The organism is Staphylococcus sp. HMSC034G07 (assembly GCF_001835975.1).
Lineage (GTDB): Bacteria > Bacillota > Bacilli > Staphylococcales > Staphylococcaceae > Staphylococcus > Staphylococcus ureilyticus.
This window is the reverse complement of record NZ_KV826600.1, coordinates 1-170,107: the sequence shown is the minus strand read 5'-3', so window position 1 is coordinate 170,107 and position 170,107 is coordinate 1. Positions and strand designations below refer to the sequence as shown.

Sequence of the window (170,107 nt, the reverse complement as noted above, 5' to 3'; positions counted from 1 at the left end):
GAATGCAAACAACATTTGGTTCATTAAACCCATCAGCTATGATTAAAGTGGTTTGGGGTATTGCGCAAGCATTGATTGCATTTATCTTATTATTCTCAGGTGGAGATAATGGATTAAATGCTCTACAAAATATGGCAATCATGACCGCCTTACCATTCTCTATCATCATTCTTTGTATGATGGTCAGCTTCTATAAAGATGCGAATAAAGAACGTAAATTCTTAGGTTTAACACTATCACCAAACAAACATAGATTAGAAGAATATACGAAAATTGCAGAAAATAGAAGCGGCAATAAATCAGAGTAATTATTAAATATAAGAAATAACTGGGACATAAATTTCAATTTCAAAATAGAGGACTAATTCGTTTTTCAAACGAATTAGTCCTTTTTGTATGAAAAATGTTTTGATTTTGTTCGTGCATGCTTGCCTTGGGATATGACTCGAGCCTGTAATCTCTCGCTCATATTATTTTCCAGGATTTCATTAAAATGCAAAATTGCGACTCAGCAAAACAATCGTTCAAAATGAGTAACTAATTGTATAACAACAAAACAAACGTCAACATCTATTCATATAATAGGTGTTGACGTTTAGGCTTAATACAAAAATATTAAATACTCATCTTTACAGCTATTTTAAAACGTAGAACTTTTTTATTTTATCTTTGTGATGTGAATCGAACAGTATAAAAAGATTTTAGCATGCTGTCATTTTTACAAAAATTGATGAATCTATCAAAATTGATTGAGCGTCATAATGTTTTCTTTCCTGTACTACATCCACGTTTAGAGCCACAAGAATTACATTTACCTGCTTTGGCTTTCTTGAAAAAGTTGAATAATGTAAAAACAACATAACTAATAATAGCTAGAAAGATAATTACATTGATAATAATCGTCATTAAATCACATCCTTAATAAAATAATAATCCAATTTGATAAAAGACAAATGAAAGTAAATATGCAGTGATTAATGGATATGCTACAGCCAATATAGTCCATTTAAGAGAATATGTTTCTTTACGAATGGTCGCAACCGTAGATAAACAAGGAATATATAGCAAGATGAAAATCATAAACGAATATGCTGATAATGGTGTGAAATGACTTTGTATAATATTTACAAGACCAGCTTCGTCTGATGCATAGATAATTGCCATCGAGCTAACGATAACTTCTTTTGCTAAGAATCCAGGTATTAACGTAGCACCCGCCTGCCATGAACCAAAACCTAATGGCGCAACTAATACAGCAAAGAAACTTCCAATTGAATGTAAAAAGCTATCATTAACATCGACATTGAAACCACCGGGACCGGTATAATTCAATAGCCAAATAATTACTGAACCAGCAAAGATAAATGTTCCTGCTTTTTTAACAAAACCTTTAGCTTTTTCCCATGTACTTCTCCACAGTGTTTTGACTGAAGGTAATCGGTAAGTAGGTAATTCGACAATAAATACAGAATCATCATTTTTTAATACTGTTTTCGTTAGTAATACACTTGTTAATAAAGCGACGACGATACCAAGTACGTATAAACTTAAGACGATGAGCGCCTGATGAGATTCAAAAAACACACCTACAAACAGTGCGTAAACGGGTAATCTCGCTGAACAAGACATAAATGGTGCAATCAAAATCGTTGTAAGTCTTTCTTTTTCACTTTCAATGCTACGCGCCGCCATAATACTTGGCACGTTACAACCAAATCCAATAATCATTGGTATAAAAGATTTACCACTAAGACCAAAGTATTCCATAATACGATCCATTAATATTGCAATACGAGACATATAACCAGAGTCTTCTAACAGAGAAATGAAGAAGAAAAGCACCAGTATTTGTGGCACAAATACAAGTACTGCACCCACGCCAGCAATAATTCCGTCATTGATCAAATCTTGTAAAAATGGAACGAGGCCTAACTTATCCATCAGGTTGGATACTGTATCTGTAAAGGTACCGCCTAAAAATTCATCTAATGCATCGGATATAGGTGTTCCAATCCAAGTGAATGTGACGTGGAAAATAAGCCACATAATGATTAAAAAGATTGGGATACCTAAATATTTATTTGTTAAAATACGATCTATACGATGAGTGAAATATTGTCGTTCTTCATCAGGATATTCAACTGTATCTTTTAAAATATTGTCTATATATGTATTGCGTGTTGCTTGTATTTCATCTCGTATAGAATTATCTAATTCTTCTGATAAATTTTGACGCAATAATGTTATTTCTTTCAAAACAGCGTCATCTAAAAAGTCATGAATTTTTGGATTTTCTAATAAAAATTGTATTGAGATAAAACGTGCCAATTGTTTATCAATAGAGGTGCTAGATGTTAAATGTGATTCAATTTGTGATATTGTAGCTTCAATGTGCTTACCATAATTTAATTTTAACGGTCTATTTTTGGATAAGCCATTGTCTTTCAAAGAATCTAATAATTGATGTGTGCCTTTTCCATTTCTTGCTATTATAGGTAGTAATGGCAATTTTAATTTTTTCATAAGTGCTTGCTGGTTGATACGAATACCACGTTTTGTAGCAACATCAACCATATTTAATCCAATAATTAAAGGTGCACCTAATTCCATTAGTTGAACTGTAAGCTGCAAATTACGTTTGAGTTGGCTGGCATCTATAATATTAATCATGCCAGAAAATTGACTATTCAATAAATAATCAGTAACAACCATTTCGTCTTTTGATATAGGTGATAATTCATAAATACCTGGTAAATCAACGAGGTCTCCAATATGTTGTTTGAGACGACCTACTTTTTTCTCTACAGTTACACCACTCCAGTTTCCTACATATTCGTATGTGCCAGTCAATGCGTTAAATAATGATGTTTTTCCAACGTTAGGGTTCCCTAAAATACAATAACTGTTAGTCATTGGCTTCCTCTAATTCGATCTGACATGCATCACAGCCACGAATACTTAAGCATTGACCATTCACTTCTAATATACAAGGACCCTTGAACAAGCACTTTTGTTTAATTTTTAACTTCGTACCATTCACTAAACCAAGTGCATTTAACCGATGACGCATGTGTTGATTTTTAATGTTCATTTCTTTGATTTTGTAACTCTTTTTTAAGTCTCCACTTTTTATGCTTAACATAAAACTCACTCTTTCTTATAATGAGATAATAATAATCATTATCAATTATACTATTATGTCAAATATAATAGAAGTAAATTTTAATATAATTCTGTGAATGTTTTGTTAAGCATTATTGCCTGTAACATATATTACTTTGTTTTTTTGATTTTAAAAAATAAAAAGACAAATCATTGAGCAAAGAAATTGCTATCACTACGATGTAATATTACACTTAAATTAAACAATAACTATACTAAGTATGAGATGAAATAACTCAGTCAAAAGACGTTTGGAAGATTAACTGGTGTTCAATGCTTTTGAGTTTCAGATATGAATCATAAATCGTTATATGAAAATATATGTGTGTTTAAAAATTGAATTACATATTGAGATAGGAGGGATTCAAATGGTTATCCGTGATAATAAACGCATAAAAGTAAAACGTTTAAATGAAACGCGCTCAAGTGGGATTTCTGTCATGATTGAAGAAGGTGGTTTGGGAGCTGACCAATATTATCAAATTGAAAAGCAAAATGCGAAAACATCTGAAGAACACTTACATCAATTTGAACATGAAGTAAGTGAAAAAAATAATGCTGAACTGATTGATTTATTAATTATAAATGCGCAAGAAAGTACGAATAAAGCGTATAGTGAGGCGTTAAAGACAATTCAGCAAGAAGTGTTAAACCGAATGAAATCATAAATATTGTATTTAAAACAAGATTTAATAAATAAGAAGATAACCAAGACTATTGATATAACTATTTACAGTTGTATCAATAGTCTTTTTAATATTTAAACATAGGTAAGACTTAGGGTACGCTAAATTAAGTGCTGCAGAAGTGAAATAATATTCAAATTAAAGTAGACCAACCACGATAATATAATCAACCATAAGGTATACAGCTATAAAAAGCCATGTAACACAGATATATTACTCGTATTTGTCGATGATATTGTTCAATTTATTTAAATAAGCTTCTTTTAGTTGCTTAGGATATATGATATGGACATTTTCACCTAAAGCAATTAAATAATTCACCATATAATCCAGTTCTTCAATATTATAACCACCAGTAATATAAGGTGTACCTTTTATATATTCTAAGTTCATATTGGGATAGTTGTTTTTGGAATATTGCTCTACTCCAAATGGTGTGAGCTGACATTTAAATGTAACATTATGATACGTGCTTTCATATTGTTCTTGAAATTCAGCAAGTTGTTCTTTTGTATAGTTATTTTTTCGCGAAAGATTGATTGTTAATTGTTCGATATAATCACATCGAAATGTACCCCATTTGTCATTTTTTATATCATATGCGCTACAGAACCATATGCCATTTCTATAGAACAACTCATAAATCTGTAATTCTGTATCAACTTTTTTGTATTGTGTATAACGGATGTGAACGGTTTGTTCATAGATGATAGATTTTAAAATACTAGATAAATATTTTACATGACTGACAGGTGGTACATTATGATAAGTAACAAAATCTAATGTTTTTAAGATCTTATGTTGCTGTTCCGTTGGTATTGTAGCTAATAATTTTTCACTGATTTGTGTATAAGATTTTTGAAAGGGTGTTGTAGATAATAAATCTAAAGCTTTAAGTGCAAAAAAGATTGCTAATACTTCATCATTATTAAAATATATGGGTGTTAACAAATTCTGTGAAATGATTTTATATCCGCCATAGCGCCCGTTTTCTACATATATACTAAGTCCCATGTTTTCTAATTCTTGTACATCTCTTAACGCTGTTCTTTTTGAAATATTAAATTCTCTCATTAAATCAATTAAATGAAAAGCATGTTTGTTACTTAAAAAGATAAGCTCTTGATTTAATCGTTCAGATTTTTTCATATTTTCTCCTTTAAAGGTGACTTATTTAGACACCATTGAAATATATACTTAGGTTAACAAATTTTTAAGGAGAATGTATATGAAAACTTTAATGATTAATGCACATCCTGATTTTAAAAAAGAAGATAGCTTTTCTTTTAAATTAAAAGAAATGTTTCTTGAAGCATATGGACAATTGTATCCAAATGAACAACCAGAAGTTTTGAATTTATATGACATTCAGTTGCCTCGTATTGAAAAAAATCAATTACTGAATGTATGGCACAAGCAACGTGAAGGAGAAAAATTATCCGAAGTAGAAGAACTGATTTCAACCAAAACATCAGAGTTACTACAACAATTTAAAGCGTATAAAAGAATTGTCATTATTTCACCATTACACAATTTTAATATTACGTCACGACTTAAAGATTATATAGATAATATTATGATTGCACGTGAAACGTTCAAATATACTGAAAATGGATCTGTAGGTTTAATGACAGATAATTATAAAGCGTTATACTTACAAGCAAGTGGTTCAATTTATACAAATGATGATCGTTATAAATTATTAGATTTTTCTTATCATTATTTGAAAGCGATGTTTGAAGATATTATGGGGTTTGAAGAATTTTATGTAGTTAGAGCTCAAGGAACTGCGATATTACCTGAAAATGACATTTTAAATGATGCAAAATTAGATTTAAAGCAAGTATTGCCATCATTTTATGCAAAATAAATTGATTGTAATAAGGAGATTAAGACAAAAATAAGATCATATCTTTCATATTATATACGTACCATATAAGAGATAGTTGTATGATAAATATATGAAAAAAGTATGTTTATATAGGTTTTGAAATTACTAAAATGTGTTTATTCAGCTAAGAAATATTTAAAATAATCATGCATTTGTAAAAGATTCTTTTTTAAAAGGATATGTACATTACAATTAAAAATCACTATACTGTAATACGTGTTTGTACATTATTAACAAGGAGAAAATTAATGAATCTTTTAAAACAAATTTTCAAAAAGGAAGATATTGCTAAATTTCAAAATAAAGATGCTCATTTAGAGCGTACATTAAGAATAAGAGACTTTTTAGCTTTAGGTGTCGGTACAATTGTTTCTACTGCTATTTTTACGTTGCCTGGTGTTGTAGCTGCAGATCACACGGGTCCTTCAGTCAGTTTATCCTTTCTAGTAGCAGCTATTGTGGCAGCATTGGTAGCATTTGTTTACGCAGAAATGGCATCTGTCATGCCTTTTGCTGGATCAGCATATACTTGGATTAGCATATTATTTGGAGAATTTTTTGGATGGATTGTAGGTTGGGCATTAATTGCTGAATATTTAATTGCGGTTGCATTTGTGGCATCAGGATTTTCAGCTAATTTGAGAGGTTTATTAGAGCCTTTTCATATATCACTACCTCAGTCATTATCTAACTCTCTCGGTACAGACGGAGGTATCGTTGATTTATTAGCAGCTATTGTAGTCATTATTACTGCGGTATTACTATACAGAGGAACGTCAGAAGCGGCCCGTGTTCAAAATGCACTCGTGATTCTCAAAGTATTGGCTATTTTCTTATTTATTATCGTAGGTTTATCAGTGATTGATATTGGTCATTACATACCTTTTATTCCAGAGTACCGTGAAACTGCAGCAGGTGCATTTGGTGGCTGGCAGGGAATATATGCAGGTAGCTCTGTCATTTTTGTTGCTTATATCGGTTTTGATTCTATCGCTTCAAACTCTGGTGAAGCGATTAATCCACAAAAAACAATGCCACGAGGGATTTTGGGCTCTTTACTGATTGCGGTTACTTTGTTTATAATCGTTTCACTTGTATTAGTGGGAATGTTTGACTATGCGCAATATAAAAATAATGCTGAACCAGTAGGTTGGGCATTGCGTATGAGTGGTCATAGTACCGTTGCGGTTATAGTGCAGGCAGTCTCAGTGATTGGTATGTTTACTGCTTTAATTGGTATGATGATGGCGGGTTCTCGCTTACTTTATTCATTTGGTAGGGATGGCATCTTACCGTCTTGGTTAGGAAAATTAGATAATAAGAATTTGCCAAACCGTGCGTTAATCGTACTATCGATTGTTGCAATTATTATTGGTTCTGTATTTCCGTTTGGTTTTTTAGCACAATTAATTTCAGCGGGTGCGCTTGTAGCTTTTATGTTTGTTACAGTAGGTATTTTCTCATTGCGTAAAAGAGAAGGTCATGATCTACCACAACCGGCATTTAAATTGCCTTTTTATCCATTGATGCCAGTGATTATTTTTATTTGTGTATTTATTGTGTTCTGGGGATTAAGTGGTCAGGCTAAAATTTATACATTAATTTGGTTCTGTGTCGGCATCATTTATTATGTATTGTATATTTTAAAGAATCTTAAAAACATCAAAAATTAAACATATTACGGTTTAAACATTAATAAAAAGTTTAATGGTTTAGACAAAATCTATGCATTGATTATTATAGTATGTGTTATTTCTTAGTTGAGTAGAAATTTGGAATTAATCGACATTGTTAATTCCGTTTCTACTCTTTTTTATAGCTTGTCTTAAAGTGAAAAGTAGGAAACATGTTAAAATCTCAGACTAAAATGTAATATAATATGGGTTTAATTGGTAGGAATTGATATGAAAATGCGTTTTAATTAAGTTTTAAAATATAAAATATCACTACTCAATAGAATTGAGTAGTGATATGTATATCATTATTTAGATTTATTAACAAAACGATTTTTAAACATTAGTAGACTAAGTCCAGCAGTTAATGCTAATAAACCAGCACTAATACTTAAAATTTCAGCATTATTCTGTTGTCCAGTATCTGGTAAATTTTGTTGTTCCATTTGGTTATCTTGAGCGTTTGGTGTAACGACTCCTTGTGGTGTATTAATTGATTGATTATTTTTATTGGCAATTTTTTGTGTTTCATTTTCTATAGCTTGTTCGTATGCTTCTGGTGAAACTTCTGTTCGTTTTGGTACGTTATTTTCTAATTGTTGATAGTCTTCGTGAGACATACCATCAGGTTTTACACCACCATATGGTCTATTACCTTGCGTAGTTTGATGTGCTTGTTGTTCTTCTTTTGCTTGTTCAAAGATACTTGCAACTTTTTCATTATAATTGACTTGAGATAACTCGCCAGAATCTTTTTGCTGAGTAAGTTGTGTTATTTCATCTTGATATCTTTGTGGTAGAGCAGAGATATCAAAGTCCATGTTTGCCCATCCATCACCGTCTGGGTCAGTACTATTTGGCAGCGTTTCCCCTGTAACAGTTTTAGCACCATTTTCCTCAGCATTAGCTGTGCCGTGGATTCCCGTCACTGCTATTGAACTTGCTAATAATGACGTAAGTAAAATGTTTGATTTTTTCATTAATTATCCCCCTTTACTATTATATTAATATCATAAATATAACCCCCTCATCATTATTGTTCAAAACATTTTAAAAGTAAATTAATAATGTTTGCTATAGAATTTTTTATCTTTGCTAGCAGTAACCTTTTTATTACTAAGATCAATAGTGTTACAAGTACATATTAAATTTTTGCTTTATAGAAATTATTCTATGTTATGTTGTTTTTTTAATGATAAAGCCAAAATGAGTACGATAATCAGTAGAATGCCAATTAATTGAAAACTACGAAACGTAACATTAAGCCAAAAGGCACTTGCTAATATGGCCATAACAGGTTCAATTGTGCCGAAAAGCGTTGTTTCTTTTGCCGATAAGTAATTTAAACTTTCAATAAAGAAAAAGAATGCTATAGCGGTTCCAGCAATAATACCAAAAGTTAAATAAAGTGCAGTCGATCCTGTTAAATGAGACCAGTCAAACTGCCATATAGGTGCTTTGAAATTCATGACAATGCCTGAAATTAACATGGCCCAGCCGACAACTAAAATAGATGGAAACCGAGTTAATAATTGTGTTGCGTAAAGTGTATAGAAAGCAAGTGCTAAGCCTGATATAATCCCCCAAATTACGCTTGGTGTAGATACCACAAGCTTACTAAAAGATCCGTTGGTTAGTAGTAAAAATGTACCTGATAATGTGAGGATAATTGCAACCAAATCAAAAGGTTTAAAGCGTTCTTTACGTCTAATCACATACCAAATAATGATATATACTGGGGCTATGTATTGCAGTAAAGTAGCGACTGCGGCATTACCAAAATTGATAGACGCCATGTAAGCATATTGAACGAGTAACATACCAAGAATTGAGAAAATGATAAGTTGAAATAAGCTATGCTTATTTTTAAATATATCGAATAATGAAGATTTTCTATTTATTATTTTGTAAATCATTAATAAGACGAAGCCACTGATTAATAACCTCGCAGTTACATACCAATTGACATCAATGTCCCTTTGTTGAAAAAGAAAATCTGATACCGTACCACCGAGCCCCCAAAATGAAGCCCCTACAATAGCTAATAAAATACCTATGATTCTAAATTTTGTTTTATTTACCATATCATCACCTGTGAAATATTAATATATTTATACTATAGCGATAAAATAAGCGATATAATATATAAAAATAAGCTTAAAATAGCAAAATATTGAGGTGTCTCATTTATGTATCAAGAAATTATCGTAGAAAATACAAGAGAAGAATTAATACAATTTCCTGATAAACAATGGAAACATATTATTTTACATACACATTTAAATCGCACGATTTTTGGCTATATTCCTATACATTGGCACCACGCATTACAATTCATGTATGTGGTTAATGGAACACTCGATGTTTCAATTGGTGACGACACATTTAATATTAAAAAAGGAGACGGGCTTTTTATCAATTCAAATGTTGTGCATGAGTTAACAAGTGAATTTTCACAAACAGAGTATTATTGTTGGAATATTGAGATACCAGAAACGATCAATTATTTAGAATTTAATTATGTATCAGAAATTATAAATAAAGCACATTATGTCCCCTATATATACTTATCCCAAGATGACAAACAACAAAGAGAACTCTTAGAGATTATTAACTCAGCTGGTCAAATTTATGAAAAACAAAACTCATACTTTGAACTAGATATTACTGCCAAATATTATAAAGCAATAAAATGGTTATTACTGCATTTTGCAGTAGTAAATGAACAAAAGCGTTACTACTTTGATTATCGTATTAAAAGACTGATAACGTATTTGCAAAATCATTTTCACAAGAAAATTTCATTACAAATGTTAAGTGATGAGATTCATATGAGTAAATCTGAAACGGTTAGATGTTTCAAATTTTATGTAAATCAGACCCCTATGCAATACTTGGTGAATTTACGATTAGAACACAGCGTAAGAATGTTGCGTAGTAAACAATCATATACGATTACTGATATTGCAATGGCATGTGGTTTTTCAACAACGAGTTATTTTATTAAAGTTTTTAAAGAAAAATACAAGCTCACCCCAAAACAATTTCAGAAAAAGCAAATAACTGCGACGTCATGACTCAATACGGATTAGAAAAATTGCTAATTATAATGATAAGTAGATACAATAAGTTAAATGCCAAATAAAGGGGTCGTTTTTATGAATATTAAACTGATTGTCGTGGACATGGATGGCACATTTTTAACTGATGATAGCCAATTTAATTACGGGACTTTTCAATTGTTAAAAGAAAATTGTGCAAATCAAGATATTCGCTTTGTCTTTTGTACTGGTAAGCAATGTGAGCGTGTAGAAACGATTGTAGGTGATCTCGCAACGAATACATTTATTGTAGGCGACAGTGCAACACGAATTAAATACAATGGGGATTTTATTTACAATGCAGTGATAGAAAATAAAAAAGCAAAAGAAATTATTGATACGATAAGAGCAATTGATGATACACAAACCATTTTGGCTTGTTCGAAAAACGGTGCATACGTGTTAGACAATATTTCTGAATCAGAGAAAAGGCACGTGCATGGTTCTTATCAACATGTGCACTATATTAAAGATTATAACGATATTGAAGATGATTTATTGAAAATTACTGTTCATGACGCAAGTGCTCACTGTAAAGAGACTGCCGACCGTCTAAAACATTTTGAAAAAGATGTTTATATCGTAGCTTCAGATGAATCATGGATTGACATTGCAGACTTGGGCGTGAATAAAGGAACTACAATTAATCGAATTCAGAATTTACTTCAAATTACACCTTCAGAAACTATTGCATTTGGTGATGGGTATAATGATTTAGATTTATTTAAAGCGGCGAAATATAAAGTCGCTATGGATAATGCTTATCCTGAATTAAAAAAAGAGGCAAATTTAATTGCAATTAATAATAATGAAGATGGCGTTGTACAAACTTTAAACTTACTTTTAGGATTTAAATAAAAGTAGATTTTTATATGAATTGGAAAAATAGTAAGAATTCATAAAATAAATTGTACTTTGTATGATAATATCTATCTAGTGCGTATTTTTATATGCAATATTTAGATGAGGAGGTTCATGCATCGTGAGTACAAAGCAACAATCAAACAACAAATTGATTTTAGCTATTGTGTTAAGTGTGTTAACGTATTGGCTTTTTGCTCAATCGTTTATTAATATATCTACACAGGTTCAACATACCTATCAAACAACACCAGGTGTTGTTAACTTATCTGTCAGTTTAGCATCATTTGCTACTGGTATTTTTATGGTCGGTGCAGGTGACGTTTCTGATAAAATTGGAAAACTAAAAATGACTTATATTGGTATCATTTTTAGTATTTTAGGCTCATTACTTATTATTGTGTCTAGTGTGACAGCGTTCTTATTGGTAGGACGTATGTTGCAAGGACTTTCGGCGGCTATTTTACTTCCTTCTACCGTAGGCGTGATTAATGAGCAATTTAAAGGTAAAGAAATGCGTAGAGCATTTAGCTACTTGATGATCGGTAGCGTTGGTGGTATCGGTTTAGCATCGATGGTTGGGGGATTGATAGCGACATATGTCAATTGGCAATCTAACTTTATCATCTCTATCATTATTTCAATTATTGCATTTTGGTTATTGTGGGGAACAGAAGAAGTAGAAAAAGAAAAAATTGACACAAGACCATTTGACTATATTGGGATGTTTTTATTTGCAGTTTTAATAGGAAGTATTACATTGTTTGCCACACAAGGGTTTGAACAAGGTTGGTTCAGTACCTTTTCAATTACATGTTTTGTGATTTTTATAATTTCTACAGTTATTTTTATATTCTTTGAAAGGCAAAAACATGCACCGTTCATTGATTTTTCATTATTCCGAAATCGTGGTTTTGTTGGTTCTTCAATGATCAATGTTGTACTCAATTCTGGCATAGGTACGACGACAGTATTTAATATGTATGCGCAGACAGAATTAGGATTAAATGCCTTTCAAGCAGGACTTGTGACTGTTCCTTATGTCATTATGGCAGTTGTGATGATCCGTTTAGGAGAAAAATTATCCTTACGCTTTGGAGGCAAGCCACTGTTATTGGTAGGACCACTATTTCCAGCAATAGGAATTATGTTTATCAGTTTAACTGTATTACCAACAGATTGGTATGTAGGCATTGTCGTGTTTGGATTTGTCATTTGTGCTATAGGAAATGGCTTATGTGCTACACCAGGAATTACAGTTGCAATTTTAACAATTCCTGATGAAAAAGTTGGTTTAGCTTCAGGTATCTACAAAATGTGTGCGACACTAGGTGGTGCACTAGGCATTGCGCTTAACACAACTATTTTTGCAGCAGTGCAAGTCAACCATAGTGCTAGTGTAGCTGCGACGACTTCATTTTTAACAGGTTTATTGATTATGATTATAGGTGTGATTTTGACTCAAATCATCATTCCTAAAAATATAAAAGCTTAAGCATATATTGAAATTCATTAATAAATGATACCGCGCTATAAATCTCTTATTTAAAATAAGGACTAATCCGTAAGATAATCATGGATTGGTCCTTTTATATTGCCGTTATTATGAATTTGATATACATGTTTAATAAGCGAACGGTTTAAACTTATTAACTACTTAAACGATTAGTTACAGTTGTTGATGCTTATTTTACATTATTTATAATGCGAACTTTATAGCTATCACTAAGTCAATTACATATATTTATTAAGTTGATTTCAATTAAGAATCAGTTAAATGAACAATAAATGTTTTAACGCTAACGGCTGTTCCAGTTATTTTTATTTCCCATTCATTGTTTTTAAAAGTAACGCTAACCTTCACCTTACCATTTTTACCAATTTCTTGGCCTTGTTCAACGATAAGATTGAGTGGATGGTCTGAATTGTTATGTATGTATTTAACAAAGTAAGCTCCCATAATTCCAGAAGCGGTTCCAGTAACTGGATCCTCTGTTGTTCCAGAGAAAGGTGAAGAAAAATGACGTGCATGCATATTAGCATCTGGATAATATGTTTCAAAACAAAATGGATGAATAGACACGTTAGGCTTTTCGCTTAATATAGAAGGGAATTGGTCATTGTTGGGTTTCATTTTCTTACAAACAGCTAGACTTGTCACTGGAACCAGAAGTGTCCAAACGCCTGTACTTCCATATAAAACTGGTAAATTATCGACGATATCTTCTTCTTCGATACTTAGTGCATGAGCTAAATCTTTATTAGAGCCATTGAATGTCTCAAATTGTGGTGTGGCATGTTGCATAGTGATATATATTTGGTCATTATGAGATACATTCATTCCGATAGCTAAAATGCCTGCTTTAGTTTCAATTGTAATTTCGTTTTTATTTTTTAGTAATTGTTTTTCTTTTAAAGCATAAATCGTGGCAATTGTTGCATGACCACAAAGGTCCATTTCATGGCCTGGCGTGAAGAAACGTATTCTAAGGTCTGCCTTATCAGATTTAACAGGAAATGCAGTTTCATTAAAGCCAATTTTTGATGCAATTTCTTGCATTTCCCAATCTGTTAAATTTTCTGTATCCAATACAACGCCAGCAGGGTTCCCTTTATTGGCTTCTATACTGAATGAGTCATAATGATAAACCTGCACGGATTTAACCATTTCATTCCTCCTGATTTTTAAATTCTCTACAAGTTGTAGAACAATTTACATGAGTTTGTTTAGCAATTTTACTTGTAGCTATTATTTTAAAAGAATTTTAATTGATTTATCAACTTTATTATCTCTTTATATAGAGGTTATGACGCTTTTTAGCCTTTATATTAAACTTTGACTTATCCTTTTTTTACTGCTTGTACGCATATAAAATAGTTTTTAGTTAATCATTAGGTGTTATGTCGCGTTGTTTATGTATGGATTCCTCTACGTAATGATGAATAAAATTAGTCGAATAAGACACATTCCAACCCCCCCTTACTATTTTCAGTAATGAGGGGTTTTTGTGAATTAAACACAGCTATTGTTTTATAAGTGGATTATTACATTTTGATGGGTAAGAATACAAAATTATGTGTTCCGCAATAGACATAACTATTATTGATATTATTAAAAAGGAAACTATGAATGGAATTAGAAAAAGAGTTTGAATTTTATAATTATGTTTTCAACCGGTTACGTTATATTGGTGACCACTTACGATAAAAGTACTGACAAAATAGCAGAGAATTATATAGTATAAGTAAAAAGAGGGGGGCGGTACTATGGAAAGTGACGTACGAGTTCATCTGAAAGTAGACGAAGTTCGCACTATAACAGAAGTAAACATCAATACTTTTGATAGAAAAACAGGTGAAAGTTTATTAGAACACATTAATAATTTCACATTTTCAAATTTAGATAAACTAGGGATTAAAACATCAGAAGGTATATTCATGATCAGTAAATCAGATATCATGTTCGCTGAAATATTTGATAAAGAAATCACAATTACGACAACAGAAAAAGAACTTACAACACGTATGACTTTAAGTACATTACAACACAAGTTGGCCGGCGCTTTCTTTATAAAAATATCTAAATCATCAATTATTAATGTTCATTTTATAAAGAAAGTTAATCCATCCTTCTCAGGTAATCTAATAGCTACACTTACGAATGGCAAGAAAGTGTCTATATCTCGAAGATACGTCAAAAATTTAAATAAAGCATTAGGCATATAACATATAAGGAGAGGATTATAATGAAAAGAACCTTAAAAGAAATGTTACAAGGTGTCGGATTTAGCAGTACCATCACGATTATCTTTCTCGCAGCTAATCACATGAGCATTGGTTTTGGTGATGTATTAGGAATATATTTCTTTGGAGCTACTTGTGGCTTATTATCTAGTATTTATGTAGTAGAAAGTATACCTTTATTACTGCAATTATTCATTCATTTAAGTGGTAGCGTTATTTCATTTATTGTTGTAGCTTATCTTAATCATTGGTTACCGATGGAGGTTTCCACAGTGGTTTCATCAATTACTATATTTGTGATTATTTTTCTAATATTATGGTTAATATTTTTTATTAATAATCTACTACACAGTAAAAAAGTTAACGCGCAACTAAAAAAGTAAGGAAATGAAGGTTGCCAACAAATAACGATATAAAAGCCAGCAGAACAAAGTAATATCATCATTTTTCTTCACATACAGCACATTCTCATGAAACAAAGACGCCACTAAAAATATTAGCATTTTTCAGCAATCACTTGCTTGATATCGCGCTCTAAGGTTTACGATTGAATTATATTCAAAGGAGGTTATATAATATGGGTAAATTTGACAGTCTACAGGACAAAGTTGTAGTTATTGCTGGTGGTGCTAAGAACCTCGGTGGCTTATTAAGCACTACTTACGCTAAAGAAGGCGCTAAATTAGTAATCCATCACCATGATGAAAATTCTTTAGATGATGCAAAAGCGACACTTACAAAAGTTGAAAATCTGGGCGGAGAAGGTACATTATTTTCTGGTGATTTGACCAAGGTTAGCAATGTCAAAGCTTTATTTCAGCATGCTGAAGCAACGTTTGGAAAAGTAGATATTGCAATAAATACTGTAGGAAAAGTGCTTAAAAAACCGATTTCAGAAACGACTGAAGAAGAATTCGATAGCATGGCGGACATCAACGCAAAGTCAGCTTATTTCTTTATTAAATATGCTGAAAAATATATGAATGATCATGGTAAAATCATCACTTTGGCTACTGCATTGCTTGCTGCTTACACCGGTTTTTATTCAACTTATGCTGGTGGCAAAGCACCTGTTGAGCATTATACACGCGCAGCATCCTCAGAATTTATGGATAGAGGGATTTCAGTGAACGCTGTCGCTCCAGGGCCAATGGATACGCCATTCTTCTATCCACAAGAAGGCGATGATGCTGTAGCATTCCATAAATCCCAAGCGCTTCATAACCAACTTACAAAAATAGAAGACATCGCGCCGATTATTACTTTCTTAACTTTAGATGGATGGTGGATCAACGGTCAAACATTATTTGCAAATGGTGGTTATACGACTCGCTAGTTTACTTTTTAATCATAAGGAGGTCATTTTGATATGTATTACTTTTTAGCAATATTTAAAGGGAAAGAAACAGATATCAAAATTATTACAGAAGCCAAGGTAATAGATGAAAAGAATGTATCTGTGCCAAGTCATAATTACGTTAAAGCATTAGCCGAAGAGATTATTGAGCTATCGCATCAAAATAATTTATTCCATAATGATATTAAAAGCATTGGTTTGAGTATAGATAATCCTGAACACATTGGTTATAACAGTGTGGCGTCATTAAAACATGATATGACATCAACATTTGGATTTGAAGCTATCATTGACAATGATTATGAAGAACTGCTAGTTCAACTTATGAAATAGACAAAAAGGTGACTTTATAAGGTCACCTTTTTTAGGAGGTAAATTATGCAAGTCAAACAAGTTGCCGATAATTTAGGTATCAGTGAACACACCATTCGATATTATGATAAAGCAGGGCTCTTTCCTTTTGTTCAGAGAAATAAGAATGGTTATAGAGATTTTTCAGAAGAAGACTTATATTGGATTGAATTTATAAAATGCATGCGTCAGACACATATGCCTATATCAAAATTAAAAGAAATTGCGGAGTTATATCATCAAGGCAGTGACACAAAAACGAAGCGGAAAAGTATATTTTTGGAACATCAAAAAAATTTAATTGAACAAAAAAAGATTATAGATCAAGGGCTTCAAACATTAGAAGAAAAATTTATATTGTTGGAGAATGAATAGATAAAAGTACAGTGCGAGTGGTAGCAGCAAGTGAAATACAAATGACTGTTTCCTTTTTTATAGTACCTTACAACAGAAAATGTAATGAATACGTCTGGGACAAAGCAATGATGTCCCAGATTTTTTATCGTCTTCGGATATATCCTTTTTTTAATAAAACATTTTGTTTGCCTAGTTCTCTTTCAATGATTTTCATATTTTCCTTCACACACTTCCAAAACCGTCATAGCAGATGTTGTGGATATTTTCACAATTCACTATAATCGTAAAATTTAAAATTTTTGCATAAATTTCAAAAATAATGGTATATTACATGTAAGGGCTTACATACATAAAGAAAGGAGATATTTATCACTCAATATTTTATTAGTTGGATTAAACATAGATAGGAGAAACTGTATGAAAATTATTCCATTTTCAGATTTGAAAGACATCGTAAAAGAAGGTGATGTTATAGCTCTGGCAGCCTTATCTACAGCAAATTTACCAGCTGAGATACTTAAAACGTTAGTCGAACAATATGATGAGGATCAATCACTTAATAATTTAACGTTCATGCTTGCTAATGATATTAGTGACTATAGAGGTGACAGTTATGATTTAGATTCATTCGTTTCAAGGGGTATGGTTAAACGATTAATCACGAGTATTATTACTGGTTCACCAGCATCGATTCAAGCAATGCAGAACAATGAAATAGAGGCTTATTTCCTTCCTCAAGGTGTTATAACCACACATTATCGAGGAAGTACGGAAGCTTTTCCAGGGCCGATTACTAAAATTGGTTTAAATACAAATGTGGATCCACGTTATTCTGGTGGAAAAGTCAATACATGTACGACTGAGGATTTGGTTTCTTTAATAAATATCAATGATGACACTTATTTGAAATATCAGTTTCCAGAAATTGATGTAGCTTTACTAAGAGGTACATATGCTGATGAAGCAGGCAATATTTATATGAAGCATGAGACACACTTAGGAGAAGGTTTTAGTTTAGCAGCAGCTACGCATAAAAATAATGGAAAGGTCATTGTTCAAGTGAAAGAAGTGATTCAAAGTGGTCGTTTCAATCCAAATGAAGTGTTTATACCTGGCAAATTAGTAGATTATATTGTAGTGAACCGTGATCCAAAATATCATAGACAAGTGATTCAAACGTACTATGATCCGGCACTTTCAGGACATTATCAAATTACAGAGATGCGAGAACCATATATAGAATTGAACACTCGAAAAGTAATTTTGAGACGTGCTGCTCAATTTTTACTTCAAGGTGATGTCATCAGTATTGGTTTTGGCATAAATAATGAGTTATCCAATGTTTTAACTGAAGAAGGGGTTAATAATTTAGTACAGCCCAATATAGATACAGGCGTGTTTGGTGGTTTGATTAGTAGCGGAAAATATTTTGGTATGAACTATAACTTAAGTGCACGTATGAGACACGATATGACTTGGGATTTCATTTATAACGGAGGCGTTGATATAGCCTTTCTAGCTTTGCTCAAGTAGATTCCAAAGGTAATGTAAATGTCTCAAAATTTGGCAATAAAATGAATGGCTGTGGTGGGTTTATCGACATAAGTCAAACGGTAAAAACAATTGTCTTTTCCGGTTCGTTAGTTGTCGGGGGTCAACTAAGTTATGAACAGCGCAAGGTTAATGTAGAACAAGAAGGTCACATACCAAAATTTATCAATGAAATTGATAATATTGATTTCAATGTTGAAAATGCGTTTTTGCTTGAACAAGAGATTTACTTTGTCACCGAAAGGGCTGTATTTGAACTCACACAACAGGGATTAATGCTCATTGAAATAGCTCCTGGTCTTGATTTAGAGCGAGATATTCTAGCAAATATGGAATTCAAGCCGCTCATTGCAACGCATTTGAAAGAAATAAATAGCGATATTTATCAAGATAAGTGGGGAGGATTGTCTGATGCAATAAAGTCGGATTATCGTATTTAAACTAAGGGGGAGAAAAATATGAACTACGACTGGATTAAAACAAGAGCGACATTTGATGATGAAAAAGCCGCAGTGATTGACCCATTCAAAGGCACAGAATGGACTTATCAAGATTTAAATATTCGTGCAGAAAATTTAGCTAATCATTTACAAGATCAAGGTGTAAAACGTGGCGATGTCGTCGGTATATTTACACCTAATGACGTAGCATTATTAGATTTGATGTTCGCTTCATTTAAATTGGGGGCTGTATACTTACCAATTAACTGGCGTTTGAAAACACAGGAAATAAAAAGTGTGATTGCAGATTCAAATGTCAAACTCATTTTTTACGCTGAGAAGCATGTCTCAAGTTTAGAAGGTATTGCAGATGACTTACTGCACATGGATATTGACTCAAAAGTATATGATGATATAGTAGATCCTTCGCAACACCGTCCTTTCAATACTGTTAATGTGGAAGGAAACGATTTAGCATCGTTAATGTATACAAGCGGTACAACGGGATTACCTAAAGGAGTTATGTTTTCATACGATTCTTTTGTAAATAATCCAATCAATATTGCACTGACTTATAAAATTAATTCGACATATACAACAATTATTTCCACACCAATGTTCCATGTCTTAGGATTTAACGATTTGACACTGCCTTTATTAATGGCTGGAGGCACTCTGATATTACAGCGTTATTTCAATGGCGAAGCGCTAAATGATTTAATGGCTCAGTACAAACCAAACTATTTAATTCAGATTCCAACGATGTATTATGCCATGTTGGTAGCAGAAAATTTCGACTTAAAAAACTTTGAAAGTATCGATTTCTTAATTCAAGGTGGTTCATCACCTTTACCAATGGTGCAAAAGAAATTTAATAGTTTAGGCTATTCAATTATTAACGGTTATGGCTTAACTGAAGCACCGCTCGTAATGGTCAATACACCGGAAAATGGTGCGCAGAAACCAGGCAGTATTGGTAAACCAGTCATGTTTATGGATATATGCATATTCGATGATAACTTTGAAGAGGTAGAAGTTGGTGAAATCGGTGAACTTGGCGTTCGTGGTAATAATATAACACCTGGTTATTGGAACAAACCTGAAGAAACTGCAAAAACATTTCATGGCGAATATTTCTTAACAGGCGATTTAGCAAAAGTAGACGAAGATGGTGATGTCTATATCGTTGATCGTCGTAAAGAAATGATTATTACTGGTGGTGAGAATGTCCTACCTTCCGAAGTGGAAACGGTATTAGCAGAACACCCACTCGTAGCTCAAGGGGTTGTCGTTGGATATGATAGTCCTAAATATGGTGAATCAGTTGCTGCAGCAGTTGTGCTTACCGAAGATGATCCGGATTTTGAAGCAAAATTAGATGCGCATATGCGTGAAAATATTGCTGGTTATAAAATACCGAGATTATATTTGAAATTGACACACATGCCATTGAACTCTACATCAAAAGCAGACAAATTAGAACTTCAGAAATACATGAATGAGAAAGCTCAACAAGAAGCCAAAGGTGTTGACGATTTGAATTAAAATAAAATGCTGAAAAGCACAAAATTTTTTTACTATAAATGTAAGCGCTATCAAAAAATGGAGGTTTTAATTATGCCAACAAAAGAAGAAACACTAAAAGCATTGTACCCAGAAGATATTTTAAGTATTGGAAAAGATTTAACGGAAGGCGAAGTGAAATTATTAAAACAATTGAATGATATGTTAGAAGAAAAATATCGTGATTCTGTGAATGAACATTGGTTAAATGCCACTGAGCCAGAAGGTTATTTTGACGAGTTAGGAAAACTTAACTATTTTAATAATCCATTGCTGTTTGAAGGTCGTGAAGGCGCCCGTACACCGAGTCAAATGTTCCAGTTTTTCATGTCATATACGATTGCAAGATTTGATGTATCTTTAGCAACATTGTTAGGTGTGCATCAAGGATTAGGACATAATTCATTTTGGTTTGGCGGTAGTAAAGAACAACAGGCCTATTATCTACCCAAGTTACAATCACATGAATTACGTACTTGTTTTGCGCTGACAGAACCAGAACATGGCTCTGATGTCGCAGGAGGGTTAGAAACAACTGCAAAACGTCAAGGCGATGAATGGATTATTAATGGAGAAAAGAAATGGATTGGTGGAGCAAATGTTTCAGATGTCATGCCAGTCTATGCCGTAGATGTTGAAACTGGCAAACCGAAAGGATTTATAATTGAGCCAAGTCAAGAAGGCGTAGAAATTGAACTGTTAGAACATAAAATTGCACTAAGAATCGTACCTAATGCAAAAATTCGTTTGAAAAATGTTGTCGTCAAAGAAGAACAGCGTTTACAAAATATCAATAGCTTTAAAGATATCGCGAAAGTTTTATATTCAACACGTGCAGGTGTGGCTTATATGGCGACAGGTGCAATGGCTGGCGCATTGAAAGCAACGACAGATTACGTAACAAAACGTAAACAATTCGGTAAAGAAATTAGTAAATTCCAACTTATTCAAGAAAAATTGGCAATGATGCAAGGAAACTTAGCACAAGCCATGGCTACATGTGCACAGCTCGCACGTATGCAAGCTAACGGTGAATATGATGAAGTAGCGACTTCAACAGCTAAGATGATGAATTCATTAAGATTGAGAGAGACTGTAGCCATGGGTCGTGGTGTTCATGGTGGTAACGGTATATTAGCTGGAGAATATGATATCGCTCGTTTCTTTGCAGATGCAGAAGCAATATACACATACGAAGGTACACACGAAGTCAATGCATTAGTTATCGGTAGAGCAATTACAGGAGATTCCGCATTTATATAAAGATTTATGTGTAAGATGTTAATGAAAAAATTGGAGGGTTTAGTATGACGATAAGAAAAGCAACAGTGCTAGGTGCAGGAACAATGGGTAGTCAAATTGCTGCACTACTTGTAAATGCAGGCTTAAAAGTTAAATTATTGGATATTGTCATTGATGAAAATGATCCTAACAAAATCTCGAAAAAGGCTTATGAAGCAATTACAAATCCTAAACGTCCACAACTGTTTGATTTATCATTTGCCTCAAACTTATCATACGGTAATTTCAATGAAGATTTACAAGATGATGATGCAGATATATATATTGAGGCGGTTAAAGAAGAAGTGGACATAAAGCATCAAATTTGGGATCAAGTTAAAAAAGTAGCGAATAATGATGCAGTGTTTGCAACAAATACTTCAGGTATTCCAATTGAAGCAATTGCAGAGGTATTTGATGATAGTGATAAAGAAAGATTTTTCGGTATGCACTTCTTCAATCCACCTAGAATCATGAAATTAGTGGAAATTATCCCCAATAAACAAACACATTCAGCGGTTGTTGAACGGGTACAAACCTTTGCAGAAGATGTATTAGGTAAAGGGGTAATTGTAGCAAATGATGTACCTGGTTTTGTTGCCAATAGAGTTGGCACACAAACAATGAATGATATTATGTATCGCGCAGAACAGCAAGGTTTCTCTATTACTGATGTTGATGCATTAACTGGTCGCAGTATTGGTCGACCTAAAATGGGCACATATGGGCTGTCTGATTTAGTAGGATTAGATATTGCTATGGCTGTAATCAAAGGATTGCAAAAAATTCCAGAAGAGCAACCATTCTTCAAAGATGTAACACTTTCTGAAAAATTAGCCGAAAATGGTGCACTCGGAAATAAAACAAAACAAGGGTTTTATAAAAAAGTAAATAAACAACGTTATGTTTATGATGAACAGCAAAATGATTACGTTGAGCCAAAACAGCCACAACTAGAAATTTTAGGTCATTTTAGTAAAGACCTTGCCTCAAATTTAGATGTTATCTTTAATGCACAAGATGATGCAGGTGTATTCTTATGGGAAACATTGAGAAATAATTTCTATTATTCAGCATTGAATGTACCAAAAGCTGCGGAAGATTTTAAAGATATTGACCGCGCATTAGTTTGGGGATTCAACTGGAAATTAGGACCATTCCAATTATGGGATTTAATGGGATATGAACGTGTTAAATCTCGTATGAAAGAAGAATTAGGTCAGTTACCAGATTGGATTGAGCAACGCAACGAACCGTTTTATGCTGAAAGTGAATCTATTGAACGCGTGACACCTGTAACAGCTTATATCGATTCAGAATTGTGGGATAGATCCGATTCTAATTTATCTATAGCAAATAAAGATCAATTATTATTAAAATTACAAAGTAAAAATAATGTCATTTCAAATAGCTTTTTATCTGACTTATTAGAAGCTATTGATAAGCTTGAAAATGAAGACTTCACGAGCATGGTGATTTACGCAGGTGGTAACAACTTTAGTGTAGGTGCTAATTTATATCAAATGAAGAAAGCACATGAAGACGGGAAAGTGGTTTCTGAAGTAGGTGAAGCGGTCGAACAATTACACCATGTATTTGCGAGACTAAAACATGCGTTGAAACCTGTTGTAACAGCTGTTCAAGGACGTGCATTAGGAGGCGGTTGTGAACTTGTATTACATTCACCAATTGTTGTAGCGGCGAGTGAGTCTTACATTGGCCTTGTAGAAACAGGTGTAGGTTTATTGCCAGCAGGTGGCGGACTAGCAGAACTAACAGATCGTATTATGCGTACAAATCATAAAAAAGATGATAAACAAGCGTCTATTACCAATATTTTAATGCAAATTGGCTTTGCTAAAGTATCTACAAACGCTTATGAAGCAAAAAGATATGGCTATTTAAAAGAAACAGATACAGTTATTTTAAATACCGAAAGACGTATTGAAATTGCATTGAAACGTGCGCGCTATGAATCTGAAGCGAATTATGTACCACTTCCAAAAACTCAATATATCGCTTTAGGTCGAGACTTTAAAGCGTTAGCGGAAGGTCAATTAGATGCACAGCGTGTGGGTCACTTTATTAGTGATTACGATTATGAAATAACATTGAAGATTGCAGAAGTACTAAGTGGTGGAGATGTTCCACGTAACACCTATGTAAATCAAAGATATTTACAAAAACTTGAAAAAGAAAGATTTTTAGAATTACTTCAAAATAAAAAAACATACGATAGAATTTCTCACATGTTAGAAAAAGGAAAACCGCTACGCAACTAATAATCGAACATTATAGAGGAAAGGGTGAAACTAAATGCGAGACGCGTATATAGTAGCTTATGGACGTTCAGCAACTGGTAAAGCAAAAAATGGTGCAATGACTCATGAAAGACCTGATGAAGTAGCTGCAAAAGTATTGAAAGGTGTTTTAGAAAGAGTTGGAGGTTCATTTGAACCTAGTATGGTTGAAGATGTCATTGTTGGGAATTCATTTCCAGAAGGCTTGCAAGGACAAAATATTGCTAGAACAATCGCCTTATTAGCAGGGATGCCAAATGAAGTACCTGGTCAAACAGTCAATCGTTATTGTTCTTCAGGCTTACAAACAATTGCACATGCAGCAAATCAAATTATAGCGGACCAAGCAGACATTCTAGTTGCTGGAGGTATTGAACTTATGAGTGCGGTACCGATGGGGGGCAATGAGCCAACTAATAACCCGATACTACAAGACGAAGATTCTGGTGTATCTTATCCAATGGGGTTAACTGCAGAAATGGTGGCTGACACTTACAAGGTTTCTAGAGAAGATCAAGATGCCTATGCAGTACAAAGTCATGCCCGTGCTGCTAAAGCACAAGCAGAAGGTAAATTTGAAGATGAAATTATTCCGATTGAAGTGAATAAAGTGGATTATGATGAAAATGGTCCGGTCGTATCGCAGGCAGTATTTAAAGATGATGAATTGATTAGACCAGATACGAATCAAGAAGCATTATCTAAATTACCCACTGTTTTTAAGGCGGATGGCACAGTGACTGCAGGCTCCTCGGCACCCTTAACTGACGGTTCAGGCTTTGTAGTAGTAATGTCAGGTGAAAAGGTAAAGGAATTAGGCGTAGAACCAATTGCGAGATTCGTAGGTTTTAAAGCAGTTGGTGTAGATCCTAAATTGATGGGGATTGGACCTGCTTATGCAATTCCTGAAGTGTTAAAACAGGCAAACTTGAATGTAGATGATATTGATTTAGTAGAGTTGAATGAAGCATTTGCATCTCAAACAATCGCTTCAATGAGAGAGACAGGTTTAGATGCTCAAAAGACGAATGTTAACGGCGGAGCAATTGCCTTAGGTCATCCATTGGGTGCTACGGGTGCGATGTTGGTTGGCAGATTACTTTCAGAAATGAAAAAACGCCCGGATACACAATATGGTATGGTAACGATGTGTATTGGTGTAGGTATGGGTGCTGCCGGTATTTTTGAATATGTAAGATAATAGTTTAGTAATTAGCTAGTAAAGTAATAAAACACTGAAATAACTATATTCTGTTAGGAATGAGTATAGACAATGCATATGCTCCCTTCAAAGTGACATTTAAAAAATGAAACTTGAAGGGAGCTTTTCTATGCTGAAAACTATTTTAGTATATGTTCATCGCATATAAAGTGATAAGGCAGGATGAGCATTGATAGGTCAGGTTTATGAGCGTAAGCGTTGCTTTGCTGTGTGTGTAGCTTTGGTTACTTTTTCGTTATAACGTGCTTTTCCTAGACCAAAATCGGGCATGTTAATATAAATATTTTCATATTGATTCGCATCGACATTATAAGTCTCATGATAAAAACCTACAGCATCATTTTGCTTAAGTTCTTTCATAAAACGTCGCCATGCTTTTAAATGTACCGGCATTTTTGAATAAGAAAGTAATTTTTCATTGGATTCCCAATATTGAACAATCATCACACCACGATGTTTAAATAGCATTTCAAAAGATAAACATCCCAGCGTTTTATCTTTTGATAATTCTCTGAGCATAGGTGGCATAGCTAAGAGTACAGGTAACCATTTATGAATTTTATACCATTTATTTATACGAAGTCCTATTAGAAAAACTGTGACTGAGGCATTGGGTATTACAGTGTATCTCCCTTTATTCATGTTTTTCACCCTTTCTTTTTGAAAGCATAGCGTTAATTTCATTGATATCGTTTTGATTACGTTTCGCTTCTATTGACCAAATGATAAAATAGACAATTGTATAGATAATGATAAAAGATACTAAAGCTGAAACTTTAAGTGGAAACCATCCCGCTAGTATTGCTAAAGGGAGCATGATAACGAACATTAGGGTGAAGTGCACAGATGTTTTAAATAATAATGACTTTCTAGAACTTGAAAATATGAGTGCTCCAAAACTAAATGTAATACCAATTAATGCCCAGATGATAACTGCGATAAACATTGTTTGTAATTCGCTTAAATATTGAAAGTATAAATGACCCATTGTTGAGACAGGGGAGACTGGATGAAATGAAGTATGTGAAAAAACAACTGAAAAAAATAAAGAAATGATAACTCCAATAGCAATACCTGTGATTGCGCCGTGTAATAAGCGTTTCATAATTTTAAAGCCTCCTTGATTAATGGTAAATACCTTCTTGATGAATAAGTGAAATCATTATTAGTAAAACGAATTTCAATTGTGCCATTTTTATTGAGTTTCAAATAATCAATATAATTAATATTTATTATTTCAGATTTAGAGATTTGTAGAAAATAGGTGTTGATTTGAGATTTGATTTCGTATAGTCGCTGATTCATTGTAAATTGTTTGTCTGCGGTAATCATAGTAAGAATTTTATTTTCTATGCGAAAGGAAATAATATCTTCTTGTTTTATAAAGTGTGTTTCCCCTTTATATTTTCCAGGAAATAACTTCGTTTTGGCTAATTTGTTAATATAGTTTACAATGTCATTCACGTGCTCAGTGTGTTCATTGACTTCAATGATTACTTGATTGTTGTCTAAATGCTGATTATATATTACCTTCACATCCATGCTCAGTTCGCCTCCTTCTTATTGATAAGTAAAACAAATAAATGATTTGATTACCATACAAAATAGGTAAGTGGTTGTAATATTATTCTAAACGGCATTTTTAACAGCAATTTAGTATAAAAAAACCACCTCCGTGCGATTATCTGAAAAATAATCGCTGAGGTGGTTGTAGGATTCATATCAATGTAATGATGATGCAGTGATTGGATCAACTATTAATAAACATCACGTTGATATCTTTGAATTTTAATTAGTTCTGTTAAATAATCTTCTGCTTGTGCTTGATTAAAGTTACCATGCTGAATGAGTACATTGACAAAAGATTGGTGTACTCCTTTTGCCATCTCTTCTTTGTCACCGCAAAGATAAATGGTTGCACCATTTGTTAACCATTGATAAAAATCTTCCCCATTTTCTTCAATTCGGTGTTGAACATAGATTTTGTTTTCTGTATCTCTTGAAAATGCTAAATCTAGTTTACTAAGCACACCTTGGTCAAGCCATGACTCTAAATCATTGCGATATAGGAAATCTGCATCAATATTTTGATTTCCAAATATGAGCCATTGGTTACCTTTCAGTCCTAAATGCGCTCTTTGTTGGAGATAAGCTCTGTAAGGCGCAATGCCAGTACCTGCACCAATCATAATGACTGGTGTTTGTTCATCGTAAGGGAATTTAAAATTAGGGTTCTTTTTAAGGTAAACAGGTAATTTATCACCTAATTGTGTACGATCTGCGAGTTGTACAGAACATACGCCATGACGTTCACGATGATGTGCGTCATATTTAACTACGCGTACAGTGATATGGACGGTATGTGGATTTACTTGATTACTGCTAGCAATAGAGTATTCTCTTGGCGGCAATTTTCTCAATAAGTCTTTTAACATATCAGGTGACAGCGCGACAGGTGTAAAATCTTTAATTAAATCAATGAAATCTCTGCCATAAATATAATCTTGTACCCATTCGTTGTTTTGAACATTTGCATTTAGCATAGGATTTCCAAATAACGCAGCTGCATTATTTAATATAGATGGTGTTAATTTAGCAATTTCAAATTCATTCGTAAGTGCATCCTGTATAGTGGTACTATTACCGCTATTGTCTATGTCTATTGTTGTTGTGCCATCCCAATCCAATGTTTGGATTACTTCTTCTACAAGTTCTGGGTTGTTTTTAGGGATAATTACTAAGCTGTCTCCAGGTTCGTAGGCTTCGCCATACCCTTCTATAGATAATTCAAGATGTCTGACTTCACGGGTAGCAGTTGGTTCAGTTAACACACTATTTTTGATGATTTCAGCATAAAATGGATGTGTTTTTGAATAAGTTGCTTGCGGTTCTTCGACAACGACATCTTCATCTTTAGGTTCATTATTTGAACTACCAGGAGACATTTGAGACAACAGTTCAAGCATGTCAATAATCCATTGCTCAGATACTTCTTCAAAATCAAAATCACATTCAACGCGATCAGCTAATCGATGACCACCTAAATCGCCTAAGATTTTATCGAAATCTTTGCCCGCTTGACAGAAATCAGGATAGTCTTGGTCACCTAATGCGAGCACTGAGAAGTTTAAATGACTTAAATCAGGTGCCTCGTCACTATGCAGGTAGTCATAAAAATCCAACGCATTAATCGGAGGTTCTCCTACACCATGCGTTGAAGTAATGATAAACACATGGTTAACTTTTGATAAGTCCTCTTGAGGAAAATCATCCATTTCCCAAGTATGAACTGTAAAATCATGTTCTTTTAATTTTGTTTCAAATTCATCAGCAATTTCTTCAGCATTGCCTGTTTCTGTTCCAAATAAAATGTTTACTTCTATAGGCTCATCCGTAGATATTGTCGAATGCGTCGTATCTTCTGTTGGTATTTCTGAATTAGTTGTGTTAATGGACGATGCTAATTCAGCTGTTGCGTTTGCGTGTTCAGATGTTTCAGGATGATCGGTATATTGCGATGGGTCACCTTCATCTGTAGAAGCATTAAGCAAATAGCCACTTAACCAAGACTGTTGATTTGATGACAGTGTTGGCATAAGTTGTTGTATAAGTTCCAATTGATTTTCATCAAAAGGGGAATTTGATTTATTTAATTCCAAAAAGGTCACCTCGTATTGTATTAAAAATTTATAGTAAAGCATGCACAATAACACGCTATTTATATAATAGAATTTAATTGAAGTATAACATTGATTTTAATTTTTTAAATGATAGAGATTATCATCTATTAAAAATCCAACTTATGACCTATGTATTTATTCCATAAAAGTGGGACGGGATAGAAATCAAAAATTGTATTTGATATCAAATTCCCGCCCCAGTTAAGTTGGTAATATGTTAGTGTCTATAAACAGTTAATGATAATTGTTTGTGTAGCGTTATTTCAAATAGTTACGTATCAACATAATCATATTTTAGAATTTATTGTCTATTTATAAAAGAGATATATGAATATAAGAAGTGCTCAATTTCTTATATATGATAATGGCTAGGTTTTATAAGTTTCATATTATTGAAGCGAAATGGACCGTTTCGCTTATGGTTTTAAGGTTTGATAGCAAAGGCACGTACTGGAAATCCAGGTGCTTTGTTTGGTTTTGGACTGATAGCATAAATAATGGCGCCTCGTGTAGGCAGTTGATCTAAATTTGTTAGTAACTCAAGTTGGTAGGTATCTTGACCTAATACGTAACGTTCACCGACAATATCACCATTTTTGACAACATCTACTGAAGCATCTGTATCAAACGTTTCATGACCGATAGATTGGACTTGTCTATCTTCAAGTAAATATTGTAAGGCATCCAAGCCCCAACCAGGTAAGTGTAGTTGCCCTTCTGCATCTTTATTTTCAAAATGTTCAATATCTGGCCAACGTTTGGACCAATCACTGCGAAACGCAACAAATGTGCCAGGTTCGATTGAACCATGTTCAGTTTCCCATTGTTTAATATGATCACGCGTTAAAATAAAGTCAGCATCAGCTGCCACTTCTTGTGAAAAGTCTAAAACAACTAATGGTAATACGAGTTCTTTTAGATCAATTTCATGAAGATAGCGCGTTTTTTCGACAAAATGTATCGGGGCATCTATGTGCGTCCCATACTGAGTCACAATATTCCAGTTTTGGACATAGAAACCATCGTCGGCAACATTAAATAGTGTAGAAACTTTTGCGCGTTCAAATTCACTAAAACACGGAATTGTTTCATCAAAAGTATGGGTTAAGTCTACCCATGTTGCAGTTTTTAATTGTTCTAACTGTTCCCATAGTGGATATGTCATTGGTATCACCTTCGTCATTAATGATTAAACTGTTGCAGGGTTTGTCGATTTACGTAATTTGTCTACTGAATTTACAAGCACAGTCAATGATTCTCTCACTTCATCTTCTTTACGTGTTTTTAAACCACAATCTGGATTAACCCAGAATAAAGAACGATCAATTTCTTGTAGCGCTCGGTTAATTGCTTCTGTGATTTCTGCTTCAGTAGGGATACGTGGACTGTGGATATCATATACCCCTAATCCAATACCTAAGTCATAAGTAATATCTTCAAAATCTTTAATTAAGTCGCCATGGCTACGAGATGTTTCTATTGAAATAACATCTGCATCTAAATCATAAATAGCATGAATGATTTGGCCAAATTGAGAATAGCACATATGTGTATGAATTTGCGTCTCATCGGCAACAGATGATGTAGCTAATTTAAATGAGTGCACAGCTTTATTAAGGTAATCTTCATGATATTCTGAACGTAATGGCAAACCTTCTCTCAATGCAGGTTCATCAACTTGAATAATTTGGATACCAGCTTTTTCTAAAGCTAAAACTTCTTCATTAATCGCTAATGCAATTTGGTCTTGTACGGTTTCGCGTGGCAAGTCTACACGTTCAAATGACCAATTCAAGATAGTCACTGGACCTGTAAGCATACCTTTTACTGGTTTATCCGTTAAACTTTGTGCATAAAGTGTCTCTTTAACTGTTAAAGGCTCTGTCCATTTTACATCACCATAAATGATAGGTGGTTTTACCGCACGTGAACCGTATGATTGTACCCATCCATACTTCGTCACTAAGAAGCCTTGTAATTTTTCGCCGAAGAACTCTACCATATCATTTCGTTCAAATTCACCATGTACTAAGACATCTAATCCGATATCTTCTTGGATTTTAATCCAGCGCGCAATTTCATTTTTTAAGAATGTTTTATAATCTTCATCTGTAATTCGATTATTTTTCCAATCTGCACGGAATTTTCTTACTTCTTGCGATTGTGGGAATGATCCAATCGTTGTCGTTGGTAAATCAGGTAAGTTGAGACGTGCATCTTGTGCTTTTTTACGCACTTTAAAAGGTGACTGACGTGTAGTACGCACACTGTCGAAATCATACTCTAGATTTTTAAATGATTGATTTTGGAAGCGCTCATAACGTGCTTTCAATTCATCAAATTTCTGACTGTCATTGTCATTAAATAATCGTCTTAAAGCATCCAATTCATCTAATTTTTCAGTGGCAAAACTCAAACCTTCTGCGATGGATTCGTCTAATGTTTCATCATCTAATGATACTGGTACATGTAACAATGAAGAAGATGGTTGAATAACAAGGTTATTTGTAGCACTTTGTAGTGTGTCGATTAATGATTTTTTAGCTTCAATGTCTGCTGCCCACACATTACGACCATCTATAATACCTGCATAAAGTGTTTTGTTTTTGTCTAGTTCGCCATTTTTAATTTGTTTTAAGTTATAGCCGTTATCATGTACAAAATCTAAACCTAATCCTTTTACAGGTAAGCTGTTGAGGAATTTTAAGTTGACACGTTCAAAATAAGTTTGAATCACAAGGTGATTACTTACGCCTGCTTCGTCAAAATAGTTATAAGCAGTACGTGTAATATCTTCAAATGATGCACTATCATCTTCCACAAGTACTGGTTCATCGATTTGAATGTATTCCGCGCCTGCATCTACTAAAGACTGTAAAACTTCTTTATATAAAGGTAGTAAAGTATTTACTTTTTCTTCAAATGATTGCGAACCGCCCTTAGAAAGTTTTACGAATGTTATGGGACCCACAATTACTGGGTGCGCATTCACATTAATGGATTGTGCATATTTGAAGCGCTCTAATAATACATTGTCATTTAATTTTGGCTCTACGTTGTCCCATTCAGGTACAATATAGTGATAATTTGTGTTGAACCATTTGATTAATGCACTTGCAACATGTTCTTTATTACCTCTGGCAATGTCGAACAATAAATCGTTGTCTAATGCTCTGCCTTGGAAACGTTCTGGAATAATATTGAATAATAATGATGTATCAAGAATATGGTCATAAAGAGAGAAATCTCCGACAGGGACACTCGTTAGATTATAGTTCTTTTGTAGTAATAAATTCTCTTTATGCAAGTCTGTTAATTGTTGATTTAATGTAGGGGCATCTATTTTATTAGCCCAGTAACCTTCTATTGCTTTTTTCCACTCTCTTTTTCTGCCTAATCTTGGGAAACCTAAATTTGATGTTTGAATTGTCATAATATTGCCTCCTGTTTACTTGAAGTAATTGATTGTGAATATGATGCGAGTGCTAAAGTGTAATCGACTTTCTGGAACGGTGTAATTAAATATAAGCCGTTAAAATATTTATGGACGGTATCTATAAGTTCCTTAGAAAGTTTAAGGCTTAATGCTTTCGTTTTTTCTTTATCGTCTTTAACAGCTTCAAATTGTTCTAAAATGTCTTCGGATAGTTTGATTCCAGGCACTTCGTTGTGTAAAAATAGTGCGTTATTATAGCTAGTGACTGGCATAATGCCAATAAAGAATGGTACGTCTAAATGTTTGGTTGCTTCATATATTTCTTCGATTTTTTCGGTGCTATAGACTGGCTGTGTGATAAAGTAGTGTGTGCCACTCTCTATCTTTTTCTCAGCACGTTTGACTGACCCTTCGAGTTTTCGAACATTTGGATCAAAAGCACCTGCGATGTTGAAGTTCGTTTTCGTCTTCAGCGCATCACCATCTGTGTTAATACCTTCGTTAAAGCGTAATGCAATTTCTGTTAAACCTTTGGAGTTCACATCGTAAACATTAGTTGCGCCGGGTAAATGACCAATTTTTGATGGATCCCCTGTAATGGCTAGTATTTCATTTACATTCAGTAAGGATAGGCCTAATAAATGTGATTGTAGTCCAATGAGGTTACGATCGCGACACGTGATGTGAACGAGCGGTTCAATATTATATTGTTGTTTGATGATACTTGCTGCTGCGACATTACTGATACGCACAGTAGCTAAAGAGTTATCTGCTAAGGTCACCGCATCAATATGAGCATCATCAAGTTTTTTGATATTTCTGAAAAATGTTTCTGTATCTAAGTGTTTTGGCGTATCCAATTCTACTATAATAGTGGGACGTGCTTTGACTTTCGTTGTTAAGTTTTGTTGTTGTACATTGTTATGTGAAGGACTATTATATTTTTTAATAGGTATTACATTTTTACTGGATACCGGTTTGAGATTGGCTACAGAGGACTTAATGTATTGAATATGTTCTGGTGTAGTCCCGCAACAACCCCCGATAATCCTAACGCCTTCTTTGATCAACTGCTCTGCCACTTTACCGAAGTATTCGGCATTGTCACTATATTTAAATCGACTATTTTCAATATCTAATAAACTTGCATTGGGATAGCAAGATAAATAGGCATTGTCAGGTAATTCAATATGTGAAAATGATTGTTGCATGTGGTGAGGACCATGGTGACAATTGAGTCCAACGATATCAGCACCACTGTCGACAACGCGTTGTAAAGCTGTATTAATTTCCGTACCATCTCTCAAGTAATTTGTGTTTAATGCTGTTAATTGAGCAATAATAGGAATATGATGTTTGCGTTTTGTAGCTGTAATAATGTTGGTCAGCTCTTCTAAATCATAATAGGTTTCGAAAAGTAAACCGTCGACGCCTTCTTCAACTAAAGTATCTACTTGGATCTCGGTATGATATTGAATGGCTTCTAAACCTAAATCTTCCTGTTTTACACCTCTGAATCCACCTACGGTACCTAATATAAATGTTTCATCATTAGCTGCTCTTTTGGCAATTTGTACTGCGGCTTTGTGTATTTCTTTAACCTTGTGTTCTAAACCAAATACTTTTAATTTTTCAAAATTTGCACCATAAGTATTGGTCTGAATAATATCTGCACCAGATTCAATGTAGGAGCGATGAATCCGTTCTATTTTGTCAGGATGGGTTAAATTATATGCTTCTGGACAAGTATCTAAACCATCAGAATATAGAATGGTTCCCATTGCACCATCAGCGACTAAAATGTTCTGTTTCAGTTTGTTGATGAGTTGACTCATTGAAGGCCTCCTTCAGTGCGTAGTTTAAATCAGCAATTAATTCGTCAGCATTTTCTAAGCCTACACTTAATCTAAATAATCCAAATGTAATATTGCGTGCTTCCCGAACTTCTTTTGGTACAGCAGCATGAGACATAGTAGCAGGGTGGGATAAAATCGTCTCAACGCCACCTAAACTGACAGATACAAGTGGTAGCGTGAGCGCATCTACAAAAGCTTGCGCTTTTGATTCATCTTTAAGTCTTAAGCCTAAAACAGCACCACCATGTTTTGCTTGAGATAAATGTAACTTGTCATTTCCTGGGTAATAGACTTCTGCAATTTCTTCGCGCTGCGTTAAGAAATCATAAACTTTTTGTGCATTCTCAACAGATTGATTGAAACGTACAGACAACGTTTTTAAATGCTGTGCTAACGTCCAGCAATCATGTGCAGACAATGCAGTTCCTGTACCGTTTTGCAATAGATAAAGTGCGTCTGCTACTGCTTTATTATTTGTGATAGCAGCGCCAGCAATGATATCACTATGACCACCCAAGAATTTTGTAGCACTATGTACGACGATATCTGCACCTAAAGCTAAAGGTGACTGACCAAGTGGTGTCATAAATGTATTGTCAACAGCGAGTAATAGTTCGTGTTGTTGTGTGATACGAGAGACGCCTTTAATATCAGTGATTTTAAATAATGGATTAGATGGTGTTTCAATATAAACCAGTTTTGTATTTGATTGAATCGCTTCTTCAATTTCTTGTAACTGTGTTGTGTCTACCGTGGTAAATTGAATATTAAAGCGTGTCAAAATTTGTTCTGTTAATCTAAAAGTACCACCATAGACATCATCTGGGAGAATGACATGATCACCTGCATTTAATGTGAGTAGTACAGCTGAAATGGCTGCAATACCTGATGCATAAGCAAATGCGTAATCGCCCCCTTCAAGTGCTGCTAATTTTTCTTCTAACAAAGCACGATTAGGGTTGCCACTTCGCGCATAATCATATTTAGCGTCACCACCTAAAACTTTTTGATGAAATGTCGAAGATGCATATAATGGTGGATTAGCTGAATCGTAATCAACACCTCTTTGTGCATCAAATATTACTTCTGTTTCTTTAGATAAACTCATATAATCACACTTTCTTTAGATTTTTCTAATGCTTGTATAATGTCTTGTTCAATGTCTTCGTAATCTTCAACGCCGATGGATAATCTCAGTAAATGTTCATCAATGCCTCGCTTTTCTTTTTCTTCATCTGGCATGTCAACGTGTGTTTGTGTATAAGGAAATGTGATAAAAGTTTCTGTTCCCCCTAAGCTTTCTGCAAAAATACATACTTTTAAGTTTTCTAAAAATTTATCGGCTTTATAATTTTTATTTAAGCGTAGACTCATCATTCCCGTTCGACCGCAATATAAGACCTGGTCAATGCCGGTTAAGTTACAACATCGTTTGGCTAATAATTGAGCATTATATTCTGAACGGTCCATTCTTAAATGTAATGTTTTTAAACCACGTTGTAGTAAGTAGCTATCAAAAGGTGATAAAGTTGCACCAATCATGTTATGAAATTCACCTAATTTTTCAGCTAAATTTTCATCTTTAACCGTCACGACACCAGCAAGTACATCATTATGCCCACCTATGTATTTCGTAGCAGAATGTAGTACAATATCTGCACCATCTTCAAGTGGTGTTGAGAGATATGGTGTTAAAAAAGTGTTGTCTATAATCGTTAGTAAGCGATGCTTTTTGCTTAAAATATAATATGGATCAACGTCTACTTCTTGCATTTGTGGATTTGAAATCGTTTCTATAAATAGCGCTTTAGTATTTTCTGTAATGCTTTCTTTAACAGTTTCATAGTTTAAGAAATCAACATATTTGAAATGTACACCGTATTGTTGCTCATAAAAATCAAATAATCTAAATGTGCCACCATAAAGGTCGAATGAAACGAGTATTTCATCGCCAGCTTTAAATAAATTACATATTAATTGTATGGCTGCCATGCCACTTGCAGTAGCAAATGAAGCAGTACCACGTTCTAACTTGGCAAATGATTCTTCAAAAGCTGAACGTGTTGGGTTTTTAGTTCTTGTATAATCAAAACCCGTCGATGTTCCTAAATGAGGGTGCTGATATGCTGTTGATAAATAAATTGGATTTGCAATCGCTCCTGTTGCATCTTGTGTCAGTGCGATTTGTGATAACTCAGTATTTTTCATAATACAGATAACCTCCTTTAAAAATAAAAAAAGCTTCCGTCCTTTAAACCCGAATCAATCGGATGTAAAGGACGAAAGCTTAGCTCGCGGTACCACCTTTGTTTGTTACTTTATCACTAAAGTAACCTTATCCAGTACGCCAAATTGCATTCATTACTTGTACTGAACGTGCGCTACCGTAATATGATCAAATAAAAAAACTCACTGCCACTGAAAGTGAAATGAGTATTAACGACATATACAACGCTTGGAATAATCCAGTACGCCATTAAGCAAAATGTTAATACTGTATCGCTATAACGGGCGATCCCGTTGACACCTCATATTGGCATCAACACTCAAAGGCCATTTTCAAACTTTCTTTCTGTGTCTCCTTTCAGCAAGTGAAGACTCTCTGTGTCAGCAGTGTAAGTTCTACTTTCCTTATTACTGTGTGTTGCTATTTCAAATTTGTTATCACTTAGATTACACATTAAAATAACTTTTGTCAATAACTTATCTGAAAATTTTGATTTAACCGATAATTTAAAATGATATTTTTCATTGCTGTAGTGATGATATACTATGTTTAACTAAAAAGGTCATTTTTATTTAAGAAAGTAGGTGTAAACGATGAATGATGCTATAGATGAACGACTCAAAGTAGATCACAATGCGCACGTAAAAGAAATAGCACTCAATAGCATTAAACCTAATCCTTATCAACCTAGGAAATCATTTGATCAAGAACGTTTGGAAGATTTGGCTGAGTCGATAAAACTACATGGTATTTTACAGCCTATCGTGTTACGAAAAACAATATCTGGTTATAACATTGTAGTAGGTGAGCGACGTTTTCGAGCATCAAAACTAGCAGGATCAACGACAATACCCGCCATCGTTAAAGTGCTATCTGATGAAGATATGATGGAACTCGCTGTGATTGAAAATCTACAACGCGAAGATTTAAATGCGATTGAGGAAGCAGAAAGTTATCGTAAATTAATGGATGAGTTAGCGCTAACACAGCAAGAAGTGGCACAGCGATTAAGTAAATCTAGACCATATATTGCCAACATGTTGCGTTTACTACAATTGCCTAAGGACATTACTCAAATGGTCAAAGATAACAAACTATCAGGCGCACATGGACGCACGCTATTAGCGATAAAAGATAAGCAAAAGATGAAAAGCATAGCTAAGCAAGCCTACCGGGAGTCTTGGAGTGTACGTACATTAGAACAATATGTAAATGAAAACACTGAAAATAAAAAATCTATTAAAGATAAGTCGCATACAACTAAAAAACCTAAGTTTATACAACAACAAGAGCGACAGCTAAAAGAACAATATGGTTCAGCTGTAACGATATCTAACAAAAATAAAAAAGGTTACATCACTTTTGAATTTAAATCTGAAACTGAGTTCAGAAGATTAATACACCAATTGAACGAGAAATATAATTAAAACAAGAAATTTTACCCATCGTTTGAATTAAGTAATAATAATAAATAACAAACCTAAAACCACATGCGAACTGATATACCACCAGGTGCATGTGGTTTTTAAGTTTGCAAAAATGAATTATCAATATAATATATTTTATTTTAGATTATATAGTGAATAAAAATGAGCGATATTTTTCAATATATTATCTTTTTTAAAAATCATTAATCAAAAAATAGTTACAAATTAATGAATATCGAATGTGAAATTTATGTGAAATTAAACACATTTGCTTGTAAGCAAAATAATGTAGTTCAATAATGGAAGTGAAGGAATGACTAGGAGGGGTTTTATGTTAAATCACGAAGAAATAAAAACAATAAGAGAAACGATACCATTATTGAAAGATAAAGGACAGACAATAACATCAACTTTCTATAAAAGATTATTCGAACAACATCCTGAATTGAAGAATATGTTTAACCAGACCAATCAAAAAAGAGGATTACAATCTTCTGCATTAGCGATGGCAGTATTAGCGGCGGCAGAAAATATAGATGACTTATCACCAATTGTTCCCACAATTATGCCTGTGGTTTACAAACATTGTGCTTTACAAGTAAAAGCTGAGCATTATCCAATCGTTGGTGAAAATTTGATTTGGGCAATTCAACAAGTGACTGGCTTAAAAGAAGAAGATCCTATTATCCAAACTTGGATTAAAGCATATGGAGAAATTGCTGATGCATTTATTGGTTTAGAAAAAGAAGTTTACAGTAAAATGGCTTGGGATGGCTTTAAACCATTTACTGTAACCAATATCACTGATGAAACCGAAATCATTAAATCTTTCACAGTAACATCAGACGACATTGATTTAAGTCAATTTGTACCTGGACAATATATTACAGTAGATATATCTAGTGATAAGTTGCCTTACAGAGCTAAAAGACATTATTCCATTGTAGATGGTGACAAAGATTTCTTAACATTCGGTGTACGTAGAGACGTTACGGAAGAACATGAAGGTGAAGTATCTACAGTACTACATGATGAAGTCAAAGTGGGAGATACTCTATTTTTATCTGCGCCAGTTGGTGGATTTGGATTGGCAAACAAAGATCATAAACAATTATTCATAGGCTCTGGTGTAGGCGTGACACCTCTTGTTTCAATGTATAAAGAAGCGGTTGATGCTGATTTAACTTCAACATTCCTTCAATCAACATCAGATGCTCAAAACGTAGCATTCGAAGAAAATTTAGAAGCAATCACAGCACAATCTTCAGTAGCACAATTTGATAAACATTTCCGTAATCAAGACGGATTTATAGACGCTGAACAATTAAAACAATACCTTGATGGTGAAACAGAAGTTTATGTATGTGGTGGTAATTCATTCTTAAAAGCTATGATTCAAGAATTACAAAAATTAGAAGTGCCAATGGACCAAATTCACTACGAAACATTCATTCCAAGATTGAGTTTTTCAGTATAGTGTAACGCGTTTTACACATTTTATATAAATTAAAAAATAAATCATAAAACAGATAGCTCATTTTATTTATCTGGAGACTTTTCATATTTTTTAAATAATAACCTCGACTAATAGTTTAGTCGGGGGTTTTTTATTTTATGTTGCGCAAATATTTTTCAAATATATTAAAAATACAAAGACATGCTGCCAATTAAGTAAAATTTCCCAATTCATAAAACCATATGAGCATAAATTGTATGTATAAAAATAGTCATTAAGTTGCCGCCTTATAACGCTTTGTAAAAATAATGAAAATTTTAGGTTTATATTATTGACCTATTTAATTCAAGAGAGTAGTATAAACAAAGCACTTTGTTAAAAGTACTTTTATAAAACTATATATGCGTGTTAGAAAGGATAATTAAGATGAAATTTAGTGATTTTTTAAAATCAAAAGGGGCAATTGGCGCAATATTTATGGGGATTTTTTATGGATTAGTGATGTTGGCCATCTTTTTACCTGGTTACAAAGCGATGCCAGGTAATATTGATAAATTACCTATTGCAATCGTTAACGATGACAACGGAGATTATGGTAACCAAATATCAAAACAATTGAACAACAGTTTACCGTTCGATCATATAAAAAAAGATATTTCTAATTCGAAATCAAATAATCAGTTGGAGCATAATGAATTGAATCTTGTAATTCATATACCTCGAGATTTTTCAAGTAATTTAAAATCTGAAAAGGGTACACCAGGGCTAGATTTTAAAGTAAATGATGCTTCTCCAACAATGATTAGTCAATCTATGGATTCAATTGGAAGTGAAATTAATAGTCAGCTTAGCAAGCAATTTTCTAATCAAACAACTGAAGGTGTATTAAAACAAGCAAAAATACCTGATGAACAAATGGACGGTTTAATTAAGCAAATCAACGCTTCTTATTCTGGTAACATTAATCATATAAATAAAATGCCATCAAGCATGAATTTTAAAATGTTACCTATGTTTTTAACTTTAGCTGGATATGTAGGCGCAATGATTGGAGCGATGCAATTAGTTAGTGCATTTAAAGAAAACAGACACAGAGCTAGTAAAACCAAGTTGTTTATCTATGTGCAACTAACAGCTCTAATCATTGGAATAGCTTCTTCTGTCATTTCTTTAGGTATTGCTTATTTAGTCAATGATTTAGAAGCTGATAAATTCTTAAGTATTTTTGGTCAATTAGTATTGAATTATTGGGTTTCCTTTAACTTTACAGCAATCGTCGTATTCTTAATAGGACAGGCAGGTATGATTTTAAATATTCCTATTTTACTCATACAAACAATTGCTAATGGGGCAACAATGAGTCGTGATATGATGCCTACAGTTTATAACTGGATGAGTCATATTTCCCCAATGTATTATTCAGTTCAGGGTCACTTTGCAAACATTTTTGGAAGCATACCACAAACACCTTATATTTTATCTATGGCAGCTGTAGGTGTCGTTGCTATGTTCGTTAATATTGTTATCGTTACGTTTCTTTATAAAAAAGAATCCGATATCGTTTTTGAGAATTATAAAAATACTAACGAAACGCTTGCAAACTATTAACACCTTCTTTAGTTCTGTTAAAATAAAGGTATTAAGAAAAAAGGAGCCTTTAATAATGTCTATCCAAATATTTATATTAGGGAAATTAATGGAAAAAAACAGTTACCCTTATTTATTAAAAAAACAGCTATCAGAACCTATACCTTTTGATAAAATGAGCGGACTAACAGAAAGTAAGCTTTATTATAATTTTGAAGCATTATCCAAAAAAGGCCTTGTAGAAATAGTGGAGACAATTAAAGAAGAAAATCGTCCAGATAAACAAGTATTTCAAATTACTGAAAAAGGTAAACAAACTTTGCCTAAATTGATATATAAGTTATTCGAGAACGCTAAAGAAATTAATGAAATGTATGTTGGTATTGCTTATCTCAAATTTGTAGATAAGCAAAAAGTAATTAATATCTTAGAAAACAAAGTTCAAGATTATAAACAAATGTTGATACAATCAAAAGAGATAAAGTATAAGATTCAGGTAACTACTGAAAATGAAGGGTTATTAAATTTTATGTCGGATCATTTTAACACTAAAACAAATAATACAATTCATTTTTTAGAAAAACTGATAACACTTATTGAAAATGATAATGTATGATATTAAAGATGGAACAAGTAACGTAAGAGGCGTTACTTGTTCTTTTTTTACGTTGTTTTGAAAAGATTGTACTTTATATATATATCTACAATGAGAAAAAATGTTTAATATGTTTCGGACAATACTTTTAATTATTATAAAGAAGTAGTACAATATAATTAAAGAAATAAAATTTTGGAGGGATACCCAAGTCTGGCTTAAGGGAAATTAATAGTTAATATTAATTAGAAGCATCTTGCTTGCGTTGGTTCGAATCCTTCTCCCTCCGTTAAATCTTTTACCAAGCCTTTCAAGAGCTTGGCTTTTTTTATGATATATATTGTTCAATGCATTATAATTTCAAATAGAAAGTAGGTTTACAATGTATTTCACTCACTTAAACATTGATGAATTTGAAAACTTTATTCATAACCATGCGGCACATTATACCCAAAGTGCTAACCATTTTCGTTACAGAAACCAACATAAAAATGATGTGCATATTGTAGGTGTTAAAGATAATGAAGATAACGTCATAGCAGCATGTCTTTTAACAGAAGCACGTTCCTTCAAATTTTTTAAATATTTTTATACACATCGTGGTCCTGTTTTAGACTTTTCTGATTATCAGTTAGTAAGATTTTTCTATAAAAGTTTAACGAAGTATTTGAAAAAGCATCGGTGCTTATATGTTTTAACCGATCCATACATATTAGAAAATATAAGAAATGCGCAAGGCGAAATATTAGAAAGCTATAACAATAAACCACTTATCAAGACTATGGAAGATTTAGGTTATAAACATCAAGGATATACGGTAGGATATTCTCAAATAAGTCAAATTCGTTGGTTATCAGTTTTGGATTTAAAAGATAAAACAGAAGATGACTTACTTAAAGAAATGGATTACCAAACGCGTAGAAATATTAAGAAAACATACGAAATGGACGTGCGCGTACGTACACTGGCTATTGAGGAGACAAGTAGATTTTTTAAATTATTTAAAATGGCTGAAGAAAAACATGGATTTAAGTTTAGAGATCAGCAATATTTTGAAGAAATGCAAAATATTTATCATGATAATAGCATGTTAAAATTAGCATATATCGATTTGTCAGAATTATTAGTAAAGCAAAATAAGCAATTAGAAAAGTTGAATAAGGACTTAGAAAATACGAAAGAAAGCTTAGAAAACAATCCTAACTCGAAAAAAAGTAAAAATAAATATGATCAAGGATTACAACAAATAAAAGCACAAAAAAGAAAAATAACTGAAACAGAAGCATTAATCAAAACTGATGGCACTATATTGGATTTAGCAGCAGCGCTTTATATTTACAACGACTATGAAGTTTATTATCTTTCAAGCGGCTCTAACCCTAAATACAATACATATATGGGTGCCTATAGATTGCAATGGGAAATGATCAAGTTTGCGAAGGCGCATAATATCCAGCGTTATAACTTTTATGGCATAACTGGAGATTTCAGTGAAAATGCTGAAGATGCTGGTGTACAAAAGTTCAAAGCAGGTTTTAATGCACATGTAGAAGAGTACATTGGAGATTTTATTAAACCAATCAGACCTTTGCTTTATAAAATATATGACTTAATCAAATAGAGTATGTTTTGTTTGCCCGCGTTTAGTTTTATTTATATTTACAAAAAGAAATGAGTGAGACGCTGGGACATAAAGTTCTTGGACAAGTGAAAAAAGGGCAATTTCTATTGAAACAATATAGAAAATGCCTTTTTCTATATTTTTTTAATTATGGTTATCTCATTGATTCACTACTTGAGTTGATATAGGGCTTATTTTTAAAAATAATTTAATCTAAAATTACACATAAATATATTGTATTTTTGGTGAGACGCTGGAGGTATCAGAACAGGCTGAAGACTACAGATTAAATCTGTGCCCTAAGCAAACGAACCAACAATATGCCACAAGTATTGAATAACAAAGAGGCACGCAGATGTATAAATTAAATCATCTGTGTGCTATTTTTCTAGGATTTATGTTTCGGACTGTTTTAAAATACAATCAAGAATAAAAAAAGCAAAAAATTTCAGAAAAATTTGAAAAGGTTATAGCAAAGGCGATAATCCAATATAACAAGGTTGTTATAAAAATAAAATAAATTAAAAATCAGAAGTGCTAAAAACACTATAGCTATGCACTTTGTTTACAAATTTAATAAAAAATATACCTAATTCGTGTGTTCAAATATACACTTGACATAAAAATTTACAATGAGTAAAGTGTAAATCATAATTATTTTCAAATTATTCTAAATTAAAAATAACTCTAATTATAATATATTTATGAATGTTATGAGGGGGCGAATAAATTAATGTTTGAACCAAAAGTTACATATGCGCATTTTAACGCAAACGTCTTTGAGTCAATTGATATTGATGATGAAACAAAAGGTGCGCGTGAAATCGTCGCTTGGGCTTATCAAACCTATGGTGATTCAGTTATTTATGCTTGCAGTTTTGGTGCGGAAGGCATGATATTAATTGATTTGATTTATAGTGTTAAGAAAGATGCCCAAATTGTATTTTTAGACACAGGTCTTCACTTTCAAGAAACATACGATCTAATTGATCGTGTTCAAAAACGTTATCCAGAACTACGAATTAAACTTAAGAAACCTGAATTAACTTTGGAAGAACAAGCATCACAATATAATCCTGCACTTTGGAAAAATAATCCAAACCAATGTTGTTATATTAGAAAAATCAAACCATTGGAAGATGTTTTGTCTGGTGCTACTGCTTGGATTTCTGGATTACGTAGAGCACAATCGCCCAGTCGTGAAAATACTCAGTTTATAAATAAAGACGAACGCTTTCAGTCAGTAAAAATATGTCCGTTGATACATTGGACATGGGAAGATGTTTGGCAATATATTAAAAAATATGAATTGCATTATAACGAATTACACGATTTTAACTATCCAAGTATAGGGTGTATACCATGTACTACAGCTGTTGAAGGATCAGGAGATTCAAGAGCAGGCAGATGGACAAATTCAAATAAAACAGAATGCGGTCTTCATACTACAGATTAAACATCTTTATAGTTAAAAAATTTTTTTGCTATTAATCCTTAGTATTCCAATCGGATAGATATAACTAAAGATTGGTCATCAAATCAATCTTATAGTGATAGTTACATTTACCCGTGAAAAGTTATGGAATCAACTGTTGAGTGATTTTAGATAAATGATTGTTAAATAAAAAATTAAAATGAGGTGAAATGGTTGTGAACTTATCTGTAATAAATAGTCCATTTGATGAAAATCAAGCTACACAACTAAACCAAATTATTCAAAATCTTACGATTGAGCAGCAAGTTTGGTTAAGCGGTTATTTAACTGCAAATTTACAGAGTGTTACTACAAAACAAGAAACACCATCGGAAGTAGCTCAGTTTGTATTGAATAAAGAATCTACTTCAAATAGTGAGAGACATATCACTGTTTTATATGGTTCAGAAACTGGTAATGCACAAGGTTTAGCTGAAAAATTAGCTGATCGTCTTGTCGAACTTAATTTCAATGTGAAATTGAGTGCAATGGGTGATTACAAAACTAAGGATTTAAAAAAAGTAGAAGATTTATTTATTATTTCTTCTACTCATGGGGAAGGAAACCCACCCGATAATGCCATTAGCTTTCATGAATTTTTACATGGAAGAAAAGCGCCTCAGTTGGAAGGTGTACGCTATTCAGTTTTATCACTCGGGGACGCGTCGTATGAGTTCTTCTGTCAAACAGGTAAAGACTTTGATGCACGTCTAGAAGATTTAGGTGCTTCCCGCTTGGTGGATAGACAAGATTGTGACTTGGATTTTGATGATACGGCTGAATCCTGGATGGATCACATTATCGAACAGTTAAGTGATGCTTCATTGAGCGAGGAAAAAGTGGCAACAACGAACACTGTGCCATTGACAAATGACAAAAGGTATTCAAAAACACAACCATATGAAGCTGAAATATTAGAAAATATTAACTTGAATGGTAGAGGTTCTAATAAAGAGGTTAGACATATTGAATTACAATTTGAAGATTATGGTGAAGACTACGAGCCAGGTGATTGCTTGGTAGTGATTCCAGAAAATGATGAAAAACTGGTAGAAACGTTACTGAATCAATTAGATTGGGATGCTCAAACAGAAGTACCAATCAATGACAAAGGTGATGTACTCACAGTAAAAGAGGCACTACAGCACCATTTTGAAATCACTAAATTAACAAAGCCATTATTACAAAAAGCAGCTGAGCTGTTTGGAAATAAAACATTGGCAGAAAATGTTATAGATCAAGATTGGATTAAATCTTATGTATATGGTCGAGATTTAATTGACTTAATTCAAGACTTTAGACCTGAAAAACTCGAGCCTGAAGTGTTGTACCAATTTTTAAGAAAACTGCCTCCTAGAGAATATTCTATAGCGAGCAGTTATGAAGCAAATCCTGATGAAGTTCATATCACCGTGGGCGCTGTAAGGTATCAAGCGCATCAACGTGAACGTCAAGGTGTTTGTTCAATTCAATTAGCTGAACGTATGGAACCTGGTTCATCTATATCTGTCTATCTAAAGAAAAATCCGAATTTTAAATTTCCATTCGATGAAGCTACACCTGTCATTATGATTGGACCCGGCACAGGTGTCGCGCCTTTTAGATCTTATTTACAAGCACGTGAAGAATTAGATTTATCAGGACAAACATGGTTATTCTTTGGTGAACAGCATTTTACAACAGACTTTTTATATCAAACAGAGTGGCAAGATTGGCTTAAAGAAGGCGTTCTTAGTAAGTTGGACTTGGCATTTTCAAGGGATACAGAAGAAAAAATTTATGTTCAACACAAAATTGAAGAACAAAGTAAAACTTTTTATGAATGGTTGAAAAACGGTGCAGCATTATATGTATGTGGTGACGAACAAAATATGGCTAAAGATGTACACAAAGCGATACATCAGGTTTTAGTTAAAGAAGGTAATATGTCAGATGAAGAAGCTGAGACTTATTTGACACAGATGAAACAAGACAAACGATATCAAAGAGACGTTTATTAAAAAAGGAGTTGATCACGTGACAGAATCAAATTTAAATTTTTCTCAAAAACTTGATGAGATGGAACGTATCAAAGCTAATAGTAATTACCTTCGCGGCACAATTGTCGAAGGGTTAGCAGATAGAATTACAGGTGCGATTTCAGAAGAAGATACTAAATTATTAAAGTTTCATGGAAGTTATATGCAAGATGATAGAGATCTTCGCGACGAACGCCGTAGACAAAAATTAGAGCCTGCATACAGTTTCATGATAAGAGTGCGTGCGCCAGGTGGTGCTTCGACTCCAGAACAATGGATTGCGATGGATGATATTGCGAACCAATATGCAAATCAAACGATTAAATTAACAACAAGACAAGCGTTTCAATTCCATGGGGTTTTGAAAAGAAACTTAAAGCAAACAATGTTTGATATCAATCAATCTTTATTAGACACGTTAGCAGCATGTGGCGATGTTAATAGAAATGTAATGTGTAACCCTAACCCCTATCAATCTGATGTGCATGCGGAAATTAATCAGATTGCAAGTGATATTAGCCGTCATCTTTCACCTAAAACACAAGCTTATCACGAAATTTGGTTAGACGGAGAAAAAGTGTTAGATACAAGTGATCAAGAACCAGAGCCACTGTATGGTAAAACCTATTTACCACGTAAATTTAAAATTGGTATTGCAGTCCCACCTTCTAATGATATCGATGTATTTTCTCAAGATATTGGGTTAATTTCGATTATTGAAGATGGTGAATTAGTTGGATTTAATCTTACGGTTGGTGGCGGCATGGGAATGAAACATGGAAATACTGCGACATATCCACAAGTTGGACGTTTGATTGGCTATTTTCCAAAATCACAGGTCATCGATGTTTGTGAAAAAATACTGACAATTCAGAGAGACCATGGAAATCGTGAAGAGAGAACAAATGCACGTTTTAAATATACGGTGGATCGTAAAGGCGTAACATGGATTACGGATGAGCTCAATCGTCGATTAGGTTGGGAACTAGAGCCTAAGCGTGCATTTCACTTTGAAGATAATGGTGATCGATATGGTTGGACTGAAGGCAGTGGCAAACATCATTTCACATTATTTATTCAAAATGGCCGTGTTAAAGATACAGAAGAATATCAATTGAAAACAGCGTTAAGAGCGATTGCTGAAGTGCATACTGGAGATTTTAGACTTTCGCCTAACCAAAATTTAGTAATTGCGAATGTTGAAACACAGAAAAAGCCAGAAATTGAAGCGCTGATAAAGCGATATGGTTTAACAGATGGCGAACATTATACGGGATTGCGGAAAAATTCCATGGCTTGTGTCGCTTTTCCTACTTGTGGTTTAGCAATGGCAGAATCTGAACGGTACCTACCTTCGCTAATAACGAAAATAGAAAGTCTGTTAGATGAAGCAGGCTTAAACGAAGAAGAAATAACCATTAGAATGACGGGATGTCCTAACGGTTGTGCACGTCCAGCATTAGCTGAAATTGCATTTATTGGAAAAGCACCAGGTAAGTACAATATGTACCTAGGTGGTGGTTTCGCTGGTGATCGTTTAAATAAGTTGTATAAAGAAAATATTGATGAAGCGGAAATATTAGAAAGTTTAAGGCCTATTTTATTGCAATATGCACAAGAAAGAACTGTTGGTGAACGTTTTGGTGATTTTGTCGTCAGGGCAGGTATTGTTGAAGCAGTTACAGACGGTCAATTATTCCACAGTTAATCAATTAAGAAAGTGGTGTTAGGATGGGAAAAGTATTTTTAGTAGGTGCGGGCCCTGGTGATCCGGATTTAATTACAGTTAAAGGTAAAAAAGCGATTGAAACGGCTGACATTATTTTATACGACCGTTTAGTTAACACTGAGTTATTAGATTATGCATCTATAACTGCTAAGTTAATATATTGTGGTAAAAATCCTAACCATAAATCAGTGTCTCAAGTAGATACTAACCAATTACTTGTCGATTTAGCACAAGAAGGACACACGATTACACGTTTGAAAGGTGGAGACCCATTCGTGTATGGCAGAGGTGGCGAGGAAGCAGAAGTATTAGCCACAAATGATATATCATTTGAAATCGTACCAGGTATTACTGCAGGTATCGCAGCACCTGCATACGCAGGTATCCCTGTAACGCATCGAGACTATAGCTCTTCAGTTGCATTTGTTACGGGTGTTATCAATAAAGAAATTGACAAGGATGAATACTGGAGACATCTAGCTTTAGGGCCGGAAACGTTATGTATCTATATGGGAGTTAAAAAGCTGCCAGAAATTGTTGAGTTATTAACTAAAAATGGACGTAATAAAAATACGCCAGTAGCACTTGTACATATGGGTACATCTAAATTACAAAAAACCGTTGTAGGCACATTAGAAACCATTGTCCACGGTGCAAAAGAGATTGAAAATCCAGCTATGATTATTGTGGGTGAAGTCGTGAAATTACGTAACCGAATCAGTTGGTTTGAAGAAACATATAAAAATGAATTATTAACACAACTCACATCATAGTTGTTGGAGGGGTTATGATATGCAAGGTGTTTTATATGTCAGTCATGGTAGTCGTGTAGCAGAAGCAGTCGAAGAAGCAACGTCATTGATTGCGCGTGTACAAACAAAAATTAATATTCCTTTGCAAGAAACATGTTTTTTAGAACTTGTAGACCCGGATATATCTGAAGGTTTTAGGAAATTAGTGCACCAAGGTGCAACAGAAATTTCAGTGGTACCTGTATTGCTACTTAGCGCAGGACATTACTACAAAGATATACCTGAAGAAATTGAACGTATGAAAGCACAATTTCCCAATGTGAAAATTAATTATGGTAAACCTTTAGGCGTACAAAAACGATTAACGGAAGTGCTTAAACAACGTTTAGAAGAACGTAAAATCACACCTAATGCTGACGCTAAATTATTAGTTATTGGTAGAGGAAGTTATAATCCGCAAACAAAGCAAGATTTTTCGGTAATAAAGTCACAATTATCAGAAATGTTCCCCTCTAAAAGTATAGAAGTGTGCTATTTAGCAGCTTGTGAACCGTTATTTGAAGATGCACTGGACCGATTAGTAAATGAAGGTCATTCGCAAATATTTATTTTACCGTATATCTGGTTTACAGGTATTTTAGACCAACACATCGCTAATGTTGTGAGTGCTTACCAATTTAAAAGTGACATTATTTTAGCAGCGCATCTGAGTCATCATGAGACATTACAAATTGCATTAAAAGAACGTGTGGAAGAGACATTTGATACAGTTTAGTCATTTTATCAAAGTTGAAAGTACCTTATCTGAGGAGTGACATTATGTCTTACATCCCTTTAATGGTTGATATTTCGCAAAAACAAATCGTTGTTATAGGTGGCGGAAAAATAGCAGAAAGACGTATCAATCTTTTAAAAACATATACAAAACTAATTCAAATTATTAGCCCCACGCTCACTAATAACTTAAAACAATTAGTTGATAAACAAGAGATTCAGTGGCGGAATAAAATATTTGAAAGCAGTGATGTGCAAGATGCAGATTTAATTATTACTGCGACGAATGATACAAATGTAAACCAGTCTATATTACAAGCAAAGCCAGACAAGGCATTAATTAATATGGCAGGTCAAGCGTTAGCAGGTGATGTATTGATACCAAGTATATTGCGACGTGGTAAGTTAACGATCAGCGTTTCAACACAAGGTGCCAGTCCTAAGCTGGCCAGTCAAATTTTAGCTGAGTTACAACAACACTTTAATAGCACATATGGTGATTATGTAGATTTCCTATATGAATGTAGACAGCAAGTTAAACGTAGCTCACTTTCATCGGAGGAAAAAGACCGGTTTTTGAAGCAAATCTTAAATAATAAATATTTAAAAATAACTAAGCAAAATGAAGTTAGAAAGTGGTTATCAGCGCTGAAGTAAATTGAAAGGAAAGGGGACATCATATGTATAAATTATTTGTTTTTGCACTGGCTGGTTTTCTCGCTCAATTAATTGACGGTTCATTAGGCATGGGATTTGGCGCATCATCTTCTTCAATATTATTGACATTTGGTGTAGCACCGGCAATAGTCTCAGCTACAATACATTTTTCAGAAATTGCTACTACAGCAGCGTCAGGAACGTCGCATTGGAAATTTGAAAACGTACATAAACCTACCATGATTAAATTAGCGATTCCTGGAGCGATAACAGCTTTTATTGGTGCTGCTATATTAAGTCATATACACAGTGACTTTATTAAACCATTTATCGCTGTATTTCTATTATCAATGGGACTCTATATTTTATACCAATTTTTATTTACTAAAGAAAAACCATTATCAAAAACGAATGAACAAACATCCCGCTTTGTATTAATACCACAAGGCGCCGTGGCAGGATTTTTAGATTCAATTGGTGGTGGAGGCTGGGGACCGGTTAATACGCCATTAATACTTGCTCAAAAGAAATTGGAACCTAGGTATGCGATTGGTACGGTATCGGCAAGTGAGTTTTTCGTGACAGTATCTGCGTCGCTAAGCTTTATTATTTTTCTTGGTTGGAGTCAAATTAATTGGTGGCTTGTCGTGTCATTAAGTGTCGGTGGTATGATTGCTGCACCGTTTGCAGCATGGTTAGTCAGACTGTTACCGATGAATATATTAGCTGTGTGTGTGAGTGGATTGATTATTTTCACAAATACAAATTCACTGATTAGTGTTGTTGAAATCAATCACGCTTTATCAATCGCAATAAAAATTGCATTGATTGTGATTTGGTTCGGATTAATTTTATATGCTTTATACCAAAATAATAAATTACCGTTTGCTACTTTTAAAGATGAAACCAATGTAAATAAATTAGATTAATTCATTAAGGAGTGTGACAACATGTCATTAATAAACGAAAAAGAACAATCTACCATCCAACCTCATGGTGGTGCACTTATCAATAGGGAGGTCTACGGCGCAGAGCGAGAACAATTGCTTAAAGAAGCTGAAACACTCGCATCTATCACTTTAAATCCGTGGAGTTTATCAGATTTGGAATTAATTGCAATAGGTGGCTTCAGTCCACTGACAGGCTTTATGAATAAAAACGATTATACCAACGTGGTAGAACACTTACATTTAGATAATGGTTTGGTTTGGAGCATTCCGATTACATTACCTGTGACAACAGCGCAATCTCAAAATTTGAATATTGGCTCTCGTGTGGCTTTGTATGGGGAAGATGGTGTTTTATATGGTGTGATTGACTTAGAAGAAAAGTACACGTATGACAAACAAAAAGAAGCGCAACTTGTATATGGAACGACGGATGTTGATCATCCTGGTGTCAAAAAGGTCTATGAAAAAGGGGACGTCTATCTCGCAGGCCCAATTTATTTATTAAATAGACCTAAACACGACGAATTTGTAGATTATCATTTGGATCCTAAAGAAACAAGACAACTCTTTACAGACTTAGGATGGCAAACTGTAGTAGGTTTTCAAACTAGAAACCCAGTACATCGCGCACATGAGTATATTCAAAAGGCTGCTCTAGAAGCAGTAGATGGCTTGTTGTTGAATCCTTTAGTAGGTGAAACAAAATCTGATGATATTCCAGCATCAGTACGTATGGAAAGCTATCAGGTTATATTGGAAAATTATTACCCGGAAAATAAAACGCGTTTAGTTATTTATCCTGCCGCAATGAGATATGCAGGGCCTAGAGAAGCGATATTACATGCTACAGTACGTAAAAACTATGGATGTACACACTTTATTGTAGGGCGTGACCATGCAGGCGTAGGTGATTATTATGGCACGTATGAAGCGCAAGAACTGATTGCTAAATACGAAGCAGAATTGGGTATACAAATATTAAAATTTGAACATGCCTTTTATTGTAAAACATGTGAAAACATGGCTACAGCAAAAACGTGTCCACATGATGCTTCAGCACATTTACATTTGAGTGGTACGAAAGTTCGTGAAAAATTGAAAAACGGAGAAACGTTACCGAAAGAATTTTCAAGACCTGAAGTGGCTCAAGTTCTTATAAATGGATTGAAAGAACAGAAATAAAAGGAGTGTAGACATAGTAATGGGAGAATCTAAAAATATAACATGGCACGCATCAGAGGTTACCAAAGATGAAAGGTTACAGCGTAATCAACATAAGAGTGCAGTCATTTGGTTTACAGGACTTTCAGGCTCAGGAAAATCAACGATATCCGTAGAACTCGAAAAAGCACTATTTAACCATCAAATCCATACATATCGTTTGGATGGAGATAATGTTAGACATGGATTGAATCGGAATCTAGGATTTTCACCTGAAGATCGTAAGGAAAACATACGGCGTATAGGGGAAGTTAGTAAATTGATGGTAGATGCAGGTTTGATAACAGTTACTGCTTTTATTTCTCCTTATAAATCAGATAGAGAAGCGGTGCGCCAATTATTAGATACAGATGATTTTATAGAAGTTTATACGCAATGTAGTCTATCAGAATGTGAAAATAGAGACCCTAAAGGTTTATATAAAAAAGTAAGAAATGGTGAAATTGCAGAATTTACTGGCGTAAATGCGCCATATGAAGCGCCTACACAACCAGAGATTGTATTATATACAGAAACCCTCTCTGTTGAAGCATCAGTATCTAAAATTATGGATTATTTACAACAACATCAGTATATCGATAGCATTTAACTTTAATAATAAAAAACTGAAGGGGCAATCGAATGGAGATATTAAATATCATTGCCATAATATTATTTATTATATTTATTTTAGTAATGTTGAGTGGATTGTTACTTGTGCGTTTAGGTCAAAATAGAAAACACTTTCTTATAGAATTAAAAATAATGATCTCAATTATGGTAGTATCCTTTATTGGCATAGGTATATCAATGATAATACTAGGTCATTATAACCAATTATAAATTATGAATGCATTGATAAACAGGGTTATGAAATCAAATCACGAGTTTGGTTTCACCCTGTTTTTAAATGTTAATGCGCGTATCAACTTTTAAAAAGGCTTACTAAAAGGTGTTTTGTAGGTAAGTAAACAGTATTGAATCATACTCATATATTTTATAGAAATGTGAAAATTAAAGTGTTATATTAAATAAATCAAATTTATCTGATTAGCATTTTAAAAGTAATGAACACAATATAAAGGTAGGGAAGTTTACTAAAATGAATCAAAGTATAAAGGAGATTCCTAAAATAGAATTACATTGTCATTTAGATGGTTCAGTCAGCAAACATTTAATTCGACAATTGGCTCAAGAACAAGGCGTACATCTAAACGAGAATCGTCTCACGGTGCAAGAGGATTGTGAAAGTTTAGCGTCGTATTTGAAGTGTTTTGATGAAGTATTAAAAGTATTGCAAACAGCAGATAGTCTTAAGCGTGCAATTGTAGATGTTGCGCAACAAGCTTTTGAGGATAATGTTAAATATATAGAAATTCGCTTTGCACCATTGTTGCATATGGAACAGGGGATGACCCTTTTAGATGTACTAAAAGCAGTAGAAGCGGGCGTTAATATTGTACAAGATACATTACATATGAAAGTGAATTTACTGATTTGCGCAATGAGGCAACATGCAGCGTCTGTGAATAAACAATTATTTGATGATGTGTCTGTATATAACAGTGAAAAAATATGTGGTATTGATTTTGCGGGTCCTGAAGTAGGATTTCCACCACATGAAATACAAGATACCATTCAATATGGGTTAGAAAAAGGTATGAATTTAACACTCCATGCAGGTGAGTGTGGATGTATACATAATGTTTTAGAGTCAATCAAAATAGGTGCTAAACGTATCGGTCATGGTGTTGCTGCTAATTTAGATGAAGCAATATTAAATGAAGTTAAAGCGAAGGATGTATTATTAGAAATATGTCCTAAAAGTAATTTGCAAACTAAAGCTATAGAGACGTTGTCACAAATCAATATTCCCTACTTATTAAAAAATGATATACCTTTTATTATCAATACAGACAATCGTATGGTGACACAAACTTCATTAAATGAAGAATATACGTTGCTATTAAAACATCAGTTAATCAATAAAAAGCAGATTAAATATATTAATAAGCGTGCCGTTCAATATGCCTTTTTAACTGAAGCAGAAAAAAAGCAAGTGCTTCAGTCAATGTCATAACGCGTATACACTACTGTTTATTTTAGTATTGATATGCAAAAGATTTGATAGTTTGAATAAAATGAGTCATAGCAAGACTTAAATGATAATTTCTATTCCAAATAAAGTCTGTCGAGATATTACTATATTTGTCTGGCAATTCATAGCTATATAATGAGCCGTTTTCCAAATCATTTTGTACCGATGATTTCGGAACTAAACTAATGCCGATACCTGATTTTACACTACCGATAATTGTTTCCATAGTGCCGAATTCTATAAGTGTTGGTTTTTTAGTACTTTCGGATTTTAACCAGGCTTCAAGATTTCTTCTATAATTACAGCCATTTTTAAATACCAAAAATACTGCGGATGTTATGTCTTCTAATTGGGTCATCTCTGTACCGGAGATTAATACAAGTTTTTCCTTAAATAATTCCACTTTATTTATATGATGATGATGTTTGAAACCAGTGACAAATCCACAATCTAAGTTTTGATTGACTATTTTTTTAGAAATATTGGCAGTAACATCGGTATGTAGTGAAAGAGAAACGTGTGGCGAATTTTTCCGAAACATAGATAATAACATCGGTAATTTAGTAATAGTTTCGACAATCCCAATATCAATTTTGCCACTAGATGTTTCTTGTTTATCAAAATCATGTTCTATTTCATTTAATGTGGCTAAAATTTTTTCAACATATATTTGGAATTTTTCACCATCTTTCGTCAAAGTTGTACCTTTATTATGACGTAAAAAAAGTTGTGTGTTGAGTTCTTGTTCTAGTTGTTTTATGCGAAATGTAACATGAGATTGAACATAATTTAGTGATTTAGCAGCCTTACTGATACTTTGATGTTGACTAACGCTTTGAAAAATTTTAAAGTCTTTGATTTCCATAATATCACCTGAGTTTTCGTTTGAGGCTATTATACATGAAACAATTTCTTTTATGCAGAAAAAAGTACTGCCGTCACTATGACGGCAGTCTAATTATGTTGCATATTTTTTAATTAATGCTTTGAAAAAGTCTATAGATCGTTCGAAAGCTGCTATTTCTACATATTCGTTGGGTTGATGTGCTAATGTTTCTATTCCTGGCCCATAAATTAATGTGGGAATGTCACTGTTAGGATTTAGCACGGATCCATCGGTATAATAAGCCATTCCAGTAATATCATTTTCTTCCGAAATATCTAAGGCTTTTTGAATAATTTCAGCATCGACATCCGTTAAAACAGTCGCCCGGTCAAGCAATATTTTTGTGTTTACTTTTGGAGAGTTACTATCAGCAAATATCTGAGTTAAGCGTTGACTAAATTGCTTGTACAGTTTGTCATGAATATTAGGTGTAACTGTTCGTATATCAACATTTAATGTACATTTGTCGGGTATCACGTTCGTTTGAATACCACCGTTAACCATATTTGCTGAGATGCTACTCTTACCTAAAGCTTCTGTTTCTTCTGACCATTCGTCTTTTAAATCATTTACCAATTGAATGACTTTGTTTATGCCCTCAACTGCATTAATACCTTGTTCTGGCATTGCGCCGTGTGCAGTTTTTCCAGTCAAAGTGACTTCTATCCATAATGCTCCTTTATGTCCAATTGCAACTTTCTCAGTCGTGGGTTCTGCTATGATGATAGCAGATACATTATCCATATTTGCCTTTTTGACATAATGTTCCGCACCGATTGAATCTACTTCCTCTCCTGCGGTGGCTAAAAATTCAATATCTTTTTTGAATTCATAGTTTTCCTCAATCAAAGATTCTAAAGCAAGATATAAAGCAGCTAAACCACTTTTCATATCTGTTGTTCCTCTTCCATATAATTTTCCATGAGCAATATCGCCTTTAAAAGGATCATAATCCCATTTTTGTGCGCCTATCTTTACAGTGTCGGTATGGCCAGATAATAAGAGTTTGCTAGCGTTTGGATGCTCAGATTTTAAAGTTACTGAAAAATTACTTCTTTTGTCACTTAAATGTGTAATGTCAAAAGGAATATTACGAGATGCACACCGTTGTTTAAAAATTTGTACAACGTTATTTTCGTTAGCAGGTGGGTTGGTGCTATCGACATTGATGAGCGATTGTAAGAATTCTAAATTTGATTGTGTCATGTTTAAACCCCCCTTGCTTTATTAAAAACTTTTTCTTTATTTTCAGGCTGTAAACTTGGACGTGTTATTTTAAATAGTGATATATCTTGTTTGGACTTACCTTTAGTGGCTAATTCATATAATATTTCTCCGACGGCACTTGAAAATTTATAGCCATGTCCTGAAAAACCAGCAGCAATGACAATATGTTCGTATTTGGGATGTTTGTCTATCACAAAATGCTCATCTAATGTATTGGTGAACATGCAAGTTTTACCTACATTGATATTTCCATTAGCTTGTTGCATATATGCGTTCAAAAAACCACTAATATCTTTTTCATCTTTTACATAAGACCCGAATGATTTATTGTAATAAGTTGGATCAATAGGGTCTCCGTTATCATAACGTCCTATTTTTAAACCAGTACCATCAATAGAAGGGAATCCATAATATACACCACTCGGAACGTCGGCAAAAAAGCCTGGAAATCCATCTGACTTGTATAAAATATCATTGGAATCAAACCATGCTATCGTTTGTCTAGAAGGTTGAAGTTGTAGTTTTAAATCTAAATCATCTAGAATTTTTTTATTCCAAGCGCCACCAGTAATAATTAATTTATTTGCTGTAACTGTTTCAGAGGGGGTCTGAACTTCTACTGAGTCATTAAGAATATCAATATGCATCACTGGCGAATTGATTTTTAATTCGGCACCATGATTTAGAGCGAGTCGCTTAAAAGCGCGAATACAATTTTGAGAAAATAGCACACCTGCTTCAGGTTCATAGCAACCAATTTGGCCATCAGGTATTGTAATACCTGGCCAAGTTTCGTTAATTTGTTTAGCAGATAAAGTTTCAGTATTTAGATTATATTGCCGAGCACCATTGATTGCAGTTTGTACAAATAATGAATCACTAGGACCAAAAGTAATAACACCTGTATTTAAAAATATACGTTCATTTGTTTGTTTTTGAAGTTCATTCCAAAGTTCTTGTGCTCTCAAAGCAATGGGGACATACGATAAACCTTCTCCACAAGCATGTCTTATTAATCTTGTATCACCACTATGACTTCCATTTTCATGTGGTGGATCAAAAGCATCTATCATTAGTGTATTCCACCCACTTTTTGCTAAATAGTATCCAGCTGACATACCCATAGAGCCAGCTCCGACAACGATGACATCGTAATGTTTTCCCATTTCCATCTCTCCTTAATTGAAACAAATTTAATCATTTGGCAAGTATTTCTTTCAAGTCTAATAGCAATAGTTCTAGGTGTAAAATTACAAAAAGAGATGGTTGATATCTCTAAAAGTGATATCCATATACATAAGTATTTTGCCTAACTGTACTTTTATTATTAAATTAAGACAGTTAGGAACTTAATTAAACGAATTGAGAAAAATTTAACATTTTAATTATTAATTAGCATACAATGTAATTACACAAACAAGTAAAGGGGTGTATTGACATGATGATTGCAGATATTATCGGTGGTATCATTAAATTAATCAAAACTTTAGTTGACACTTTCGCGTAATTTTTAAATAACAAATTAAATCAATTTAAAGGAGTGCTTACATTATGTCAGGTATCGTAGAAGCAATTTCAAATGCAGTAAAATCAGGTTTAGATCACGACTGGGTAAATATGGGAACTAGCATCGCAGATGTAGTAGCTAAAGGTGCAGACTTCATCGCTGGATTCTTTGGTTAATAGACATATTTTCAATTAAATATATACTTAAGAAAAACTACTGTTTTACACATAAAGTGTTAGAAAGCAGTAGTTTTTTTGTTGTTCAATTCATTGGGAAGGAAATTCGTGTTTGTATTGCATAACTATACAAAATTATACATTTAAATTTGTATGATTATACATTTTTAGGAGATTACGTTAACTGTCCATAAGCTAAAAAGAGACTGGCATCTTTGTTCATAAATATATTTTTGCCTTGATAAAAAGTATGGCTGTCTATATTCGAAAGTCCTATTGTGTGTAGTGATTTTTGGATATCTTTTTGTTCGAACCCATTATAGATATTCGGATGATTAACATTTTCGTTTTTATCGAAGTCTACTATGATAAGTAAGCCATTACTATTTAATTGCGTGACTAACTGTTGTAGTAATGCCATGTAATTCCCACTATGAAGTAATACAAGAGAAAGCAATATCACATCATAAGTTTGATGAAGCAGTATATTGTTCGAAGCGAGCAAGTCACCTTCAATGGCTGCAATGTTAGTTTTATTTAATGTTTTAATTTTGGTATTACATATTCCAACCATTTTCGGTGAAGCATCTAAAACAGTGATGTGATTGAAATTATGTTCGATATCGAATGTGACAAGGCCAGTGCCGCCACCATAATCTAATAATGAATCATACGTACCTTTGTTAAATAATAAATTTAATTCGGAAGAGATCGTTTTAGCGAGCTTTATTCTTTCGTTATTGTCATAATTTCGGGCTATTTGATTAAATTGAGATTGATTCAAATTTGTCATCCTTTAATGTAGATTTCCATATTATAGATTTTAAAGTTATTAAAGACTTTTAAAATCTATAATAGAGTTTAGCATAATGGACATAATCTTTTCAAATCAATACGTTTACAGTTATCTCGTGTAATTTAAAATTATAGATAATTAATTGATACTTTTTAAAAAGTAAATTTGTTCATTTTATGTATAGATAAAATATTTAAATAGAAATACATAATATACGAATAACATATTAAATTAGGTAAGCCTAAAGTCTGATTGAGCATGCTTGTTATATCTGGTTTACTAGGTGGTGGACGTTTATAATGAGGTGCAGAAATGAAGAATATTTTAAGAATGATTAAGCAACGGTTAAAAGGTCTAGATTATGGGATGCTAATTAGTTTTATTATACTAGGCATTTTAGGTGTCGTCATGATATATAGTGCGAGCATGGTATCGGCATCTAAAGGCGCTTTAACTGGTGGCGTTTCAATTGAAAGTAATTATTTTATGAAAAGACAATTTATCTTTTTGATTATGGGTATTGTAGTCGTTATATTTATTGCATTGTGCATAAATATAAATTTCTTTAAAAGTGCTCATATACAAAAATTGATGGTTATTGGCACCTTATGCTTGCTATTAATTACAATTTTGATAGGGAAAGAGATTAATGGTTCAAGAAACTGGATTAATTTAGGAATATTTAGTTTACAATCCTCGGAATTTTTGAAATTAGCTTCGATTTTTTATCTTTCTTACATTATTAATCAACGTGTGAGGAGTCACAAAGATTACCAATTAAAGCATATGTTACCGCCACTTGCCATATTAGGTATTGGTTTATTGCTTGTGCTGATGCAAGGAGATCTAGGTGGAACGTTACTAACAGTTGCTATTATTGGTTGTATTTTAATATACTCAGATATAAAAAATAAAATTAAATTTCAAATTATGGGAATTACACTCGTGCCATTAGTTATTTATGGAATTTATACACTGATTTTTGATTCTAAAAATTTATATAGACTAAAAAGGATAAAAGTGATGTTAGATCCGTTTAAATATGAAGATAATGATGGTTATCAATTAACGAGTGCCTTAACCTCGATTGGCAATGGTGGACTGACGGGTAAAGGTTTAGGCAATGGGATAGCCAAGTTAGGGTATTTACCAGAACCGCACACTGATTTCATATTTACTGTTATTTCAGAAGAGTTAGGACTACTTGGCGTACTATTCACACTTACAATTTATGGTTATCTCTTAGTAAAAGGGCTTATTTATGCGAATAAAACAAATAATCAGTTTTATAAATTGATATGTGTTGGCGTGGTTAGTTACATATTTATGCAAGTTTTTATTAATTTAGCTGGTGTGTCTGGTATTATTCCATTAACTGGTGTGACTTTGCCGTTATTGAGTTATGGTGGTTCTTCCATGTTGAGTATCAGCATAGCGTTTGGTGCACTCTTAGCAGTGGCTAGAAGAATTAACAACGAAAGAAAGGATACTGTAAAATGAAGCATATTTTAAAAATTACATCGCCAGTTATTTTGCTTATTGCTATATTGATTAGTATTGCAATAGGTATAGCAAAACCCGTAGACCAAACTGTATATAATATGTTACATACATATTTAAACGCAGATATTATAAAACGATATCTCTATTTTGTTTCAGTTATTTTTGACCCTAAAATTTGTTTGATTTTAACAATATGTGTTTTAGCTGGTTTGTTTTTCTATCATAAATTTAAATTTTTGTGGTATGGCTTTTGGTGCTTTTCAGTATTTTTAATAGGTACGTTTATGAAATATGTCATTCAACGACCGAGACCAACCACATATTTTGAAGGTTATAGTTTTCCCAGTATGCATGTTTTAAGTGTGTGCATATTGGTAAGTCTAATATTATTAATAAAAAGGAATAAAATATTATATTGTATAGCAATTATTTTAGTAGCTTCAATCATAATTTCCCGTATTTACGTGGGCGCCCATTATTTTACTGATACTATGGGGAGTTTATTAGTCATTTCAGTTATGATTCAATCACTTAATTACAATAGTCATGTAAGCGGAAAACTAGATAAAATCGAATAATTTGTTAAGCTAAATGCTAATCTATAAATTAATTTTTGATTAATACATATGATGATGGAGGAGGGGGCATTTAATTGAATTATGAAAAATATTTAAATAGGTCAATCGAGCTTGCCGAGGAAGCGTTAAACTATGGTAATGAACCTTTTGGCTCACTATTAGTGGATGTTGAAGGTAATGTTTTATTTGAAGATTATAATAGAATCAGTAGCGGAGATGCGACTGAACACCCTGAAATTGCGATTGCAAAATGGGCAGCAACTCATCTTACGCCTGAAGAAAGAAAGCATACAATTGTTTTTACATCAGGAGAGCATTGCCCGATGTGTGCGACTGCACATGCACTCGTTGGTTTAGATAAAATTGTATATGTGAGTTCCTCAAAACAATTGAGTCAATGGTTGGAAGCTATCAATGTTGCGCCGGCACCTTTTAAAAATTTACCTATTGAAAGCGTAATTAGAGATGCGAATGTTGAAGGACCTTTCGAAGCCTTGTCGCCTAAAATTGAATCACTACATCTTCGGTATCATCAACAATAAATGAAAATATGAATCCTCTCTGGCAGTTAATAGCTGAAGGGGGTTCATATTTTTGCATAAATAAATGTTTTTCTTTTCCATTATAATTATCACTAAGGCATTTTAAATTATAGATGGATGTAAAGTGTTGGTTTGCGTTGTATTGTATGTAATTTTTATCATTGCTTTTTCGTTAAATGTCTATAAAATAAAATAGCTTTAATGACTGTGATAAAAGCTTTTGGCATGTTTAAGAATATGCAAAATGGGAAAATTATGCATAATATCGTAATAACACAACTAAGGGGTTAGTGATAAGGGGGACATTCTGATGAGCACGTTAATTTTTCTATTAATTATAGCTGTAATCATTATAATTTATTTACTAGTGAAACAACGTTTTGCTAAAGATTTTAAAGATCAAAAGCATAAACGTTACAGAGAGAAACGAGTGATTGATTTTATTCATAGTGCGTATAAAATTGAAAATATTGAAGCAATTCACCGGAAAAATGATCATTTAGAGCTCATTTATCATCGTAAAACGTTAGATGTAAAAAATGAACAAGTTATTTTTGTCGACGAAGCAAATCAGGAAGATGTCGAGACGAATTTCACCCTAAAAGAAGAGGATGAAAGAGAAGACTTATTTGATAAAATTTTAGAGAACACCTATTTTTATATGACAAAAGAACGTTTCGATCAGTTAATGATTCAGTCTAAAGCGTAATAATTAATATGAACTTGTGAATGATGATGAAGGACATTTTAAGAGGAGGTCTTTCTTATGAAACCAGTAGTTAAAGCTTATAAGAATGATAGTGAATTAGAAGTAGATGTTGCAGCATTACAGGATAAAGGTATCGGTAATCAGGACATTTATGTATTATCATTGGATAAATCTCGAACTGATAAAATTGTAGAAGATACGAGTATTTTAGGAATAGATATAAAAAAAGAAAATGATTCTGAAAGAGATGCATTGAAAAGAAAATTGATTGGGCTAGGCGTAGATGAAGGTGAAATCGCATCTTTTAAAAGTGATATGGATGACGGCAAAGTGTATTTAATTGTTACTGATTCAAGAGTTAGAGGACTATTGTAAAATTTTGAAGGAGAAAGACATTGCTTTAAGGTTGTAAGCAAACAAAAATGCAATGTAGCTCATGTTTTGAAAAACTTAAATGCTGAGATTTATCATAAACAAAAACGTCAATTTCTACCTTAATAGAAATTGACGTTTTTTATCAATAATATCGATAGTCTAAACATTGTATTGTTATTTACGCATGTTTATAAGGTACGACGTTTTGGTTTGCTATCGTCCGTAAGTTTAAATGATAGTAGTAATCCAATAGCTGATATAACTGTAGCAACGATAAATGTTACGTTAACACCGTGAATAATACCGGTAATACCATCTTGAGGTATTGCTGAAACTGACATTAAAGTAATAAAGACTGCAGTACCAATAGCACCAGCCATTTGTCTGAAAGTGTTATTCATGGCAGTACCATGTGCGATTAGCTCATTTGGCAGTTGGTTTATTGCTAATGTCGTCATCGGCATCATAACCATAGCAATTGAAACCATTCTCAATGCATTTGAAGTAGCGAGATACGTAAATGTTGTATGCTCTGTTAACATTGTAAATGGTAATGTTGAAACAACTAGTACGAATAAACCGATTCGAGCGAGCCATTTACCTCCAAATTTATCGAATAAGTAACCAGTTATTGGGTTCATCATACCCATAATAATTGCACCTGGTAGTAATACTAAACCAGATTTTAAGGCTGAGTATTGTAGCATATTTTGCATATAAAGTGGCAAGATGATATTTGTTGCAATCAGCACACCAAATACAAACATACTTAGTATCGTACCTAACGTATAAATTCCGTAATTAAATACTCTAAACTCAAGCATAGGTTCTTTTAAATTTAATTGACGGCGAATAAATATAACGAGTGAAACGATACCAACGATGAGTGGTGCAATAAATTGAACACTAGTCCAACCTGCTTCACCAACAGAACTAAAACTATATAGTAAGCCACCAAATCCGAGTGTAGATAAGATAACTGAAGCAATATCTAGTTTTGGATGTGTTGTTTCTGTAACGTTCTTCAATAGGAATATAGAAGCAATAATAATAATAATCGCGATAGGGAATACAACATAGAAGACACTTCTCCATGTGAGGTGTTCGACTAAGATACCTGATAAAGTAGGTCCAATAGCTGGAGCAAATGCGATAACAAGTCCAAATAGACCCATTGCTGTACCGCGTTTTTCTTTAGGGAAAGTTAAAAATAGTATTGTTTGCATTAGTGGCATCATGATACCTGCGCCTGCTGCTTGTAGGACACGTCCGATTAATAGCATTGAAAAGTCAATACCAACTGCACATAACAACGTACCGACTGCAAAAATACTCATTGCAGTTAAGAATAACTGCCTCGATGTAAAGCGTTCAATTAAAAATGCAGTTACAGGAATCATAATTCCGTTTACTAACATAAATATAGATTGTAACCATTGTACTGTACTTTCTGAGACCTGGAGATCTTTCATTATTGGTGGTAATGCCGTTCCAAGTAAAGTTTGGTTTAAAATTGTTATAAAAGCCCCTGATAATAGTACGATAAACAGAGGTATTCTTTTTTCAACATGGAAGTTTCCAGTTTCTGTCAATATACTCACTTCTTTCTTAACAAATTACACATCTAATTATTATAGCACTCGAATCGTCGTAAATCTAAAAGTTGAACTTATTTTTTCAAATTTATCTGTGATAAGTTTGAAATATTGTCATGAAAGTGATTTCTTAAGTTGAGTATATATTAATTCCACTCTGTTATACATCAAAAGTTGTATAAAAATATAAATGAGGGTGAGACATGATTGACGTCTCATACCCTCGATTTTATTAAAAGTAACTGTATTTAGTTAAAAATGATTATCTATTATTTAAATGGTTTGGTTTCATTTTTAAAGGAGAAAAAACATAATCGACATTATTCCAATTTAAAAAATCTGCGAATTTAAGATAAGATGCTTTGAAAAATTGAGTGATTGTATCAATGTCATGATGTTGTTGGTATTCAATCAGATATTCCATTAATTGTTTATCGAAATAACTATCTTTAGGAAATCGATCGTCAGTATCAAATGGCTGATCTGCAAAAGGATATGGCAAGACAAAGAAGGTTGGTCCTTCAAACTGATCATCACCAAACCAAAAGCCAAATTCAATCATTTCTTCATCAAAAGCTGCACGTTCAATAACCTTGCTATCATCTTCAAATGGTGCTGGTTGGTCTTTGACGATCATACAAGAAATATCAAAAGTCCCCCAAAATAAACCTGGTTTAGATTTTCTAACTCTTAGCCCATTAACGAAGTTTGCTTCAGCATGATAGGCGAATTTCATTAATGCTAATGCTTTTTTGGCAATTTTATCATCATAATGATGATGTTCTATGTCATTTTCAAATGGTATCGGGTTTGCTACTTCCTGTGGTAAAGTATTGATTTTTAAATGAATATCTGACTGGTTTAACAGTTTTTCAATTTCGCTATAATAATATTGTATAGTTCTTCCATTTTTTAAGGTAATGTCATGCACGTTTTGATCAACGACGACTTCAATGTGGTGTTGTATCAGGTTAACGCTTAACGAAAATGTATGTGTTTCATAACTTAACATACCAGTTGAAAAGCCTTGGACATCTATATTTAGCGTCACGTGTGACCACTGGGGCTCTTGATAACTTGCTTCTAATTTATATTTACCTAATATTTGTGATAATAAATGTAGTGTGTCTTTTTCATTTTCCCAATCTTTAAAATTCATAATACGAATACCACCTCATATATTATTTGCTATAAATTTTATACCACAGAAACTAAAGTTGAAACACAATATAAAAATGCTTGTATCAAGTATATTAAAGTATCATTTGTTATAATGATACAATGATAAAGATATATGAACTAATCAAGTATGTGCTAAGTTGTAGTTCATTACAAAATGAATGTGAACGCAATGCTATTTTCTGAATAATCAAAATACAACTTGATATTGTCATGTATATTGTAAAATTAATCACCAAAATAAGGAGAATAACCAATGAATAAAGCAGATTTAATTGCTCCAGAAACATATAATATAGTTAGCGAAATTGAAAAATATGCAAATGATCCGTCAAAAAAAGCGATTATTTTTAATGATCAAACTGGTAAAGAACGAGATATAACGTATAACCAACTGATAAAAAATGCAAACAAAATTGGCCATGTATTTTTAAAATATGGTCTGAAAAAAGGTGATAAGTTATTAATCATGATGCCTCGTGCGATTGAGACATATGAAGTATATTTAGCCGCGTGGAAATTAGGTATTATCATTGTACCTAGTTCTGAAATGTTGCGTACTAAAGATTTACAATATCGTATAACGCATGGTGAAATTAAGGCAGTTGTAGCCACAGGCGATAGTATCGAAGAGTTCAAAGGTGTTCAAGAATATGACTCCTTACTTAAATTTATCGTTGGCAGTAAGGTTGATCATTGGATTAACGTTGAAGAAGCGCAAACTGATGCTTCAGATACACTTGATATAGAAGCAACTTCAAGAGAAGATATTGCATTATTATCATATACATCAGGCACAACAGGTAATCCGAAAGCAGTGGTACATTCTCATGGTTGGGGCTATGCACATTTACAGATGGCTCCGAAGCATTGGTTAAGCATAACTGAAGATGATATCGTATGGGCGACAGCAGCACCGGGCTGGCAAAAATGGGTATGGAGTCCATTTTTATCAATCATGGGTTCAGGCGCAACGGCATTTGTTTATAATGGTAAATTTAATGCTGAGAAATACCTCGAATTACTAGAAACGTATCAAATCAATGTGCTTTGCTGTACGCCAACTGAATATCGTTTAATGGCAAAATCCCCTGATTTAACAAATTATAATTTGTCACATTTACATAGTGCTGTATCTGCTGGGGAACCATTAAATAGAGAAGTTGTTGATAAATTTCAACAAAACTTTAACTTAACTGTTAGAGACGGCTATGGCCAGACAGAAAGTACATTGTTAATCGGTTTCTTAAAGGATACAGAAGGACGTCCTGGATCAATGGGTAAAGCTATCCCAGGCAGTTATGTTACGGTTATCGATGAGGATGGTAATCCTGCACAACCCAATGAAATAGGCAATATTGCAGTGCCGTTAGACTTACCTGCTTTATTTAAAGGCTATTATAAAGATGAAGCACGTACTGCAAATCCACAAATTGGCGAGTACTTTATTACTGGTGATTTAGCAAAAATGGACGCGGACGGTTATTTCTGGTTTGAAGGTAGAAGAGATGATATTATCATTAGTTCTGGCTATACTATCGGACCATTTGAAGTAGAAGATTCATTGACGAAACATCCATACGTAAAAGAATGTGCAGTCGTAGCGAGTCCACATGAAATCAGAGGGAATATCGTCAAAGCTTTTGTCATCTTACAAGATAACGTTACAGGTGATGAAGCAGTTGTTAAGGAATTACAAAATTTCGTTAAACAAGACGTAGCACCTTATAAATATCCGAGAGCAATTGAATTTGTAGATGATTTACCTAAGACTAACTCAGGTAAAATTAGACGAATTGAATTAAGAGAAGCGGAAAAAGAAAAATATTTATAAATCAATGATGATTCATTTGAAAGCAAGCGCCTATCATACTGACAATAATAATGATGGGCGCTTGTTTTGTGTGTGAGTAGTGTTATATCAAAATAAAAACATGGAACCGAGTGTTCCATGTTTTTTAGCAAATATATGTATTATTGGAAACTTGCTCCTATTAAGGCAAATCCAATGGATACAATGATGTATGCAATTGCCCAAATAATTGAAGCTTTTTTAGACAAACGATTCGTCGCAAAGAGCATAATGCCAAATACATATGCGCTGATTAGTGTTTGTAAGTTAAATGCGCCTAACATTTGGTTGCCTTTATCAAAGACATTTAAGCTTGCAATATTATAATCAGTAGGAGATAAACCAGCAATCCATTGGATTAATGCAACAATTAAACCTATGATGCCAGTAATTATAGTAAAACTTAATGTTGCAGAAAAGATAGGTTTTGCGGTTGCATCAGATTTCATTATTTTAGAAATAACTAAAAAGATTAAAAATGTAATACCAATACCAAAAATGCCACCAATTAAACCAGCGATGATGCCACCAATTAAACCAATCGTTTGCATATTACCCATATCTTGAGCACTTGCACCTGCATCTTGATAAATTTCATTGTAATCGATAGATAATGCGCTAACAGTTGTTGAGAGTGCAATGACTACGATTGCAATGATTAATTTGAGTCCCCATTTAGGTTGTTCGCGTAATTTTGAAAAATGTTGTGCGAATGGTAAGTTAGAATTTTCCATGAATCCCTTGCCCCCTATATATATTATTTTCCAAAGCATAACATTACCTACAATATTTTAAAACACTTTTAAGAAAAACTTTAAATAAAATTAAAAAAATAAAATCTTTTCGATTACTATTACTGATATTACAATATTGTTAGGTATATATTTATCAAAAAATATTGTATATAAAATAATGTTATGCATTATATTTTTTGTTGTGTGATTATGATAGTATCTAAAATGAATAATAATTTAAAGGAGTGTTTTAGCATTGAAGAAAAAGTGGATGTGGATTATCGGTGTTATTGTCGTTATCGTATTAATTGCAATTGCATTAATTTTAAGGCAAGCAAATAGTAGCTCAGATAAAAAGGATGGTTATGATACATATAAAGTGGAGAAAGAAAGTCCGCTCAATTTAGAAGGTAAAGCTTCACCTAAATCAGTTAAAACATATAATAATAACAGTCAATTGGGAACGTACGTAAGTACACAAGTTGATGATGGTCAATCAGTTAAACAAGGTGACCCACTCATCAATTATGAAATTAATAATAATAAACGCCAGCAGTTAGTTGATAAAGTGGACAACGCCAAAGATGAAAATGAAAGAGCGGAAGCACAACAACAACTTAACCAGTATGATCGTCAAGTGAACGACAGTATTTATGCTGCTTTTGACGGTAAAATTGATATTCAAAATAGAGAAAATGTCTCTGATGGAGAGCCTATTCTACAACTTGTTGCAGATGAACCACAAATCAAAGCAACAGTGACTGAATTTGATCTAGGAAAGATTAAAGAAGGCGACAAAGTAGACGTTAAAGTAACAAGTACTGGTAAAAAAGGTAAAGGTGAAATCAAGAAAATTTCAGAGTTGCCAAAAAGTTATGAAGAAAGTTTAAGTAAATCTGGAGGCGGAGCAGCAGCTAGTTCAGGTAGTGAAGAAGATGGTGGTGCTCAAGCTTCTAATCCAGTTTCGGACCCGAGCGGTGGCAGTGACTCAGATTCATCTAAATATACAATCGTCATTAGCGATATAGATATTCCTGTACGTGCAGGTTATTCTATGGAAGTTGAAGTGCCATTAGATGCAATCAAGTTACCAAAATCAGTGTTAACTAAAGACAATAATGTTTTTGTACTAGGTAAAAACAATAAAGTTGAAAAACGTGATATTAAAATTGATAAAGTCAACGGTGAAATATTTGTAAAAGAGGGTCTGAAAAAAGGTGACAAACTAATTAAAAACCCTAAAAAATCTATGAATGATGGAGACAAAGTTGAGGTGTCATCATGATAGAACTTGTAGATATCAATAGACATTTCAAAAACGGTGATGAAGAAAATCACATTTTGAAAGACATCAATATCAACATTAAAGAAGGAGAATTCATAGCAATTATGGGGCCTTCAGGTTCTGGTAAAAGTACACTCATCAACATATTAGGTTTTATTGACCGAGGTTATGAAGGCGATTATTTGTTTAATAGCGAGAATTATAAAAAAAGTTCAGATAACGAATTGGCAGAAATTAGAAATAAAACAGTAGGGTTTGTTTTCCAAAACTTTAAATTAATTCAAAACAATACGATATTGGAAAATGTAAGTATTCCTTTAGTTTATGCAGGACTGGGGTCTCAAGCACGTAAAGAAAAAGTGATCAATACATTACACGATGTGGGACTATATGATAAAGAAAATTTAGTACCTAACAAATTATCAGGAGGGCAACAACAACGTGTAGCCATTGCTCGTGCAATCATCAATAACCCGAAATTTATCATTGCTGACGAACCTACAGGGGCACTTGATTCAAAAACGTCTGAAGATATTATTGATTTGTTTATGAAATTAAATAAAGAACATCGCACAACGATGATTCTCGTAACACATGATCGCAAAGTAGCGGATAAAGCAGATCGTATTATTCATATACTAGATGGTCGTGTACAAAGAGAAGAGGTGGTTGAATGAAGAATTTATCGAACATCATCGCCATTTCATTCAAATCCATTTTAAAGAATAAGCGACGTAATATTTTTACTATGATTGGTATCATCATTGGTATTGCTGCTGTTATTACGATTATGTCGTTAGGTAATGGGTTTAAACAAACAGCGTCAGAGCAATTTGAAGATACAGGAGCAGGCAAAGATTCTGCTACAGTAAACTATATGACGAGTAGTGGTGAAGGTGCGAAAGATAATCCTTTTAGCCAGTCAGATTTGGATATTGCTAAACAAGTGAATGGTGTTACAGATGCAAAAATCAAAGAAAGTGACGATCAAGGTTATTCTGCAAAAATGACAAATGCCCAGAAAAAAGGCGACGTTAGTATTTTAAAGAAAAAAGAAATGACTAGCCCAGAAAAAGGCAAAGGTTTTAATGAAGATGATAATGAACTAAATAAAAAAGTTGTTACCGTTGATGACAAAATTGCCAAAGATGTATTCAATAATGAAGCTATAGGTAAAACATTATACATTGATAATCAAGGTTTCGAAGTTGTAGGCATTGTAAACGATGCGATGAACCCATCAGCTGTTCATATGCCTTCCAATACATTTAATAGGTATATGGGGCAGTTAACGCAAGATTTTCCATCACTTCAATTATCATTAGTAGATGGCGCTGATAAGAAAGAAGTCGCTGACAAAGTCGCTAAAGAATTGAATAAAAAAGGTTCAGGCGCAGGCGATGGAAACTATAGTTATACAGATATGGAAGAATTCATGAAAAATATCAACAAAGTATTTGATGGTATTACTTACTTTGTAGCTGCTGTTGCAGGTATTTCACTATTTATCGCTGGTATTGGAGTTATGAATGTGATGTACATTTCAGTTACTGAGCGTACAGAAGAAATTGCGATACGTCGTGCATTTGGTGCAAAAGCGCGAGACATTGAAGTCCAATTCTTGGTAGAAAGTGTTGTACTTTGTGTGATTGGCGGTATCATAGGTCTAATCATAGGCATACTTGTCGCAAGTCTAGTAGATGCAGTAACACCAGATTATATTAAGAGTGCGGTTAGTCTAAGCTCAGTGCTCATTGCTGTAGGTGTTTCTACATTGATCGGTATCGTATTTGGTTGGATTCCAGCGCGTTCAGCTGCGAAGAAAGAATTGATCGATATAATTAAGTAGTATTTAAAAAAGATATAAAAAGAGCCATTCGCTTTTATAAAAAGGTTTCGTCATTTTATGCGATACAAGTTGTCTACAAAAAGCATAAACATTTATAGCTCAAGTATAAATATGACATGCAAAAGGCTGGGACAAAAGAATAGTCTCAGTCTTTTATCCATTCATCCCTAGTTTTTCTCGATGCAGTAGGGGCTACAGTCATTTTAAATACATCAGATTTCAATCTTGATTCACTACTTGTTTTAAAAATATGTTCATACAGGAACAAAATTTATGTCTATCAGATGGAAACATGAAATTTACGAGATCTGCTAGTGTCGACTTTTGAGATGCTTTGCCATATAAATGTAATTATCAGTTAATGTTTCCAGTGATTGTGCATTTAGATATATATTTAATTAAAAATAATAAAAATAAATATTTTAAGGAAATGTATTGTGTAATCCAGCTAGGTGTATTATGTTAATTTAGAAAGTGAGTTCATGTAAAAGGTTAAGCTTTTATCAAAAAAGGGGGATTATTATGGAGTATTTGCTCAATGTACAAAATTTAAACAAGACTTACGTTGATTCAGATTTTAATTTAAATCAGATTAATCTATCGATTGAACCCAATACAGTGGTAGGGCTTGTTGGGAAAAACGGTTCTGGTAAATCTACGTTGATTAATACATTGGTGGGAAATAGATTTGCAGATGCTGGAGACATTCAATTTTTTGATACGCCAATTTCTCGTGATGATTATGCGTATAAAGAACATCTAGGCGTTGTATTTGATGACCTTCGACTGCCTAATAAACTTAATGCAAAACAAATTAGTAAAGTATTTTCTAATATTTATCGCACATGGGATGAACAGCATTTTTTTGAAATGCTGGAGAATTTTGAATTACCGAAAGAACGTCAGATTAAAACTTTTTCCCGTGGTATGAGCATGAAAATCTCAATATCTATTGCACTATCTCATGATAGTAAACTTTTAATTTTAGACGAGGCTACGGCAGGAATGGATGTTTCTGGACGTGAGGAAGTGTTAGAAATACTTGAAGATTTTGTTGATAAAGGTAATGGTATTTTAATTTCATCTCATATTTCGGAAGATATTGAGACGCTTGCAGATAAATTAGTATTTATGAAAAATGGGCGTATTTTATTACAAGAGCACAAAGATACATTATTAAATGATTATGGCATTGTTTCATTTGAAGAAGGAGAATTCGATGTTAATCACAGTAATGTTGTTGCGTATCGCATACATAAAGGTACAGGAAAAGCACTTGTAAATCAAAACAAAGATATAGATTTAGCACAGCCATTAAAAAATATTGATGATGCCACAAAAATATTAATGAGAGGAGAATTAGCATGAAAGGTTACTTAATGAGTTATTATTTTACAAATCAAAAATCAATTTACATATATTTATTGTTAAGTATTCCAATTTGTTTGTTTTTCTCTTTTACAAATCCAATAATGGCTAGTTTCATGCCTATGATATTTTTAGTATCACCAGCAACAGATAATTTAAAAAATGAAAAAGACTCAAAGTGGATGTATTTTGTTTCTACATTACCCTATAGCAGAAACACTTATGTGAGTAGTCATTTTGCATTTTATAGCTTATTAGCATTAACAGGTATGGTGGTATCACTTGTGATTAATGCAATTGTTGCGGGGAGTATAGTAAGTGGTGTGAATTCAGCGTTACTTGGTACAGGATTTATCGCGTTGTATTCGCTTATTTTCCCATTTACTTTTAAAATGGGGGCAGAAAAATCAAATGTCATATTTATGATTGTATCCATTATCGTAGTCATTTTATTCTTTATTTACTATTTTGTAGGTATGGCCATATTATCTGGGACAGGTAATCTTATAGAAGAAATAAGTAAAAACTTGTGGTACGGTGGTATTTTTGCAGTGATTGGCTTAATTGTTATGGCGCTTTCATTTATTGCTTCGAAACAAGCATTTAAGTATAAAGAGTTATAAACAACACGGCTTAACCTATTGTCTATCTTGACAAACACGAATAATCGTTATATCTTATTAATATTAAAAGTTAAAAATTTAGGCATACTTTTCTATGTTTTTCTACATAATTAAAGCTTTAGCAAGTTGTTAATAAAAGTATTGGCAAATTGAAAAAGTGAATAAATAGTGGTGAATATAAGGAATTGTACGTCTTACTGCATAAAATGTAGAATAAGCAAATTCTCAAATAAATGAATATATATAATAGGTAGCAAAGCAAAACACTCGTCATAAGTGCGTTGTAATGAAGCCGACAATGATAATAAGTCAGTATGGATTTATTATTAATTGTCGGCTTTTTTTCGTGGAAAATGTAATTTTAAATCAAGTGTTGTATTACTATTATAAATTTAAATGTCGTATTACAGAAGGTAAGGTGATTGATCATGATTGACGCGCATATTTTTCTAACATTATTATTTCTAACTTTAACTATTTCAATTTTAAGTAGTCTCTTTTTCTTAATAAAAAAAGTACCGCCTAAATATGCTCGAATACATATTTATATTGTAGCATTGCCAGCAATTGTAGCTAGCTTAGGTCTTATATTGTCACAGAAAAATATAGAGGTAGGTATATGGCGTTCTGACGTATTATCTTGGCTCATGGTTGGTTTTGTCCTCGTTATTGGTGTGATTATCCAACGTTACTGTATTCGTTATCTAGCTGGTGATAAGAGCTATAAAAAATACTTCACTTTATTTACTTTCACGACTACCTTTGCATCATTTGCTTGGTTAACTGCGGATATGAGAATGATGGTAATCAGTTGGGGATGTACACTATTAGGACTTACGATTTTAATCAGTTTAACAAGTGCCTGGAAAGTTACACGTGAGGCAGCAAAAGTTACAGGAAAATTATTCTTGTTAAGTTGGGTTGCGTTAATCAGTGCTGTTTTGTGGATTGGATTATCGACAGGTGAATGGCATTATTCTGTAGCCTTAAATGAAGCACATCTATCCATGATTAGTGGTTTGGCACAATTTGGCATTAATTTACTCATTGTACTAGCTGTTATGATTCCAGCGGCACAATGGCCGTTTCAACGTTGGTTAATTGAATCTGTAGCAGCACCTACACCGGTTTCTGCGATTATGCATGCTGGTATCGTTAATGCTGGTGGTATTATGTTAACCAGATTTTCAGGTATCTTTAGCGGCGATATCGCATCTATTGTTTTATTAATTTTCGCAAGTATTTCAGTATTACTCGGTGCAGGTATTAGTTTAGTCCATGTGGATTATAAAAGATTATTGGTCGGTTCTACAATAGGCCAAATGGGCTTCATGCTAATTCAATGTGCATTAGGTGCATATATTCCTGCGATCATTCACTTGATTTTACATGGCTTATTTAAAGCGACTTTGTTTCTACGTTCTGGGTCGGCAGTGCGTCATTTTAGTGTCCCGAGTCGTGCAAATGAAAGAATGTCTTATGTATGGATAGTCAGTGGTCGTATTTTAGCGTTTCTAATTGGATTAGGTTTTTGGTTGAGTGCACCAGAAGAAAGTTATCGTCTGGTAAGTGGTCTCATCTTAGCATGGTCCTTATCTGTCTCGTGGACACAGTTGGTAGCTTTTGGTGAAGGTAATTTCGGGCGTGTCATGGGTATGTCGATACTCATTGTTGTTGGTGCAGTTTATTTTGTGGTACATCATTATTTTTCAGATGCATTACATACTTTGACAATTCATAGCGTGCAGCCACCCGCTTTTATCGTTATTGCCGTAGCATTCATTTTATTGCTCGGTAGCTTAATTAGTACGTGGGTAGCACGTCACCGATCTTCTGTCGTATTTTCAATTTTGTATATGTGGATAGTTCGTTTAGGAGATGCAAAAATTGAAACGGTTGAACGTCATCCTAATTATTTAAAATCTTATTTGTCAAAAGGAGGACACTAAAATGGGGAAACATAAAGCAGTGACAAACCAAAGTCAACATAAAGATAATATCGATCAAATAATTGCTAAAGCGAGCCGAGTTATCGTTCCTTTATCACCTATTTCTGTGTTTGCCGCAAGAAACCCTTGGTCAAATTTAGAACAGAATGAATTTCAAGATGTGGCGCAATGGTTAACAAATGTCCGTGACGTAGATATCTATCCTACAATGCATATGTTTGAACAAGCATATCAACGTGATGAAATTGATAAAGATATGATTGAATTTAAGTTACAAACATGGCTAAATCAATCGATGTTCTCGATAGATAGACAATTTGCTGAAAGATATGCTAGAGCAATGTTAGATTTGTCTAATATTGTAGACGTAACGCGTTATTCTGAAAACAAAAAACAAGTGAATCAACACAATGAAACAATAAATTTAGATGATGAAACTCATACAGTGCCATTAGTGAGCACCTATCTTATGGATAAAGATGGTAGACGATTGATAGATATTGTAGATTATCACGTTATTAAATGGTGCAAATTATATTTAGATGATGCACAATCCGGATGGACGATGCCTAACAGAGAAAAAGGTCTATTCTTTGCATGGCAACGTTTGGCACAACATGATCCAGCATTGACCAAGCAACAACGCGCACGGTTGAAAACACTGCCAAGTCAAGCTGAAGCGCTCATTCATATGGTCCTACAAAAGTTAGACATTGCTGAAGCACAGTATCAAACATATTTGGAAAATCATTTGCTATCGTTACCTGGATGGGCTGGTATGATGCTATGGCAAGATGAACAAACGTCTAATGATGATCAAATGTTATTGTCATATTTAGCTATTCGTCTTGGTATAGAATGGGCAATTGTTGAGCCATATTTACCCGTGAATTTACCAGAAAATTCAATAACATATGAATACGATGAATTAGCAGAGCATTGGCTTGATATTGGAATATTTACCAGTGAACAATGGCAACAATTATCTGAATCCGAAAAAAATGCTTATATAAATTTTGCATTACAATTTGAAAAACATGGTCGCAGACAAATTTTATTAACGGCTTGGGAAGCAACATATGAGCATCAATTAGAAGCGACCGTGACCACAAACCAAGATAATGAGCAAGAAAGCCAAAAGCCACAAGTACAAATGGCATTTTGTATAGATGTACGCTCGGAACCTTTTCGTCGACAAATAGAAGCGGCTGGTGCATTTGAGACAATCGGTGTTGCTGGGTTTTTTGGACTTCCCATTGTCAAAGAAGAGCTGGGACAATCCTACAGTCACCCATCTTTACCTGTGATGAATCAACCGCAACATAAAATTAAAGAATACACGCATGAGCAAGAACCTACATCTTTTCGCCAGCATCAACACATACTCAAATCGATAACGTATACATTTAAAAAGATGAAACAAAATGCTTTACCGAGCTTACTTTTACCAGAACTAAGTGGACCTTGGTTAACGCTTCAAATGTTTTCAAGAAGTTTCGCACCGAGACCTATCGGTAAATTGATACGAAAATTTTATGATGGTTGGTTACAAAAACCGAATGATACAACGTTATCATTAGATCATTGCAATATTAATGAAGAAGGTATACCAGTTGGTTTTACAAATGAAGAAAAAGTGGACTATGTCCAACAAGCGTTGCGTTTAATGGGTTTGGAATTAGAGTTTGCCCCATTAATCGTATTGTGTGGACACGGCAGTCAAAGTGCGAATAATCCTTATGCTTCTTCACTTGATTGTGGTGCATGTGGTGGTGCAGCCAGTGGTTTTAACGCGAAGGTATTAGCACAGCTTTGTAACTCGACTGAAGTTAGAACGGCATTAAATGAGCGAGGTATTGTCATTCCAGAAGACACTATCTTTGCGGCAGCGGAGCACCAAACATCTACAGATGAATTAAAATGGATATACGTACCAACAATGTCAAAAGCTGGACAAAATGCTTTAAATCAAATTCAAGCCGCAATGCCTGACATTACTTATCGCGCAAATGAACAACGATTGAAAGCATTACCAGACAATCACATCTTAAAACAAGACCCAATCAAAGAAGTGCATCGCTTAACAAATGATTGGAGCGAGATTAGACCAGAATGGGGCTTAGCGAGAAACGCTTCATTTATTATAGGTTCACGTGATTTAACAAAAAATAGCGACTTAAAAGGGCGTGCCTTTTTACACAATTATGATTGGAAACAAGATGATGATGGGAGCCTTTTAGCGAATATCATTAGTGGTCCAGCCACCGTGGCACAATGGATTAATCTACAGTATTATGCCTCAACTGTTGCACCTCATTATTATGGTAGCGGTAGTAAAACAACGCAGACTATTACGGCAGGTATAGGCGTTATGCAAGGTAATGCGAGCGATTTGTTGACGGGTCTACCTTGGCAATCTGTAATGTCGGCAGACAATAAAATGTATCATTCTCCGATTAGACTACTCATCGTCGTGCATGCGCCCAATGCTTATATTAAACAGCTATTAAATGAGCAACACGATTTTTATCAAAAGGTGCACAATGGTTGGCTTAAATTGGCAAGTATTGATGAATTTGGTGATTGGCAACATTGGTCAGTTGATTAACTTAAAAAACGTTTTTCTGATTTCTTAAAGGACAGAAGAAGTAAGCGATAGTTATATTATTTTCTGGGTAATTGCACATAACTATGGAGAAAAGTATATAAAAATGATAATGTTAGCATTATTAAATAATACGACAATTAATTTTGATTCTATGGGAGATGCATTCGACATGAAAACAACTAAAGGTACCTATGAGTCTGAAATCAGCAAAGCAATTACACAATGGGAAAAAGACTTCCTTGGTCGTGGTTCACTGTCTGTGAAAACTGATATTTTGCGTGATATGATTATTGTTAGTTTGCAGGGTGTGTTAACACAAGCTGAATATAAAGTTTGTGAGACACATGAAGGATTATTAACAATTAAACGCACCAGATCTAAGCTTGTAGAATCTGGTATAGAGGCACTTGATGAAATTGTTTTTTCAGTTACTGGTGAAGCAGTCAAAGGCTTTCATACTGATTTGAGTTCTAAAACAGGTGAACGTGTTATGATATTTAAACTATACGATAATCTTGAGAAAAAAATAGCCGAATAAAGAAAATGATTGATGAAAGTGATGACTAAAAACTGAAAAATCCTTTATTTCAAGGTGTATTTATAGTAATATGACTTACTGAGAAATAGAGAATCATAATTTTAAATTATGGTTCTTTTTCTTTTGTCTTTTTTAAATTACATAATTTAAATTTAATTAAACATGAAAATTATATAAACTATATTTAAAAATTGATAGTATAAAGAGAGTAATGATAGTATGATGGTTTCTGATTATTATCCTATAAGTTGTAGTATGCTTTCTATGTAAATGAAATCAAATATATACTTCAAATGATCTGTGTAATTGTTTTACAAATTTAAAATTTAGTCGGAAGTTGGATGTGTTTAACAGTTTAAATAATTATAATAAAATGAGAAGAGTCTTTGACTAAGGGAGGAAATATGATTGGATCAAATAAAAAGTATTATGTATTCCTTAATAGAACCTTTAACTAAACCGGAAACATATCAAACGCTACTTTCAAATCTCATTATGATTGTGATATATATCATTGTAGCGTGGATAGTATTGCGTTTTATTAATAAAGGAATAGAGCAATTTTTCAAAATACAAAATAAAGGCAAAAAAGCGAATAAAAAACGTTCAGCAACATTAATATCATTAGTTCAAAACATCGTATCGTATGTGGTATGGTTTATAGTGTTAACAACCATTTTAAGCAAGTTTGGTATCAGTGTTGAAGGTATTATCGCAAGTGCTGGGGTTGTTGGTTTAGCAGTTGGTTTTGGTGCACAAACCGTTGTTAAAGATATTATCACTGGTTTCTTCATTATATTCGAAAATCAATTTGATGTAGGAGATTATGTTAAAATAAATAACGGTGGTACAACTGTTGCAGAAGGTACAGTTAAAGTCATAGGTTTAAGATCGACAAAAATAAATACAATTACAGGTGAATTAACGACATTACCAAACGGCAGTATGGGTGAGATTACAAATTATTCAGTGACCAATGGTGAAGCAATTGTCGAAATACCAGTTTCGGTAGAGGAAGATATTGATCAAGTAGAAAATGTACTCACAGACTATTTTCAATCTATACAAACAAATTATTATTTGTTTATCTCTACACCACAAGTCGTTGGTATCAATTCAATCAGTCGAGATGAAATTGTATTGAGTGTGTCTGCTGAAACAATACCAGGTGAGGGTGCTTCCGGAGCGCGTATTTTAAGAAAAGAGATATTGAAATTGTTTAAGCAAAAAGAGATTAAAACACCTAAGCCGATGATGTTACAATATGACCCTAATCAACAAAATAACGCTTAAATATTCGGAGGAGTGACAGAATGACATCAAATTACGGTTTAAATGACATTGTAGAGATGAAAAAGCAACACGCCTGTGGTACGAATCGCTTTAAAATCATTCGTGTAGGCGCAGATATCCGAATAAAATGTGAAAATTGTCAAAGAAGCATTATGATTCCACGACAAACGTTTAATAAAAAAATGAAAAAAATATTAGTATCTCATCAAGATACGGAAAAATAAGGAGAATGAATAAATGGCTCTAACAGCAGGTATCGTTGGGCTTCCAAACGTAGGGAAGTCAACACTTTTCAATGCAATTACTAAAGCGGGTGCGCTCGCAGCGAATTATCCATTCGCAACGATTGACCCTAACGTGGGGATTGTCGAAGTTCCAGATAGTAGATTAGATGTATTGACAGATATGGTACAACCCAAAAAAACAATCCCAACAACTTTTGAGTTTACTGATATTGCCGGTATTGTTAAAGGGGCTTCAAAAGGTGAAGGATTAGGAAATAAATTCTTATCACATATTCGTGAAGTTGATGCGATTTGCCAAGTCGTACGTGCGTTTGATGATGATAATGTGACGCATGTTTCTGGTCGCGTTAATCCTATTGATGATATTGAAGTTATCAATATGGAACTTGTATTGGCAGATTTGGAATCAGTTGAGAAACGTCTACCAAAATTAGAAAAAATGGCAAGACAAAAAGATAAAGATGCTGTTAACGAAGTTCGTATTTTATCAAGAATTAAAGAAGCTTTAGAAGAAGGTAATCCAGTAAGAAGTTTAGATTTTACGGAAGAAGACCAAAAATATGTAAACCAAGCACAATTATTAACATCTAAAGAAATGTTATATATTGCTAATGTCGGAGAAGACGAAATTGGCGATGAAGATAATGAAAAAGTTCAAGCTATTCGTGAATATGCTGATAAGGAAAGTTCGGAAGTCATTGTCATCAGTGCTAAAATTGAAGAAGAAATTGCTACATTGGATGATGATGATAGAGCAATGTTCTTAGAAGATTTAGGCATTGAAGAGCCCGGTTTAGATCGTTTAATTCGCACAACTTATGACTTATTAGGTTTGGCAACATACTTTACAGCAGGTGTACAAGAAGTACGTGCTTGGACATTCATAAAAGGTATGACAGCACCGCAATGTGCAGGGATTATTCATACTGACTTTGAACGTGGTTTCATACGTGCAGAAGTAACGAGCTACGATGATTATGTAGAATTTAATGGTGAAAATGGTGCTAAAGAAGCTGGAAAACAAAGATTAGAAGGTAAAGAATACATTATGAAAGATGGAGACATCGTTCACTTTAGATTTAATGTATAAAATAAAAGCTTACGTGTTACTTAATATGGTAACACGTAAGCTTTTTTCAGAAATTTGGAAAGTAAGTATGCCGAGAGTCTTGAATGTTCATTTTGTTCATAGAAATTTTTCCGTTAAATTTAATTGGCATAAGGTTAAAATTTTAACTATATATACTTCTTAATCCTTGATGTATGAATAAATACAAACGGTGATACGAATATTGGTTAAAGGTAAAAGTGACATGACATTAGTTGTACTAGGTTTTACTTATCAAAATAGCATTATGAATGCTGCGATGAAAAACTTAAGATGTAAACCATGATGTGTCTACACCAGGTCCCGTATAATTTGCATCGACATTTTGGTTTAATTCAGGTGAAGCATAGCTATCTGTATATTGCCATAACACATGTTCTTGTGTTGGTTGCTCTTGGTTATAGTTAGCGAGCCAATAACCATCATATTGTCCCACTGATTCTGAAGCATGTTCTTTCATAAAGTTTTCATATGAATAAAATAAGATTTTTTTATCTCCAGCAAGGCTACGCATTTTGTCATACCAGGCAGTTGTACTTTCATCAGCGGTACCCGATGTCACAGTATTTTCTTCAAAATCATTGATATAAAAACTGGCTTTAGGTGCACGATTGTATAAAGTTTGCGCTTCATATCTGGCATCATCAGGATTTTCGTACATACTATAAGAATAAACGCCAAAGTCCAAGTTATACTTATCTAATAAATTTGAGTTATGTTCTAATGTTGCATCGACTTTTTCAGAACCATATTGTGCACGAATAATAATGAAATCATAATTTGCTTTTAAATCTTTGACTTGTTGTGCTGAAAGCTTACCTTGCCATTCGGAAATATCTAAGACCCTTTCACCAGTAGCGGTTGTATTGGCGTTTGAACGAAAGGCACTTTCTTGAGTTTCATTATTTTTTTCTTCAGGGTGTTTTTCAATATACTTTTGATAGCCATATCCCATGGTTCCTTTTTCGCTTGCTGTATTTTCAGTTGCATGTACAGTATTAAATGTTATTGTAGTTGCAAATAGGACACTCATGGACAGCAATCCTTTTTTAATAACTGAAGTCATATAAATCTCCTTTGATTAATTTTGAATTATGTAACCATGTCCTTTGATTTTAATGATATAAATCAAGAACGTATATGATATGCTATTAGAATTAAAATGATTTATCAAGTTTATCTGAAATAACTTTTAAATTTATTTATAATCATTTAAAAAGGAATATAATATTTTATGAGTTAGATGGAATGTCGCGTGAATTTCCAAGTTGTAGGATGCTGAGGTAATGAAATGTTTCATATGAAACATGAGATAAAAATGTCATTTTGAACGTCTGATAATCATTGTAAAATGTAAAGCTCTGTGCTATAATTCTTGATTGTGAGTAATGAAAATTATTCCTTGCTTACCACAAAGATGGTGAGCCGCATAGACCACAAGGAGGTGCAATTATAAAATGAGAACATATGAAGTTATGTACATCGTTCGTCCGAACATTGAAGAAGATGCTAAAAAAGCTGTTGTTGAACGTTTCAACGGTATCTTAGCTTCTCACGGATCAGAGGTTTTAGAAACTAAAGATTGGGGCAAACGTCGTTTAGCTTATGAAATTAATGATTTCAGTGAAGGTTACTACAACATCGTACGTATCCAAACTGAAGACAATGAAGCGACTGACGAATTCCAACGTTTAGCTAAAATCACAGACGATATCATCCGTTATATCGTAATTCGTGAAGACGAAGATAAGACAAGAAAATAATAAATGGGGGTCGTTTAAATGATAAATAGAGTTGTTTTAGTCGGTCGTTTAACGAAAGATCCAGAATATAGAACAACACCCTCAGGCGTGAGTGTTGCGACTTTTACTCTAGCAGTAAATCGTACGTTTACAAATGCGCAAGGGGAACGCGAAGCTGATTTCATTAACTGCGTTGTTTTTAGAAAACAAGCAGAAAATGTAAATAACTACTTATTCAAAGGTAGTCTAGCTGGCGTTGACGGTCGCATTCAATCACGTAGCTACGAAAACCAAGAAGGTCGTCGTATATTTGTAACTGAAGTTGTCTGTGATAGCGTTCAATTCCTTGAACCTAAAAACCAAAATCAGCGTCATGCTCAAGAAGGAAATAATAATTTCCAAAATTTTGGTGGACAACAATCCGGACAAAATACGTCTTCTTATCAAAACAATAACAACAATAATCCATCAAACAATAATCAATCAGATAACCCATTTGCAAATGCAAACGGCCCTATTGATATTAGTGATGATGATTTACCATTCTAATTATAATGAACGTATAAAACTAAAAAAATTTTAAAAGGAGGCAGTTACCATGGCAGGTGGACCAAGAAGAGGCGGACGTCGTCGTAAAAAAGTTTGTTATTTCACAGCAAACGGAATTACACACATCGACTATAAAGATACAGAATTATTAAAACGTTTTATCTCAGAACGCGGTAAAATTTTACCACGTCGTGTAACAGGTACTTCAGCTAAATATCAACGTATGTTGACTTTAGCTATTAAACGTGCACGTCATATGGCATTATTACCATATGTTAAAGAAGAACAATAATAGATATTGTATCTGAAAACCCCGTAGGCATACACCTACGGGGTTATTTTTGTGTGTTGTGAATTGGAAAAGTTCGCAAAAAATTCGCAGAGTGTGAAAAATTAAATGATAAATAGTTGTGAGATTACCTATCTAAAAAGTTTTTTAACTTTAACGTTTTGTAATCCACACTTTGAAGAGATTATTCTATAACTATTTGTAGAAAAGTCAACTTTATGTTCATCTAAAATGTCAGTTATTGATGTTATTAAATTATTATACTCCTCTTTACTTAGATAAAATCTTAGTACAAAGAGCAAGCAAAATATATCCCCCTTTGAAAGTTCGTCATTAGTTACATTAATTTGATTTTCTCTATTATAAGCAGTAATGTATTTAGATATGTTTGGAGGACCTATTTGTAAGTCGTATAAGCGTTCCTCATGAGCGCATGCATTTCTATAAGTTTTGATAAAATGAATTAAAGTAAGTAAATCTTTCTTTGAGAGTTGAATATGACTATTTCTTTCAGATATATATCTTTCAGAGAATATATTAGCAATATCTTCAGACAAGTCTTCGTCTAATGACTTGTAAAAATAGTATATATTACCAATAGATAAATAATTCACCAAAACCCATAAAGGTACCTCTTGGTGATGTTTCAAATAATGTTCAACTGAATTTAATTTATTCTTCGAAAACGCTTCTTTTTTTATGTTCTTTTTAATAACGCCACTTAGGCTTGCAATTACTGATACTTTATCAATTATTTTATCATCAGCAGATGAATAATTTTGAATATCTAGATATGAATTTGATTCTGGAAATTTTTCACTGAATTTGTAAGAAATAGCAGATTTTAAATGTGTTTCAATTAATAATAAGTATTCGAGTATCAGAGACCTAAGACGTCTATCCATTGCGTACAAAGAATATATTTCATCAAAAGTTTTATCATCTTCAAAATGTTCTGGGTCAAGATTGGAATTATGAGAATCTTTTTTTAGAAAAGGATCTTTATAGCCATTAATTATATTATAGTAGTTTTCTTTTTCAAGAATTCTCATCACTTTTGAACCTTCTGTATTTTTGTCAATGTTTAAACCGCGTTTTCTGAGTTTTTTAATTTGTTGTCTATGTGTTTGGAATGGTTTCAATATTAATAACCTCTTTAATAGTAAAATAGCTCAATATCTTGTGGAAAGATATTGAGCCGAGTATATGCGAAAAGCTATCCTAAACGAATAGCCATCTGTACGTTAATATCATTATAATACAAAGTTGTTATGAAAGGAAGTTTTTTCTATTAATTTTTAGTTCCCAATTTCTTCAAGTTTATTCATCATATCTTTAGCCATCTGATTTGTAACAAAGGTGTATATCTCTAAAGTTGTTTTATAATCACTGTGACCAACTCTCTATATTGTATAGCTTTTAGGTTTATTCCTAACTGTGCAAGTGTAGATATATGTGTATGACGTAATGTGTGTGTTGTGACACGCTTGCTAATTGAACTAATGTCAGTAGCTTCTTTAATTATATTGTTCACCTTATTTAAGTCAATAGAGCTACAAGCAGTATTAGTAAATATATAACCTCTATCAATGAATTTATCATTCCACTGATTCTCTTTTTTATTTTCCAACATAAGTGTTTTTAATTAAATTAATACTTTGAGTTGTGAGTCCAATTGTTCTGTAATTCTTACTTGTTTTAGTGGTTTCTTTAACTCCAAATGCACCCGTTTCCGCATCAGTAAACCATTTAATTGTGCCATCATTTTCTAATGTTTTATTATCAATGTCTATATTGTCTGTCTTGATTGCTAGGAGTTCGCTAATACGCATACTGTTGTTAATTTGAAATTCTACTAATGCCTTAACTATTTCATAGTTACGCTTGCGCGTAGCGTGACTCTTATGCATAATTAGATAGTAAAAGCATTCAAGTAACTCTTTTACTTCACTATCTTCTAAATAGTATTTACGTTTAGCTTGTAATTCATCTTTAATTTCCCTTTATTATAATATTATTCCTTTTTATAATCATCTATAGGCACGCTATTTTTTTACTTGTTTTTGCTATCCGTTCTTAAAGTAAGTACTTGTTGTAAAACCATATTATAAAAAACGAATGTTACTTATTGGCTTAATGAAATCTTTTATGAATTATATATTTGATCTTTCGTTCAATAACAACATTAAGTTACCTGTAGCTCTACAGTCATTCAATGCATCGTGAGAAACTCCATCATCAAGATTGAAGTGTTCTTTTAATGTGACAAGTTTATGATTTGGTGTTTCGTTAATATATTTTCTAGAAAACTTCAAAGTATCAATGACTCTAAATTTATTATGATCAATATTGTATTTATAGAAATTATAGAGCAGAAACCTCATATCAAATGAAGCGTTGTGAGCAACAATGGTCTTGTTCGCAATGTACGCATGTAATTCTTCTAATAATTCTTTATTTAAACTAGGTTTGTCTTCTAAAAATTCGTTAGTGATACCAGTAATTTTTGTAATTCTTTTGCTAATTGGTTTGCTTGGTTTAAAGAATTGAGATTTTTCTTTAATTAATTTACCACCTTTAAACTCTTCTATACCATATTGTATAATCTCATTTTCATCATATTTCAGTCCAGTTGTTTCAAAATCTAAGACTACAAAAGAATCTGTTAGCGTTCTTGCTTTAGTATAATTAAAATCTAATAATTTTGATGTAAGCTGTTCTGATTCGTTGGAAATATTTTTGTCTGCTAATGCTTCACTATGAATAGTTGGTTTTATTTTTGTTAATTTACTATATTTTGAATTTTTTAATTTGAATTTTGGTTTAGTATCGAACTCAGATTTGGTAACATTTGTAGATGGTAGGTTAGAATGAAAATTTTCGTGATTTTGTTGCTTCTTTTTGTAATTACTAGCATTAGAGTGTTTGTTATTTGTTGAAATAGTATTGTCAGAAGCGTTGTTTTTTGTTTTTGTTATAGAGTGCATTTTATGTAAGCGATAAGATCTTAAAAAACATAGTATTGACAAAGTGGAAAATACAATAATCATTAATACATCTATCCACGCATCTTTTGGTTTATCTTCAATAACTACTAATACCCCCCCTAAAACTAAAAATAATAATAAAACGCCTATTATTAAGTAAATAATTTTCTTCATTCCACATTTCTCCTTCACTGTGTATTATTAATCTAATCCTATAATCAGTATTATTGCTATTTAATTAAAATTTCACTATGCATCCTACAATCTTAAAATAGGACGTTCGTGTGAAAAGACACGTAGTAAATGGTTAATCCTTATTCTTTTTTCTCATCGGCTTTCTTATCCTTGCGTCTAAACATCTTACTCAATAACTTTGATGTTTCCTGTTCAAATATGCTTACTATAGCTACAATTATATCTATTATTTTGATTATGATTCCTATAAGTATATCCATAATAACGCTCCTTTATGTAAGTAATGGGTACGATTTATTGGATTTTTGTTTGATCATTGAATTTTAAAATCCATAAAATTGAAGAGGTCAACAAAACTTTTCTAGCATTTTGTTAATTTACGAGCTAATGCACTAAAATGGAGCATCTGTCTATTATTAGAATATGGCTAGATAACCAAAACACAAAAAGTCTGATTGCATTAGTAAAAAAAATAATAATTGACAATATCAAAAAATGTAAAAGCGCAAGTTTATCAAAATACCATTCCCAAAAAGTTGGTATTTATAGAAATATCTTGTTTAATCAGTAATAAGGTTTTAAAGTAACTTATTTAAAATAACTTAAGTAGATTGCAATAATAACGAAAATTACAGCAATAATACTATGCACCAATAAATTCCAATAGAATAACTTTTTAGTCATCGGTTTGAAGTTATTACGTTTTACCCGTCTATTATTTTCCCAACGATATATAGATGCCCAAAAGTAAGCGTATACAGGTATAACAATGATTCCTAATATTATCGCAACAGGTAAGCTCATTATTAATCACCTTTTTGTATAAGAATAGCATGGAAACAATTAATTGTTAACAATATATATAATGAATGTTAATTCTTGGAATTATATTGTGTGATAATACTGTTTAATGATTATAGTATTAGAGTTTTTATAAATTTTGGTGATTTATTGTTCATGTACAAAGAAAACTAAATTTTAAAGGGGTAAATAATAAGTGCATATACAAAATGTAAGTTAAATAATACTGATAAGGTTATTCCAATATACCGCTCTTTTTTGTGAAGTTATGTTCAATTGAATGCAAATATTGGGATATATTGTCTGAGTGATTCCATTTTAATCATAAGTGTTGAGAAATGAGAAAATTTTTAAATATATATAGATATGATTACACCCGGCAGAACTGTTGTTGGGTTCTGCAATTTGACATTTACACAATTTTAATCTTAATATTTTTTATTGTGATATACTTTTATTGGAATGTATTTATATAGTAATTCAGGGGGATTGTATAAAAGGAGATTTAACATTGAATAAGCAAATTAAAAAACTAGTAACTACTAGTGTAGCTACTGAGATTTTATCTGGTCCTGTATATTTTACTATTGATTTTAGTAAAGCGAATGCTGAAACTAGAAATGAAATAGATAAAGAAATGAATCAAAGAAAAGAGATTGGTGATGCACTCTTAAAAGAGATTGATAATAGTAAAAGTGATTTTAAAGATTCGGCAGTTGCTGACAGGCTAAAAGGCCAAGTGAAAAATTATAGAGATGGTGTAGCTGAAAGAGGAAAAGCCACAATGACTGCAAAAGCAGGAGCCCAAGCAATTAGAGCTACTGTAAATAAAGTCGGTGAAAAGGTATGGAATAAATTGGTAAAGAAAATAGAAAATACAACAGGTACTAAACTCGTTATGTTCCATTATCAAAGTATCAATAAATTTTGTGATATTTTAACAGGTTTTGAAGGCAACTTAGCAGATGGTATAGCGAATGGGTTAACCAATAATTTCGGTTTTAATAAACAATTTGCATATGTTGTTGCTAGAGCATTTATAGCAATTGTTTTGTAGGTTTTACATATGAGTAATAATAAAAAAATTTATCTAATATTTTTAGTAATAACATTTATAATTTATATTTCTTTGCCAATTATTTTTGATGATAATTCTTTTAACATACGTTTATTTGCCATATTCCCATTATTATTTTTTGGTGCATTTTTATTTTCTTCTAACTCTAATAATAAAAAGTAATGATTTTATTCAATATTCTTTGTACTAAGGCAATTTAATATAAAAGGGAAGTAGATATTATTCCTAAATCTCAACAAATAATATTAGCCATTTTGCTATTCTTTATGAGTTTTAATTTTTTGTTACCTATAATAGGTGCAATTTTTAAAATTGAAATTTTAGAGTTTGGTTCAATTTTTGTAAAGATACTTGATAGTATAACTTTATTAATTGCAATCACCTTTGTATATAGACAAATTAAACGTAAAGGTTTTTAAATAAAAGTATGTAACCCACTACCTCTGAATTGAGGAGTGGGTTTAAGAATACGATCCTTTTGGTATTAATCGTTGATATTAATTGTATTAATAATATCTTCATGAGTTAAATCTATTAAATCAATAAACTTAAATACTGTATCTTTATAATTTTGATGTAAAAATTGATATCTTTTAACTTCTTCTGAAAACTCATCTTTTCCATTGAAGTTTTGTATTATATGTTGAGGTTGTACTAATTGTATTGATAACTCTAAAGACACCATTCCTTGTCCATTAATATTATTATAAGTTTTTTTAAGTTCTGGGAAATAATTTATGTTTTTATTAATTTCTTTTTCTACTAATTTACTACCTTGTTCTAGAGAAAGAATTTTAGATTCAGTTTTTTCAAATTCTTCATTTGATATAGTACAATTAGGCAATTTAGATTTAAATAAACTGTTGTATATTTCAAAAACGGCATTTGTGTAACGAATTTTTTCGATTATTTGATCTTGCAAAATTTCAATTCTTTCTAGTTTGTTGGTTATTAAATAGTTATATGTTTCTAGTTTAATTCTTCGATTGAATTCAACTTTATCTTTTTCTCTTTCCGAGTGTAATTCTTTTGATAATTTTTTGAAAGAAAAAAATTGGTTTATCATAGCGACAACTCCACCAGAAATTATCCCACTAGTTAATGTTAAGAGAGTATTATCCAAATTATTGCTCCTTTACAATTTTTTTAAGTATATATCAAAAAAGTAATAAAGTGTATTATGAAAAAATGTATTTTATTTAAATATAAGAACAGACTTGCTTCTAAAGAAATTCAATGTTGTTCGCAAAAAGTTCGCAAAGTTGCGAAATAGTGTGAATGTTCATGGACTTTCAATATAAAAACATAGACTATAAAATGGCTTAATAACAGTATTTAGAACATTAATGATTATTCATGAAAAGTAGCATATAAAAGAAGAACAATAATAGATATTGTATCTGAAAACTCCGTAGGCATATACCTACGGGGTTATTTTTGTGCGTTTTATATTTTTGGAAAGGGCATTAAACTTTGCTCAAGGGTAAGAAATTACTAATTTTAAATAAGTGTATTTTAAGTGTTTTAAGTGAACTTTCTATAATTTCATTATTGTTGAAGTTTGCGTAGTGATGATTTAGATTAATCGTCATCATCTAATAAATTTATAACATTTACAATGATTTCTCTTGTATCAACATTAAACGAGACATCATTTCCATAACTTAGTGATTTAACTTTTATAGTATCATTTTCCAATTTTAAATATAGGGCAACGTGTTGATAGTTTTCTAAAATAACTAGTGTATCTTCGTCGTTGACTATATTATATGATCCTTTGCCATTAATTGTAACTGTCCAATTATTGAATTCCATGATACCCATCTCCTTTTATATACTATGTTTCTTTTTCTAATCCTAAAATAACCATTAACACAACTGAAATGAGCATGAATGGTACAAAAATAGATGTTATTAAAAATCCGCCAATCACGATTAGGTAAAATTCATCAATTTTATATTTGCCAAATTGCATAATATCACTTCTCATAAAGTTATATTACTTCTTGTTATAATCATCTATCGTAACGCCATCTTTTTCTATTTTTTTCGTACTAGCCCGTATTAATAAAATTGCATTACCCATAAAGAGTACTGCTAATATTAATGAAGTGATAAATCCACTAATATTTGTATAATTAAAAATTATGAGTGTTATCATTAAAATGATATTAATTGTATGGTGTATAGCCATTCTCTTATTCACTTTCTTCACCCCTCAGGTATTGATTCTCTATTTTTAAAATTTGGATTCAAAAATTTGTAATGAACTACCCAGTATTATTGTATTTTGACTCGAAATCCATGAGTGCAATAGTATAATTTTTCCACCATGAATCTTTTTGATAATATTCTAAAAGTACTTTTAATTCCATAATACTATATGTAACTGTGCAATCTGCAAATATCAAAGGATAAGATAGTGTATGTCCTTCATACCAAAAACCCATATCATCAATTAATCTATTCAAATTATGTCAACTCCTAGAATACTTTGGGGGTGTTGCTATTTATTCGTATATCTTTGATGTATTTAAGTATCATATTGCTTAAATCATATATATGATTTAAAAATTTTTATTTTTTTGATGAATACAACATATGCTTTATAAAAAGTATGTTAGCATTGAAATAATATTATAACAAAAAGGGGTAATTATATGTGGAATAATATTGAGATAATTGTTTCATTTATTATATTTGTAGGTGCGCTTATATTTGCTGTTTATTCATTTTACAATAATTCTATTACAGTTGGCGTTGGTGCTTTAATTGCGGCTACAGTAAATATCTATTACATGATTAAGGCATTAAGAGCTAAAAGAGAAGATAATTACTAAGTGTAGATAGTGTATTAAAGAAATATAGAGACATTTGGATAATTCAGCACATTATTAATAAATTAACTCAAGATATAAATTTATGTAAATACGAGTGAAATATTTTTCTAAAAGTATTAGTTCAACAGGAGTGAGAAATTTGAGAAATAATATGGATATGAGTTTTATGATTGCTAATTTTATGAATATAATTTTAGTATTATTATTTGCTTTTGGTACATTCAATCATCTTAATGTTTTTCTTACCGTGATTTTTGCAATAATAACTGTTTTAAATGCAGGCTTTTTGCTTTATAAAAGTATTGAAATTTCAAAGAAAAGTAACCGTTAAAAGGCTTAACTAAAGTGCTTTCTACCTTTATAGTCCACTCATAGAAATTTAAAAAACATAAATACTAATCATAAGTATTTTAAAATGAATGTTCATATTGCATTTGGGAGGCATTTTATGAATCATGAAAATAATAAGAAAAAATATAAGACAATAGAAGTTATAGCAAACACTTTTGGCATAGTAGCTTTGATCTTAGTATTTGCCTCATTGATTCTAGCTTTGATCTTTGAATGGAAATTTCTGGACTATGTTGTTAACGGGTCTGGTATACTTATTATACTAAGTTTAATCATAGGTGCGATACCACACGTTATGGAAAAAATATCAAGAAAATCATTTTTGATTTTCTCTTTATTGTAATTATAGCGTTTATTTTTTATAACTTATAAGGGGGCTATACATGAAACTTATCACTAAAATTTTAGATGTTTTAGTATGGATATGCGTTATTTTATTGTTTAGTAAGTATATTGTTAAATATGCGAATATGATGTTTGATTGGAATTTAAGATGGTATTTTCTTGAAGATATTCCTCATTTAGCATTGATATTATTTATTTTACTATTTGTATTTGCAGTACCTTCTGAAATGATAAAAGAAAAACATAATAATGAATAAAGTCATACATCATATTTTTGTGTTATTTGAAAAGAAGATTTGGAATGATTTTGAAGATATTAGCCATCTTTTTATAAATCAATCTCTTTCTAGCGCTATATTTAGGTAAAAAGTATAGTGCTTTGAAACAAAAAACTGCATCAAATCAATGTTTTGAAAGCTATCAAATTCAATGATACATATAGATAAGTTTATAATATAGCTGTCTATCATTATAGTTATAATTCCTTATTGCATTAAATGAAAAAATAAAATTATAAGATGAAATCAAGCACATGTTACAAATTTAAGATTTACATTACTGTCACGTAGTTTTATAATTAGTTTTGCATGCCCACGGGTGTGCGAAAATGAGGAGATGGGTTTTCTGTGTGCCCTTGGGCATGCAGAAGATTCATAACTCCCGTTATAAGGCCCCTTTTATTAGGGGTCTTTTTGTATTTAAAAACATTGATTACCATTTACGTAAATAAAGTAATTGTGGTATTGTATTTTCATGTTGATTATCGTAATATTCATGTGTTTAAAAATATACAAATAAAAAGGAGTTTATGCATATGAGTTTTATAATAATGATCATTGTAGGTGGCGTTATCGGCTGGATTGCAGGTGCTATCGTAGGTAAAGATATTCCAGGAGGTATCATTGGTAATATTGTTGCTGGTCTAATTGGTTCTGCGATTGGTAGTAGATTGCTTGGTACTTGGGGCCCAGTATGGGGCGGCGTACCAATTTTCCCTGCATTGATTGGCTCAATTGTATTTATATTTATCGCTTCACTTATTATTAGTGCGCTAAGAAAAAAATAATTAAGATAAATCGACTTACAAAAAGTTAGAAAAAATTTTTATTATAACGGGTAGAAATTATGATCTTTTTTGTGAAAATATTACGATAATCAACGACCATCTCTCAATGATAATATAAAGGTGGTTTAGTATGATAAACATTATTTCAGCTATTGGTTCTATTGGAACTTTTATAATGGCACTATTTTATTTTGTTTCAGTTTCAATACAACTGTACCAAATGAAAATAAGTTTTATTCCTGCGCTTGGATTTAATCAAATTTTACTTTCTTTAGATAAAGATAATCAATTACAAATGATTAATACAAGTTCTGATTCTGTTGAACACCAAGATTATTTGAAAATTTTTAATCTAGGTGGCGGAGCAGCAAAAGATATTAAGATTGAAATTATTCTTAATGAAGATAACGTAATTCAAAAGAAATATGTAAGTATATTACCAAGTAAAGAAGGTTATTTATTACCAATTAATAAAGATGTTTTTGATGAATTGCAAAGTACCATTCAAAATAATGGTTATGAATCTAATTTAAATATTAGAATTAATTATTATCATAACGTTAGTAGAAAAGTAAAAACAATCATGTTAAATGGTAAATTAGATAGATTTAATACGTATGATGAAAAAGAACTTTATGAATTACAATTTATTAATAAATAATACTATTTGTGCTTTGTGCATATATAAATATTTTTATGAAAAACACTCATTAGATAACTTTAGGGTTATGGTGAGTGTTTTTGTTATGTTTTATGACATAGATTTGCTGTAGATATGCTTTGAATATACAATGAAATAGAGGTGAAACGATATGATACGACAAGCACGTCAATCAGATTTACAATCGATTTTAAGTATATATAATCATGCAATATTAAATACGACTGCAGTTTATACATATGAGCCAGTAACCATTGAAGAAAGAGAAACTTGGTTTCATACAAAATTAGAGCAAGCTGAACCCATTTTTGTATATTTAAAAGATGGCCAAGTTGTTGGATTTGCAACATATGGTGCGTTTAGAAATTGGCCAGCGTATCAATATACTGTAGAACATTCGATTTATGTTGACCCAGAAACTAGAAATGAAGGTGTAGCTTCACAACTTTTAGTTAAATTAATTGAAGAAATTAAAAACAGAAATTATAAGACAATTGTTGCAGGTATTGACGCATCAAATACTGCTAGCATTAAATTGCATGAAAAATATGGTTTTGAATTATGTGGAACTATAAAAAGTGTCGGTTATAAATTTGACAGATGGTTAGATTTAGCTTTTTATCAATTGATATTGAAATAATTATGTTTAAAGCCAACGATGCTATTTTAGAGCAAGTAAATAAAGTATTATAGAAATTGTGCCGGACATGATGTTAGATAAGTTATTTTAATCGTTTGGTAAGTCAGTGGAAACATTTTGCGATACGTATTAGCATCAATGCCAATTAGCTAAACAAATCATCAACGGTAGTATCGAGCATTGATGCCAGTTTAAATGCTAAAGATAATGATGGATCATATTTATTATTTTCAATCGCATTAATGGTTTGTCTAGAAACGCCAAGTGATTGACTAAGTTTTAATTGAGAAATGGCCTTCTGCTTGCGATAATGTTTGATTTTGTTTTTCATTTTATCTTCCTTTTATGTATATTTACGTTTTACGTAAATATAGTTCATAATCGTTAATATGAAAATAATGATAATGATGGATAGCTCTGGATAAGTTGAAAAAAAGCTGTGATTAAAGTTCCATACATTAATTATGCGCAATATAAATGTTAAGAGTAGGGCGTGTATTGTCCAAACGCAAGTTCTAGCAAGTACTTCTGTGAATATTTTACTTTGCCTTTCGTCATATTGATGATTAGCTTGGTCAGATATCTCTGAAGGTAAAAATTTATGAGACAGTATCGTCCAGCTGACTGTAAATAATAAAACAACAATAAAAATGATGAATAATTTCATAATGATGCCTCCATAAGTAGAAAATTTTTCATTTTCAACATAAAAAACATGTGCTTAAATGTCAAATGTTTTTGACATTTTTAAATAGAAAATAAAAGTGCTCGTTAGTTTAATAAGTAGAAAGGGTATGGATAAATAAATAATATGACCTTTTCATAAGAGATTTTTAGGTTTTTGTAGTGATACGGTTTGAAAATCTTATTCATATGAATTGGGGTGATTGTGATGGCTGTGTTTGCCTTGTTATTTCATTTAGTCTGTTTAATTATTGTTTTAATCGCAGGTTTTAAAGCATTAAAAGAGTTCAGAAAACCTGTGAACCAACGTAATCAAAGAAAAATTGATTCCATTTTAGTACTTGTGTTAGTGGTGGCTTTGATTGCGATACTGTCTAGTGTTTTTACAGATATTTAATAAAATGTCGTTGCTCAAGTGAGCGACGGCTTTTAATTTTGTTTTAGAAACGGTAAATGTCGTTAATATGAAGTATAAAATAATATTTCATTTTGTAATTAATTCAATATTAATATAGAATGAATTAAAGAAGTTTTGTAAATGAAATTTTTTGCTACTTAATAGTAAACGGATTAATATTTTATTCAAGGAGATGTCGTTATGAAGTTTAGATTTAGTGTTTCATTGTTGTTGGTTTCAAGTTTATTATTGTCACAAACTGCAATGGCAGCACAAGAAAATAAAAGCACTCAGGATACAAAGAAAAATGATACACAAAATAAAGAAAATACGAGTAAAGCCATTGATTATGAAAAAGCTCAAAAAATGAGTCCACAACAATTGAAAAATGCATTAACACCAGGAGATTTAAAGTTACATAATAAAGATGGTGAACGTCAAAATACTGAAATGAGAAGTTTTTCAGCAAATCGAGCATATCAAGATGTAAATACATACATAGCAAATAATAATATAAAGCCAGCTAAAATCGTACAAGATTCTAGAATGAATAACTTACCCAAGTATAATTATAAATCTGGCAAATATATCGGTGTAGTAATTCATGAAACGGCCAATCCAAACAGTACAATTGATGGTGAGGTAAATTACATGTACAACAATTATAATAGTGCATTTGTACATGCGTATGCGGGTAGCGATAAAATTGTGCAGACTGCGCCAAGTCAATATTTAGCTTGGGGTGCAGGTGCTAACGCTAATCCATATTTTTATCAAATTGAATTAACAAGATCAAACACATTTGATGGTTTTGCAAGATCAGTTAATAACCAAGCATATTTAACCGCAAAAATGTTGAAAGCCAATGGGCTACAACCTTCGCTTGCTGACAATAATCAAGGGACAGGCACAATTATAAGTCACAATGCGGTAAGTCAATATTGGGGTGGTTCAGACCATTCAGATCCGATTGGCTATTTCGGACAATGGGGATATAATATGAACCAGTTTTACAGTTTAGTACAAAAACACTATAAATCTCTATCAGGTGGTAGTAGTGATGGAGCAATTACTGGTAGCACTTATAAAGTATCAAAAGGTGATACGCTGTATAGTATTTCGAGAAGAAGTGGCGTTTCAATAGATAATATTAAGAAATGGAATAAATTAACGAGTAACACACTTTCTGTAGGACAAGTACTAAAGTTAAAAAATCCTAACACACCAAGTGATTCCATTACCGGAGATTCACATAAAGTGGTTGAGGGAGACACACTTTATAATATTTCAAAACGAAGTAAAGTGAGTGTAGCAAACATAAAAAAATGGAACCATTTAAAGTCTGATAATATTAGTAAAGGACAAATTTTATATTTAGTTAAGACATATACGGTTAAAAAAGGTGATACTTTATACAGTGTTGCTAAAAATCAAGGTACTACTGTAGATAAAATTAAGAAGTATAACAAGTTGAGTTCTAATAGTTTGAAAGTAGGGCAAATTTTAAAAATAAAATAGAAGTATTGCATATAAACGAGCAAGTCTTAATGGACTATGCTCGTTTTTTAATACATTGAAAACGATTTTTGAATATAATTGTGAACGTCATAGTTTCGTGTTACTTTAATAATATAAAATCATAGGTGGGTATAGATAATGAAAAAAATCAGTTTAATACTGTCATTGTTATTTTTATCAGTGATTTTGACAGCATGTGGTAACAACGAAAAAAATAGTGATGATGTTGAGCGAAGCAGTAATACAAACAAACAAGATGAAGACAATGATCAGCGTGAGGAACGACAATCTACAGAACAAAGTGAAGCAAAAAAGGATCAGTCGTTACCTCAAGATTCAACGGCTGAAAATGACAACAATACAGATTCAAAAGCTAAAAAGAAAAACGATAATGTTTCAAAAAAGAAAAATGACGATAATAGTAAAAGTTATTTAACAGGTTTAAGTGCTTCAGAGATCGAATACGCACGTGTTTGGCATCAACTAGGCATGATTAAAGATGTCAAAAATATTTATGTCAAAAAATATCCAAAAGGGTCGCCAGTAAATGAAAATGCGGAAAAAAGCGCAAAATATCCTGAGGATGTTGTTAAATTAGAAGCACCAATGAAAGTGGGTGGCTCAATAACATATAGTAGTAATGGGGATGGAACTATTAATATTTATAAAAAAATTCCTTACAGATGGGAGACAAGCACATCTTCGAATCCTGAGGATGTTTATCAAGACACTAAAAATGCAGTTGAGCAAGATGTAGAAACAGTTGAAGTTAATGCAACAGACAATGCACAAATCAAAAAGTTAGCCCAAAGAATACAATTGGTTAATGAATGATGCTTTGTGGTATAAAGTAAAGAACAATTTTGAAGTGATTTGATCATGGCATCAACAATTCTAACTATTTTATGATTTTGTATAGTGTGATACATTATATGTAATCGTAATTAGGAAATTGTTAGCATACGATATATAGTTCGTAACTTTAAATTTAGTTGGAGTGAGACGCATGTTAACTAAAGGTATTAAATATCCATATGTTAAATTCTTTTTTGATGTGATTGGTATTTTATGTGCAATAAGTGTATTAGCGATCATATTTGTTAATGGTTTTACCAACAGTCAATCTGGTAACTTTAGTTTAGGATTCGAAATAACTGGTACACATATGATAATGATGAATATTTTGGTATTAGTGACAATGATTTGTGCAATAACATCAACAATTTTAAGAAGAGTAAAATAGTGTGATGAGGGTTTGATTAGATTGTACTGAAACGAATATTTATGTGAGGTAGAAACAGACCAGAAATTAAAAACTAATTTCTGGTCTGTTTTCATTTTTTATAGATGCACATTTTCTTTAGCATAATAAAATTTTTGCTTTTTTTCAGTAATAAATAATTGGAGAAATGTAAGTATACCAATTTTACCTATTAACATTGTGAGTACAATGACTATTTTCGTTGGGCTATCATATAATGTCGTGAAATTCATCGATAGCCCAACAGTGCCGAAAGCGGAAATCACTTCAAATAATACTTTAGAATAAGGTATTGCCGAATTCAAATAACTTACAATAAATGAGATAAATATAACAAATGTCCCGGCAGAAAATGTAATGGCCACAGCAGTTTTTAATGTATGGTCATGTATAGATTTTTTGAAAATAGAAGGGTGTTGTTCGTTTTTTAATGTACTTTTTATAAATAATAACGTTAAGACTAAACTTGTTACTTTAATACCACCTGCAGCACTGATAGGGGCGCCACCAATAAACATTAAAAGCATTAATAATATTGAAGTAGGTGGTGTGATTTGTCCGATATCGACACTGTTAAAACCAGCAGTTCGTGTCGTAACAGACTGAAAGAATGAAGCGCCAAGTTTTTCTAAAAATGATAAATGCATCATAGAATGGTTATATTCTAAAAAGTAAAACACAACCGAACCAATAAATATGAGTATGACATATGTCGTTAATACTATTTTTGAGTGTACGGTTAATTTACTTAACTTTCTTGTTGTAGCGACGTCTAAAAAGACAAGCGGTCCAATACCGCCCATGATGATAAGAATTGGAACGATTATAGTTATTATAGGGTCATTAACAGTGCGCATCATATTATCACTAAATAATGAAAAACCAGCATTATTAAAAGCAGAAATTGAAGTAAACACACTTAAAAATAGCCCTTTACCAAAGCCATATTTTGGAATAAACGATAGTGCGATACATATTGCTCCAATGAATTCTGTAAGGATACTATAAACGACGAATTGAAGAATCAATTTGATGACGCCACCAGGTGTTTCAATGTTCCAGGTTGTCATAATCAAATAACGGTTTCTTAAACTGATTTTTCGATGCATCAGTATCAGCGTTAAAAGTGTTACCGTGACTATTCCTAACCCACCAATTTGAATAAGTAATAAAATAATAGTATCGCCTAACCAATTAAATTGACTAGATATATCTATAGTCGCTAGGCCAGTAACTGTAAATGCACTAGCAGAGATAAAAAATGCGTCTACAAAATCTAAAGGTTTTACACCTGTGACCGGTAGATATAATAATAAGGTGCCAACGATTGTGGTGAATAAAAACAACATTAAATACATATATAATGGTTTGTTTAATAGTCTCATTTTTAAAGTCCCTCGCATTTTAATAATGAGTATTTTATACTCATTATTAAAAAAAGCAAGTTAATTGATAGAAGTAAACTGAAAAAATTAATTTTTAAGTTTGTGAACGAATGCCTTTAGTGACGGCTTCAGCGAAATCATAAATTGAATTTCGGTATTTGTTCGTGTTTTCTCTCGTCTTTCTGTTTAAATTGTCTTTTTTGAAAAATGATTTTCTAATAGATGTAGATATCTCCAGTTGAACACCAGAACCTGAGTCATTTTCATTGATGAAATTTTTAGAAGAACGGCCATTAATATTATTTGGACTTTTTTCTACATTAAACCCTTCTTTTTCTAATTCTTTTTTTATGGATTGCGCCATTTTTTTATCCTGGCCGCCGATATAAACGATATCTTTATCACCTTGAAATCCGTGTATTGAGATAGATTCTTGAGAACGATTTGTCATTTCTTTCAATTTAGGATCGTCAAAATTGGTAGATGTAATATGCAATTGTTTGTTACTTGATTTTAGTAAGCCTTCAAAGCTATATAAATTAAAGTCTCCTTTTTTAGAAATGATTTTAGCTAATTCGGAGGTGCCCGGTTCTATACCGCCACCATGTATCGCAGTAATAAGTATATCTTTATTATTTGTTTTTTTAACATTTCTTTGCCAATCACGATGTTTCACTGTATCTGATTTTAATTGAGCGAAATTTTGATATTTATCTTGATTGGGTGACTGGTTATTGTTCCATATGTATGTAAAGTATAGACTAACTAGTATGATGCCAACAATAACAAGCATAACTAAATAATATACGTAAGTGCTTAGAATATTTTTCATCGTTAACTCCTGATCAAAAGTATTTACTGACTAGTAAAGTATAACAAATTTATTAATGCTGTATAGATTATATGTTATTTACAATTATGTTAATAACATTGTAATGAAATTTACATATTAGGGTATGAAAGATATAGAGTGAATTATTAAATTGAAAATGAAATAGCTTGGATATTTTAGAAAAAGTAATAACGACGGCATGGAGAATAAAACATGTACTGACCGAGCATTATGATAACTATGTTTATGAATTTATGATCAACGCTAACATGTGCGGTTAGTCTTTCCTGTTCGGTCAATCACGCTGAATGCCTTAATAAGACATAGTGATGTTTTTTTATGATTGAATGATTACAAAATATTTAATTTTAGAAGAAAGGTTGTGAATTTTTTGGATATAGTAACTAAAATGCAAGTCAATGTATCTAGTGATCAAGTGTTTGAAGCTTTTGTCAATCCAGATTATATAGGAGGATTTTGGTTTTCTTCAAGTTCTGAACGTTGGGAAGAGGGTAAAACAATTACCTTACGATATGAAGAGTATCATGCTGAAATCGATATTTTAATAGAAGATATGGTTGAAAATGAAATGATTCAATTTAAGTGGGGCGATAATCATGTAACAATACAATTCGATGGTGATGATAATCATACAATTGTAACTACTACAGAAAAAGATATAGAAGAAAATGATGTAGCACGCTTATTAGGCCAAAAAGAAGGCTGGGTATATATGCTTAGTTGTCTGAAATCATATTTAGAATATGGCAATAAAATAAGAGGTGCATTATTGTAACTATCCAACTAGGATTGAAAGCATGGCAATGTTTAACTTTGATCAGGCTTTCAATCCTTTTTATATATTTTTCAAATACCAAAACAAAAATTTTGCACGATATGGTTTAATATGTTTAAATGTAACTATAAAAGTTTCAATTAAAGATAAAAGGTGATTTCTTTGAATTTAGAATTCAATATAGCAGTACATTTACTGACTTTTTTGCTAAAACATGATGATGAGCGTTTTAGCAGCAATGAATTAGCGGAACGTATCTGTATTAATCCGGCTCAATTACGCAGGGTAACTCGTAAGTTAAATCAACATCATTATTTAGCTACTTCTAGAGGTAAATTTGGAGGGTATCAGGCTAATGATATGACAGCAAATGTTAACTTGTCTGAACTATTTGTGATGTTTAAAGAAGATCGCTCAGAAGGACGTTTATTTACTGGAGATGCTGGTAGTGACTGTGAAGTTTCAAGAGAAATTGGTAACACGATGTTTAAGTTTCATCAAAAAGAAGAAGAGCTATTAATTAATTATTATCAAAATGTAACGATTAAAGACGTTTTAAATGAAACGATTAAGGAGGATTATTATGAAAAAGTATGATTTATTAATAATTGGATTTGGTAAAGGTGGTAAAACTTTAGCAAAATTTGCGTCTGGCCAAGGAAAAAGTGTAGCTGTAGTTGAAAAATCGCAAAAGATGTATGGTGGTACATGTATTAATATAGGTTGTATTCCTTCAAAAACACTTGTGCATGAAGGTTTAGCACACGGTTCATTTGAACAAGCTTTTTCTAGAAAATCCGATGTAGTAAATGCACTAAACAGTAAGAATTATCATAATTTAGCAGATGATAATAATATCAACGTATTAGATTTTACTGCAGCATTTAAGTCTAATAATGAAGTAGAATTATTAGATGAAAATGGTGAAGTACAAGAAACACTTACTGCAGAAGATATCGTGATTAATACAGGTGCACAACCAATTATTCCATCCATCGAAGGTGTAGAAACATCACAACATTTATATGATTCTACCGGCATTATGGAATTGGCAACACAACCTAAACGTTTAGTTATTGTGGGTGGAGGCTATATAGCATTAGAATTTGCCTCTATGTTTGCGAACTTTGATACACAAGTAACTGTTTTAGAGAAACATGATGATATCATGCCTAAAGAAGATAAAGATATTGTTGCAGAAGTTAAAAAAGATCTTGAAAATAAAGGTGTTAATCTTGTATTAAATGCGGATACAGAGCGTTTTGAAGATAATGCATCTGGCACAACAGTACACACGACACAAGGAAGCTATGAAGCGGATGCGGTATTATTAGCTACTGGTCGTAAACCAAATACAGACTTAGGTTTAGAAAATACAGATGTTGAAATTGGTGAACGTGGAGAAATCAAGGTAAACCAAAACTTACAAACAAACGTGCCAAATATTTATGCATTAGGTGATGTTAAAGGTGGCATGCAATTCACGTATATTTCATTGGATGACTTCAGAATTGTAAAAGATCAATTGTTTGGTGATGGCAAACGTACGACCGAAAATCGCGGTGCTGTGCCATACACTGTGTTTATTGATCCACCATTATCACGTGTAGGTTTAACAGCAGAAGAAGCAAAAGCACAAGGTTATCAAATTTTAGAAAATGCAGTACCTGTAAACACAATTCCGCGTCATAAAATAAACAATGATACAAGAGGTTTGTTTAAAGCAGTCGTTAATAAAGAAACAAGTGAAATATTAGGTGCTACTTTATATGGCTTACAATCTGAGGAAATTATTAATTTAGTAAAATTAGCAATTGACCAACATTTATCTTATGAAGTATTAAAAGAAAATATTTATACACATCCTACAATGGTTGAATCATTTAATGATTTATTCAATATGTAAAGCAAATATTTTTAATAAATATTAAAAAGTCTCTAATCAAAAAGAGCAGGATTAAGTAATCTAGTGTAACTGGATTACGACCCCGCTCTTTTTTATATGATGATTTATATAATTGATTTAATAATTTGACCTATGAGTCCGAAAATACCGATGATTAAACAGACCACACCAAAGCTAACTAAACTTTGTTTTTTGCCGACACCTTCTTTTTTAGGTGTACGGTTATTTATGATGAGCAACACAATACCAACGATAATGAGTAATATTGAAACAATCCACATTTTGCGTCCCTCCTTACTTGTATCGATAAAATAATAACGTCTTTACTATCTCTTTACCCTGTTAACTGCTTATATTAACGCCTTCTTTGCACATCATATGTGATGTGACATTAACAGATGAGTTAAATATATTATAAATGATTATGTAATGTAAGTGTATAGTAAGTTATAAAATAGATTGATCCACATAAATGATGAGGGGGTGATAGAGATGAAAATAGATGATACTTATGTATTTGACTCAAATGATTTAGAAGATTTTATAACAATATATCACTCGAATGGTTGGATGGGGCATAATAAGGAAAAAATTAAGACCATTTTTAATGCTAGCACACATATCGTGGTGGCAAAGCATAATGGTAGTGCTATAGGATTAGCTAGAGCCTTATCAGACGCAGCTATTTATGATGTTATCGTGGATCAGTCCTATCAAAATAAGGGTATAGGTTATGACATTGTATGTAGAATGATTAACCAATTGGGGCAAGTGTCTTGCGTGCATTTAATTTCAACGCATGGCGTCGAAGGATTATATCAAAAATTAGGTTTTCGAAAATTAAAAACAGGTATGGCCATTTATGCAAATCAAAAATTAAAAGATGAGTATACTGATTAATGTCTATCAGCTATACTCACCTTTTTGGTCGAGAATCTAGATTATAAAATATTGTGACTCACATCCTCATGTGAATAATTTTTCAATAGAGAACAACCCAGTGGATGATGACCATTGTCAACATAATGGTTGATTTCTTCTAGTACATCTAAAATTTCATACTCTGGTGTATTTACATCAAACGTATATTTGAATACTTGCTTCTTGTCAGATAATACAGTTGCAACGAGTTCATTATTTTGCATTTTGTAATTTAATAATTTCATAATAATCCCTCACTTTTATTAATCGTTTTAGTCCGTTTATCAAAATACTCAATTGAGAATAAGTTTCATTGACGACACCGTTACATTATAATTATTATAATGTAATCTTTATTATACATTAAAATACATAAAATGTAGAGAGTTTTGACTTAAAAATTAATTTAAAACGCTTTCTTTATAAGAATTAATATAATTTATTATAAACTGAATCATCTTAACTTGAAGTTCGAAGTGTAATTTGATACGATTTCACTAATTGAATAAACCTTTCTAGGGTTCCACAACGATGGTGTTGGTTCGGTCCGAGAGAAAGGCACATATTAATATGTGACACGGAAGGATAAAAGCCTGGGAGATAGTATAGATGACTATCTCTCAGGCTTTTTTAATCTTAAAGGAGGATTTTGTTATGAATTGGTTAAAAATTGTGATTGCAGCACTCTTTGAAGTGGGATGGGTAATTGGCTTAACTCATGCTTCATCAGTATTTGAGTGGATATTGACAGTCATTGCTATATTTTTAAGTTTTTACTTACTTATAGATGCTTCAAAAGTATTGCCAGTAGGGACATCTTATGCAGTCTTTGTAGGACTTGGTACAACTGGCGTTACACTAGCTGATTTTATATTCTTTGATCAACCATTTAACCCAGGGAAAATCATTTTAATAACGACATTGTTGCTTGGTGTAATTAGTTTAAAATTAGTGACGACAAATGAGAGGGGGCATTCATAATGGCTTGGATTTTATTGATTTGTGCAGGTATATTTGAAATGCTTGGTATTACATTTTTGAATGCTTATGTGCATAGTCGCAAATATAAATCGCTTAGTTGGATGATAACTTTCTTTGCAATTAGTTTTTTAACATTATCTATTGCTATGAAACAGTTGCCTATGAGCACTGCATATGCTGTATGGACTGGCATTGGTGCTGTTGGCGGAGCAGTTTTAGGTATGCTTTTTTACAAAGAGTCAACGGATATTAAACGAATTATTTGTATTCTAGTTATATTGGGTAGCACCATTGGTTTGAAATTATTAAGTTAAAATTAACTGAGTTATACCACATAAATTATTTTTCCATTTCACGGCTTTCAATGATTGACCATTGACCAAATTTTGGATTTCGTTCATATATTATTTGAACATCACCATAACAGAATCATAAAAGATTTGTTTCGCGTGTTGCGATACCGTGTGCATCTTGATAACATAATTAAGGTGGAGGTGCAGAAAATGGAAGGATTAGCCGCATTTATAACAATTACTTTAATGATTATTATCGTCCCAGGACCTGATTTTTTCGTCGTGATGAAAAATTCAATCACTTCTGGTAAAGGTAATGGTGCGATGGCAGCATTGGGTATAACGACAGGCCATGTTGTTTATTCTCTATTAGCGGTCTTTGGTATTATTTTTATTTTGGCAAATATGTATTACGTGTTTTTAGTGATTAAAATACTGGGTGCTTGTTACCTTATATATTTAGGTATCAAAAGTATTATTAGCGCACGACAAAGTATGAATTTTTCAATCACACAAATGAAAGCACAACAAATCAGCTATTTAAGTTCATATAGGCAAGGTTTCTTTAGTACCATTTTAAATCCAAAAGCATTACTCTATTACATAAGTATCTTACCGCAATTTTTAAGTGCGGGCGAAGGCGTTACCACACAAATAGCGGTGTTATCCGCGATTGTAACGACAGTTATTTTATTATGGTTTATTTTCTGTGTATATATTTTTCAATACATTAAATTACTTTTTGCAAACAGAAAGATTAAAGCTATTTTTGACTATACGGTAGGTGCAGTGTTAATTGGTCTGTCGCTTAATTTATTATTTAGCAAAAGTAGTTAATCTAGATTTAACAAAAAAAGCAGCTTGAGGAAACAATATTTTCCCAAGCTGTTTTTTTAGTGTGTTTTTGTGTCTATCGAATATTCAAAAGTAAATGATTTATCTTAGGGGTTAAAATAAGCACTTTCAGAAATTAATACTTTGACGCCACGATAAATATTTTTAATTGTATACCAAATCGTGAATATGATTAAAATAATTCCTAAAATTATCATTATGACCATAATTGTATGATGTTGTTGATTGACGATCATGCCACCTAAACTTGCAACGATAATAATAAATATCGGTCCTAAATATGTGATGACATGATAGAATAGCGATTTAGCAGCATGCGTGGATGCTGGTTTATCAGCAAAAATCCAAATGATGATAGGTAATATGATTGGAGCAAAAAATATGCTGAAATAACTTACAGAAGCTAAGACACGTCCACCTTGCGTATCTGAATTTAAAGGTTGTTCATTCATTTTTATCACCTCACATTTAAAGTAACAAAAATAAATATTTTATTATAGAAGTTATACTTCATCTAACAAAAATGTTACCTTATTTAAAAATACAAAGGAGTACAAACATATGAAACTATACTTAATTCGCCATGGTGAATCAAAATCCAATTACGATAAAAAAGAAGGAAATCACTATTTTTGTGGCCAATTAGACGTTCCATTAACTGAAAAAGGCGCTCGAGACGCGCAATTATTACAACATCATTTTAATCAAGTCAAAATTGATCATATTTATTTGTCAGATTTAACAAGAACGAGACAAACATATAATGCAATTTTTGATAAAGATATTCCAGCTAGTGTAACGACATTACTGAGAGAACGTTCTTTAGGTCAGTTTGAGGGTGAAAAAGTGAGTGAAATTGAACAAAATGCTCAATTTGAAACTTATTTTAATGGCGGTCCAAACAGTTCATTTAGGCACAGCTTTACTCAAAAAGCACCAGAAGGAGAAAGTTATGAAGATGTTTTAAAACGTGTAGAAACTTTCTTTAAACAAGAGCTAGATACATCTTTAGATACAGTTGTAATCATTGCTCATCAAGTTGTAATTAGATGTTGTTTCGTATACTTAGGTTATGAAAATAAAGCATCTGTGATAGATAAGCAAATTGATAATTGTGTACCTTATGAAATTGAGCTTTAGCTTTGATAAAATGACGTATTAAAAAACCTGAACTGTTTATTTGCTCAGTTCAGGTTAATATCTTTTTGCTGCTGTTAAGCTATCGTGAAATCCTTGGAATATAGTGTTGATATTGTCTAAGAAACTACCAACAATAACTGCGAGTATGACGTAAGTAATGCTTAAAGCAATAGATTTATATGAAATTACGCCATAAGTTTCTTTTTTCTCAAAGAGATTAAAAGCTATGAAGACAGCAGCCATGGCACCTAGTAAAATCGTAATTACCATAGTGCAAACCTCCCTATAAAGTTTTCGGCTGTGCTCCTACGTTTACTGTGTTCAATCTTATAACATAGGATAACAAATACATCTCCGAGAAAAAAAGTCATTTTATATTAAAAAACCTTACAATCATGTAAGGTTTTTTACAAATATAAGTCAAGATGAATCATTTAACTTTAAGTAAGCGCTTAAAAGGCTTTATAATGCTGGGAATTGGTATTGTCATCATTTTGTAATGCATAACACTTTATTTGATATCAATAAAAATGAATTTGATAGTTATTCAAAGAATGTTCACAAATTCAAGTAGTTGAATAACCATGAATGATACATTATTTATCTATTGCATCACTTTTAATACCTTTATCTTTAAGGAACTTTTTGATTTTTTCTTGTTGTTTACCGTTTACATTTCCTGCATGTTCTGCTGATACGTCTACAACGTTTAGCGTGTTTTGCGGTTGATAATTTACTTCTTCGATTTGTTTATCAGCATCTTTAATCGTGGTGTTTAACGCAGTGAAATAGTTAATGATTCGATCCACGTCATCTTTATAACCTTTAGGCAGATGATTGTCCTTGACAAAGTTTTTAAATCGCACATCGTTTTTAATCGCATTGTGTGATAAATCAGATAATCTTTTGGCTTGTGCGTCTGTGATTTTAGTATCCGTACCGGTTTGCTTATCTAATTTATACTGTATTAGATATTTATTGTCGAGAATATCTGCATTAACATCTAGATATTTTTTTATCGCTTTGTTCATTTCATCTTCGCTTATATTTTCGCCTTTTTTATGAGAAGCAAAGATATTACTTTCTGTAACTTTTTTGACATTTGAAGGGGCATGTCTTTCACTGTGTTGTTTATCATCATTTGAATTTTCATTAGCACATGCTGTGAGTATGACAGTTAGCATGAGAACGAATGTTATAAGTATACTTTTTTTCATAAAACGTATTGCTCCTTTAAAAATAGTCCAATTTATATTAATTGATGTGCTTTTGAAATTATAACCTAAGACTATCATTTCAAGCTATTGATTGATATAGATGTCGTAAAGTTAAACGCACAATCTTTTGAACAAAGTTTGAAACTTTGAGCGAAAACGTTTCATATTTGTGTAACAAGATTCGACTGCTTTTCCTTAGAAATGAAAACAACAAAAAAAGGAGAACCAAATTTGGTTCTCCTTTATCATCTATTTGAATAGGGAAGTGATTAGTGTCGAATGATATAATCAAATGCATTTAATGCAGCATTTGCACCAGCGCCCATTGAAATAATGATTTGTTTATTACGATCGTCTGTAACATCGCCTGCAGCAAATATACCTGGGATGCTTGTAGCGTTTGTACGATCAATGATTATTTCATTTGCTTGGTTTAACTCAACATAGTTATCTAACCATTCTGTATTTGGAAGTAATCCGATTTGTACGAATATACCTTCCAATTCTATAGTGTGGTCTTCACCAGTTGATTTGTCTTGATATTTAAGACCCGTCACTGAAGCTTCACCTAAAACTTCAGTTGTTTGTGCGTTCTTGATAATTGTAACGTTTGGTAAAGAGCTTAAACGTTCTTGTAATACGTCGTCTGCTTTAAGGGTAGCGTTACGCTCAAGTAGTGTAACATGTTCTACAATACCTGCTAAGTCTATTGCAGCTTCTACACCTGAGTTACCGCCACCAACAACAGCAACGTTTTTATTTTCAAATAGAGGTCCGTCACAGTGCGGGCAGAATGCCACCCCTTTATTGATAAGGGCTTCTTCACCAGGTACTTCTAGCTTACGCCAACGTGCACCTGTAGCAATAATCACGGTTTTACTTTGTAATTTAGCGTCATTATCTAAAGTGACAATAATACCATTGTCTGTTTTTTCAATATCACTTGCTCTGACACCTGTCATGGTATCTACATTATATTGCTTTACATGATCTTCAAGTGCAGAGGAGAACTTAGGGCCATCCGTTTCTTTAACTGTAATAAAGTTTTCAATTGTTGCAGTATCGTTGACTTGACCACCAATGCGATCTGCAACAATACCAGTGCGTAATCCTTTACGTGCAGTATAGATAGCGGCACTACCACTTGCGGGTCCACCACCAACGATTAACACGTCGTAAGGATCTTTATCATTGAATTCCGAAGGGTCTGCTTTACTACCTAGTTCAGATAATATATCTTGTACAGTCATGCGTCCATTGCCAAATTCTTCACCATCTAAATAGATAGCTGGCACTGCCATAATATCTTCAGATTCCTCTCTGAAAATAGCACCGTCAATCATTGTATGAGTGATATTTGGATTTAATAAACTCATTAAGTTCAATGCTTGAACGACATCCGGGCATTTTTGACACGTTAAACTGATATAAGTTTCAAAATTGAGTGGGCGATCTAAAGCTTTAATTTGATCTATGACAGATTGCTCTTCTTTAGGTGCGCGACCACTGACTTGTAATAAAGCTAATACAAGTGAATTAAATTCGTGACCCATAGGTAAACCAGCAAATGTAATCCCTGTGTCTGCGTCAGGTTTATCTACTGTAAAGCTTGGTGTACGTTTTAGGTCTTTCTCTTCAATTGTGATATGAGATGATGCTGCTGCAACTTCATCTAGCAACTCTTTTAGTTCTTTCGATTTATCATCTGAACCAAGACTTGCGCGTAGTACAACATCACCCTCCATTAATTGAAGTAATTGTTGTAATTGTGATTTTAGCTGATCATTAAGCATTCAAATCAATGCCTCCTTAGATTTTACCTACTAAGTCAAGACCAGGTTGTAATGTTTCTGAACCTTCTTCCCATTTAGCTGGGCAAACTTCACCTGGGTGTTGACGTACATATTGTGCTGCTTTAATTTTGTGTACTAATGTACTTGCATCACGGCCAATACCGTCCGCATTAATTTCAGCTGCTTGAACAACACCATCAGGATCAACGATAAATGTACCACGTTGAGCTAGGCCAACCTCTTCATCTAATACATCAAAATTACGAGTGATTGTTTGTGAAGGATCGCCAATCATTGTATATTGAATTTTATTAATTGCTTCAGAATGATCATGCCAAGCTTTGTGTACAAAGTGTGTATCCGTTGAAACTGAATATACGTTTACACCTAATTCTTGTAATTTATCATACTGATTTTGTAAATCTTCTAATTCAGTAGGACATACGAATGAGAAGTCTGCTGGGTAGAAGCAAACTACACTCCAAGAACCTTTTAAGTTTTCATCAGAAACTTCGAAAAACTCATCTTTCTTTGGATCATAAGCATTAGCTGTAAATGGTAAAATTTCCTTGTTGATTAAAGACATGTAAAACATCCTCCTATTTAATAACTTAGTGTTAATTTAAATATTTTTAATCAGATTATCATAATTTCTTAATTATAATAATTCTAATCTTTCAATTACTATTATTGCATGTAGCTATTGTTTCGTCAACATTAGTACCTTTAAAGCACAATAGATTTAAATCGTGCTCGCTATTTGTGTTAGAAGACAATAAAACTAGTTAAGCTACATAAGAAAATGAAAGCATATACATTATTTGTATTTTCTTTCACACTATATAAATAGCCATCCTATTCTCAACTAAACATAAGAATTGAGAAGGAAGGCATTGAAAGTTTGATATGATAGGCTTATAAAAAATTATCACAAATTTGTGAACTTATTTACCGTTTTTGGAACTTGTAATGATAAGTAAATATTAAAGAAAGTATATTGATTTATTGGAAAACATTATCACCGCATTTTGATATTTACTAAATTGTTCCATGTTAACAATAGGTGTATGGGTGTATATGAAATGATTGAATCACATAAAGAGATTATTTTAGGTTGTGGAATTTAGGAGAATTTAAAAAGTGAATTGTTTATGCTACTCAAAACTTAAGAATAGAAGCATAACAAATAATTTATTAGCTACATTTCTATTCCTAAGTTTTTAAAATAGCTTATGAGTTGTTCATTGAAAAAAGTGAAATAATCATATTAATAAACAATTTTATAATCAAACAAACGACTGTACCATCCACCAAATAATAAACGCTACAGGGAAGAATAACCACCAAAAGTTAGATAGAAATTCCCAAACATTCATAGGACGATCTTTCTGATTAGAAATTGGTTGTTGATAGGTTTCAATAATTGTCTTTTTTAATGCTTTATCTCCTTTAATGAGTTCATCTAATGAGACGTCGAATAGGTCGCTCATTTTTATTAACATATCAATACTAGGATAGACTTTATTCAGTTCCCATTTTGAAATACTTTGACGTGAAATATTTAATATTTCAGCAAGTTCGTCTTGCGACCAATTTTTGAGTTCGCGTTGTTCTTTGATACGTGGTCCAATTTCCATAGTTATCACTCCTTTTATTTGAAATTAACGGTATCACCATGTAATGTCACGCACTTAATCGTTTACTAGTGTGCAACTCGAGGTTGCAAACACCTATTTGAAGGTGTTTTTGAAATAAATATAGCATGAAATCAGATCAATTTGATGTAAATTGAATCTTTAAATGTTTAGTAAGTATTTACCCATATTCACATAAAAAAGACGAGATAGAAATTAAATTACAATGAAAAATTTCTATCTCGTCTGCTTGTATCATTAAATATATCGTTGTAGGGATATATTATTTTAATTTTATATGCTTATCTGTCCCAATATCTTGCGCGTTCAAATGCTTGAATAATCGTTTGAGCATCATCTGAAATATATACACCGGGTGCGTTCAAGTCTAGTTTTGCATTTGATAATTTTTCTGATGCGGCTTGATTAACAACTAGCGGTTTGTTGTGTTTGTATGTGAGTTCTGCAAATGCCTCTGCATCCGGTGATAATTCTGCACCATCTGAAATTACAAACACACTATCAAATAATGTAGGGTGTGCAGTATCATACGTTTCAGTTATGCCGAAATCTTTAGTGATATCTTTAGGTTGTTTGCCTACAAAAGCATAGTTGAGTTTGTTGTCGGCAAATGTTTTGGCATATGATTTTAATGTTTCCTCATTTATCTCACCGTTCACAAGTACTGCTACAGAATGTCCAGGTAATGGTATATCGAATTTTTCCATTGTTAACTTACTATCTTTGGCATCAGTTTGTACTTCTTCATTTTCTTCTGGCACTTCAACACCTACGTTTGCTGAGACGCGCTCTGCCAATGCGCGATCAACTTTGTTTAGTTGATTCACCGCATTTTGTTTAACCATAGCTGATTTACATTTACCAATTTCAAATGAAAATCCATCTACAGTATGGTCGAATTCAGGCTTTGTTAAACTATTCAAATAAAGTTTAGCTTGGCTGTAATAATCTTTAAAGCTTTCACTACGTTTTTGTATTTTACGTCCTTCAACTTTTTCTTGATAATGTTCGTAGCCGCCTTCTTCTTTAGGTGTTGTGTGGGGATCGTTGTTGTTTAATGCATTGTTGTGATATGCCGTTTGTCCTTTATGGACATTCATTTGATGCATAGCATCTCTTTGGTTATTGTGTACTTCATTAACTGGTCGATTAATTGGTATTTGATTAAAGTTTGGTCCACCTAATCTTGATATTTGAGTATCCGTATATGAGAATAAACGTCCTTGTAATAGAGGATCGTTAGAGAAATCAATGCCAGGCACGATATGACCAGGATGGAACGCTGCTTGTTCCGTTTCATCAAAAACATTAGATACGTTTTGATTTAACGTCATTTTACCAACAATTTCAACTGGAACTTCATCTTCTGGCCATATTTTTGTTGGATCTAAAATATCAAAATCAAAATCAAATTCCTGTTCTGGTCGAATCACTTGAAGGCCTAATTCCCACTCAGGGTAGTCTCCTTTTTCAATTGATTCATATAAATCTTTGCGATGGAAGTCAATATCTTTACCGGATAAGATTTGTGCCTCATCCCATACTAATGATTCTAAACCGTGAACTGGCTTCCAATGAAATTTTACGAAATAGGATTGACCCTCACGATTAACTAAGCGGAAGGTATGGATGCCGAATCCTTCAATCTGTCTAAAGTTTTTAGGGATACCTCTGTCACTCATAGCCCAAACTGTTGTGTGCGTTGATTCTGGGTTTTGTGCGAAAAAGTCCCAGAATGTATCGTGAGCAGTCCCACCTTGAGGCATTTCATTGTGTGGTTCAGGTTTAACAGCGTGAATTAAATCTGGAAATTTAATAGCGTCCTGTATAAAGAAAACAGGTATATCGTTACCTACTAAATCAAAAATACCTTCATCTGTATAGAATTTTGTAGCAAAACCACGCACGTCTCTTACTGTATCTGGAGAACCTTTTGATCCTTGGACAGTTGAAAATCTGACAAACACTGGGGTAGTCTTTTCAGGATGTGTTAAAAAGTCTGCAGAAGTGTATTCAGATAAATCTTTGTAAACTTGAAATTCACCGTGAGCGCCAAAACCGCGAGCATGTACGATTCTTTCAGGAATTCGCTCGTGGTCAAAGTGCATAATTTTCTCTCTAAAATGGAAATCTTCTAATAAACTAGGACCACGTTCACCAACGGTTAATGTGTTTTCATCTTCACTTACTTTAACGCCATTATTCGTCGTCATTGCTTTATCGTCATTGTTTTTTTCTACATTTTTTAATTGTTCCTGTTTTTTGTTACTCAAATGAATTACCCCCTTATTATTATTATTCCACATTTATGTTTTGGAAAACATTTCAATTTTGAATTAATTTTGAATACTATTATTTTTAAAACAGGAGATATTACAAAAGGAAAATATACTTGCGGTTATATAGCAATATATGAAAAAATTTAAGAAGTATTTTTGTGTCCATTTCTGACATATATAATGTGCCAAGATGATTTATTTAATTGAAGCACACAAGCATCACATTCGTGTTTTATTTTGTTTATATATTTTAGGAATATTCAACATTTAAATAGGATGATAACATTTAATAAGAGTGAAAAAAGGGTAAACAAATAACAAGCAATTCACTGTGAGCTTTGTTAACATCTAAATACTATAAACACATACACAAAAGAGGAGCGGATAATACATGTCTGATTATGTATACAACTTATTGAAAAAACACCATTCAGTCAGAAACTTTAAGCAAGAGCCTATTCCAGAGGAGCATATTAAAAAATTAATTGAAGCGGGTCAAAGCGCTTCAACGTCAAGCTATTTACAGGCTTATTCAATTATTGGTATAGATGATCCTGAAGTTAAAGAGGACTTGAAAGAAGTGTCAGGTCAACCTTATGTAGTAGAAAACGGTTATTTATTTGTCTTTGTTATGGATTATTACAGACATGCAATCGTTAATGAAAATACTAAAAAAGATATGGCAACATCATTTGAATCAGCAGAAGGTTTGTTGGTCGGTACGATAGATGCGACATTAGTTGCACAAAATATTGCTGCTGCAGCTGAGGACATGGGTTATGGCATGGTTTATTTAGGGTCATTGAGAAACGATGTTGAACGTGTGCGTGAAATTTTAGACTTACCTAAGCATACTTTCCCATTATTTGGTATGGCATTAGGCTTACCAGCAGATGACGAAAATGGAGATCCTAAACCACGTTTACCACTTGAAAATATCTTCCATCACAATAAATATGACAGTGATAAAGAAACGCAACGTAAAACATTAGCAGATTACGATGAAACTGTAAGTAAATATTATGAATCCCGTACAAATGGCGAACGTACTGAAACGTGGTCAGAACAAATTTCTAATTTTATGAGTGCTAAGCAGAGACTAGATATGTTAGAACAATTGAATAAATCAGGTTTTATTAAAAAATAATTCACTGACAACTTCTGTTGCGTGTCATTTATGATGGAAAGGTCATATCATAGAAAGGGGTTGGTTATGTTGAGCATGTTTGACAAATTTTTTGGTAAGAAAACGCATGGAAATCATAAAGCTAAAGAGCAATATATTTATTCTTCTAGCAGTAAACTAACCCCTCAAGAAGCTCAAGCCTATTGGGTGAAATTGGCCCAAAAGTTAGTTGTTGGAGCTATTAATTCCGTTGATCACACAGCAGAACGTATATTTATTCTTATTTCATTTAATGAAAACGATTCTACGATAGATATATTCTTTCAAATGGATGGCCAGTTAAGAATGTGGAATGATTTAGATAATCAAACCTATAAAAGAACAATATCAAATAGTTTAATTTCACAAGCACCTAATCTCGTGAAGCATGTGAACTGCTTATATGATAGTGTTAATTTAACTCGGCTCGCATATTCACAGATTCAATATGAATTTGAAAGTAAGGCGTGGTATTTACATGATATTAGCGAAGATAGTGCTGAAGCGCATTTAGACAAAAATCCTGCATTTTTAAAATGGTTTGATGATGTTTCGAATACAATTGATAACATTCCGTTAGATAGTAAACAAAAAATTACTTGGGGTCCATTTAAACCAAGATAATAAATATTTAAAAGTGAGGATCAATTTTCTGTTAACAAAATAGAAGTAAAGACAGTCAGTGTTAAGGAAAACAATCAAAATGAAAAATTTAAAATTAAATCGACTGTTTCATTAAATTTAACTGTCCATATGTTAAGTACTTGTAAAATAAATACTTTGGTCTAAAAAAGAACCGTCAATTTCTATTGCAATGATAATAGAAATTGACGGTTTTTGTTTTATGTTATTTAGGAGTTCGTTACACAATGATAGTACTTAGTCACAAGATTAGTACCAATTCAGTCATTTGTTCAAATTATTGCAGCTATTGAACGGTTATTTTAGTGAAAACTTATTATCTTTCTCAAATTCATTAACTTAATATAACAAACAATATAACAAATGGATTATTATATTATATAAAATTCATTATTTTGTGAATTTATTCACAAATATTTCATAAAAGTCTGTTTTTTGCCATTGTAAGTGTTTTCACAAAGTTTTATGATGTGGTTGGAAATAAAAAATGATAGATATCAATGAAAAATAGAAAGAGGTTTGAGGAAATGGATATTATTTTAGGTGTAGGAACGCTACTCATTGTATTGTTAGCTATGACGTTATTTTTAAATTTTGCACCTTATGGTAAGAAAGGGCTACAAGCATTGTCGGGTGCTGCCTGTGCAACATTCTTACCACAAGCATTTTTAAGTTATGCCATTGGTGGCGTCTTTGACATTAAGTTTTTGCAGGAAATTGGTGACTTAGCCAGTAGTTTAAGTGGTGTAGCAGTCGGTTTTCTTACTTGTTTAAAATTAGGTGTCTCGCCAGTTTTTGCTGTAATCGTTGGTTTAGTACTTCACGATTTTAAATTATTACCCGCTTTTTTAGCTGCTTATTTGGTTTCATTTGCTATTAAATTTTTAGAAAAAAAAGTCCCAGAGGGCTTAGATTTAATAACTGTAATTTTATTTGCTCCTGCTGTTTCTTTCCTTCTTGCAAGTATTATGAGCCCAGGTGTTATCGCTTTATTAAAACAAATTGGTAGTGCCGTGACAGCTGTTGGTGACAACAATCCTTATGTATTAGCAATTATTTTAGGTCTTATTATTCCTGTTACAGGTATGACACCGCTTAGTTCCATGGTATTAACAAGCTTATTAGGACTAACTGGTTTGCCTATGGCGATTGGTGCACTGACATGTACAGGTAGCTCATTTGTCAATTTCATTATGTTTAAACAATTAAAAATAGGTAACGCTTCCAAAGCTTTCGCTGTTGCAGTTGAACCATTAACCCAAATAGATATTATTGCGAAGTATCCTTTGCAACTCTATGGTACCAATGCACTTATTGGTGTTGTAAACGCATGTATCGTCACATTTAGTGGATTAGTAATCAACGTGACAGGTATGGCGACACCAATTGCCGGTGCTATTGTATTGTTTGGATTTAATGACCCGATTAAATCTGTGATTACGATTATTACGGTATCAATTACTAGTATTTTATTAAGTCTAGTTATAGGAAAAATGATTAATAAATTTAATATGACTAGCTTGAATTTCAATCTACCTAGAATGAAAAAACAGACCAATTAAGGAGAGAGAAGAATGGCAAGAAAACAAGATTATCAAAGTGCTTTTGATGTTATTGGTCCAATTATGATGGGCCCATCTAGTTCTCACACTGCAGGTGCAGTGAAAATAGGCAATGCTGCGCGAACAGTATTACAGTCTGAACCTCAAAAGATTGTGATTCATTATTATGAATCATTTGCCTCCACGCACAAGGGTCACGGAACAGATTTAGCAATTATTGGTGGGTCAATGGGTTTCAGCACATTTGATGAGCGAATTAAAGACGCTATCACATTTGCGGAAGCACAAAATATTGATATAGAAATTATAGAAGAAACAAGTGCTAGCTTGGGTGAACATCCGAACTGCGCATTAATTAAATTAGATGGTAATGGAAGACATGTAGAAATTAATGGTATTTCAATTGGTGGAGGTACAATTAAGATTAAAAGTATCCACGTGGATGGGCTTTGTATCCTCATGCATCATGCATTGCCTATTTTGGTTATAGATGGAGAAGCTAATATTTCTTTAATTAACCATTTGATTAATGACTTGATTGAGTATGAAGTAGATATTAATGAAGAAATTAAAACAATTAATAATGACAAATGTTTATTGGCATTACATCTAAATAAAGCTTTAGATTTAGATAGTTTAAGTAAATTACGTGAGAAATATAAAGAATTAAATTTTTCATATATTTGTTAGAGGAGTGGCAATATGTATCATTCAATGCGAGAAATTATAGATTATGCAGTGGCACAGAACACAACATTTGCTGAAATGATGATTCATGAGGAGATGGAATTAAAAGGGATTTCAAGGGATGAAGTTCGTGCATTAATGAAACAAAATCTTGATGTTATGAGAGAAGCGTTAGAAAAAGGACTTTCTGGAGATGGTGTAAAAAGTGTGACAGGTTATACTGGACATGATGCAGTGAAACTAGATCGATATAATGAAGATTACCATGCTTTATCTGGACATGATATGGTAGAAGCTTTAAAAGGTGCAATATCGACAAATGAAGTGAATGCTGCGATGGGTATTATTTGTGCAACACCAACTGCTGGGTCATCAGGTACAATACCAGGCATATTATTCAAGTTAGAAAAAACACACGGTTTAACAGAAGCGCAGATGATTGACTTTTTATTTGCTGCAGCACTATGTGGCAAAATTATCGCAAACAATGCAAGTGTGGCAGGTGCTATTGGTGGATGTCAGGCAGAGGTGGGATCAGCCTCAGCAATTGCAGCAGCTGCAGCAGTTGAGATATTTGGTGGAACACCTGAAGAAAGTGGTCATGCGATGGCATTAGCTATCAGTAATTTATTAGGGTTAGTTTGTGACCCTGTGGCAGGGTTAGTTGAAATACCTTGTGTTATGCGTAATGCTATTGGTTCAGGCAATGGTTTAATCTCAGCTGATTTAGCGTTAGCTGGAATAAAAAGTAGAATTCCAGTAGACGAAGTGATAGAGGCGATGGATAGGGTAGGACGCAACTTGCCGGCATCGTTGAGAGAAACTGGACTGGGAGGTCTAGCTGGAACGCCAACTGGAGAAGCAATAAAGAAAAAAATATTTGGACAAACAAGTGTTGAATCTTAAAAAGTAAAGATATATCCATTGAAGGTATTGAAAAATTAAATTGAAAAAATACATGTTTCCCACTAAACTAAATTAAAAGAGGTGGGGAGACATGTTACTGAAGTTAGGGATTATTTTTATTGTGTTTGTTATAAATAGTATCGTGACGTATTACTTAACTACGAACGGTACATGGGTCAACCTATTGTTGAAATCATTATCGCTAAGTTTGATTATTGTCTTTATTTATAATTACGTAAAACTGATGATAACAATAAAACGACAAAAATAGTAATATGATTAAAATTGAATTGATAATATAGTAAAAGTATAGAAATGAAAAAAGGTTGGAACGACTAGCGTTCCAACCTTTAATTATATTTATAAAAATATCTGAAGTTCATAGTGAGTGATGTCTTTTATTATGAACTTGTGATTTCCCCGTATTCTTTCGAATGATAAGTGTCAGTATCTAAGTTGTTTGTCAATTTAGCTGTACCTGTACCAGCAAGCATAGAGTCGTTAACGTTTAATGCAGTACGACCCATATCGATAAGTGGTTCTACTGAAATCAGTACACCCGCCAATGCAACAGGTAAATTTAATGTAGATAATACAATGATAGATGCGAATGTTGCGCCACCACCGACACCTGCTACACCAAATGAACTAATCACAACAATGCCTATGACAGATAAGATAAATTGTAAATTAACTTCGACACCAGCTGCCGGTGCTACCATGATTGCTAACATTGCTGGATAAATGCCGGCACAGCCGTTTTGACCAATAGAAAGACCAAATGAAGCTGAGAAGTTTGCAATACCATCTGGCACTCCTAAACGATTTTTTTGAGTTTGAACATTGAGTGGTAAAGCACCAGCACTTGAACGAGAAGTAAATGCAAATAGCAATACTTCAGACGTTTTCTTAACAAATGTAACAGGGTTCAGTCCCATACCAGTTACAATGAGTAAGTGAATGATATACATTACAATTAATGCCGCGTAAGATGCGATTACAAATTTTCCTAATGTCCATATTGCACCAAAATCACTTGTAGCGATTGTATTCGCCATGATAGCTAAAATACCGTATGGAGTTAGACGTAATACAAACGTTACAATTGCCATTACGATATTATAAACGGCATCGATACCACGTTTAAGTAAGTGACCACTTTCAGGTTGTTTACGCATTACACGTAAGAAGGCAAAGCCAACAAATGCAGCGAAGATCACTACAGCGATTGTTGATGTTGTACGCTGACCAGTGAAATCTAAGAATGGGTTACTTGGTAATAATTCTAAGATTTGTTGTGGTAGCGTGTTAGCTGTCATATCCTTAGCTTGACTTGCGATTTCACTACCTCTTGAGCTTTCGGCACTACCTAAATCAATCGTAGATGCGTCTAAGCCAAAGACAAGTGCTGAGATAATACCGATAATTGCCGCAATTGCTACAGTCCCAATTAAGAAAATGAAGATATAGATGCCAATTTTAGCAAATTTTTCTCCAATATTAATTTTCGTAAATGCGGAAACGATTGAAATAAATATTAAAGGTATAACAATCATTTGTAAGAATGAAATATAGCCATCTCCAACTATACTAAACCAATCTGTGGTTTGTTTAGTGACCTTTGAATCCACACCGTAAATTAAATGAATAGCAATCCCAAAGACAATCCCGATGCCTAAAGCTGTAAAGACACGTTTAGGAAACGAAACATGTCTTCTTGCCATTACATATAATCCGATAAGGAAGGCCGCAAAAATAATGATGTTTAAAATTGTTAATAACATAAAAACAAGACCTACACTTTCTTTTATTTAATTTATTTTGTTAAATCCGATACGCATACTAAGGATAGTAGCAAAACGAATAATATTCAAGTCAATTACTCAAAAAAATTATAAAATTTATATGACTTTATTTTTGAAGCAGAATCGGAAGGGCTATAAATCTAGGTAGAATATGGTGTCAAGGCGTTTGTGGCTAAATCAGATAGAAATTCAATTAGGATGAAATTAAGGAAAATTTTTGATTTAGAAACTAAATAATCCATTAAAAGAAGATAATGAAGTAAACACAATTTTGGATTTAGAAAAGCTGGTAGATATTTTAATACGAATTTCGATTCGAGTAATATTATAGTTTAAAGTGACCTTAGTAAAGTCAAAATAGCGCTGTAATTTTTGAATAATAGCTATATCACAAACTGTGAAATTTTATGCAAAACAAAAAACGTCAATTTCTATACGATTTCAATAGAAATTGACGTTTTTTTAACCAAAGACTTTTTGGCTTTGGTATCATCTTTAACTTATAAATTAAAGAGGCGTGCGAAAAATCCTTTACGTTCTTCTTTGCGCTCTTCTTTAGCAAGTGGTGAAGCGTATGACGTTGTTTCTTGAGACGTGTTTGCTTGTTGTGCGTCTGGCTCATTTGTAGTAGACGATGCTGATGCGGTTTCTTTGTTATGATCTGTTTGTTGTTCAGCTTCAGAAGTTTCTTTATGTGTGTCTTGTTCAATTTGGTCATCTGTTTTATCGGCTGAATTTACTTCGGCAGCTTGCTTTTTAGTTTCTGAATTTGCTGATTGTGTCGAAGGTTGTTCGCTAATTTGTGTGATTTCTTCATCGGCAGTTTGTGTTGATACATTTTCAGAAACTGTATTTGTATGAGCATCTGCTGTGTCAGTCGCTTTTTCAGGTGTTGCTTTCGTATTTGCTTGCTCAGTTGTATTTTCAGTGAATGCATTCGCTTCATTATTAATTGAACTTTGATTTGTATGCACGCGTTCAGATTCGACATTAGACTTCACAAGTTCTGTTTGTTCTTTTTGGGAATCCTGAATGACACTTTGTGTAGATTTAATTTCATCTGTAGATGATTGAATTGCTTTCAGTGATTCTGTATTTTCTTCTAGTTTAGATGTAATTTGATCTTGCATTTTATGCAATTCTTGCTGTTGTTGGTGCACTTGATTAATCATTTGTCCGAGCATTTGGCGTTCGTCACGCATATTTTGAATTTCGGTACGTAAATCTTCTACGAGTAAAGACACATTTTGATCTGAAGGTAGGTTGTTGTCATCCTCTTTGACTAATACCTGTAGAAAATCTTTTTCCTTTTCAAGTTCTTCGAAGGCTAAATCATAGCTATTTGTCTGCTTCACTTTTTCAGCAATATCTTGGAAGAGTTCAATATCCTCTTCTTGGAAATCTGTGGCTTCGCGGCCACGGTATTCGGTTTTACTAAGTTGATAACCGCGTTCTTCTAAATGTTGAACGATTTTACGGACTTGCTTTTCACTTAGTTCAACACGTTGTGCAAATTCTTTAGTTAACATAGAAATGAGTCCTTTCATAAGTGATTTTATGTATACGGACGTTTGTCTTCGGTTAGTGAAACGTCAGTCTTACCTCTATGTTAGTCTAAACTGTTTTAACAGTGATTTCAAGTGGTGTACACTATGATTTACGTAAATCCATTTCTTCTAATAATGGGTAAATAATACTTCTAGAAATTCTGTTCGCAAATACATACTTTAATATATAGTTTGATTTAATACTTGGCCCATATATGTCTTTTGTCAGTTCTATATTAGATTTGATAAACAAATCTTTAGGTAATCCTTCTGAATATCCGTCTAAATTTGGGGCTAGATAATCTAAATCATATTGTCTTTCAAAACCATGGCTAAATAAAAACTCGCGTCTGTTACTGAGCACTTGTTGCTCATCTTCTGAAACAAGTTCTGGTTCTTTAGGTACTTCTAGCATAATAAAGTTTACATCGTGTTCATGTAATTGATTGGATAAATAATTAATTTCCTTTTCTATACGTGCCAAAGTATTTGTAATTAATTCATCGTGATCCGGTTGGTCATTTGCAATTAAATAGATTAAAAATGCAGAATTTGTTGTCGCTTCATAATGTGCAGTTGCTAAGCTAACAACTTTATCTGACTGTAAGCCTACTAAAAAGATATAATCATCTTTGGTATGTTCATTTTTTAAAGATTGTTTAAATATTTGTTCATCTTCAGATAAATCAATGTCGAATTGTCCATCATATAGTTTTAATGCTGCTTTAAATAATGGATCATCAATTGATTTGATAGTCTTAAAATCCATGAATAGATGCCCCCCAATAATAATGCGTTTATTATAACATAGTAAATAAATGGAAATCAGTGGAAATAATTTATAAAAATATTCTATGGGTCATTTATAAAAGGAATAAAATAGGAGCGAGACAGAAACCACAAAATACAAAGTGATTTCCTGCGTTCGCTCCTTATAAAGGTAGTCTATAATGTTAAGTAGCTATGTGAAAGTATTTTGTGATCTTATTAAAATAATAGTATAAATCACACTTTACTTGAGCGTAGATTAGGATTTTGGTCCATCTGTTTCTTCTGCGTAATGCTTATCTTTAATAGCACTACTTGTATATGCAGCATTTGCTTCTTGTACTTCTTCATGAGAAGAGTTATCTTTAGTTGCAATCACGAGATAGTTATTATCAAGGATCTCTTTTTTATAACGTTCTTTATCATCATCGCTAATATCATAATAAGCTAAAACAGTTTCTTCACCGTCTTCGCCAGTTAAAATTTTAGCCATTTTGTCACTGAATGAGCCACTCGTTGCTGTTAGGTTTACTTCAGAATCATGTAATTCGTCAAAATGAAGTTTTGTCTTACTAATTACTGAAATTTCAGATTCAACATATCCTTCTGACAATTTTTGCTGGATAGTTGGTAGTATTTCGTCTTTACTTTGTACGATTGTAAAATCAGCCATTAACTGTCCCTCCGTCCACTTTTCTATTGTTTATCTAATACTTTCCCTATTAACTACTAGGTAAAACGAATATATATTTATTATATAATGAAGTGGCGTATCTGACAATCTTGATTTAAAAGTAAAGAAAGCGGTTACTAACATAATTGATTATTAATAAATCTCCTTCTTTAAAGCGCTTACTTATAATATTCGTGTTGAAAATCATGCCGAAATTTGCTATCATCAGTTAATAATTTATCTAACTCATATAATCTAGAGAATATGGCTCTAGAAGTTTCTACCATGTTGCCATTAACGACATGACTATGGGTAACCAATACAATACAAAGCATTCAACTTCAATCGTTTTAGAGTTTGATCTGGGAAATGAAGTGATTAATATATTCTTCTAAAACAATTGTCGTGTTTTCAATTTCTACATAATTAGGGAAATGAATGTTGAAGGCTATCAGTTCTTTATAGTATTGCACGTTCACTCATAGATCCTGAAACTAAGTTAGTTTAGGATTTTTTTTGTATAAAAAATGAGGAGGTTTTTTGAGTGGACTTGTTAAAACGGAAAGTTGAGGCAGACGGTGTCGTCATTGATGAGAAGATTTTGAAGGTAGATGGGTTTTTAAATCATCAAATAGACGCAAAGCTGATGCACGACGTAGGACTAACGTTTTATAATCAATTTAAAAATGAAGGGATTACTAAAGTATTAACGATTGAAGCATCTGGTATTGCACCAGCAATCATGGCAGCAATGCATTTTGATGTACCATGCTTATTTGCTAAAAAAGCAAAGCCTAGCACGTTAACGAAAAATACATATCAAGCTGATATCCATTCATTCACTAAAAATACGACGAGTACTGTAGTGGTTTCAGATGAATTTTTAGACGAAAATGATCGCGTATTAATTGTTGATGATTTTTTAGCTAATGGTGATGCATCATTAGGCTTAAATGAAATTGTTCAACAAGCCAATGCTGAAACTGTTGGCGTAGGTATTGTAGTTGAAAAGAGCTTCCAACCAGGCAGAGAACGTTTAGAAACAGCAGGGTTGAAAGTATCGTCTTTATGTAAAGTTGCTTCTCTAAGTGGAAATAAAGTGACATTTGTTGAGGAACAATCATGAAGACATTTATCTTAAGTTTACAACATCTATTGGCGATGTATGCAGGCGCCATACTCGTACCAATTATTGTAGGGACAAGCTTAGATTTTACTCCAGAACAAATTGCCTTCTTAGTCACTGTTGATATTTTTATGTGTGGTGTAGCCACATTTTTACAAGTTTGGAAAGGCACAGGCACCGGATTGCCTATCGTCTTAGGTTGTACATTTACTGCCGTTGCGCCGATGATTTTAATCGGGCAAACCAAAGGCATAGGTGATTTATATGGTTCCCTTTTCTTATCAGGTATATTGGTTGTCATCATTGCTCCATTCTTTTCATATTTAGTTAAATTCTTTCCACCAGTTGTAACAGGTAGTGTCGTTACAATTATAGGTATCAATTTGATGCCAGTAGCGATGAATTATTTAGCAGGTGGAGAAGGTGCTAAAAATTTTGGTGATGTCAAAAACATCTTACTTGGTGTAATTACATTAATAGTCATATTAATTGTGCAACGTTTTACAACAGGTTTCTTAAAATCTATTGCCATATTGATTGGCTTAATTGTAGGTACAGTATTAGCGTCAATATTTGGCATTGTTGATGTGAAACAAGTTGGTGAAGCACATTGGTTTTCGTTACCACAACCATTTAGATTTTCAACATTCAGCTTTGATTTTGGCGCAACTTTAGTATTCTTTATTGTTGCGTTAGTCAGTCTGATAGAATCAACAGGTGTTTACCATGCATTAAGTGAAATTACAGGTAAGAAATTGGAAAGAAAAGATTTTCGTAAAGGTTATACAGCTGAAGGTCTTGCGATTATCTTAGGATCTATTTTTAATGCATTCCCGTATACTGCTTATTCTCAAAATGTAGGCTTAGTATCATTATCTGGTGCTAAAAAGAACAAAGTTATCTATGGCATGGTTATCTTGCTCATTATTTGTGGTTGTATTCCTAAATTAGGTGCTTTAGCAAATATGATTCCACTACCAGTATTAGGTGGCGCAATGATAGCAATGTTTGGCATGGTTATGGCATATGGTGTTAGTATATTAGGTAATATTAATTTCAAAAATCAAAATAATTTATTGGTAATCGCGGTATCAGTTGGACTAGGAACGGGTATAAGTGCAGTACCACAAGCGTTTCAAGCTTTAGGAGACCAATTCGCATGGTTAACTCAAAATGGTATTGTACTCGGTGCGATTTCAGCAATTGTTTTGAATTTCTTTTTTAACGGCATTAAGAATCAACAAAACATAGAAACTATGGAATAATGGAGCTATAAAACAAATATTAGGAGGCTGTATTCATATGTGGGAAAATAAGTTTGAAAAAGAATCTTTAACTTTTGATGATGTGTTATTGTTACCAGCAGAATCAGATGTATTGCCGAAAGAAGTAGACTTGAGCGTTCAATTATCAGAAGGTATTAAATTAAATATCCCTGTTATTTCAGCAGGTATGGATACTGTAACTGAATCTAAAATGGCAATCTCAATGGCTAGACAAGGTGGCCTAGGTGTCATTCATAAAAATATGAATATTGAAGATCAAGCAGATGAAGTTCAAAAAGTTAAACGCTCAGAAAATGGTGTTATTTCAAACCCATTCTTCTTAACGCCAGAAGAAAGTGTATATGAAGCAGAGGCATTAATGGGCAAATATCGTATTTCAGGTGTACCTATTGTTAACAATGAAGAAGAAAGAACATTAGTCGGTATTTTAACAAACCGTGATTTACGTTTTATTGAAGATTTTTCTATTAAGATTTCAGATGTTATGACTAAAGAAAACTTAATTACAGCACCTGTAGGCACTACTTTAGATGAAGCTGAAGAACTATTACAGCAACATAAGATAGAAAAATTACCGTTAGTTAAAGATGGTAAATTAGAAGGTTTAATCACAATCAAAGACATTGAAAAAGTACTTGAATTCCCAAATTCTGCTAAAGACAAACTTGGCAGATTGCTAGTTGGAGCAGCAATTGGTATTGCAAAAGATACAGATATTCGCGCTGAAAAATTAGTTGAAGCGGGTGTAGATGCCTTAGTTATTGATACAGCTCATGGACATTCTAAAGGTGTTTTAGAACAGGTTAAACACATTAAAGAAAAATTCCCACAAGTGACATTAGTTGCCGGAAATGTTGCGACTGCTGCAGGTACTAAAGCTTTATACGAAGCTGGTGCAGATGTTGTCAAAGTAGGTATTGGACCTGGCTCAATTTGTACGACTCGTGTTGTTGCTGGTGTAGGTGTGCCACAAATTACAGCCGTGTATGACTGTGCAACAGAAGCACGTAAACATGGAAAAGCTATTATTGCTGATGGTGGTATTAAATTCTCAGGAGACATCATCAAAGCATTGGCAGCTGGTGGACACGCTGTGATGTTAGGAAGCTTACTTGCAGGTACTGAAGAAAGCCCTGGCGCAACAGAAGTATTCCAAGGTAGACAATATAAAGTATACAGAGGTATGGGTTCATTAGGCGCAATGGAAAGTGGTTCTAACGATCGTTACTTCCAAGAAGATAAAGCCCCTAAAAAATTCGTGCCTGAAGGTATTGAAGGTCGTATTGCTTATAAAGGTCCATTACAAGATACGATTTACCAACTTATGGGCGGTGTGAGATCAGGTATGGGTTACACTGGTTCAAGAAACTTAGAAGCATTAAGAGAAGAAGCACAATTTACACGTATGGGACCTGCTGGATTAGCAGAAAGTCACCCACATGATGTGCAAATTACTAAAGAATCACCAAATTATTCATTCTAAGTTAAAAGGAGATTTAAAGTTATGGAAATGGCGAAAGAGCAAGAGCTCATACTTGTTTTAGATTTTGGTAGCCAATATAACCAATTAATTACACGTCGTATACGTGAAATGGGTGTGTATAGTGAACTGCACGACCATGAAATCAGCATTGAAGAAATTAAACGCATGAATCCGAAAGGGATTATCCTTTCAGGAGGACCAAATTCAGTATATGAAGAGAACTCTTTTACGATAGACCCAGAAATTTACAATTTAGGTATTCCTATTCTAGGTATTTGTTATGGTATGCAATTAACAACTAAATTGTTAGGCGGGAAAGTTGAACGTGCCAATGAAAGAGAATACGGTAAAGCAGTGATTAATGCGAAAACGGATGAATTATTCTTCGGACTTCCTGAAGAACAAAATGTTTGGATGAGTCATTCAGATAAAGTGATCGAAATCCCAGAAGGTTTTGAAGTGATTGCAGATAGTCCAAGCACAAACTATGCAGCAATTGAAGATAAATCACGCCGTATCTATGGTGTTCAATTCCATCCTGAAGTACGTCATACTGAATTTGGTAACGATTTATTACGTAACTTCGTACGTCGTGTGTGTGAATGTACTGGTGAATGGTCAATGGAAAACTTTATTGATATTGAAGTTGAAAAAATCCGCGAACTTGTTGGTGATCGCAAGGTGCTATGTGCAATGAGTGGTGGTGTAGACTCATCTGTTGTTGCTGTATTATTACACAAAGCGATTGGTGACCAATTAACATGTATTTTCGTAGACCATGGTTTATTACGTAAAGGTGAAGGCGACATGGTTATGGAACAATTTGGTGAGGGCTTCAACATGAACATCATTCGTGTCGATGCTCAAGAACGTTTTATGAACAAATTGCAAGGTGTGTCAGATCCGGAACAAAAACGTAAAATCATTGGTAATGAATTCGTTTATGTCTTTGATGATGAAGCATCTAAGCTAAAAGGTGTAGATTTCTTAGCGCAAGGTACATTGTATACAGACGTTATTGAATCAGGTACAAAAACAGCACAAACGATTAAATCACATCATAATGTAGGCGGATTGCCTGAAGATATGGAATTCCAATTAATTGAACCTATTAATACATTATTCAAAGATGAGGTACGTGAATTAGGTATCGAATTAGGTATTCCAGAACACTTAGTATGGAGACAGCCTTTCCCAGGTCCAGGTTTAGGTATTCGTGTGCTGGGTGAAATTACAGAAGATAAACTTGAAATCGTACGCGAATCAGATGCGATTTTAAGACAAGTCATTCGTGAAGAAGGTCTTGAACGCGATATATGGCAATACTTCACAGTGTTACCTGGTATTCAATCTGTAGGTGTCATGGGAGACTACCGGACGTATGATCATACTGTTGGTATTCGCGCAGTGACATCCATTGATGGTATGACAAGTGACTTTGCGCGTATTGATTGGGAAGTCTTACAAAAAATTTCAAGCAGAATTGTTAATGAAGTAGACCACGTGAACCGTGTTGTCTATGATATTACATCTAAGCCCCCAAGTACCATCGAGTGGGAATAATATATAGAATGATGAACCCCCTTAAGCATAGGCTTGAGGGGTTTTTTGTGGTTAAAGGGGGAAGTAAAGAGAAGAATAATTTGTGTATACTTATCTAAAAACAGTATATGTAAGACAATTATCATCAAAGGAATGATTCAGGTAGCAAAATGCTCATATATAAGGTTATAACCTATTTAAGAATGAAAAATAGCACAACTATAACTATGAAGATAAAAATAAGATTATTGATAATGATGTGCTTTCTGCGAATGAGATACTACATTTATTATCTAATGCAGCAGTAGGGGAAGAAACTGAACTAAAAGAAGTAGTCACCAAACGTGGTGAGTATGTTAAGAACCCAGATACAGGAAAGTACAATATCATATACAACGAAAGTGTTGAGATGGTGGAAGTACCTATTAAGATTAGTGATCGTTTAAAAGCACGTGATCTACTTGGCAAATACCACACACTATTTACAGATAAGCATGAACTCACTGGTGATACACCGGTAATCATTAATGTAGGTGAGTGGGATGATGAAGCAGAAGAGGAAATGGATAAGAAATGCCCTAATAGAACTAAAATTATAGATGATGTTCCATTGGAAGATTAGAAATAAGCCCATTATCAATGATAGTGGGCTTGTTATTTTAAGTGAGTAAATCAAGTATTAATTTTGATAAATAGTTTTCGACGAATGCTGCTCCTATAAATAAAGGTAAAGCAATAAAAATGTAAATTTTTATTAAATTAGTTATTGCTAGTTTGATAGAAACATTCTGTTTCTTGTTTTTTCTTAAAAGATTGCTAATCTTTCTGATAATAGATTGATTTAATTTGAATAGGCTACTAGCAACAAAGCAAAATGCTAATATTTCTATCAAGAAGTGAGGGATTGTAGATATGGTTAGCATAATTCCTTTATAATTATCAAAGTTAACTGCAAATCCTAAAGCTATAGCAGGAGAAATTGTTGTACTGATTATATTTAAATAATATAAAAAAGGAATTGGAATGATAGCTAGTATCAGCATTTGAAAAGGAACTCTAAAGCCATTGTTTAATATATATTCCCAAACTTTTTGTAAACCTTCTGCATTGGCCACATTTTTAGGTATACCATTAAATATGTTTTTAATGGTTTCAGTAGAAGGACTAAATATAATAGCCAGAATAAAAGTGATGATAAAAATCAATAATGTTATAGCTAAAAAGCTTAATGTTCTTTTGATATAAGTAGCATCATAAATTTTAAGCATGTTTCCTCCATTAATAAAGATTGTTTATATAACTAATATCACACTATCAAATATTTATTGAAATTTATAGGTTGTTCAAATAAAGTGCTATAACTTCAACCCATCAGTATCAGTTCTGTTAGGTGGTTTTGTTATTGTTACATTTATTAACTCAATTTATATGTATGGACAATATAAGTTGTTTTTTGATTATGTTAATATACCTGTGAGTTACACTCAATATTATTAAAAAAGAAAAGTATAAGGAGGAAGCTATGTTAAGTGGATTGTACGATGTTCTAGGCTTTTTTATTGACCTTTTTATGGGAGAGTATTCCCAATTTTATTTAATAGTATTTATATTAATAATTGTGTTAGCTGCTATAATAGATTTGTTTATATCGATTGGTTCTAAGAAATCAGAAAATAAATTATTATTATTCATTAAGAGTTTAGGTATTCATTTCGTTGGTATTATAGTCTTTTGCGGTATTCTGTTATTCATAAATAGGATGTTAACTTTTATACCATTCTTTCATATTAACTTCCAATCAGAAGAGTTAATGGGTTTAACTGGTATTACATTATATTTATCATTACTTTTTGTATTGTTTGTAGGACTATTTTTCATGAAAATGAGGGGGCATAAATTCTTTCATGTTGTAATACAGTTTTTTATTGCTATAGCTATTTTTTACATAGGGACTTTATTATTAAATTTCTCAGTACCATTTAACATACCAATTATACTAGCAGATATTGCTATAGTTGTTTTAATTGGGAATGTATTATTGGAATATATAGAAAAGGTGGATTAGTTATGTGGATAGCAATATTCGGTATGTGGTTTTGTATAGGTATGGCATTCTTAGCTATTTATTTAAATAAGGAGAAATAAATATGTCTGCACCTTATGTAGTAATGTTACTACTCACTATAATTGCAGTTACAATGATGATTATTATATGTATGATTTTGAATAAATCCATGATATATATGTTTATAATACTATTCATTCACTCAACACTTTTATTTATCATTCGCTATTTCTGGCAAAATAAAGAATTAGGGGAAGCTTTTACAAGATCATTTGACCTCGTTACGATAACTATCGTAGTTATCTTTACTATTTTGAAAATCAATAAGACTAAATCAAATGAGTAGTATTAAGATACTGTAAATATTATCGCACTATTTAATTGCGTATAATATAATTGTGCATGAAGTTCCTCCAGAACTTTATCCCTTAGGGTTCCTTCGGGGACGCTTCACAAATTAAAATATCACCTTCTTATTTATAATTGTGTTATTTTATGAAATCACTCTAACTATTTTTATAGTTAATTCAAAACTGCTCGGGCAGGCACTTATGTGCTCGCCCTATTTTTATGTGTTAATATCAAATATTATACAATCAGTAATAAATTGATTTTAATATCACAAAGGAGTGTTATTGATTTGAAAAGGAAGGGTGAACTAGATCAAGGATTTATTATGCCAACTATGTTAAATGTATTTTCTTACTCGGACTTATTTTCATCTCACAATTAGAAAATTTATTTATATTAATACCTTATGTTCTTGTAATGGGAGTAAATGTAGTTTATTTAGTTGTTAAGTCTATGAAATTTAGAAATGACCGAAGATTATAAAAGGTTTGTTTTATTAATAGTATGTTAGTATACGGTTTGTTATGAACTACATAAAATATAAGGAGAAGATTATGTTATCCATTGAAAAAAGTTTTATGAAAAGGGCTAATAAATTTTTCATATTTACTGTAGGTATAACTGTAGCAATTATTTTCATATTTTACATTCTTGGCTTGATGATAGATGATTTTAGCGATTTTTCAAAAGCTAGTATAAATGACGAGCACAAATTTAAACTAGTAGGTTTATTTACATATTTTTTTAATAATGGGTTCATTTTACCTTTCATAATGCTGATACTTGCTATTATACCAATACCATTTTTATATTATTTGAATATGCTATCAACTGTTTTTTCATTAGGTATGTTAATTGGCATACACTTTGCATATAATTTCACGGATGGAATAAGGCTGTTTCTTGGATTTTTGCCGCATCTATTAATTGAAATTTATAGTTCAAGCTTAATGCTTTCAATACTTTATGTTATTAACAAAGTTATTATTAGTAAGTTAATGAATTTATTCAGAAAAAAACCTATTAAAATGAAACCAATTTACATAATATTAATTGACAGTATTAAAAGCTATATTCTTTATTATTTACCAATTGTATTACTAGCAGCAATAATGGAAACTTATGTTTCACCTCTTTGGTATGGTTTTTTATTATCATTATTTTAATATTTAACCCGTTACCTTTGATTTGAGGAGTGGACATGCAATGGGCAAACACTTATCTGCTCACCCTATTTTTGTTATATTTATATTAGAATTTAGATTAATTAGACTGAAATAAAGTTTGCTAAAAAGGGGTTGTATTTTGAAGATATTTTTGTCCTTTATATATTTTTTGGTTTCATTTTTTGTTTTGAAATCCCTATTGGATTTAGTATTACCAATTGAATTTGATATGTATGCAAATCTAATTTCTTCATCATTTTTTGCATTCGTTATGACACCATTTTCCTTTGTGCTTAAAAAGTTTAAAGATAAAAAATAGAATATATGTTTATACGAAAAAATTATTAATTGTAAACAGTTCTGAAGATCAACGTTAATAAAGGAATTGGAAAAAATAACAATGTGAATGTTTGAAAAATGAGGTGTTGTAATGAAGAGTTTAAATGTTATATCTAATATATTGATTTTATTAATTATAGTAACTTCCATATTAACAATATTGGATTTAACAGGTCTTATAAATTTTCCTTTTTCTTTATCCGTTGTAGGTTTAATACTTATCTTAAATTATTGGATTGAAACTAAAAAAGAAGGAAAAACTGAAGTTCTTTACTTATCAGTAGGTGCAGTTTTGTTTATTTTAGGTTTAATAGAGATTTTGTTCTTTTAGAAAGGAGTTTTCTCTTGTATTGATACTAAGATCAGTACCATAATGTGCTTGCCCTATTTTATTTTATAAATAAAAATATTTTGATTAATTATATTGTGAAATAATGAAAAATGTAAAGGAGTGGGTTATTTGAAATGGTTTTTACTTATTGTACAAGTGATTTTAGGGATGTTTTTAGTATTTTTTGCATATAAACAAATGAATCAAGACCATTTAGACACATGGTTTGGAGTTTATGTTATATTGTTTGCAATTTTTGTGGCTTGGTATTCTAAACATTATTATAAAAGTTAAGAGTTCAGAAGCTCAACGTCAATAATGCAATATTGTTTTATATTTTAAAAAGTGAAAGGAGCTTTTTATTATGAATGAAAAAAATCGTGGTATTTTTTCTATGATTTCTTTGATTATTTCTTCTATATTTTTCTTCATTAGTCTTGTTGTTTTTGCCTTTCAAATAAATTCAGATGTGGCTTCTTTATGTACAACTTTAGGAATTTTATTTGTTGGTGTTTATGGAGTATTAGCTAAATTTAAACTAGGTTATATAGCGATTATTTTAGCTTTAATAGCTATAGTTTTGAACTTAGTGTTTTAGGTTTTAGAAACGAGTTCTTCTTGTCTTTATACATAATATAACTACCTATTAGCAGAAGTGTTGGTGAGTTTTGTAATACATAGCGAACAATTGAAAGTGTTTTAGCCAAATAGGACATTTACTTATGTATTTGTCCTATTTTTTAATGAGTAGAGACAAATGACAATTTAACACTTATGATTTTAAATATCTAAAAATTAATGATAGAATACAATTAGATTAAGCTTAATTTGATATGTAAAACGATTAATTAATCATTATTATTGAATTTCAAAAATTATTGGAGTGATTTTCATGGCAAAACCATTATTTGAAACAACTGTCATAAGTAATGGAGGAAGAGATGGAAAAGTTTTTAGTGAAGATAATACATTTTATCAAGACTTAGCTGTTCCAAAAGAAATGGGTGGCAACGGCGTTACAGAGTCAAACCCTGAACAGTTATTTGCAGCAGGTTACAGCTCTTGTTTTAACAATGCGCTAATGCATATTTTGAAAGGTGCAGGCAAAGGTACAATTGAGCCAGAAGTACGTGCGACTGCTTATTTATTGCCAGATAAATCTGATGGCGGTGTGAAATTGGCAGCTGAATTAGATGTATTACTTAAAGATTTCAGCCAAGAAGAAGCGGAGATGTTCGTTGAAAAAGCGCATAATTATTGTCCGTATTCGAAAGCACTAAAACACACGATTGATATTGAAATTACTGTAAGCGTTAATTAAGTAAAGTGATGCAAAAAGCTAGATAAGATTTTTTTGGAATTTTATCAAGCAGTCATATATTTATATAACCGTATCTTAATTGGTGCGGTTATTTTTTATGAAATAATATAATCCAACTAAATGTTTATGTACGTTTATTAAGAATTTGAAGATCAGTGTTATGAGAAATTATAAACACCTAAAATACCATTTTAAAATAAGATTGAATCATATTTAATCATATAAAAAGAGTTGGGAACATTGCTAAGGTGCAGTTTCCAGCTCTTTTTATTTTGACTTAAACATTTTGACAGATTTGATATTACCAATATTTAAATTTAAAACTTACATATTATTACTATTTTCTATCTATATTTTTACTTAAACGAAAATATTACCCTAATAAATGACTCCTTGCAATATTATGGTAATTAGTAATAATTCCATAAATATTTGTTATTAATGTATAAAATATATTGTATACATACAACAGATAACTTCTTGGTAGTTAAGGAAAATTTTATATTACGAATATTCACTTTAACAGTAAAAATGAGTGAGATATTCATATTACAATAACTCTATTAGAAAGGAAGTTTTAAAATGAAAAAGGTACTATTATCTACAGCTTTATTAATGACAGTTGTACAATTTAGCAGTCAAGGGGCAAATGGTGAAGAGATTACTCATGGTATTTTGCATAAGGATGGAAGCTTTACAGAACCAAATGTGTTTCCACATAAAGATATAGCAGAGGTTGAAAAACCTATAGAGTTAAAGGATGGTACGAAGAAAATACCTCATGGTATTTTACATAAGGATGGAAGTTTTACAGAACCAAATGTGTTTCCGCACAAAGATATAGCAGAGGTTGAAGAGCCGAAGGAATTAGAAGATGCTACGAATGAATTTAATCATAAATCTAATAGTGAGACGTCATTGCACAATAATGCAGTAAATGAAAAATTAAAAGATGAAGGTGTTTTAAACCCTAAAAATCCAGGAATAGAAAGTGATCGATTTAATAAAAATCAGCAGTTAGACGCTTCAAAAAATAATGATTTCTCAAAAGTTAACTCTGAAGTAAAAAATTCAAAAAATAGCGTGAAGCACAATGCAATAAAAGAATTACCTGATACAGGCATGATTTCAGATAATAGAATATTAACCATTTTTTTAGCGAGTATCTCATTGATTGCGGGTAGTTTATTATTATGTAAACGTGTTAATTTTAAAGTTTTTCAAAAATAAGACATTTTAGGTATTACTATTGTGATAATCTTACAGTGATATCATTTTGAATAGCATTAACAAAAATTTAAATATTATGATGTGGATGCATACACAATCGTCTACTTTCCATAAGATATTCATAGCTGAAACATTATTATGTTTCAGCTTTTGTTTTTATTTCAAATATAGTGTAATATAAATGTTTTCCTATACAATAAACTTAGGACTGAGACTTAACTTTATTGTAAAGAATACCTACGCCACAGCTGCTATATCCTAATTGATAATCGAATTTAATGATTTCGATATAAGGGTTTTCCTCTAAGAATTCATTAACTTTTTTGTTTAGGCCTTTTTCTGTCATAGCTGTTAAATTTACAAATTTCATATGATGACTCCTTTACTATTTTTGTTTTTATTATATTATACAGTATTTTAGAAACATACTTTTTACAGTTCGAGTTTTAATTCAACTATATCATTGCTCATTTATGGTAGAAAGTTACCATATTTTGATTATTCGATTACAAATTTGAATTAAGTAATAATAGGTAAAATCCTGTTGCCATAACTGCAAACAAACACCACATAAAGCGACATTGTTTACCATTCATTGCTGCCGTACCTTCTTTTTTAGCTCGTCTAATAAGTTTGATATGTAAAAGTATTGTTGAATTTGAAGCATATACAAAAACGAAAATAATACCTAAAAGTGTAAGTAAAAATAGTTGCACAATACCCCTCCAACTTTATGATATTTAGCCCATATAATTTTAAAAATAACTACGTACAATGTTAATTATAAAATAACACATATGTTTTTAGGTTGTAGTAAAAATTTGAATTAATATTTTTATATATATTTAATTATTAAAAATCTTGTGGTACGATATGGATTAAATGAGACGATATCTTGGGGCTCCAGTCATGTCAATGATACTGTTAAGCATTGTTTTAATCGTTAATTTTGTTGAAGCGTTGTATTTAGGAATCAAATTTATTCGGTTGAAAATGCGTAATGCACCAGATCAAGCGTATAAAGATTTAGTGAGTTCTCCGTTTTGGTTAATGTCACTCATTATTTCGATTATATTATTTGTGATTGCATACATATTGAGTTGAAAAACTTTAATTGTGGTTAAGTGGGATTTTCTATATTTTATAAATAAAAAGTTATTGTATTTGTGATGCCCAATTTTTTAAAACTATACAACAGACTGTCTTTATTTCATTTTAAATGAATTTCAGTATAGGAATAATGTAAATTAACATAGCGAAAAAAGGGAGTAATCCAATGAAATTTTCATCTATATTAATCAGTATGATAACTGGTTTACTTATGTTTTTAGTGACGTTTTATACTAGCAATCATTCTGTTATACCATCATTAGTTATGGGGATTGTCGGTTTAGTAACAAATATATGGATTGGCATCGAAGCAAAAAAGCGATTATGAGCATTAAAATGGTAGAAAATATTAGAAGTATTAAAGACTGAGGCAAATGTTGTCTCAGTCTTTATTTTATCATTCAGCAATTTTTGTATTTATGAATGTTATTATGGTGGTATTACTATCAAAACTTAGGAATCTATTTTATGCATCATCAATCCAATAAGGAATAATGAACTGTTAGACGATATCATCTTATACTCATAGAATATAATGTATTTTAATAGTATAAAATAATGAAATGTTTTAAAAATTTTTAAAAAGGATAGATATAAAATAGGTTCATTATAAGGAGATGATGTATATGGTTTCGGTGTTTTTAGAAACGATATAGAGAATCGATAATATTTTATAAATTTATTAAATTACTTCCTTGAAATATAAGTATAAAAAAGAATGATCTAAATTAAAGTTTAAAATATCATTTCAGGGTATAGATGTAATATATAACTTTTGGAGTAATTTTATTTTATTGTAAGTGGTACGGCATGATTTATTGTTTTACGTTTATTGTCAAAAAGATAGCATGTAACCTTAATATGAGATGGATTTTGTGAATGAAGTGGGGGATATGTATGGTTAATTATTACAATAAAGATATCAAAATTGATAGAACTAATGAGATGCGCACGGATGAAATTTCTAAAATGATTGAAGAGGGTGGACTTGGTGCTGATCAATATTATGTTATAGATAAGTATCAGCCTAACCATAAGAGATTAGTAGAAAATATCGATCAATTTCGGCAAGAATTAGTTCAAATGGATAATGATGATTTGGTAGACATTTTGATTATTAACACTCAAGAAAACACAAGTTCTAAATACAGCCAAGCATTAATGATCATTAAGCATGAAATAGTCAAAAGAATGAATAACTAAGGTGCAGTCACTAAATAATTACAAACAAAGCGCACAAGTTAGAAAACATATTTTGCAAATAAATAATTCTATCTTGTGCGCATTATTATATTATTAGCTCATCAAAATAATATTTTTATTAAGTGTATTGTTTTGATTCATAATGTGATGTTTAAAGGTGATTGAATGCTTTTTTAGGTACTTTATTTTTAGGCACTTCTTTATAACTTTGGACATGCCCAAGTTCGGTGTCTAATTTTAAGTAATGATTTGTTTTTAAGGGTTTTTCACCAAAACCATTAAAATCTAAATGTCTTTTTTCACCTTTTTTGTTATATCCATTTTGCTTATAATTATATGTGACAAGGGTTTCTCCATCATCACTTTTGTTGTGCTCAACTTTTGTTGGCTTTTGAGTTTTTACATAATATGCTTCATTAGTAATGAGCGGATTTAATTTGGCAAAACTAACAACATCAGGATTGTCCGAATGTTTTTCTGCATAAACTTTCCAGCCAAAAAGGCCGATAAAAACAATGATAATGATAACAAAGATATTTAGAAGTACTTTTACAAACCTGTTCATACTTATTACCTCCTTAAAGTAACTATCTATAATGTAAAAGTTATTTGATTTGTTCGCTATATTTTTAAGTTACAAAAATGCATTTTAATATAACGATTTTGTCATTTTTCATATTCAATTAAATTATATATTTCAAATGGATTATATTACTAAAAATAAAGTGCAAAATATATTTATTTGAAAATAGGGGTATACAAAGGTCTGATTATTCGTTATACTAGGCATTAAGTAATTTAGTTCGTGAAATTGATTTGTAGTTTTATTCTTTTGAATTTACTCCTTTTGATTTTTTAGACAGATTACAAATTTTTGTGCAAAAGCACTTGGAGGATTTTTATTATGAATAACGGTACAGTTAAATGGTTTAACTCAGAAAAAGGTTTTGGTTTTATCGAAGTAGAAGGCGGAAACGATGTATTCGTACACTTCTCAGCAATTAACCAAGACGGCTACAAATCATTAGAAGAAGGACAAGCTGTTGAATTCGAAATCGTTGAAGGCGACCGTGGACCTCAAGCAGCTAATGTTATTAAATTATAATAACGCATAAAAAAGACGAGCAACGCTCGTCTTTTTTTATTTGTCTTAAAATCGATCTCTGAAGTTATATACATGTATTTACTTTAAAAGGTGTTAATTCAAAGTCAACTTGTTAGTTATGACTCGGATTTGCACCTATTTTTTTACTACCAATAAAATATTAATGACTCTTGCAAGATTGCTTAGCATTAATACATCATTTGAAGCCAATTTTATAAAAGAATGGTAATAGCCACAAACAGCAGCATAAAAATTGATTTTTGGGTGTATGCATGTAGAATAATTTTTAACATCATTTTGGGTTGAAATAGAGCCTTTTTTAAGTACTTCAATGAGAAATTACATATAAATACGTTGTATTTTGACGAGACGCTTGAGGGAGCAGGACAAGTTGAAGACTACAAGCTGAAGTTGTCCCCTAAGAAAGTGAGCCAACAATACGAAATATTGAATAATAAAATAGCTATGAAAAAATCTATCGTCATAGATTTCTTCATAGCTAATCTTAGTATGTTTTTTACACCCTTCAAGTTGTTGAAGCGTTGCTACTTTCACTTAAATAGATTTAATATTATACTTCACGCGTATTATCCGCTTTATTTTTTGTTTTTATCAGTAGTGTTAATATAAAACCAATAATTAATAATAGCGTAGTGAATGCAAATGCTGCGTCGACACCTTGTACAGTCGCTTGTTGTGCAATATCTGCTTTGGACTGATGCTTACTTGGAACATAGTTTGTACGAACAATTGCCATAATTGTAATCATAATGGCAGTACCAATCGCACCTGCAATAATTCTTAAAGAATTAATAATCGCAGTACCGTGTGAAATATTTTTACTTTCTAATGCGTTAATACCAATTGTATTCAGTGGCATAATAATCAATGCTACAGCAAACATTCTTATAGCGTAAATGACGACAATATACCAATAAGGTGTGTCTGAAGTTAAGAAACAATGTAGTATTGTCATAAAAATTAAAAGGACAAATCCAGGAATCGCCAATACTTTCAAGCCATATTTGTCATATATTTTCCCTGTATAGACGGACATGAATGCGTTGACTACTGCACCTGGTAAGATAACAAGACCTGACAAAATTGCAGATAGACCTAAGCCTGATTGGACATAAATTGGAATCAATAATGCTGGGCCTACAATTCCGATAAATAATACCATAGACGCAAATGCAGATAGTGAAAATGTACGATTTGTAAATACGCGCATATTTAATAGTGGATTATCGATTCTAATTTGTCTTGTTACGAAAATGGTAACAATCAAGATTCCCACAATAAGTGAAATAATAACGATTGGTGATGTGAAACCTAAGTTGCCTGCGCTGCTAAAGCCGTAAAGCATTAAACCAAAACCTAATGTTGAATATATAACAGAAGTTTTGTCTAATTGTGTATGTTTGGTTTCGTTATTACTTTCTACAAATATTGCGCCTACAATAAATGCGATAATCGCAATAAAAGCTACCACAATAAATGGTGCTCTCCAGCTAAATGTATCAATTAAAAATCCGGTTAAGGTTGGTCCGATTGCTGGGGCTGATTGTGCTACTATACCGGTAAGTCCCATTGCAAATCCACGTTTCTCAGAAGGGAACAGTGTAAATACAGTGAATTGCATAAGCGGTAAAAGTATCCCTGCACCAATCGCTTGAATTACACGTGCAAACATGAGTAAGCCAAATGTAGGTGAAAGTGCTGCAATGATTGAACCAATTAAGAACGCACTCATAGAAAAAATATAGAGCGGTCTTGTGTGAAATCGATCCATAAGAAAGGCTGTTAGTGGAATCATGATACCATTCACTAACATAAAGCCTGTAATCAACCATTGAGCAGTTGTGTCAGTTATTTCTAATCCCGTAATAATTGCTGGTAGTGCGGTGTTGAGCAATGTTTGATTTAGCATCGCTACAAAAGCACTACTTAGCATAACTAATATAATCGTATTTCTTTTTTTATTAGATATAACATTCTCCGACATTATAAATGCATCTCCTTTTTATAACATCCCATCGATAAATTTTAATTATTTTAAGTTAGCAAAGCAAACCATTCGGTTTAAAAAATTAATATTTTTTGCAAAGAATTTTTAGAGAAAATGAATGCATAGATAATATAGGTTGGAATCGCTTGTTTTAGAGGTAACATAGATCACTGTTGTTTAATTAATGGAAAAAGCTACGCTGTTTGCATGATTGCGCAAACAGCGTAGCTTTTTTAAATAGATGGAGCGATTAATCGAAATGAATCATTTCAGATACATATAAAGCGATACGTATATTTAAGGAATGAACAGGGTCTTCAATATTTGTACCAATCATATTACTGCATTTATTGATTCTATATTTTACAGTATTTCTGTGTATAAATATTTTATCTGCCGTTTTTGTTATATCGCATTGATTATCCATGTACACTTTTAAAGTTTGTTTTAATTCTAAATCTTTTTTTTGTTTTGGATAACTCAGTGGGCCCAAAGTATGTTTTACGAAAGGTAATAGCTTTTCTTGAGGGATAAGTTGTAATAGCTCCTGAATATCTTTGGAATGATATTGTGAGATAAAAGTTTTTGCATGATTTAGCAGTTCATTTTCAAAGGCTTCATTTGCTTCAAAAAATGAAGAAGGTAACTGTGTGAATTCTGTTACTTCATTTCCGATACCAAATGAAATCGTATCATCAAAGTACTCACTATAACTTTGTTGTATTTTTTTTAGGTATTCAAAGTAATATTCATGTCGATTTTGGATTAATATCGCAAAACGATCGTTACTCGGTAATTTATAAACGCTGATATAAGAATCAATATCAGTTAATTTATGCTTTAACCAAAGGAATGTGAGATGGTGCCGCTCATTTAAGTAGTAACTATTTTCTAGATTATTTTTGGTGTCAATGCCGCAAATGATAATTTGATAATAGTCAGAGGGATAAATATAATATTGTCTTAATAAATCAGCATGCTTTTTGATCGAAAGGGTTTGATCGTTTTGATTATTGACTAACGATTCGAAAAATCGATTAATATCATTTTCTTCGGCCTCTTGTATTTTGGTGTTTTTGTATAAGGCGAAACTTAACACGCTGACTACTTGTTCGAGTGTTAATAAACTAAAGGGGTAGGAAAGCTTATTAACTTGAGAAACCATTAAATAGTATGGAAAGTATGTGTAACCTAATACTTTGAAAATTACATGGTCTTTATTTTCAAAGACGAGGTTATTTTTATCATATGTTAGCGCATCTTGATAATGGTTCATGAAATATTTGGTATGTTCAGCCATTAAAACGTTACCTTGTCTATAATGACGGCTGTATGCTTCAGGTGCTTTGAAAGGATCGAATAGAATGATAGGTACACCTAAGAGTTTGCTCATGCGCTCAATCATAGTATCAATACTGAAGCCTTTGATTAATAATTGGTTTAATTCTTGTTGTACTTGTAATGCATAATTTAACTTTCCAGTTTCAGAGTCAGAAATAAATGAAGAAATCTCGTGTGTAATTTCACCTAAGTTCCAACTTTCTGGTATTTCAATTAATGGGAATTCGATAGCATCCGCAAAATCAATGACATCTTGCTCGATTTCGTGTAAAAATCTTGAAACTTTGATTCCAAGTCCAGCAGTGTGTATATCATTTAAATCTTTAATTAACTTTTTTAAGTTATCTTGATTATCTTGAAACAAGACACCGGTTGTTAAAATAAAAGAATTATTTGAAGTAAAATGCTTAATATCATTATTTTCAGTAATGTCTAAATTTGTCACTTCTGCTGATAAATCTCCGTTGCTATTTAACAATTTTAAGCCTTTAAATTGGGGAACGGATAAAATTTCGTTTAGAGTAGTCATAATTATGTCCTCCGCTTCTGATTTACACAATCACTAGTAATGAAAATGCATGAAAATATATATAATGATAAATTCTATTTGTCTGTATTTATCTTAAAAAAACAGGGTTTTTGTCAATTTGTGATAACGATTGTTCAAAATGTTCAAAAAATTTAATGTATATCATTAATTATACACTTATTTTGTTCGATTCCTATAATTTTATTGTTTAGAAATGTCATTAATAACAAAGAAAAACGCTTACACTCGTACTACACTTATAACTGAAGATTATACAACTAGTTATTAGCTTGTTAAAGTAAAGGAGATAAAAATAGAATGGGAAGACAGGAGAACAATGCGGCATTATCACAAGCGGTTTTCGAGAAGCGCGGTTATAATAAAGATATAATGCCTAAGACACCGACACAAAGAAATAACTCCGCATTTAACTTTTTCACACTATGGATGGGTGCTGTCCATAATATACCTAACTATACTGCAGTTGGGGGATTCTTATTATTAGGACTATCGCCATTACAAGTCATATTTGCATTAATATTAAGTTCTTTTGTAATCGCTTTATTATTAGTTAGTAATGGTTATGCTGGTTCTAAATACGGTATTCCATTTGCTATGCATTTACGTCATACATATGGTGATGTAGGCGCGAAGTTACCTGGTATCCTACGTGGCGTTGTCGCAGGTATCGCTTGGTTTGGTCTACAAACGTTTGCGGGGTCACAAGCACTATTAATACTATTAAATAAAATATTCCCTGGTTTTGCGGATATTGGACAAGGCATATCGATACTTGGTATTTCTGTTCCAGGTCTCATTGCATTTTTAATATTTTGGGCTATTAGTTTTGCAATTGGATTTGGTGGAGGAGATATTTTAAATAAATTCACAGCTATATTAAATCCACTTATTTATATTGTCTTTGGTGGTATGGCTATCTGGGGCGTTATGGCTGCTGGTGGCGTTGGAAATATTTTAGATTATGAAATTTCTACAAAATCTAGTGGTATCATTTACCCAGCGATTTTATCCTTTATTTTAATTATCAACTCGCTATTAGGTGTGTGGGCAGGACCTGGTGCAAGTGTTTCTGATTTTACGCAAAATGCAAAATCTACTAAAACACAAGTGGTTGGTCAAATTTCAGGTATTGTAGTTGCCCACATTTTATTCGCGATTGCTAGTGTGTTCATCATTATTGGTGGCTCGATTTATCTTGGACATCAAGAATGGAATATCCTAACAATTATTAATGAATGGAGCAACTTCTGGGCGATTCTGATATCTACTGGTGTGCTATTGATGACGACGATTTCAACAAATGCGACGAGTAATATCATCCCAGCAGCATATCAACTCACTGCACTTTTACCAAAATGGATTAACTATCGTCGTGGCGTAATTATTGCCTCGGTATTGAGTATAGTCATTATGCCGTGGAAGATGATGGAAGAGGAAGATAGTATTTTCTTATTCCTAAACGCGATAGGTGCTATTCTTGGTCCGGTAGCAGGTGTTATGATTGTTCATTTCTATATTGTGTCTAAATGTCACATTGATATAGATAAGTTGTATTTTGATTTGAAAGAAAAAGAGCACAAAATACCACGTATTAATATTTCTGCATACGTCGGAACGGTTGCTGGTGTCATCATTTCACTATTAGGATTTTTACCAGCATTTACAGTGATATCAGACTTTTCTTGGTTTATAGGCTTTGTCATTGCCGGTGGTGTTTACTTAATTTTACATTATGTATTCCATGCAGAAAGTAGAAAAAAAGGAGGAGCAGATTATAATGAAGTATGATTTGATTATTAAGAATGGTTTAGTCATTTTAGAAGACGGAGAGCAACAAGTTGAAGTCGGTGTTAAAGACGGTAAAATTGTCGCTATTGGTCAAGCATTGGGAGAAGCTGAACAAGTTATTGACGCACAAAATCAAATTGTTTCACCTGGTATGGTGGATGCGCATGTGCATATAACTGAGCCAGGCGGTGGCTATCGTGATGGTTGGGAAGGATATGTTACAGGGACAAATGCTGCTGCTAAAGGTGGCGTGACTTCATTTGTGGAAATGCCATTAAACCAAGTTCCAGCTACAACTGACAAAGCGTCTATCCAAGAAAAATTTGCTGCTGGAAAAGATGAATTATCAGTGGATGTTGCAAGTTATGGTGGTTTAGTACCATATAACTTAAACGGTGGTATTCAAGAATTAGATGAAGCAGGTGTTGTGGCTTATAAAGCTTTCTTAGCAACATGTGGTGACCGTTCTATTGAGGGTGACTTTGAAAATGTTGATGATTATTCATTATATGAAGGTATGAAGCAAATTGCTAAGACTGGCAAAATTTTATCAATTCATTCTGAAAATGCGGCAATCACTGATCGATTAGGTGAGATCGCAAAAGAAAATGGTGAAACGACATTAAGTGCTTACGTGGATAGTCGTCCGGTATTTACAGAAGTTGAACCAATTCGTAAAATTATTTTATTTGCTAAGGAAACGGGCTGTCGTGTGCACATTGTACACGTTGCTTGTGAAGAAGGCGTTGATGAAGTCATCAAAGCACAGCAAGAAGGTGTAGACATTACTTGTGAGACATGTACACACTACTTGTACTTCTATAAAGAAGAATTAGATGACATTGGACCAGTTGTTAAATGTTCTCCACCAATCCGTGAGCAATCTCGTTTAGAGGGAATGTGGAACCGCGTATTAAACGGTGATATTAGTTTTGTAACATCTGACCATTCACCTTGTACGCCAGACTTAAAAGATACTGACAATGCATTTGAAGCATGGGGTGGTATTGCTGGATTACAAAACAACGTAGACATTTTATTCGACGAAGGTGTTCAAAAACGTCAAATGCCATTAACAAAATTTGCTGATATTATTGCGACAGCACCAGCAAAACGCTTTGGTTTAGACACAAAAGGTAGTATTGCAATCGGTAAAGATGCTGACTTCGTATTTATTAAACCAGACGCACCTTATACATTACAAGCTGAAGATTTAGCTTATCGTAACAAAATGAGTCCATATATCGGTCGTGAAATTGGTGCTCAAGTCACACGTACAATTTTAAGAGGACAAGAAATTTATAGTGATGAAGCAGGTATTTCAGACAAACGTATTGGACGTTTTATCTAAAAGTTTCTTGAAAATCTTGAAGTTAAGGATGTTGGAATATTAAAAACAAGCGCAACAAGGATTAATCCGTTTACTAAATGGATTGGTCCATACTGTCGACAAAGTCTCTGACTTTGTTGGCAGTTTTTTTATGCGCGCTTTCTAGGGACACTACCTTAGCTGTCGTCTTTCGCTAGTGTGCTTACCACAGGAGTAGGTATAAACCACTGCCAACATCACTCAAAATGATTACAATATATCAATCAAATCAGTGAGACAAGTGATTCAAAGAAATAGAAGTAAATGTAGCAGACCATTGATATTTAGGGTAGAGCTGAAGATTTAAAATTTGTTAATACTGTAAAGAAACAAAAACTGATCCATTTATTAACGGGACTATTTTTTGTTTTCACAAGCTCTGAACTCGGTTTGAGTGAACGACTCTAGGGAATAATATTACATATTACATTTTTAAGTATCTACATATATCGCTTTTAAAGTGATTGGAGCTTAAAGTCATATTACTTTGATCAAAACATATGGTGAGATGCTTTAAAGCAAAGGGGTTGTAATATTTGGAAAAATTAATTTCTTTTTCGGATTGGTTATGGGGTTATCCACTTGTACTCCTGCTTTTGTTTGCAAGTGTATTTTTGACAGTCTATTTAAATTTTATTCAATTTAGGCATTTTTTCTATATGCTCAAACAAACATTTGGGAGTGTTAATAAAAAACCTAGAGGGGAAGGAACAATTACACCACGTCAGGCTTTAACTTCCGCCTTATCTTCAACTGTAGGTGCAGCTAATATTGTGGGTGTACCTACTGCGATAATGATGGGTGGGCCTGGTGCGGTATTTTGGATGATGGTTATCGCTTTTTTAGGCATGGCTTTAAAATTTAGTGAGAATGTCTTAGGTGTCCACTATCGTGAGCAAAATAAAAAAGGTGAGTTTGTGGGCGGTCCGACTTATTACATGAAAAAAGGCTTTAAAAACAAGAAGTTAGGCACAATTTTTTCGTTGATATTTGCCTTTGCACTGATGATTGAAATTGTTCCAAGTATTATGGTTCAAGGTCATTCTGCAGCGAGCACGATGAAGGATACATTTAATGTGCCTATGGCGGTTTCTGGTGTTATATTAGCAGTTCTTGCTGCACTCGTCGTTTTTGGCGGTGTGAAACGTATTGCTTCGTTTGCTGAAAAAATTGTACCAATCATGGTTGGGCTTTACTGTTTTTTTGGTTTTTTAATCATTTTAATGAATATTAGTCATGTCCCTAATGTTATTTGGTTAGTGATAGAACAGGCATTTAATCCTACGGCAGCTGTAGGAGGTACATTTGGTGCAGCATTAGCTACTACAATTCGTTGGGGCTTTGCGAGAGGGATTTATTCTAATGAAGCTGGTCTTGGTACATCGTCAATTGCGCATGCAGCTGCAAAAACGGACCACCCAGTTCGACAAGCTTTCTGGGGTATCAGTGAAATTGTGGTAGACACGTTAATCATTTGTAGTACCACTGGTTTTGTTGTTTTAGTTTCAGGTGTTTGGAAAGCGAGTGATGCGAAAGCGCAGTCTGCAGCGTTAACTGCCAGAGCATTTGAAAATACTTTTGGTCAATTTGGAAGTATGATGGTATCTATTTCGATGATGTTCTTCGTATTTTCAACCGTTGTAGTAGTTATTTTTTATGGATCAAGAATGGCAGAATTTTTATTTGGACTTACGGCAGGTTGGGTGATGAAAACAATATATGTGCTTTCGATGATCGTAGGTGCGTTAGGTGCTGCACAACAATTGTGGGACTTGCTTGATTTGGCACTTGCAGCCGTATTGATTCCAAACGTTATCGCAGTGATAATGTTATCGCCAAAAGTGAAATCGTTAACCACAGATTTCTTTAAAAATTATAAATAAACCTTATTAATATAAAAAGTACCAAACCTCATACTTGTCATTACTAAAAGGAAATATTGGCTTTAACTTTTAGTACGATGCATCATGAATGAGTGTTATGGTACTTTTAATTGTTGATGATATTTATGATTTCGTGCTCTGAACTGGTAAATGATGTGTCGTATTATAGTCTAGGATGTGCGTGTTATTGTCGTTAATTTCTAATGTACTGAAACTACCATTAGCAAGTCTAGTAATACCAGTGCCGATTGCTCCATTAGAAAAATAATAGAATATAGCATTAATAAAGGCGCCGTGAGAGATAATTAAAATATTTTTATTTGTGTGATCTTGATGTACGGTCTGAATCCCCTTTAAAAAACGTTCGGTAATCATTGCTTCAGTTTCTTTGTTTGGATATTCACGATTCGGAAAACGCGCATCTCGTTCGTAATAAGTAAGGCCTTCTGCATCTCCAAATGCAACTTCAATAAATGATTCCTTTTCATAAAGCGGTATGTTTAACTTTTGTTGAATAATTTGTCCAGTTTCTTTAGCTCTTAGTAATGGGCTCGTAATCATGAGGTCCCATTCATTTTGAAGTAAGGAAGTGCCACAAGCTTGCGCTTGTTTTATGCCTGATTCATTCAATGGGATGTCTGTTCTGCCCTGTAATTTACCAGCAATATTCCAATCTGTTTCTCCATGTCTAATAAAACATATTTTTGTCATTATAAATCAACCTTTACCTTGATGTGTTTTAAGCAGTATCTCTTTGATATTATTAACGATTTTTCTATTTATTATGGTATAACACGATTTAAATTTCCACTTATTATAAATAATCATAACACGTTTGCTTGTGTTAGATGGTGAAACACATATCAACAGGCGTTGGTTTCAAGAACCCTGTGTTTATGAAATGATGCATGATCATGATTGGTGTGATTATGCTGAAAGATTGTATATCATATTGCGATTGATAGGTCAAAAGACTAATATGCATTAAGTTTCCAGTACTGTGTCAACTTTTGCTAATTCGATCGTTGTTGCAATCATCACATTAATACCTTTTTCGATTTGGCTATCAGTTACAGACTCTTTTGGCGAATGACTAATGCCATTTTTACATGGAATAAAAATCATACTTGTAGGACAAATGGGTGCGAAATTCATCGCATCATGACCAGCACCACTATACATATAGCGATATTGATATGCTAGTGCCTTACAACCGTCTTCAGAAATCTTGGCAATCGCTTGATTAAATTGTCGAGGTTGATCCTGACCTAAATCTTCTAATTCATAATCTGCTTGGCGTTTTGTGGTAATGGTTTCGATGTGCGTTTTCATCTCTTCGACAACTTTTTCTCGAATATCTTCATCTTTTCCTCGAATATCGATGAGTAGTGTGACTTCACCAGGAATTGCATTCATTGTATTAGGATAAACGTTGGCATACCCCACAGTCGTTACTATCCCCTTATCATGATAAGCTTGACCTAAGGCTTCGATTTTTAAAATGACTTCAGCAGCAGTAGTCAATGCGTCTGTACGCATCGGCATAGGTGTTGATCCTGAGTGGCTAGTAATACCAGCTATTTGTAACTTGAAGCGGTGTGGTGCAGCAATGTGTGTGACGATGCCAATATCTTTTTGATTATTTTCAAGAATTGGACCTTGTTCAATATGTAATTCTAAAAATGCTTTGATTTTGTTTCTTTCAAATAATGCTGCTTTACCGTTCATATCTTGCGCTAAAGGTGCAACAATATCGTAAAGTACGTTGCCATCGTTATCTTTGATAAATTTCATATCATCTTTTGTCATTTTACCAGTAAGGTATTTACTTCCTAAAGTTGCTTCGTTGAAACGTGTAGATTCTTCGCAAGCAAATGCAATAATTATAATTGGATGATCCGTTTCTATATGATGCGCGTTTAAATGTTCGACTACTTCCAGTGCACCAAGCACACCTAATAGACCGTCATATTGGCCGCCATCCTTTACAGTGTCGATATGTAATCCTAGTACAATTGGTTTTAAAGAAGGATGCTTTCCTTCTCTACGTGCAATAACATTACCAAAGAAATCAAAGTAAACATCTAAACCTGCCTTTTGACATAACATTGAAAATTTTAAGGCTGCGACACGTTCTGGATGACTAAAAGCAATGCGGTTAATCCCCCCGTTTTTGGGGTTGCGAGCAAAATTATTAAATGTTTGAAAATTTTCTATTACATTTTGTAAGTTCATCATTTATCCCCTTCGATATTCAGTTTAATTTGATTCAAAAATTGAATAACTCGTTCATATACTGCTTTACTCGTTGAGTTAACTTCACGATCAAAATCATGGCTGTCTAGGTCTAAACGTTCAAAGTGACTCGTTTCAATTAATCTAGCTATATATTCACTTTCACTATAAGGTACATCAGGATCTCCTGTACAGTGTACAATGAATATAGGAGGGAAGTTTTTCATTTCTTGTGGTGTGATATTATAAGTACTTTGTGTAGATGATTGAATCCCTAAATAGGACATCCAACGTGCTTGACCACGAACATATAAGTAAATTGGATATCTTGTTTGCAACGGCGCAGATGTTAATGGTTTAGATTGAATCAATTGATTTAATATTTTCGGTGTAATTTGTGTAGATAGCGCTTGATATTGTTTATTTGGCTTCAAAAAGGCAGGCACATGTACACGCGAGTAACCATAGAAATCAATGATACTATCAACTTTACGATGACGTGCGACAAGCATAGCTAAAAATGCACCGGCTGAACGTCCGAAGGTAATCAGTGGTAACGAAGGATAAAGTGATTTTAAATGATCGTAGTTACTCAGTGCATCTTCAATAATCGTATCAATATGACTTTCTGGGGCAAGTCGATAGGAAACCATTATTAAGTGATAGGATTCGGATAAAATATCTATATACGCTTGCGGTAAATCGTTTGGTTGTCCAAAAATGAGTCCGCCACCATGAAAGTACATAATGACGCCTTTAGGCCTTTGGTTTTTAGCTGCTATGATGGAATAAGGTAATGGAAAACCATCCTTTGATAGACAAGTAGCTTTTTGTTGAGTCAAATTGACCTAGCCTCCTATTAGATATATTTTGCTAAATATATTATCTCAAATAAAAAACACGACGTATTTGTATAAATCGAATAAAAGTAAAGAACATTATTGTTAGAATTGTGAATGATAAGTCATATGTAAACGCTTATAATTGTATGTGAAATGAAAAAGGAGTTGAATTACATGGACATCCGATCTTCTTTTGAGGCTCTAGACAAAAAATTCACTGCGTTTGGCGGTTTGACTGGTGGAGGCATCACGCGTCTACTTTATTCTAAAGAATGGTCAAATGCTGTACAAGCATTGAAAGAAACACTAGAAAAAGATGGATTTGAAACAGAATTCGATAGCATCGGCAACTTAAAAGGACGTATTGAAGGTAGTAAATACCCTGAAGAAACAATTATGTCCGGCTCTCACATTGACACAGTTGTTGAAGGTGGCCATTTAGATGGTCAATTTGGTGTGTTAGCTGCTGTTGTTGCGATGCAGTCACTTAAAGCCGAATATGGTCAACCATTACGTTCATTAGAAATTTTAGCTTTAGCAGAAGAGGAAGGTAGTCGTTTCCCATTTGCTTTCTGGGGAAGTAAAAACTTCTTCAACTTAGCTGATAAAGCTGATGTAGATTCAATTGCTGATGGTGAAGGTGTTGCTTTTAAAGAAGCGATGCGTGAATGTGGCTTTGATTATCGAACAGCAGATAATGATTATAGTTACATAAAATCATTTATCGAAGTGCATATTGAACAAGGTAAAGTATTAGAGACGGAAAATAAATCAATTGGTGTCGTTAACGGCATCGTTGGTCAAAAACGCTATACGATTCACTTAAAAGGTGAAGCAAACCATGCAGGTACGACGCCGATGGGCTTGAGAAATGACGCAGTTGTAGCTTTCAGCAAAATTGCTAATCAATTAACAGATCGTGCGCGAGAAATAGGTGATCCATTAGTCATTACATTTGGTCGTGTAGACCCAGTGCCAAATACAGTTAATGTGGTTCCAGGAGAAGTTACGTTCTCTATTGATTGTCGTCATATTAATCAAGATGAGTTAAATCAATTTGCAGAAGAAATTGATGCATGTATTAAACGTGTATCTGAAGAAGAAGGCGTGCAATGCGACATCGATTTATGGATGGATGAAGCACCGACTTTGATGGATGAACGCTTGGTTAAAGAAGTTCAAAATGCTGCTGAAACAGTAGTGGGTGAATCAAAGTGGAAATTGATGCCTTCTGGTGCAGGTCACGATTCTCAAATTTTTGCTAAATATGTGCCGACATCAATGTTGTTTGTACCATCTATTAATGGTGTGAGTCACAACGTTGAAGAAGAGACAAATGTAGAAGATTTAGTTAAAGGTATCGAAGTGTTAAAACAAGTATTATATAAACTTGCTTATAAAGAATAATACTTAGTCATAGACACCTAGAACAACATCATTGAGCTATATAAATAAACATGGTTCAACAAACTTTTTATAGAGAAAAGCAAAAAAGATTTTAAATACAGATAAAGAAAAGGAGCATTTTATTTATGGGTTATATTAATCATAATCAAGGATATAGAGAAGGTTTATTAGAAACACGTTCAGTAATAAAAAAAGATAACTATGCAGTCATCACACCAGATGGTTTAGTAAATAATGTTGTACCTGGTTTTGAAGATTGTGACGTAACGATTTTAGGTTCACCAAGACTTGGTGCGCGTTTCGTAGACTACCTCGTAACATTGAAAAATCAAGGTGGAAATAGACAAGGATTTGGTGGAAATGGTGTTCAAACATTCATCTATGTTGAATACGGAAACATCAACGCGTATGCGGATGATAAAAAATATGAATTGAGTGCAGGTGGTTATTTATATGTACCATCTCATCAAGTAATGACATTTGAAAATAGCAATCAAAATAATGACAGCCGAGTATTCTTATATAAAAAACGTTATCAACCTTTAGAAGGTTATACGCCAGAAGTTGTAACTGGAAACGTTAATGATATGGTTCAAGAGCCATATGAAGGCATGGAAGAAGTTAAAATTCTTGATTTGCTACCAAAAGAATTAGCATATGATATGAATATTCACATCTTGTCATTTAAACCAGGTGCTTCACACGGTTATATTGAAACACACGTTCAAGAACATGGGGCTTATGTATTAAGTGGACGTGGTATGTACAACTTAGACAACGAATGGCAACCAGTTGATAAAGGTGATTATATCTTTATGGGTGCTTATGCACCACAAGCAACTTATGCTGTTGGTTTAGACGAACCATTCGCTTACATCTATTCCAAGGAGGCAAATAGAGATATAGAAATTTAAGGAAGGTTGTTAGTCATGGAAGAGGGAGCATTAATATACGTCGAACGTGGTAAACTACGCCAATTATTTAAAGAGAAATTAACACACGCAGGTTTACCTGACGCGCAAGCTGAAAAAACAGCAGATCTGATGATATTTGCTGACGAACGAGGCATTCATTCACATGGCTCAGTTCGAATGCAGTATTATGCAGAACGAATTGCTAAAAAAGGTTTTAATTTGGAACCAGATTTGAAATTTACGAAGACGGGTCCTTCAGCAGGCACATACTTCGGCGATAATGCTGTTGGCCATTATGTTGCATATCAAGCGATGGAAGAAGCGATCAATTTAGCAAAATCCAGTGGTATCGGCATGGTAGGTATTCAAGAGATGGGGCATAGTGGTGCCATTGGCTATTTTGCAGAACAAGCTGCAAAACAAGGTATGGTTGCATTAACCGTATGCCAATCTGACCCAATGGTCGTACCATTTGGTGGTACAGAATCTTATTTTGGTACGAATCCAATCGCTTTTGCGTCACCACGAAAAAGTGGTGATCCTATATTGTTTGATATGGCAACAACGGTACAAGCGTGGGGGAAAATATTAGATGCACGCTCAAAAAACAAATCAATACCTGATACATGGGCAGTGGACAAACATGGTGAACCTACTGCAGATCCTTTTGAAGTAGCTGCGTTATTACCTGTTGCCGGACCAAAAGGTTACGGTTTGATGATGATGGTAGACATATTAGCAGGTAGCTTGTTAGGTTTACCGTTTGGTAAGCATGTCACTTCAATGTATGAAGATTTAAGTCAATATCGTAGATTAGGACAATTTCATATCGTAATTAATCCAGCATATTTTGGTGATGAAACACAGTTTTTAACACAGGTTTCTGACATGGTAGATGAGTTGCATGACGTTAAACCTGCTAAAGGTTTTGATCAAGTGTATTATCCAGGTGAGATTCAAGAAGAAGTTAAAAAACAATATGCAGAGCGAGGTATTCCAGTTCCGCAAGAAATTTATGATTATTTAATATCTGATGACATATATTAGGAAGTAATAAAAAGAAGTGAACGAGATAATTTAATGTAATAAATGGTGACTTATGACATTTAGCATGGTGCGTCTTTAGTAACTTCTTTTTTTACTGCTTGAAAACACAAATTTTAATGAAATATAACACAATAATAGTAATAAGGAGGTTGTAATATGCGTGTTTCTAAAAATGATTTATTTGATTTAATGAAAAATAAACTAGTTAAAGCAGGATTAAATGAAGATGCTGCAAAGGATGTCGCTGATGTTTTGACTTTTGCAGACCATAGAGGTATTCATTCTCATGGTGCAGTCAGAGTGGAATATTATGCGGAACGTATTGCTAAGGGAGGTATTACTGCTAACCCTGAGTATCAATTTGAGCAAACAGGTCCTTCGACAGGTGTTTTTGAAGGGGATAATGGCCCTGGACATCAAGCTGCGAAACAAGCGATGGAAAAAGCAATTGCAATGGCAAAAGAAAATGGTGTCGCAGTTGTTGGTGTGAAACATATCTCTCATAGTGGTGCCTTAGGTTACTTTGTGGAAATGGCATCTAAAGCAAACATGGTTGGTTTAAGTATGTGTCAATCTGATCCAATGGTCGTACCGTTTGGTGGTACAGAACCTTATTTTGGTACAAATCCAATTGCATTTAGTGCGCCGTCTAATGATGAGAGAATTATTACATTTGATATGGCGACAACAGTACAAGCATGGGGCAAAGTGCTCGATGCTAGAGCCAAACATCAATCTATTCCAGATACTTGGGCAGTAGATGCTAACGGCGAGCCAACAACAAATGCAAGAGATGTTCATGCACTAGTTCCAGTGGCAGGTCCAAAAGGTTACGGTTTGATGATGATGGTAGATATCTTGTCTGGAAGCCTGTTAGGTGTGCCACATGGTGTTCATGTTTCATCTATGTACAAAGACTTAACTAAAGGTCGTGACCTAGGACAATTACACATCGTCATTAACCCTGCATTTTTTACTGACTTAGATCAATTTAAATCACGTATTTCAACGATGTTAGATGAACTAAAAGCGCAACCAGCTGCTGAAGGATATGGAGAAATATTCTATCCAGGTGAACGTGGACGCTTACGTAGTGAAAAATACGATGAAAAAGGCATTGAAATAGTTGATGAAATTTACGATTACTTAGTGTCAGAGGATGTACACTTTGATCGTTATCATGGAAAAAATAGATTTGCAGAATAATAACGGAGGAATAGTATGTTATACACAATAATTAAAGAAAACACGTACCAAGATTCGATTGTATTAATGTTGTTATCGAATAAATTGTCTGCTATTGATGGTGTGAACCAAGTTTCAATTATGATGGGCACGCCTGCCAATAAGGATATTTTCAAATCATCAGGATTTGACACTGAAGCATTAGATAATGCGAAACCTAATGACATCGTTGTTATCGTAGATACTGATGATGAATCTAAAGTTGATGAAGTTAATGAACAAGTTGATGCAGAACTCAAAGGTAAAGGTGAAGAGGATGACAAGTCTAAAAAGCAAGACGAAGCTTCAAACTGGAACCGTGCTTTAGAATTAGCAAACAATCCAAACTTGGCATTAATTTCAATTCCTGGTCAATATGCAGCGATGGAAGCTGAAACTGCTTTGAAAAACAATTTAAATGTATTTATGTTTAGTGATAACGTTGCAAAAGCTGACGAAGTGCGCTTAAAACAAATGGCGCATGAAAAAGGATTATTAGTGATGGGGCCTGACTGTGGTACAGGGATAATCCATAGCCTACCACTTGCATTTACTAACACAGTGAACGAAGGTGACATTGGCGTTATCGGTGCTTCTGGTACAGGTATCCAAGAAGTGACTACTATCATTGACCGTGAAGGCAAAGGTGTGACAAATGCAATCGGTACTGGCGGTCGTGACTTATCAACTGAGGTTGGTGCGATTACGATGTTAGATAGTATAAAAGCATTAAATGCCGATCCTAAAGTTAAAGTCATTACTGTTATATCTAAACCACCAGCTAAAGAAGTCGAAGAAAAAGTATTAAATCTTCTACGTAATATTGAAAAACCTGTGGTTACCTTATTCTTAGGTTCTAAACCAACTTACACAGAAGAAAATATCTATCATGCATATACTTTAGAAGAAGCGGCACGCGTATCTGTCCAACTATCTAATGATGAAACGCCGCAATTTAACCCAACTTTTAAGGAAAATCTTGGTATTAAATTTGCTGACAATCAAGACGGCATCAAAGGATATTATTCAGGTGGTACTTTAGCTTCAGAAGCAGCAATGTTAGTGAAGGATACTTTAGGCGACGCTTCAGGTGAAGTAACACCAGAAGGATTCTCATATAAAGGTGGAAACCATGAAATTATCGACTTAGGCGATGACATTTATACACAAGGTAGACCACATCCAATGATCGATCCATCGAAACGCATTGAAATGTTAGAAACATCATCTGATGATCCATCAACTGCTGTAATTATGTTAGATAATGTTATTGGTTATGGTAGTCATGATGATATGGCTAGCGAACTTGCACCGACAATCAAAACGATTTTAGACAAAGTTAAAGCTAATGGTCGTTCATTAGCAGTGCTTGCTACAGTTGTTGGTACGCAACATGATCATCAAGGGTATGATAATCAAGTTAAAACTTTAAAAGAAGCTGGTGCGATTGTTTGTGAAACAAACGACCAAATGGTTCGTACTGCGCTTAACTTAGTTGGCAGCAGCGTAGCACAACCAAAATTATCAACGAAATCATTTGATTCAGAACCTGTAGATTTAACTGTCGATGAAAAAGTGATGAATTTAATAAACATGAAACCAAGCGTGATTAACATTGGATTGAAGAGCTTTACTGAAGCAATCCAAGCAAGCGATGCACCAGTCGTGCAATTCAACTGGCGCCCAATTGCAGGAGGAGACGAAAAATTAATGAAAGTACTGCAATTCTTAAACAATTATGAAGGAGAGACGGTATAAAATGGCATATAAAACAATAGATGAAGCTAACCAAGCAGTCATTGATAAGATGATTGCAGCAGCACCATTTTTAGTGGATGTCGTGCCAGCTAAATCTAAAATTCCTGAACTCAAAGAAAACGTATTATTACATGCTGGCCCACCAATTAAATATGAAAATATGACTGATCCTATGCAAGGTTCTTGTGTCGGTGCAATTCTTTTTGAAGGATGGGCAGACAATGAACAAGACGCACGTAAATTGTTAGAAGAAGGTCAAATCACTTTCATCCCTTGTCACCACGTCAATGCAGTTGGTCCAATGGGTGGTATTACATCAGCTAATATGCCTGTACTTGTTGTGGAAAACAGAGAAACAGGTAACGAAGCATATTGCCAAATGAACGAAGGTATCGGCGCAGTATTACGTTTCGGTGCTTATAATGATACAGTAGTCAATCGTCTTCACTGGATGAAAGATGTTTTAGGACCGGTATTAAGTAAGGCATTACACAAAATGAACGATGGTTTAAATGTGAACGTATTAATCGCTAAAGCAATTGCAATGGGTGATGAATTCCACCAACGTAACATTGCAGCTTCATTAGCTTTCTTAAAAGAAGTTACGCCTATCATCTCATCATTAGATGATGTTGAAGCAGAAAAACGTACTGAGGTATTACAATTCTTAGCTGATACAGACCAATTCTTCTTGAACATAGCGATGGCTACAGGTAAAGCTATGATGGATGCAGCACGTACAATTGAGCACGGTACAGTTGTAACAGCGATGTGTCGTAACGGTGAAAACTTTGGTATTCGTATCGCTGGTATGGGCGATGAATGGTTTACTGCACCAGTCAATACACCACATGGGCTATTCTTCACAGGTTACTCTGCTGAAGATGCTAATACTGATATTGGTGACTCAGCGATTACTGAAACGATTGGTGTTGGTGGTATGGCAATGATCGCTGCACCAGCTGTAACTAGATTCGTTGGTACTGGGGGCTTTGATGACGCATTAGATATCAGTAATGAAATGACTGAAATTTGTATCGGTGAGAATCCAAACTTTGCCATCCCTACATGGAACTTTAAAGGTGCTTGCTTAGGTATTGATGCACGTAAAGTCGTTGAAACTGGTATTACGCCAGTTATTAATACAGGTATTGCTCATAAAATTGCAGGTTATGGTCAAATCGGAGCAGGTACCGTTCACCCACCGATTGAATGTTTCGAAAAAGCAATTACGGCATATGCTGAGAAATTAGGTTTTAAAGCGTGATTTTCCACGCAACAGCTATAGGCAATATTGCCCAGGAAATATTGGCAAATCATCAAACCTTTTATGTGCATAGTATATTTAACAAAGGATTCAATATTGTCAATGATGCGCAAGAACTGGTATTTATAGGTACCGATGAAAATGGCATGTTTCCGTTCGGCATATTAATAGATCAACAAACGAAACAAAGTTTGTTAAAAGAGATTGCTTTAAACCAACAAATCTCTATAGGTCCTAACACGATATATATTAGTAAAACGTGCCAACTTGTGTGGCATGTCCCATCATTGCCATTTAAAGACTTCGCTGAAAAGGTAAATAATGATGAACTCAAGCAGAATATATCGACATATGATTTTACGATGTATGAAGAAGGTGACTTTGACCGCCAAACAATGAGCCGAATCATACATGCGCTTAAAGATGAAGATGTTGAAACCGTAGAACATTATTATCGCTACTTAATTGGTAGAGGAAAAGGGCTCACGCCCTCTGGTGATGACATTCTAACTGGTATGTTGTTCATTCATTTTACTGATCCTTATATTAGAAAAACAAATTTAGAAAAGTTAAAACAACTACTTGATGAACCATTAACAACACTAGTAGGAGAAACATTTTTAAAATGCGCACAGCAAGGGTTGTTTAGTTCGAAAATATCAGAGTTACAACATGAGCCGTCACTGGCAAATATTGAGCGACTGCTTAAAGTAGGTTCGTCATCAGGAAGAGACACAGTATATGGCATGTTTGTAGCATTAACTTGAAGGAGTGAAACGTATGAGTAAGCGTGTTGTACTTGCTTTAGGCGGTAACGCTATTTTACAACCTAAACAAGAAGCGTCATACGACAATCAATATAAAAACGTGTTTGCTGCTACACGAAAAATGGCAGAGTTGAAAAAAATTGGACATAACGTTGTCATTACACATGGTAATGGACCACAAGTCGGTAATATTATTGCACAAAATGAAGCTGCAAAAGACGTTGTAGATCCACTTCCAATCAATGCATGTAACGCTGAATCACAAGGATTTATTGGTTATATGATGGAAGAATCATTGAAAAATCATTTACATGCATTAAATATTCAAAGCGATGTGGTAACATTATTAACAATGGTAGAAGTGGATAAAGATGATAAGGCATTTGATAATCCAACAAAACCAATTGGCGTATTTTTTGACGAAATTGAAGCAAAACGCCTAGAAGAAACGCATGGTTTTGTGATGGTAGAAGATGCTGGTAGAGGTTACCGTCGTGTTGTTCCTTCACCAGAGCCACTCGTGATTCACGGTGTCAATCAAATCAAAGCATTGATTGACCAAGCGATTGTTATTTCATCTGGTGGCGGTGGTATACCAGTTTATCGTGATGAAAACGGGAATATTCAAGGTGTAGAAGCGGTTATCGATAAAGACCGCTCTGGTTTAAAACTTGCGCAACAAGTTGAAGCAGACACATTTATGATGTTAACAGATGTATCAAATGTTTGTGTGAACTTTGGTAAACCGAACGAAAAGAAATTAGCAACAATTTCAGTTGAACAAGCAAAAACTTATGTTGCCGAAGGGCAATTCCCTGCAGGAAGTATGTTACCTAAGATTGAAGCTGCGATTCAATTTGCTGAAATGGGTAAAGAAGCGATTATCTGTTCATTAGATGATGCAGTTGAAGCATTAGAAGGTAAAGCAGGTACACGTATTTTATTAAATGTTGAACAATAATGGATGAGTTCTTTAGAAACAATACTTGCGAATCGTTCAAATGGTTTTCATTTGATCGATTCGTTGTATTATTATATTAAAAGATTTGGAAGAAAGGTGGTATAAGATGACTGAACCCTATCGTATACATAGAATTAAAGAAAATTGGGGCGTAATTTTGGCAATTGTGTTTATTGCTTCTACTTTACGAGCGCCACTCACATCAGTAGGGCCTGTAGTTGATGAGATCAAGCATGTAATGGAAATTAATAACAGTGTTGCTGGCATCTTAACTACTATACCGCTCATTATTTTTGCGATTGTTTCTCCATTAGTATCGAGAGTAACGTCGCGTATCACAATGTCTCGTACAATTCTGTACTCTACTATATTACTAATAATTGGATTGTATTTACGTGTAGCTGGTGATTTTACTTTATTTATTATTGGTACATTAGTATTAGGGATAGCAATTGCATTTGGTAACGTTGTACTACCTAGCTATGTAAAATGGTATTTCCCAATGCAAATCGGCATTGCTACGGGCATTTATAGTGGAACTATGAACTTTACAGCAGGCTTAGGTGGCGGGTTAAGCTTCCCATTATCACAAACATCACTCGGTTTTAGGTTGTCACTGTCATTTTGGATTATTCTAGGTATTATCGCGATTATTTTGTGGATTCCTAAAGCACGTCAAGGTGCGCAATTAGAACAACATACAATTGATCAAACACAAGTCAAACATCGTAAGAAAGTCAATATTGTCAAATCAAAATTAGCTTGGATGGTTGCTTTGACGATGGGCTTCCAATCTATGGTATTCTATACCGTTGTCGCATGGGTGCCATCTATATTAGTTGATAGAGGGGTAGATCCATCCACAGCAGGTTATTTATTAATGCTCAATCAATTTTCTCAAGTACCTATGACATTTTCATTTCCAATTATAGCATCTAAATTGAAAGACCAACGTATATTGGTCGTTATTATCACAATTTTATTCTTAACTGGTTTTGGCTTATTCTTTACACAATCATTAGTGTTACTTGTTATTGGTATGGTTATTGCTGGTTTAGCAATGGGAGCATGTTTCAGTTTATGTATGACATTCTTCTCAATCCGTGCACGGACGAGTGATGGTAGTATTTCATTATCCGGTTTTGGTCAATCTGTAGGATACTTAATTGCAGCGATTGGACCATTTTTAATTGGATACTTGCATGATTTCACAGGAAATTGGATATCAGGCATTGTTGCATTATTACTCATGTCATTACTATTCTTTATTTTTGGTTATCCTGCAGCTAAAAATAGAGTTGTAGAAGATGAATAATAGCAAAGACTTAAATTTATAATGAAAAAATTAAAAAGGTACGACACCAATGGTTTTTGATGGGCACCTCTAAAGTTGGACTAAAAATCTAACTTCTGAGATGTGCATCATTTTAGGATTGGAGTTGTACCTTTTTTGATTTATATAGTCAAATGATGTGTTGAAATCTTATGATATCGCATTATTATCATAGTGATTGATAAGTGTTTTAATTGCGTTTTCTATATCAAGATTTTTGATAAGGCCTTGAGCAAGAAGGTGAGTTGCAAATGCAGCTAAAAATGTTAAGATATTCTGTTTTTGGATAGCATAACCCATGATACCGATTCTCCATATTTTACCTTTTAACTCTCCAAAGGATCCTGCAATTTCTATGCCATAATTTTTTAATAAACTGTCTCTGAATGCTATATCATCTATACCATCAGGAATATTAACGCATATAACCATTTTCATTTCGTTCGATTCATTGCCGTATATTTCGAGTCCTAATGCCTTCAAGGCTGCTTTTAAACCTTCTTGGTGAAAGGCATGCCGTTGCGCACGTGCTTCCAGTCCTTCAGATAGTGCTAATCTTAGACCAGTATGAAGTGCATATATTGCAGTCGTTGCTTCAGTATGATGATTTAAACGTTTTGGGCTCCAATAATCTTGTAATTGTGCTAAATCTAAATAATTACTTCTGATAAAATGATCTGGTTCTGTGGTTTCAGTAGAGCGAATGCCAAGTTCTACACGTTTGCGCGCATTGATGGCATCACTAAATCTATCGTTGAAAGTAATTGGGGTAATACCTGAAGGAATAGATAAACATTTTTGAGCGCCACCGATGACTGCATCTAATTCCCACTCATCTACTGGAATAACCATACCTTGGTATGTAGCCACAGCATCAACAACAGAAAATATCCCTCTTTCTTTACATGCTCGACCAAGTTGATCAATTGGTTGCAATCTACCAGTCGATGTTTCACCGTGTACAATAGCAAGTACTTTTGGTTGATATTGATCTAAAGCTTCAATGATTTCTGATTGTTCAAATACCTCTCCCATTGGTTTATAAATGCTGTGAACGATACCACCAGCACGCGTAACCAGTTCAGCGAATAAATAGCCAAAACGTCCGATGACTGGAACTAGGACATCATCACCAGGTTTAACAATACTGGAAATCACAGCTTCTAAGCCAGCACGACTTGTGCCATCAATAGGAAATGACCATTGATTTTTTGTTAAAAAAGATTTACGAATTAGTTCCATTGTTTGATTCATAATGTCTACAAATTCATAGTCAAATTGACCTAAAATAGAGTTTGACATTGCTTGTGAAACGCGGGGGTCTACGCTAACAGGGCCAGGTGTCATAATTAATCTTTTGTTGATTTTTAAATCATCCATATTTATTACCTCGTTTTCCTTTAAATTCCGTCATTATATATTATACTTTATTAAAGCTGAGTTATATTCGTCAAAATCGATAATTATTTAACAATCATTTATCTGAATATTACAAAAATAAAGAAGATAAATAGAAATTATCCTATATACTTGCATGTAGATAAAATGAATTTCAATAGTTTCAGTATTTATAAATGTTTGAAAGAACTTATATAAAATTGTACACTATATAAGCATGCCAAGGGCATGCACACACTATGGGTCGCTGTGAGCATGCCTTAGGCATGTTTCCAGACTTCCTCATAGAAGCAAGCTACTTCCATTAAGGAAGTGGCTTGTATTTTTTTGAGAGATAGTCGTTTGAGCAATCTTGATTTTCATTAATCATAACGCGTTGTATCGTAAACGATTTTCTATTACAATGTGTATGGATGTTAAAAGTTGGAGTGACAATAGATGATAAATGTAAAAGAACCTAATCCGATATTTTTGGAAAATAAATCTTCTGAACGTGCTATATTGTTATTACATTCATTTACAGGTACGATTAGAGATGTAAAATTATTAGCTACAAAATTAAATAAAGCTGGTTTTACATGTTATGCGCCTTCCTATAAAGGGCATGGCTTATTGCTCGAATCATTGATGGCTTATGACGCAGAGGATTGGTGGCAAGATGCGCTAGAAGGATATCAATATTTGCAAGATCAAGGTTATTCAAATATAAGTGTATGCGGCATCTCATTAGGCGGTATTTTGTCTTTAAAATTGGCGGAAGAAAAGCAGGTTGCTTCTGTTGCAGTGATGTCGACACCGCTTAGTAAAGACGATGCTGGACTTGCAAAAAGGCTGGAATTTTATGGAGAACGCATGGGAAACTTAGTAGGTTTGTCACAAGAAGCAATACAACAACAGATGAATCAAATTGAAAACTATGCCGTTGGTTTTGATAAATTTAAAAAACTTGTTGATGATGCGATGGCACACTTAAATCAAATTTCTGTCCCTATTGCTATAAAGTTTGGCGAACAAGATGAAAAGGCTTATGAAGCTAGTGCAAATTATATTTATAATCAAATTGAGCATGAGGATAAAGAAATTCAAGGTTATCCTACGTGTAAACATTTAATGACGTATGGTGAAGGTCATTTGGATGTAGAGCAAGATGTGATAGCGTTTTTTGAAGATTATACATAAACAATTTAAATACTAAAAAGGATGGTTTCTACCCAATATGAGTAGAGCCATCCTTTTATGTTTCAATATGTTTAAAATTAAGTTCTCCAAAATGTAGTACAATTCGCTTTGTCTTCGATATTGAATTGAATCATGGACTGCAATAGTTCATAGTTAACGTCTTGTGTCCATTTAATACGAAATAAATTATTGGTTTGTGAATATCCAGATTCTGCAATCTGTTCAGTAAATTCAGCCATTCCTTTTGCTTCAGGTGCTACTGAGAAATGCTGTTTAGATTTACTAAAAGCAATAATAAACGTACCGTGATGCGTAAACATCGGTTGATTCCATTTTACTGTTGTTTCGAGTTCAGGAAAAGTCTCAGAAATCCAATTAAAGATAGCTTCCATTGTGGCTGTTTGTTTGTCATTTTCTAATGACTCCAAAAATTCATTAAATTCAGTCATACCCAATCACAATCCTTAAATAGCAAATTTTATTATATAGCTAACATGTATTATACCAATTACATACAAATATATCATTTTATAGGTGAATGAATATAATGGAAAATTCTAAATTATGCGTATAAACAACTTTAAAAATCCGAAAACCTTTTTGAAATTTTACTATTTTACATAAAAAATACATCCCATAGTTGAAGGGATGTATTGATGAGAATGGATATGTGTTGACATACCGTCTGGTTAATAGTGCGCACTAACTTAAGTCATTTTAGCTTGCGATTTAGCATAGCAGAAATCGATAATAATACCGATTAGCAGACACACTATAAATGGTATCAACCATGCTAATTGGATATTTGCTAATGGGAAATGCGCATATACAACATTAAGTATTTTAATTAAATTAAAGTCATTTAATATTTGTAATAAAGAAATAATCAATGTTGCAATTGTTGGTATGATAAAGCTATATTTCATTTCAAATGAGATGAAGATACTCAATAACGAAATAAGCACTAATACGATAGATGTTGGATAAATAAATGTAAGTAATGGTACAGCAATTTCCAAAATAAGTTCTAATCCTAAAGTAGAAACAGTAAAACCTAATATTGAAAAGATAAGTACAAATAATTTATAAGAAATCTTTGGTAATTTTTTCATTGCAAACGCTGAACAAGCATTTACAAGTCCAATACAAGTTGTTAAACAAGCTAGTATCACAATTATCCCAAAAATTAAGTTTCCTAAAGACCCAAATACACGTAATGAGTTAAAAGTTAAAATATCTGTGCCATCTTTTAAGCCTGTTTGATCAGTTGTCGCGCCAACATAAGCTAAAGCAAAATAAATGATAAATAACAGCACGGCAGAAATAAAACCTGCTTTCACAACATTTTTAACTAATAACTTTGGTTCATTAATACCATTTAATTTAAAACTTTGAACAATGACTACTGAAAAAGCGAGTGCAGCAACGAGGTCCATTGTGAAATAACCTTCTAAGACACCAGACACAAGTGGTGTTTGCGCAAAGTCGCCACCAGCTTTACCAATTGAACCTTCTGGTTTAATAATAACTAAAATACATAAAATAGCGATAATGCATATTAAAATAGGTGTTAGGTATTTACCTAAATTATCTATGATTCGATTTGGATAAAGTGCAATCAAGTAAACAACTAAGAAGAAGACTGCTGAAAATATAATTAAAGTTAATTGATTATGTACAGGTAATACGTTTTTCGTGCCAATTTCGTAAGCGACATTTGCAGCACGTGGTATACCATATAATGCACCAATAGATGCATAAATACAGATTGCAAAAATCGTACCAAATAACGGATGGACTTTGTTACCAATACTTTCAACGCCACCGTTCATATAAGCTACGACGATGACTGTTAAATATGGTAATAAAATACCAGTGATTGAAAATCCTATCATTGAAACCCACATATTTTCTTGAGCTGTATATCCTAACATAGGTGGAAATATTAGATTTCCGGCTCCAAAGAAAAATGAGAATAACATTAGACCAGAAATCAGTATGAGTCTATTCATTTTAATACCTCTATTATTTTTAAAATTATTTGTTGCAAAACATACATTAATATAACACAAAAGTTATATGAATTCAATGAAATTTCAGAAAATTAGAATGTCTAAAATGTTAAATGAAGTAGTTTTTAATGTCATGTTTGTAAATGTGATGATATCGAGTGTTTTAAGTAATTAACTATTGAGCTCAATTCAAAAAAATGTTATAGTAGTTTCCTATGTTACATAAACGCTTTAACGCAGTAAAGAATAATAGGGTGTAAAGGATGTATGAAAGATGCATAATGAATCACAATGGAAGTCATCGCTCGGTTTCATATTGGCAAGTGCGGGGTCTGCGATAGGGCTAGGCGCAATGTGGAAATTTCCATATATGGCAGGTATTTATGGTGGTGGGGCTTTCTTATTAATGTTTTTAATATTTACACTGTTTGTAGGACTGCCATTATTAATGATGGAATTTACAGTGGGAAAAATGGGCAAAACATATACTACTAAAATATATGAAAAATTAACAAATAGAAAATGGTTAAATATTATAGGATGGAATGGTAATTTAGCTGTATTTATCTTATTTGGTTTTTATAGTGTCATCGGTGGTTGGATTATCATTTATATATTTAATGTATTACTTCAAATATGCTCGTTTAATGGTGGTAAATTAAGCCAAATAGAATTTGAATCTATTATAAGTAATCCATGGTTGACGGTTACAGGCCAAGGGATATTTATTTTGTTGACGATGTTCATTGTAATGATGGGAGTTGAAAAAGGATTAGAAAAAGCATCTAAATTTATGATGCCATTATTATTTATCTTCCTTATTATTATTGTTGTTAAATCGCTAACTCTCGATGGCTCGTTCGAAGGATTGAAATATATATTGCAACCACGATTAGAAGATATTTCAATAGAGGGGATTTTATTTGCGCTAGGCCAATCGTTTTTTACACTGTCATTAGGAACAACAGGCATGATTACATATGCTAGTTATGCATCTAAAGAAATGACTATTAAAACTTCGGCTGTTTCTATTGTAGCGATGAACATTCTAGTATCTGTGTTAGCAGGTTTAGCAATTTTCCCTGCGATTTCAGCTTTCGGTTATAGCCCAACTGAAGGACCTGGATTACTATTTAAAGTGTTACCAAAAGTATTTGACCAGATGGCATATGGTTCAGGTTTTTATTTTATTTTTTTAATATTATTTTTATTTGCAGCACTTACTTCTTCAATTTCGTTACTAGAACTCAATGTGTCAAACTTTACTAAAAATGATAATTCGAAACGTAAATCTGTATCGCTTTATATAAGTGTACTTGTTTTTATGATAAGTATTCCTGCAACATTATCTTTTGGAAGTCTGAGTCATGTAAAATTTGCAGCAGGTACTATTTTTGACAACATGGATTTCTTAGTTTCCAACATTTTAATGCCTATAGGTGCGTTGGGAACAACACTTGTTGTAGGACAATTACTTGATAAACACGCTTTAAAAGAACACTTTGGAAAAGATAAATTTAGGTTGTTTATGCCTTGGTATTATCTCATTAAATTTATTTTACCAGTCGTTATTATATTAATATTTGTCGTACAATTTTTATAGCAATTAAATAACATTAATTATTAGCCCTTTATCATATCAATGTGAAAATTGAGTATTGATAAAGGGCTTTTTTGAATAATTTGTAAAGTATGAATTAAGTTATTATATTTTTATTTATATTGTTGACTATTTTTTATTTGTTTAGTAAGGTCAAATTAAATTATTTATTTAAAAAATTTGTTGTATTGCATTAATTGTTTTAAATAGATAATTTAATTTTTACTATTATTTGAAAACGTTTTCTGAAAGGAGTAATTTATGAAAGAGATTATTGGTAAAATTTTCGAATTAGTACCGCGTTTTATTTTAAATCTATTCATTTAGCAAAAGGAAGTTTGTTATTTATTAAATTCTATTAACCAAGAGGTGTCAAGTATGGAACAGAAAAAAAACAAATATAGTATTCGCAAATTCACTTTTGGCGCATCATCTATATTAATTGGATCTTTACTCTTTATAGGCGTAGACAATGCGCAAGCTGCTGAAACAGAAAAACAAGCAAGCGAAATGAGTTATCAGGACATTGGGGAACATGTTGGGGAAACAAATAGTGATAACACTACTGGGGAAAGTAGTGTACCGGTTAATAAGAATAATAATTTAGAGCATGATAAACAAACTTCAGAAAATCAAAGCTTACATAATGATAAATTAACGACTGATGCAGAAAACGTAAATAATGAAAAGGTAGACTTAGAAAATAATAAAAATAACACAACAGAAGAAGTAGATCCAGACTACAATAAACA

170 protein-coding genes, 1 tRNA gene, 4 pseudogenes, 2 riboswitches and 1 other annotated feature are annotated in these 170,107 nt (G+C 32.9%); of the genes and pseudogenes, 113 read left to right on the top strand and 62 right to left on the bottom strand.

The features are described 5' to 3' along the window. On the top strand, positions 1–308 hold a 308-nt coding region (locus HMPREF2586_RS05265; RefSeq protein ID WP_176747369.1), incomplete at its 5' end, for a BCCT family transporter. A gap of 448 nt (positions 309–756) precedes the next feature. On the opposite strand, the gene HMPREF2586_RS12620 is transcribed toward HMPREF2586_RS05265, so the two are convergent. From HMPREF2586_RS12620 to HMPREF2586_RS05255, 3 genes are read right to left on the bottom strand one after another with little or no spacing between them, the layout of a single operon-like run. Beyond that, the gene (locus HMPREF2586_RS12620) at positions 757–906 is read right to left on the bottom strand and encodes a FeoB-associated Cys-rich membrane protein (RefSeq protein WP_073345459.1); all 150 of its coding nucleotides are present in this window, start codon (positions 904–906) and stop codon (positions 757–759) included. Between the two features lie 12 nt (positions 907–918). Further along, positions 919–2,913 carry a ferrous iron transport protein B gene (gene feoB, locus HMPREF2586_RS05260; protein WP_046207161.1) on the bottom strand — a complete coding sequence of 665 codons (1,995 nt, stop codon included), beginning with the start codon at positions 2,911–2,913 and terminating at the stop codon, positions 919–921. Beyond that, positions 2,906–3,142, bottom strand: a complete 237-nt coding sequence (locus HMPREF2586_RS05255) for a FeoA family protein (RefSeq protein ID WP_046207160.1) — start codon at positions 3,140–3,142, stop codon at positions 2,906–2,908. Before HMPREF2586_RS05255 ends, feoB begins: the two co-directional genes overlap by 8 nt. A gap of 388 nt (positions 3,143–3,530) precedes the next feature. Here HMPREF2586_RS05255 and HMPREF2586_RS05250 point away from each other — a divergent pair, with 388 nt between their 5' ends. Further along, entirely contained in the window at positions 3,531–3,830 is a 300-nt protein-coding gene (locus tag HMPREF2586_RS05250) for a hypothetical protein (RefSeq protein WP_046207159.1), read from the top strand. 231 nt (positions 3,831–4,061) lie between these two features. Here the strand turns inward: HMPREF2586_RS05250 and HMPREF2586_RS05245 are convergent, their stop codons facing one another. Then, positions 4,062–4,997, bottom strand: coding sequence for a helix-turn-helix transcriptional regulator (locus HMPREF2586_RS05245; RefSeq protein ID WP_070657199.1), 936 nt, complete (start codon positions 4,995–4,997; stop codon positions 4,062–4,064). 79 nt (positions 4,998–5,076) lie between these two features. Here HMPREF2586_RS05245 and HMPREF2586_RS05240 point away from each other — a divergent pair, with 79 nt between their 5' ends. Then, positions 5,077–5,718, top strand: coding sequence for an FMN-dependent NADH-azoreductase (locus HMPREF2586_RS05240; protein WP_046207157.1), 642 nt, complete (start codon positions 5,077–5,079; stop codon positions 5,716–5,718). Positions 5,719–5,987: 269 nt separating this feature from the next. Beyond that, positions 5,988–7,412 (top strand): APC family permease, encoded by a 1,425-nt coding sequence (locus HMPREF2586_RS05235; protein WP_070657203.1) that lies wholly within the window; start codon positions 5,988–5,990, stop codon positions 7,410–7,412. Between the two features lie 308 nt (positions 7,413–7,720). Here the strand turns inward: HMPREF2586_RS05235 and HMPREF2586_RS05230 are convergent, their stop codons facing one another. Next, positions 7,721–8,392: an LPXTG cell wall anchor domain-containing protein gene (locus tag HMPREF2586_RS05230; protein ID WP_070657205.1), complete on the bottom strand. Its 672-nt coding sequence runs from the start codon at positions 8,390–8,392 to the stop codon at positions 7,721–7,723. Positions 8,393–8,578: 186 nt separating this feature from the next. Beyond that, the gene (locus HMPREF2586_RS05225) at positions 8,579–9,496 is read right to left on the bottom strand and encodes a DMT family transporter (protein WP_070657208.1); all 918 of its coding nucleotides are present in this window, start codon (positions 9,494–9,496) and stop codon (positions 8,579–8,581) included. Positions 9,497–9,601: 105 nt separating this feature from the next. Between HMPREF2586_RS05225 and HMPREF2586_RS05220 the strand changes: the two genes are divergently transcribed. From HMPREF2586_RS05220 to HMPREF2586_RS05210, 3 genes are all read left to right on the top strand, one after another. Continuing rightward, on the top strand, positions 9,602–10,489 hold the full coding sequence (locus HMPREF2586_RS05220; protein ID WP_070657211.1) for an AraC family transcriptional regulator: 888 nt from the start codon (positions 9,602–9,604) through the stop codon (positions 10,487–10,489). 81 nt (positions 10,490–10,570) lie between these two features. Next, entirely contained in the window at positions 10,571–11,371 is an 801-nt protein-coding gene (locus HMPREF2586_RS05215; protein ID WP_070657214.1) for a Cof-type HAD-IIB family hydrolase, read from the top strand. 121 nt (positions 11,372–11,492) lie between these two features. Then, positions 11,493–12,869, top strand: a complete 1,377-nt coding sequence (locus HMPREF2586_RS05210; RefSeq protein ID WP_371090914.1) for an MFS transporter — start codon at positions 11,493–11,495, stop codon at positions 12,867–12,869. A 267-nt stretch (positions 12,870–13,136) separates the two neighbouring features. Here HMPREF2586_RS05210 and HMPREF2586_RS05205 read toward each other — a convergent pair whose 3' ends face one another. Next, positions 13,137–14,042 carry a PhzF family phenazine biosynthesis isomerase gene (locus HMPREF2586_RS05205; protein WP_070657217.1) on the bottom strand — a complete coding sequence of 302 codons (906 nt, stop codon included), beginning with the start codon at positions 14,040–14,042 and terminating at the stop codon, positions 13,137–13,139. Between the two features lie 599 nt (positions 14,043–14,641). On the opposite strand from HMPREF2586_RS05205, the gene HMPREF2586_RS05200 reads away from it, so the two are divergent. The 10 genes and pseudogenes from HMPREF2586_RS05200 to HMPREF2586_RS05155 all read left to right on the top strand — a co-directional run bounded on the left by HMPREF2586_RS05200 (position 14,642) and on the right by HMPREF2586_RS05155 (position 25,519). Then, positions 14,642–15,100 (top strand): LytTR family DNA-binding domain-containing protein, encoded by a 459-nt coding sequence (locus HMPREF2586_RS05200; RefSeq protein ID WP_070657220.1) that lies wholly within the window; start codon positions 14,642–14,644, stop codon positions 15,098–15,100. Positions 15,101–15,120: 20 nt separating this feature from the next. Further along, positions 15,121–15,501, top strand: coding sequence for a DUF3021 domain-containing protein (locus tag HMPREF2586_RS05195; RefSeq protein WP_070657223.1), 381 nt, complete (start codon positions 15,121–15,123; stop codon positions 15,499–15,501). Positions 15,502–15,695: 194 nt separating this feature from the next. Further along, entirely contained in the window at positions 15,696–16,454 is a 759-nt protein-coding gene (locus tag HMPREF2586_RS05190) for an SDR family oxidoreductase (RefSeq protein WP_070038498.1), read from the top strand. Between the two features lie 33 nt (positions 16,455–16,487). Beyond that, positions 16,488–16,808: a hypothetical protein gene (locus HMPREF2586_RS05185; protein WP_046207146.1), complete on the top strand. Its 321-nt coding sequence runs from the start codon at positions 16,488–16,490 to the stop codon at positions 16,806–16,808. Positions 16,809–16,853: 45 nt separating this feature from the next. Continuing rightward, complete coding sequence (locus HMPREF2586_RS05180) at positions 16,854–17,201, top strand: MerR family transcriptional regulator (RefSeq protein WP_070657226.1); 348 nt, start codon at positions 16,854–16,856, stop codon at positions 17,199–17,201. A 399-nt stretch (positions 17,202–17,600) separates the two neighbouring features. After that, a pseudogene (locus HMPREF2586_RS05175) lies at positions 17,601–19,174 on the top strand (malonate decarboxylase subunit alpha). Positions 19,175–19,192: 18 nt separating this feature from the next. Continuing rightward, complete coding sequence (locus HMPREF2586_RS05170; protein WP_064209693.1) at positions 19,193–20,719, top strand: long-chain-fatty-acid--CoA ligase FadD; 1,527 nt, start codon at positions 19,193–19,195, stop codon at positions 20,717–20,719. Positions 20,720–20,791: 72 nt separating this feature from the next. Then, positions 20,792–22,000: an acyl-CoA dehydrogenase FadE gene (locus HMPREF2586_RS05165; RefSeq protein WP_046207142.1), complete on the top strand. Its 1,209-nt coding sequence runs from the start codon at positions 20,792–20,794 to the stop codon at positions 21,998–22,000. A 44-nt stretch (positions 22,001–22,044) separates the two neighbouring features. Beyond that, on the top strand, positions 22,045–24,300 hold the full coding sequence (locus HMPREF2586_RS05160; protein ID WP_070657232.1) for a 3-hydroxyacyl-CoA dehydrogenase/crotonase FadB: 2,256 nt from the start codon (positions 22,045–22,047) through the stop codon (positions 24,298–24,300). A gap of 34 nt (positions 24,301–24,334) precedes the next feature. Continuing rightward, positions 24,335–25,519 carry a thiolase family protein gene (locus tag HMPREF2586_RS05155; RefSeq protein ID WP_070812657.1) on the top strand — a complete coding sequence of 395 codons (1,185 nt, stop codon included), beginning with the start codon at positions 24,335–24,337 and terminating at the stop codon, positions 25,517–25,519. 204 nt (positions 25,520–25,723) lie between these two features. Here HMPREF2586_RS05155 and HMPREF2586_RS05150 read toward each other — a convergent pair whose 3' ends face one another. From HMPREF2586_RS05150 to HMPREF2586_RS05110, 9 genes are all read right to left on the bottom strand, one after another. Next, positions 25,724–26,182, bottom strand: a complete 459-nt coding sequence (locus HMPREF2586_RS05150; RefSeq protein ID WP_070657235.1) for a DUF4188 domain-containing protein — start codon at positions 26,180–26,182, stop codon at positions 25,724–25,726. Beyond that, a complete protein-coding gene (locus HMPREF2586_RS05145) occupies positions 26,175–26,645 on the bottom strand; it encodes a DUF3021 domain-containing protein (RefSeq protein ID WP_046207138.1) in 471 nt (156 codons plus the stop codon). The genes HMPREF2586_RS05150 and HMPREF2586_RS05145 overlap by 8 nt, the downstream gene beginning before the upstream one ends. Further along, positions 26,642–27,082 (bottom strand): LytTR family DNA-binding domain-containing protein, encoded by a 441-nt coding sequence (locus tag HMPREF2586_RS05140; protein ID WP_052722064.1) that lies wholly within the window; start codon positions 27,080–27,082, stop codon positions 26,642–26,644. Before HMPREF2586_RS05140 ends, HMPREF2586_RS05145 begins: the two co-directional genes overlap by 4 nt. 215 nt (positions 27,083–27,297) lie before the next feature. Then, complete coding sequence (locus HMPREF2586_RS05135) at positions 27,298–29,199, bottom strand: diflavin oxidoreductase (protein ID WP_070657238.1); 1,902 nt, start codon at positions 29,197–29,199, stop codon at positions 27,298–27,300. A 445-nt stretch (positions 29,200–29,644) separates the two neighbouring features. Continuing rightward, positions 29,645–30,385 carry a cyclase family protein gene (locus HMPREF2586_RS05130; RefSeq protein WP_064209688.1) on the bottom strand — a complete coding sequence of 247 codons (741 nt, stop codon included), beginning with the start codon at positions 30,383–30,385 and terminating at the stop codon, positions 29,645–29,647. A 24-nt stretch (positions 30,386–30,409) separates the two neighbouring features. Further along, positions 30,410–32,656 (bottom strand): 5-methyltetrahydropteroyltriglutamate--homocysteine S-methyltransferase, encoded by a 2,247-nt coding sequence (gene metE, locus HMPREF2586_RS05125; protein ID WP_141752895.1) that lies wholly within the window; start codon positions 32,654–32,656, stop codon positions 30,410–30,412. Further along, positions 32,650–34,491, bottom strand: a complete 1,842-nt coding sequence (locus tag HMPREF2586_RS05120) for a bifunctional homocysteine S-methyltransferase/methylenetetrahydrofolate reductase (RefSeq protein ID WP_046207134.1) — start codon at positions 34,489–34,491, stop codon at positions 32,650–32,652. The genes metE and HMPREF2586_RS05120 overlap by 7 nt, the downstream gene beginning before the upstream one ends. Beyond that, a complete protein-coding gene (metC, locus tag HMPREF2586_RS05115) occupies positions 34,445–35,620 on the bottom strand; it encodes a cystathionine beta-lyase MetC (RefSeq protein ID WP_064209685.1) in 1,176 nt (391 codons plus the stop codon). The genes HMPREF2586_RS05120 and metC overlap by 47 nt, the downstream gene beginning before the upstream one ends. Further along, on the bottom strand, positions 35,617–36,720 hold the full coding sequence (locus tag HMPREF2586_RS05110) for a PLP-dependent transferase (protein WP_046207132.1): 1,104 nt from the start codon (positions 36,718–36,720) through the stop codon (positions 35,617–35,619). The genes metC and HMPREF2586_RS05110 overlap by 4 nt, the downstream gene beginning before the upstream one ends. A 64-nt stretch (positions 36,721–36,784) precedes the next feature. Then, positions 36,785–37,159, bottom strand: a binding site (T-box leader). A gap of 173 nt (positions 37,160–37,332) precedes the next feature. On the opposite strand from HMPREF2586_RS05110, the gene HMPREF2586_RS05105 reads away from it, so the two are divergent. From HMPREF2586_RS05105 to add, 17 genes are all read left to right on the top strand, one after another. Then, positions 37,333–38,166, top strand: a complete 834-nt coding sequence (locus tag HMPREF2586_RS05105) for a ParB/RepB/Spo0J family partition protein (protein WP_064209683.1) — start codon at positions 37,333–37,335, stop codon at positions 38,164–38,166. A 331-nt stretch (positions 38,167–38,497) separates the two neighbouring features. Then, positions 38,498–39,643 carry a globin domain-containing protein gene (locus HMPREF2586_RS05100; RefSeq protein WP_064209682.1) on the top strand — a complete coding sequence of 382 codons (1,146 nt, stop codon included), beginning with the start codon at positions 38,498–38,500 and terminating at the stop codon, positions 39,641–39,643. 405 nt (positions 39,644–40,048) lie between these two features. Continuing rightward, the gene (locus HMPREF2586_RS05095; RefSeq protein WP_070657244.1) at positions 40,049–41,230 is read left to right on the top strand and encodes a YhgE/Pip domain-containing protein; all 1,182 of its coding nucleotides are present in this window, start codon (positions 40,049–40,051) and stop codon (positions 41,228–41,230) included. Between the two features lie 55 nt (positions 41,231–41,285). Further along, entirely contained in the window at positions 41,286–41,825 is a 540-nt protein-coding gene (locus HMPREF2586_RS05090) for a PadR family transcriptional regulator (protein ID WP_070657247.1), read from the top strand. Positions 41,826–42,001: 176 nt separating this feature from the next. Next, positions 42,002–42,093 (top strand) — tRNA-OTHER (locus HMPREF2586_RS12840). A 93-nt stretch (positions 42,094–42,186) separates the two neighbouring features. Then, positions 42,187–43,425 (top strand): aminoacyltransferase, encoded by a 1,239-nt coding sequence (locus HMPREF2586_RS05085; protein WP_070812656.1) that lies wholly within the window; start codon positions 42,187–42,189, stop codon positions 43,423–43,425. Between the two features lie 733 nt (positions 43,426–44,158). Continuing rightward, positions 44,159–44,881, top strand: coding sequence for a phosphoadenylyl-sulfate reductase (locus HMPREF2586_RS05080; protein WP_046207126.1), 723 nt, complete (start codon positions 44,159–44,161; stop codon positions 44,879–44,881). Between the two features lie 194 nt (positions 44,882–45,075). Continuing rightward, a complete protein-coding gene (locus HMPREF2586_RS05075; protein ID WP_070657340.1) occupies positions 45,076–46,899 on the top strand; it encodes an assimilatory sulfite reductase (NADPH) flavoprotein subunit in 1,824 nt (607 codons plus the stop codon). A 58-nt stretch (positions 46,900–46,957) separates the two neighbouring features. Next, on the top strand, positions 46,958–48,625 hold the full coding sequence (locus HMPREF2586_RS05070; RefSeq protein ID WP_226861048.1) for an NADPH-dependent assimilatory sulfite reductase hemoprotein subunit: 1,668 nt from the start codon (positions 46,958–46,960) through the stop codon (positions 48,623–48,625). A 23-nt stretch (positions 48,626–48,648) separates the two neighbouring features. Then, the gene (gene cobA, locus HMPREF2586_RS05065; protein WP_070657253.1) at positions 48,649–49,419 is read left to right on the top strand and encodes a uroporphyrinogen-III C-methyltransferase; all 771 of its coding nucleotides are present in this window, start codon (positions 48,649–48,651) and stop codon (positions 49,417–49,419) included. 19 nt (positions 49,420–49,438) lie between these two features. Next, positions 49,439–50,173, top strand: coding sequence for a sirohydrochlorin chelatase (locus HMPREF2586_RS05060; RefSeq protein WP_046207123.1), 735 nt, complete (start codon positions 49,439–49,441; stop codon positions 50,171–50,173). Positions 50,174–50,217: 44 nt separating this feature from the next. Continuing rightward, positions 50,218–50,829 (top strand): NAD(P)-binding protein, encoded by a 612-nt coding sequence (locus HMPREF2586_RS05055; RefSeq protein WP_070657256.1) that lies wholly within the window; start codon positions 50,218–50,220, stop codon positions 50,827–50,829. A 23-nt stretch (positions 50,830–50,852) separates the two neighbouring features. Next, positions 50,853–51,758, top strand: a complete 906-nt coding sequence (locus tag HMPREF2586_RS05050; RefSeq protein WP_046207121.1) for a sulfite exporter TauE/SafE family protein — start codon at positions 50,853–50,855, stop codon at positions 51,756–51,758. A gap of 21 nt (positions 51,759–51,779) precedes the next feature. Next, complete coding sequence (gene sat / locus HMPREF2586_RS05045; protein WP_070038451.1) at positions 51,780–52,961, top strand: sulfate adenylyltransferase; 1,182 nt, start codon at positions 51,780–51,782, stop codon at positions 52,959–52,961. Between the two features lie 19 nt (positions 52,962–52,980). Continuing rightward, positions 52,981–53,589 carry an adenylyl-sulfate kinase gene (cysC, locus tag HMPREF2586_RS05040; protein WP_070812655.1) on the top strand — a complete coding sequence of 203 codons (609 nt, stop codon included), beginning with the start codon at positions 52,981–52,983 and terminating at the stop codon, positions 53,587–53,589. 32 nt (positions 53,590–53,621) lie between these two features. Then, positions 53,622–53,822: a hypothetical protein gene (locus HMPREF2586_RS05035; protein ID WP_046207118.1), complete on the top strand. Its 201-nt coding sequence runs from the start codon at positions 53,622–53,624 to the stop codon at positions 53,820–53,822. A 259-nt stretch (positions 53,823–54,081) separates the two neighbouring features. Next, the gene (gene add / locus HMPREF2586_RS05030) at positions 54,082–55,059 is read left to right on the top strand and encodes an adenosine deaminase (RefSeq protein ID WP_070657265.1); all 978 of its coding nucleotides are present in this window, start codon (positions 54,082–54,084) and stop codon (positions 55,057–55,059) included. A 22-nt stretch (positions 55,060–55,081) separates the two neighbouring features. Here add and HMPREF2586_RS05025 read toward each other — a convergent pair whose 3' ends face one another. The 3 genes from HMPREF2586_RS05025 to solA form a co-directional block, all read right to left on the bottom strand. Further along, a complete protein-coding gene (locus HMPREF2586_RS05025) occupies positions 55,082–55,942 on the bottom strand; it encodes a LysR family transcriptional regulator (RefSeq protein WP_070657268.1) in 861 nt (286 codons plus the stop codon). Positions 55,943–56,035: 93 nt separating this feature from the next. Then, a complete protein-coding gene (locus HMPREF2586_RS05020; RefSeq protein WP_070657271.1) occupies positions 56,036–57,169 on the bottom strand; it encodes a M20 family metallopeptidase in 1,134 nt (377 codons plus the stop codon). A gap of 2 nt (positions 57,170–57,171) precedes the next feature. Then, positions 57,172–58,356 (bottom strand): N-methyl-L-tryptophan oxidase, encoded by a 1,185-nt coding sequence (gene solA, locus HMPREF2586_RS05015; protein ID WP_070657274.1) that lies wholly within the window; start codon positions 58,354–58,356, stop codon positions 57,172–57,174. A 385-nt stretch (positions 58,357–58,741) separates the two neighbouring features. Between solA and HMPREF2586_RS05010 the strand changes: the two genes are divergently transcribed. Next, positions 58,742–58,873, top strand: a complete 132-nt coding sequence (locus HMPREF2586_RS05010) for a beta-class phenol-soluble modulin (RefSeq protein WP_046207113.1) — start codon at positions 58,742–58,744, stop codon at positions 58,871–58,873. Positions 58,874–59,048: 175 nt separating this feature from the next. Here HMPREF2586_RS05010 and HMPREF2586_RS05005 read toward each other — a convergent pair whose 3' ends face one another. Next, entirely contained in the window at positions 59,049–59,657 is a 609-nt protein-coding gene (locus HMPREF2586_RS05005) for a class I SAM-dependent methyltransferase (RefSeq protein ID WP_070657277.1), read from the bottom strand. A 324-nt stretch (positions 59,658–59,981) separates the two neighbouring features. On the opposite strand from HMPREF2586_RS05005, the gene HMPREF2586_RS05000 reads away from it, so the two are divergent. From HMPREF2586_RS05000 to HMPREF2586_RS04980, 5 genes are all read left to right on the top strand, one after another. Then, the gene (locus HMPREF2586_RS05000; RefSeq protein ID WP_064209670.1) at positions 59,982–61,169 is read left to right on the top strand and encodes an FtsW/RodA/SpoVE family cell cycle protein; all 1,188 of its coding nucleotides are present in this window, start codon (positions 59,982–59,984) and stop codon (positions 61,167–61,169) included. Further along, positions 61,166–61,750, top strand: coding sequence for a phosphatase PAP2 family protein (locus tag HMPREF2586_RS04995; RefSeq protein WP_070657281.1), 585 nt, complete (start codon positions 61,166–61,168; stop codon positions 61,748–61,750). The genes HMPREF2586_RS05000 and HMPREF2586_RS04995 overlap by 4 nt, the downstream gene beginning before the upstream one ends. Before the next feature lie 74 nt (positions 61,751–61,824). Beyond that, positions 61,825–62,292: a nucleoside deaminase gene (locus tag HMPREF2586_RS04990; RefSeq protein WP_070657284.1), complete on the top strand. Its 468-nt coding sequence runs from the start codon at positions 61,825–61,827 to the stop codon at positions 62,290–62,292. A 310-nt stretch (positions 62,293–62,602) separates the two neighbouring features. After that, entirely contained in the window at positions 62,603–63,001 is a 399-nt protein-coding gene (locus HMPREF2586_RS04985) for a hypothetical protein (RefSeq protein WP_046207108.1), read from the top strand. A gap of 57 nt (positions 63,002–63,058) precedes the next feature. After that, positions 63,059–63,376, top strand: a complete 318-nt coding sequence (locus HMPREF2586_RS04980; RefSeq protein ID WP_064209668.1) for a YflT domain-containing protein — start codon at positions 63,059–63,061, stop codon at positions 63,374–63,376. A 188-nt stretch (positions 63,377–63,564) separates the two neighbouring features. Here the strand turns inward: HMPREF2586_RS04980 and HMPREF2586_RS04975 are convergent, their stop codons facing one another. Beyond that, complete coding sequence (locus tag HMPREF2586_RS04975) at positions 63,565–64,968, bottom strand: MDR family MFS transporter (RefSeq protein ID WP_046207106.1); 1,404 nt, start codon at positions 64,966–64,968, stop codon at positions 63,565–63,567. Between the two features lie 265 nt (positions 64,969–65,233). Then, a complete protein-coding gene (locus HMPREF2586_RS04970; protein ID WP_083310374.1) occupies positions 65,234–66,130 on the bottom strand; it encodes a DUF5996 family protein in 897 nt (298 codons plus the stop codon). A 276-nt stretch (positions 66,131–66,406) separates the two neighbouring features. Here HMPREF2586_RS04970 and mbcS point away from each other — a divergent pair, with 276 nt between their 5' ends. After that, positions 66,407–67,984 (top strand): acyl-CoA synthetase MbcS, encoded by a 1,578-nt coding sequence (gene mbcS, locus HMPREF2586_RS04965; RefSeq protein ID WP_070038427.1) that lies wholly within the window; start codon positions 66,407–66,409, stop codon positions 67,982–67,984. 140 nt (positions 67,985–68,124) lie between these two features. Here the strand turns inward: mbcS and HMPREF2586_RS04960 are convergent, their stop codons facing one another. Continuing rightward, on the bottom strand, positions 68,125–68,736 hold the full coding sequence (locus HMPREF2586_RS04960) for a YIP1 family protein (protein WP_070657290.1): 612 nt from the start codon (positions 68,734–68,736) through the stop codon (positions 68,125–68,127). A 256-nt stretch (positions 68,737–68,992) separates the two neighbouring features. Between HMPREF2586_RS04960 and HMPREF2586_RS04955 the strand changes: the two genes are divergently transcribed. The 11 genes from HMPREF2586_RS04955 to ychF all read left to right on the top strand — a co-directional run bounded on the left by HMPREF2586_RS04955 (position 68,993) and on the right by ychF (position 81,584). Next, the gene (locus tag HMPREF2586_RS04955) at positions 68,993–70,021 is read left to right on the top strand and encodes an efflux RND transporter periplasmic adaptor subunit (RefSeq protein ID WP_046207102.1); all 1,029 of its coding nucleotides are present in this window, start codon (positions 68,993–68,995) and stop codon (positions 70,019–70,021) included. Beyond that, complete coding sequence (locus HMPREF2586_RS04950; protein WP_046207101.1) at positions 70,018–70,698, top strand: ABC transporter ATP-binding protein; 681 nt, start codon at positions 70,018–70,020, stop codon at positions 70,696–70,698. The genes HMPREF2586_RS04955 and HMPREF2586_RS04950 overlap by 4 nt, the downstream gene beginning before the upstream one ends. Then, a complete protein-coding gene (locus HMPREF2586_RS04945; protein ID WP_046207100.1) occupies positions 70,695–71,870 on the top strand; it encodes an ABC transporter permease in 1,176 nt (391 codons plus the stop codon). Before HMPREF2586_RS04950 ends, HMPREF2586_RS04945 begins: the two co-directional genes overlap by 4 nt. Positions 71,871–72,392: 522 nt before the next feature. Next, positions 72,393–73,238 (top strand): ABC transporter ATP-binding protein, encoded by an 846-nt coding sequence (locus HMPREF2586_RS04940; RefSeq protein WP_064209663.1) that lies wholly within the window; start codon positions 72,393–72,395, stop codon positions 73,236–73,238. After that, on the top strand, positions 73,235–73,861 hold the full coding sequence (locus HMPREF2586_RS04935; RefSeq protein WP_046207098.1) for an ABC-2 transporter permease: 627 nt from the start codon (positions 73,235–73,237) through the stop codon (positions 73,859–73,861). Before HMPREF2586_RS04940 ends, HMPREF2586_RS04935 begins: the two co-directional genes overlap by 4 nt. A gap of 428 nt (positions 73,862–74,289) precedes the next feature. Further along, complete coding sequence (locus HMPREF2586_RS04930) at positions 74,290–75,810, top strand: NADH dehydrogenase subunit 5 (protein ID WP_070038412.1); 1,521 nt, start codon at positions 74,290–74,292, stop codon at positions 75,808–75,810. A 1-nt stretch (position 75,811) separates the two neighbouring features. Further along, on the top strand, positions 75,812–78,418 hold the full coding sequence (locus HMPREF2586_RS04925) for a DUF2309 domain-containing protein (protein WP_070657293.1): 2,607 nt from the start codon (positions 75,812–75,814) through the stop codon (positions 78,416–78,418). A gap of 169 nt (positions 78,419–78,587) precedes the next feature. Further along, a complete protein-coding gene (locus HMPREF2586_RS04920; protein WP_046207547.1) occupies positions 78,588–78,956 on the top strand; it encodes a Na-translocating system protein MpsC family protein in 369 nt (122 codons plus the stop codon). 408 nt (positions 78,957–79,364) lie between these two features. Further along, entirely contained in the window at positions 79,365–80,249 is an 885-nt protein-coding gene (locus tag HMPREF2586_RS04915; protein WP_046207095.1) for a mechanosensitive ion channel family protein, read from the top strand. A gap of 20 nt (positions 80,250–80,269) precedes the next feature. Next, entirely contained in the window at positions 80,270–80,473 is a 204-nt protein-coding gene (locus HMPREF2586_RS04910; protein ID WP_046207094.1) for a DUF951 domain-containing protein, read from the top strand. Between the two features lie 13 nt (positions 80,474–80,486). Continuing rightward, positions 80,487–81,584, top strand: a complete 1,098-nt coding sequence (ychF, locus tag HMPREF2586_RS04905) for a redox-regulated ATPase YchF (RefSeq protein WP_070657296.1) — start codon at positions 80,487–80,489, stop codon at positions 81,582–81,584. Between the two features lie 286 nt (positions 81,585–81,870). Here ychF and HMPREF2586_RS04900 read toward each other — a convergent pair whose 3' ends face one another. Beyond that, on the bottom strand, positions 81,871–82,668 hold the full coding sequence (locus HMPREF2586_RS04900; protein ID WP_070657299.1) for a GH25 family lysozyme: 798 nt from the start codon (positions 82,666–82,668) through the stop codon (positions 81,871–81,873). Between the two features lie 391 nt (positions 82,669–83,059). On the opposite strand from HMPREF2586_RS04900, the gene rpsF reads away from it, so the two are divergent. The 3 genes from rpsF to rpsR are packed head-to-tail and all read left to right on the top strand — an operon-like array spanning position 83,060 to position 84,185. Then, a complete protein-coding gene (gene rpsF / locus HMPREF2586_RS04895) occupies positions 83,060–83,365 on the top strand; it encodes a 30S ribosomal protein S6 (RefSeq protein WP_019469843.1) in 306 nt (101 codons plus the stop codon). A gap of 18 nt (positions 83,366–83,383) precedes the next feature. Continuing rightward, on the top strand, positions 83,384–83,893 hold the full coding sequence (ssb, locus tag HMPREF2586_RS04890; RefSeq protein ID WP_046207091.1) for a single-stranded DNA-binding protein: 510 nt from the start codon (positions 83,384–83,386) through the stop codon (positions 83,891–83,893). Positions 83,894–83,942: 49 nt separating this feature from the next. After that, the gene (gene rpsR, locus HMPREF2586_RS04885) at positions 83,943–84,185 is read left to right on the top strand and encodes a 30S ribosomal protein S18 (protein WP_042737618.1); all 243 of its coding nucleotides are present in this window, start codon (positions 83,943–83,945) and stop codon (positions 84,183–84,185) included. 128 nt (positions 84,186–84,313) lie between these two features. On the opposite strand, the gene HMPREF2586_RS04880 is transcribed toward rpsR, so the two are convergent. The 4 genes and pseudogenes from HMPREF2586_RS04880 to HMPREF2586_RS04865 form a co-directional block, all read right to left on the bottom strand. Further along, positions 84,314–85,324, bottom strand: coding sequence for an Abi family protein (locus HMPREF2586_RS04880; protein ID WP_064209657.1), 1,011 nt, complete (start codon positions 85,322–85,324; stop codon positions 84,314–84,316). A 156-nt stretch (positions 85,325–85,480) separates the two neighbouring features. Next, positions 85,481–86,176: pseudogene (locus HMPREF2586_RS04875) on the bottom strand (tyrosine-type recombinase/integrase); the annotation flags it as partial. Between the two features lie 159 nt (positions 86,177–86,335). Then, on the bottom strand, positions 86,336–87,343 hold the full coding sequence (locus tag HMPREF2586_RS04870; protein ID WP_070812654.1) for a 3'-5' exonuclease: 1,008 nt from the start codon (positions 87,341–87,343) through the stop codon (positions 86,336–86,338). Between the two features lie 609 nt (positions 87,344–87,952). After that, positions 87,953–88,168, bottom strand: coding sequence for a hypothetical protein (locus tag HMPREF2586_RS04865; RefSeq protein ID WP_064209655.1), 216 nt, complete (start codon positions 88,166–88,168; stop codon positions 87,953–87,955). A gap of 508 nt (positions 88,169–88,676) precedes the next feature. Between HMPREF2586_RS04865 and HMPREF2586_RS04860 the strand changes: the two genes are divergently transcribed. Then, positions 88,677–89,222, top strand: coding sequence for a hypothetical protein (locus HMPREF2586_RS04860; RefSeq protein ID WP_064209654.1), 546 nt, complete (start codon positions 88,677–88,679; stop codon positions 89,220–89,222). 505 nt (positions 89,223–89,727) lie between these two features. Here the strand turns inward: HMPREF2586_RS04860 and HMPREF2586_RS04850 are convergent. The 5 genes from HMPREF2586_RS04850 to HMPREF2586_RS04835 form a co-directional block, all read right to left on the bottom strand. Further along, complete coding sequence (locus HMPREF2586_RS04850) at positions 89,728–90,366, bottom strand: hypothetical protein (protein WP_070038397.1); 639 nt, start codon at positions 90,364–90,366, stop codon at positions 89,728–89,730. 458 nt (positions 90,367–90,824) lie between these two features. Then, positions 90,825–91,058, bottom strand: coding sequence for a hypothetical protein (locus HMPREF2586_RS04845; RefSeq protein ID WP_070658176.1), 234 nt, complete (start codon positions 91,056–91,058; stop codon positions 90,825–90,827). Positions 91,059–91,080: 22 nt separating this feature from the next. Further along, entirely contained in the window at positions 91,081–91,233 is a 153-nt protein-coding gene (locus HMPREF2586_RS12835) for a hypothetical protein (RefSeq protein WP_155392284.1), read from the bottom strand. A gap of 9 nt (positions 91,234–91,242) precedes the next feature. Continuing rightward, positions 91,243–91,449 (bottom strand): hypothetical protein, encoded by a 207-nt coding sequence (locus HMPREF2586_RS04840; RefSeq protein ID WP_070658179.1) that lies wholly within the window; start codon positions 91,447–91,449, stop codon positions 91,243–91,245. Positions 91,450–91,513: 64 nt separating this feature from the next. Beyond that, entirely contained in the window at positions 91,514–91,714 is a 201-nt protein-coding gene (locus tag HMPREF2586_RS04835; RefSeq protein WP_070658180.1) for a hypothetical protein, read from the bottom strand. Positions 91,715–91,903: 189 nt separating this feature from the next. On the opposite strand from HMPREF2586_RS04835, the gene HMPREF2586_RS04830 reads away from it, so the two are divergent. The 7 genes from HMPREF2586_RS04830 to HMPREF2586_RS04800 all read left to right on the top strand — a co-directional run bounded on the left by HMPREF2586_RS04830 (position 91,904) and on the right by HMPREF2586_RS04800 (position 95,146). Then, a complete protein-coding gene (locus HMPREF2586_RS04830) occupies positions 91,904–92,083 on the top strand; it encodes a hypothetical protein (protein WP_070658181.1) in 180 nt (59 codons plus the stop codon). A 139-nt stretch (positions 92,084–92,222) separates the two neighbouring features. Then, entirely contained in the window at positions 92,223–92,414 is a 192-nt protein-coding gene (locus HMPREF2586_RS04825; protein WP_052722062.1) for a hypothetical protein, read from the top strand. Between the two features lie 117 nt (positions 92,415–92,531). After that, positions 92,532–92,777 (top strand): hypothetical protein, encoded by a 246-nt coding sequence (locus tag HMPREF2586_RS04820; protein ID WP_070658182.1) that lies wholly within the window; start codon positions 92,532–92,534, stop codon positions 92,775–92,777. A 40-nt stretch (positions 92,778–92,817) separates the two neighbouring features. Next, positions 92,818–93,036, top strand: a complete 219-nt coding sequence (locus HMPREF2586_RS04815; protein ID WP_046207080.1) for an epilancin biosynthesis-related protein ElxI1 — start codon at positions 92,818–92,820, stop codon at positions 93,034–93,036. A gap of 557 nt (positions 93,037–93,593) precedes the next feature. Then, on the top strand, positions 93,594–93,845 hold the full coding sequence (locus tag HMPREF2586_RS04810; protein ID WP_070658184.1) for a GlsB/YeaQ/YmgE family stress response membrane protein: 252 nt from the start codon (positions 93,594–93,596) through the stop codon (positions 93,843–93,845). A gap of 130 nt (positions 93,846–93,975) precedes the next feature. After that, positions 93,976–94,506: a hypothetical protein gene (locus HMPREF2586_RS04805; RefSeq protein WP_046207078.1), complete on the top strand. Its 531-nt coding sequence runs from the start codon at positions 93,976–93,978 to the stop codon at positions 94,504–94,506. 151 nt (positions 94,507–94,657) lie between these two features. Then, positions 94,658–95,146: a GNAT family N-acetyltransferase gene (locus tag HMPREF2586_RS04800; protein WP_064209641.1), complete on the top strand. Its 489-nt coding sequence runs from the start codon at positions 94,658–94,660 to the stop codon at positions 95,144–95,146. 145 nt (positions 95,147–95,291) lie between these two features. Here the strand turns inward: HMPREF2586_RS04800 and HMPREF2586_RS04795 are convergent, their stop codons facing one another. Continuing rightward, entirely contained in the window at positions 95,292–95,477 is a 186-nt protein-coding gene (locus tag HMPREF2586_RS04795) for a helix-turn-helix transcriptional regulator (protein ID WP_070658186.1), read from the bottom strand. A gap of 12 nt (positions 95,478–95,489) precedes the next feature. Then, complete coding sequence (locus tag HMPREF2586_RS04790; protein WP_070658188.1) at positions 95,490–95,813, bottom strand: hypothetical protein; 324 nt, start codon at positions 95,811–95,813, stop codon at positions 95,490–95,492. A 225-nt stretch (positions 95,814–96,038) separates the two neighbouring features. Here HMPREF2586_RS04790 and HMPREF2586_RS04785 point away from each other — a divergent pair, with 225 nt between their 5' ends. The 4 genes from HMPREF2586_RS04785 (at position 96,039) to HMPREF2586_RS04770 (ending at position 98,988) form a co-directional block, all read left to right on the top strand. Beyond that, positions 96,039–96,227 (top strand): hypothetical protein, encoded by a 189-nt coding sequence (locus HMPREF2586_RS04785; protein WP_070658190.1) that lies wholly within the window; start codon positions 96,039–96,041, stop codon positions 96,225–96,227. Positions 96,228–96,428: 201 nt separating this feature from the next. Beyond that, the gene (locus tag HMPREF2586_RS04780; RefSeq protein ID WP_070812652.1) at positions 96,429–97,745 is read left to right on the top strand and encodes a LysM peptidoglycan-binding domain-containing protein; all 1,317 of its coding nucleotides are present in this window, start codon (positions 96,429–96,431) and stop codon (positions 97,743–97,745) included. 138 nt (positions 97,746–97,883) lie between these two features. After that, a complete protein-coding gene (locus HMPREF2586_RS04775; protein WP_070658192.1) occupies positions 97,884–98,579 on the top strand; it encodes a hypothetical protein in 696 nt (231 codons plus the stop codon). A 172-nt stretch (positions 98,580–98,751) separates the two neighbouring features. Further along, positions 98,752–98,988 carry a hypothetical protein gene (locus tag HMPREF2586_RS04770; protein ID WP_046207071.1) on the top strand — a complete coding sequence of 79 codons (237 nt, stop codon included), beginning with the start codon at positions 98,752–98,754 and terminating at the stop codon, positions 98,986–98,988. A gap of 98 nt (positions 98,989–99,086) precedes the next feature. Here HMPREF2586_RS04770 and HMPREF2586_RS04765 read toward each other — a convergent pair whose 3' ends face one another. Together HMPREF2586_RS04765 and HMPREF2586_RS04760 are read right to left on the bottom strand one after the other, a co-directional pair. Continuing rightward, positions 99,087–100,391 (bottom strand): TrkH family potassium uptake protein, encoded by a 1,305-nt coding sequence (locus tag HMPREF2586_RS04765; RefSeq protein WP_046207070.1) that lies wholly within the window; start codon positions 100,389–100,391, stop codon positions 99,087–99,089. Positions 100,392–100,485: 94 nt separating this feature from the next. After that, positions 100,486–101,223: a poly-gamma-glutamate hydrolase family protein gene (locus HMPREF2586_RS04760; protein ID WP_070658194.1), complete on the bottom strand. Its 738-nt coding sequence runs from the start codon at positions 101,221–101,223 to the stop codon at positions 100,486–100,488. 391 nt (positions 101,224–101,614) lie between these two features. Here HMPREF2586_RS04760 and HMPREF2586_RS04755 point away from each other — a divergent pair, with 391 nt between their 5' ends. The 3 genes from HMPREF2586_RS04755 to merA all read left to right on the top strand — a co-directional run bounded on the left by HMPREF2586_RS04755 (position 101,615) and on the right by merA (position 103,925). Then, positions 101,615–102,019: an SRPBCC domain-containing protein gene (locus HMPREF2586_RS04755; RefSeq protein WP_064209637.1), complete on the top strand. Its 405-nt coding sequence runs from the start codon at positions 101,615–101,617 to the stop codon at positions 102,017–102,019. A 162-nt stretch (positions 102,020–102,181) separates the two neighbouring features. Beyond that, positions 102,182–102,616, top strand: coding sequence for a redox-sensitive transcriptional regulator HypR (hypR, locus tag HMPREF2586_RS04750; protein ID WP_046207067.1), 435 nt, complete (start codon positions 102,182–102,184; stop codon positions 102,614–102,616). Beyond that, the gene (merA, locus tag HMPREF2586_RS04745; RefSeq protein ID WP_070038379.1) at positions 102,603–103,925 is read left to right on the top strand and encodes a hypothiocyanous acid reductase MerA; all 1,323 of its coding nucleotides are present in this window, start codon (positions 102,603–102,605) and stop codon (positions 103,923–103,925) included. Before hypR ends, merA begins: the two co-directional genes overlap by 14 nt. 104 nt (positions 103,926–104,029) lie before the next feature. Here the strand turns inward: merA and HMPREF2586_RS12830 are convergent, their stop codons facing one another. Further along, on the bottom strand, positions 104,030–104,206 hold the full coding sequence (locus HMPREF2586_RS12830; protein ID WP_164987250.1) for a hypothetical protein: 177 nt from the start codon (positions 104,204–104,206) through the stop codon (positions 104,030–104,032). A gap of 211 nt (positions 104,207–104,417) precedes the next feature. On the opposite strand from HMPREF2586_RS12830, the gene HMPREF2586_RS04740 reads away from it, so the two are divergent. Continuing rightward, positions 104,418–104,825, top strand: a complete 408-nt coding sequence (locus tag HMPREF2586_RS04740; RefSeq protein ID WP_070658196.1) for a GNAT family N-acetyltransferase — start codon at positions 104,418–104,420, stop codon at positions 104,823–104,825. Positions 104,826–104,866: 41 nt separating this feature from the next. Here the strand turns inward: HMPREF2586_RS04740 and HMPREF2586_RS04735 are convergent, their stop codons facing one another. Further along, on the bottom strand, positions 104,867–105,091 hold the full coding sequence (locus HMPREF2586_RS04735; RefSeq protein WP_019469882.1) for a hypothetical protein: 225 nt from the start codon (positions 105,089–105,091) through the stop codon (positions 104,867–104,869). Between the two features lie 259 nt (positions 105,092–105,350). Further along, a riboswitch (guanidine-I (ykkC/yxkD leader) is annotated at positions 105,351–105,448 on the top strand. 52 nt (positions 105,449–105,500) lie between these two features. Here HMPREF2586_RS04735 and HMPREF2586_RS04730 point away from each other — a divergent pair. The 3 genes from HMPREF2586_RS04730 to HMPREF2586_RS04720 all read left to right on the top strand — a co-directional run bounded on the left by HMPREF2586_RS04730 (position 105,501) and on the right by HMPREF2586_RS04720 (position 106,957). Continuing rightward, a complete protein-coding gene (locus HMPREF2586_RS04730; protein ID WP_046207065.1) occupies positions 105,501–105,827 on the top strand; it encodes a DMT family transporter in 327 nt (108 codons plus the stop codon). Beyond that, complete coding sequence (locus HMPREF2586_RS04725; protein ID WP_070658198.1) at positions 105,827–106,141, top strand: DMT family transporter; 315 nt, start codon at positions 105,827–105,829, stop codon at positions 106,139–106,141. Before HMPREF2586_RS04730 ends, HMPREF2586_RS04725 begins: the two co-directional genes overlap by 1 nt. Before the next feature lie 189 nt (positions 106,142–106,330). Next, positions 106,331–106,957 carry a LysE family translocator gene (locus HMPREF2586_RS04720; RefSeq protein WP_046207063.1) on the top strand — a complete coding sequence of 209 codons (627 nt, stop codon included), beginning with the start codon at positions 106,331–106,333 and terminating at the stop codon, positions 106,955–106,957. Between the two features lie 104 nt (positions 106,958–107,061). Here HMPREF2586_RS04720 and HMPREF2586_RS04715 read toward each other — a convergent pair whose 3' ends face one another. Further along, positions 107,062–107,427, bottom strand: coding sequence for a DUF4870 domain-containing protein (locus HMPREF2586_RS04715; RefSeq protein ID WP_070658200.1), 366 nt, complete (start codon positions 107,425–107,427; stop codon positions 107,062–107,064). A gap of 109 nt (positions 107,428–107,536) precedes the next feature. On the opposite strand from HMPREF2586_RS04715, the gene HMPREF2586_RS04710 reads away from it, so the two are divergent. Continuing rightward, positions 107,537–108,115: a histidine phosphatase family protein gene (locus tag HMPREF2586_RS04710; protein ID WP_046207061.1), complete on the top strand. Its 579-nt coding sequence runs from the start codon at positions 107,537–107,539 to the stop codon at positions 108,113–108,115. Positions 108,116–108,169: 54 nt separating this feature from the next. On the opposite strand, the gene HMPREF2586_RS04705 is transcribed toward HMPREF2586_RS04710, so the two are convergent. The 6 genes from HMPREF2586_RS04705 to HMPREF2586_RS04680 form a co-directional block, all read right to left on the bottom strand. Continuing rightward, on the bottom strand, positions 108,170–108,385 hold the full coding sequence (locus HMPREF2586_RS04705) for a hypothetical protein (RefSeq protein WP_046207060.1): 216 nt from the start codon (positions 108,383–108,385) through the stop codon (positions 108,170–108,172). A 326-nt stretch (positions 108,386–108,711) separates the two neighbouring features. Next, complete coding sequence (locus tag HMPREF2586_RS04700) at positions 108,712–109,332, bottom strand: NDxxF motif lipoprotein (RefSeq protein WP_070038372.1); 621 nt, start codon at positions 109,330–109,332, stop codon at positions 108,712–108,714. A gap of 269 nt (positions 109,333–109,601) precedes the next feature. Further along, the gene (gene ahpF, locus HMPREF2586_RS04695) at positions 109,602–111,125 is read right to left on the bottom strand and encodes an alkyl hydroperoxide reductase subunit F (RefSeq protein WP_046207058.1); all 1,524 of its coding nucleotides are present in this window, start codon (positions 111,123–111,125) and stop codon (positions 109,602–109,604) included. A 16-nt stretch (positions 111,126–111,141) separates the two neighbouring features. Continuing rightward, a complete protein-coding gene (gene ahpC, locus HMPREF2586_RS04690; protein WP_046207057.1) occupies positions 111,142–111,711 on the bottom strand; it encodes an alkyl hydroperoxide reductase subunit C in 570 nt (189 codons plus the stop codon). 700 nt (positions 111,712–112,411) lie between these two features. Next, entirely contained in the window at positions 112,412–112,762 is a 351-nt protein-coding gene (locus tag HMPREF2586_RS04685; RefSeq protein WP_070658202.1) for a helix-turn-helix domain-containing protein, read from the bottom strand. A gap of 299 nt (positions 112,763–113,061) precedes the next feature. Continuing rightward, a complete protein-coding gene (locus HMPREF2586_RS04680) occupies positions 113,062–115,053 on the bottom strand; it encodes a catalase (RefSeq protein WP_070658204.1) in 1,992 nt (663 codons plus the stop codon). A 397-nt stretch (positions 115,054–115,450) separates the two neighbouring features. On the opposite strand from HMPREF2586_RS04680, the gene nfsA reads away from it, so the two are divergent. The 6 genes from nfsA (at position 115,451) to HMPREF2586_RS12965 (ending at position 120,292) form a co-directional block, all read left to right on the top strand. Further along, positions 115,451–116,206 (top strand): oxygen-insensitive NADPH nitroreductase, encoded by a 756-nt coding sequence (nfsA, locus tag HMPREF2586_RS04675; RefSeq protein ID WP_046207054.1) that lies wholly within the window; start codon positions 115,451–115,453, stop codon positions 116,204–116,206. Positions 116,207–116,281: 75 nt separating this feature from the next. Next, positions 116,282–116,848: a hypothetical protein gene (locus HMPREF2586_RS04670; RefSeq protein ID WP_070658237.1), complete on the top strand. Its 567-nt coding sequence runs from the start codon at positions 116,282–116,284 to the stop codon at positions 116,846–116,848. 545 nt (positions 116,849–117,393) lie between these two features. Beyond that, positions 117,394–118,428 carry a PTS sugar transporter subunit IIC gene (locus HMPREF2586_RS04665; RefSeq protein ID WP_070658206.1) on the top strand — a complete coding sequence of 345 codons (1,035 nt, stop codon included), beginning with the start codon at positions 117,394–117,396 and terminating at the stop codon, positions 118,426–118,428. A 12-nt stretch (positions 118,429–118,440) separates the two neighbouring features. Further along, entirely contained in the window at positions 118,441–119,118 is a 678-nt protein-coding gene (gene sdaAB, locus HMPREF2586_RS04660; RefSeq protein WP_070658207.1) for an L-serine ammonia-lyase, iron-sulfur-dependent subunit beta, read from the top strand. A 12-nt stretch (positions 119,119–119,130) separates the two neighbouring features. Continuing rightward, positions 119,131–120,021, top strand: coding sequence for an L-serine ammonia-lyase, iron-sulfur-dependent, subunit alpha (sdaAA, locus tag HMPREF2586_RS04655; RefSeq protein WP_046207051.1), 891 nt, complete (start codon positions 119,131–119,133; stop codon positions 120,019–120,021). Positions 120,022–120,112: 91 nt separating this feature from the next. Then, positions 120,113–120,292, top strand: a complete 180-nt coding sequence (locus HMPREF2586_RS12965; protein ID WP_071562246.1) for a hypothetical protein — start codon at positions 120,113–120,115, stop codon at positions 120,290–120,292. A gap of 130 nt (positions 120,293–120,422) precedes the next feature. Here the strand turns inward: HMPREF2586_RS12965 and HMPREF2586_RS04650 are convergent, their stop codons facing one another. From HMPREF2586_RS04650 to HMPREF2586_RS04635, 4 genes are all read right to left on the bottom strand, one after another. After that, entirely contained in the window at positions 120,423–121,805 is a 1,383-nt protein-coding gene (locus tag HMPREF2586_RS04650; protein WP_046207050.1) for an L-cystine transporter, read from the bottom strand. Between the two features lie 521 nt (positions 121,806–122,326). Then, the gene (locus HMPREF2586_RS04645; RefSeq protein WP_070812651.1) at positions 122,327–123,355 is read right to left on the bottom strand and encodes a hypothetical protein; all 1,029 of its coding nucleotides are present in this window, start codon (positions 123,353–123,355) and stop codon (positions 122,327–122,329) included. Between the two features lie 121 nt (positions 123,356–123,476). Then, positions 123,477–124,142, bottom strand: a complete 666-nt coding sequence (locus HMPREF2586_RS04640) for a hypothetical protein (RefSeq protein WP_070658209.1) — start codon at positions 124,140–124,142, stop codon at positions 123,477–123,479. A gap of 258 nt (positions 124,143–124,400) precedes the next feature. Continuing rightward, positions 124,401–124,814, bottom strand: a complete 414-nt coding sequence (locus tag HMPREF2586_RS04635; RefSeq protein WP_046207047.1) for a general stress protein — start codon at positions 124,812–124,814, stop codon at positions 124,401–124,403. Positions 124,815–125,040: 226 nt separating this feature from the next. After that, positions 125,041–125,143: riboswitch (purine riboswitch) on the top strand. Between the two features lie 215 nt (positions 125,144–125,358). Between HMPREF2586_RS04635 and xpt the strand changes: the two genes are divergently transcribed. The 5 genes and pseudogenes from xpt to HMPREF2586_RS04610 all read left to right on the top strand — a co-directional run. After that, a complete protein-coding gene (gene xpt, locus HMPREF2586_RS04630; protein WP_046207046.1) occupies positions 125,359–125,940 on the top strand; it encodes a xanthine phosphoribosyltransferase in 582 nt (193 codons plus the stop codon). Beyond that, positions 125,937–127,205, top strand: coding sequence for a xanthine permease PbuX (gene pbuX, locus HMPREF2586_RS04625; protein ID WP_064209624.1), 1,269 nt, complete (start codon positions 125,937–125,939; stop codon positions 127,203–127,205). Before xpt ends, pbuX begins: the two co-directional genes overlap by 4 nt. A gap of 37 nt (positions 127,206–127,242) precedes the next feature. After that, a complete protein-coding gene (guaB, locus tag HMPREF2586_RS04620) occupies positions 127,243–128,709 on the top strand; it encodes an IMP dehydrogenase (RefSeq protein ID WP_064209623.1) in 1,467 nt (488 codons plus the stop codon). A 21-nt stretch (positions 128,710–128,730) separates the two neighbouring features. Continuing rightward, the gene (guaA, locus tag HMPREF2586_RS04615; RefSeq protein WP_019469906.1) at positions 128,731–130,272 is read left to right on the top strand and encodes a glutamine-hydrolyzing GMP synthase; all 1,542 of its coding nucleotides are present in this window, start codon (positions 128,731–128,733) and stop codon (positions 130,270–130,272) included. 199 nt (positions 130,273–130,471) lie between these two features. Continuing rightward, a pseudogene (locus HMPREF2586_RS04610) lies at positions 130,472–130,873 on the top strand (terminase small subunit); the annotation flags it as partial. A gap of 37 nt (positions 130,874–130,910) precedes the next feature. Here the strand turns inward: HMPREF2586_RS04610 and HMPREF2586_RS04605 are convergent. Next, complete coding sequence (locus HMPREF2586_RS04605; RefSeq protein ID WP_070658210.1) at positions 130,911–131,519, bottom strand: stage II sporulation protein M; 609 nt, start codon at positions 131,517–131,519, stop codon at positions 130,911–130,913. 254 nt (positions 131,520–131,773) lie between these two features. Between HMPREF2586_RS04605 and HMPREF2586_RS04600 the strand changes: the two genes are divergently transcribed. The 8 genes and pseudogenes from HMPREF2586_RS04600 (at position 131,774) to HMPREF2586_RS04570 (ending at position 137,054) form a co-directional block, all read left to right on the top strand. After that, a complete protein-coding gene (locus tag HMPREF2586_RS04600; RefSeq protein ID WP_070658212.1) occupies positions 131,774–132,316 on the top strand; it encodes a hypothetical protein in 543 nt (180 codons plus the stop codon). A 640-nt stretch (positions 132,317–132,956) separates the two neighbouring features. Next, a pseudogene (locus HMPREF2586_RS13030) lies at positions 132,957–133,150 on the top strand (hypothetical protein). Between the two features lie 71 nt (positions 133,151–133,221). Then, entirely contained in the window at positions 133,222–133,833 is a 612-nt protein-coding gene (locus HMPREF2586_RS04590; protein ID WP_164987249.1) for a stage II sporulation protein M, read from the top strand. Between the two features lie 430 nt (positions 133,834–134,263). Beyond that, positions 134,264–134,503 (top strand): hypothetical protein, encoded by a 240-nt coding sequence (locus tag HMPREF2586_RS04585; protein WP_046207038.1) that lies wholly within the window; start codon positions 134,264–134,266, stop codon positions 134,501–134,503. A gap of 129 nt (positions 134,504–134,632) precedes the next feature. Beyond that, positions 134,633–134,797 carry a hypothetical protein gene (locus tag HMPREF2586_RS12825; protein WP_176745326.1) on the top strand — a complete coding sequence of 55 codons (165 nt, stop codon included), beginning with the start codon at positions 134,633–134,635 and terminating at the stop codon, positions 134,795–134,797. A gap of 70 nt (positions 134,798–134,867) precedes the next feature. Then, the gene (locus tag HMPREF2586_RS04580) at positions 134,868–135,101 is read left to right on the top strand and encodes a hypothetical protein (RefSeq protein ID WP_046207037.1); all 234 of its coding nucleotides are present in this window, start codon (positions 134,868–134,870) and stop codon (positions 135,099–135,101) included. Between the two features lie 294 nt (positions 135,102–135,395). Further along, positions 135,396–135,824, top strand: a complete 429-nt coding sequence (locus HMPREF2586_RS04575) for an Ohr family peroxiredoxin (RefSeq protein ID WP_070658219.1) — start codon at positions 135,396–135,398, stop codon at positions 135,822–135,824. Between the two features lie 582 nt (positions 135,825–136,406). Further along, positions 136,407–137,054, top strand: coding sequence for a hypothetical protein (locus tag HMPREF2586_RS04570; protein ID WP_070658221.1), 648 nt, complete (start codon positions 136,407–136,409; stop codon positions 137,052–137,054). A 202-nt stretch (positions 137,055–137,256) separates the two neighbouring features. On the opposite strand, the gene HMPREF2586_RS12820 is transcribed toward HMPREF2586_RS04570, so the two are convergent. Together HMPREF2586_RS12820 and HMPREF2586_RS04565 are read right to left on the bottom strand one after the other, a co-directional pair. Further along, positions 137,257–137,424: a hypothetical protein gene (locus HMPREF2586_RS12820; RefSeq protein WP_164987248.1), complete on the bottom strand. Its 168-nt coding sequence runs from the start codon at positions 137,422–137,424 to the stop codon at positions 137,257–137,259. Positions 137,425–137,560: 136 nt separating this feature from the next. Beyond that, positions 137,561–137,770, bottom strand: coding sequence for a hypothetical protein (locus tag HMPREF2586_RS04565; RefSeq protein WP_046207033.1), 210 nt, complete (start codon positions 137,768–137,770; stop codon positions 137,561–137,563). Positions 137,771–137,963: 193 nt separating this feature from the next. On the opposite strand from HMPREF2586_RS04565, the gene HMPREF2586_RS04560 reads away from it, so the two are divergent. From HMPREF2586_RS04560 to HMPREF2586_RS04555, 3 genes are all read left to right on the top strand, one after another. Then, positions 137,964–138,158, top strand: a complete 195-nt coding sequence (locus tag HMPREF2586_RS04560; protein ID WP_046207032.1) for a hypothetical protein — start codon at positions 137,964–137,966, stop codon at positions 138,156–138,158. 172 nt (positions 138,159–138,330) lie between these two features. Beyond that, positions 138,331–138,492 carry a hypothetical protein gene (locus HMPREF2586_RS12815; protein WP_157948037.1) on the top strand — a complete coding sequence of 54 codons (162 nt, stop codon included), beginning with the start codon at positions 138,331–138,333 and terminating at the stop codon, positions 138,490–138,492. Between the two features lie 569 nt (positions 138,493–139,061). After that, entirely contained in the window at positions 139,062–139,367 is a 306-nt protein-coding gene (locus tag HMPREF2586_RS04555) for a hypothetical protein (RefSeq protein WP_046207031.1), read from the top strand. A gap of 151 nt (positions 139,368–139,518) precedes the next feature. Here HMPREF2586_RS04555 and HMPREF2586_RS04550 read toward each other — a convergent pair whose 3' ends face one another. Continuing rightward, positions 139,519–139,932, bottom strand: a complete 414-nt coding sequence (locus HMPREF2586_RS04550) for a YxeA family protein (protein ID WP_046207030.1) — start codon at positions 139,930–139,932, stop codon at positions 139,519–139,521. A 339-nt stretch (positions 139,933–140,271) separates the two neighbouring features. Here HMPREF2586_RS04550 and cspD point away from each other — a divergent pair, with 339 nt between their 5' ends. Further along, a complete protein-coding gene (gene cspD, locus HMPREF2586_RS04545) occupies positions 140,272–140,472 on the top strand; it encodes a cold-shock protein CspD (protein ID WP_019469926.1) in 201 nt (66 codons plus the stop codon). A 571-nt stretch (positions 140,473–141,043) separates the two neighbouring features. Here the strand turns inward: cspD and HMPREF2586_RS04540 are convergent. Continuing rightward, entirely contained in the window at positions 141,044–142,477 is a 1,434-nt protein-coding gene (locus HMPREF2586_RS04540; protein ID WP_046207029.1) for an MDR family MFS transporter, read from the bottom strand. A gap of 253 nt (positions 142,478–142,730) precedes the next feature. Then, positions 142,731–144,350: a PucR family transcriptional regulator gene (locus tag HMPREF2586_RS04535; protein ID WP_070038342.1), complete on the bottom strand. Its 1,620-nt coding sequence runs from the start codon at positions 144,348–144,350 to the stop codon at positions 142,731–142,733. 318 nt (positions 144,351–144,668) lie between these two features. Here HMPREF2586_RS04535 and HMPREF2586_RS04530 point away from each other — a divergent pair, with 318 nt between their 5' ends. The 3 genes from HMPREF2586_RS04530 (at position 144,669) to HMPREF2586_RS04520 (ending at position 149,411) form a co-directional block, all read left to right on the top strand. Next, positions 144,669–146,159: an allantoin permease gene (locus HMPREF2586_RS04530; protein ID WP_070658223.1), complete on the top strand. Its 1,491-nt coding sequence runs from the start codon at positions 144,669–144,671 to the stop codon at positions 146,157–146,159. After that, on the top strand, positions 146,149–147,510 hold the full coding sequence (allB, locus tag HMPREF2586_RS04525) for an allantoinase AllB (protein WP_070658224.1): 1,362 nt from the start codon (positions 146,149–146,151) through the stop codon (positions 147,508–147,510). Before HMPREF2586_RS04530 ends, allB begins: the two co-directional genes overlap by 11 nt. Before the next feature lie 554 nt (positions 147,511–148,064). Further along, positions 148,065–149,411, top strand: a complete 1,347-nt coding sequence (locus HMPREF2586_RS04520) for an alanine/glycine:cation symporter family protein (protein WP_046207025.1) — start codon at positions 148,065–148,067, stop codon at positions 149,409–149,411. 123 nt (positions 149,412–149,534) lie between these two features. Here HMPREF2586_RS04520 and HMPREF2586_RS04515 read toward each other — a convergent pair whose 3' ends face one another. The 3 genes from HMPREF2586_RS04515 to HMPREF2586_RS04505 form a co-directional block, all read right to left on the bottom strand. Further along, positions 149,535–150,122 carry a histidine phosphatase family protein gene (locus tag HMPREF2586_RS04515; RefSeq protein WP_070658226.1) on the bottom strand — a complete coding sequence of 196 codons (588 nt, stop codon included), beginning with the start codon at positions 150,120–150,122 and terminating at the stop codon, positions 149,535–149,537. A gap of 273 nt (positions 150,123–150,395) precedes the next feature. Continuing rightward, complete coding sequence (locus tag HMPREF2586_RS04510) at positions 150,396–151,646, bottom strand: M20 family metallo-hydrolase (RefSeq protein WP_070812650.1); 1,251 nt, start codon at positions 151,644–151,646, stop codon at positions 150,396–150,398. After that, positions 151,646–152,488, bottom strand: a complete 843-nt coding sequence (locus HMPREF2586_RS04505) for an alpha/beta hydrolase (protein ID WP_070812649.1) — start codon at positions 152,486–152,488, stop codon at positions 151,646–151,648. Before HMPREF2586_RS04505 ends, HMPREF2586_RS04510 begins: the two co-directional genes overlap by 1 nt. A gap of 174 nt (positions 152,489–152,662) precedes the next feature. Here HMPREF2586_RS04505 and allC point away from each other — a divergent pair, with 174 nt between their 5' ends. The 9 genes from allC to HMPREF2586_RS04460 all read left to right on the top strand — a co-directional run bounded on the left by allC (position 152,663) and on the right by HMPREF2586_RS04460 (position 163,148). Beyond that, positions 152,663–153,895 carry an allantoate deiminase gene (gene allC, locus HMPREF2586_RS04500; protein WP_070658230.1) on the top strand — a complete coding sequence of 411 codons (1,233 nt, stop codon included), beginning with the start codon at positions 152,663–152,665 and terminating at the stop codon, positions 153,893–153,895. A gap of 125 nt (positions 153,896–154,020) precedes the next feature. Beyond that, positions 154,021–154,809: a (S)-ureidoglycine aminohydrolase gene (gene allE / locus HMPREF2586_RS04495; protein ID WP_070812648.1), complete on the top strand. Its 789-nt coding sequence runs from the start codon at positions 154,021–154,023 to the stop codon at positions 154,807–154,809. Between the two features lie 15 nt (positions 154,810–154,824). Then, positions 154,825–155,856: an ureidoglycolate dehydrogenase gene (allD, locus tag HMPREF2586_RS04490; RefSeq protein ID WP_064209614.1), complete on the top strand. Its 1,032-nt coding sequence runs from the start codon at positions 154,825–154,827 to the stop codon at positions 155,854–155,856. Between the two features lie 156 nt (positions 155,857–156,012). Continuing rightward, positions 156,013–157,062, top strand: a complete 1,050-nt coding sequence (allD, locus tag HMPREF2586_RS04485) for an ureidoglycolate dehydrogenase (RefSeq protein WP_046207018.1) — start codon at positions 156,013–156,015, stop codon at positions 157,060–157,062. 15 nt (positions 157,063–157,077) lie between these two features. Continuing rightward, the gene (locus HMPREF2586_RS04480; RefSeq protein ID WP_064209612.1) at positions 157,078–158,838 is read left to right on the top strand and encodes an acyl-CoA synthetase FdrA; all 1,761 of its coding nucleotides are present in this window, start codon (positions 157,078–157,080) and stop codon (positions 158,836–158,838) included. 1 nt (position 158,839) lies between these two features. Beyond that, on the top strand, positions 158,840–160,105 hold the full coding sequence (locus tag HMPREF2586_RS04475) for a YlbE family protein (protein ID WP_064209611.1): 1,266 nt from the start codon (positions 158,840–158,842) through the stop codon (positions 160,103–160,105). Continuing rightward, complete coding sequence (locus HMPREF2586_RS04470) at positions 160,102–160,872, top strand: oxamate carbamoyltransferase subunit AllH family protein (RefSeq protein WP_070658233.1); 771 nt, start codon at positions 160,102–160,104, stop codon at positions 160,870–160,872. Before HMPREF2586_RS04475 ends, HMPREF2586_RS04470 begins: the two co-directional genes overlap by 4 nt. A gap of 13 nt (positions 160,873–160,885) precedes the next feature. Further along, a complete protein-coding gene (gene arcC / locus HMPREF2586_RS04465; RefSeq protein WP_064209610.1) occupies positions 160,886–161,833 on the top strand; it encodes a carbamate kinase in 948 nt (315 codons plus the stop codon). Between the two features lie 106 nt (positions 161,834–161,939). Beyond that, complete coding sequence (locus tag HMPREF2586_RS04460) at positions 161,940–163,148, top strand: CynX/NimT family MFS transporter (RefSeq protein WP_046207013.1); 1,209 nt, start codon at positions 161,940–161,942, stop codon at positions 163,146–163,148. Between the two features lie 168 nt (positions 163,149–163,316). On the opposite strand, the gene HMPREF2586_RS04455 is transcribed toward HMPREF2586_RS04460, so the two are convergent. Next, complete coding sequence (locus HMPREF2586_RS04455; protein WP_046207012.1) at positions 163,317–164,546, bottom strand: pyridoxal-phosphate-dependent aminotransferase family protein; 1,230 nt, start codon at positions 164,544–164,546, stop codon at positions 163,317–163,319. Positions 164,547–165,002: 456 nt separating this feature from the next. Here HMPREF2586_RS04455 and HMPREF2586_RS04450 point away from each other — a divergent pair, with 456 nt between their 5' ends. Continuing rightward, positions 165,003–165,743: an alpha/beta hydrolase gene (locus HMPREF2586_RS04450; protein WP_070658235.1), complete on the top strand. Its 741-nt coding sequence runs from the start codon at positions 165,003–165,005 to the stop codon at positions 165,741–165,743. A gap of 77 nt (positions 165,744–165,820) precedes the next feature. Here the strand turns inward: HMPREF2586_RS04450 and HMPREF2586_RS04445 are convergent, their stop codons facing one another. Together HMPREF2586_RS04445 and brnQ are read right to left on the bottom strand one after the other, a co-directional pair. After that, the gene (locus HMPREF2586_RS04445; protein WP_046207010.1) at positions 165,821–166,192 is read right to left on the bottom strand and encodes an iron chaperone; all 372 of its coding nucleotides are present in this window, start codon (positions 166,190–166,192) and stop codon (positions 165,821–165,823) included. A gap of 258 nt (positions 166,193–166,450) precedes the next feature. Beyond that, the gene (gene brnQ / locus HMPREF2586_RS04440) at positions 166,451–167,755 is read right to left on the bottom strand and encodes a branched-chain amino acid transport system II carrier protein (RefSeq protein ID WP_046207009.1); all 1,305 of its coding nucleotides are present in this window, start codon (positions 167,753–167,755) and stop codon (positions 166,451–166,453) included. A gap of 274 nt (positions 167,756–168,029) precedes the next feature. Here brnQ and HMPREF2586_RS04435 point away from each other — a divergent pair, with 274 nt between their 5' ends. Beyond that, positions 168,030–169,358: a sodium-dependent transporter gene (locus tag HMPREF2586_RS04435; RefSeq protein ID WP_070038324.1), complete on the top strand. Its 1,329-nt coding sequence runs from the start codon at positions 168,030–168,032 to the stop codon at positions 169,356–169,358. A 375-nt stretch (positions 169,359–169,733) separates the two neighbouring features. Further along, positions 169,734–170,107 (top strand): YSIRK-type signal peptide-containing protein (locus HMPREF2586_RS04430; protein WP_141752929.1); only part of this gene is annotated, 374 nt, incomplete at its 3' end.

Bases quoted from the DNA above. Each gene is read 5' to 3' on its own strand.
- HMPREF2586_RS04725 (WP_070658198.1), top strand. From the start codon at position 105,827: ATGGCTTGGATTTTATTGATTTGTGCAGGTATATTTGAAATGCTTGGT.
- HMPREF2586_RS04515 (WP_070658226.1), bottom strand. From the start codon at position 150,122: ATGACAAAAATATGTTTTATTAGACATGGAGAAACAGATTGGAATATT.
- ychF (WP_070657296.1), top strand. From the start codon at position 80,487: ATGGCTCTAACAGCAGGTATCGTTGGGCTTCCAAACGTAGGGAAGTCA.
- HMPREF2586_RS05155 (WP_070812657.1), top strand. From the start codon at position 24,335: ATGCGAGACGCGTATATAGTAGCTTATGGACGTTCAGCAACTGGTAAA.
- HMPREF2586_RS04765 (WP_046207070.1), bottom strand. From the start codon at position 100,391: ATGAGACTATTAAACAAACCATTATATATGTATTTAATGTTGTTTTTA.
- HMPREF2586_RS04770 (WP_046207071.1), top strand. From the start codon at position 98,752: ATGTTAACTAAAGGTATTAAATATCCATATGTTAAATTCTTTTTTGAT.
- allC (WP_070658230.1), top strand. From the start codon at position 152,663: ATGGACATCCGATCTTCTTTTGAGGCTCTAGACAAAAAATTCACTGCG.
- HMPREF2586_RS05150 (WP_070657235.1), bottom strand. From the start codon at position 26,182: ATGAATAAAGGGAGATACACTGTAATACCCAATGCCTCAGTCACAGTT.
- HMPREF2586_RS04780 (WP_070812652.1), top strand. From the start codon at position 96,429: ATGAAGTTTAGATTTAGTGTTTCATTGTTGTTGGTTTCAAGTTTATTA.
- HMPREF2586_RS05195 (WP_070657223.1), top strand. From the start codon at position 15,121: ATGAAAAGAACCTTAAAAGAAATGTTACAAGGTGTCGGATTTAGCAGT.
- nfsA (WP_046207054.1), top strand. From the start codon at position 115,451: ATGTCTGATTATGTATACAACTTATTGAAAAAACACCATTCAGTCAGA.
- HMPREF2586_RS04950 (WP_046207101.1), top strand. From the start codon at position 70,018: ATGATAGAACTTGTAGATATCAATAGACATTTCAAAAACGGTGATGAA.
- HMPREF2586_RS04940 (WP_064209663.1), top strand. From the start codon at position 72,393: ATGGAGTATTTGCTCAATGTACAAAATTTAAACAAGACTTACGTTGAT.
- HMPREF2586_RS12820 (WP_164987248.1), bottom strand. From the start codon at position 137,424: ATGAAATTTGTAAATTTAACAGCTATGACAGAAAAAGGCCTAAACAAA.
- HMPREF2586_RS04560 (WP_046207032.1), top strand. From the start codon at position 137,964: ATGTCAATGATACTGTTAAGCATTGTTTTAATCGTTAATTTTGTTGAA.
- HMPREF2586_RS04995 (WP_070657281.1), top strand. From the start codon at position 61,166: ATGAAGCATATTTTAAAAATTACATCGCCAGTTATTTTGCTTATTGCT.
- HMPREF2586_RS05110 (WP_046207132.1), bottom strand. From the start codon at position 36,720: ATGAAAAATACTGAGTTATCACAAATCGCACTGACACAAGATGCAACA.
- HMPREF2586_RS05090 (WP_070657247.1), top strand. From the start codon at position 41,286: ATGTCTATCCAAATATTTATATTAGGGAAATTAATGGAAAAAAACAGT.
- HMPREF2586_RS04760 (WP_070658194.1), bottom strand. From the start codon at position 101,223: ATGAAAAATATTCTAAGCACTTACGTATATTATTTAGTTATGCTTGTT.
- HMPREF2586_RS04830 (WP_070658181.1), top strand. From the start codon at position 91,904: ATGTGGAATAATATTGAGATAATTGTTTCATTTATTATATTTGTAGGT.
- sdaAA (WP_046207051.1), top strand. From the start codon at position 119,131: ATGTATCATTCAATGCGAGAAATTATAGATTATGCAGTGGCACAGAAC.
- HMPREF2586_RS05240 (WP_046207157.1), top strand. From the start codon at position 5,077: ATGAAAACTTTAATGATTAATGCACATCCTGATTTTAAAAAAGAAGAT.
- HMPREF2586_RS04785 (WP_070658190.1), top strand. From the start codon at position 96,039: ATGGCTGTGTTTGCCTTGTTATTTCATTTAGTCTGTTTAATTATTGTT.
- HMPREF2586_RS05245 (WP_070657199.1), bottom strand. From the start codon at position 4,997: ATGAAAAAATCTGAACGATTAAATCAAGAGCTTATCTTTTTAAGTAAC.
- rpsF (WP_019469843.1), top strand. From the start codon at position 83,060: ATGAGAACATATGAAGTTATGTACATCGTTCGTCCGAACATTGAAGAA.
- solA (WP_070657274.1), bottom strand. From the start codon at position 58,356: ATGGGAAAACATTACGATGTCATCGTTGTCGGAGCTGGCTCTATGGGT.
- HMPREF2586_RS04600 (WP_070658212.1), top strand. From the start codon at position 131,774: ATGTTAAGTGGATTGTACGATGTTCTAGGCTTTTTTATTGACCTTTTT.
- HMPREF2586_RS04800 (WP_064209641.1), top strand. From the start codon at position 94,658: ATGATACGACAAGCACGTCAATCAGATTTACAATCGATTTTAAGTATA.
- HMPREF2586_RS05165 (WP_046207142.1), top strand. From the start codon at position 20,792: ATGCCAACAAAAGAAGAAACACTAAAAGCATTGTACCCAGAAGATATT.
- arcC (WP_064209610.1), top strand. From the start codon at position 160,886: ATGAGTAAGCGTGTTGTACTTGCTTTAGGCGGTAACGCTATTTTACAA.
- cspD (WP_019469926.1), top strand. From the start codon at position 140,272: ATGAATAACGGTACAGTTAAATGGTTTAACTCAGAAAAAGGTTTTGGT.
- HMPREF2586_RS05145 (WP_046207138.1), bottom strand. From the start codon at position 26,645: ATGAAACGCTTATTACACGGCGCAATCACAGGTATTGCTATTGGAGTT.
- ssb (WP_046207091.1), top strand. From the start codon at position 83,384: ATGATAAATAGAGTTGTTTTAGTCGGTCGTTTAACGAAAGATCCAGAA.
- HMPREF2586_RS04815 (WP_046207080.1), top strand. From the start codon at position 92,818: ATGAAACTTATCACTAAAATTTTAGATGTTTTAGTATGGATATGCGTT.
- HMPREF2586_RS04705 (WP_046207060.1), bottom strand. From the start codon at position 108,385: ATGGTAATTACGATTTTACTAGGTGCCATGGCTGCTGTCTTCATAGCT.
- HMPREF2586_RS05080 (WP_046207126.1), top strand. From the start codon at position 44,159: ATGTTTGAACCAAAAGTTACATATGCGCATTTTAACGCAAACGTCTTT.
- HMPREF2586_RS04575 (WP_070658219.1), top strand. From the start codon at position 135,396: ATGGCAAAACCATTATTTGAAACAACTGTCATAAGTAATGGAGGAAGA.
- HMPREF2586_RS04930 (WP_070038412.1), top strand. From the start codon at position 74,290: ATGATTGACGCGCATATTTTTCTAACATTATTATTTCTAACTTTAACT.
- HMPREF2586_RS04730 (WP_046207065.1), top strand. From the start codon at position 105,501: ATGAATTGGTTAAAAATTGTGATTGCAGCACTCTTTGAAGTGGGATGG.
- HMPREF2586_RS12835 (WP_155392284.1), bottom strand. From the start codon at position 91,233: ATGAGAAGTGATATTATGCAATTTGGCAAATATAAAATTGATGAATTT.
- allD (WP_046207018.1), top strand. From the start codon at position 156,013: ATGCGTGTTTCTAAAAATGATTTATTTGATTTAATGAAAAATAAACTA.
- metC (WP_064209685.1), bottom strand. From the start codon at position 35,620: ATGAGTTTATCTAAAGAAACAGAAGTAATATTTGATGCACAAAGAGGT.
- feoB (WP_046207161.1), bottom strand. From the start codon at position 2,913: ATGACTAACAGTTATTGTATTTTAGGGAACCCTAACGTTGGAAAAACA.
- HMPREF2586_RS05160 (WP_070657232.1), top strand. From the start codon at position 22,045: ATGACGATAAGAAAAGCAACAGTGCTAGGTGCAGGAACAATGGGTAGT.
- HMPREF2586_RS04640 (WP_070658209.1), bottom strand. From the start codon at position 124,142: ATGGATTTTAAGACTATCAAATCAATTGATGATCCATTATTTAAAGCA.
- HMPREF2586_RS04820 (WP_070658182.1), top strand. From the start codon at position 92,532: ATGAATCATGAAAATAATAAGAAAAAATATAAGACAATAGAAGTTATA.
- allB (WP_070658224.1), top strand. From the start codon at position 146,149: ATGAAGTATGATTTGATTATTAAGAATGGTTTAGTCATTTTAGAAGAC.
- HMPREF2586_RS04980 (WP_064209668.1), top strand. From the start codon at position 63,059: ATGAAACCAGTAGTTAAAGCTTATAAGAATGATAGTGAATTAGAAGTA.
- HMPREF2586_RS04530 (WP_070658223.1), top strand. From the start codon at position 144,669: ATGGGAAGACAGGAGAACAATGCGGCATTATCACAAGCGGTTTTCGAG.
- HMPREF2586_RS05070 (WP_226861048.1), top strand. From the start codon at position 46,958: ATGGAACGTATCAAAGCTAATAGTAATTACCTTCGCGGCACAATTGTC.
- HMPREF2586_RS04590 (WP_164987249.1), top strand. From the start codon at position 133,222: ATGTTATCCATTGAAAAAAGTTTTATGAAAAGGGCTAATAAATTTTTC.
- HMPREF2586_RS04450 (WP_070658235.1), top strand. From the start codon at position 165,003: ATGATAAATGTAAAAGAACCTAATCCGATATTTTTGGAAAATAAATCT.
- HMPREF2586_RS04685 (WP_070658202.1), bottom strand. From the start codon at position 112,762: ATGGAAATTGGACCACGTATCAAAGAACAACGCGAACTCAAAAATTGG.
- HMPREF2586_RS05060 (WP_046207123.1), top strand. From the start codon at position 49,439: ATGCAAGGTGTTTTATATGTCAGTCATGGTAGTCGTGTAGCAGAAGCA.
- HMPREF2586_RS04720 (WP_046207063.1), top strand. From the start codon at position 106,331: ATGGAAGGATTAGCCGCATTTATAACAATTACTTTAATGATTATTATC.
- HMPREF2586_RS04870 (WP_070812654.1), bottom strand. From the start codon at position 87,343: ATGAAGAAAATTATTTACTTAATAATAGGCGTTTTATTATTATTTTTA.
- HMPREF2586_RS04935 (WP_046207098.1), top strand. From the start codon at position 73,235: ATGAAAGGTTACTTAATGAGTTATTATTTTACAAATCAAAAATCAATT.
- HMPREF2586_RS04740 (WP_070658196.1), top strand. From the start codon at position 104,418: ATGAAAATAGATGATACTTATGTATTTGACTCAAATGATTTAGAAGAT.
- HMPREF2586_RS04810 (WP_070658184.1), top strand. From the start codon at position 93,594: ATGAGTTTTATAATAATGATCATTGTAGGTGGCGTTATCGGCTGGATT.
- HMPREF2586_RS04715 (WP_070658200.1), bottom strand. From the start codon at position 107,427: ATGAATGAACAACCTTTAAATTCAGATACGCAAGGTGGACGTGTCTTA.
- HMPREF2586_RS04455 (WP_046207012.1), bottom strand. From the start codon at position 164,546: ATGGATGATTTAAAAATCAACAAAAGATTAATTATGACACCTGGCCCT.
- HMPREF2586_RS04710 (WP_046207061.1), top strand. From the start codon at position 107,537: ATGAAACTATACTTAATTCGCCATGGTGAATCAAAATCCAATTACGAT.
- ahpF (WP_046207058.1), bottom strand. From the start codon at position 111,125: ATGCTTAATGATCAGCTAAAATCACAATTACAACAATTACTTCAATTA.
- HMPREF2586_RS05025 (WP_070657268.1), bottom strand. From the start codon at position 55,942: ATGGAAATCAAAGACTTTAAAATTTTTCAAAGCGTTAGTCAACATCAA.
- HMPREF2586_RS04445 (WP_046207010.1), bottom strand. From the start codon at position 166,192: ATGACTGAATTTAATGAATTTTTGGAGTCATTAGAAAATGACAAACAA.
- HMPREF2586_RS05095 (WP_070657244.1), top strand. From the start codon at position 40,049: ATGAAATTTAGTGATTTTTTAAAATCAAAAGGGGCAATTGGCGCAATA.
- HMPREF2586_RS04665 (WP_070658206.1), top strand. From the start codon at position 117,394: ATGGATATTATTTTAGGTGTAGGAACGCTACTCATTGTATTGTTAGCT.
- HMPREF2586_RS04435 (WP_070038324.1), top strand. From the start codon at position 168,030: ATGCATAATGAATCACAATGGAAGTCATCGCTCGGTTTCATATTGGCA.
- HMPREF2586_RS04960 (WP_070657290.1), bottom strand. From the start codon at position 68,736: ATGGAAAATTCTAACTTACCATTCGCACAACATTTTTCAAAATTACGC.
- add (WP_070657265.1), top strand. From the start codon at position 54,082: ATGAATCAAAGTATAAAGGAGATTCCTAAAATAGAATTACATTGTCAT.
- HMPREF2586_RS12830 (WP_164987250.1), bottom strand. From the start codon at position 104,206: ATGTGGATTGTTTCAATATTACTCATTATCGTTGGTATTGTGTTGCTC.
- mbcS (WP_070038427.1), top strand. From the start codon at position 66,407: ATGAATAAAGCAGATTTAATTGCTCCAGAAACATATAATATAGTTAGC.
- HMPREF2586_RS05105 (WP_064209683.1), top strand. From the start codon at position 37,333: ATGAATGATGCTATAGATGAACGACTCAAAGTAGATCACAATGCGCAC.
- HMPREF2586_RS05055 (WP_070657256.1), top strand. From the start codon at position 50,218: ATGTCTTACATCCCTTTAATGGTTGATATTTCGCAAAAACAAATCGTT.
- brnQ (WP_046207009.1), bottom strand. From the start codon at position 167,755: ATGAATAGACTCATACTGATTTCTGGTCTAATGTTATTCTCATTTTTC.
- HMPREF2586_RS04925 (WP_070657293.1), top strand. From the start codon at position 75,812: ATGGGGAAACATAAAGCAGTGACAAACCAAAGTCAACATAAAGATAAT.
- guaB (WP_064209623.1), top strand. From the start codon at position 127,243: ATGTGGGAAAATAAGTTTGAAAAAGAATCTTTAACTTTTGATGATGTG.
- HMPREF2586_RS04555 (WP_046207031.1), top strand. From the start codon at position 139,062: ATGGTTAATTATTACAATAAAGATATCAAAATTGATAGAACTAATGAG.
- merA (WP_070038379.1), top strand. From the start codon at position 102,603: ATGAAAAAGTATGATTTATTAATAATTGGATTTGGTAAAGGTGGTAAA.
- HMPREF2586_RS04460 (WP_046207013.1), top strand. From the start codon at position 161,940: ATGACTGAACCCTATCGTATACATAGAATTAAAGAAAATTGGGGCGTA.
- HMPREF2586_RS05225 (WP_070657208.1), bottom strand. From the start codon at position 9,496: ATGGTAAATAAAACAAAATTTAGAATCATAGGTATTTTATTAGCTATT.
- ahpC (WP_046207057.1), bottom strand. From the start codon at position 111,711: ATGTCTTTAATCAACAAGGAAATTTTACCATTTACAGCTAATGCTTAT.
- HMPREF2586_RS04475 (WP_064209611.1), top strand. From the start codon at position 158,840: ATGGCATATAAAACAATAGATGAAGCTAACCAAGCAGTCATTGATAAG.
- HMPREF2586_RS05010 (WP_046207113.1), top strand. From the start codon at position 58,742: ATGTCAGGTATCGTAGAAGCAATTTCAAATGCAGTAAAATCAGGTTTA.
- HMPREF2586_RS05035 (WP_046207118.1), top strand. From the start codon at position 53,622: ATGGAGATATTAAATATCATTGCCATAATATTATTTATTATATTTATT.
- HMPREF2586_RS04865 (WP_064209655.1), bottom strand. From the start codon at position 88,168: ATGAGCTTACCTGTTGCGATAATATTAGGAATCATTGTTATACCTGTA.
- allD (WP_064209614.1), top strand. From the start codon at position 154,825: ATGGAAGAGGGAGCATTAATATACGTCGAACGTGGTAAACTACGCCAA.
- HMPREF2586_RS05050 (WP_046207121.1), top strand. From the start codon at position 50,853: ATGTATAAATTATTTGTTTTTGCACTGGCTGGTTTTCTCGCTCAATTA.
- HMPREF2586_RS05130 (WP_064209688.1), bottom strand. From the start codon at position 30,385: ATGACATATCCACTATGGGAACAGTTAGAACAATTAAAAACTGCAACA.
- HMPREF2586_RS05185 (WP_046207146.1), top strand. From the start codon at position 16,488: ATGTATTACTTTTTAGCAATATTTAAAGGGAAAGAAACAGATATCAAA.
- pbuX (WP_064209624.1), top strand. From the start codon at position 125,937: ATGAAGACATTTATCTTAAGTTTACAACATCTATTGGCGATGTATGCA.
- HMPREF2586_RS12620 (WP_073345459.1), bottom strand. From the start codon at position 906: ATGACGATTATTATCAATGTAATTATCTTTCTAGCTATTATTAGTTAT.
- HMPREF2586_RS05140 (WP_052722064.1), bottom strand. From the start codon at position 27,082: ATGGATGTGAAGGTAATATATAATCAGCATTTAGACAACAATCAAGTA.
- HMPREF2586_RS12815 (WP_157948037.1), top strand. From the start codon at position 138,331: ATGAAATTTTCATCTATATTAATCAGTATGATAACTGGTTTACTTATG.
- HMPREF2586_RS04775 (WP_070658192.1), top strand. From the start codon at position 97,884: ATGAAAAAAATCAGTTTAATACTGTCATTGTTATTTTTATCAGTGATT.
- HMPREF2586_RS04585 (WP_046207038.1), top strand. From the start codon at position 134,264: ATGAAGAGTTTAAATGTTATATCTAATATATTGATTTTATTAATTATA.
- HMPREF2586_RS04605 (WP_070658210.1), bottom strand. From the start codon at position 131,519: ATGCTTAAAATTTATGATGCTACTTATATCAAAAGAACATTAAGCTTT.
- HMPREF2586_RS05120 (WP_046207134.1), bottom strand. From the start codon at position 34,491: ATGAGTCAACTCATCAACAAACTGAAACAGAACATTTTAGTCGCTGAT.
- HMPREF2586_RS05020 (WP_070657271.1), bottom strand. From the start codon at position 57,169: ATGACACAATCAAATTTAGAATTCTTACAATCGCTCATCAATGTCGAT.
- HMPREF2586_RS05190 (WP_070038498.1), top strand. From the start codon at position 15,696: ATGGGTAAATTTGACAGTCTACAGGACAAAGTTGTAGTTATTGCTGGT.
- HMPREF2586_RS04790 (WP_070658188.1), bottom strand. From the start codon at position 95,813: ATGAAATTATTCATCATTTTTATTGTTGTTTTATTATTTACAGTCAGC.
- HMPREF2586_RS05220 (WP_070657211.1), top strand. From the start codon at position 9,602: ATGTATCAAGAAATTATCGTAGAAAATACAAGAGAAGAATTAATACAA.
- HMPREF2586_RS05250 (WP_046207159.1), top strand. From the start codon at position 3,531: ATGGTTATCCGTGATAATAAACGCATAAAAGTAAAACGTTTAAATGAA.
- HMPREF2586_RS04795 (WP_070658186.1), bottom strand. From the start codon at position 95,477: ATGAAAAACAAAATCAAACATTATCGCAAGCAGAAGGCCATTTCTCAA.
- guaA (WP_019469906.1), top strand. From the start codon at position 128,731: ATGGAAATGGCGAAAGAGCAAGAGCTCATACTTGTTTTAGATTTTGGT.
- HMPREF2586_RS05000 (WP_064209670.1), top strand. From the start codon at position 59,982: ATGAAGAATATTTTAAGAATGATTAAGCAACGGTTAAAAGGTCTAGAT.
- HMPREF2586_RS04570 (WP_070658221.1), top strand. From the start codon at position 136,407: ATGAAAAAGGTACTATTATCTACAGCTTTATTAATGACAGTTGTACAA.
- HMPREF2586_RS04700 (WP_070038372.1), bottom strand. From the start codon at position 109,332: ATGAAAAAAAGTATACTTATAACATTCGTTCTCATGCTAACTGTCATA.
- HMPREF2586_RS04540 (WP_046207029.1), bottom strand. From the start codon at position 142,477: ATGTCGGAGAATGTTATATCTAATAAAAAAAGAAATACGATTATATTA.
- HMPREF2586_RS05180 (WP_070657226.1), top strand. From the start codon at position 16,854: ATGCAAGTCAAACAAGTTGCCGATAATTTAGGTATCAGTGAACACACC.
- HMPREF2586_RS05235 (WP_070657203.1), top strand. From the start codon at position 5,988: ATGAATCTTTTAAAACAAATTTTCAAAAAGGAAGATATTGCTAAATTT.
- HMPREF2586_RS04845 (WP_070658176.1), bottom strand. From the start codon at position 91,058: ATGGAATTCAATAATTGGACAGTTACAATTAATGGCAAAGGATCATAT.
- HMPREF2586_RS04645 (WP_070812651.1), bottom strand. From the start codon at position 123,355: ATGTTAACTAAAGAATTTGCACAACGTGTTGAACTAAGTGAAAAGCAA.
- HMPREF2586_RS04900 (WP_070657299.1), bottom strand. From the start codon at position 82,668: ATGACTTCAGTTATTAAAAAAGGATTGCTGTCCATGAGTGTCCTATTT.
- HMPREF2586_RS12965 (WP_071562246.1), top strand. From the start codon at position 120,113: ATGTTACTGAAGTTAGGGATTATTTTTATTGTGTTTGTTATAAATAGT.
- HMPREF2586_RS05255 (WP_046207160.1), bottom strand. From the start codon at position 3,142: ATGTTAAGCATAAAAAGTGGAGACTTAAAAAAGAGTTACAAAATCAAA.
- rpsR (WP_042737618.1), top strand. From the start codon at position 83,943: ATGGCAGGTGGACCAAGAAGAGGCGGACGTCGTCGTAAAAAAGTTTGT.
- sdaAB (WP_070658207.1), top strand. From the start codon at position 118,441: ATGGCAAGAAAACAAGATTATCAAAGTGCTTTTGATGTTATTGGTCCA.
- HMPREF2586_RS05215 (WP_070657214.1), top strand. From the start codon at position 10,571: ATGAATATTAAACTGATTGTCGTGGACATGGATGGCACATTTTTAACT.
- HMPREF2586_RS04920 (WP_046207547.1), top strand. From the start codon at position 78,588: ATGAAAACAACTAAAGGTACCTATGAGTCTGAAATCAGCAAAGCAATT.
- allE (WP_070812648.1), top strand. From the start codon at position 154,021: ATGGGTTATATTAATCATAATCAAGGATATAGAGAAGGTTTATTAGAA.
- sat (WP_070038451.1), top strand. From the start codon at position 51,780: ATGTCATTAATAAACGAAAAAGAACAATCTACCATCCAACCTCATGGT.
- HMPREF2586_RS05205 (WP_070657217.1), bottom strand. From the start codon at position 14,042: ATGGTTAAATCCGTGCAGGTTTATCATTATGACTCATTCAGTATAGAA.
- HMPREF2586_RS05100 (WP_064209682.1), top strand. From the start codon at position 38,498: ATGTTAAATCACGAAGAAATAAAAACAATAAGAGAAACGATACCATTA.
- HMPREF2586_RS04480 (WP_064209612.1), top strand. From the start codon at position 157,078: ATGTTATACACAATAATTAAAGAAAACACGTACCAAGATTCGATTGTA.
- cobA (WP_070657253.1), top strand. From the start codon at position 48,649: ATGGGAAAAGTATTTTTAGTAGGTGCGGGCCCTGGTGATCCGGATTTA.
- HMPREF2586_RS04550 (WP_046207030.1), bottom strand. From the start codon at position 139,932: ATGAACAGGTTTGTAAAAGTACTTCTAAATATCTTTGTTATCATTATC.
- HMPREF2586_RS05230 (WP_070657205.1), bottom strand. From the start codon at position 8,392: ATGAAAAAATCAAACATTTTACTTACGTCATTATTAGCAAGTTCAATA.
- HMPREF2586_RS04985 (WP_046207108.1), top strand. From the start codon at position 62,603: ATGAGCACGTTAATTTTTCTATTAATTATAGCTGTAATCATTATAATT.
- cysC (WP_070812655.1), top strand. From the start codon at position 52,981: ATGGGAGAATCTAAAAATATAACATGGCACGCATCAGAGGTTACCAAA.
- HMPREF2586_RS04510 (WP_070812650.1), bottom strand. From the start codon at position 151,646: ATGAACTTACAAAATGTAATAGAAAATTTTCAAACATTTAATAATTTT.
- HMPREF2586_RS04650 (WP_046207050.1), bottom strand. From the start codon at position 121,805: ATGTTATTAACAATTTTAAACATCATTATTTTTGCGGCCTTCCTTATC.
- HMPREF2586_RS04535 (WP_070038342.1), bottom strand. From the start codon at position 144,350: ATGACTACTCTAAACGAAATTTTATCCGTTCCCCAATTTAAAGGCTTA.
- HMPREF2586_RS04670 (WP_070658237.1), top strand. From the start codon at position 116,282: ATGTTTGACAAATTTTTTGGTAAGAAAACGCATGGAAATCATAAAGCT.
- HMPREF2586_RS04635 (WP_046207047.1), bottom strand. From the start codon at position 124,814: ATGGCTGATTTTACAATCGTACAAAGTAAAGACGAAATACTACCAACT.
- HMPREF2586_RS04970 (WP_083310374.1), bottom strand. From the start codon at position 66,130: ATGAATTTTAAAGATTGGGAAAATGAAAAAGACACACTACATTTATTA.
- HMPREF2586_RS05170 (WP_064209693.1), top strand. From the start codon at position 19,193: ATGAACTACGACTGGATTAAAACAAGAGCGACATTTGATGATGAAAAA.
- HMPREF2586_RS04910 (WP_046207094.1), top strand. From the start codon at position 80,270: ATGACATCAAATTACGGTTTAAATGACATTGTAGAGATGAAAAAGCAA.
- HMPREF2586_RS04580 (WP_046207037.1), top strand. From the start codon at position 134,868: ATGAATGAAAAAAATCGTGGTATTTTTTCTATGATTTCTTTGATTATT.
- HMPREF2586_RS05200 (WP_070657220.1), top strand. From the start codon at position 14,642: ATGGAAAGTGACGTACGAGTTCATCTGAAAGTAGACGAAGTTCGCACT.
- HMPREF2586_RS05085 (WP_070812656.1), top strand. From the start codon at position 42,187: ATGTATTTCACTCACTTAAACATTGATGAATTTGAAAACTTTATTCAT.
- HMPREF2586_RS04805 (WP_046207078.1), top strand. From the start codon at position 93,976: ATGATAAACATTATTTCAGCTATTGGTTCTATTGGAACTTTTATAATG.
- HMPREF2586_RS04735 (WP_019469882.1), bottom strand. From the start codon at position 105,091: ATGAAATTATTAAATTACAAAATGCAAAATAATGAACTCGTTGCAACT.
- HMPREF2586_RS04945 (WP_046207100.1), top strand. From the start codon at position 70,695: ATGAAGAATTTATCGAACATCATCGCCATTTCATTCAAATCCATTTTA.